Genomic DNA, 230,686 nt, shown 5'->3' with positions numbered 1-230,686 from the left:
GACTCGGTATTGGAGACGACTCTCTCGGAGAGGGAAGCCGCCATCGCCGATGCCTGGTCGGCCGGCACTTGCGCGGACGCCAGCGCCTGAGCGGTACCTTGCCCGATAACGGCCTTATTCACGGTGGCCGTCACTTGCGACGCGATCGACGTCATCATGGACTTGATCGTCGCCGGGTTCGATTCGTTGACGACATAGTCGATCGAAGCCGTCTTCGCCGAATCAGAGGCTGCCGCCGAGAAATCGGCCGGGATATGGATGATCATCTGCAGATCTCGCTCATCCAATCGCTTCTCCGCTTCTTTATAATCGGTCAGAACGGACGTCTTCACCGGAAGCGAGCTCTGGAGCTGCTCCACGATCTTCGTGCCGAACCCCGTGTCTTCATTGACGATAGCGACCTTCAATTGGTCCATCCGATCGGTCACGCCGTTATAGCCCGTCATCCATACCAAAGAGAAAATCACTTGGAACAAGAAGGCGGTCGCGATCCCGATGACGGTCGTCGGCCGCTTCATAAACAACTTGAACGTCTTCATTTCATCTCTCCATCCTATTTTCTATCTCTCTCGTTTAAACATTCGTTTAAATCGTTTGTTTAATATACATGGGAATCCTTTTCCTGTCAATCCCTTCTTTTTCCCAGAGGTCTCCGCCAGCCTTCATTCTATTGCATTACGGTTAACGGCGAATCATGACAACATTTTGGGCGCAAAAAAAAGAACCGCATCCGCGGCTCTTCCGTTATTCAAAAATCGATGAGACCCACGCTGATTAGCAGCGCGTCATCGACCTTGCGCATCATTTCCTCGTCCAGATGGGTGATCTTATCCGTCAGCCGCTGCTTGTCGATCGTGCGTATCTGCTCCAGCAGAACAACGGAATCGCGATCCAAACCGTGCAGCTTGGAATCGATCTCGACATGCGTAGGGAGCTTGGCTTTCTGAATCTGGGCCGTGATGGCTGCCACGATCACGGTCGGGCTGAAGCGGTTGCCGATATCGTTCTGAATGACCAGAACCGGCCGTACGCCCCCTTGCTCCGAGCCAACTACAGGCGATAGGTCCGCATAGAACACATCCCCGCGTTTGACGATCAAAGGCTACACCCCGCTTACGAGACGCCCGAGTGTGCTTTCGGCATCCTCTTCCGCTTGGAACGCTTCCGATGCCATATTCAGATTGATTTTCGCCATTTCCAAATACCCGCGTTGCATAGAATCGCGAATCATCCGCTTCTTCCGTTCAACGAGATATTGCTTCATCGCTTGTCGAACGATCTCGCTGCGGTTCGTGTTCTCCTTAGCGACGACGAAGTCGACCTCTCGCAGCAGATGATCAGGAAGGCTAATCATAATCCGCTTCGTGTTCTGAATATTGGCCACCGAACAAGCACCTCCAAAGATTTTCCAAACCGCAGCCTAATTGCAAGTATACCGTCCCGCGTGATAAATATACGAGTTCTGTCTAAACATTCGCTGCCGAGCATGCGCATTCCTGCTATTTTCGCTAAAAACAGCCGAACTTCAACCGATAATTAATGGATTCAAGAGCGAAGTCGGATTTCCATTCCTCATGTATACGCGGGGAACGCGCGAGGCAAGCATGCAAGTGACTTCATAGTTGATCGTCCCCAGCTTATCCGCGACTTCATTCGCCGTCAAGACCTTATCTCCCTGCCGCCCGATAAGGACGACTTCTTCCCCCGGCTCAACGGTCGATCCCGACGAACTCTCGACCGCGTCGAGGCTGATCATGCATTGGTCCATGCAGATCGCGCCAAGGACCGGAACGCGCTGTCCGCGCAGGAGCACTTCCGCTTTGCCCGTCAGCATTCGACTGAAACCGTCGGCATAACCGATCGGAATCGTGCCTACTCGCTCCGAACGGGTCGTCACGTAACGGCCGCCGTAGCTGATGCCTTCGCCGGGAGGAACCGTCTTGACGTGCACGATCTTCGTCTTCAAGGAGAGAACCGGCTGCAGCTCGATCTCTTCCTTGCGCACCTCGTCGCTCGGATACAAGCCGTACATGCCGATGCCCAGCCGGAGCATCTGGCCGATCTGTTCGGGAAGATCGATCCCGGCCGCGCTGTTGCCCGCATGAATGATGGAGATGGGAAGACCGCTCCGGCGCACGTATTCCGCTACGCCGCGGAAGCGCTCCGCCTGCATGAGCGAATGAGTCTTATCCGTCTCGTCCGCCTTGGCATAATGCGTGAACATCCCTTCGACGTCTAGCTGAGGAAGCGAGCAGGCCCGATCCAGGAAGCGTTCCGCCTCCGGTCCCGGAAGCACGCCAAGACGCCCCATGCCGGTGTCGATCTTCACATGGGCTTTGAGCTTGGGGCCGTGAGCCGATAATTTCTCGATGGCGTCCAGTTGATCCTGCCGGTACAAGGCCAAAGTAATTCCTTGCTCTCTCGCGATCCCGAACGCCTCCGACGGCGTATACCCCAAGACGAGAATAGGGGCTTCCACTCCTCCTTGGCGAAGCTGCAAGGCTTCGTCCAGGAAGGCTACCCCCAAATAATCGGCTCCGGCGGCAATCGCGCTCTTCGCCGATTCTACCGCGCCGTGTCCATAAGCGTTCGCTTTAACCGAAGCTAGAAGCTTCGTACCGTCTGCTAGTCGGCTTCGAAAGGCTCGAACATTATGCTCCAGAGCGTCAAGATCGATCTCCGCCACGGTCGGTCTGTAATAACTTTCCATAAATCCGCCACCCACTTTTGTTCGCGATTCAGCTCAGCGCCGCTCTCTATCCAAGATGCACTGAATCGACGTCAGCAGCAAGTACCGCAGCACTGCAAATTTCAGTCAGCGCTGGCTTAAGCCGCATAACTAACCCAGCCTATAAACCCAATAAGGTAATGTTAACGGGAGAGTGCTGGACTGTCAACGCAAGCGGGGAAGCCAACCTTTGCCAGTTGTCGCAAGGGAAGCCGGCACGATAACGGCCGGCTTCCTCGGGAGAACGATATTGTTGCTCGTCTTATTTGACCGCGACTTGAGCGGCGAGCGATTGCGCGATTCGGGCCATATCCTCGCGAGGCAGATTGTTCGTCGTCAGGCGATATTCGATGCCGTCGTAGGTCCAAGTCAGCGTCGACGTCTCGTCGCCGGACAGCAATCCCCAGGTGGCGCCCAGATCCAGCATGATGCCCGCATTGGACGAGACCGCCTGATCCTTCGGCTTCGATTCCACGATGGTGAAGTCATACTTGCCGGAATACCGAAGCATAACGCCTTGCGTCTCGGCAAGCTGCAGATCGCGGGTATCCTTCAGTTCGACGCCTTCAGGCAGCGAATCCGGATCCGGTTCGACGTAATTGAATTCGTCGTCCGAGCCTTGAACCGGGGTCGCTCCGCCGTTGTCCGTCGTGCCTCCGGACGTCGGATCCGTCTGTCCGGAGGTCGTTCCGTCCGGTTGGGTTCCGTTCGTCTGAGCCCCGTCCGTGCTGCCGTTGGCCGATCCGGAATTCGATCCTTCCGTAATGCCTTCGACATTGCCGGAGGACGAATCGGAATTCCCCTGATTCGAAGCTCCGTTGCCCGAAGCGCTGGAGGAACCGGCGCCCGGAGCGTTGCCCATGTTGCTCTGCATATCGAACGCCGACTTGTCGAACTTCGCGCCGAACTTGAAGCTGTCGAACTTCACTTCCACCATAAGGTTCGAATTCGAGTCGGTTACCTGAACCTGGCGGGGCGTGTAGTCGGACTTCGCGAGCCAGATCTTCTGCCGCGCGAAGGAGCCGTTCTGGTAGTTGCCCGCCATGACGTTGAACACGTAGGCGTCCTTCTCCGTCGTGAACTGCCTGGAGTTGTCCATGGCGATGCTTTGGAGAAGCGTCTGATACAGGTAGACCTGCCCTTGGTTCTCCGGCCAATCGCTTTGGAAGCGATAGCTTTTGTTCAGCCGAGGCGTGAGGACGAACACCCCGTCGTCGTTGCGAAGCACGATCTGCGTGATGTCGCGCTGCTCGTTCGTAAGAGCGATCCGATAATATTGAGGCTTCTGATACCACACCTCGACCTTGTACTCCAGCGGTTGCTGCCCCGTATGAAGGATCATTTTGCCGCTGCCTTGATAGCTGTCCAGCTTGCCTGCCACCTTGTTCAAATCCTTCACGACCGAATCCGCGTTCTTGTTCCCGCAAGCGGACAGAACCGCTGCGAACAACACGACCATGGACAAGATCCATGGGATCCGACGACGCATGAGATCAACCCCTCTGCACATTGGTTATTCCATGGTTCATGTCTATGAAGGGACTTGGCCGATTATTCGGACTAGATTGACGAGCCTTGGCTTGGACTTTTGATTCGTTCTAGCAAGCCTGATTTCGATTGGCCTTACCATTCACCATTGCCAATAATCAAGTCCCGAACGAACCGCCCGGTACTTGCCTATTCCAATTCCGCTCGCAGCTTCGACCGGCTGTATCTTCCTATGCTCGCAGAGCAGGCTTCCGCCCTCCGCCGCTCGTCCCCGCCCAAGTGAGTAGACTGGTTACCTTCTTCCGCCTTCCGCCGCTCGTTCCCGCCCAAGTGAGTAGTCTGATTACCTTCTTCCGCCTTCCGCCGCACGTTTCCGCCCATGTGAGTAGTCTGGTTACCTTCTTCCGCCTTCCGCCGCTCGTCCCCGCTCAAGTGAGTAGACTGGTTACCTTCTTCCGCCTTCCGCCGCTCGTTCCCGCCCAAGTGAGTAGTCTGATTACCTTCTTCCGCCTTCCGCCGCTCGTCCCCGCCCAAGTGAGTAGTCTCGTTACCTTCTTCCGCCTTCCGCCGCACGTCCCCGCTCAAGTGAGTAGTCCGGTTACCTTCCCCCTAGCGCAATCCCAGGTCTCTGCTATAATCTAATCACAACATCCCCTGGGAAAATATTGGGAGGCTTCTCTATGCCCGTCCGAATTCTGATCGCCGACGACAATTCCTTCATCCGGGAAGGGATGAAGATCATCCTATCCAGCTACAGCGACTTCGAGGTCGTGGCCACGGTGGAGAACGGCGCCGAGGCGGTGGAATACTGTCTCGCCCATGAGGTGGACATCGCCCTCCTCGACATCCGCATGCCGGTCATGAACGGCGTGGAAGCGACCCGCTCCATCGCGGAGAAGACGAAGACGAAGCCGTTCATCCTGACCACCTTCGACGACGATGAATATATTCTTGACGCGATTCAGGCAGGAGCGCGCGGCTACCTGCTCAAGAACAACGAGCCCGACCGCATCCGCGACGCGATCCGCAGCGTGGTCGCGGAGCATCGGGTGTTTCAAGACGTCGTGCTCGACAAGCTGAAGACGACGCTGACGCAGTCTCCGGGTGCGGCCCCCTCGACTGCGGAGAAACCGGCATCGTCTTCCATTCCGGCGGAAGAGACGGCGTCGCCGGCTTCCGTCAAAGCCGATTCCGATAGCAAGATCGACCGAAGCCTGTTCACCGAGCGGGAGTTGGAGGTCATGGCCCTGATCGCCAGAGGGCTGTCCAACAAAGAGATCTCGAAGAAGCTTTATATCTCGGAAGGAACGGTCGCCAATTACATCACGTCGGTCCTGAACAAGACGGCGCTGGAGCACCGAACCCAGATCGCGATCTACTATCTGACCGGATCCCTGAGATCCGAGGACGAATAGGAGGAGCGCGACGCATGGAATATTGGTTGATCGGCAACAAAGGAGCGCTGCTCTTCTACGTCATCGCCGCCACTTATTTTCTGTCCGGAGAGGGAGGTTCCCATGAGCTGCTGGCTTTCCTCCTCTACATATGCTTGAACGTGGCTATCCCTCTTTTCAAACATCGCACGGCGAAGCTGTCCCTTCTGGCGTTATCCTCCGCGTTGATCGTGGCGTGCGCCGACCGATTGTCGCCCGACTTCCTTCTGCTGCTTCCCGTTCACCTGTTCGATCTCATGGAGGTTCTGGACCGCAAGCCTCGCGGAGGAGTCATACTTCTCGTCCTTGTTCCGATTCCGTTCCTGCCGCACTCCTTTATGCCGATTTACATCCTCTCGACTTTCCTTAGCGTTCTGCTGTACGTCGGCTTGCGCTTTCAATTGGACAGGCTGCGCCGATTGGATCAATCCCATGAGAAAATCAGGCGGGAGCTCGATAAGCTGTCGCGGACGCTGGGCGAGAACGAGGCTTATCTACGTCAGTCCGAATACACCATCAAGCTGGAGGAACGTAACCGGCTTTCCCAACGGATCCATGACGAGATCGGGCACTCGATGGCCGGGGCCCTTATCCAGATGGAAGCTTCGCGCAGGCTGTTCGATACCGACCGGGACAAGGCGGCCGAGCTGCTCGGCAATGCGATCTCCATCTCCAAGGAAGGATTGGAGAGAATCCGCCGCGCCCTTAAGGACATCAAGCCGAAGTCCGAGGAGCTGGGCATTCACCGGCTTCGTTTGTACTTGGACGAGCTGTCCGCCAAGCACAACGATACGTTCTCGTTCGCCCTGACCCATGAAGGGGACTTGGACACGGTCACGCCTATTCAATGGAAGATCATTCAGGAGAATATGGTGGAAGGCATCACCAATGCCATGAAATATTCGCAAGCGACCGCCATCGCGGTCGAACTAAACGTTCTGAACCGGTTCGTGAAGTTCGTCGTCTCCGATAACGGAATCGGCACGGACAAAGTCATCAAGGGACTCGGGATCGTCGGCATGGAAGAGCGCGCCGCCTCGGTCGGGGGAACGGTCGTCGTCGACGGGACGAAGGGGTTCCGCGTGACGACCCTCTTGCCGGTTAACGGGAAGGCATGAGGTTCCTCCTGCTCGCCATATGAAATTCCTCATGCTCAAAGGGTGAACTTATGCACTAACATAAGATCACCCTTTTTTTTACAATGAAATCAATCGATCGGATAACCAAGAGGAGTGAATCCAAGTGAACGTACTGAGCATTCGCAACGTGACCAAGACTTTCGGAGACTTCGCAGCCGTGGACAATATGAATTTAAGCGTACGGGAGGGAGAAATCTTCGGCTTCCTCGGAGCGAACGGAGCCGGCAAGAGCACGACGATCCATATGGTCTCTTCCTTGCTTAAGGCGACCAGAGGAGACATCGAGGTGCTCGGCAAGAACATCGCCAAGCATCCGAAGTTCGCGAAGTCGAATATCGGCATCGTGCCGCAGGACATCGCGATATACGAACAATTGACCGCCTATGAGAATGTGGAATTTTTCGCCGGATTGTATGGACTTCGGGGTTCGCGGCTGAAGGAGAGAACGGAGGAAGCGCTGGAATTCGTCGGTCTCGGCGACAAGGCGAAGAGCCTGCCGAAGAGCTTCTCGGGCGGGATGAAGCGGAGGCTGAACATCGCCTGCGCGATCGCTCACCGTCCCAAGCTCATCATCATGGATGAACCGACCGTCGGCATCGATCCGCATTCCCGCAACTATATCCTTCAATCCGTGCTGAAGCTCAATCAGATGGGCTGCACGATAATCTACACGAGCCACTACATGGAAGAAGTCGAAGAGATCTGCACGCGGATCGCCATCGTCGATCACGGCAAGGTGATCGCGGAAGGAACGAAGGAGCAGCTCAAGTCGATCGTTACGGATACGAAGGAAATCTGGATCGGCGTCCGTTCGGAGAGAAATATCGATGTCGAGCTTCTCCAGAAGGTTCCCGGCGTGATCTCCGCGAGAATCGAGGAAGGCCTGATCAAGCTTCAGTCGAAGGCGGAGGTCACCAACCTGAACGAGATCATCCAATTGCTTATACAAGCAAACGCAGACATCCGCTCCGTGGAAGAACAGGCCCCGAACCTGGAATCGGTGTTCCTGACGCTTACCGGTCGGAACCTGAGGGACTAGGAGGAGGAGAAGGAGATGAACATTCTTCGCATTGCCAGGAAGGAAATCATCCAAAGCCTGAGGGAGACGCGCACGTTCATATTCATGCTGGCCTTCCCCATCGTCCTGATGCTCATCCTCGGAACGGCGTTGTCGAACACGTTTACGACCAGTTTGGTCTTCGAAGATCTCAAGCTTGCTTATAAGATCGAGAACGCGGATGCTCCGGTAAGCGGCTATTGGACCGAGTTCGCCCGTTCGCTCGAGCAGAACGGGGTTGCCTTAAGCCTGCTGTCGGCGAATGAGGACGGCAAGGAAAAGGTGAAAGACGGAGAATATGCCGCATACGCGGAGATCAAGCCCGACGGAGTCGAGTTCTTCGGAAGCACCAAGCAGACGGTCGAGAGCGACATTCTGCAGGGCTTGGTGGCTTCGTTCGCGAATCGCTATTCGCTCGCCGCTGCCGCCTCTAGAACGGAACCCGAATCCTTAGCCCCGCTGCTCGCGAAAGCCGGAAGCGGAGATTACGTCAATGAGACCTCCCTGCAAGCGGATCGAGCTCCGGGCTCGATGGACTACTATGCCATGGCCATGTCGACGATGATCGCGTTCTACGCCTGCATGTCGGCCAGCATGCTGATTCGCGGCGAGAGGCTTCGCAATACGGCTCTTCGCCTGTCGGCCGCTCCGATCTCCAAGGGAGAGCTGTTCGCCGGCAAGGTCGTCGGCAGCACGGTCGTCAACTTTATCTTCGTCGTAGCCGTCGTCGCCTTCAGCAAGTGGGTATTCGGAGCCGATTGGGGCGACCATTACGGCGCTATCCTGATCGTGCTCTTCACCGAAGTCCTTCTCGCGGTCAGCGTGGGAATCGGCGCCAGCTATCTCTTCAAGGGCGAAGGCGCCTCCGCCGCCGTCATGACGTTCACCCAGATCGCCTCCTTCGTCGGCGGCGCCTACTTCCCGATCGGCGACATCAAGGGGGCGATCGGAGCTTTAGCGAACCTCTCCCCGCTCCGTTGGGCGAACGAGGCGCTGACGAAGATTATCTATTCGAACGACGTTCAAGCTCTCTGGCCGGCCGTGCTGCTTAACGTGCTGTTCGCCATCGTGTTCCTGACCCTCTCTATCCTGTTCATGCGCCGAAAGGAGGCCCTCTAACATGTGGAAAGACTTGTTATGGCTCATTCGCAAAAACTTGAATCTGATCCTGCGCAACAAGAACAGCTGGATCCTTCACCTCGCGCTTCCTCTGGCGGGAGTCCTGCTCTCCATGCTGATTTACGGCAGCTCGAACAGCGGGACGCTTCATATCGGCATCGCCAATCAAGACTCCAACGCCCCCCTGGCCGCCGATACGGTTCGTTACATCGAGCAGCTTCAGAAGGTCAAAATAAGCTTGCTGGACGAGAGCAAGATGCGAGACGGGATTCAGGACGGCTCCATCGACAGCGGCATCATCCTGAGCGAAGGGTTCTCCGGTAAACTTCAAAGCGGTCAGTCGCCGACTGTCGATATCCTGTCCGTCAAAGGCGCGCAAGTGACGGCCTACGTTAGCGCTATGCTCAATAACTACCTGAGCAACGTTGCCGCAATCGCCCAAGTGACCAATGGAGACGCAAGCCGATTCGATCGGCTCTATGGCGACTTCGTCTCCCATCCTTATTCGGTAAGCGCAGGAACCGTCAAAGATGCCTCCGGCAAGAAGGACGTTACGTACCAATCGATCGGATTCCTCCTGCTGTTCATGCTGACCTCCTCGTATTCCTTGACGGAGCTTATGCAGAAGGAACGCCAGGATCGCACCTTCCTCCGGATGATGGCTTCTCCGGTGTCCTCCCGGACGTACGTGTTCTCCAACGTAGTCGTCAACGCCATCGTCTTGATCATTCAGATCGCCATCACGCTGGTGTTCATGAAATACTTGCTCGGCATCGATTCGGGCGTGCCTTTCGGGGAGCTGGCCTTCATCTTGTTCCTCTTCGCCTTGGCGGCGATCGGACTTAGCCTGCTGATCATCTCTTTCTCCAATAGCAACGGAAGCTCGGCGGCGCTGTCGAACCTCATCATCACGCCGACCTGCCTGCTCTCGGGCTGCTTCTTCCCGATGGACATCATGCCGGAAACGGTTCGTAAGATCTCGACCTTCCTGCCTCAGCACTGGCTGCTCGATTCCCTCAATAAGCTGCAGAGCGGAGATGGCGGTTCCCGCTTCGCGCTGAACCTGACGATCCTGATCGCTTTCGCTGCCGCCTTCGCCTTAATCGCAGCCTTCCGGCTTAGCCGCAAGGACAGCACCCAGCAGTTCGTCTAAACGACAGCGGCCCCGGGCCGCATCCATGGATTCATAAACGGATGCTTTCATTCGAGGCAGATATTCGTTCCTTCGGGAATGAGTATCTGTCTTCGTCTAGGCGGAGTTGTTTTGTTATATACTTGTTAAAAAGAAGAAACCAAGGGAGCCGTCTCCCGTACAATTATTGATGCAGAAGTCTATATAGAAGAGGGTATTACATGGGTATGATTCGAGAGTTTTTCTCCTCGCCGATTGTTCGCAAATTCGCGATCTGTCTCATCATTCTGTTGGCCATTTATTGTCTCCAAGACATGCTGAACCTGATTCTTCTCCTTTTCCTCGTGACCTATATCATGAACAGCTTGACCGGGTTCCTGACGAAGAAGATCAGCCGCTTGTTCCCCATCCATCCGAATGTCGTCGCCAGTCTGCTCTACATCGTGATCATAGCCGGCATCGTCATCGGCATTACGAATTACGTCCCGCGGATCATCAGTCAGGTAACCGAATTGATCAACAACATCGTCAAGTTCCTGGATACGAACAAAGACGACGAGATCGCACAGAAGCTGACCGAGGCCATCAACAAGTTCAAGTACGAGGACTACCTGGATCAAGCGATCCATTACATCTCCAAGCTCGGCGAATGGCTGGAGATCGTTCTGGTCGTTATTCTGCTTAGCTTCTTCTTCATTCTACAGAAGGCTCAGATCATGAAGTTTACCCGCAAGTTCAAGACGAGCAAGCTCGACTGGATGTACAAAGAGCTGGAATACTTCGGCAAGAAATTCATCGATTCCTTCGGCAAAGTCATCGAGGTTCAGCTCGTCATCGCGATCGTGAACACGATTCTGACGATGATCGGACTATGGATTCTCGGGTTCCCGTATTTGTTCATTCTTACCGTGATGGTCTTCCTGTTGAGCCTGATCCCGGTCGCCGGCGTCGTCATCTCGTTCATCCCCATCAGCGTCATCGCCTATCAGACCGGCGGATGGATGCTGGTCGTATGGACGGTGGTCATGATACTCGTCATTCACGCCGTCGAGACGTATGTGCTGAATCCGCGCATGATGGCGCATAAAACGAAGCTGCCGATGTTCTACACGTTCGTGATTCTGGTGTTCTCGCAGCATTACTTCGGAATCTGGGGCCTCATCCTCGGCATCCCGGTCTTCATGTTCCTGCTCGACATCGTCGAGGTCAGCACCGAGGACGATAAGCCGTCGGCCTAAACGCACGATAACAAGAAAGGGGCTGCTCCCGAATCCGCAACTTCCGCGAAGTTGCGCGATTCAGGGGCAGCCCCCTTTCCTATGCCGATCGACTTTCTACCCTTCCAGCTCCTCGCCCTTGCTCTGCGTCAGCTTGATCTTGGCGAGCAGATTCAAGGCAACGCCGACGATCACGCCGATCGCCAGATTATCCGTAGACACGACGATGATCACCGTCAGCACCATGATGACCGCGTCGAGCAGAGGGACCTTCCTAAGGCTGGCGACCGACTTCCAATCGAAGATCTCTACGCATACGTACATCATCACGCCGACCAGACCCGCGATCGGAATGGCGGCGACGACATCGGTCAGCGCGAAGATCAGCACGAACAGCGCGATTCCCGCCACGATCGTCGACAAGCGGCCTCTCCCGCCGTTCTTGACGTTGATCGTAGACTCGGCAACGAGCGCGCAGCCGGCCATGCCGCAGATGAAGCCGGTCGCCGTATTGGCGATGCCCTGGCCGCGAAGCTCGCGATCCTTGCTCGTCTTCTCGCCGGTCAGATCATCGATCATCGTCTGGGTCAGCAGCGTCTCCGCGGAGCCGACGACCGCGAGCGACAAGGAGATCGGCAGCAGAATACCAAGCGTCTCCCACGTCAGCGGCAGGTCCGGGAAGTGAGGCAGCGGAATCGAAGCCTTAATATCGGCCAGATCGCCGACCGATTGGAAGTGCCCGCCCGGCAGCAGAACATAGACGATCGTCATGGCGACGATCGCGACTAGCGGAGACGGAATGGCCTTGAACCAGCGCGGCAGCAGGTAGATGATGACGAGCGTTCCCGCGACCATCGCATACATCGGCCACGATTGGCCGTCGAAGTAACGAAGCTGCGACAGGAAAATCAGAATCGCCAACGAGTTGACGAAGCCCGTGATAACGGAATGAGGCACGAAGCGCATCAGCTTGCCCATTCGGAACACGCCCATCAGGAACTGAATGATCCCCGTCAGAATCGTCGCCGCGAATAAATATTCGACCCCGCGGTCCGCCACGAGCGCGGTCATCAGAACCGCCATGGAACCCGCCGTCGACGACACCATCCCGGGGCGGCCGCCGAAGATAGAGATCAAGATCAGGATGCAGATCGTCGAATACAAGCTCACCATCGGGTTGACTCCCGCGATAAAAGCAAAGGCCAGGGAATCGGGAATCAGCGCAAGCACAGTCGTTAAGCCAGCCAATACATTCAAACGGATGTTCGAGAAAGGGGTGCGTCTCATAGCCGATAACATGCTGTTTACTTCTCCTCCTTGCCTTGAATGCAGAAAGCACCCGTCTCCCGCCGCTCCTGTCCGGAACGTCCGAGATCGAGTGCCGAATGATTTCAGTCCATTGCGCAGGTAATCGGATTAATCGGTGACATCGAAGTTAAAATGGGAATCCTCTACCTTGGGTACCTTAGCCCCGTCGAAGACAAGCTCGGAATTCGAATCGATCCGCGTGCTCTTGCCGCCGACTTCGTTCTGCCCCGGAAGCGGCTCGTCGTCGGACACCATCGCCATCCAGATCGTAAGCCCTATCGCGATAACCGCCAAAGCGAAGGTGCCGCGCGAGGTACGGGAGACGAAGCTGGGCAGCACCCAGTCGACCCTTCCGATCCTTCTTCTCTTCTTCTTCGCGCGGTTCTGCAGCGTGCTGATGGACAGCGCCGGAAGCAGCACCATGCATGCCGCGCTGATCCAGCCGATCGGCTCCGCCGCTACGCAGGTTAGGTAGAACGCGAGGAAGGAGACCAACGCCATCAATTGAATCGGCACCGTAAGCGCCGGATCGGCTGCCTTTCTCCGGGCCGGCGCATCCAGCGGCTGGTCCAGATGGACGATGACCTCTTCCTTCGCTTCGACTCCCGCGAACAAGGTCCACAGCCGGAGTACCGAGGTTCGAATCACGAAGACGCAGATCGGCACGATCGGAATCAGCTGAACGACGAAGCGGCTGTGCCACTCCCTCCAACCGGTCGACGGCCACTCCATCAATCCCGTCGCGATGCGAAGCGCGACCAGCGCCACTCCCAGCAACACGAACAGAAACGCGCCGAAGGCTCGTCTTCTCATATGGGCATAATTCGTCGAGTATGGAATCCTGCCGACGCGGTATACCGCGATTCCCCAGACGAGCATGAGCCAGAAGGCAATCATCCCGTCCACCCCGAATATGTATTCTGTCATTGCATATCCCCCGATCTTTCCGTTACTTCTATTGTAGCGAAAGCTGCGGCAATCGGAAATAGTCCCTGTAGTATTATATCCTCTTGTCCCGTTCTAGCCAATCCGTCCGAGGTCGGTTATGCCCTATAAAAAGAAGGAATTATGGTATAGTAGAGAGGTTGAGCAACGAATTTTTTCGCAAAGTAGGTAGAATCATGCATTTAATGTCCATTGAGCATATAACGAAATCCCATGGGGAGAAGCTTCTGTTCGAGGATGTCACCTTCGGAGTCGAGGATGGCGACCGGATCGGAATCATCGGCGTGAACGGCACCGGCAAGTCGACCTTCCTGAAGGTGATAGCCGGCCTGGAGCCGGCCGATTCGGGAGCGGTCAGCGTCGGCAGCCGGGTTCGCGTCCGCATGCTGTCGCAGGATCCCGCGTTTATTCCGGGCGAAACCGCGTTGGAGCATGTTCTCGGCGGGAACACCCCGCAGCTCTCGGCCGTGCGCGAATACGCCGCGGCTCTCGAGGCGCTGAATCGGAAGCCCGAAGACGAGAAACTTCAACAGCGGCTGATTGCAGCCAATCAGCGAATGGACGAGCTGGACGCCTGGCAGTTGGAGAGCGAAGCCAAGACCGCGCTCGGCCGGCTGGGCATCGAAGATCCGGAAGCGATCGTGGATACGCTGTCCGGAGGCCAACGCAAGCGTGTCGCGATGGCGGCTGCTCTTCTCCAGCCTTCCGACGTGCTTATCCTCGACGAGCCGACGAACCATATCGACAACGATTCCGTCGCCTGGCTGGAAGGCATGCTGCAGAAGCGCCGCGGCGCGCTGCTCATGATCACCCACGACCGCTACTTCCTGGACCGCGTCAGCAACCGCGTGATCGAGCTCGACCAAGGCCGGGCGTTCTTCTATGAAGCGAACTACAGCCGATTCCTCGAGCTGAAGCTGGAACGCGAGCAGCGGGAAGCGGCATCCGAAGCCAAGCGGCAGAACCTGCTCCGCAACGAGCTTGCCTGGATTCGCCGCGGCGCTCAGGCGCGCTCGACGAAGCAGAAGGCGCGGATCGACCGCTTTGAAGCGCTGAAGGCGCAGGCGCCCAAGGGCGGAAACGGCAAGCTGGAGGTGTCCGTCGCCTCCACCCGGCTGGGCAAGAAGATCGTCGAACTCAGCGATGTGACCAAGCGAATGGGAGACCGGACCCTGATCCGCAACCTCAGCTACATCGCCGTACCCGAAGATCGCGTCGGCATCGTCGGCCGCAACGGCAGCGGCAAGTCCACGCTGCTCAAGATGATCGCGGGCCGCCTGCAGCCGGATTCCGGAGCGGTGGAGCTCGGCGAGACCGTCAAGCTCGGCTGGTTCTCGCAGGAGCACGAGGAGATGGACGGCAATCTGCGCGTCATCGAGTATATCCGCGAAGGAGCGGAGCAGATTCGCACGGCGGAAGGCGAGTCGATCTCCGCCGGCCAGATGCTCGAACGCTTTCTTTTCCCGCCGGCCATGCAGTGGACGCAGATCTCGAAGCTGTCCGGCGGCGAGAAGCGGCGCCTTCAGCTGCTCCGCGTCCTGACGGAAGCGCCGAACGTGCTGCTCCTGGACGAACCGACCAACGACCTGGACATCGCCACCTTGAACGTCCTCGAGGATTATCTCGACGACTTCCCCGGCGTCGTCTTCGTCGTCTCTCACGATCGCTACTTCCTGGATCGGACGGTCGACCGTCTGCTGGCCTTCGAAGGCAACGGCGTCGTCTCGAAGCATGAAGGCAATTATTCCGATTACGAAGAACGGCAGGCTCGTTCGGGTTCTTCCGGCGCTGCGCCGGGGGATGCGGGGGCGAAGATCAAGAACGATTCTGCTCCTGTTGCTTCAGCGAAGCCGGCCGAACGGGAACGCGCCTTGAAGATGTCCTACAAGGATCAGAAGGACTTTGAGCAGATCGACGGCTGGATCGCCGAAGCGGAAGAGAAGCTGAACGGGATCGCCGCCCAGATGGAAGCGTCCGGCAGCGACTCGGTACGCCTTCAGGAATTGATGGAGGAGCAGCGTCAGCTTGAGGAGAAGCTCGATAAGCTCCTGGAGCGCTGGACGGAGCTGAACGAACTGGCGGAGAAGATCGCCGCCCAGAAGGAGAACCGCTCCTGAGCTTGGGTTAAGAAGTTGCAGGTCGCAAAAAGGTCAATCATGTGATGAATGAACATGATTGGCCTTTTCCTATTTCTTGAAAAACAGCTTGACCATCCATAGAACGAACTGCAGCGGTAACAGCAAGGCTAGGGAAACTCCATAGCTGATCACGGCAGAAGCTAGCAAGAAGCCTCCGAAGTCATCGAGCAGGGTTGCCCTTCCGTCTTCATAAGATACAAATAAGAGGAGGAGCAGAAGCAGGACGATCCCCGCGGCTTCGGTCCATACGGCGAATAACGAACCGAACGATGCCTTCTTGCCCTGCATGTTCCAGCCCGCCCAGAACTTCAAGGTTCGGATCGGCATGGACCAGCCGTTCATTTTCCCAGGTTCGTTCATCCGCCGAAGCTCCGTTTCCGTGAACAATCCCGGCGGCGCGGCAATGCGGAAGGACTTGAATCTCATTTTGCAATAAGCCAACAGAATAAACTCGGGCAGAACCAACGCGATCGCATACTGCAGCAGGATGCAAATGACGAGCATGCCTAGAGGGCTCAGCGATTCGATATCCCCCTCCGCATTCGCGTACCTGCCGAAACATAGGGCAAGCACCGTAAAAGCGCAGATGAGCGGCACCGCGACGGCGCTCTTCTTATTCTGGAAGTCGTAGAGAAGCTTGCCGCCCTTCCGGAACTCGCCCCTCCGTACCCTCCAGAAGCCTCTGATTGCGCTGTAGATCAGCAAGGCGCCCCCCGTTGCCAGAGCGATTCCTCCCATGCGGGATACCCAATCCGGGGAACGCGAATCTTCGCAGATGAGAAAGAAAAACGAATAAGCGGAGATAGAGAAGACGAACGCAGTAACGACTAAGAGAACGGCTTGCAGCGTCTGATGCCGATATCTTATTCTTTTGTTAAGGAATCCGAGCGTCGGAATCAGCTGCACGGCGAAGATCCACCAGTTCATGGCGTTGATCTTGGGCCAGATCGGGTCGGTCACATACTCGCTCATCTTCATCCCGAACAGGGTAGCGCCGAACAGGCTCGCTTCGAAGAACAAGACTCCTAGGAAAAAGACGGGTAATCCGCTTGGATGCAATCGGTTTCGGGCGATAAGCTGCAGCTCGTAGTAATCCTCTTCTGTCGTCTTGCGAAACATGCGTTCCTCCTGCGACGGGATTTTGCATTTTCCAATTAAATCCGCCATGATTTGATTATAGTAGAAATCTTCCATTTATCTAGTTGGATTTGGGGATTCGAATGACTGACTTCCTAAGGAAGGGATGGTTCCGATGGCGAAACTTCCGGAGACGCTTGCGTCTACGATCAAACAGGTACACGGGGAAAAGGGAGAGCGGTGGCTGGCCGGCTTCGGCGAACTCCTTCGGTATTGCGAGCGGAGATGGGGGTTGACGCTGCTGCCTTCGGATTATCCGCTTAGCTTCAATTATGTCGCGCCCGCGCTTCTTCCGAACGGGCAGGCGGCCGTGCTGAAGCTTCGGGTTCCCGAAGATCCCGAGCTGCCTATGGAGACGGAAGCCCTTCGGAGGTTCACCGGCCTAGGAGGCGCGAGGCTGCTGGATGCCGAGCCGGCGCGAGGCATCCTTCTGCTCGAACGGCTGGAGCCCGGCCGCACTCTCAAGTCCGTTCGAGACGACGAGGAAGCCGCGCGGATTACCGCGCGCCTGCTGTTATCGCTTCGCCTCCCCGCACCTTCGCCCGGCGAGTTCGCCTTCCCGACGTCCGAGATGTGGTCCCTCGGACTCCAGAGGTTGCGGGCGCGGAACGGCGGGGAGACCGGGCCGCTCCCGGAACGGCTTGTCGCCGAAGCGGAGATCCGATTCGCGGAGCTGCACCGTACGCTGGAGGAGCCTCTGCTGCTGCACGGGGATCTACACCACGACAACATTCTGTCTTCCGGCGGCGAATGGAAGGCGATCGACCCCAAGGGCATCATCGGGGAAGCCGCCTACGGCACGGTGCCTTTTCTTCTGAACAACCTTCCCGAGGATCTAACGGCATCCATTGCCCTTATCCGCCGGAGAATCGAGATCTTCTCGGAAGAGATGGGGTTGAACCCGAGGCGGATCGCCGAGTGGACGTTCTGCCATCGCGTTCTATCCGCGGCATGGTTCCTGGAGGACGGAGCCGGGGATCTGGAGTCTGCCATCCGGCTCGCGGAGGGCTTGCATGCGATTCTATAAGAGACGGCAAACAGGAGTCTTCCCGCGGGAAGCTCCTGTCTTTTTTTGGATAGGCCTTTTCGGCAGCCTATTTTCGGAAAGTGCTCTACAAAAAGCTCCGTAATACCGATATATTATCTACCGCATCACGAATAGATCTATCATCGCCATTAAGGGGAGAAAATTCATGTACTTGTCCGTCAAAGTAAGGTTAGCGCTGCTGTTCCTGGTTCCTATCATTCTGTTCGTGGCAACCGCTTTTTATCTGCTGAGCCTTAACTCATCGAACATCAAGCGGCTTAACAATAGTCTGTATGAGGTCTCTTACAAGGCGAACAATCTTATCGTTAACGCAGACCGCGACTTCTATCAGGCGATCGACGATTACGATCTTATTCGCTTGGCCGAGCTTTCGGACGAGAACTACGAAGCGAAGCTCAATGATTTTAACGAGAACATCGGCCAAGTGAACGAACGGATCGGGCAAGCCAAGACGATCCTCGGCAAAGCCGGACTGCTCGACTTCGTCGAAAGCGGAAGCCAGAAGACCGCGGCGGATGCATTCACTCAATACGAGAACGGCTTCGAGGCTTGGTCCAAGCAAGCGTCTGCCAATATCCAGAATCGTTCTCCCGTGAAGGCGGAAGACGAGATCGCCCTTAGCGCGATCTTCTCCGATAGCCGCAAAGGGATCGACATCCTAAGCGATCTGCTGGATCAATATATCCAGGCCGAGACCATCGCCATTAACGACAAGAAGAAAACGGATACGTGGAGCATGTACATCGTGCTCTTCATCGAATGGATCGCGATCATTACCGTCGGCTTCTACACGCTTCGCCATCTGAATCAAACGATCAGCAATCTTCAGAGCAAGACGAAGATGGTGGCCGGAGGCAATCTTCACTTCGAGAGAATGCCCAAGTACGCCAAGGATGAATTCGGCGAGCTGAACCGCTCGATGGATACGATGATCGAGAGGATTCGCGAGCTGGTCACCAAGATCTCGAACAACACCCAGAGCGTTTCCGCGTCCGCCGTCGAGCTGTCGGTGAGCGCCAAGGAATCGGCCGCGACGACCAATCATGTCGCCGAGAACATTCAAGAAGTGACCTCGCAGGTCGAGGTGCAGGCGACTATCGCGGAGGAGACAAGCCGCGCTGTCGAAGAGATGTCCGCCGGCATCCAGCGAATCGCGGAGAACACGAATTCCATCTCCGATCTGTCGATGACGGCCGCCGGTCAAGTCGACGAAGGCAACGAGCACATGCTAAGCCTGAAGCAGCAGCTCGATGAGATTATGCAAGCCATCCAAGCATTGTCCGCCATCGTCGCCAACCTGAACGACAAGTCGGACAAGATCGGCGAGATTACGGAGAATATCACCGACTTCGCCAACCAAACCAACATTCTCTCCTTGAACGCTTCCATCGAAGCGGCAAGGGCCGGCGAGCACGGCAGAGGGTTCGCCGTCGTCGCTCAAGAGATCCGCAAGCTGGCCGCCGGCTCGCTCGAGTCCGCGGAGGTCATCAGCACCCTGATCAACGAGACCCGCGACGAGATCAGCCGCGCCTCGTCCTTCATGGCCGGAACGGTCACCCAGGCTCAGAAGGGCAGCGCTCTGATGGAAGACGTCGCCGAAGACTTCTCCAGCATCCACGAAGCCGTCCGGAGAGTCGTCGAGCAGGTGCACGAGACCTCCGCCATCACGGAGCAGATGTCCGCCAGCTCGGAAGAGGTTGCCGCCAGCATGGAGCAGTCGACCAACTCTTCCCGCGAGGTAGCGGGCAAGGCGCAGACCGTCGCCGCCGCAACCGAAGAGCAGCTTGCTCTCGGCGAGAGCATCTCTCACGCGGCCGACCAGCTGCAGACGGTCGTCAATAGCCTGAAGGCGTCCGTCAGCCAGTTCAAGCTGTAAAAACGAAATACGAAATCGCCAGTCCTCCGTCTGAAGCTTAGACGATGGACTGGCGATTTTCTTCGTTTAAGGACCGAATCGGTCATTCCCTCCAAAACAAAAAGAGATGAACCGAGGTCGCCCTCGGTCCATCTCTCTATGTTGTTTGGACTTCGGTTTGAAGCCCTTGGAGCTTCGATTAGAAGCCGCCCATGCCGCCCATATCGCCCATGCCGCCAGGCATGCCGGCAGCAGCCGCGCCCTTCGGCTCAGGCTTGTCGGCGATAACCGCTTCGGTCGTCAGGAACATAGCCGCTACGGAAGCAGCGTTCTGGAGCGCGGAGCGAGTTACCTTCACCGGATCGATGATGCCGGCTTCGAACATGTTGACCCATTCGCCGGAAGCCGCGTTGTAGCCTACGCCAACCGGTTCCTTCTTCAGGCGTTCGACGATAACGGAGCCTTCTTGGCCGGCGTTGGCAGCGATCGTGCGGATCGGCTCTTCCAGCGAGCGAAGGATGATGTTCACGCCCGTCTTCTCGTCGCCTTCCGCTTGTACGGCGGCAACGGCATGGTATACGTTCACGAGTGCGGTACCGCCGCCGGAGACGATGCCTTCTTCAACCGCAGCGCGGGTTGCGTTCAGGGCGTCTTCGATGCGGAGCTTGCGCTCTTTGAGTTCGGTTTCGGTCGCTGCGCCAACCTTGATGACAGCTACGCCGCCAGCAAGCTTAGCCAGACGTTCTTGAAGCTTCTCGCGATCGAAGTCGGAAGTCGTTTCTTCGATTTGAGCCTTGATTTGGTTCACGCGAGCTTGGATGTCGTTCGTGTCGCCGGCGCCGTCAACGATGATCGTGTTCTCCTTGTTGACGCGAACTTGGCGAGCCGTACCGAGCTGCCCAATCGAAGTAGACTTCAGTTCCAGTCCGAGCTCTTCGGTGATGACTTGGCCGCCGGTCAAAGCCGCGATGTCAGCCAGCATAGCCTTGCGGCGATCGCCGAAGCCAGGAGCCTTGACGGCTACGCAAGTGAACGTGCCGCGCAGACGGTTGACGATCAGCGTCGCTTGAGCTTCGCCTTCAACGTCTTCCGCGATGATCAGCAGCTGCTTGCCGGATTGTACGACCTTCTCCAGAACCGGAAGGATCTCTTGGATGTTGGAGATCTTCTTGTCGGTGATCAGGATGTACGGGTTGTCCAGAACGGCTTCCATCTTGTCCGTATCCGTGATCATGTATGGAGATACATAACCGCGGTCGAACTGCATGCCTTCAACGACTTCCAGTTCCGTGTTGAAGCCCTTGGACTCTTCGACGGTGATGACGCCGTCCTTGCCGACTTTGTCCATCGCGTCCGCGATCAGTTGGCCGACTTCGTCGTCCGCAGCCGAGATCGCAGCGACTTGCGCGATGTTGGAGCTGCCTTCGACTTGCTTGGAGATCTTCTTGAGCTCTTCGACAGCTGCCTTGACAGCCTTGTCGATACCCTTGCGAACGACCATCGGGTTAGCGCCCGCGGTCACGTTCTTCAGGCCTTCGCGGATCATCGCTTGAGCCAGAACGGTAGCCGTCGTCGTACCGTCGCCGGCAACGTCGTTCGTCTTCGTAGCGACTTCCTTAACGAGCTGTGCGCCCATGTTCTCGAATGCGTCTTCGAGTTCGATCTCCTTCGCGATCGTAACCCCGTCGTTCGTGATCAGCGGAGATCCGAACTTCTTCTCCAGAACGACGTTGCGGCCCTTCGGTCCAAGCGTCACTTTAACCGCGTTGGCAAGCGAGTCTACGCCGCGAAGCATCGCGCGGCGCGCGTCTTCGCTGAATTTGATTTCCTTAGCCATTACGAATAACCCTCCTCGATAATATCTTCCTGGCGTTACGTAATCAGATCGAACTTATGTCGTCCTTCGCAGGGATTAGCCTACGATGGCGTGAATGTCGCTTTCCTTCATAATCAAGTACTCTTTGCCTTCGTACTTGATTTCCGTTCCTGCATACTTGGAGAACAATACACGGTCTCCCACTTTGACTTCAAGCGCTACGCGAGCTCCGTCTTTGTTCAGCGAGCCGCTGCCCACCGCGACGATAGTTCCTTCTTGCGGCTTCTCCTTCGCCGTGTCCGGCAGGACGATACCGCTTGCGGTTTTTTCTTCCTTGGCACTCGCTTCAACAAGTACGCGATCACCCAAAGGTTTGATCATGAAAAAAGCCTCCTTTGTGAATAGGTTCATTGTTAATATGGTGGGATTCGCCACCTGTTAGCACTCGTTGATGTAAAGTGCTAATAACCATCTCTTATGATACTGATTTTGCGTTTGGTTTTCAAGCCCTTTTCCGTTAAAAAAAGCAGACCCGATCGTTATCCCGGGTCTGCGCAGTCGCGCTCGTTTTCCATTCTATCCCAAGCTTCGTCGAAACATTCACGTCCGGAAGTGTCCGGCCATCGCCTTGAGCCGGGAAGCCATCTCGCTCAGCTTGTCCGCCGTCTCCGCCATCGCGCCGCTCGACTTGGTCTGCTGCAGGGTCATGGATGCGACCTGCTCCGTGAACGAAGCGGTCTCCTCCGTCACCCGTCCGATATCCTGGATGGACAGCACAACCGACTCGCTTCCGGCCGACATCTGCTCGATGGATGCCGCCGCTTCGATAATGTTGCTGCTCAGCGTGCTGACTTCTCCGACGATTCCGTTGAACGATTCCTCCGCCTGCTTCATGCCGGATACCGCTCCGTACACCTGCTCCGAGTTGGCTTCGAACTTGATTGCCGCGTCCGCGATATCCTGCGACATGGACTGAAGCGTATCTCCGATCTGCACGGCGGATTGCTGCGTCTGGTCGGCCAGCTTGCGGATCTCGCCGGCAACCACCGCGAAGCCTCTTCCATGCTCCCCGGCCCGGGCGGCCTCGATCGCCGCGTTAAGGGCGAGCAAGTGCGTCTGATTGGACACCTCGGAGATATAACCGATGACCTCCAGCACTTGCTCGGACTTCTGGTTCAAGCTTCTAACCATCTCCTGCAGCAAACGGAAGGAGGCCTCTACCTCCCGGATATCCTTAGAAGCGGTCTGAAGCTGCGCCGCTCCTCCCTCCGCCCGGCTGCGCGTGGAGACGGCTGCGTCGGAGGCACCCGTCGTCGTGGCGGCGACCTGGCCCAATCCTTCCCTTGTCTCTTGCATGACTGCCGAGATCTGCTGCGACTTCGCCACTTGGGTAGCCGTTCCCGAGGCCACCTTCTCCACCGCTCGGGACACTTCCCCGCTCACGCGAGCGTTCTCGTCCGCCCCTTGCTTCAGTTGGATGGCGGCTGCCGCCAGCTCCGCCGTGCTTCCCCTCAGTTCCTTCATCATCTTCTGAAGGCTGTCCAGCATGACGTTGGCCGCGCTGGCCAGATCGCCCGCTTCGTCCTTGGTTTGTACGACGATTCGCCTGGTCAGGTCTCCTCCGTTCGGCGACGAGATGTTCTTCAGCGCTCCCGTCACGTTGCCGATCTGATCGATGACCGACTTGTTCAGATGCCGGACCGCCCACCCGACGACGGCGATGCTCGCAACCGCTATAACCGATACCAGAATGACAAGAGCCTTGTTCGACGACATGTTAACGCCCGTAATGACAAGTCCGGCGCTGACCAATTGAAGCAAGCTGACTCCCAGGAACAGCAGCTGCGCCTTTCTTCCCAATCCCATTCCCGATTTCTCCATCCCAACGTCCCCCTTCGACATTCGAACAACAGCAAGAAATTATGAGGTTTACTATGTAAACGCTGTCATGCATGTGTTCCTAGTGTACCATAAATCCATTCCTTGGAATATCGAAAAATAGGCATTTAGGTCGATTCCCGCTCGTTACCCGCCTCTCCCCCCGGCTCCGTTTTCCGGTTGCCGGAAACGCCTAGCGCTCCCTCCGACGCTCCTATACTCCGGCACTACAGACACTCCGGCACTCCGGCACTCCAACACTCCGACTCCAACACTCCGGCACACCGACGCTGGCACACCGATACTTTGACACTCTGACACTCCGACACTCCGACACTCCGACACTCCGACACTCCGGCACTACAGACACTCCGGCACTCCCGGTACTCCGACGCTCCAACACTCCGGCACACCGACGCTGGCACACCGATACTCTGACACTCTGACACTCCACACTCCGGCACTCTGATTTTCTGTAACGGAAATTTACGACCCTTATCGGCCTCGAAAACCGCCTTTCTCTCTCTAAAGGAAATTCGAGACCCTTACACGGAGAAAAGTCCCCATAAACCAAAAAACAAGCCGAATAAGCGTCTCTAAATTCCGTTAAAATTCAAAAGCGGCGATATCGCTCACCTAAGCGTCTCAAATTTCCGTTACAGAGCGGTGACGAAGATAACGCCAAAGCTTGGAACCCCTAAATTCCGAATCCCTCAAAAAAAACCGCAGGCGCCGCCCCTTATCGGGCCGCGCCTGCGGGCTTTGCCATTCCGGCTATTCGCTCATGTTCGAGCAGCGCCTCGATAATCTTCTTCGTCCTCCAGCTCCATCGCCCGCAGCTTCGCTTGACGCTGCTTGAAGGCCATGTTCGAGAGAAACACGCTGATTTCATACAGCGCGACAAGAGGAAGCGCCACGAGCAGATCGGAGATGACGTCCGGCGGGGTAATGACTACGCCGACCAAGATCATGAGGAACCATGCGACCCTGCGGATTTTCTTCAGGACGATCGGATTCAGGATGCCGATCCGGGTTAAGAAAAGAATCACGACGGGCAGTTCGAACAAGACGCCTAACGGAAAGACGATATTGAACATAAAGGAGAAATATTGATTGACCCCGTACATCGAATCGATGCCCATCTTGTGCGTCAACCCTTCGGTAAAGCCGTAAGCCATCGGAAACACGATGTAATAGGCGAATGCCAATCCCGCCAGGAACATGAACAAGGCTCCGGGGACATAACGAAGCGTAGCCCGCTGTTCCTTCTCTCCGAGCGCCGGCTTGACGAAGGACCACAGCTGAAAGATCGTGAACGGAATCGCCACTACGAAGGAGACGATGAAAGCTAGTTTCATATACAAGCCGATAGCATCCCACGGCGAGAAAGCATGCAATTCGATGCGACCTGCCGGCGTATTCTCGACCAGATAATCGAAGATCGGCTTCGCGCAGAACAAGCCGCCTACTACTCCGAGCACGAACACGATCAGCACGACGATCACTCTCTTGCGAAGCTCACCGATGTGAGCCATTATCGGCATCCAGCCGCCTTCCTTAGAAGCGCCGCGCGAGCCCGTGCCTTCTGTCGCCATATGTGCGAATCCTCCCTGACAAGCAATCAGGGCGGCTTCTGAGGCAAGCCGCCCTCTTCTTCGTACCGTTGATCTTATTCCGGAAGACGTCTCTCCGCTCTTGGCTGCTCGACGACGACTTCATGACCGCCGGCATCCGATGCGGCGACTTCCACGCGGCGAGGCGCCGCAGCGGGTTCGTCGTCCATAATGCCGTTCGCGCCCTTCTTGAATTCGCGAAGGGTCTTGCCGAACGCCTTGCCCAGCTCCGGCAGCTTGTTAGGTCCGAACAACAGCAATGCAACAATCACGAGCAGAATGAATCCTGTAGCGCCGATGCCACCCATCGTAACGCCTCCTGTTCCCTCACTTGGTGATAGCTAGCTTCTGTAACTATTATAGCCCTGTCTACTAACGATGCAAGCCGCCGTATCCCATCCCGACGATGTCCTCCCGAACGAGGATATCTCCGGCGAGTACCCGCGGCAGCAAGACGTCGAAGGACGTATAAGGATCATGCATGACGCAGCCTGGCAGCCCGAAGATCGGGATGCCTCTTAGATAGCCGAACAGCAGCATCGAGCCGGGAAGCATCGGCGTGCCGTAGCTGACGATGTCCGTCCCCGCGTCCGCGATCGCGCCCGGAGTGCGGTCGTCCGGATCGACGGACATGCCTCCAGTCACCAATATCATATCATACCCTTGCTCCAGAAAATAGTGAATGTGCAGGGCGATGGTCTCCCGGTCGTCCGGAGCGAAGCGTTGTTCGGCGACCTCGGAACCGTACTCGGCCAGCTTGCGCACGACCGCAGGTCCGAACTTGTCCTGGATGCGGCCGTGATACACTTCGCTGCCGGTCGTCAGCAGCCCCGCGCGCAGCTTGCGCATCGGACGAACCGACATCGGAAGCTTTCCTTCCTTCTCCTTGTACTCCGCGGCAATCCGCTCGACTTCCGCGACCTTCTCCTCCGGAACGATAAGCGGAATCGCCCGCGTGGCCGCGATCGATTCGCCCTCTCGCACGACGCGGTGATTCAATACGGTCGCCAGCGCGATATCGCCCAGCGCGTTGATCCGGTCGACGACCGGCTTCGCAATCGAAGCCAAGCCGGAGATCGCAGCTTTGAGCGCCACTTTGCCTTCGTGGGGTTCTCCGAACGATAAATTCTCCCCCGCAAGGGCGACCGCCATCCGAAGAGCCGCGTCGTCCTCGTGCAGATCCCCCTCCGCAAGCTCCATCACGTACAGATGCTCCTTGCCGATGTCCTTCAGCTTCGGGATGTCGTCTAGGGTAACCCGATGCCCTTTGCGGAAAAGCCGGCCTTTGAATTGGCCCGGCAGAATCTGCGTGAGATCGTGCGCAAGGGTCATGCCTACAGCGTCTTCCACCTTCACTTCGCGAAGCAAGGTGTTGCCGATTCTCTTGACTTCCCCGAAGCCGGCGCCTTCTCCCGTCATACGTCGAAGTCCCTCCCCAGCCCCTTGACTTGAAGCAGGGCGGAAGGAATCATATCCATGATCGCCATTAACGCTTCGGTAACGCCCTTCGGATCTCCCGGGAGGTTAATGATCAGCGTATTCGCCCGAATCGCGACGACGCCTCGGAACAGCATGGCCCGCCGGGTCCGCTGCATGGCGGCGGATCGCATCGCTTCCGCCATGCCGGGCACGACTCTCTCCGATACCATAAGCGTCGCTTCCGGCGTCACATCCCGAAGTCCCAGCCCGGTACCGCCCGTCGTCAGGATCAAATCCGCTTGGAAATAATCCGCCATCTCGATGAGTGCCGCTTGGATCTCGTCCTTCTCGTCCGGAACGATCCGATATTCGACGATCTCGCCTTCCAGCTCTTCCTCCACCAGCTCTCGAATGACTTGGGCGCTGGTATCCTCTCTCTCTCCGCGCGACCCTTTATCGCTAGCCGACAATAAGCCTACCTTCCAGAACATGCTTTTCCCCTCCCCCATCGTTTCTTGCTGCCTTACTCTTCGATCCGATTCGGAAGCGAGTAGTCTCCGTTCTTGCCTCCGGTCTTGGAGAGCAAGCGAGTCGGTCCGATCTCCATATCCTTCTGCAGCGCCTTGCACATGTCATATACCGTCAGCGCGGCCGCCGAAACCGCGGTGAGGGCTTCCATCTCGACGCCCGTCTTGCCGGTCGTCTTCACGGATGCGGTTATATAAAGCGTATCCTTGCCGTTATCGGAGAAGGAGATGTTGACGCCGGTAAGCGGAAGCGGATGGCACATCGGAATCCAGTCCGACGTTCGCTTGGCCGCTTGAATCCCCGCGACCTGCGCGACGGCCAGTACGTCTCCCTTGGCGACCGATCCCTCGAGGATTCGCGTTAGAGTCTCTTCGTTCATCTTCACCCGCGTCTCGGCCTCCGCCGTACGGGCCGTTACCGGCTTATCGGAGACGTCCACCATGACCGCGCGTCCCTGCTCGTTAAAGTGAGTCAGCTTATCCATCGTTACTCCTCCTGTCGTACCATCGGACTCCGTCCTCCGTCGCCAATCCGTCGAGCGGGAGGTCGTGTTCTTCCTTGGGCAGCCTCATCTTCGAGAGCTGCGCGCCGTAGGCGAATCCGATCCATAAGGTAGATTCGGCAGAACGAGCGTTCTTCCTTCTTGCTTCATATAATCGATCATAATACCCGCCGCCGTAACCGAGCCTGCCGCCGAATTCGTCGAAGGCCAGCCCCGGCACCAGAACCAGGTCGATCGGCGCCTCCGCCTCGTATTCGGCCGTCCGAGCGGGATCCGGCTCGGGGACCCCCCATGGACCTGTCCCCCAAGAGGAAGGATTGTCCAGGACGCGCAGCTCCATTCCTTGGCGATCGTCCTTCACCCGCGTAGCCACCACGACATGACCGTCCGCCCAGCAGCGTTCCGCCAGAGGGAACGGACTTGCCTCGGAACGGAAGGCCCCGTACAAACAGACCGTAAGCTTCGTTCCTCGCCGCGATTCAAGCGGTTCCAGAACCTCGCGGACGATTGAACCGCAGATCGCTTCAGACAGGCTGGCTCTCCATTCCGCCGGAACGGCGTCTCTCGCTTGCGCCGCCGATTGCCGGAGAGCTTTCTTGAGAGCTTCCGTCTTAGCGGAATCCATCATTCGTCCCTCCGTCCAGTTGCAAGATATAGGTAGTTTCAGTTTATCATTTTTTGCCCAAATTCGCCAAGAAATCGGTCGCCTCCCTGTCGTTTCCCCATCGTTCGCGGCTTGGACGTTACCGCCGTTTTGCGCTACACTGGAATGAAGCTCCTATCAAGCAATAAACGCCTACGGCGACTTCCGCACGCCTTAGCCGCTGTGCGAAGGTTATTCGGAAGCCTGTATATCCTAAATTCCGGATAACCAAGCGACATGAACTTATTCCTCGTTTCAGCAATAAAACGTCTTCGGCGTCCTTAGAATTCCGTATCGTTACGAAAATCAAGTTTCTCGGAGGGATTCCTCTTGCTGTTGCAAGCATCTGGCATAACGAAACATTATGGGGTTACCCCGGTACTCGAAGGGCTGTCCCTTCTCATTAACGAACGCGACCGGATCGGCCTTGTCGGCGTGAACGGCGCGGGCAAGTCCACGTTCCTTCGCATCATAGCGGGAGAGCTGACGGCCGATTCCGGCTCGATCTCGAAGCCTCGCGAACTCAAAATCGGCTACTTGGCGCAGAACAGCAGCTTCAACGGGCAATCGACGCTGCAGGAGGTCATGTTCGACGCCTTCGGACCGCTGCTCGAACAGGAGCGAGAGCTGCGGCGCCTGGAGGAGAGGATGGCCGACCCGGCCGAGCAGCAGGATTCCGCCCGTTACGAGGCGCTGCTCACCCAATACGCCGAAAAGAACGACCGCTTCCGCGACGCGGGCGGCTTCGAGATGGATAACCGGATTCGCAGCGTCCTTCACGGAATGGGCTTCGGCGACTTCCCTCCCGGGACGCAGGTGGCCAGCTTGAGCGGCGGCCAGCGGACGCGCCTTGCCCTGGCGAGGCTCCTCGTCGTCCAACCGGAGCTTCTGCTCCTCGACGAGCCCACCAACCACCTGGATATCGCGACGCTCACTTGGCTGGAGCAGTACCTGCGGACGTATTCCGGCGCCATGGTCATCGTCTCCCACGACCGTTACTTCCTGGACGCGACGGTCACTTCCATCGTGGAGATCGAACGCCACTCCGCGACCCGCTATACCGGCAACTACAGCCGCTTCATGGAGCAGAAGGAAGCCGACTTCGCCCAGAAGGCGAAGCTGTACGAGCAGCAGAAGAAAGAAATCGCGCGCATGGAGGACTTCATTCAGCGCAATCTCGTGCGGGCGACGACAACGAGAAGAGCCCAGAGCCGGCGGAACGCCCTGGAGCGGATCGAACGGCTCGAGAAGCCGGGCACGCTGAAGCAAGCGAGCTTCTCCTTCTCGACCGAGAGGCGCACCGGCAAGGATGTGCTCCAGGTGTCGGAGGCTTCCGCATCTCCGTCCGAGGAGCTCGCGCCGCTGTTCAAGGACGTCAGCTTCGACGCCAAGCGCGGGGAACGCATCGCCCTGCTCGGACCGAACGGAGTCGGCAAGACGACGCTGCTGAAGGCGCTGGTCGGAACCCTTCCGCTGAGGAAAGGAACGATCCGCTGGGGAACCGGCGTCATGCTCGGTTATTACGATCAAGAGCAGAAGCAATTAAACAAAGCGAATACCGTGCTCGAGGAAGTATGGAGCGAATACAAGATGCTGCCTGAAGCGGAGATCCGAACGGTTCTCGGCAACTTCCTGTTCAGCGGCGAAGACGTCAAGAAGACGGTCGGATCGTTAAGCGGGGGCGAGAAAGCCCGCGTGGCGCTCTCCAAGCTCATGCTGCGCAAAGCGAACGTCCTGGTGCTGGACGAACCGACCAACCACCTGGATCTTTGGAGCCGAGAGGTGCTGGAGGCCGCTCTGGAGGAATACGAAGGCACGCTCTTGTTCGTCTCCCATGACCGCTACTTCCTGAATCGGCTTGCCGATCGGATCGTCGAGCTCCATCCCGAGGGAGCGGAGCATTTCCTGGGCAATTACGACGACATGATCGCGAAGAAGCAGGAGTTGGAGCAGTGGAAAGCGGAATCCGCTCAAGCCTCCTCTTCCAAAGCCGGCGCTCCGGCTCCGGCTTCGGCTCCCGCGCCTGCCCAGCAGGATTACGAAGCGGAGAAGCAAGCCAAGCGGGACGAACGGGCCAAGCAGCGCAAGAAGGAGCAGGCGGAGGCCGATATTGCCCGCTTGGAAGAGGAGATGGCCGCTCTGGAACAGGAGATGGCCCTGGAGGAAGTCTTCTCGGATTACGTTCTGCTTCGCGAGAAACAGGCAGAGCTCGACAAACGGCGACAAGAGCTCGACGAAGCGTATGAACGGTGGGAATCTTTGCTGGATTGAGCCGCTGATGCCCCAACGCGGTTATGAACAGCCTTGTCCACAGTCTGTGAGTAGCGGGTTATCCCCAGAAAATGTGATTTTTCTCGGGAAAACCCGCTTCTCACAGGCTGTTTTTATTATCTGAATATTAAATTTCTGACTTTTCCACCGAATTGTCCACAATATCCACATAAAACGACAGCGCGATTTATCCCCTGCGATGTAATCCATGAAGCTTACTCCAGCAAGGCTTTTTTTTCGATGTCCACAATATGCACATGGGGTGTGGACAACTGTATCCACACCCCGATTTGATGAATTCGCCCTATTTCTGTCGAAGGGTGAGCGGTTTTGTAGACGAACCCGGCGGGTTTCGCCATGATCCAAGACTTCCGCCTCTGCCCGCTGGGCCAAGCGGCATAATCCGTTGTCGAAAGCATCCGAATCGCGCATTCTCGCGCTAGTCCAAAGTCCCTCTTAGAACCGCTGCCGCTTGCCCCTTTCCGCACGTTTCGATTTTCCAACCTCGAACGAATTAAAAAAGGGAGCCCGGCCCCTGAGCTTATGCTAACTCAGCCGCCGTTCCCCCTATAATCGTTATGCCGAAAATCAGAAGAATAAGTCCCGATCCGATATTGAGGCCTCTTAACCACCGCGCGGAGAGCCGCTTCTTGAACGCGCCGACCGCGGAGGCAAGCGCCAGCCACCAGAGAGCGGAGCCCGCGAAGACTCCCGCGACGAGAAGCAAAGCGTCGCTCGTTCCGGACGATGCCCTCGAGAACCCGGCGAACATTCCCGCGAAGGAGATAATCGTCATCGGATTCGTCAAGGTGAGCAGGAGAGTGGACAAGTACGCCATCCAGCGTCCGGAGGCAGGCGATTGGCCTTGCCCTTCCGCGCTCTCCGGCTTGGCGATGAGAGTCTTGTAGGCCAGATAGCACAGGAAGACGCCTCCCGCGACCCGAATCCAATCCTGCTGATGAAGCAGGAACGACGTTAGCGCCGTTAAGCCCAGCGCGGCGATCGTTCCGTAAATCGCGTCCGCGGTCGCCGCTCCCAGCCCGGAGAGCAAGCCGTATAGACGCCCTTGGGCAAGGGTTCGGCGAATGCACAGAAGGCCGATCGGCCCGACCGGAGCCGCTACGGACAAGCCAAGCGCCAAGCCTTGCCATAAGATAGACATTCCGCACTCCCTCCGCCGAAGCTTCTTTAGGCTTCTATCGTTTTTTTCGAATCGGCCTCGGCTCCGACCGACCAATCCTCCAGCGACAGCTGAGCCTCGGCTTTAAGGTCGAGCGAGTCGAACTCGCCGCGCCGCCACTTCAGGTCCGCCGCCGCCGCGATCATCGCCGCGTTATCGGTACAGAGCGAATTCGGCGGAATCAGGAGCGGCACGCCCGCTTCCGCGCACAGAGCCGTCAGCCGCGAGCGCAGCCCCTTGTTCGCCGCAACGCCGCCGCACAGCAGAAGCTGGCGAACCCCGTATTGCTGCGCCGCTCTCATCGCCTTGGCGGTCACCACGTCGATGACCGACTCTTGGAATCCCCTCGCCAGCGCATGCGCCCGGATCGGCTCGCCCTTCATGTTCGCGCGGTTGATCTCCGCGAGCACCGCGGACTTGAGGCCGCTGAAGCTGAAGTCGTACGAGTCCGGCTCCAGCCAGGCCCGCGGCAGCTCGATGGCCTCTTCGGCTTCGTGCGCCATCCGGTCCACGTGAGGGCCTCCCGGGTAGGGGAGGGACAACGCCCGCGCGACTTTGTCGTAAGCTTCGCCGACCGCGTCGTCCCGCGTGCGGCCGATAATGCGGAAGCTGCCTTCCGATTCGAGCAGGACGAGCTCGGTATGGCCGCCGGACACGACCAGCGCCAGAGAAGGATATTGAATCTCTCCGATCAGGCTGTTCGCGTAGATGTGCCCGGCGATGTGATGGGTGCCGATCAATGGAACGTCGAGAGCCATGGCCAGACTCTTGGCCGCGACGACCCCGACGAGCAGCGCGCCCACGAGGCCGGGGCCTTGCGTTACCGCTACGGCATCGATCTGCTCCGGAGAGACGCCGGCCGCAACGAACGCTTCCTCCAGAATGACGGTGATGCTCTCGACGTGCTTGCGGGACGCGATCTCCGGAACCACGCCGCCGAAGCGGCGATGGGTATCGATCTGGCTGGATACGATATTGGCCAGCACTTCGGTACCGTTGCGGACGATGGCCACGGAGGTCTCGTCGCAGCTGGTCTCGATGGCTGCCAGATAGTACGGATTGTTCATGCCTGCTCTCCTTCTAACGCTCTTGCCGACGAGCCCGCCGTTCCCCGTTCCGCCTTCTCACCAGGCGTTCTCCGGCTTCTTGGCTCAGGGTTATCTTGCTTGTTCCAGACCTCCGGGTCGAGATCCGCCCACATGATAAGAGCGTCTTCCATATTATCCGAATAATAACCGGGGCGAATGCCGGAGGGCTCGAAGCCGAATCGGCGATAGAGCCGCTGGGCGATCTCGTTGGTGACCCGCACCTCCAGCGTCATGCGCTTGGCGCCGAGCCAGTGGGCGGTCTTCATCATCTCTCCGAGCAGGAGCTTGCCGAGCCCCTGCCCTTGATAGCGTTCGCGGATCGCGATATTGGTCACGTGGGCCTCGTCCACGATCAGCCACATGCCGCCGTAACCGAGGATGGCTCCATCCTGCTCCATGACCATGTACTTCGCGAACAGGTTCTGCTTCAGCTCGTTGTTGAACGCTTCCGCCGTCCAGGGGGCGGTGAACGCTTCCTTCTCGATCTCGACGATCGTGTCGATATCCTCCAGCCGCATGCTGCGGAACACCAGTGCTTCCTTGCGGATAGCCGGCAGGCTCATGTCGCACTCTCCGATCTCGCGGCGTTCAGCTTCACTTCCGCCTCCGTCAGCTGGGTGTAGTTCGGCACGAAATCATGCACGACCGAAGCTTTGCCTTGCCGGTAACGAGCTTCCGCCAGCAAGCCGATGGCTCCCGCGTCCATGGAGTAAGCCGCTTCGGAATAGATCCCGGAAGCCGCGGCATGGCCGACGGGTTCTCCGAGCAGCTTGGCGGCAACTTCGCCGTTCTCGCTGACGAACCACACCTCGCCCGGCGGCTTCCCGGCTTGCGCCAGTTGCTCCAAGCTGCCGAACCATTCCTTAAAGAGGCGAATGCCGTCTTCTTCCGCCCGATGCCAGGAGCCGTCCTCGCGGATCGCGAACCGAGCTACGTAAACTTGTCCTCTGCGGGCATCCATGAGCGGAACGACCCAGACCTCTCTTCCGTCCCGTTCGTCCGCTTCCTCCCGCTTCCTCAACCAGAAACCGTACGCCATCGCTTCGAGGCTGGAGACGCCGACCAGCGGCTTCTTCCAGATCCAGGCGAGCGTCTTGGCCGCGGTCACGGCGATGCGGACTCCCGTGTAGGAGCCGGGGCCTTGCCCGACCGCAATGACGTCAACCTCGCCGGCAGGCGTACGGCTGCTCTGAAGAAGCTCCTTCATCTGAGACGTCACGTAGACGGAATGATTCCGTTCGGCATAGGACTGAGAGCTGCCGAGCACGGCCCCGTCCCGGGTGACCGCCGTCGCCAGCGTTGCCGTCGAGGTATCGAGAGCCAGCGTCGTGCAGCTTCCCGCTTGCCCCTTCGTCTCGATTCCGTTCATGATTCGATCTCCCCCTTCGCTCTCTCCTTCATGCCAAGCTTCCGACACCATTCTTCATATCTATCCCCCAGAGGAACGCAGACGAATAATCTCGATTCCGGTCCGGTATGGGCGATGCGCAGATGCAGCCTCTCCGGCGGCAGCAGAGGAACGATGAGAGAAGCCCACTCGACCAGGGAGACGCCCTCCCCTTCGAAGTATTCCTCGAGGCCCAGCTCGTCCGCCTCTTCCATGGAGAGACGGTAGACGTCCATATGATAGAGAGGCAATCGGCCTCCGTCGTATTCTTTAATGATAGTGAAGGTAGGGCTGTTCACGATGCCCGGTATGCCGAGGCCCGCCGCGAACGCTTGAGCGAACCTCGTCTTGCCCGCTCCCAGATCTCCGTCCAAGGCAAGCAGCGTTCCGGGCATGGCGAGCTTCGCTAAATGTTGGGCGAAGCGCACCGTATCCGCCTCGCATTCCGCCTTCCATTCGAAGACGCGCCCCTTCTCTTCCAGGTCTTCATAATCGACCGCCATCTCGTACTCCTCCGAATCCTGATGCCAGGCGACGGGATGACGATCCCGCCGAATCCCCCGCGGCGAATGCAGAAAATCCGCGTACGGACATCATGAAGTCCAAGCGCGGATGAGCGCATTCGCATTCGCAAAGTGAAGCATCGGCGAGGGTTCCGCCTGGCATGTTGTGTCCTTAATTATATCGGCACGAACCCGAACTTGCAAAAGAATAAGCAAGGAGGGTTCGCGCCGAATTCCGCCTCTTCAGCCCGCTTCCGGTTCCAAACGGTAAGGAATCCGGAACACGAACCTGGAGCCTCCCGTCCAGTCCGCATCCAGCCAGATCTCCCCTCCCTGCAGCTCCACCAGATTCTTGCAGATCGCCAGCCCGAGTCCGGTTCCTTCGTAATGCCGATTCATGTCCGAATCCATCTGGTTGAATGGCAGGAACAGGCGATGGATATCCTCCGGCTTGATGCCGATTCCGGTATCGGTGACCTGGAATTCCAGCAGAACGCTTCCGGTAACCAAGCAAGACTCCTCGACCGGGTAAGCCTCCAGCCGAACGAAGCCGGAATCAGTGAATTTCACCGCGTTGCCGATCAGGTTGATCAGGATCTGCTTTAAGCGAATCGGATCCCCGTAGAGCTTCTTAGGCAGCTTGTGATCGAGGCTCGTCTCCAGCCGCACGTCCTTCTGGCCGGCATTGATCGAGAACAGCTCCATGCTGTCCGTCAGGCAATCGGCGAGGTTGAACCATTCCGGCTTAAACCGCACATGCCCGGATTCGATCCGCGTGTAATCGAGGATCCCGTTGATGATTCGTAGCAGCGCATGGCTGCTCTTATCCTGGAGCAGCAGAAGCTCGCGTTGGATGGAGGTCGGATTCGCCTCAAGCAGGAGCTGATTGGCGCCGACGATCCCGTTCAGCGGCGTGCGGATCTCATGGCTCATCGTCGCGAGGAAGCTGCTCTTCGCCCGATTGGCGCTCTCGGCTTCCTCTTTGGCTCGGATCAGCTCCAGCTCCGCTCTTTTTTTCTCCGTGATGTCCTTGGCTACCATGTAGACGTACTCCTTGGCATCGACGAACAGCGGGAACATCGCGACCTCCAGAAGCAGAAGCTCGCCGCATCGCACCCGAAGATGTAGCTCCGCATTCTGCGGAACGGCCGTCCGGATGACCGTATGAAGACTAACCTCCGCCGCAAGGAACTCGTCCCGGTACGGAATCAGATCCTCCAGCACGAGACCGGGCAAGTCGCTCTCCATATACCCGGTCAAACGCGGGACCGCGGGGTTGATGCTGACTATCCTCTCGAGAGTGGGGTCGTAGCAGACGACCATGTCCGGGTAATGCTCGAACAAGGAGAAGTAGCGAAGCTCGTTAAAGTGCGCGGATCGAAGGGCATTTCTCTTGTCCAGGTACATGACGACCCAGACCGTGACAAGGATGAAGATGGCGGCTCCCCCGATCAAAGTCGCCAGGTACGACGTCTCCACGGCTTCGTTCTCCACCATGATGCTGGCAGACGGATCGACATACGTTCCCGACATCGCCACGTAATGCATGCCCGACATCGCCGCGCCGAGCAGAAGCGCTCCCGCGGTCTTGCGCATCAGCTCCCGCCTGCCGCCCCGGCCGATCGTTCTGTAGAACGCAACGTAGAGGGAACTGAGCGTGAAGACAACGGCGATCGCAATCGAGAAAACGGTATAGGAAGGATCGTAGTCCGTCGCATCCGACATTCCCATCGCGTACATGCCCATAAAGTGCATGAGGACGATGGCCGCCGAGATCAAGGAGCCTCCGATGAGAAATGAACCGTGTTTATTGCCGATTCTCTTGCCGGCGATAGGCAGAAGGCCGAAGTAGACCAGAACGATCGGAATGACCGCCGACAGGTACAGCGGAGCCAACCGGAAACGCAGCGGGCTGCTCTGAGAATCCAGCGCCAGAATGCCCAAGTAGTGCATGGACCAGATTCCGATACCGATCACGATGGAAGCAAGCGGCAGGAAGAGCCGGGAACGGAAGCTCGGGGAACGAAGCCGAACGATGAGATCGCAGCCTATGTAGGAGGAGATAACGGAGAACAGAACGGAGAGAGCGACAAGAAGCACGTTATACGATCCATGGTCATGATGCATGCTTATGGCTCCTTGGAATCCGGCCCTCGCTTTTCGCGGTCGAAGCCGGAGCTTGATAAAACAAAGACGAGCGGGACAAGCCCGCATCGTCATTTTGGTTACATATTAAGGGAGTCCGGACGGCCGCACAATCGGATTAAAGGAGCATTTTGTTAGAAAAGGATCGATTAGGACTTGAGCACATCATGATCGACGTAACGCGTCCCGTTCAGTTCGCTGATCAGGTTGATCGCCACTTTGGCGCCGTCGCCCGCCGTTATGATCGTATGCATGCTGACCCCGGCAATGGTGCCGGCCGCCCATACGTTGGCAAGACTCGTTCGGCCTTCCGAAGTCGCATCGACGATCGTCTTGATTCTCGGCTCGGTGCCCGGCTTCGTTCGGATCCCGCTCGCTTCCGCGAAGTCCGCGAACATGCCCGTTGCGACGATGACATGGCCCGCCTCGTAAGATCCGTTCTCCGTCTCGACGGTTAGAGAGCCTTCGCCCGCCACGACTTTGGTCGCTTTGGCTTGAACGTATTCCGCGCCGAACTTGATCGCCTGCCGCTTGCCGGTCTCGACGAGATCGGGACCCGAGATGCCAGGGGCTCCATAATGGTTGTCCAGCCAAGCGCGTCTCGTGACGCTCTGGTCGCTGTCGATAACAAGAGTCTTCTTCCCGGCTTTGGAGGTGAAGATCGCTGCGCTCGAGCCGGCAGGGCCCGCTCCGATAATGACTACATCATACATGCTGGTGCTCTCCCTTCGATTGGATGGTAACTGCTTAATTATACCATTTTCCAATCGCGGGCGCTAAAGCGCTTCCGTCACGGGCCCAGCCTCACGGCCGGGCTCCGGATCGTCAATGCTCCGTCAGCCGGTCGACCGAGACGGTCTGCGTGTTGGTTGGCTTCGCTCCGACCTGAACCGTCGCCATTCCGTTCGCCGTGTCGACGCTCTCGATCCAGACGGGTTCCCCCTCCAGCTTGACCGCAATCGTATCCTTGGAAGAGTAAATCTCATTCGCCCTCTGTATGTCCACCGTGCACCCCCCCTTCCAGCGTATCCGTCGTCGTTGCGCCGATATGGCCGTTATGAATCGTCACCTGGCCGCCGCCAAGACCTTCGTTGACCATCCTGTCGATATCCATGTCGAACTGTTCCTTGCCTTCGTATAAAGCATCCGTATCGCTCGGGTTCTCCGTCTGATTCGATCTGTCTTCGGCCATCGTCCCGCTGGCTCCTCTCTGCCGGTGAAATGTCATGCCAAGCACAATATGCCCGATGCGGGTTAACGCCATTCATTCGGGGGAAGTCTAACGGCAGCGACCGCGATGGAAAAGGAGGGTTCAACCATGCATACCGTCTGGAAGGGGGCCATCAGCTTCGGCCTGGTTCATGTGCCCGTCAAGATGTTTACTGCTACGGAAGACAAAGACGTGCATCTTCGGATGATTCACCGGGAGTGCGGCACCCCTATCTCGAATGTGAGAAGCTGCCTGCACTGCGACAAGAAGGTGGAGTGGGAGGAGATCGCCAAGGGCTACGAGTATGAAAAAGGGCGCTTCGTGCTGTTTGAGGAAGAGGAGCTGGAAGCCGCCAAGCCGGAGAATACGCGAACGATTCAGATTCTGGACTTCGTCTCCCTGGAGGAGATCGATCCTCTCTATTATCAGAAGACGTATTATCTCTCGCCGGACCAGGCCGGCGGCGGAGCTTACGGTCTGCTGCTCGAAGCGATGCGCCAAAGCGGCCGAATCGGCATCGCCAAAGTCGCGATTCGCAGCAAAAGCAGCTTGGCCGCCATACGCGCCGTCGACAATTGCATCTGCATGGAGACGATGTTCTACCCGGACGAGATTCGGCCGATCCAGAACGTGCCCAACCTGCCGTCGGGCGAGGTGCAGGTGAACGACCGCGAGCTCGCGATGGCGAAGATGCTGATCGATCAGCTGTCCACTCCGTTCGATCCGGAGAAGTACACGGACGATTATCGCGTGGCACTGCTGAATGCGATCGAGCGGAAGATCGCCGGCGAAGGAATCGATGTCGTGACCGCTCCGGCCGCCGAACGGACCAACGTCATCGACCTGATGGCGGCGCTGCAGGCGAGCTTGGAAGCGGTCAAGCCGGGCGCCGGAGCCGGCGGGGCGGCGGCTGGCGGCGTTGGAGCCGCAGGTGCCGCGGGCGGCGGCGGGGCGGCGGCGGCGGGGTCGGCTGCGGGCGCGGGTGCGGATGCGAGTGCGAGTGCGGGCACGGGAAGAACGGGCAGGGCCAGCCGCTCGGGCAGGGCGAGAGCCGCCGAAGCGCCGGCGGCCGAGGCGGAAGACGCGGGCAGAACCGGCGAAACCGCGCGCAAGAAGCCGACCGCGCGCGCCTCTTCCCGGAAGGCGGCCGCGGGAGCGGAGGGCAGCGGAGGATCGCCGGCGGCCAAGGGCACGGCGGCTGCCCCTAAGCGAAGGACGACTCGAACCACGGACGGCAAAACGGGACCGACTCAATAAAGCTTAAGAGAAGCTTAAAAGTGAGAGGATCTTCACCAAGCCAATATTTTTGCAATGCATTCCCCTTGGGTTACTGGTAGACTGAAGTCATTCCAAGCCGAAGCCAAGCCATGCGCCTGGCGCGGGGGAACCAGGTTCTGGGGTGAAGCCGCCTTATGCGCGGCGGGGAACACTTGGGACCCTAACCCGACAGCTAACCTCGCAGGCTAAACCAAGGGAGGATGCATCATTGTTGAAGAAAAAACGTCTTGGCAAGTATGTCCTGTCCGGCTCTCTGGTCCTTGCATTGTCTATTCCTGCCGTAGCATCCGCATCGGCGGCCTCCAATACGACGAATGCGACGACTTCCTATAACAGCAACTTTAATTGGTCCCAACTTGCTAATAAATCCGGTCTTTACGCCATCGACTTGAACTCGCTCCTGAAGCAGATCCAGAATGGCGGCTACAACTACTCGAACGGCGGCAATTGGTACACCGGCGGTTCGAACGGTTGGACGGGCAACACGGGTTCGGGCAACACGGGTTCGGGCAATACAGGTTCGGGCAATACAGGTTCGGGCAACACAGGTTCGGGTAACACCGGCAATACGAACTCCGGTTCTAACAGCGGCAACATCGGTTCCGGCTCGGCCGGCAATACCGGCAGCGGCTCCGGTTCGACGGGCAACGCGGGCTCCGGTTCCGGTTCTACCTCGGGCAGCACGGGCAGCGGCTCCGGCACCACCCAATCCGACTTTGCGACTCAAGTCATTACGCTGGTGAACAAGGAACGCGCCGCAGCCGGCCTTAGCGCCCTGAAGTCCGATTCCAAGCTGACCCAAGTCGCGCTTGCCAAAGCAAAAGACATGTACAACAACAACTACTTCGACCACAACTCCCCGACGTACGGCTCGCCGTTCGATATGATGAAGCAATTCGGCGTCAGCTACAGCTATGCCGGAGAGAACATCGCCAAGGGCCAGCAGAATCCCCAAGCGGTCATGACCGCATGGATGAACAGCTCCGGCCATAAGGCCAATATCCTCGGCGGCAACTACTCTTCCATCGGCGTCGCCTACTACAACGGCGTCTGGGTTCAGGAGTTCACGGGCTGAATAGCTCACGACTGATCAAATCCCTTCTCGGTTCCGTCGAACCGGGAAGGGATTTTTCGTTCTGAGGCTCGCCGACTCATTGGCTTCACGTCCCACACTTCTAACTTATCCTCCGTGCCTTCCGCCAATGTGAGTAATCTGGTTACTCTCTTTCGCTCCCCGCCGCGCATTCCCGACAATGAGAGTAATCTGGTTACTCTCTTCGGCGAGGTTTGGAGGAATCCAAAACAAAATCTGGATATCTGCCGCTCCGCATGAACTTCGAAGCGGGTCGCATACTATCGAGGAGAGGTGAGACAAAATGACAGGACGCAACAGCAAGCCGGACAATGACGGGCCGGCCGCTTCGCCGTCGCGGCTTGAGCAATTCGGGGACAAGCTGAGCTCCAATCCCGGCAGAACGCCGAAGAAGCCGAAAAAGAACGCGCCGGGCGAATGCCAGTAAAGACATTGTACAGAAACGGCAGCCACTCGAAGGGGTCTCTTCCCTTCCCGGGCTGCCGTTTCTGCATAAAGCGCGAATTATCCTACTAGCTTGGCCTGCAGCTTCTCCAGCTGCTCTTCCGTCAGGCCGATTCCGCGAAGATAAGCTTCGGCGCCGCCGTATTCCTTCTCCAGGTGATCCAGCATCATGATCATGTTGGTCGGCGCGCAGCCGAGCAGCTCTTGCGCCATCTCTTCCGGCACGATGTCCGGAATGCCTTTGCGCAGGTCTGCCTTGATCGGCTCGATATTCGGGCCGGTCTGCTCATAGTCGGCGACGATCGTCTCGCGGGAGACGCCGGCCAGTCCGAGCAGCAGCCCCGCTACGACGCCCGTACGGTCCTTGCCAGCCGCGCAGTGGAAGAGGACTCCGCCCTCCTTTTCCGCCACCAATTCCATCACTTGCTTCAATAGAGGTTGAACGTTGTCGAGCATGTCCATGTACATGTCGCCCAGGCAGCGAATGTCTCTGCGGGTCGTCGCGGCCGGGTTGACGAGACTGATGTTGTGGTAGGATACCGCGTCGGAATTCGCGAACACATTCTTGAACTCGGCCAGTTCATGCTCATGGCGCAGATCCACGACGGTGCGGATGCCGCGGTCCAGCAGCTCCCGCTGATCCTCCGCCGTCAGCCTGTGCAGGCCGTCCGCGCGGTAGACCCGGCCCCATTGCGTCGTTTTGCCGTTGCCGGCTTCATAACCGCCGAGGTCGCGTACGTTAAATGCGCCTTCCAGCGGGATTCGGCGTTCGATAGGTGGAGTAAAGGATGTCATTAGCGCAAGCCGCCTTTCACGAAGGAATCGATGATTTGTCGTTGCAGGAGCAGATAGAGGATAAGAACAGGCAAGCTGGCGATCGTCGTCGCGGCCATGAGCTCTCCCCACAGGTTGGACTCGCTGGAGATAAACATCTGCAGCCCCTTCTGGATCGTCGAATGCTCCATTTTCGTCGTGACGAGGAGCGGCCAGAAATAGTCGTTCCAAGACGTGATGAACAGCAGGATGCCGATCGAAGCGATGGATGCCTTCAGGTTGGGGTACACGGTGCGCCATAGGATGCTCCAATCGCCCGCGCCGTCCAGACGCGCCGCTTCGATGAGAGCCTTAGGAAAGCCTTTAAAAGCATTATACAGCTGCATGACCGCGAACGCCGACACGATGTTCGGAACGATAAGTCCGGTCAACGTGTCTCTCCACCCGAATTCGCTGATCGCGACGTAGTTCGGGATCATGATGACCTGGAACGGAACCAGCCAGGTAAGGCCGATGATGCCATAAATCAGGCTGCTCCCGCGGAAGTCCCAACGGGTGAACGCGTAAGCGGCGAGGACGCTGGTAAACAGCTGGCATACCGTCTGCAGCAAGGAGACCCCGATCGAGATGCTCCAATCGCCCGCGCCGTCCAGACGCGCCGCTTCGATGAGAGCCTTAGGAAAGCCTTTAAAAGCATTATACAGCTGCATGACCGCGAACGCCGACACGATGTTCGGAACGATAAGTCCGGTCAACGTGTCTCTCCACCCGAATTCGCTGATCGCGACGTAGTTCGGGATCATGATGACCTGGAACGGAACCAGCCAGGTAAGGCCGATGATGCCATAAATCAGGCTGCTCCCGCGGAAGTCCCAACGGGTGAACGCGTAAGCGGCGAGGACGCTGGTAAACAGCTGGCATACCGTCTGCAGCAAGGAGACCCCGATCGAGTTGCCGAGCATGCGCGCCATCGGGATGGCATCCCAAGCCATTCTGTAATTCTCGAAAGTCCAATGATGAGGCAGCAGGCTGGAGCTGAATATCTCGCCGTCCGACTTCAAGGAGGTGATGATCATCCAGTACAGCGGGAAGACGGCCAGGAAGCTTAGCGCAATCAGGAGGACATGCTTGCCGATAAGCGAAGCGCTGAGTTTGCCATTGGCGGAACGAATACGCATGGGTGGATCTCCTTCCTTAATCGTCGAAGAATGACAGCTTTCGGGTCAGCTTCATGAAGCCGAGGGCGATAAGTCCGAAGCCGAGGAAAATAAGCACAGCCGCAGCCGAGCTCCAACCTACGGAGAACGTTTGGAAGCCGTACTTCCAGAGCAAGTAGTAGATGTTCGTCGTGGAGTTCAATGGACCGCCTTGCGTGAGCACGTTCACGTAAGAGAAGCTCCATTCGGATGCGAACAGCGTGCTGAGCATCGCCATGAACAGAATCGTCGGCGACAAGAGCGGAAGCGTAATATAGCGAATGGTCTGCAGGCGGGTCGCGCGGTCGATCTTGGCGGCCTCGTAATATTCCTTGTTGATGCCGGTCATCGCCGCGGAGAAGATCAGCGTGCTGAATCCGATCAGCTTCCAGCCCGTGATGAAAGTGACGGACCAGATGGCCCAACGCTCATCCGTGAAGAACCGAATCGGCTCGCCGAGTCCGAACCAGGATTGCAGCGTTCGGTTCAGGATGCCGTTCGTCGGGTGCATGATCCAGCGCCAGACGGAGGAGACCGCGACGGGAGCCATGATCATGGGGAGGAAAATCAGGGCGCGGTAAGCGTTCTTCGAGCGTTTGCCAATGCTGTCGGTCATGATCGCGATCGCGATCGGGATGATCAGCGAGAACGGAATGACGCCGATCGTGTAATACAGCGTATTGAGCAAAGCCTTGCCCATCTCGGGAAGCGTGACGATGTTCCTGAAATTCTCCCAGCCCACGAACTTCTCCGGGGAGGTCGGAAGCAGGTTCCATTGGTAGAAGCTAAGGCGGAACGTCTGAATGAGCGGACGGTAAATCCAATAAGCGATGGACAGCATAACGGGCAGAAGATACAGGTAGGGCTTTAGTCCGCGAAGCCGGACGGGCCAGGATTTGCGCACCTTCACTCGCGGCGCTGCCTGCCGCTTGCCGATCGGAGCGCTAGTCGCTGCGGTATCGAGATTCATTGTGGGGAAAATCCTCCTTTCGAGCTTGAACAGGGCTTGAAGACAGAAGGCTTGCGAGCGCCCTCTGTCTTCAAGCGAGCCATTCGGTTACGGCATGAGATCTTGAGCGCGCTTCTGCGCATCCTGCATGATCGTCGCGACGTTATCGGTCGATTGGATCGACTTCTGCACCGCTTCGAGCAGAATCTGCTCGATCTGGCTCCAGTTCGAGCCCGGATACGACAGCCATGGGGACAGACGGTCCAGCTGCGCCAGGTTCGGCTTGATAAGCGGATTCTGTTCGACCCAATCCTTCAAGTATTGGGAGTCTTCCAGAGTGGACGGGCGGAGCGGCAGGTAACCGATCTTGGAGGTGATGATGGTGTAGCCGCGTTCGCCGGTGACGAACTTCAGGAACTTCCAAGCTGCCTCTTGCTTAGCTTTATCGTTCGAGAGGATGAACAGCGCGCTGCCGGAGTTGACCGGAGTCGTCGCCTTGTCGCCGAAGGCTGGCATGGCGGCGGCCTTCAGCTCCCAGCCGCCGGCTTGCGACGCGGTAAGGAACGAGCTTTGCAGAGCGCTCGTGAAGAGGAACATGCCGAGCTTGCCTTGGCTGAACGCTTCCATCGCTTCGCCGTCGTTCATCTTGCTGTTCGCGCCGCTGCGCACCATGTCTTGCCACATTTGAATCGCTTCGACCGCTTCCGGGGAACCGAATTCGATCGTCTTGCGGTCGTCGGAGAGCACCTTGCCTCCGTTGCTTCCGATAATGCCCTGCACGAGCCAATCGTTGCCGGCCGAGCCGCCGATCTGAACGCCGGACGCTCCCGTCGCCTTGTTGATGGCCAGCGCGTCCGCCTTGACTTGCTCCCAAGTCGCCGGAGGCGAGTTCGGATCGAGGCCCGCCTTCTCGAACAGGCTGGCGTTGTAGAACAGAACCGGCGTGCTGAACGTAAACGGCAGGCCGTAGGTTATGCCGTTCAGTTGGCCGAGCTTCAAGCCGTTCTGGTTGAAGCCTTCGAACGTCTCCGCCAATTCGTCGGCCGGAACGATATCTTCGAGCGGCTTGGCGCCGAAGTTGTTCGCGATATAATCCAGGCCGTCGAAGACGAGCTGAGCGACGTCCGGAGCGGTGCCGGCCGCGAGGTCCGCTTGAACCTTCGCGTTAATGTCGGTAGAAGCGACCGGGATGCCTTCGACCGTGATGTTCGAATTGGCCGCTTCGAACTCGTCGATCAGCTGCTGAGTGCCGTCCTTCTGTCCGGCCGTCGCCAGGTTGTAGCTGTAGAACGTGATGGTGACCGGTTTGTCCGAAGACGAGGCGGACGCGGAGCTGGAAGCTCCGGCCGAGCTTCCGGCGTCGCTTGCGCTAGCGTTCGACGCCGAGTTGTTGCTGCCGTTGCCGCCGCATGCCGTCAGTGCCACCAGGGACAACGAAAGCGCGGATGCCGCCAATCCTTTGAATTTTGCCATTTGGTTTACTCTCTCCCTTTTCTATACGTTACAGAATCGCTTGCCTGATTAAGCATGAGCCGGCTGCTTGGCCGGATCCCATTCGAATAACATCCGATGCTCGCCCGGCAGGTAACGAGGCTGGATCGAGAGCTTCCCGTTCTTGACCGCAGCTAAGTTGTATCCGGAGTTGTCCAGGAAGCGCATCGTCGAAGCGGAAGTCGAATCCATGCCGAAGGCGACGCCCGTCGCGGCCGCGCACGGAATGCCGTGCAGGCTTCCGATGTTGTGGAAGTGGATGTGGCCGGAAAGAACGCCGATCACGTCGCGACCCTTCAAGACTGCGGCCAGCTCGTCGATATTGAGCAGCAGGTGGCTGTCCATCAAAGCGCTGGGCGTTGCCGTGATCGGATGGTGCAGAACGACGATCGTGCCTTGCGGCGCCGGCTCGGACAGGACGTCCTCCAGCCACTTAAGCTGATCTTCGTCTACCTTGCCGTCATGGGAGCCCGGGATTTGGGTGCTCAGCATCACGATGCGCAGTCCTTCATGCGTGAAGGCATAGTAGTAGTTCTTCTCCGAAGGCTCCTCGCCGAGGAAGCCTTGGCGGAACGGTGAACGGAAATCGTGATTGCCGAGTCCCACGTGAACCGGCACGCCGAGCTTCGCCGATTCTTCGTCCAGAACCGTTCTCAGATGCTTGTAATCCTCCAAGTCTCCGTCCTGGGTCAGATCTCCGCTGATAAGGACGAAGGCCGGCTTCGTCTTCAGGCTGGCGAGATCGGCGAATGCCGCTCTCAGCTTAGCCGTCATGTCGAGGCCGAAGAGTGGGTTGTTCTTCTCCGGAGCGTTGAGGTGAATGTCCGTCAGATGAGCGAAGCAGACTGCCTTCATGCGGGGTTCCTCCTTCTATTAGCGGTGTTGTACAGGCGGGTAGTGCTCGATGTCGCCCACGCCGTCCAGGTGCAAGACCCGGAAGGAGGGCATGCCGTCTTCCACGGTTACCCATAGCACAAGGTTCTCGTCGCCTCGTCCGGTGCCGTGCGGAGCCGCGCCCGTGCGGCCTAGCTGAATGTAGCGGCGGTTGTCCTGCTTCGTGTATTCCATGCTGTGAAGGTGGCCGGAGAAAATCGTATATTCGCGTCCCTTCAGCATCTGCTCCAGCTTGGCGAAGGCGGGATCTTCCGTCTTCCAGCCCGGGCGGTGCATGGTCACGAACGTATGCTTCGCGTCCGCGTTGTCCGCCAGAACCTTCTCGAAGAACGCAAGCTGGCGGTCGCCGATCTTCATCGTGATCTTGCCCATCTCCTTCAGCTGCTCCGGAGTCAGGCCGGCCATGATCTCGCCGTAGAAATCTCGCAGATGGTCGGCGGCATGCTCCGGATCCTCGTGAACCTTCTCCGTAATCCGCTTGACCAAGACGCGGAATTCATCCGGAAGCGGATCGAACGGGTCTTCCGTGTTAACGAACAGATACAGCTCGTCTCCGAGGCGGAAGGCGTAATATTCATGGCCTTTGCGTTCGCCCCAAGCGTCGACGACCGCTTGCGTGCCGAAGTCGTGGTTGCCGATCGTCGGGTAGAACGGAAGACCGGTCTCTTGAATCTTGGCGTCGATCTCGTTCCATTCTTCGATGGCTTCCGCTTTGTCGTTCCAATAGCCTTCGATCAGGTCCCCTACGAAGAGAACGAAGTCCGGCTTCAAGTCCTTCAGGACCGCAAGCCCTTTCTCGAACACGCCCTTTATTTGCATTCCGCAGCGGTCGCCCATGACCGCGAACTTGTAATCTCTGCCCAGCCGCTCCGGTACCTGGCCGAACCACGGCCGCTTGTCCGATTGGAACCTCTCTTCATCAACGAATATCTCGAATGCTTTGCGATCGACTTGAACGCTCATCCCGCTATCCCCTCTCGTAAGAAAACTGCTTCACGAGATTCAGTATGCAGGTTGTATGTAAGTTGAATATTAGCGATCTTCCTGATTTGTGTTAAAACTTCGGGAGGAGAAGCAAACGCGTGGATCGAGAGGAAAACGAGCGGATCGTGAGGAAAACGGAAGCAGGAACTAGAAAAAGGCTGCCGCCTGCGCGCAGGCGATAGCCTTTGGAACTGTCCCGCCGCGGGGCGGCGCCGGATTACATCATGCCGTTCAGCTTCATCTGTTCGTAAGAGCTCGTGTAGATCTCCAGAACGACCGTCTTGGCTCTCGCCAGGTCGCCCCGCTCCAACGCCTCGAGGATGAGCCTATTGGATGCCAGCGATTGATGGGGCTTGTATTGCGGATACATTTTGCGATAGGAGACCATTTTGAACATATACCGGCCCTGCATCTGCTCCAGGATCTTCATCATATGCTCGTTGTGAACCGTCTGAACGATGGTCTTGCCGAAGGAGAAAGAGTTCTCGTAGTAAGCGGGAATGTCTGGGCCCTTCATCGCTTCTTCTTGCTGCCGCAATATCGTTCTTAAGGCTTCCAGGTCGAGGTCGAGGCCTCTCCGGCCGGCCGTGTCCAGCGAGTAGATCTGCAAGGAGATAAACGTCTCGAGCATCTCTCCGAATTCCCGGAAGGAGATGTCCTTGACCAGAACCCCTCTGCCTCTAAGCGATTCCACATAGCCTTCCGTGATCAGAAGGGAGATCGCGGCCCGAATCGGCGTGCGGCTCATCTGAAGCTGATCGGCCAGATCGTTCTCGGACAGCAGAGCTCCCGGCAAGTATTCGGCAGAGATGATTCTGCGTCGAAGTTCGTAATAAGCCCTGGTTTCCAAGGAGGAGGACATGCGGCGCCAGTTCCTTTGCTTTTTTGGTTTTTATGTTAGCAAACTGGAATCGGTTTGAAAAGAGTCAGAGATTCGGCAGCAGCAGAAGGATAAAGCCCGCGATCCCGTAAACGATAGCCGCCGCCCGCACGAATGCGAGGCCGCCCCGCTCATCGGCCGCCCTCCGGAACACGCGCCGGAACAGCTTCGGATGCAAGGCGACGAACCAGGACGATCCGGTCCAGAAGATGAGAAACAACGCCAGAATGGCCGCTGGAACCGACATAGGGCTGCCCATGATGGATCTTCCTCCCGACTAAGGTAATGGCACTTGGTCCGACTTTGCTATTCTATGCGGATAGCGGCTTTCCGGTGGCACTTCCTTGTCACGGAAATCGTCCTTCGATCGTTATACGGTCAAACAGGATCCAAGAGATCCTTCATGAGGAGGAACCCCTATATGAGACAGCTGACTTGCATCGTGATCGGAGCCGGACACGCCGGAATTCATGCGGTGAAGGAGATTCGCTCGCAAATCTCGAAAGGTAACCTTAAAGAGCCTGTACGCCTGCTTCTGATCGACCCAAACCCCTACCATCTGCGCAAGGTTCTGCTGTTCAAGCCGGCCGTCACCGAAGAAGATATTCGAGTTCCGCTGACCCGCTTGTTTCCTGAAGGAGTTGAGCTTGTTCAAGCAAGCGTAACGGAGATCGATGCCGACGAGCGAAAGGTACGGTTGCGGGATGCCGCCGGCGCGGAGCAGACGATGGAATACGACATTCTGGTCGTCGCCGCGGGCAGCAGGATCCGCAAGCCGGAACCGCACATGGGCGGACTTCCGCTCGCTTCGCTGGAGGATGCGCTGGAGATTCGGAAGCGCTGGAAAGAAAATCTGAAGAGGGCGGCGTCGGAGAACGACCCTCTCGAGCGATCGCGCCTGATGACGATCGCCGTCGCGGGAGCGGGCATCACCGGAATGGAGACCTCGGCCGAATTGGCGTTCTATGCCCGGCGGGATGCCGAGCAGTTGGGGCTAAACCCGAACGAGTTGAGAATCGTCTTGTTCGACGCTAACGAGAGGCTTCTGCCGGAAGCCCCGGAGAAGGTTGCCGCGCGTCTGGAACAGATTCTTGCCGACAACGGAGTCAAGGTGGAGCATGGCTGCCGGGTGCTGCGGGAGGAGGAAGGAAGCCTGACGTTGTCCAACGGCAAGCTTCTGCCTGTCGGCCTGTGCGTGTGGACGTTGGGTCTGATTCCGAATCCGGCGGTTAAGCAGTGGGGGCTGCCGGTAACGGAGGAGGGCTTCGTTCAAGTCGACGCCAGCTACCGGATTCCGGGAGCCCCGGGAGTTTACAGCATCGGAGATTGCGCGCGCGTGGTCGATCCTCTGACCGGGCGCGCGGACGGCATGACTTGCAAGGAAGCCGTGCCTCAAGCCGTCAGACTCGGCAAAGTCATCGCGGCCGATCTCGCCGGAGAGCAGGCGCCCCGTCATGCCGGCTTCTTGCAGCTCTTCTGCATCGGACTCGGACCCGACAAAGGATTGACCTGGGTCCATAAATGGGGGCTCGACATGGTCGTTGCCGGCAAGATGGGTTATCGGATCAAGATGCTCACTTGGAATGCGGCCAGCATGATGAAGTAAAGGCTTGGAGACAGGGAAGGAGCAGCGGAAGTGGAGCACTTGTTTACGCAACATCGCAGGCTTCTGATGTCGCTTGCTTATCAGTTGACGGGATCGTTCGCCGACGCGGAGGATGTCGTGCAGGACGTCTTCCTGAAAGCATACGACTCGAAGCCGCAAGGACTGGAGCAGGCGCCGCAAGCCTATCTGTGCAAGATGGTTACGAATCGCTGCCGGGATCTAGGCAAGTCCGCCCGGAAGCGGAGGGAGAGTTATTTCGGCGAATGGCTGCCGGAGCCGCTCCCGACTTCGCAGGACGAAGTGTTCGAGATCGTCTCCCGCGACGAGATGCTTTCCTACGGCACGATGGTGCTTCTAGAGAGGCTGTCCCCGGCGGAGAGGGCCGTATTCGTCCTGCGCGAGGCGCTCGGCTTCGAGTACGCCGATATTGCGGGCATCCTGGAGAAGAACGAGGCGAACTGCCGCAAGCTCTACAGCCGCGCCAAGCAGAAGATCGGGCAGGAGCTGCCCCTGCAGGAACCCTCGGAGCGGGCTCCTTCGCCGGAGGCTGAACAATCCGAATGGATTCGGGATTTTCTCGCACTGCTTCGCCAAGACAAAGTGGATGAGGTGCTGTCCCTGCTCGCCAAGGATGTCGTCCTGATCTCCGACGGCGGGGGCAAGGCGAGCGCGGCCGTGCGGCCGATTGTCGGCCCAGACTTCGTCTCCCGTTTCCTTCTTGGGCTTATGCGCCAAAGCCGGGCTTCGGAAGAAGGCTTCCAATTCAAGCCGATCGAAATCAACGGCGGTCCCGGCATGCTTGTTCTCTCGGAGGGACGAGTCGATAACGTCGCTATGATCCAAACCGCCGAAGGCGTCATTCGCCGCATCTTTATCGTTCGGAACCCGGATAAGCTGAGTCTATTCGCCAAGCTGAACTATAGCAGCTGATCCAATCGGCACTCCCCGGGGCTCATGGCATCCATGACCGCCTGTACGGTCGGATGGCGCATCGTCCCGCCCGGGGTCCGTTCCAAGTAATGCACCTTCACGACGAGACGCGGAATCGTCCATTCCGCGTCTTTGATTCGTTCCGGCCGATTCGCGAACGGCATGCGTTCCAAGGGCGCTTCAAGCAGTCGTCTAACGAACCGCGTCCATTCGGCATGCGCCAGCTTTCCCGGACCCGCATGCCCCACATAGACGAATCGGCCATCCTCCGCATAGAGTCCGAGAAGCAGCGCATTCGCTCGCCCGTCCTTGTACGTGACTCCTCCTATTGCCGCATAGAGATCCCGGGAGATTTTCCTCTTCACCCACCGCCCGTCCTTCCCGTCCAGCGCATACGCGCTATCGAGATCCTTGCAGACGATTCCCTCCATCTGCCTCGCCTTCATGGCCTCGAACAGCGCCTCTCCGTCGGGGAACGATTCCGTCAGCTGCACGAGCGGTCCTGTCTTGAGCACCGAGCGCAGCAGCTTCTGCCTCTCCTCCAGCGTGCGGTTTATCGTCCATTCCCCGTTATGGAACAGAATGTCGAATACCATGTACACGACCGGAATCCGCTTGACCGCCGCCTCTATGCTGCCCGTCCTGCGCAAGCCGTCCCGCTTCATGACCTCGTGGAAGGAAGGCTTGCTGTCGTCGAAGGCGATCATCTCCCCGTCGAGGATAAATGTGTCGGCGTCGCAGGCCAAGTCAAATGGGTGGAATTCCGGATATTGCGCGGTTCGGACGTTGCGCTTGCGATTGATCAGCCGGATGCCAGAGCTGTCCCGGTACATCAGCATGCGAACGCCGTCCCACTTGATCTGGTAGATCCATCTGTCTCCAGCCGGAATGCGATCGGACGAGATCGGCTCGAACGGAATGACCGGCTTCAGTTCCATGGGCAACAGCTCCTTGATTTAGGGGGAAATAGGGAATGCTAAGGCGAATCGATCGCAGAAAAGGAAGATGATCCCCTTATGCCGACTGCCGCCGGTACGACAATGATCAAGCTGGGCGATGTGGAGCTGAAGGTGTCCCATCCCGACAAGCTCATCTGGCCGGATGCCGGAGTAACGAAGCTGAATTACATCCAGAAGCTGGCCGAGCTTGCCCCTTATCTCCTGACTCACGCGACACAGCGGAGCTTGACCACGATCCGTTATCCCGAGGGCATTCACGGAGTGTCCTTCTACCAGAAAAATTGCCCCGTGCCCGCCCCCGATTATGTACGCACGGCCGATGTCGAGGGGATTCGCTACATCGTGCTCGATTCCCTTCCTACGCTGCTCTGGCTGGGAAGCCAGTACGCGTTGGAGTTCCATGTGGCGTGCGACCGCATCGACGATCCGCTTCCCGACCGCTGGATCCTCGACATCGATCCCACTCTCGAGGTGGAGCCGCGGCTGATGGAGGCGGTCGAGATCGTCATGGGGCTGCTGGACTCCCTTGGCCTCTCCGCCGTGCCGAAGACTTCCGGAGCGACAGGCGTCCAGGTCGTCATGCCGATCGTCAAAGGCCCGACGTTCGACGAGCTTCGCGGCTTCGGCAAGTTCGTGAGCGAGTACTTGACCGCCCAGAACCCGCAATTGTTCACCGTCGAACGGCTGAAGAAGAACCGGGGCTCGCTCATCTACCTGGATTACCTTCAGTTCTATTCAGGGCGAACGCTGATCGCTCCCTATTCCCCCCGAGCGCGGCCGGGCGCTCCCGTCTCTACCCCGCTTACCCGGGAAGAGGTGCGCCGCGGAGCGCAGCCGGCCGACTTCAACCTGCTCAACATCGGAGAGCGGCTTCGCCGGATGGGCGATCTGATCGCCGATCATCCGAAGCAGCCCCTGGCTCAAGTCATCCGGATGCTTCCCGGCTTGTCATAGCAGAGGAGCCAGCATTCGGGCGACCGCCTCGCCGATTCTCCGTTTGAACGGCCTGCGCCGGAACGTCTCCAGCTGCATCTCCACCCCGTCCGCCAGATCCTTCACGAAGTCCGTCTCCAATCTGGCGATGAGAGTAGGATGGAACAGAATCGCGTTCGTCTCGAAGTTGTTGAAGAAGCTCCTTAGGTCCATGTTCGCCGTTCCCAGGATCGCGAGCAGCTCGTCGACGATCACGACCTTGGCATGCACGAAGCCCGTCTCGTACTGCCACACCCGTACGCCGGCTCTCAGCATCTCCTCGATGTAGGATAACGTAGAGGCATGGACAAGCTTCGTATCGGGGACGAGGGGGATCATGATCCTCACGTCCAGCCCGCTCATCGCCGCGGTTCTCAGCGCGGTGCGAAGGCTCGGGCTCGGAATGAAATACGGAGTGGTGATCCAGATTCGTCTCTTGGCGGAGCAGATCGCCGCGAACAGCGTATCGTGGATCGCCTCCGTTCCGCGATCCGGTCCGCCCGACACGATCTGAACCGGCTCGTCCCCCGTGCAGTCGTGCTCGGGGAACAGCAGAGGCAGCTCCGCTTCGGCCGATATCGGTTCGCCTCCGGACGCCAGCTCCCAGTCCTTCAGGAAGATCTCCTGCAAGCTGAACACCGCATCCCCCTCGAGCATGAGATGGGTATCCCGCCAGAAGCCGAGACGAGGGTTGCCTCCGAGATACTCGTCCCCGATGTTGATGCCCCCAACGAAGCCTTTGATCCCGTCCACGACCAGGATCTTGCGATGGTTGCGGTAATTGATCCGCTTGTTCATGAAGGACGGCCGCAGCGGAAAAAAGCAAGCCACGCTCACTCCGGCCGCGCGGAGCGGCTCCAGGTACTTCTCCGTCAGCTTATAGCTGCCGATTCCGTCGTACATGAGACGAACCTTGACCCCCCTGCGCGCCGATGCGATCAGCGTCTCCCGGAATACCTTGCCGGTGATGTCGTCTCGGATGATATAGGACGAGATATGTACCGTGCGCTTCGCCTGCCGGATCGCCTCCAGCATCGCTTCATAGGTCGCGGCGGCGTTCGTCAGCACCTTGCAGCGGTTGCAGCCGGTAATCGGAGCCGCCCCGGAATGCTGCAGCAGCCGGAACAATCGGTCTTGCTCCGCGAACTGCGGGTTCGCCAGCTCGGACGGCTTCTTCACGATCCGGACCTGCTCCAGCTGCCTGGCGCTGATGCGATCCTCCAGCGACCCCGCTCGCCGGATGCGTCTCCGCCTGCGATAATCCCTGGCCAGGAAGTAATAGAGCGCGAAGCCGACGACGGGGACGACAAACAGGATAAACAGCCACGCCACCGCATGCGACGGCCGCCGGTGCTCCACCACCAGAATGGTAGCCGCCTGAAAAATAAAGATAAGCAGAATGCCGATAATCCATCCCATGCGCACACCCCTTCGATTGCGTCCTCTCCCGCCCCCAATAATCTAGCTTGGGCGTAGAAGGGGAGCCTCATACCCTCTCGCCGCCGCCGGGGACGGGATCGACGAATAAATTCATTATCCTCTAAGTACCCTCAACCTTCGCTCTAGACTCGGACGACAGGTCGGCGGGGGTTCGGGACGGCGCATCCGTCAGCGCCATTCTGCCGTCCTCGACATTACTGCGCAAATAAAAAAGCCATGCTCTCCAACGGGAGGCATGGCGTTCAAATTCTCTCCATTCAGTTCGCAGCCGGATAACCGGCCTCCGTCGTCTTTTTCCGTTCCCGGGTTAAGAACCTGCCCAAGGCGATCGACGGCTTCTCGATCCACCGATAGCTGATATAACTAATCCCGATCGACAGCGTAAAGGAGATTCCCATCAGCAGGGTTAGAGGAACGGCGCCGTAGAGGGTAAAGATCAGCAGCAGCATAATGGGAAAATGATAGAGATACAAACTGTAGGAGATATTCCCCAGGAATAAAGGCGCTCTTCTCGTCAGAAGCTTCTTGGCCGCGGCGGAGGATAAGGCAATGACGATAAATCCGATCACGCCGATGGCGGTTATCCATTCCCCCAGCATCATGTAGGATGCCCACTCGATCGCCGCATGCTTGGAGACGACCTCTTTGAGGACGATTACGGGGGCAATCGCGTAATTGTAGAAAATAAACGCTCCGGCCAAGACCCCTATTCGGATCCTCCTGGAGAGATTCGTATAGAAACGGATAATCGCCATTCTATGCTTCGCCAACAGCATCCCGATGATAAAGAAATTCAAATAATGCAGGCTGTCGAACAACGTGGTCGGCATCCCCTCGTAGGTCTGCCAATGGAAGTAGCTGTTCGCGATTCCGAGCGCCGACAGCGCCATGCCGATTGCGATCGAATAAAACCATCTCGCATCCTTCAGCAGCAAAACGACGAAGGGGAAAACGATCGATATTCGCATCTCGTGAACGAGCGACCAGATGACGACGTCGATCTCGCTGGAGTGGATGCTTCCGACGGCGATAATATGCTCCCAGATGACGCTTGGATGAATGCTAAGCCACGTATGATTAACGTCATCGCTAAGGGCGCCGATAGGAAGATGATGCCTGCATAACGAGTAGAATATCAAGGACAGGGCTATCGCCGCAAGATAAGGAATGTAAAGCCGGAAGAAGCGCCTAACCAAATAAGAGGAATAATGGATTCTTCCTTCTTGAAGAATCGGAAGCGAGAGAACGAATCCGCTGAGGATAAAAAAGGAGATCACCGCCGCTCGCCCATTCGTAAGCACGCTAAAAGGGGACAGCGTCGCCGTTAACGCTTGGCGGAGGAAGCCGGGCATTACCGCAATAAGGGCATTGGCGATTAAATGGGTAAGAACAACGATAACGGCGGCTATTCCGCGAAGGGAGTCTAGTTGAGCGAGACGTTCTTTCATGAATCTCCACTCCTCAACAAAGGATAGATACATTTTGTATCTATTTAGGATTTTAGTCAAGTCATGTCCGGCAAAAAAAGAGGGCTGTTTCGCGAATCGCCATCGGCGAACCCGCGAAAACAGCCCTCGACAAATCCATTCCTTAAGCCGCTACATCCCTTCGGCTGAATACCGTCCAGGAGATGGCATTAAACACGATAAAGTAGACGAGCAGCACCCCGAGAGAGAAGCCCAACGTCATGTCTTGATCGGGGAGCGGAACTCCCCCGTTCAGATAGGAGGTCAGATCGATGTTCGCGAAGAACACGTACTTCACCCAAGGCTTCTCCGTCAGGCTCAGCATTCCCGTAATCAGGGTGCCCGAGAACAGCATGAAGATCGACAAGCCGATGGCGAGACCGCCGCTCCGGAATGCCGAAGACAGCAGGAAGGCTACGGTCACGATCATGATCTGAGCGATGAACAAGTACAAGTAGAACAAGGAGATGTAGGCCCAAGCGGAATCTCCCGCAACGGGAGAAGCAGCCGGGATCAGATCGCTCGTATCCGAGCTGATTCCGAACAGCACCGCGTTCAACCCCCAGGTCACGACGAAGCATATCGCCATCAACAACAGGGTGAACAGAACGAGCGACAGGAACTTGGAGAGCAGGATCATCGACCGGCTCCAAGGGCGGATCAGCAGCAGCTTGATCGTTCCGGTCGAGAACTCCCCTGCTACGGAATCGGCCGCAATGACGACGGAGAAAATAGCGATGAGCTGGTAGAGAATGGTCGTCTCCAGATTCATCATCCACCAGTTGTTAGCGTCGTTGTCGCCTGAAGCGATGATATAAATGACGGAGATCAGCACCGGCACGAGAACGATGATTCCCAGCATGATCCACGTTCGAATTCGACGGTAGATTTTCATATTCTCGTTCTGGACCAGCTTCCAGAAATTAGCCAACCGTCTCACCTCCCGTAACCTCGAGGAATTGGTCTTCAAGCGACTTGGTCTTCGTGCGGATGCCGTAGACCCGGATTCCCGCTTCCACCAGACGGCGGTTCGTCTCGGCGATCAGTTCCCGGTTCGCGGTAATCTGCAGCAGGCCGTCCTCGAGCTTGCCGTTCCCTCTGCCTTCCAGCACGCCCAGCGCATTCTCCGGGTGATCCACGTCGAACAGGGCGATCTCCTCTTGGTCCGCATTCGCTTCCGTACCGCGGATCGAGCGGATATCGATGATCTGTCCCTTCTGCAGAATCGCGACCCGGTCGCACATCAGTTCCATCTCCGAGAGAAGGTGACTGGAGACGAATACCGCGGTGCCTTCGTCCTTCGCGAGCTGTCTTAAGTAATCTCTCAGCTCCCGAATCCCCGCCGGGTCGAGGCCGTTCGTGGGCTCGTCCAGAATGAGCAGCTTCGGGCGGTGCATGATGGCTTGGGCAACCCCGAGCCGTTGGCGCATGCCGAGCGAATATTTCTTGACCTTGTCATGGATTCTTCCTTCCAGGCCGACCAGCTTGACGACCTCGTCGATCCGCTCTCTCGTGATCGAAGGATTCATCCGGGCATAGTGCACAAGGTTCTGATAGCCCGTTAAGTATTTGTACATCTCCGGGTTCTCGACAATCGCGCCGACCTGCGCCGCCGATTGCGAGTAGTGAGTCTTGACGCTGTGTCCGCCGATGGTGATGTCCCCGGAAGACAACGCCATCAAGCCGACCATCATGCGTATCGTCGTTGTTTTGCCCGAGCCGTTCGGTCCCAGAAAACCGAAGACCTCGCCCGGATAGATCTCAAGAGACACGCGATCGATTATCTTGCGACCGCCGATGCTCTTCGTCACATCCTGCAGACATGCAGCAGGTACCTGAGACATGAATTCCCCTCCATGGCCAATATAAGAAACAACTTTCTCATTATAGCATTGCGAGCTTTGATCCTACTGGAAATTTACGAAAAATTTAACAAAGGGGACTTCGAGCCTACTGAAATAGGTAGAAGGAACGGAGACGAGCGCGGAAGCTCCCGATTGGGTTGACATCTCTATCGATTGCCTATACATTTATCTCATATAGTTACTCTTTGTATCATTTAACCGAGATTCATTACACTTCGTATCTTGAGAGCCGTAACAGGGGCTTAAGACTTGCAATTGCTGCAGGTCATCCATTCAATCTCGTCGTTTGAAAATGTTGAGGAAGAGGTTTGGAACATGGCGAATCCTACGGTTTATGTCGTGCATTGCGTCGATGCGGAAGGACCTCTTCGCGACTCGCCGGATGCGCAAGCGATCTCCTGGGATCGGATCGACTCCATGATCTCGGAGGCGACGAGCGCGGAATTCCGCGAACGCCATGCCGATCCGACCGGTCATGGCTGGATCTTCAGTTGGTTCGCGGCCGATTCTTCCTTATCCGAGACGGGCTACCCGAACGATGATCCTAATCCGCACGAGATCCTGGATCGCTATTCCCGGTTTCTGCAAGCGGATGCTTCGAAGGACGAGCTTCATTGGCACTTTCGGCCCTCCTTCGCTTCCGGAATTCCTTCCGAACGCAACGCTGCCTTTCTTCATTATCCGCAGATGATCGGCCGGTTGACGCGGCAAGTCGTCGAGCGGGGCTGGTTCCCCGCCTGCTTCCACCCCGGTCCTTACTCCGAGCGTTCGGACACGCACTGGTTCCTTGAGCAGTGGATCCCGTTCGACTTCGCGAACCGCTCCGTCTCCCGGTATCGGGGTCTCAAGCGTTCGATAGAGCAGGAGACCGGAGCTTCCATGGAGTGGCGGAGAGCGGTGTGGGACTGGTCCCACTACCGCCCTTCCTACGACGATATTCAGCGGGAAGGCTCCTGCAACCGCACCATTTTCAAATGCTTGCCGACCGAGAATCACGATCGCCAACTGAATCAGACGGAGACGGAGCTTGCGTTCCGCCGCGCGGATGAAGGATACCCGACCGTGCTCGCCTTCTACAGCCGCGACAGCATGGAACTGAGTCCCGTTGTCGAGTACGTGTACAGTCTGCTCAAGGAAGCCGAGCGCAAGTATCCCAACGTGCGTTGGGAGCATTCCGGAGCGCTTAATGCCGCCAGGCAGAGCCTCGGCCTGCGCGACATCCGCCCGCTTGAGCTCGAAGCCGAGTTCGAGAAGCACGATTCCGGCCTGCTGCTCCGGGTCCGCTCGAACAAAGACACCTTCGGCGCCCAGCCCTTCCTGGCTCTCAAGACGAAGGACGGACACTTTCGCCACGGAAGCTTCGAGCCGCTCTCCCATAAACGCGAATGGTTCTGTTTGTTCGATTCCACCACCATTCCGCCGGAGTCGCTCAGCCGGATCGGGGTTGCCGCCAGCGATTCGTCCGGCAACGTTCACGTTATGCTTTTCCAAGGAGATGGCACCCCCATCCCCCCGACGGAACGCGATCAAAGCTTGTACAGGGAGGAGCTGATCGGATGAAGCTGGCCCTTGGCACCATCCCCTTCGGCCTAGGGAACCGCGTTCTTGACCATGGCAGGGTGCCGTTTCAAGAAGTCGCCGCCATCATGGCTTATGCCCGGCAAGCGGGAATCGAGACGATCGATACCGCGCCCGGATACGGAGACAGCGAGTCGATTATCGGGCATATCAAGGAAGGATATGCGTTCCCGCGCATTATTACCAAGACGCCCGAGTTCCCCGAGGAATGGATCGGCCCGGAGCCGATCGGCCGCATGGAGGCGGCTTTTCAGCGATCCCTTAAAACGATGAGAAGGCGGCCGGTGTATGCCGTTGTCGTCCGCCAAGGAGAGGATCTGCTCAAGCCGGGCGGCGAGCGAATCTGGGAACGGATGACGGATTGGAAGGCAGAGGGACGCACGGACAAGATCGGCTTCTCCGTCTTTAACGGAGCGGACGAGCTCGACCGGCTGATGGAGCGGTACACGCCCGATCTCGTACAGCTTCCGATCAACGCCTTGGATCGCAAGCTTCTTACGAACGGCCATCTTCGACAGCTGCGCAACGCCGGCATCGAGATTCAGGCTCGGTCCGTTCTCTTGCACGGCCTGCTTCTCCTCGCCCCCTCAAGCCTACCTCCCGCGCACGATCGCCTGCGCGCGCCGCTTGCCGCACTGCACTGGACGTGGTCGCAGCAAGGCTTAACTCCGCTCGAAGGCTCTCTCTCCTTCATCCGAAGCATCCCGGAGATCGACGAGGTCATCGTCGGCTTCCACAGCCTGCAGCAGATTCGCGAGGTTCATCGCGCGTTCGTGGAGTTGGCGGCGGGAGAAGACGGCAGCGGCTATTGGGGCGGCAAGAGCGATTGGATCGGCGATGGAAGCGATCACGCGAGCGGTGATGAGAGCGACATCGCGAACAGAGATGAGAGCGACAGCACTAGGGGCGATGGGAGCGATAACGCGAGCGGTGATGAGTGCGACAGCACTAGGGGCGATGGGAGTGACGGGAGTCGCGGCAGTGACAGTAAAACATCCGGAACACCCAATGATACTCCGCCGGATGAGGTATGGCTCGATTCTCGCAGATGACGTTAGGCCGATCTTGGATTGGCGCAGTGTTGTCTGCTATTTTTTTGAGCAGAGGTATGTGAATGTATTCACATAACTAATCTTACGCTACACATGCAACGTAAGCCAACCGTGCCACCTTAAGCCGTATGCCACCTAAGCCACGCCACCCGTGCCACCTTAAGCCACCTAAGCAATCTAAGCTACCCCACTCGCACAATCTCAGAGGTAACACGTCCCGCGAATGGCATGGAAGCGGTGATTCGCTAGGACGTTGGAGGGCACGCTATTTCGCTGCAGCGGGGTAAAGACAGTAAATTATATATGAAATTTCATATATATTACAGATCAAAAACCGTTATCAAGCAATGTATATGATATTTCAGCTATAATCGGCCGCTTTTCCGGTGAGAGGACTAAATATATATGATAAATCATATATAATCTTTGAAAATCAAGTTTTTCTCAAAAATGTATATGAAATATCATATATAATCCCGCCCCCTTTATTGGAGGAAAGAAGATCGGGAACGCGTTCGAGAGTGTTAGAGGAAACTTCTGTGCGGGGCGCAACTCTTCGCGGCTTTGTTAGTGTCCTGCAGCAACATCTCGGCGGGCTGGCACCCTATGAGCGGCGGAGTTAGTGTCCTGCGGCAATACTTCGAGCATTAAAACGCCTCGCTCTCTTGGGGCGCCGCGGTTGGGAGAAACGAAGAATGAGTGTATGGGGCGTACGGTGGGATGTGGGGGAACGTGCTGATTAGCCCTTGCTAATGCCCTTTAGGATCCGATCGGGGCGAGAACCGGCCGTTTCTCGGGCAGCAGCGCCTTCTCTTGGCATTCGCGGCAGTACCCCAGGGGATATTCGGTGCGGTAGAAGCCTGTCTTGAATACGGCCGCGGACGGGTCGATTTCCTTCATCTGTTCGCAGCTTAAGCAATAGAATTCGTGTACCTTCATTCGGAACTCTCCTCTTCTATAACCACTTGGCAAGCTTCTTGCGAGTCTTGCTGTCTAGCACACGGTCTTCCGGCAGCACGTACCTCTGCTCGTTACGGTCGATGACCACGCGTTCGCCGCCCGGAAGGGCCGTAACCGATTCGTACAGGGGCCCCGTATGGAAAACAATCTCTCCGGCGTCTGACTCCGCCGTCCAGCGAAACTCTCCGAAGCGGCGCTGGAGCGACACGACTCTGGCGATCCTCGGCAGGAACGGGCTTAGCCTTAGCTCTTCGGCCAGCGCCGCTTGGCTTGCGGGCTCCAATCCGGCGAGGGATCGAAGCACTCCCCACTCGGAACCGGAACGATCCCCGATCCAGATGGCGCTGTCCGGCGACGAGAGCGGAAACAAACGGCGCACCCGAACATATCCGGCTCGCGAGCCCCATTCGGCCCGCAAGGAGCCGCCTTCTTCCCGGCGGAAACGAATGCTCTCCGCGGTGATCCAGCTGCACTCCACGGCGCTTCTTTCCAGGCTGCTTCTATCACCGCTTCTCTCCACGCCGATTACATCCACCCCGCCGCTCACCACGCCGCGACTTTCCACGCCGCTTCTCTCCGAACCGATTCTGTCCGCTTCGCTTCTGTTCGTGCCGATGTTCACCGCGCTCCTCCTTCCTCGCTCCATTCCCTAAACGGACGATTCCTCTCCGTCTTCGTTCAGCCCGCCGTTGCGGCCTGTCTCGGAAGCTCGCGCCTCGCTTCGAGCAGCTTGAGATAAATGCCGCCGCGACGGACCAGCTCCTCGTGCGTTCCGATCTCGGCGAGCCTTCCCTGCTCGAGCACGACGATCCGGTCCGAGTTCCGCAGGGTGGACAAGCGATGGGCGATCGCAATGGTCGTTCTTCCTGCGCTCAGGACGTCCAGCGCTTCCTGAATATCGCGCTCCGTCTCCTGGTCGACGGAAGAAGTCGCTTCGTCCAGCAGCAGGATCGCAGGGTTCAGCAGCAGCGTTCGGGCGATGGAGATTCTCTGCTTCTCTCCCCCGGACAATCTCACTCCGCGCTCCCCTACCCGGGTGTCGTACCCGAAGGGCAGGCGCTCGATGAAGGAATGGGCGCGGGCAAGGCGCGCCGCCTCCATGATCCGTTCCGGCGAAGCATCCGCGACGCCGTAAGCGATGTTCTCCGCGATCGTTCCGTCGAACAGGAACGTGTCTTGGAAGACAATGCCGATGCTCTTCCGCAGATCCGCCGGATCGATCCGCTTAAGATCGACTCCATCCAGCCGAACGGCTCCGGCGTCCGGATCGTAGAAACGGCCAAGCAATTGAAGGAGCGTCGACTTGCCGGCTCCCGTATGGCCGGTGATGCCGATCTTCTCCCCCGGCCGGATCCGCAGGCTGAAGTCTCTTAGCACCTCGCGCCCCTTCTCGTAACCGAAGGTTACTTCTTCGAAGGCGATCTCGCCCTTGGCCGCAGGCATTCTTACCGCCTCGCCTTCCACCTGCAGTTCATCGTCCGTGCCAAGCAGATCGAAAATTCGGTCGGCAGCAGCGATCGATGCGTTCGCTTGGCTCGCCAGATTCATGTTCCAACGCAGTTGGCCGAGGAACATCGACAGGTAGGTCGTGAAGGCGATCAGCGTCCCGAGGCTCGACGAGCCTCGAATCGCGTACTGGCCGCCGATAAGCCAAACGAGCGCGATTCCCGCGGAGATGGCCAGATTCATTCCCGGCTGGAGCCATTGAAGCATGCGTTGCTGATCGATGGCCCTCCGAACCGCTTCCTCGTTGAACTGGCTGAAACGCCGCTTCTCTTCGTCCTCGCGGCGGAAAGCCTTGATGACCCGAATGCCTTGCAGGGCTTCCCCTATGTACTTCTGCAGCCAATATTGCGTATTCCAGGTGCGGTTCATCCGCGAGCGCATCCTAGGCCACAGCCAGAGCACCAGCAAGGCGCAAATCGGAAGCAGCGCCGCGACTCCGAGCGTAAGCCGCCAATCGATCGCGAACAGGATGGCGAAGATCGCGCATGCCATAACCGTCTGGGCAGCGAGCTGCGGGATTCCTTCGCTCAGGAAGCCCTGCACCCACGAGGTGTCATATTGAATGCGCCCGATAAAAGGCGCGGTCGCTCGATTCTCATAATAGCGAACGGACAGCTTCATCAGCTTGTCGAACATATCCTTGCGAATACGGCTCATCATTCGGTTGCCGATTCGAATCGTAATGGAGGTGCGGAGAACCTGGAATCCAGCCTGGAGAAAATAAACCGACAGAAGAAGCGCGATCAAGCCGACGAATCTCGTAACCGAGCCTTGCAGAATGCCTTCGTCGACCATGAGCTTCATCAGATAAGGGGGCAGCGCTTCGAATCCGACTCCGACGAGCAGCACTGCGCAGGAGAATAGAATCGCCTTGCGATGGGGAACGGCGTAGCCCAGCAGGCCGGACAGCGCCTTAAGCCTTCTTCGCCAGGTCAGCTTGGTCTCGGTTCCCTCTTGCGTAGACTCGCCATTAGCCTTTTCCCGGAAGCCTTCGTTCGTCTGACTCGCCCATCGTTCAACCTTATCCCGGAATGCCTGCAAGCCGCTCGCCCCGGCAAGAGCGCTCATCGCCGCCCGAACGACGCCGCCGTCCGTCAGCTCCAGCTCGAGCCAAGCCCCGCCGCCCGTCTCGCGCACGACGGCTCCGGCTACCGATTGCCGTTCGATCGAACGGAGGCACCTTCCCTGGGCATCGCGAATCTCGAGTCCGGCGGCCCGAAGAACGACCGTCCTTCGTTCCATTCGCCCCTCCTCCGAGAGCGGGGAACTCCATGCTTCCGGATCGGCTTCTTCGTCCGTTCCTTTATGGATTCCCGGAGGCTGCTCCTCTTGCGGGAGATTCAGGGAAGCGGTTCGAGACGCCATCTTGTCCTCCTCCTTCGTCCGTGAAGGCCGACTCTCGCTTCGCACGCCACCGTGAGGCATGGGCCGATAGCTTCAGCAGCCGCGGGTACCGGACCGCCAGCCGTCCCCACCATCTCCGGTCGAAGCGCTTCTCGGCTATTTTCCTCCCGTTGCGCGTTACCTCGACCAAGATCCCGATCATCTGCGCCCGGCCGACCGGGCGGTCGCCGCTGAAGTTGCCGTCTCCGCGCAGCCAATATCGTTCTTCCTTATTCCAGGGCTCCGCAAGGTGCAGCTCCGCAAGGTGCAGGCGATGGGAGATCAGCACGCCTTCCTCGCTGACGAAGAGAGCGATCTGTCCGGGAGCCATTCGTCCGTCAAAGGGAACGAATCGGCATTCATCCCGGGGCAGAATATAGGGGTACATGCTCAGACCCGAGGCCGGAAGAATCACTTCCCCCTTCGCCTTCATGAGTCCGTGGAACGTGCTGAGAAGCTCATCCCGCACGCTGAATCAGCCCGATGCCCGACATCTGATCGATAAAACGGTCGAGATCCGCGCGAATCTGCTCGGTGTCCGCTCCCTCGTACTCCGCCGCCATTTTCTCAACCAGCTGTTCCTGAGTGAGACCGCTATCGAGCTGTTCCCAGATCCAGCCCGCCGTGCCGTTGAGCTTCGTGACCGCGAAGGTCTCCTGGTTAAGAATGATGACTTCTCCGTCCATCTTCAGCACTTCTACCGCTTGCAGTCTTTCCAGTCTCATGAGATTGCCTCCCAGAATCGATCGTTTTTCTGAAATTCCAATTCGTATACGGGAACCCGATCCACCAAGGTTTTGCTAAGGCGAATGAGCCCGATCGTGTCCGCGTTCTCGTGCCGCCAATGGACAATCTTGTCGAACAAGGCGAACATCGCGTCGCTCTTCGTCATTCGATGCTGCTCGATATTCAGAGACTGCTTGATAAGGTAGATTCCCTTCAGAGGAACGGGGCCCTCGCGGTAGGGCTCTTTAAAGTCGTTGCGGAAAGGCGAATCGTGAATCAGGATCCGGCCATCCTTGCGAATCTCGACCACCGTCGTCTCATCGGCAAGAATCGGTCTCGGCTGCGACATCGAAGCGATCGTCGACTTGCCGGCTCCGGAATATCCGGAGAAGAGGTAAGCCTGCCCGTCCTGAACGATGCACGAGGAATGGATCAGCATCCCCCAATCCAGCCTGGAGAGGATCCGGCTGTACCAATTCAGCAGCGCCGTCCGAAGCCCGAAGTAGTTATAGAAGCGGATGTGCGCCTCCCGCAAGTCCGCCGTCGATTCCACCAAGAAGTCTGCCCGGGACACCCTGAAGTCGCCCCGCTCGTTCTTCTCGTAGCCGACGGGTGTCACCTCGTCGTAGTTCTCGCCGTAGCCGTCTTCAAGCGTAAGCGAATAATCGGGCTCCGTACCCGGGGCTACGTCTACATATTGATCGCCGATCGTATGCTTCGTGAACGCAGCCGCATTGGCGCTAACGAACCTAAGCCGAACCAGCAAGCTGCCGAAGCGCTGCCATCTCTCAATCACCTGGAGTTCCTCCTATGTCGATCGTCATGGAAGAGAGAGCAAGCTCTCTCTCCCCTGCGTGCATGCAAGATTTGCTTTAGCCATGCCGCGGTGCCGATTACCAGCCGCCATGGCCGCCGCCACCGCCTCCGTGACCACCGCCGCCATGGCCGCCACCGCCGCCATGACCGCCTCCAGGCCATGGCCAACCGGGATGACCGGAAGGCTGCGAATGGCCTTCGAATACGACAGCCTGATGAACCAACACCTCTGGTTTCTCATAGGTTTTCAATTTGTATCACCTCACTTTTCTGTCCTTATTCTATGATACAACCTGTATCTAGTCAACACATTATGTAGCATTGCGATCGCACGTAACGACAGGAATCCCAACAATCCTCCGGCAAGATCGATCCCCACGTCGCTCGGCAAGGAGGTTCGGCCTTCTACGAAAGACTGATTCCACTCGTCCAGGGAGGCCGTTGCCGCCACGACCGCCAGAACGGGAAGCAGAAGCCGCCAGCCGCGTAGTCGCCAAATCTTGCCCAGAAGCAGGCTCCAGAATATCGCCAGCATGCCGTACATGAACAGATGAGCGCTTTTGCGGAAAATGAATTCCAGGAATTCGAACGGATCCTTCCGGGAAGAAACCGTACTGTCGTCATAAGTGAAGGAGATATCCGGAATGTCTTGAAGCAGCGGGCTCCCGGACAGCCGCTCATGCAGCAATGGCTGAATGCTCTGCTTCTTATACGGCTCCGAGGAAAATACGAAGATCAGGCCTGTCCAGAGCAGAACCAGAATGGCGCCGAACGCAAACGTTCTTCTCATTCTCTCTCCTCCTCAGGACGTCGCGGCCAGCTGCTGCTTCATCAGCTCGTGTATCCGGTCCCTTTCCTTCTGATCGACCACGTAATAGTAGATCCCGTTGATCATCGTCCCTTGCCCCTCGATGAAGGTGGTCTCGATGTCGTTCAGGTTTTTCCTGTACTTCAGCACCAGATCCTGCAGTTCCCCGAAGGTCAGGTTCGTACGGACGTGGTCCCCGATAGCGTTCAGAATGGACGGAAGCGCGCTCGTGTTGTTCCACTTCGTCGCCCGGTGGATGACATCCTGAATGACTTGCTTCTGGCGGTCGTTCCGTCCGAAGTCGCCTCTCGGATCGTCGTACCTCATGCGGGAAAATTTAAGCGCCTGTTCTCCGTTCAGATGCTGCTGCCCGGCCGGGAACTTCTCGCCCTCGTAATCGAATGCGAACGGATTGTTCACGTCGACGCCGTTCAGCGTATCCACGATGAGCTTGAAGCCTTCCATGTTCACTTCGACGTAATAGTCGATCGGCATGTCGACGAACTTCTCGACCGTCGCCAGCGACCCTTCGATTCCGTTATAGGCATAGGCGTGATTGATCTTATCCTGGGTTCCCCGAAGCACCAGCTCCGTCCGCGTATCGCGAGGGATGTTGTACATCAGGATCTTCTTGCTCTTCGGGTTGACGGTCATCACGATGATCGTATCCGAGCGCCCTCTGTCGTTCTCGCGTTCATCTACTCCGAGCAGCAGGACGGAGAACGGAGACAATTGTTCCGTCTGCACGGGAGCAGGCGACGCCGGTATCTCCTTGTCCGTGCTCACGTACCTCGGACGGTCCGAGGGAAGCGGCTCGTAAATCTCGCTTGCCGTTTCTTTGACCGACCAGTAGAGATAGCCGATCAAGCTCAAAGCTCCGACTATAAGCACCGTAACGACCGATAAACTAATCCAGAGCCAACGTCTTCTTCTACCAAGTTTCATCGAAGGTCTTCCCCTTGAATGATGATATCGGCGGCGCGCGCGGGAGCCGCCTTCCTCCTGCCCGCCTGCCGGAAACGTCCAATCCAACGCATGTACAGCCCAAAGCTCGAATCCGTAGCCGGCCGCCCCAAGTAGATTCGGATCAGCTCGGGAGGCGGGAAGACCATTCGCCAGAGGTATAGAATCCGGTATCTCGGAAGATCCAGCTTCCCCAGCGTGAACAACACTTGATGAAGGTAGTAGGCCAGTCCCTTGAAACGGAACAGCCGATAATCCTCTTCCTTCCTCCATGCCAGCTCCTGATTCCAAGGGAACCAGGTCTTCGTCTCGCCGAAAGGCTTCACCCGCATCAGGTGCGGCATGAGACGATAGACGACGGATAAGGCCATGACGACCATGCCGTAAAGATGATCCTCTCTCGCCCTGCGGAGCAGCTTCTCATAGCTGATCTGGGCGCCGTAGAGATGAATCGTCCGCACGATATCCAGGACGTGCTTCAGCGAAGCCATGTTGTGCTTGGCGCCGTGCAAGCATAACGTGTAGAACAAGTCCGGAATGGACAGCTCCCGGATCCGATCGCGGGAAGGAAGCGGCTGGGATTGCTCCCATAACGAGTCGCATTCCATTCGGCAATAATCCGTTTGCACGACATGCCAATGAAGCTCCACATGAATCGGCATCTTGGTGCTGGGGTTCCACTTGCCGAACAGGTGATGATAGGAGCTGTGCCTCTCGATATCCACGTCTATGTACCCTAGCGATAGAAGAACCTTGGAGGCAGCCTCCAATTGCTCCTTATGGATGAGCAGATCGACGTCCCCGGTCTGGCGAACGCCGCTGCTTCCATAGAGACGGCGGGAAAGCCATAGCCCCTTCAGGACGATGGCCGGAATCCCTTCGCTGTCCAGAGCGGCGACGATCCGCTCCGCTTCGTTCTTGATCAACAGGTTTAGATACGAATGACGCTCCCGCTGCCGTTCCAACCCTTCCTTGAAGAACGCCGGCACGCTCGTAAGCGACTGGTTCTCCTTCAGAATCTGATAGATCGGACCGGCCACCCCCTGACTTCCGATCTCCTCCAAGGAGGCCCGATAGTCCCGCTCGCATGCCAGAAGCGGAGATTGCTTGTTGTACGATCGCTCCAGCAGCTCGATGGTCAGCATTCGATAGGCCTCGATTCTTGCCTGAGCAGTTGATTATGGCGCAGGTATTCCTTAAGCGCGGTCTCCCAATCCCTCATCGGCGGGAAGCCGTTCACCCTAAGGGCCATATGATCGAGGACCGAATATGCCGGTCTCGGAGCGGGGCGTTTGAATTGCTCGCTGGTCACCGCCGATAGATCGACGGACAGCCCGGCAAGGTCGAAGATTCGTTCGGCGAACTCATACCACGAGCAGGCTCCGGAGTTGGAGACATGATAGGTTCCGTACTTCTCCGTCTCCAGCAGCCGGACGATCGTCCTGGCGAGATCGACGGTGTACGTCGGGCAGCCGATCTGATCGCCGACTACCCGTATCGGCTCCTTCTTCTCCGCCAGCTTCAGCATCGTCTTCACGAAGTTCGGCCCATGATCGCCGTACAGCCAAGAGGTCCGAACGATGAAGAGGCGCGAAACCAAGCCGCTGGCGAGCCACTCGCCACCCCGCTTCGATTCGCCGTAGACGTTGATCGGGCTTGTGTCCTGATACTCGTTCAAGGGCTTCTCGCTCGTCCCGGGGAACACGTAATCCGTGCTCACGTAGACCATCTTGGCTCCGGCCGCCTCCGCCGCGAGAGCCACGTTGCGCGCGCCGATCGCATTCACCCGGAACGCCAGATCCGGCTCTGCCTCCGCTTGATCGACCTTCGTATAAGCCGCCGAATGCACGACGGCTTCCGGTTGGTGGATTCGGAACATGGTCAAGACCGCTTCCAGGTCGGTGACGTCCAGAGCGGTCCGGTCCCATGCCAGCACTTGCTCCGCATGCGGCTCCAGCGCCTTGCACATATCGACGCCGAGCATGCCCCCCGCTCCCGTCACCGCAACCCGTCCGAATTTATGCGCCATGATTGTTCTCTCCGATCCTGGATTTGGTCCACCAATCCCGATTGTCCACGAACCAGTCCACCGTCTCCGCAAGCCCCTGCTCGAGGAAGATCGACGGCTCCCAACCCAGCTCCTCGCGAATCTTCGTCGCGTCGATGGCATAACGGCGATCATGGCCGAGGCGGTCCGCGACGAACGTGATTAGGCTGTCCGGCTTGCCCAAGCGGGTCAGAACGAAGCGGACGATATCGAGGTTCGTTCTCTCGTTATGCCCGCCGACATTATAGACCTCGCCCGGCTTCCCGCCGTGCAGCACCCTGTCGATGGCCGCCGCATGATCGCGGACGTGCAGCCAATCGCGCACGTTGAGTCCGTCGCCGTACACCGGAATCGGCTTGTCTTGAAGAGCGTTCGTGATAAGGAGAGGGATCAGCTTCTCGGGAAAATGGTATGGGCCGTAGTTGTTCGAGCAGCGGGTGATGTTGACGTTCATCCCGTAAGTCTCGTAGTAGGCGCGGACCAGCAGGTCGGCGCCAGCCTTGCTCGCGGAGTAGGGACTGTTCGGGGCCAACGGCGTCCGTTCCGTGAAGTAGCCGTTCTCTCCCAAGGTGCCGTACACCTCATCGGTCGAGATCTGAACGAACTTCCCCACTCCCGCCTGGCGTGCGGCCTCCAGCAGCGTCTGCGTGCCAAGCACGTTCGTGCGCACGAAGATCGACGCGTCCTCGATGCTGCGGTCCACATGGGACTCCGCCGCGAAGTTGACGACGGCGTCGAAGCCGCCTTCGCCGATCAGCTTGCGGACTTCTCCTCCGTCGGCAATGTCTCCTCGAACGAACTCGTAATTCGCTTTCGCGTCCAGCTCTTTCAGATTGTCGAGGTTGCCCGCGTACGTCAGCTTGTCGAGGTTGACGATGCGGTACTCCGGATACTTAGCCGACATATAGCGAATGAACTGACTTCCGATGAAACCGGCGCCGCCGGTCACTAGCAGCTTCATGTACAATTCTCCTTCGTCGCCCTTGGTAAATGGCTGTTCTCTCTATACAATGCAAGCCTACGCTTCAGGGTCTCACACATAAGCCCTGGGTTGGAGGGAACGTCGCGACACAAGCTTCAACAAATATTGGCCGTACTCGTTCTTGGCCATCGGCTTCGCAAGCTCCTGTACCTGCTCCGCGCTAATGTACCCGCACCGATAAGCGATCTCTTCGAGACAAGCGATCTTAAGGCTCTGCCGCTTCTCGATCGTCGCGATGAATTGCGAAGCCATCATCAACGATTCGTGGGTTCCGGAGTCGAGCCAAGTGAAGCCGCGGCCGAGGAGTTCGACCCGAAGCCGCCCCTCCTTCAGATAGGCTTTGTTCACGTCGGTAATCTCCAATTCTCCTCGAGCGGAAGGCTTCATGCTCCTGACGATATCGACTACCCGATTGTCATAGAAGTAGAGCCCTGTGACCGCGTATTCGGACGCAGGCTGATTCGGCTTCTCCTCGATGGAGAGAACGCGGCCGTCGGCATCGAAGTCCACGACTCCGAACCTCTCCGGGTCCTGCACCGCATATCCGAATACCGTCGCTCCGCGGTTGCGCTTCATGGCGGAGTGGAGCAGCTCGGTCAACCCATGACCGTGGAAAAGATTGTCGCCGAGGATGAGGGCAACGTCGTCTTGTCCGATGAACGTCTCGCCGATGCGAAACGCTTGCGCGATTCCATCCGGCGACGGCTGAACCTCGTAAGATAAAGAAAGTCCCCACTGGGAGCCGTCTCCAAGCAGTTGCTGGAATCTCGGAATATCCAACGGAGTCGAAATAATCAGAATCTCCCTTATGCCCGCCAGCATCAGAACGGACAACGGGTAGTAAATCATCGGCTTATCGTAGATCGGAAGCAGTTGCTTCGATACGGATATCGTCAGCGGATACAGCCTCGTCCCGCTTCCTCCTGCCAGCAAAATTCCTTTCAAGCAGGCTCGCCTCCTTCTCCTGTTCAGTCACTATTAATGGTAATTTGGAACTTTACCCCAAGGCTGTTCTCGAAACACGTCCTCTTGCGGATGTCCTCCTAGAAGGAATTGCGATCAAATTTGATTCGCATATAAATACAAAAACGGTCTGATTCGGTACGCCTAGATAGTGGCGCAGTCCTTCAGACCGTTTTACGTATGAAGTTAAGGTTCTTCTTAGTGCTAGTAGAGTCGTAAACACGGTTCGTCAAGTAGGGCGTTAAGAATGCGAAATACCCGGCCCATTGAACTGAATCCAGTCTAAATTGAAAAGACCTTTCGCTCCGTTCTTTAAGGTGAACACAAAGAAAAGTTCATGAGTGCCCCCTGGATCTTTTATCGGAACGGTTATCTCTTGGTAATCTTGCCAAGACTCCGTTTTAGAAACAGTTATCTTCGCCAATTCCGGGTTAGATAACGAATCTGAACGGACAGATATATTTCCCCCTAGCCCACCAGAGGCAACTCTAAATGTTATGGAGTTAATGTTTTTAAGGTTAATCGGTTTGAATGCAATCCAATCCCCATCGTCTATATTCCCTAGGTTCTTGCCACCAGATTTATCCTTGAGCTCCATAACGGTTACTCCGCTCATGCTCGTGTAGTATTCAGCTTGTTTCCTCTTCGGTTGAAGAATAACTTCCTTTGTTGTTCTGATAGGCAATACGTTTTTGGCGCCACTGTCTCTAAAGCTAAAAGTAGCAATGTAGAACAAGTCTTCAAGTTCAGAGTCGCCGAGTATCGTGTCGAATTCACCGGAACAGCCGGTATGCTGCCCAGTCTGATGGCTATGTTCGTTATGTCCTAATTTTGATTGTACAGTAATCAAACTACAACTGATTTTGCCATTGTCTGTGCTCCCGTCCTCAGCATCTAGAACTTTCACTTGGTAATGGACCTTTTCCCCCCATGAAAAGAATCCGCCTTCAGGTGGATTCGTTACAGTAACCACCGGAGCATTATTTCCAACCGTGATTGGAATAATTGCATTCGAAGTTTTGCCAGAACGATTCGTAACAGTAAGTGTAGCGTTATAATTACCAGCCTTAGTAAAAGTGAACTTCGGATTGGGTAATGTAGATGAAGAGCTACCATATTTCCATAGGTAAGTTAGTTCTTCTCCATTAGGGTCGAAGGACCCCTTGCTAGAAAATTGCACAACAAGCGGTGTTGCTCCATTTGTCTTATCTGCTTTAGCAACTGCCACCGGGTTATGAACGCCTGCATTGTATTGGACGCGTACCAACTTACCGTTACTTTCCTTGGTTCCTTCCCCATATTCAATCATATATAGGGCCCCGTCTTCTCCAAATTTCATTGAGATTGGGTGATCCCATTTGAACGTAGGTAAGAATGGCAAGATCGAAATGATCTTTCCGTTCTCATCGTACTTAACTGTTTTGATCCAATTCCGAGACCAGTCATATATTAAGAGGCTTTGATTGTAGTAGCTAGGGAATTTAATTTGGGACATGAGTTCCTTTTTCCAGGTATAAATAGGGCCAACCATTGCCGTTCTTCCGCCACCATCATCCAATTGGGGGAACTCGGTCGACTTCCCATACGGATACCAGATCCAAGCTTTCTGAGCAGGCGGTAAAGCTTGAACTCCTGTATTATTTGGCGAGCTATTGACTGGTTGTTCACACGAAAAAAGCTCACCACTAGTTTTAGTCCCAAAATCAAAATCACGATAGGGCTGATTATTAGCTATACAATATGGCCATCCATAATTCCCTGGCGACTTTGCCAAATTCCACTCGTCATAACCTTTGGGGCCTCTTAATGGATCGTCCACATTAGCGTCTGGACCAACATCTGAGAAGAAAATCCAATTGTTCTTCGAATCCACAGTTACTCGGAACGGATTACGAACCCCCATGATATATATTTCAGGTTTGCCCATTGACCCGTCCTTAGGGAATAAATTCCCATCAGGAACAGTATAGGAGCCGTCATCTAAAGGGCGTATTCTTAGAATTTTTCCGGCGAGATTGTTACTATTACCAGCGGTTCTTTGTGAATCTTTAAAAGCTCTTCCTGCCCTTTCATCTAACGGAGCGAACCCGTTGGACTCGAACGGATTAGTATTGTCACCGATCGGGATATATAAATTGCCTTGTGAATCAAACTCCATTGCACCTCCGCCGTGGCAACAATCATCACGTTGAATCGGTACCTTCAAAAGGATTTTTTCGGAAGTCATATCGACTCGATCAGATGTAAGATTGAACCTCGAGACCCGATAGATCGACTCTGTTCCTTCCGGCGAATATAGCAGATAGAGCCAAGGTTTAGACGGGTAATTCGGATCAAGCACAGCGCTCATTAAGCCATCGTCACCAGTTACCGATACTTTTAGATTCCCGGCCAATAAACTTGTTTCTGTTGTTGGGTTGTATATTTTAATACTCCCATTACGCTCAACATAAACAATCTTTCCATCAGGGGCTACACTAAGATCCACAGGTTCCTGCAAATTGCTATCTAGAATTACTTTCTCATAGTTGCGATCTACCGAAGCAGAACAGTCTCCGAATTTGACGCCAGCTGCATATTGAATTCCCCCTAAAATATGCTTTAAAAACTGAGGATCTTTATAGCTCTCTTTCACATGACCGCCCGCCGTGTACCAAGAACGCCCTCCATCATAGGCATTACACCAAGTGACGGGATGATCCACCCCCATACTACCGCCCGAATATGTTCCCTCATCAATTCTGGCTAATACATGAACGGAACCACGAGGGTTAACCCTAAAGTTATACCACTCGTCCGAACGGGTCCAGGTTTGAGGTAGGTCCGCAGTGGAAGGATGGGTATTATCGTCTATGAGAATATTAGCTGATTGAACGTCCGGATGATTCTTCAAATAGGCTCCTACTAATCCACCGTACCAAGCCCAATCGTATTCCGTATCACTAGCGGCATGGATCCCGACATAACCGTTACCTGCTTCAATGTATCTCTCGAATGCCGCTTCTTGTTGGGCGTTTAGTACATCACCTGTCGTAAGTAGAAATACCACTGCATGATATGGAGCTAGTCCGGAATCGGTAAACATAGAAGCATCTTCCGTCACGTCCGCCGCGAACCCATTTTGTCTGCCAAGTTGACGAATTGCCGCCACTGCTTCAGGAATGGAATCGTGATGGTATTCTTCGGTTTTTGTAAACAATAATATTTTATAAGCAGGAGACTGAGGGGCCGTTGAAGGCCCTTCAGCAGCCAGTGCGTTTATTCCGATTACGGAGAGCAGCATGATTAGGCATAAGGTAGAGCGAAGTAGTAGCTTTAGCATGATAATGCCTCCAACACTATAGATTTAACTTTTATTTGATAACCGTCTATTCCTGCAATTGCGATAAGAGCGACCGACAGAGTAATATTGAATCCCTGCTTGCATCATTCCTCAGAACAAAACATGTTTCGACCGTCAATCAGAATCGGACGTTTTAATACGCCTTGAATTCGGTGATTAGTTTCGACTGAAACCATAATCGCAATTACTTTGTGGTCGTTCATTGCTATCGCAACATCGCTTGTAGCCTTCTCTATGTAAGTCAGATTGGCTTCGCCGGTTGGCAAGGAGGGTGTTCCGACCACAAGTATAATTAAGTCTGATAACTGAGTAGCAACGGTGGTATCCGTAGTGAATTCAAGGCGCTCCTCCATGATATTCATGCGTACAAAGGACTTCTAGCCCCGGCTCATAAATAGGAATCTGTCCATTCCTAGCATATCGATCTTGTCTTCATCTTGATCGACGCAAATAACCTGGTGACCGAGTTCCGCATAACAGACGCTGGTTACTAAGACCTACAAATCCCGTTCCAACTACAGCTATTCTCATGCTTCCACCTCGTTTCTCTGGCTTGCGATCCAGAATCCGAGTATCTCCGTCCAGTCCATGGTCAAACGATAGATATCCTCCTCGATAAGACTGGTACCTAATTGAACTTCAATAATATCCATCGTTTCACTCGCCAGAATACTGTGCTTGCAGTTCGGAGGAATGTGAATCACATCTCCTTCTCTGACAAGTCGATGTTCCTCTTCCAGAACCAACTCTCCCGAACCCGCAATAATCGTCCATACCTCGCTTCTCTTGAAGTGGAAGTGATAACTGAGGTTCTTGCCTGCAAATATCCGTATTTTTTTGGTCAATGATTTTCTTCCATCTGGGAATTCGGTGTAATCGACTACACTGTATTCTCCCCACCGACGCTCTTCATGCATGGGACGCTGATTCAAACCATGAACCAACTCTTTCAATCGAGGCGTACTGGCCTTGTCCGCTACCAGAATTCCATCCGGGCTTGTTGCGACGACGATTCCTGATAAGCCCGTTATAGTAACAGGAATGTTCAGTTCATTAATTAGATGAGTATTATGTGAATCCTCGCTCACAATTCCTATGCCGATCTGCGAGGTGTTCATCTCTTCGGTCAACGTATTCCAGGTACCCAAGTCCTTCCACGTCCCCTCGTATGGCAAGGCAACGATATTGTTCGTCTTCTCTACGACCTCGTGATCGAAGCTTTTTTTCGTTAATCGACCATACTCTTTAACCAATTCCGGAAATGAGACGGGTAGATTTCGTTGCTCGAGCAAACGAATGGCAAATTGCAATTTAAAAGCAAAAACCCCGCAATTCCAAAGCGCCGATTGTTCTATCAGTTCGGACGCTTGATCTTGACGGGGTTTCTCACGGAAGTGGCTAACTCTTAGAACACTTTCGCGATCTATCCTATTTAATTGCTGATCTGGTACGATATATCCGTACTTCTCCGAAGGATAAGTTGGCCTCACTCCCATCAAGGCAATATTTGCTTCGAATCTATCCACAACCCGGCAGAGCTCTTCCACCCGTTCATAGAAATCATACTCAACGTAAGGATCTACAGGGAGAACAACTACCGTTTCATCCGGATCCACGTTGACTTCGGAGGCCAGATAAGAAGCTGCCAACACGATTGCAGGGAACGTATCCCTTCGTTCTGGTTCCGTTATGATTGGTACTTGTTCCCCTAATTGGTTCCGCAGAACTTCTGTTTGATTCATGCTTGTAGCGATATAAGTATCCTGCTGCAAATTCGCTTTACCAAGTTGGCGCCATACTCGCTGAACCATGGATTCAAACTCTCCATCTTGATTGCGAAGCACCTTTAAGAACTGTTTGGATCTAGAGTCGTTCGATAATGGCCAAAGTCTCTTCCCGGAACCGCCAGACAACAATATGAGCTTCATCTTGCGCTCTCCTCCAATATCTTTTTATCCGGCAACATTGATCCCTGATCTTCTTCCTCTTAACACTGTTAATTCTAAGATGTAATCAACCGCTGATCGATTAAACCGCCAATTCATTAACGCATATAAGGCCGTTCCTGTAAGGATCTGAAGTGCCAGAATAACGATCGGAGTCAGTTCTAACTTCATCATCGGAATCAGAGCTACAGTACCGCCCATTAGAGTACTGATAGTAACAGCAGGTAGACCTATCAGTAAGTACTCCAATAATGTGCTGTTGAACAAATGTCGCATTATCCACGCATATTTCAACAGAAAAAAGGTAAATTGCAAGCCTACGAATGCAATGGCAACTCCCAGTGTCTCCCCTAAATACGCTCCCCCTGCTATGCTGGGAACCATAACCAGCATAAGAACTAAAGTCCACTTGAAGCCAAGATCGACTCGTCCAATTGCGACGAGCAATGAGCTAACTGGGCTTATCATGGATCTAAAGTAACCCATCACAGCAAGGATTTGAACGTACACGATGGCGGACTCCCATTTATCGCCAAACACAAGAGGGATCAAATACGGTGCCGTCGCTATTAAACCAGCGTAGATCGGCGCGTTCACCATACTGAGTATTCGAAGCATTTGGTAATACGCTACTTTTAATTGTTCATTCCTGCTTTGAATCTTGGCTAATAAAGGCATCGCGACTTGAGATAGAACGGGATTGATCTTCAGAACAGGCATAATGACCAGATTGTAAGCGAACGAATACATGCCAAGAATCTCCGCACCGAAAAAACGGCCAATTAGAATGTAATCAAAGTTCGAGCTTAAAAAATGAATTAGTTTCTCACCAATTTGATAGGAACCGAAACGAATATACTCCACAAGTTCCTGCCTGCGGTAAGAATAGGATAGCTTCCATTTACGTACACCAACCATAAAGCAACAAATAGATTTCAGTCCCAAATTAATAATTTGACTCCAAACAAGCGCATATACACCATATCCCAAGCTTGCCAATATGAACGCAGTAATAAATGCCGAAGTAGAAGAAGCGATATCGAAGAGAGCTAATGTGCGGAAACGAACTTCTTTCTGCAGCAAGGCTTGATACAACTGACCTATCGGAGTGAGCAGAAAGACGACAGATACCAAGTAGAGGGGAGCAGTCACTCTTGACTCCTGAAATAACATTGCCATTAATGGACTACTCAATAACATTAAAATAAATACACCAGTACCCGATATGAGATTAACCAAATAAATGCCGGACAACTGGTCTCTGGAAATATCCTGCTTATGAAAGACAATATTCGTAACTCCCATATCGCCAAATGCGACAGCAACGCCAACGACGACCATAACCATTCCCATGATTCCATAATCCTCTGGCGTTAACATTCTGGAGAGGACAATGAGCTGAAGAAATTGAAAAACGGTCGTATAAATCATAGACAATGCTGTCCACTTGGTAGCTTTAGCGCCTTGCTGTCGCAACGACATCGTAATCCTCCATGGCAAAACGGCTTCTAGAGTTTAGTTGCCTATTAACGAATTTTTGGAACTTACTACGGAATCGCTCCGTTGAGAATTGCTCTGCATTGCTTCTGCAGTGAATAGGCAAGAACTCGTCCTGATGACTCTCAAACCATTTTACAGCCTCAATAATATCATCCTGCGTCTGATTCCAGAAGAACAGACCTGTAGGGTGCACCTCCGGATAGCTCCTGACCGTTTCCAGGCTCCCCCCCTTACCGAATGCTATGATTGGTGTTCCACAGGCTTGGGCTTCAACGGGAATAATTCCGAAATCCTCTTCAGCAGCGAATACGAAAGCTTTCGCCCGTTGCATATAACTCTTGAGCACATCGAAGGGCTGATGCCCTAGAAGTTCAATGTTAGACCCCGCAATGGCTGCGATTTTCTTGTACTCCGGTCCCTGACCTATAACGACAAGCTTCTTATCCTTCATACGGTTAAAAGCTTCCACAATTAGGGTAATTTTTTTATAGGGAACCATTCTGGATGCGGTCAAATAAAAGTCCTCTTTCTCGTAATGAACTTCGAATTTCTCTACCTGTACGGGCGGGTATATGACTTCGGATTCGCGTCGGTATACTTTCTGGATACGGTTCGAGATGTATCCCGAATTCGCAATGAAGTGATCCACTCCATTAGCTGTTCTGCTATCCCACATTCTAATTCGATGAAGCAACCATCGAGTCACCCATCCTTTTACTCCACGGTCGTTTCCCGTTTCTTTAAGATATTGATGCTGCAGATCCCATGCATATCTTATCGGGGTATGGACATAGGAGATATGCATTTGGTCTGGCCCGGTGATAACTCCCTTTGCAACGGCGTGAGAGCTCGAGATGATTAAGTCATACGAGGATAAATCAAACTGTTCAACAGCAAGTGGCATCAGAGGCAAATAGTTTCTGAATTTCTTGCGAGAGAAGGGCAGCTTCTGAATAAATGAAGTGGTTACGGTACGGGAACCAATAAATGCTCTTCCTTCAGGACCAATAAAATCTACGATTGTAAACAAGTCTGCCTGAGGATATAAGGCCAATATCTCCTCCAATACTCGTTCCGAACCCGCATATGTGTCCAGCCATTCATGCACGACAGCTACTTTCATGCCCCCATCACCTCATGGATTAAAGTAACCGTCTGATCAGCAGAAGCTTGCCAGCGGAATCTCTGTGCTTGAGCCGCCCCCATCTCCCGTAGTCGCTCCTGCAAATCAACATTTTCTATGAGATGGAGCATGCAAGCGGAAATCTCATTCTCGTCATTAGGATTAAAGTAAAGAACCGCATCACCGCATACTTCCGGTAATGATGCCGCGTTAGAGACAAGGGCTGGCGTTCCGACTGCCATTGCCTCTAACGGTGGGAATCCGAACCCCTCATATAAGGAAGGAAACACCAGACCTGTTGCGTTGGCATAGTATTGTTGAAGAACTTCGTCTTCAACATAGCCAGTGAAGACAACTCGGTCTCCAAGCTCAGTGATCTCGTTCCACACCTTAGGGTCTCCGGTGATGAAGCCATCCTTCTTCCCGACGACCACAAGCTTGTGGGGGATATGACCCATAATTTTTTTGAACGCCCTAATGAGCCTCGAAAGATTTTTATTTGGCTTCACGTTCCCCACGAATAAAAAATACGGAGCATCCAATTGACTGCTCCGCCTTTCGATTACGAACCAATTATTATTAATTCCGTTGTATACGGTTTGAATCGGCTGCCGTACCTCTCCAACCAAACGATGGAACTCATCTTTAGTAAATTGGGATACGCTTATGATTTGATCCGCCTTGCGCCTGACTGCTTGAAACATCAATTCAGCGTAGAGTTTCTTATGTATCGCTCCAGCATATTGCGGCATTGCTTTATGAAACACATCATGAATGGTAACCAAGAGCTTACCGAAATACAACACTGGAATATTAAAGTGCGGCGACCAGAATAGTCTCGTCTCCTTAGGAATTGTTCGTAGCATTTCCCATTGCTCTTGAAGTGAATAAATTGGGGCCTGTAATGGCTTGCATATCACTTCTCGACTATTGAACTTAATTACTTCTTGAATTCTCTTCGGGTTCCCCAATATGCAAACTGGAATGTCCGGCAGCTTCTCGACGACAAGTGGGACAATATTCGTAAGGTAAGTACCTATTCCTGAATGATCAATCATTCTCAGGTCAATGGTTAGCAGAAACAATCACCTCGTTTTGTTTCTTTAAAACATTCTTCCACAACTTAGCTGTCTCACTTATCGTATACTTTCTTTTCACACTGTTTACAGCATTCATTGACATGTTACTCAATAATTTTCTATCGTTAGCACATGACTCTATGCATTTCCCTAACATTCTCTCTATGTCGTTTGATGAGATAATGAATCCATCTTCTGCTGATTTTATAATGCTTTTTGGCCCAATGGAGTCTGTCGATATAGGAACAGTTCCACATGCCATTGCTTCTATCAGCACAATCCCAAACAACTCTTCCCAGGTCTTACTTTGTAATGATGGCAACACAAGAACATGACATTGATTGTAAATAACAGCGAGTTCATTCTGCTTAGAAGTATGTCCTAAATATCGTACTGTCGAGTAATCGCTTGATAAACTCTCTACTTGGTTTCTTAATGGGCCATCTCCTACAAACCACCATTCAATGTCCGATCTTCCTTTAAATTTCCCGATCAAGTTAAATAAGATATTAAGCCCCTTCTCCTCAACAAGCCTACCTACGTACAAAATTCTAAGGCTCTCATTTGACTTATGAGTGCTAGGCTTGAATATCTGTTCATTAATGCAGTGAGGGATAACTGTTATATGCCTGGTATACTGCTGCAGACCTTTTTTGACATGTTCAGTTACTGCAACGACTCTAATATCCTTTAGAAACTGCTCCCACTTTTTCTTCTGACTACGGAAAAATATTTTCTTAGGATACTTAGAGAAGTCCCAATATGGCCACGAAGAATAATAGATTACTTTATGCCTTCTCTTGATAATGCAAAGATAGTATATGAACCAGTCATAAGGGGCTGCGCCAATAATGATTTCTTTATCACGTGTAAATAAGAAATACAGTATTATTCTTAAATTTCGTAAAGCGCGAAAGAACAATCGAGGTCTTTGTTTTAGAAAACTTTTTATTAGTTGTTTAGTAACTGAAAACTCCGAGGAGATAATCTCATCGTAATGTACATCGTTCTTATTCAAAAAAAATAGAGCCTCGAAATGCCTTGGGGCTCCACTTTCATGTAAGATATAAAGTTTGCTCTTCATTGATTGCAACTCCTTGCTACTAAACTATGTTGCAATTGGATTATCACGCATGTGTATTTTAGACTGATTAGAAGTTAGAATATATTCTTGTTTATTTGTTTTAAAGTTAATATGGTAAATTGTCAAAATAAATCCAAACAACATCCAATAAAGCAAGTAAAAAACTTTCCCGAAGTACGATGAATTCACAATGTTAGCGAACGAATATTCATAGAGACTAAAAATCAAAAATCCATTTGCAAGATATCTATACTCTTTGATTGCTCTAACTTTAAAAGCATAATACATACTTAAAACTATAAAAGCCGAATAGATTATAAATAAAATAATACCTAACTCAGTTAGAGTAGCAAAAAATGCACTATCCGTAATAAATACATTTGACATAGAGTAAAGTGACCCGTGTCTCTGAGATCCAATACCTAATCCAAACCACATATGTTCCTTTAATAAAACTATTGCATCTGTTATGAAGTTCTTATGCATTTCAGTTGAATTTTGTACTGAAGCGTTGTTTTGTGAAAACAGTCCACTGTATATAAATGAATTTTTAATACTATTGTTAAGACTTGAATTAAATATTATAACTAATGCAATGATAATTGCTGAAATAAAACCAAAGAATAGAAATAGAATTTTTCCTTTCGTAGCATTTCGTGTGATACTGTCTTTAATGATTCGACTCATTGAAAGAAGCAAAACAATAAACGCTCCAACAATTGCTGTTCTAGAAAAAGTAGTGAAAATAGATATAAGCACAATTGCACTAAACATAATATCTTTAACTTTCAAAGACGAAATTGATTTATTTATGAATATAGATAAGAAAAGCAGCATTATATTTCCATAAATAATTGTATTCCCAAGCAATCCCGTACTTCTAATAATATCCGTTCCATAAAAACCAAATAAGTCGATATTATTCGGAGTTAATAACCAAACAGGTAACACGTCACGAAAGATGAATTGAAAAATGCCAAACACACTAAAAATGAAACCTAATAAATATACAATTCGGAGAAGCTTGTCTACTTGGAAGCTAGACTTAATAAACCGGAAAATAAATAAAGCAACGAAAACATAAAGTATTTTATCTCTAAGTGAAAGTATCTTGGTAAAAATCGATTCGTTTCCCCATAAAAACATAGCAAGATAAATTATCAATAAACATAAGTAGATTGTGTTGAAATTATTTACTATTACTTGTTTACTTTTAAAGGAATAAATTATGTATGAAAAAATCATCAAAAAAATCATTGCATCAATTAAGTACGTCGATGCATTGCTGCTACTTAAAGGAATATTGATAATACCACTAAAAAAAACAATGAAAATAAAAAACACTAACAAGTAGTAACTTACTTGCCCTTTGGAGTTTTCCCCCATAACTAATCACCTTTCATAATTTCAATAGATTCATGTTCTGTAAACTCCATAACGACTATGAATCGCATCATAAATAGCATGATAAATCATCTTTATTTTGTTGATTTTCCTTGTTTCAGGTCGAATCATCAATCTAATGTGTTTTTTAATTATTTTGATAACTATTCCTATGAAGGGTAAAATTTTTTGTGTAGTATGATAACTTCTTCGAACAAACAAAATACTATTACGAATATCATAGTAATCCAGCAGTGGTATTGGATCTCTAAGCTTACTCTTAGTTGAAGCGTTAACTTTATGCCATATAAGCGATTTCGGCTGGTACTCTAGCCCCCACCCTAGTCTAACAGCCCTTCTACAATACTCTGTATCTTCGTAGTACAGAAAGAAATCCTCATCCAATAAACCAATTTCGTTAATCATTTCTGAACGTGCCAATAAGCTGCATCCGGTAATATAATCAATTGGCACCTTTTCTTCGTCTAATGAAGATTGATAATCCACTTCACAGTATCTTCTATGATGCGGAATACCGAATCTATTGATTGTCCCCCCAGCAAACCAAATCTTATTCGTTCCATAGAAGTAAATTTTCGAACCTACTATTCCACAACGTTCATTATTCTCTAACATAAGAACTAAGTGTCCAAGAGACTCTTCATCTACGACGGTATCGTTATTTAGTAACCAAATATATTGGGCGCCATCAGAGATCGCTTTACGAATCCCGATATTATTACCCCCGGCGAAACCCAAATTATCTTTCAAGCTCATTAGTTCTAAATTTTGCTCGTCAAATAACCCCTTAGCTTTCCTAAACAAGGCTTCTGGAGTTTCCTTCGATCCATTATCAACAACATATATTTTCACGGCTAGATAAGTTAACTTCTTAAGTGATTTCAAGCATTCCATAGTGTCATTATGTCCATTGAAATTAACTAGTACCACACCAACTAAAGGCGACTTAATCATGCATTTCTCCCCTCTTTGCTCAATGAGCTCCACGTCGAAGAAGAACAATCCATACGGTCCTTAACAGAATCTTTAAATCGAATAATAGAGATTGATTATTAACATAATACAGTTCTAGGTCTACGCGTTCCGGGTATCCGACGTTGCTGCGGCCCGATACCTGCCAGTAGCCAGTGATACCTGGTTTGACCGACAATAGTTGGAACGAGCGGTAACCATATTCTTTGAGTTCCTGCCGAACGACCGGACGCGGTCCGACCAAGCTCATATCTCCAGTCAATACGTTGACCAATTGAGGGAGTTCGTCCAGGCTTGTTTTACGCAAGAATCGACCGAATCGGGTAATGCGTGGATCTTCGTCTGACTCTAGCTTATAGTTATTGGACACATACTTCTCGTAAAGATGGGGAGTCTTCTTGAGATGATTCTCGGCGTCGTGAATCATCGATCTGAACTTGATGATCTCGAACGTTCTCGAGTATTGCCCGATACGCCGCTGTCGGTAGAATACAGGACCTTTCGGATCGTTTATCTTGATTAAGAGGGCAATTAGGCACATGAAGGGGCTCAGCAAGATTAATCCGACAAAAGCTCCGACCAAATCAATGCAGCGTTTGATAGCTATTCTCCAGTATGCAGATAGAGAACTTGATTTAGTTTTGTACTGAGGCTCCCAGTCGATCTGCTCAATGCGGACTACGGTCTCCATTTGGACAGTATTAATTGATTCCATTCATTCTACCTCCACCTATCCATCTATTTATTTAATAGAAAATGACCTGCTCTACATGGAGTATGTAGAACAGGTCATCAATCTAGGATGCGCAATAGTCATAGGTTATGTACTAGTAAGCATTCTTCGACCCGAAGATCATCCCGACTGTTCGAAGCATAATCTTGATATCGAATATAATGCTTCGTTGGTCGATGTACCTCAAATCCAGCTCCACCATCTCTTCGAACGACAGCTGATTCCTGCCGCTCACTTGCCAGAGGCCGGTGCAGCCGGGGACGACGGCCAGGCGCTGATAGTCGTATTCGCTGTACAAAGCGACCTCCCACTCCAGAGGAGGACGGGGGCCGACGATGCTCATATCGCCGCGCAGGACGTTCCAGAGCTGCGGCAGCTCGTCGATGCTGGTACGGCGGATGAATCGCCCGATTCGGGTGACGCGCGGATCGTCCTTCATCTTGAACATGGCACCGCTAATCTCGTTCTTCTCCATCAGCTGCGCCAGACGGGCTTCCGCGTCGGTGACCATCGAACGGAACTTGAACATGCGAAATCTCTTGGCATCCTTGCCGACTCTTACTTGGGCAAAAAACACGGGACCGCGAGGGTCCTCCAGCTTGATGAGCAGCGCGACAACAAGCATAATCGGCGAGACCGCTAGAAGGCCTGCCGATGCAACGAGCACATCCAGTATTCGCTTGCCGGTCTCTCTCTTCTCCAATCCAATAGCCTTGACGGGCGCCGAATAAGCGGCGTCGGGTACCCATGAGGCTTGCATATCTATCTCGTTCATGTGAATCTCCCCTTAACAGAAAGATACAAGTATAACTGGATGGGGCATTCAACCCCTCCTCACGCCACACCCTCGACGATCCACGTCTAAGGCATCCATACCCACAGCATGGCCGAGTGCCTGCGGTGATAAAGGTACAGCAGGCTTTACCTTCGGACGGAGCCGAACGAACAAACAGAGGCGTTGGAAGGTATTCCAGAGAGCGGAGAGAGGGAGAAGAAGTGGAGAATGCTAGGATTTCTTCTGTCCGTAACCGTACCCGTAGCGGTAATAATCGTAGTAGCCTTCTCCTGTCTTGCGCTTCACGTTGTTCAGGACAACACCGAAGATGCGTGCCTTGGCATGCTCCAGGCTCTGCTTCAGCTTGCGGGCGAGAGCATGCTTCGTTCTCCCCGACTTGATGACCATCACGACTCCGTCGCAGAGGGAGGAGATGATGAGTCCGTCGGTCACCGCCAGGATCGGCGGGGTATCGAAGAGGATCATGTCGAACTCCTCGCTCAGCTCCTCCATGAGGTTCCTCATCCGTTGGGAAGCGAGAATCTCCGACGGGTTCGGAGGAAGAGCGCCGGCCGTCATAATGAACAGATTGGGAATATCGGAAGCCCGCAGCGCCGAGTTCCACGGATGCTCGTTCACGAGCACGTTCGTCAATCCGAGGCGGTTCGAGATTCCGAACATGTGGTGCAGGGATGGCTTGCGCAAATCCCCGTCGATCAGCAGCGTCTTCTTGCCCTCTTGGGCATAAGTGATGGCGAGATTCGAGATCGTGGTGGACTTGCCGTCGCCGGATTGGGCGGATGCGACCATGAGGAATTGAACGCGTTCATCGATGCCGGAGAACTGAATGTTCGTCCTTAAGGTTCGATAAGCTTCCGCCAGCGGAGAGGCGGGGTTGGCGAGGGCGACCAGCTTGGGCTTCGAATCATGAGTTGAACGTGGCATAGCTCTTCTCTCCTATGGGGTGGGATTCGTTCGAAAGCTGTTGATTAGGCGGCGTAGCCGATGCGGATGTCTTTGGGGTCAGGTCATCCTTGCGGATGGCGTGAATCAGGCTTAAGGTCGGAAGCTCCAGGTATTTCTCGACGTCGGATTCCGACTTGAACGTATCGTCCAGATAATCTAAGAGGAAAACGAGCCCGATGGCGAACATAGAGGAGAGCAGGAACGCCAGAATGACGGTCAACGGGGGATTCGGTGCGACCTGGGTGGGCTCGTCGTTGGGATTGGCGGCGGTTAGGATAGCGACATTGTCGACCTTCATGATCGTGGGGATCTGCTTGCGGAATTCCTCGGCGACCGAGTTGGCGATGCTGACGGCTCGCTCGTAGCTTCCGTCGCGCACGCTGACGGTCATGATCTGGGAATCGGTAGAGGAAGAAGCGGTTATGTAGTACATGAGCTCCTTGCCGGTCAAACCGAACTCCGGATGCGCCGCGGCTACGGCATTCAAGATGGCCTCGGATTGGATAATCTCCTTATAGGAGTTCATCAGCATGATGTTCGTGTTGACCGCGTTCCAATCCAGCATCGGCGTGCCGTCGCTGTAGCGGTCCTGGTGGTTCACGAGCAGCTTAGTGGATGCTTCATAGGTCGGAGCTACATAGAAGAGCGTATAGATACCGGACAGAACGGTTGCGGTCAGCACGATCGCGGCGATCATCCAGATTTTTTTGCGAATGATGCTTAAGCTCTCTTTAAGTTCCATCTTTTAGAACCTCCGATTGGTAGAAGGAATAAGTTAGAAAAACCAAGCTTTGCGCCAACGCTTCGTTTGCTCCGCCGCCTGGATCGGCTCGTCCCGCAGCAGGGCTTCCGCGTTGGCAAGCATGAGGTCTGCGAAGGAAGGGCTGACTTCCTGACGGGCGACTTGATAGGCTTCCTTCAGGTCAAAGCCTCGCCTATGGGGATCATGGGCGTCGGATGCCAAGAGATGAATCGTTCCTTCCCGGCACATTCGGAAAGCGGCTCTTCGAATGGCATTCCCGAAGCGTCCCAGCAGCGAATGAGAGGTCACCTGCCCCAGAGCCCCAAGCTCGGTCAGCTCCGCGAATCCGTCCGGATGGCGTATGAGCTCTGGATAGCGCTCGGGATGCGCGATGACGGGAATCAGCTTGAGCAGCTTCAGCTCGTGAATCAAATCGGTCAGACGGGCAAACTCGAAGCCGGCCGAGAGCTCGATCAGAATATAGCGGGTATCGGCGAGCGTGAGCAGTTGCCCCTTCTCCCAATCCTCCAGCAGGTGCCGGGTATGGTGAATCTCTTGGCCGGCCAGCACCTCGAGAGGGATGCCCTCTTGCTTCAGCCTGTCATTCAATTGAAGCACCGCCTCACGTACGCCGGCAGCGGCATTCATATATCGGCCGTTGCGATGATGCGGGGTGGCGATAATCTTGGTTATTCCTTGCCCGGCGGCTGCCCGCGCCATCTCGAGAGACTCTTCCATCCCGGACGAGCCGTCATCGATCCCCGGCAAGAGATGAGAGTGAATATCGATCATGAGTCACTGCTCCTCCAAGCTTAGTAGCGAAGTCGCTCATTCTGGGCTCTGTACAGAAGATGGATTCGGGACTGGCCGGGACACAGCTCGAGAAGAAGCCGATTCAGCTCGTGATTCAGCATTCTTTTCTCCGCCTGCGACATCGGACGGAACTGCATTCCGTAACGGTAGGCCGTATCGACGGGCTGTCTCCAGACGATATGGCCCGCAAGCCTCAAGGATCCATGTCCGGAGTTCCATTCGATCTCCAACCAGATTCTCGTTGAGACGGGAAACACGAGCGCGGTTCGGAAGCCGCAGCCGCCGGGACTGATGTTCAGCAGGAGAATCGGACCGGGGCTGGAACGGACCATATTGCCGTTGATTCGAACGATCCGAATCGTCGCTCGGGTATCGCTCAGCAATTGAATCCGCACATGAGAACGTCGATTGCTGGTGGAGACCTCTTGTTGAAGTTCCTCCGTTGGAATCCCCTCCGCGCAGTGTTCCGCTGGTATAAATGAGGGGCCAGACGGACATACTGGAATTAATATGATACATATCGTATCCTTTATGAGTCTAAGAGTACGATACAATTCGTAACGTGTCAAGTGTATTTTTCGAGGAAGCGCTTTATTATGCGACATTTTGTTTCATTGTAGAATTTTTGAAACAAAACGTATTATGATGGATTTATAGCTGAGGGGGGAGTCGTTAAGAGGATGAATATCGGTGATAGAATCGCAGAACTACGTGATGCCAAGCGACTTACGCAGGAACAATTATCTACCTCCCTTGGAATCTCTCGCGCCGCTTTGTCTCATTATGAGAAGAACCGGCGGCAGCCTGATTTCGACACGCTTATTAAGCTCGCGGACATCTTCGGAGTCTCCGTGGATTATATGCTCGGAAGAACCAGACGTCCCGAGATTACCCTCGACCCCATCGTTCGGGATTTCGTCGATCAACTGGAATTGTCCGAACAGGAGATCCTGGAGCAGTTCACCCTTACGGTGGATGGACGCAAGCTAAGCACGGAGGAGGCCAAACGATTCATCGCCTTCGTGCGGGCCGAGCGCGCGATGGGAGCAACGGCGGCCGAAGCCCCGAGACAAGCCTCCAATGCATCGGAGAAGCCATAGAAGCCATAAACCGAAGACCGCTATGTCAGCGGCATGGTATTCAACAAGAAAGGATTGAGCCGCTATTAAGAGCGGTTCAATCCTTTCTTGTCCTGCGGGGCGCTTAAATTGCTTTCTAATCGCTTTCTAATCGCCGTTCTCTTCGGCCGCGTTCGCCAGCTGCCAATTGTTGTAGTTCAGACCGAGCTGCTCCAGTATGGTTCGAATGTCAACGCTGACTTTCTCCGTCTCTTCTCTCTCCATTTGCTCTCTCTCCATCTCTATCAACGAATCGGCTCTCATCCTTCAACACTAACCTTTCCGACATAGTAAGTTCAGTTCCGAACGTTATGAGCCTTTATTACCCTCATTATACAAGCATTGATCGGTAGAGCCTGTCGCAATTCCTGCTCGATAGCTAACACGCAGGTTCTATTTTTGTCGAGGAGGGCCGAAAGTCTTATCTTCTTCTCGGTCGATAGACGATTGGAGCTTCTTGCTGACTTTAGTGCATATATAGGAAAAGAGAAGATTGAAAATTCAATCTTCTCTTCGTCCGTTCTGACTCCCCGCTAGTCATTAGCCAATTAGCGAGGCCCTCTGCCGGAGTAGCTTGGGAAGTGCTCGAACACCACGGCTTGGTGAACGATGATTTGCGGAGCATCGTATTTCTTCATTCCTATCACCTCGCTTTCTAATTTTTATTTTATGATACGTATTGTATCATGTCAAATAAAGAATTAATTAACAGGAGATTCGGCCGTTAACCCGCCAAATTCGTAGATATAATGAACCGAATCGCAAATATAATCCACCGTTTCTTCAGAAAGCGTCGAATATAAAGGTAGAACGAGCACTCTTGAAGCTATGGATCTTGCATACCTAAGTTGTCCAGCCTTTCCCAGATGCCTGTAGCTATCAAAGTCGCTGCATAGCGGATAAAAGTATTTTCTGGTAAACACATTTACTTGTTTCAGCCGGTCATGCAGCTCGTCCCTTGTCATCCCGAATTCGTCGGATTCGATCAATACGGGAAAGTAAACGTAATTGGGAATCACGCCGGGTTTATCATGCATCAAAGTCAAACCCTTGATAGAACTTAACCTTTGGCGATATTGGAGCGTCAGCTTCCTTCGTTTCTCCAATTCGACATCGATATACCTCAAGTTAATGACGCCCATCGCAGCTTGGAATTCGTTCATTTTCGCGTTCGTGCCGATCAAATCAACCGCTTCCGGGGAGTGAATCCCAAAGTTTCTCAACTTGTTCATCAGCGGTTTATAAGGTCGATGATTATATGCCAAGGCTCCGCCTTCAATGGAATGGAATACCTTTGTCGCATGAAGACTGAACATGGAGATGTCGCCAAAGTTGCCGATTCCGGTTCCATTTACACTTACGCCAAAAGCATGCGCCGCGTCATAGATTACTTTCAGCTTATGCTTCTGGGCGATCCGATCGATGGACACCACATCGCACGGAGTTCCGAATACATGAACCGGGATTATCGCGGACGTCTTGTCGGTAATCAAATCCTCGATCTTCGATGCGTCGATATTGAAGTCCTCCGGGCGGATATCGCAGAAGACGGGAGTCAGACCGCAATTGGAGATTGCGTGAACAGTCGAAGCAAACGTAAAGGGAGTCGTAATGACCTCGCCTTGCAACCCTAGCGTTTTGATCGCAATCTCCAAAGCCATATGACCATTTACGAATAACGATACATTTTCCACATGCAAGCGTTCCGTCAATTTAGCTTCGAACTCTTGATGAATCGGGCCGTTGTTGCTTAGCGTAACGGTCGACCATATTCTTTCTATTTCTCTCATGTATTCTTCCATCGGCGGAAGAAAAGGCCTGTACAACAATATCGGCGTATCAGGGATGTCCATATTCGCTCATCCTCCACTCGTTCGGTAGTGTCGCATATTTCTCCGCAGCCCGCTCCACACTCTTCTAGAATTATAGAAGGAAGCGAGGGACAAAAAGAACATCCCTTGTAGCAGTTGCCCGTTGACGAGATGGATCGAGCCTTTGCGGTAATAAAACGTTCCTTTGACGTTGCGGTTAAAACGCCTCATTCCCTCCGCAGTCATCTTCTGCTTAAACTCAGCAAGAAACTGATCGTAAGTAAGCTCTTCCTGGCCCTTTCGCCTGCGAATGATGTTCTCCTTGATCCGAAGAAAATTGATATCCTGAGTCGATGTAGTAGCCAGCATCAAGCTTCCTAAGTGCTTGCGATATTTGAATAAGGGTTCCGGTATATTGACGACCGCTCCGTGTTCAGCCATTCGCGAGCTCAGCTCCGGATCCTCCGCGCCGGTATACCCTTGCTTATATCCCCCCACATTCAGGAAAGTGCGCTTCTCATAAAAGACGGACGAATGGTTCACTAAGAAATAGTCGCCTCTGGCCATCCATTCCAAGTATTCTTCAAAGCTTGTCGGGCTGGCGCTCAGAGTTCCGACTACATCTCCTTTTTCATTAATAAGCTGCGCTGCCGTTCCTAGCATGACAAGGGGAATCTCATGATTCCAGCTGTCACGAAATCGAATTTGCCGACTCAGCTTATCTTCATGCCATAGGTCATCCGCATCGCATTCCGCGATCCAGTCCGCGCTTGACAACGAGACACCGTAGTTACGTGCAATTTCGACTCCTTGGCCTCCGGCATTGGGAAAGATCCTGAACCTCGGATCCGCATTCACGAAGGCTTGAACAATTCGAACGGTTTCATCTGTCGAGCCGTCATCGATGACAATCACTTCAATACCTTGGTAGGATTGCCGGGCAATCGATTCTAACGTTTGCAGAATGAACTTAGCTCCGTTTCGAACGGGAATAACCACGCTGACTCCGACAGATCCGTTCTTTGTCATATCCGTCTTCCCTCCCATTTGTCGCATGCGGGGGCCTTTAACACGGCTTAAACTCGCAACGTTTTTTTATACGATCCGCTGCATTTACTCCATACATTTACATACTATGATACATTATGTATCTGGTCAATGTATTTATCCTAGTTTTGTTAAACATTAGATAAAATAAATAGGTACTAAGTATCCAATCCGAATTTTTTCGACAGCATACGTTATGGTAAGAAGACCTGTACATGCTGGATTGAATTGATAGAAAGACATGCCCTTCGTCCCATAATCCACTTGGATACCAATCGTATCTTCAAAATATAAAGAATATTGTTTAGGAGATGATGCGAACATGGCCAGCGGCGACATGCAGAAAAGTGTCTACGACAAAGACAACAATGGTGTGGTCGATCAAGCCGCAAAGCTCCAAACGGCAAGAACGATCGCCTTGACTGGAGATGTTACCGGCAAGGCTGCCTTCGACGGCTCTGCCAACGTGTCGATCGCGACGACTCTCTCCGGGGGATCTGCCTCTTCCGCTATCGTCGCCTATAACCTTCCGAATATCCGCGTTGTCGGCAAGCGGAACGAAGCAAGCTTCACAGGTGCCGAGACCTATGCGGGCAAGGACAGCGTGACAGGCACCAAAGGAGGAGTAACGTTCCGCCAGAAGCATATCTTTACCGTGAACAGCTCGGACGTGCAGTGGGTCTTCCAAAATCCAAGCTCGTGGAATACGGCCTCTCTCGAATTGAAGGTGACGCTCGAAGTGCCGTCTGGGACGGGAGATGTCACATTCTACCCCTTGACGGTTAACGCCTCTCGAACCATTACGGTCGGCTCGGATCAAACCGTCCGCACCGACAAGTTCCGCGGCGCCTTCACGAAAGGGCAGACGGTATACCTGCGTATCTATGCCAAGACCAAATGGCCGCTCAACTGGCGGATGTCCATTAGCGCGGGGGACGGTTGGATCGATGGGGATCTGACCAACCAAACTGCCGGTGTCTTCAACAATTCCCAATACTATAACGGTACGACTATAGTTAACGGGGCGACGACCGAGAGCTCCACCTGGAGCATGCTGTCTCCACGCGAGGGCAACGGATATGGTGCGATCCTATGCATAGGCAGGCCTAATCCCGGCTCCGCCCCTTATCCGGTCGTCGCTTTGTTCGGCGATTCCATCTCTAAGGGTGTTGGAATGGGGAGCAGCACCTATGGCCTCTCCTACGGCTTCATGCAGATGGCTGTTAATGCCGCCGGAGGCTCATGGATCGATCTCGGAGGAAACGGAGAATCGCTGGAAGACGTCGTTATGAACAACGGATATGTCTCCACTTACGTTAGCGATCGCTTTAGCTTCCTGCCCTATTGCACGCATGCTATGATCGAGTATGGGGTAAACGACATTAATTCGCCTCATAACCAGGGCAGTACCGCTATCTCGTCTATTACAAATCTCTATCAAACGCTGATAAGCGGAATCAAGAATGCTGGCGTTAAGGTTTATTCCTGCGTTCCCGGCGTCAGCACATCGTCGACTGACAGCTTTAGCACGGTAGCCAACCAAACTCCTACCGCCGCCAATTTCAAATTGAGAGCGAACGGTGGCAATGAAGTATGGGGCGACCTTAATCGGTGGCTTCACGGATCGTCTGTCCAAACCGTGTCGGGATCAGTAATTCCCGCTCCAATCGGTCTCGATGCCGTATTTGACACAGGCATAATCGTTACGACAAGCAAGACAAACGGCGATCCCGTTTGGAAGGCCTCCTATACAAACGATGGAATCCACCCGAACAGTACGGCACATCCGTTGATGGCTGCCTTAATACCCGCTTCCGCATTTGCCATAAGTGCCGTTAGCGGCGGCGGAAGCGGATCAGGCGATATGTCGAGAAGTACTTACGATACCAATGGCGACGGTATCGTCGATCAGGCAGCCAAGCTGCAGAACGCTCGCAACATTATCCTTGCAGGAGATGTGTCGGGATCTGCCAGCTTCGACGGTTCCAAGGACGTAACGATTACCGTTTCCGCTCCAAGCACCGGCGACATGAAGAAGAGCGTTTACGACACCAACGGCGACGGCATCGTCGATCAAGCCTCCAAGCTGCAGAACGCTCGCAACATTATCCTTGCGGGAGACGTTTCGGGATCCGCCAATTTCGACGGCTCCAAGGACGTGACGATCACCACTTCCGCTCCAAGCTTCGGGGACATGAAGAAGAACGTTTATGACGCGAACGGCGACGGGGTCGTCGATCAGACCGCCAAGCTGCAGAACGCTCGTAACATTATCCTTGCAGGAGATGTGTCGGGATCCGCCAACTTCGACGGCTCCAGGGACGTGACGATCACCACTTCCGCTCCGAATTTCGGCGACATGAAGAAGAGTGTTTATGACGCGAATGGCGATGGCATCGTCGATCAGGCAGCCAAACTGCAGACTGCCCGCACGATCTCCCTGACGGGGGGCGTGTCGGGCTCAGCAACCTTCGACGGTTCCTCGAACGTGACAATCTCGACGACGGTCATCGGTACGGGAGCTGGCATTCGAGGCCAAGTCATTCTGAATGCGACGGCCGGAACGGATGCGACAGCCGCTTTTCAGAACGCGATCGCGACGCTGAACACCTTAGGAGGCGGAACCTTAGTTATTCCGGCCGGGGAATACTTCCTAAGGAAGCAACTGGTTCTGAATAAGATCATCATCAAAGGGATGGGGGCGGGAGTTAGTCTAATTACGGTAGATACTAGTCTTGGAGACGGTGTCGCAGCCATCCTTATGAACCCTCCCGGTTCAGGGTTTACAACCGGGATGGAGGACGTAACGCTTCGAGGGGGAACGGGAACCTGGACGCTTGGAGTAAAAACTCGTGCTTACAATGGCGTGGAGATGACGAAACGCTCCTTCCTAAATCGGGTTAATATCTCCGACTTCGGACATGGTCTCGTCATAAACGGCGCAAGCCATTCCTCGATGACGCATTGTTACTTCAGCGGCTCTTACTACAACGTTTATTTCAAGAACGACCAAGGCGACCATAATTTTATCGACTGTACACTCGATCATGCTTCCTTCGCCGCAATCGCTGTCGCCTCCGATCATTCCGGCCATCCGGAGACGTTCTTCCTCCGATGCCATCTCTCCGTCTGCCCGTTCGGCATCTATCAGGAGGCTCCGGTAAGCGGAGTGAACCCGATAGCTTTTCTTATCGAATGGGTGCTCGACAGCGTTCGTTTCGAGGGAATCGGCAACGCCGCCATCTATTCGGAATCATGGAACAGCAACCCCGGACTTGGCGCGGGCGGACTCATCGGCGTGACGATTCGCAATCCAGGCTTCGGCTGGTATGTCGATGTTTCCAACACTCTTTCGGCGTATCCGACGGCCGAATCCGTTATCGTGGGTCAATGTCGAGGGACGATCATTTATGAGCCCGGACTAAGCGGCTTCACCTACTATAACTCCGATACGCTGCCGGGGATTCGCATTCGAGACAATGCCGCCAAGTGGGTTGGCTCCTTCGACAACACAAGCTTCAACATTCTCGGAGGCTACTTCACAATCAATGGCCAGGCTCGAAGCGACAAGGCCTATAAAGGAACTTCGGGAGGCAACGTGTTCATCGACCAAGCCCCGATGAGACTTGTGAACGGGTATTATCAGATGTGGCAAATCACTCTTACTCTTAAGAATTACGTCAACAGTACCTCTACCGCTCAGAGCATTCCATTCCAGTTCCCTCTGACCGATATGGCTCAGGCAACGCTACTCCAGAACACGACCGGAATGCCGGCTTCCGCCATCCTCCAGACAAATTACGGTAATGCGATTCAGTTGAATCCGAACAGCAAGACGTCCTATTCCGGAACGATTATCTTTATCGGATATTAGAGCGCAGTGGGCTTTCTCGCCTGTCGAAATACGACTCCGGGGAAAGCCCTGTTTCGTTGATAGAAGGCTGTAGCCCCATTACGGATTGAACAAGCTGAATCAGCCGATTCCGGAATTCCTGCTCTCCGAATTTCTCGGCGTGACGCCGGATTGAAGCAGAATCCCAGTTCCGCGACTTTGCTTCTTCCATGGCCATGATGAGGTCGGGTACGCTCTGCCTATCGAAGAAGAGACCGTTGACGGCAGGATCTATCGTATCAAGAGCGCCTCCCCCGCGGAAGGCGATAACCGGACGACCGCAAGCGTTTACCTCAAGCGGCGTAATGCCGAAGTCTTCGAGTCCTGGGAAAAGAAAAGCGAGACAATGCTGCATGTATCGTTCGATCTCACCATCAGATAGCCTTCCCATAAAACGTACGGTCGGACCTGCAAGCGACTCCAGACGAACTCGATCCGGACCGTCTCCGATCACGATTAGCTTCTTCTTTGCCCTCGTGCAGGCTTCAACAGCCAGATCGATCCGCTTATAGGAAACGAGCCTAGAGACGACCAGATAATAATCTTCCGGCGGCATTTCCGATAGCTTGAACCTGGCTACGTTCACGGGCGGGAAGATCAGATCGGAAGGGAGGCCGTAATAGCTCTCGATGCGACGTTGAACAATGGATGAGATAGCCACGAGCCGATCGACCTTGCCGGAGTTGCGCTTATCCCAGAGCCGGAGCGGAAGCATGGCCCATCGCGCGATCGCCTTCTGCAGGGAACTCACTTCGTTCGACTCCATGTACGTAGAGAAGTCCCAAGCGAATCTCATCGGGGTGTAGCAATAGCAGATATGGCGGGTCGAACCGCGTGCGGTGACGCCCTTCGCGAAAGCGCTGCTTGAGCTGATGATCAGATCGTAGCCTTTGACCTTCATGGTGGATACGGCGAATGGGTACAGCCAGAAGAAGTGCTTGGAGTGCTTCAGAATGCCTGGAATTCGCTGCATCCAGGAAGTTCGGATGTCCGCCATCGCAAGCTCCGGCCATAGCCGCTCATGATCCAGAATGGTCGTATAAATAGGAGCCTCCGGGAACATCTGGTGAAGCAGGCCGACAACCCGCTCCGCACCGCCCATCTGATTCAAGTAATCGTGAACGATGGCAATTTTATAAGGACTGCTCATAGGTTTGTCCTTCCTTCGGTCGTTGTGTCCCTTGTTTGGAGTCGGCGAGAATCTTGCGGTAGACGCTCTCTATTTTCTGCACTGCGCTGCGAATCGTAAACTGCAAGGCGACCCGGTCCGACGCAGCTTCGCCGATCCGCTGACGGAAGCAGTCGTCCGACAGCAGCCGTTCGGTCTGATCGGCAAGCGCCGTAATGTCCCCTGTCGCATAAAGCAGCCCGCTGCGTTCCGGTTCAATAATCTCCGGAACGCCCCCTCCGTTCGTTGCGACGACGGGGACAGACTGGGACATCGCCTCGATGATGACTCGTCCGAACGGCTCATTTTCCGAGCAAAGCCAGAGCACGTCAGCCGCGCAGCAGTGCTCCATCACATCGTCCCGGAACCCGGTGAAGCGCACCCGTTCCATGAGGTTTGCCTTCCTGACAAGGTCATGAAGGGAAGCCAGATAGACACGATTCTCCTCTCTGAACTTCGCTTCCCCGATAATCCACAGATAGGCGTTCTGTCCTCTGCGAACCAGCTTCTCCAATGCAAGGATTGCATCGGCCTGGCGTTTCCATGGGGTAATCTGCCCGACGATAACGACAAGCTTCGCGGTGTCCGGAGTTTCCCACTTTGCCCTCAGAGCGCTGCGGATTCGCCTCCTTTCCTCCGGCGAGAACGATTTAGGCTCGACTCCGTTATGGATGAGCTCCAGCTTCTGTTGCAGAGAGGGTGTCTCGAAGCCCTCCATGACCGAGCGCGAGATGCATAAGATCGATCGGGCCGATAAACGTGCGAGCAGCCTCATTCCCCGTCCTATCCAGCCGCCGGGAGGAATGTCCTGAGAATGCCAGACGGTCGGCGTGCGATGCCACCAAGAGAACGTCGCCGCCATCATTCCCGCGCGAAGGGAATTAGCATGGATCACGTCTATGCCTTTATTGCGAATGGCCCTCGCGAATCGAAAGCCCGCCGCCGCCATGCCAAAGCTGTCCTTAACCAGGCGAATCGGATTGCGGGACAGCCGAGCCTCGCAGCTATCGAGAGTTACCGTAGGAATCTTCGCCTTGCGCGCCCGATCGATCAAGTCACCCTCTGGGGCGAAGATGATCGGATGGATACCCTGCAGATTGCTCGCAATCGAGAGCAAGTTGATCTCTCCGCCACTGACCGTGCTCGTATGATTATAGAAGGCTACTTTCATACCTGCAGTACTCCTTTCTATGTTCAATAGCCTCATTAAACACTTCAGTAATTCGCTCAGCAATCCTGCCCCATGTATAATGCTGCAGAACATGTTCGCGGCATGCGTCTCTCCCGATCATCGACTCGGAACCATTAAGGATAGAATATACCTTCCTCGCGATCGCTTCCGGACTCCCATCATCAAATAAAAGTCTCTCCGAGAAGCGCGTAAGGATCTCCTTTGTCCCCCCGTAAGGTGTCCCAAGCACGGGAGTTCCGCAAGCCAGCGCCTCTGCTGTAACGAGCCCGAACCCCTCCAGTGTAATCGTCGGTACGACGGCTAGATCAGCCGCCTGGTACCACGATACGAGGTCTTCCGTGCTCACCCTGCCGAGAAGCGTCACCCTGCTTCCGAGCTGCAAGGAATCAATGACTCCCTGAAGCTCTCCGCGCAAAGGTCCTTCCCCGATAATACATAGCCTAACCGGCGAAGAAGATTCCCGTATAAGGTCCGGCATCGCACGGATCAGATTGTCGATGCCCATGCGGCGAACAAGCCTTCTCGCGCAGACCAGAAGCTTCTCTTCGGGCCGGATTCGAAGCCGTCTCCGCAAGGCTTCGCGATCCAGCGCGGGCTTGAATCGCTCCGTATCAACCGCGCCCGGAATCACATGAATCCGTTGCTCGGAGATCCCGAACTCTTCGGAGAGCAAGCTTCGGAAATAGTCGCTTAATACGATGAAAGCGTCGGACCTTCGATAAATGGACTGCTCGATGCTCTTCTTCATACGGATTCGCAGAAGCTTGGATAAAGAACGGCCTTGTTCCTCCGCTAGCGATTCCAGCGACCATGGGCCGTGAAAGTGGGTCACGATAGGGATATGCCGGGGGAGTGATTTCCTGCCGACCATGGCAGCGTATAGCGCGAAGTGCGGATTGAATACATTCGGCTCGTTCTCCCTGCTCTGGCTTATGATCCCCCGGTAGAACGACCTCACGCGCTTCATCGTCGTCAGCGCGGGGAGCGCTTCTGCAATATCGCGAACATAATCAGGAGCTGAAAGCGGCTTGCCTTCCCCGCTAATAAGCCCTTCGACGGAATGTCCTTGTTCGACCATGGCTCTCAAGTAATCTGCGAAGTATTGATTGAGCCCTCCCGGATGATGCTCGTGCCACTCCATGCCTGTCGCCAGAATCCTCATATCATCCCTCACAATCTTAGAATGCCGCCATGAAGCTCGATATCCTTAATAATTCGGTGCCACTTGGATAGCTCTTGATACCATTTAAGCGTAATCGTCTGCGCGTTCCGAACAATCTTGCCCGTGAAGAGAGCGTCATAGATCTCGCGAACGCCCTCAGTAACCGTCCGGCTTGGAGACCAGTTCAAAACGGAAGAGATCTTGTCGCAATTCACACGGTAGGAGCGAAAATCGGCATCCCCGACCCATTGGATCTGTACTTCTCCCGGAAAAGCGGAGGCGACCTCCGTAGCCAACCTTCCCAGTTGATAGTTATTCGCCTCAGAACCGACATTGAAAATCTCTCCATTCACCGACTCTTGATCAGCCTTCAGCATAAGACACATGACATCCGAGGTATCCTGGACATGAATGAACGGTCTCCATTGTCGGCCGTCTCGATTCAGAGGCACGATGCCATTCTCCCAAGCTTCGATCGTCATGGAGTTTACCGCTAGATCGAACCGCATTCGCGGCGAGTATCCATATACTGTCGCCTGACGGAGGATAATGACCGTGTATCCCCAATCAGCCAACTCTAGAACGCCCCGTTCCGCCATTTCATTCGCTTTCGCATAAGTGGTTAGCGGGTTCGTCGGCGAGCGCTCGTCCACGATGACCTCTTGCTCTTGATAGCCGTATAGACTGCAGGAGGATGGAAGGATATAGCGCTTGGCTCCGGCGAGTTTTGCCAGCTTCGCTGTGTTGACTCTGGACAGATAGTTGATCTGATAAGTCTCCTCCACGAAACATTCTCCGCTCGGATCGTTGGAGATTGCGACCAGATCGATTACGGCATCGACGCCTTCGAAGAACTCAAGCGTCAACCTTCTCGTGTCCTCCCTCACAAGCGTAAGGTTCGGATGCTCAGCCAGCGTATCCGCTCCGAAGAAAAAGCGATCGATCGCCTTCACCCGGTAGCCCTGCCTGAGCAGCTTGGGGACCAATACGCTTCCGATATAACCGCCTGCTCCCGTTACTAAGACCGTCTCCATTCCTCATTCTCCGTTCCATTAAAAGGATGATTTCTCTCTCGGAAGTGACCAAGCCTTATCAGCGGGTTACCCCGCCTCGACCTGTTCCCCGCCTTGCTTCTCGAGAATGAGCTTGACGATATATTCCGCGAACGGTATCGAGCACGTAAAGGCCGGCGATACGGAATTGAGAATATGGATCGAGCGATCGTCTCCCTCTACGATAAAGTCCTGAACGAGAGACATTGTTTTCTTATTTAGCAATTGAGCGCGTATTCCCGGCCTTAAGAACGCCCCGAAGCCATCCTTGTCCAGATTGGGAGCTAGCTTAAGCGATAAATTGATGAAGTGATTTCGGATGTACTTCTTCATCTCTTCCATCGCCAGGGAGCGGAAGCCGAAGGCATTGGTTAGAAACAGCTTCGATTCATAGTAAAGAATGTTGGCCAACTCCGGCATGCTAAGGTTCTGGAGGCCATTGTAGTTCTCTCGCCACAGCGTGGGGATTGCCGTCGGTCCGATCTTGATCGAACCATCGACCGTCTTGGTAAAGTGAACGCCGAGAAACGGATTGTTAAGGTTAGGAACCGGATAAATATTTGTCCGGATATCCGTCTTGTTCTTCTCGTATTTGAGATAGATCCCTTTGAAGGGAATGATCGTATAATCGAACCCGAAGCCGAACTGCTTGGCGATCGAATCCGCGTATAAGCCAGCAGAATTCACGAGGAATCCGGCATGAATCGTCTCTTTCCCCGCAAAGACCGTCTGTTCGCGGCATCCTTCGAAGGGACATTCGAAAAGGATCTCAACCCCCTTCCGTTCGATCTCCTGCTTAAGAGCGAGGCATACCTCAACAGGATCTACAGTAGAGGTTAACGGAGAGAAGAGCGCCTTCTCCACGGTGCGTGCATTCGGTTCGATCATAAATAGATGCTTCTCGTCAATGGGGACGAGCTCAACCCCGTTGCGGTCTCCCCTTCTCTTAAGCTCTTCCAGACTCTCGAGTTCCTCTTCGCATGTCGTCACAACGACCTTCCCGCAGCGGTTGATCTTGAGACCGTTCTCCTCGCAATATGCCGTCATCGCGAGATTGCCCTCGCGGGCGAATCTGGCCTTCAAGCTGTCCGCCGTATAATAGAAACCCGCATGCAGAACGCCGCTGTTTCTTCCGCTGGCGTGCAAGGCGACCTCTCGCTCCTTCTCGATGATGCAGACGGAGCAATCCGGCAGCCTTCTTTTGATCTCTCTTGCTATCGTCAGTCCGATGATTCCCGCTCCGACAATCAGATAATCGTAATTCTTCGCCATTCTTGCCGCTTCACCCCTCCGCCGCCGGACTTGAAGCACTGAGCTTGATCGATTTCTTCTTGGCTGCCCAGTTCCTTATTCTCTTCATGACCGGAGCTTCGACAATGGAATAGAACATGCATCCGGCAACCAACGCTCCAATAGCGCAAGCCGTAACCATAGAGAAGTTCCCAATCCGGTTAAATAAGTCCAGCCGATTAAATACTTGATAGAAAAGATGTATCCCTAACAGGTGGATGAGATAAATCGAGTAGGAAGCGTCTCCTAGATAGGCAAACAACCCATTCTTAGAAACCTTGGCATTATCCGGCCAAGCGCAGACGGATATAACCAGGAAGAAAGAAGGGATTCCCCATGCAATGACCCTCGGGATCGATACATGCAGCCAATATTCATTCGTCCATGCACCTGACAGCAGAACGATTCCTATGCCGAGCGCCCAGTAAGCCATTCTCGGACTGAGCTTATTCCTGCGCAGCAGAACCGCTATACCGCAGCCGCCAAGGAATTCCAGATTGTGAGGGCTGAACACGTACTCGCTCCATAGCCAGACGCCATGATCGTGGATAAACATCGAGCCTGACGAGAGAATGCCCCAAACCGCGATCGTTCCGATGAGTAGCTTTAAGTTGCGATTCCAAATGAACAGTAACCCGAATAGAAAGTAGAAAAACAGTTCATGCCATAGTGTCCAGGCTACCCGAAGAATAGGCTGATGGCTCTGCGGAATGAGAAACCAGGATTGCAGGATTTCCGGAAGTTCTCGCTCGAAGCCGTCTCCGTAACTTGGAACGAGAAAATTAAAGGCGATAACGGGAACGAGCACGATCCAATAGACGGGGTAGATACGAGTCATTCTTCGAACGTAGTAGGAACGAAGACGCCTGCGCTCACCGAAGTCCGAGTAATGAATATAGCAGATAATAAAGCCGCTGATGACGAAGAATAGATCCACCCCCATGTAACCGAATCCGAAGATTCCTGAGGCGTACTCGTAATTTATCCGTTCGTTCAGCGTGATGGTCGCATGGAACAAGAGGACAAGCACGACCGCGAAGGCCCGCAAATATTGGATCCGGTGCAGCTTGGGCTTCATCACACCCCTCCTTTGGGAGTAATATCGTCTACTGGCTTGGAGCATTGCGGTTTGCTTCCGGGTTGAAGCCTATTCTTGAATAGCTTGGCTTTGATGCTCGGAAGATGTGCTTCGGTCATGCTTGCGACAAGCCACGCATACAAGATGAGACCGATCCCGATCAGCGTTCCGTAGATCAGATGCAACGCGTCCGGCTGCCAGGATTGATATCCTATCCCATTGGTAAGGAACAAGAGGACAGGCCAGTGCGTTAAATAGAGTGGATAGGAGATTCTAGCCAGCCATCTGGAGAAGCCCTTGTCTCTTCGGAGCGGGGTGACTCGTTCGTAAACGTTGTAGAAGCTTAATAGAAAGTAGAGCAGTATCGCGAAGGACACACCGACGCCGAAATAAAGCGGGAATGCCTCCAGTTCTCCCGACAGAAGGTGGGGATCCTTCCATTTGCTGAACAGCAGCATGGCGGTAACAAGCAGAATCGAGCCCGCTAACAGTATGGTCCGGATCGATTTGCTCCTTACTCTGACCAAAGGGACAACCGCCAGCAGGCTTCCCAGCAGCCATACCGCGAAATAAGCGAGAATAGACATCCCGATAAAGCAAATAATGCCCGCCGCAAGGACGAGACTGAACGCCTTCTTCCAACTGGAATTGGCGAAGAATACTTGAATTAAGCAAGGAAACAGCATGTAATACCAGAACTCGTAACTGAGACTCCATAGAGGAACATTTCGACCGAAGTTATCGACATGGATCTGTTGAAGGAAGAAGAGATTCCCCCAGAAGGTCTTCCAGTCAAGGCTCTCAGCGAAAAACCCTTCCATCCGGTAGAAGGACATGCTTAGGGAATCCCAGAAATACGTCAGCAGCAGAGCGGGCAGCAGCACGATCCAGAGGCGAATCAAGCGGCTGGATACGTAGAGGCGCCAAGACCACTGGTCCGTCTGCATCGACTTCAGAATGCTCGTCGTCATCAAGAAGCCGCTGAGAACGAAGAAGGCCATCACGAGTAGGTAGCCAAGACTAGTGAACAAATATAAAGCCTTGACCGCCAGGGGGCTGCTCGTCGCCGAAGCGGAATCGACGAACAGCTGGGGGCGCAGATGGAATACCATCACGTAAACGGCGGCAAGTCCCCTAATCAGATCAAAGTAACGGGAAGCCGGGCTGCCTAGACGAAGAGAATTCAGTGAGATCGGCATTCTCGTACGCTCCTTCCCGGTTAATAGCCTGACGGGTTATTGGCGAATCGGCGGTGCTTCTGTCCAAGTAGCCGATTGCCAACCACAGGATGGCGACGACTGCATAATGTCCGCCGGTCAACCATTGGCCTGCTTCCGATACGAGCATCCCCATGATAATCAAAGGCAGCATGTTGCCTCCGTTCGCCTTAGCTATGCCAAGGAACAGAGTTCGGAAGAAGACAAGAAGATAGATCGCTCCTCCGAAGAGTCCCGTCGCAATAAACTGATTGCTCCAATCGATCTCCGAGGAAAGCGCCTTACCGCCGAACTTGCCGGATGCGATCGTCGTAACTCCAAGACCGTACCCCAACGGGTTGCTGAAGCCTTCCTTGAACCCCTTGAACATGTAATCAATATGCCCCGGCAATGTAGAATCTTCCCCCATAGGATCGGCCAGCCCCGAGACAGAGTGAGTGATAAGTCCGTTGTCGTTGCCCAGCCTCTGCATGCCGAAAAAGAGGGCAATGAGAACACCAACGGCAACCAAGGTCAGGATTACCTTGGAGCTCGCTTTCTTGGAACAGACGACGGTCATCAGGAAGAGCGCTGTCGTGCAGGTCACAATTGCGGAACGGGAAGATTCGATGAATAGCGCCGTATACATGAGAACAACGCCGGCCGCGGCGAACAGCCTGACCCCGGACGACCCTCTCAGGAAGTAACCCCATCCAACGGTGATCGCAATGCTTAGGTAATGAGCATATTCAGCCGCGTTCGTGAAGAAGCCGATAGGACGGACCATCGTGTACACTTGCAGGGCTACATAGCCAGACAGCTGAATCCATTCTTCCTCGAACGAAAAGAAGCCGAACCAATACTGCTTGTATCCGTAAAGCGCGGCGAGGATTCCTATCAAGAAAACAAGACTGAATAACGTCCGGATCGCTTTCTCATTCAGATATTCCCGTCCGAGAATCATCATGAGAATCGGAACGATGTAATAGATGATGCCCGACAGACCGACGAACAGGCTGCCTTGCAGCGGATTAAACACCTGAAGAAGGTCGATGACGAGCATGATGCGAACCATCTTGAAAAGCTTTGTATCGCCCTCGATCTCTTCTCTTAGAATATATTTGCGGGTAAGCCAGTTTAAAGAAAGCAGAAGCACGACGATCGGACTGACGACCAAGAGCGCGTCCAGCGTATTCCAGCCTGCAACCGGGATCAAGACGCGCCGGATGTGCCCAACGAAGGGCAGGAAGACCATTAGGGACAAAATGGCGGCCCTCGGGCTCTTGATCTGAATCGCTGCAAACATGATGACGAGCGTGACAGTAATCAACAATCGTACGCTTCCGGGATTCAGGACTGCCCATCCCAACAACGCGCTAGCGGCAAGAAGCCCGCCGATGACCATTCCCCTTTGGAGGACGTGCTTATTAAAGCGTCTTGCGGCAATATTCATGGCGATTACTCCTTGCGCTGGTTAGGGATCAGGCGAATAGCCTGTTCTTTACATTCCGCAACAGGGGGCGAAGCACCCCTGGCTTAATGGCGATGACAAAAATAGCCTTCATGTACCGTTGGCTGCCCCAGTTCCGTTTGACCACTCGCTCAACCAAGTCTATCTTCTTGGCGTAGATATGAAGCTTAAGCGCCTGTTTGATAGGTCGCCGGTCCCCGTATCTGGTCATAAGCTCTTCGCAAAGCCGAATATGATCCCCGATTCCCCTGATCTCCTTCTCCAGGTTGTCGGGCGAGCTTAAAGAGTCGCTTCTTCTGCGATAGTAATAATAAGGCTCCGGCAAAAGGACAAGCCGATGGCCAACGCAGAGGCACTCGACCAACCACTTGAAATCTTCGGAGATTCTCGCATTCCGGTCGTACAGAAGCGCTTCGCCTGAGAACACGTCTCTTCTGACAATCGGCTTAAGGTAACCGAAGTCGTTCTTGATCATCGCCTCCGGAGTTACGATTGTCGCCTTCGTTATGGCTCCGAACACCTTCACTCGTGAAGTCAGGAACGTAGCGAACGGCTGCCGTTCTCCATCGTTCACGAGCTGCAAATCGTCGCATATAACCGCCGCGTCATAACGCTGGGCTGCCGCCAGAAGACGTTCAAGACGATTAGGAGCCCACCAGTCGTCGGAGTCTAGAATGGCAATCCAAGTCCCTTTGCTTTGCCGGATAGCGATGTTCCTCGCTTGGGCTACGCCTTGATTCTGGGCGTTCCGGAAGAGCCGGACTCTTGGGTCGTCAATCCCGCAGACGATCTTGACTGTGTCGTCCGTGGATCCATCGTCCACGACGATAATCTCGAAGCTCTGTATCGTCTGCTCCAGAACGCTAGCGATCGCTTGTCCGATGTATGGCTCGACGTTATAGGTCGGAATAATGACGCTGACCAAGGGAATCGAGTCTTGCGATTGCCTACCCTCCGATGGAAGGTTCTGAAGCATAGGCACTCCCCCTTTCTCTCTCGCTTCGTCTTTGCTCGGACAGAATGTCGTGAATAAATTCCGAGGTCATCTGGACTTGCCTGCCTCTATTGAATGCAGGCAGCTCCCGGGGCACTTCGTCTTGCCACCGAATAAGATCTTCCGGCTCCAAACGCCGCAGCAGCCCACGCATGGATTCGATGTAACGCCGCTCCCACGGCTTAAGCCCATCCAGCCTAATCATCCCGTCTCCAAGATCGTAGGCCATCGGGAGCTTACCCGTCACGATCGGCAACCCCATTGCCATGTATTCGCTGATTTTCGTCGTATACCGGAAGCTCCCCACTTGATCGACGCTCTGCGGCAAACTAGCCAGATCCATAGCCGATAAATAAGCCGATACTTCCTCTCTCGGTACCCGTCCGACAAGCATGATGTTGTCATGGCCCTCGGCCAGCTTCGCAAGTCTATCTTTGCCGCTTCCATCCCCGACGATAAGCGCCGTAATGTCCTTGCGCTCAAGCTCGCGGAGCGCCATCACTAATTCATAACCGTAACAGTACCCAGCCTTGCTGTTCCAATTCAAGGAGCCGACAATGCCTACGACAATCTGCTCCTTCGGAATTCCAAGGTGCTCCCTCATTCGCTGCCTTGCTTGCCGCCGCTCGTGTTCGTTCAATGGGTAAGGGGACCAGCCGGCGGCCGTCATGCCGAATCGTGTACCATAAGTCAACGCTCGTCCCGTTAAATAAGGGGACCAGCCGATAAACCCGATTGCTCTTCGATAAAGCAGCTTCTCGTAGAACTGGAACAGCACCCCCAGGAACCGATAATGGCTGGAGATAAACGGCCCGACGGCATCCCCGCTGCTCACGATGTAAGGCACTTGGGATAACAGGTTACCGAGCAGAAGGCCGAGCCCTCCGGCAATCCCCGTCCCTTCCATAACGACAGCACTCGGACGTTCCCTCCGCATCAACCGGGCGATTCGCCAGATGTTGCGCAGCTTTCTTCCCCGATCGAAGGGGTAGATTTGTGCGGCAACGCCGGAGAGCAGCTCTTTTAGCCGATTCTCGTCGTCTCCGCCGCTCCCTTGAGTGGCGAAGCCTACTATTTCAATCTTTGTTTCAGCCGCTAGGCTCGGGTAACGTTCCAAAGTTCTTCATCTCCATGACTGGATAAGATAGCGACTAGCTCTGCGATCTCGAGATCATCGAGTAAGAATGGTTGATCGTGCGCCATGCCTGCTCAAGCTTCTTCTCCTTGATTCCATGAAGCAGGACATGGAGCGAGGCCGCGGCTAAGAAGGAGATCGCCTTCATCCTTCTGCGCTCCGTGAACCGATATCTCTTGAAGGTCGCGTATAGCCTGGAGGCTTCGACATATGGTTCGTAGTAATCTCGGTTAACGATCGACGGATAATGATCGTTAACCGCTCCGGGGGCTAGGAGAATGGGGTATCCCCAACTCGCCGCTCTAGTCGCGATATCCACCTCTTCATACCCGTAGATCAACTTCTCGTCGAACTTCAGATCGCCGAACAATTGGATCGGAAACACCGTGCTATTGATGACAATGGTCCTTAGCGGTTCTCCTTGTCGATATGCCCGGCTCTGAAAGCCTAAGAACGATTGCTCGTTCGGATGGACGAGCTTACCTCTGTTATTCTCCAGTCCGGTGACGATTACCGGTTTCTCCGTTCGTCCCGCCTGTTGTCTCGCCTTGAGAATGTCCCATAAGAAAGTTTTTGAGAGCACGACGTCGTCATCCATAAAGAGAACGTGAGAACCGGTTACCTCGGAGAGGCAATGATTCCGGTTCGCAGCTAGTCCTTGCTTAGGCCCGCGTAAATAACGCACCTCCGAAAATTCACGGCGGATCAGCTTGCCTGTAAGGGAGTCCGTGCTGTCATCCGATACGATGACTTCATGAATCGGGTAGCTGGATTCCTTCAAAGAAAGAAGGGCTTGCTTCAACTCTTGTGGCCGATTCCTCGTACAGATGCAAACCGAAACTCTCATGGCAGGATTCCTCCCTTGGCGGACAGATCGCTTTTCCTCAATGGCTTAAGCTTCCGCAGTATGACCATCGTCGATCTGGCGAGCTCCCGCAGGTCGTCGAGATTCGGCACGAAATCGATCGGCTTCAGTCTCCTAATGCATCTTCCATACCAAATGAACCGAACGGCAAAGCTCATTACCGCGCCCATGAGGACGGAGAAGGCCGCTCCGCTGATGCTCCATGCGCTTAGCACGAGAACCATGCTTAGCAGGGTTGCTCCCACATTCGCGGCGTCGGCGACCGTATTATGCAAAGTTCGTCCCGTGCTGTTTAGCGCACCGCCCAGAATGCTCGACAATCCGCTAAAGAGAACGCTCGGAAGCAGAATGATTCCCGGCAGAACGGAGGCTAGATAAGCTTTGCCGAACAATAACGGAATGAGCACGGGCTCGGCTAAACCGAGCAGAATGCCTCCTAAGAAGGTACTTAGCGCCGTAAGCCGAATGAAGCGGCTCGTTCTCTCATGCAGCATCTTAGGGTTCTCCTTCACCAGATCCGGAAAGCTCGTCACTCCGATAGCCGCCGGCAGTGCCCAAAGGATTCCAAGCGCGCTGCTCGCTGTCTGGTAATAGGCGAGCGCTGCCGGCGTGAGAGCGAAGATCAAAAGTTGGGAGCTGCTGTTGCCGACGACGTTCACGACGCTGCTGCCGTGGCCCCTGAGTCCATACCAGAAGCCTTGCTTGAAGATCCTCCATCGGAAGCTTCCGCCCGACCTTAGGTTAGATCTCAGTTGATAAAGATAGGGCAGCAGGCCGAGGAAGGAGATGGCGCTGTTCGTCGCGAGACACATGGCGATGGAGAGAGAGTCCGCCGTGAAGTAGACAAGCCAACAGGCCGTCAGCACCGCAGGAACGCCAACCCTCAGAAGGTTAATCGTGGAGAAGCGCTGCTCCGCCGCGAGAATCCCCGAGAAGAGGCTGGAGAGCGGACCCGTGATGGAGGAAGCGAAGTACAGGTAAGCCATCAGCTTCTCGTCCGCGCTGAGATGACGCTTCAGCATCCAGTCGGCGAAGATCGCCACCACCCCCACGCAGACCGCACCGGTTCCGATTGCCCAGACCAGCAGCGTCGCGAACACGTCCTTGCGGTCCTTGTCCCGGCTTCGGCTCCATAGATAGACGGTCGTGATGTAGATGCCGACATCGCAGAAGCCCAGAATCAGTCCGTTCCACATCGTAATGCCAAGGTACATTCCGCGGTCGTCCGGCGATAAGCCTCTGGACAGAAGGATAGCGGAGAAGACGTTGATGAACATGAATCCGGACATGCTCATGAAGGTCTGCAGCGTATGGCGAAAGAGAGTGGACGCTCCTCCGCCCGGCCTAGTTCGAGACCCCATACACCGCACCTCTGCCAGCCGAAACGCTTTGCTTTTTATGCACCAGACGTTCGAAGATTTCCGCCATGTCGTCTCCGACCTTCTCTCGCGAGAACAATCGAACCGCTTCATGTCGGGCCACCTCGGACAGCTCGCTGCCGCGTCCGGATCGAATCTCTTCGTAAAGCTTGCGCACGGCTGCCTCCAGCGCGTCCATGTCGCCGGCGGCGAAAATGCGGCAGACCCGCTCTTTCACTTCCTCGGCGGCGCCGATCTTGTCGCTGGCAACGACAGGCAAACCGCTGGCTAACGCCTCTCCGACCACCAAGCCGAAAGGCTCGTAATGGCTGGGAATGACAAGCGAATCCACTTCATGGTACAGGCCTTGCAGCTGCTTGCCCGAGATCTCGCTGATATAAGTGGCGACCTCCGGATTCAATCCCTTCAGCAGCCCCCGGTAATCGGACCACAAGGAGTGATTGCCAACCAGGATGATTTTCGCTTGGCCCGCCAGGTCGGAGAGACGGCGAGACAGTTCTACCATCATCTCGGTACCCTTGCGCACCGAGATCCGGGAGACAAATAGAAAGGTAACCCGATTGTCCGTGCGGTTCTGCCGAAGCTCCGGCATCGGCCTGAACTTATCCACATCGATAGGGTTGGGGACAAAAAAATTGACCTTATCCGGGCTCAACTTGTAATCCTCGCACAGTTCCTTCGCGAAGTTGCGGCTTAAGCTGACGATATAATCGACTGACTTCACGTGACGCTTCTGCGTGCTGGCTCGAACGTTCAGCATGAGCCGGACCAGCATCCGGGTCGCCCAGCTCTCCGAACCCTTCGCCAAATGCTTCTCCCGCCGATGCCATCTGAGCTCGGCAGCATGATGAACGGTCGGGTAGAGAACAATAGGTGGAAGCTGCTTCTTGTATTTCTTGAGCGCATGCAGCTCGATATGCGAGAATTGGAACACAAGGTCGTATGGCTTGATCCGATGCTGCTCCGCCATGATCTTGGCGAGCTTCATCTCGCAGCGCAGGTTCGCGTATTGTCCCGTTACGAACGCCATATAGTTGTTGCGGCTGTACCAACGGTTCCAGCTCCACGAGGTCGCCTCGCAGAAATAATTCAGATTCTTCTCTTTAAGGAGAACTTCCGGTATGTTTCTCCTGTCGCCCGAGAAATAGCAATCTACTTCAATTCCTTTTCTCGATAACTCCAGCAGAATGGAACGTCCAACTCCCGTAGCCCCGCCTCCGTCATTCGGCATCGGCCCGATCCAAGCAATTCTCACGAGATTACCCCTCTCTTCTTGACCGGTTGTTCTTCTGCGTACGCTCTCCAAGTACGATACCCGTCCATAGTTCCGCTTAGAGCGGCCATCCACTTCCAATTCGCCAGCTTCGGCTCAATAAAGAGCAACCTCATCCATTGAAGCAGCCCCGGCGATGATATCGTTCCGATCGCCAGCATCCAAATCATGAATACGATCCGCCGAAACTTATCGAAGTTGGAAAGAAGAACAAACGTCTCGTTATGAACCCGGTTATGCATCGCGTTCTTGTTGAAGGTGTTGCGTTGATCCTCATCGAATCTCGACGCCGGATAATGATCGATTGCCACCGCCGGATCATAGAGCAGCTTCCAGCCGGCCCGCTTCACCGCCATGCTGAATTCCATGTCGTTATTGACTTGGGCGCCCGCCCCCCTCAACCTCGAATGGAACCATATATTCTCGATCGCACCTCTTCGGTAGCTCATATTGGCTCCCTTGAGAAAATCGACGGTTCGGGGTTCGCCTTCTCCCAGATGATGATTGCCCACGACTCTCCCGAACCATTGAACCTTGCCGACGGTGTACACTCGGCCGTCGTTACAATAACTCTCCCCCGGGATCCAGTCGCGGCCGCCGATTCCTCCGAGCAAGGGATCACGCGCGAAGTGATTCTCGATCCGCAGCAACCAATCATTCCTAGGAGCCGCATCGTCATCCGTGATAGAGACGATCTCGCCTCTTGCGAACCGGAGGCCGGCATTCAATGCCGCAACTTGGCCCGGTTCCATTACCGTTATGATTCGGAGCGGTTCGCAAAGGGCCGCTTCTTGCTCAAGGAACAGGCGAGTCTCATCGTCCGTATCGCGAACGACGATGAGAATTTCGTCCGGACCACGGATCTGATTCATCAGGGCAAGCAAGCATCTGCGAAGATCGCTCGTCCTCCGGTACGTCGGAATAATAACGGAGATTTCGGACATGGCATCACCTATCATTCAATAATCAGGGATAGCTATGGGACAAGCTCCCGATCGTACAGCTCGGAGAACAACCGATAAGTATGATCCCATGTCAGTGCTTGCACCTTGTTATGAGCCTTTATACCGAGTTCACTTCGGCCTTCAAGCAAGAGAAGCTCGCGAAGCGAATCTGCGATCTGGTCCGCATCCCGTTCGATGAAATAACCGTCCACCTTGTGGTCGATCAAATCCTCCACTCCGCCTACCATCGTCGCCATAATCGTCAACCCTGCTGCAGCAGCCTCATGCACGGCTAGCGAGAACGTCTCGTATAGAGTCGGACATATAAAGAGATCGCTCGAGCCAAGCCATTCCTCCGGATTCAACTGCTTGCCTACAAAGCGAACTCGATGCCGATAGGCAGCTGCGACCTGCTTCCTATTGCTTTCGCTGTCTCCGCTACCAACGATGAGCAGCTCGAGAGTCGGGAATTGCTCCGCCACTTGATTGAACGCCGCAATGACGTAATCGAGCCCTTTCCGTTGCCAATCCCCGCCCATGAAGAGCAGAAGGAGGGCCTTCTCCGGAAGTCCGAGACGCATTCTCGTCTCCCGCTTCCGAAGCTCGTCATATGGCCGAAATGTCTGGACATCGACGCCATTAGGAATGACTTCTACCATCGAGGAGTCATACGGGAAGAAGCTGATGATCTCCGATTTGACCCGGTTCGAGACCGCGATAAGACGTTTTGTCCGGCTGGGGCGGTAGATAAGCTTCTCCATAGCAAGCGCGATCCCCGTCGTAAGCTTCTGATTGAGACGATACGGCCAAGGCCTTCCTTGCGTTGCTTCTCTGCCTCCAAGCGCTTGCCGGTAACCCGCGATACAGAAGTGAACGGTCGAGAAGTCCGCACGATTGAAGACAATAGCCCCTGTCGTATGCAGCAAATCCCGTTTAATGAACAACAGGCGGAAAGAAGCGACGATCGCGAACAGGATGAGCATGATCGGGACAGGCCGAGAAATGACGGGCACCCGGACGAATCGGACGCCCTCGGGATCTCGAAGATTCATTGTGGTTGCCACCACGACCACGTTGTAATCCCTCTTAAGCCTCGTAATCACTTCCTCGAGATGCGATTCCATCCCGCCCTTGCCTCCGACGTCGTTCGCGACAAGAACGATCGTCTGTCTCCTCTTCAAGGTCATAACTCGACAAGAAGACGAGTAGCTTCCCCATACGCCGTGTCGATCGCTTCGAGAATTCGTACGTGCTGAATATAAACAGAGCTCTTTAAGCTAGGAAGCATAAGAGACAGGGTTCCCGTCTTCAGAGGGATCGTACTCGAATAAGGAAGATACTCAGCCGCAACCACGTTATTGTCTCCGTCCAACAACTCGAACTTGAGCCTGCTGAATTCCGAATCGACGATCACGTTGTCCAGGTGAGAGATTTCCGAGTTCACCTCGAGTACGGGATCCGGCGTCATTGCAACCTTCCACTTGGAGAAGCTTAACGAGTACGGATAGGCGAGCTTGGATGTCGTGTTCGGATCCGCTTCGGTCGTCTTCACCTGAAGTGCCGCGATCGGAATTTGCAATGGAGCAGCCGTCTGATTGTCGAAGAGGGTAAGCATCCATTCCTTGTCGCTCCCTTCCTGGGGCACGGTGAATGCGTAACTGACGACGTAGCCTAAATTCGGAGGGAGGAGCTTGTCCGAGGTCGATTTAGAAACTCCCTCATATTGACTGCCGTCCTCGCTCTTTAACTGAGTACCGAATGGCGGCAGAAGTACCGGGGTTAAGCTCTTATTCATCAATTTGAACTTGGCCACGATCGTGTCGAAGCCTCCATTGACGCTCTTGAAGCGATTTAATTCGACGAGCGATACCGATAAATCCGGGGTGATCATCTGGTTCAGTTGATTGAACGAGATCGGGTTGTCTAGCGTATAAGGGGTTGCCGCCATATTGGCGTTCAAGCTGTTTGGAAGCTTCACGTTTAAGAGCCCTACGTTGTAGGCAATAGCTGAATTCGTGGTTCCCTGCAGACTGGAGAAGGATTCCGTCGTAAGCAGATTCACGCTGTTCAGGCTCGAGAAACTATCCGTTATAATCGTGAAGTACAGTCTCTGCTTCTCTCCGGGTTCGATCGCTTTGTCCCCCGTACCTACCCATTGACCGGCGAATGATTTATTCGACGCCTTGCCTTCGATCAGTAGTTCCGGAAGGAAGGTCTTGCGAAACGCCGTGTTCTCTACTTGAAAAACAACCAATACCGCCGGCCCTTTCAGCGTATTCTGCTTCACCGCGCTGATTGGAGTAAATCTAAGGGTTGGCGATAGGGTCGACAACGTAAAGGATTGCCCCCATTCCTTCACCGAATTCGGATTGCTGAACGAGGAGTTGCTTCCCCTCCATTCCAAGCCCGCGATAGAAAGCGTAAGCCGCGCCGCCTCTACCTTCGGGTAGACGTTATTGTTAACTTCTACCCAGACAAGTTTCGCAAGCGAGAAGGCTTCTTCGCGAGAGACGATGATCATGTAGCTTAACACGACCTTCTCCTTCGGTTGGATGGACCCTGCATTCGTTGAACTAGGCTTAAGCGTGTACTCGATCCCATCCGAGGTCCTAACCCTGAGCTCATAACTCGGTACCCTAGTAACCTTAGTAGACTGGTTCGTCAATCGGACAACGACCCCGATTCGAGTTCCCGCGGCAACTCTTTCGTTCAACACGCTCTTGACCTCCACGGAGATTAGGCTGTTCAGCTTGTATGAGGGAAGCGCGGCCGCCGAATTCGCCGCACTCACCTTCGAGGCTGGTGGAGATACGGTCGTAACAAGCAAGGCGACTAAAGCGAATACGGCAAGTAGCTTTGTCCAGAATGCTCTCATGTCTTTTACCCCTTCGTATTTGTTCTAAAAAGGCTTGGCGGAAGGCAGCTGAACCTTCTCGTTGTCGTGCAGTTGGCTTACTCCGGAGATGACGATCGATTCCCCCACTTCGATGCCGGATAGCACCTCTTGAATCGGTTCATTCACTCTTCCCGGCTCGATCCGACGCTTCGAGACCGTATCGCCCGAAAGAACGTAAACATAGGATTGGTCTCCATCCTTTACGATGCTCTTCGTAGGAATCGCGAGAACGATCTGCTCCTCTTCCGTCGTCAACCTTACCTTCAGCTTGTTGCCCGGTTTAAGATTATTGTCCGGGTTGGGCGCCGTAAGCTCCAGAACGTAATTCCCCGTCTTCGCGTCCGGATTCGGGGAAAGGTAGGTAATCGGGGCTGGCTTTGGCTGGCTCCCGTCTTGCGGCAAATAGCCCAATTCCTTTTTCCCATTTACGAATCCAAGGTATGCAGGCGGGAGAGAGACCGACAGCTTAACCGCATCCAGCTTCTGAACGATGCCGATTGCGACGCCTGACTGGACGACGGCGCCAGGCTCCAAGCTCAGGTCGGTTAGTATTCCGGTGATTGGTGCCTTAACGTCCATCTCTTTAAGCGCCTGCATCGCCGATGTCACTTGAAGCTCAGCCGAGTCGATTCCGCTTTGCATCGCATTCGATTCGGACAGCTGCTGTTGCTTGAGCACCTCCAGCGAAGTCTTGGCGGAAGTCAACTGCTTGCTTGCCGCGTCCAGCTCCGCATCGGTCGCCGTTCCCGCGTCATAAGCATTGCGAACCTGATTGTAATTGTTCGTCGCAAGCTGAACCGATTGCTTGAATTGCGAGAGGGAGGCCGTATGGTTACGGTTGACCCTAGCCAACTCTGCCTTGGCCTTGCTTAGCTCGATGTTGGCATTGTCCAGCTGCATCTGAAGCTCTTGCGAATCAATATGAACGATAGTGTCTCCTTCATTCACGAGGTCTCCTCGGCTCTTGAATAGCTTGCTTACGATACCGCTCTTGGAAGCTTGCACTTCCATCTCCACCGAGGGGAGGACCTCCGACAGAATCTCAACCGGATCTCCGATGCTCTGCTTTGCGACTTTCGCCACATTCACCGTAGGAAGAGTCGTTGACGGCGAACTCTTATCGGTTTGCTTCTCTCCAGGCGTTCTCAGAGAGCAGCCAACCAGCAACGTCGCGCTCAGCGTAACGATCCCCGCAAGCTTAAGCCAGCTCGTGGTCTTGCGAATTCTCCATCTCATAAGGAATCTCCCTCTGTTTCATGGACGGTGCCAAACGACAAAGAAATCAAGATCGCCTTGCCTAAGGCTTTCTTGATTCTCTTCGCTCACATCCGTTCCGTTAGTCCTAGATCCGTGCGTCAACCGATTACACGAAGCTCCCTTTGTAGCTCGAGCAGCTTCTCCATCTCATACATAAGCGGCGCTCTCAGCTCTTCATTGCGCAACGCGAAATCCAAGGTCGTCAGAATAAAGCCTAGCTTCTCGCCGACATCGTATCGGATTCCATTGAATTGATAGCCATATACACTCTGAATCTCGTTCAGCTTCTCGATCGCGTCCGTCAATTGAATCTCGCCGCCAGCTCCGATCTCCTCTCGCTCCAAGAAGGAGAAAATTTCCGGAGTCAGGATATACCGACCGATGATCGCAAGATTGGAAGGCGATTTCCCTTCAGGAGGCTTCTCGACAAATTTACGCACATGATAGAGGCGCCCCTCCCTATTCACCGGATCGATGATCCCATATCTATGGGTCTCCTCTTCCGGTACCGGTTTTACTCCGATGATGGACGAACCTGTTGACTCATATTGATTAATCATTTGCTTCAGGCATGGAACCTCCGCTTGGACGATATCATCCCCGAGCAGAACGGCAAAGGGCTCGTCCCCGATGAACTTTCGAGCACACCATACGGCATGCCCAAGTCCTTTGGGTTCTTTCTGCCGGATGTAATGGATCTCAACCTTTGATGAGCGACGTACTTCCTCTAGCAGCTTGAGCTTCCCTTTCTCTACCAGATTATTCTCAAGCTCAAAGGCATGATCGAAGTGATCCTCGATCGCGCGCTTGCCTTTGCCTGTGACGATAAGAATGTCCTCAATGCCGGACTCGATGGCCTCTTCCACGATGTACTGAATAGTAGGCTTGTCGATGATGGGAAGCATCTCCTTGGGCATGACCTTCGTCGCCGGAAGAAACCTCGTTCCTAAGCCCGCTGCCGGGATAATCGCCTTTCTAACCTTTTTCATCCATCTCCCACTCCTTCTCTTTATGGATACACGGCCACATCCCTATTGTTTATCTTGTTTAAGGCGACGCCGAGCACGTGCGCGTTCACGCTCGCCATCTCCTCGACAAGCCTTCTAGCATCGTCGCTCTTCACCTTGTGATATTCGACGACGATAACCACGCCATCCGTCTTGGATGCTACGATCGATGCGTCCATCACCTTGAGCGCGGGCGGAGTATCGATCAACACGACATCGTACTCCTTCTTGAGGTCTTGCAGCAGTTGATCGAATCTCTTGGATGCTAATAGCTCCGAGGCATTGACCGGGATCGGCCCCGACGGTAGAACCGATAAACACGGAATGCCGGAATCTTGGATGACTTCGCTGAACTCGCGATCCATTGCGAGAATGTGAGTTAAACCTTGATTATTCGAGATGCCAAACGCCGTATGAATCGACGGCTTGCGCATATCGGCGTCGATCAGCAGCGTTCGCGTCCCGATCTGGGCGTAAGCTGCCGCCAGGTTAAGCGCCGTGGTCGATTTTCCCTCCCCCGGATTGGCCGAGAGAAGAGCGATGGTCTTCATCTCTTTGCGTCCGGCGTTGAATTCGATATTGATCCTTAAATTGCGGTAAGCTTCAGCCAAGGCGGAAGTCGGATTGGAATGCAGGGCGATGTACACTCTATTGTTGGATCGAGGCATACTTCGTTTCCCCCACCTGTTTATGAGATGTCTTCTTCGTCTTTGTAGCCTTGCGCTTGATTGTCGGAATCGTCGTTAATGTAGGCAGGTTCATGACGGTGCGGATATCCTTCTTGGTTTTGAGGCTGTCGTCCAGGAATTCAAGCAAGAATGTAATCCCCACCGCAAAAAGAAGCGAGACCGCGAAGCTGATCACAATCTTCTGGCTGATATCTTGATTGATAGGGGCCGGGTTCTCGTTCGGATCCGCCGTGTTCAACAACTCAACGTTGTTCACCTTCATAATTCGAGGAATTTCAGTCTTCACTACCTGCGCGACAGCGTTAACGATGTCTGCAGCCCTCTCATAGGTGTTGTCCGTAATCTGCAGTGTCATGACTTGGGTTCCGTTGTAGTTGAATATTTGGAGTTTAGATGCCAACTCTTCCTCGGAGAGATTTAATTCGGGATAACGTTCGATCACAACGTCCATAATGGCGGGGGTCGTGATAATCTCCTTGTATGTCTCTACCAGGCCGATATTGACGTTAATCGCACCGAAATCCATTGTCTCCGATCCTTGCTGATCCTGATCGGTCTTATTCACTATCAACTTGGTCGATGCCTGATAGACCGGCTGATAGTTCTCGTAGCTGAAATAAGCCGTCACCGCCATCGAGATCGTTACGCATAAAATGATGAGCCACAGCCGCTTTTTTAGCAGCTTCAAATACTGTTTAATTTCCATTAGAGACCTCCTGAGATCGCTCAATGTCAGAAACGCCCATCGGAATCGACGATTACCTCCGCCTTGTTCTCACGAATCTTGAACCTGTCCTCTCCACCAATTAAGCGTCTCGAGCAAGCTTTGTTCAAAGCTCCATCGAGGAGACCAGCCTACTGCTTTCCTCAGCTTGTCCGAGGAACCAACATAGACGGGAATGTCCACCGGCCTGAACTTGCCCGTATCGACCTCGATCTCGATCGGAACGCGGGAGAATTGGACCAAGGTATGTAAGATACCGACGATCTCTCTTGGAATCATTGAGCTCACGTTATAGATTCCCGGCTCGACTTCGTTCTCCGATAAGCTGGCGTATGCGCGAACAACATCCCGAACATCGGTGAAGTCTCTCTTGGCGGATAAATTGCCGACTCGAATGACCGGGTCCATCCGTCCTGTCTCTATCATCGCGATCTGGGAGGCGAAATCCGCGACGACAAAACCCGGTGACTGCCCTGGACCGAAATGGTTAAAAGGACGAACATGAATGACGTTCAATCCGTCCCTTCGGGCTGTCTGCATCAGCAGCTGACCCGCTGCGAACTTGCTGACGGCGTAAGGATTCTGAGGAATGCAAGGAGACAACTCCGTGATAGGCTCGCCATGATCGGGAGTCGCTCCATATTCTTCGCTGGAACCGATGGAGATCAACTTCGCAGCGGGGCAAATCTCTCTTATCGCTTCAAGTAGATGAAGAGAAGCTATCGCATTGAGCTGCATCGTATGCAAGGGGTCTCGCCAGGAGTCTGCGACGTTGCTCTGAGCCGCCAAGTGAATGACCGTTTCCGGCTGAGCAAGGAGTAAAGCATGGCGTATCGCCTCTGGGCTTCGAATATCCAACCTTACATGCCGGATGAAGCATGAATCTCCGGATTTGGAGCTTCTTAACCCTGCCGTGACCTCATGCCCCTGCTTCGCCAAGTATTCGGCAAGATGCCGCCCGACGAATCCTCCCGCTCCTGTCAATAGAACTCGCATCGCCTCGCAGCCTCAGATGTTGACGAGAGATCCGCGGCTCTCGTCTTTTATTCTTTTCAGATCAGAATCGACCATGAGCTCGATCAATTCTTGCAAGCTCGTTCTCGGCTCCCATCCGAGCTGTCTCATCGCTTTCTCCGGATTGCCTAGAAGCACGTCGACTTCAGCCGGTCGATATAGCTTTGGATCAATGACCAAATAGTCTTCGTAGTTTAAGCCAACGTAGTCAAAGGCAAGTCTGCACATCTCTCGAACGGTTGTCGTTCTTCCCGTAGCCACCACATAATCGTCAGGGTTCTTCTGCTGCAGCATAAGCCACATCGCTTCTACATAATCGCCTGCGAAGCCCCAATCTCTCTGAACATCAACGTTGCCAAGATAGAGCTTGCTCTGCAGGCCGTATTTAATTTTTGCTACTGCGTAGGTGACTTTGCGCGTTACGAATTCGATACCTCGGAGGGGGGACTCGTGATTGAATAGAATTCCGCTGCACGAGAATAAGTTGAAGCTCTCTCGGTAGTTGACAGTGATCCAATGACCGTAGAGCTTGGCAACGCCATACGGGCTTCGGGGATAGAATGGAGTGGATTCCGATTGCATAGGCTGCTGTACCAAGCCGTACATTTCGCTTGTCGAAGCTTGGTAGAATCGTATTGCATTATTAGTAAGGCGTATCGCTTCTAGCATATTCACGACACCTATCGCCGTTACATTCGCGGTTAGGATAGGCTGGTCCCAGGAAGTTCCGACAAAGCTCTGGGCCGCCAGATTATACACTTCATGCGGCTCTGCGATTCTCAGCGCGCGGATTAGAGAGGATAAATCCGTTAGATCGCCTTCAATCAGCTCGATTTGTTGTTCAATTCCTAAGTATTCTAATCTCCAATTCATTCTGGAACTGCGCCTTGCGATAAGGCCAAATACGCGATACCCCTTATCTAACAAAAACTTTGCCAAGTAGGAACCGTCCTGTCCCGTAACTCCCGTAATTAGTGCTGATCTCATCCCATTCAGCCCCCACGTTCTTAAATCTCATGATCTTATTTATCAATAGCGGGCATTAAACCCGTCCTCACGCCACACCCTTGACAATAATGTCTAAGGCACATAACCCACAGCATGGCCGAGCTGCCTACGATGATAAAGGTACAGTAGACATCACCTTCGTAAGGAACGACTTTTGGCTTCGGATGTCCGTAATATAGGCTGAAAAGAATAGTCATTCGCCAAAATTAGATACGAATTGTATCATTTTCATTTTCATAATAAGATACAGTATGTAACTTGTCAATGCCTATTTTTGAAACTTTCGTCCTATAATCGCCATAAATAGAGATCTGTCTGAATAAAGCGTTTACCTGGAAGGAATAGATTGTTAATGGACATATTGGGGAATCAATAAGGCTTGGAGATAGATTGCAGGACGTATTTCCACGAATCGAATATTAAATGTTTAAAATGCAGCTTATACCGGTAATAAGGGACTCCTTTCCTCCCAAGAATCGCACTGCGAATCGTATCGTATCTCCAGCCCGAGTCGATATATGTCATATCAAGCGGCTTCCACTCCTGAAGATGCGGAAATTGGCTATAAACAATCGTCAGAACCGTCCGGATTCTCCGCGAAGTCAAATCCCGTTTAGCTTGCCTGAATAGAGCCTCAAAGTCGATCTCCGCCCCGCTTCGGTACAGCATCTGAACAATGTCCAGTATGAACCTCATGTTATCCATGTGGTGTCTAGCTCCGTGCAAGCAGATAAAGTAGAATGCCTGCTGCGTGGACATTTGCCGGATATAATGGTATTCCTGAAATCGCTCCGATTCCTCCCAGAACGGAGCTGGGTCCAGCCTTGACCAGTATTGCTTATCAAAAGTCATGTGCAATTCGACCGTAAGATCCCCTTTATGCAGACGCGCGTGGTGATCCTTGATAACCTCGAACTCGAACCCCTCCTCCTCTAAGCAGCGGATAGCCCGCTTAAGCTCGGGTTCGGGAACATAAATATCAATATCGGACGTATATCTCGCTCCGTAGTGACCGAAATAACGGGAGGCGAACTGAATACCTTTGAGCGGCATACTATGAATACGATTGCGTTCGAAGGCACGAAAGATAGCTTCCTCTTGAACCTTCATATAGAGATTGAATTGTAACGTACTGGTGAACCCGCTCACGAGGTGCTGCCAGAACGCTATAGGGAGATGCTTATACGCTTCCCCCTCCTCCTTAAGGAGCATGTACACCTGAGCCGATATGCCGAATAAGTCGATCTCTGCCTGAATGCCAATGAAATCATCTTCGTTCATGTTTAATTCTGGTTGTGGTTTATAAAGTTCTTGAAGGAAGGAAATTAACATTGAATAACCTCGCTTATCATTTTGATCTGCTAAAGGAAGAATAGGTTTCTTTCCGTGAAGACGGAATGCGAAGGAACAGACGCTCGATTAGTCGTCTGGCCTTCGTTGTCTGCTTCTCTGTCAGTTGGGCTAGCATCCATGCATAAACGCTTATGACGATAAACAAGAAGGCTCCGTACGCTAGAGTTTGGGTGTCCGGCTGCCACTTCCTAGGCTCGCGGTCGTAAGTCAAAGCATGCAGGAACACGAGAACTGGAAAATGGGCAAGATACAAGGAATAGGAATAGCCGGCGAGGAGGGAAGAGGTTCTCCGGAGCCAAGGAGAAACGTGTGGCTTCCGGTAATAGGCTAGCTTAATGCCATATAAAAAGCCGGAGAAAGCGAGGGCGAGCAGGAGATCCTGTAAGTAATCATTAAGCGGAAGCGGGAAAAACCGGGCTCCTCCTAAGGCGGCAATGGCGAGTAATGGCCATAGTAGGGCAAAGACAACCCCTTTTCTTGTCAGAGATGACGGAAGCAAATGAAGCACGAATCCTAGCAGCCAGACGAGGTAATATAGCAATATATGTTCTCCTAACATGAATGCTAAGGCTATCACGACTAGCGTGTACAGAATCTTAAGGCTATTTGCTTTGGAACTGATGGAGAGAACCATGCAGGGGAACAGAATATAGTACCAGAATTCAAAGGATAAGCTCCATAAAGGACCGTTCGAGCCGAAGTGATTTACAAATACCCCTTGCAGAAAAAATAAATTACCTATGAATTCCTTTGATGTCAGCAAACTTGCGCTTGAGTAATTCAGGATAAACTGATCCTCAGGCAAACCATCATATATGCCCGTTGCCCCGAAAGCGGAATTCCCCGCATAGTCCCACAGAAGGCCGAGAAGCAGAGCGGGAACGAGCACGACGTATAAACGCGTTAAACGATGAAGCAGGTAGGTTCTCCAACTCCAGCTCCCCTTCTCAACTGCCTTCATTACATTGGCCGAGATCAACATGCCGCTTAAGACGAAGAAGACCATTACCGCCTGATGCCCTAAGCTCGATATCGCATAGACAATCTTTAAATACCAGGAAGGATTATCGATCTCCGAGTAGCTGACAAAATACAAGCCTTTAATATGAGACAACACGACGATAGCAGCAGCAGTCCAGCGGATGAGATCAAGCACGATAGAGAGCTTTCCCTCGATCACCCACCTTTTCGGAATCTGTTTTCTCATCTAGTAGCCTCCAAACATTATGATACATTTTGTATCATCTTTTTTTGTCATTGTAGCTCTGTTGTTTGCGATTGTCAATTCTTAAAAAAAACAGCAAATTCCAATATACCCCCCTCTTTCTTATCGATTCCTGACTCCCAGCATTGTTGACAACACAAAAAAACGGCGTTCGGGATAGTCTCCCGAACGCCGTTCGCGTATTTTACGATTTAGTTCCCGCCGGCTCTCGCCAGCTCGCGCATGTTCGCTTCGAAGGCGGCCAGCATGGCTTTCTCGCCACTCAGGCCTTGTTCCTGAACCTTGGCAATCTGCTCAAGCATGCGCTTGTAGTCCTTCGGAATAACCTTGATGAAGCGAGGCAGGAACTCCTCCCACTCATCCAGCACCTGTCTGCCGAGCTGGCTGCCCGTATGGCCGACGTGCTTCTCGATCATTCCGCGTACAAGTGCAATCTCTTGCTCATCCTCCAGCGTCTCCAGCCCGACCATCTCGAAGTTGCAGCGCTTGTGGAAGTCGCGTTCCCAATCGATGACGTACGCGACGCCGCCCGACATGCCCGCCGCGAAGTTGCGTCCGGTCTTGCCGAGGATGACGACGTGACCGCCCGTCATGTATTCGCAGCCATGGTCGCCGACGCCTTCGACGACGATGTTCGCGCCGCTGTTGCGCACCGCGAACCGTTCGCCCGCGACGCCGTTGACGTAAGCTTCTCCGCTCGTCGCTCCGTAGAACGCGGTGTTGCCCGCAACGATGTTCTCTTCGGCTTTGAACGTTGCCTTCTTCGAAGGATGAACGATGATCTTGCCCCCGGACAATCCCTTGCCGACGTAGTCGTTCGCGTCGCCTTCCAGCGTCAGCGTCATCCCGTTCGGGATGAAGGCGCCGAAGCTAAGGCCGGACGTTCCGACGAAGCTGAAGTTGATCGTATCCTGCGGCAAGCCTTCCTTGCCGTAACGCTTCGTGACCTCGTGGCCGACGATCGTGCCGACGACGCGGTTCGTGTTCTTGATCTTGAACGTTCCTTCGACGCGAGCCTTGTTCTCGAGGGCAGGAGCGGCTGCCGCGAGCAGCTCTTGAATGTCGAGGGACTCGTCGAGAAGGTGGTTCTGCGTCTTGCGGTTCGTGCGGAACGAGCCTTCCGGAAGCTCCGGCATATAGAGCAGATCGGTCAGATCGACGCCTTGCGCCTTGAAGTGGCCGATCGCCTTCTTCATGTCCAGGCGGTCCGTGCGTCCGACCATCTCTTCGATGGTACGGAAGCCAAGCTGAGCCATGATCTCGCGAAGCTCTTGCGCCAGGAAGCGCATGTAGTTGACGACGTATTCCGGGTCGCCCATGAACTTCTTGCGCAGCTCAGGGTTCTGCGTAGCGACGCCGACCGGGCAAGTATCCAGCTGGCAGACGCGCATCATGATACAGCCGAGCACGACAAGCGGAGCCGTCGAGAAGCCGTATTCTTCCGCGCCGAGGAAGGCGGCGATCGCGATATCGCGTCCGGTCATCATCTTGCCGTCGGTCTCGACGACAACGCGGTCGCGCAGGTTGTTCAGGATAAGCGTCTGGTGCGTCTCGGCGAGGCCGAGCTCCCACGGCAAGCCCGCATGGCGGATCGAGCCGATCGGAGATGCGCCGGTTCCGCCGTCGTAGCCGCTGACGAGGATAACGTCCGCGCGCGCCTTCGCGACGCCTGCCGCGATCGTGCCGACGCCCACCTCGGAGACGAGCTTAACGTTGATGCGCGCATGGCGGTTCGCGTTCTTCAGGTCGTGAATCAGCTCGGCCAGATCCTCGATCGAATAAATATCGTGGTGAGGAGGCGGCGAGATGAGGCCGACGCCCGGCGTCGTGCCGCGAACTTCGGCGACCCAAGGATACACCTTGCGGCCCATCAGCTGTCCGCCTTCGCCCGGCTTCGCGCCTTGCGCCATCTTGATCTGGATCTCTTCCGCGTTCGCCAGGTAGTGGCTCGTGACGCCGAATCGGCCGGAAGCGACTTGCTTGATCGCGCTGCGGCGGGAATCGCCGTTGGCGTCCGGAACGAAGCGCGCCGGGTCTTCTCCGCCCTCGCCGGAGTTCGACTTGCCGCCGATGCGGTTCATCGCGATTGCCAGCGATTCGTGGGCTTCCTTGCTGATCGAACCGAACGACATCGCGCCGCTCTTGAAGCGCTTGAAGATCGATTCGACCGGCTCGACCTCTTCGATCGGCACCGGAGGCTGATCGAGCTTGAAGTCGAACAGGGAACGCAGCGTGCGAATCTCTTCGTATTCGCCTTGAACGAGCGCCGAATACTTCTTGTAAAGATCGTAATCGTTCTTGCGGGTCGCCATCTGAAGCGTATGAATCGTCTTCGGATTGAACAGATGGTCTTCCCCGTCCTTGCGCCATTGGTAATCGCCGCCGGAATCCAGCTCGCGCTCGGCGCCTTCTTGGATGGAGAATGCGCGATAGTGAGCCTTAAGCGTCTCGTCCGCGATCACGTCGAGGCCGATGCCGCCGATTCTCGAAGGCGTCCAGGTGAAGTACTGGTCGATGACGTCCGTCTTCAGGCCGATCGCTTCGAAGATCTGCGCGCCGCGATACGATTGGATCGTCGAGATCCCCATCTTCGACAGTACCTTGACGACGCCCTTGTTGGCGGCCTTCAGGTAGTTCTTGACGGCCTTCTCGTGAGAGACGTTGTTCAGCAGGCCTTGGCGAATCAGATCGTCGAGCGTCTCGAACGCCAGGTACGGGTTCACCGCGCTGACTCCGTAGCCGAGCAGCAGGGCGAAGTGATGCACTTCGCGCGGTTCGCCGGATTCCAGCAGAAGGCTGACCTTCGTCCGGGTGCCTTGGCGGATCAGGTGGTGATGCAGCGCCGAGACGGCAAGCAGCGAAGGAATAGCCGCATTCTCTTCGTCGACGCCGCGGTCCGACAGGATCAGGATGTTATGTCCCTTCGAGATAACGCGGTCCGCCGCCTCGCAGAGGGTCTGAATCGCTTCGCGGAGCCCATTCTCGCCATCCTTGGCGACGAAGAAGATCGGCAGCGTGATCGACTTGAAGCCCGGACGATGCACGTGGCGCAGCTTCGCGAAGTCTTCGTTGGAGACGATCGGCGATGCCAGGCGGATGTGGCGGCAGCTCTCCGGCTCCGGATTCAGCAGGTTGCGCTCCGGACCGATCGACGTATAGGTCGAGGTGACGATCTCCTCGCGGATCGCGTCGATCGGCGGGTTCGTTACTTGCGCGAACAGCTGCTTGAAGTAGTTGAACAAGCGCTGCGGACGCTCGGAGAGCACCGCGAGCGGAGCGTCGTAGCCCATCGATGCAAGCGGCTCGGCGCCGCTCTTGCCCATCGGCTCGATGATCTTGCGAACGTCTTCGAACGAGTAGCCGAACGCTTGCTGGCGCTGCTGGATCGTATCGTGATCCAGAACCGGCAGCTCGGAAGCTTCCGGAAGCTCTTCCAGATCGATCAGATGATCGTTCAGCCATTCGCGGTACGGATGCTCGGAAACGATCGCTTTCTTCAGCTCTTCGTCGGAGACGATGCGGCCTTGCTTGGTATCGACGAGAAGCATGCGGCCCGGGCGCAGGCGATCCTTCAGCACGATGTCCTCCGGAGGAAGCTCGATGACGCCCGCCTCGGAAGCCATGATGATCAGATCGTCCTTCGTCACGTAGTAACGCGCCGGACGCAAGCCGTTGCGGTCCAGGATCGCGCCGATCTGAACGCCGTCGGTGAAGCCCATAGCGGCGGGACCGTCCCAAGGCTCCATCAACGTGCTGTGGTATTCGTAGAACGCCTTCTTGTCGTCGTCCATCTCGGTGTCGTTCTGCCAAGGCTCAGGAACCATCATCATGGCGACTTGAGCGAGCGGACGGCCGGCCAGATACAGGAATTCGAACGTGTTGTCGAACTTGCCGGTGTCGGAGAGGTCATGGTTGATGATCGGCTTTACCTTCTCCAGGTCCGCGCCGAACAGTTCGGTTTCGAACAGCGTCTGGCGGGCATGCATCCAGTTCTCGTTGCCGCGCAGCGTGTTGATCTCGCCGTTGTGAATCATATAGTGGAACGGATGCGCGCGCTCCCAGCTCGGGAACGTGTTGGTCGAGAAGCGCGAGTGAACGAGCGCCATCGCCGTTACGACGCGCGGATCGTGCAGCTCCAGGTAGAACTGGCCGACCTGCTCGGTCGTGAGCATCCCTTTGTAAATGATCTTCTTGCTCGACAAGCTGGTGAAGTAGAACGACTCTCCGCCTTCGATGCCGGAATAGCGGATCGCCTTCTCCGCTCTCTTGCGGATGACGTAGAGCTTGCGCTCGTATGCCAGGTCGTCTTGCAGCCCTTCCGAGCGAGAGATGAAAGCTTGGCGAACGAACGGCTTCACGCGCTTCGCGGAGATGCCGAGCATGTCGTCGCGAGTCGGCACGGTGCGCCAGCCGATCAGCGAAAGTCCTTCTTCCTCCACGATGGAGGCGAACATCTCTTCATGCTTCGCGCGCTGAGCTTCATTCTGCGTGAAGAAGACCAGGCCGACCGCATACTTCCCGGCTTCCGGAAGGGTGAACCCTAGCTTCGAGGTTTCTTCCGCGAGAAAGTCATGCGGAATCTGCAGCAGGATGCCGGCTCCGTCCCCGGAGTTCGGTTCGCTTCCCTGACCTCCGCGGTGCTCCATATTAATAAGAAGCGACAGCGCCTGTTCGACGATCTCATGGGACTTGTTCCCTTTGATATGGGCGACGAAGCCCATGCCGCAGGCGTCTTTCTCGTATTGCGGATCATAGAGTCCCTGCTTTGGAGGCAACCCGTTCACGAATTGGTTCATCTAAACGCAACCTTTCTGTAAGGAAGTGTGGAGGGAACTTCTAGAAGCGAGAGTGTAACTGGTCGTCGACATTTCAAGCCTGCATGTAACCAAAAACGAATGCATGAAACGGAGTGGCACTCCGGGGGCTTGTAGACGGAAGAAAGGATCTTGATTCAACCTCCAGCGCTTGTGGCGATAGGCGGCTCCTCAATAATCGCTTGTGGCGATGATAACCCGTGTCAATTATAATAAACATAACGGCTTAGCGGGCGCAGATACGCGGCGTATTCGTTGTCGTCCGCGTTCGATTTCGCCGTACAACCCGTTATTTCTTATAATTATTCATTTTGTAGTTATATTATTTTAACATCACCCTGTCAAGAATGGCAATTTAATATTTTTATGCAGCCGATAAGCGGTATTGTTCATGAACTTTCGACAAACGATTGGGAGGAATCATTCTTTGAAAAAGCTGAAAGCCCTATCCGTTACTGCGCTCGCGGGCGCAATCGCCATCTCTTCCTTCGCCGTTGGAGCTGCCGGGATCCCTGCCGCAAATGCGGCTGGAACCGTACAATCCACAACTACCCAGACTCAAACGTCCGTCTCTTCACCCTATCGAATCGTCGTTCTAGGCGACTCCGTCAGCGTCGGCTACGAGCCCGGCGTAAAGGACTGGTCAGACATCTATGGATACGGGGATCGCCTCTACGAGCAGGCGCTGCTTCATGGACCGGCCGAGCTCAGCAACTATGCGGTCGTCGGACTGACTTCCGAGGGACTGACGAATCTGCTGCAAGGCGCCAAGGATAAGAAGAAGCTAACGCACAGCCAAATCCAGGATTTCACCAAATTCCCGGACGATCGAATCATCGGCCTCGCGGACGAGATCGGGGCCAAGACCGTCGCTCTGAACAGCGCGCTCGCCGATTCGAATCTGGTAGCCATGACGATTGGCGGCAACGACTTCCTCGATTACATACGCAGCCTTCTTGACCTCGACCCCAAGGACGCCGCTGTTAAATTGAATGCAGAAATTGACGGCAAACTGAATAATTATACAGACCAGGTTAAAAAAGCGATCCAGCTCATCCATGAATTGGCACCTCAAGCGACGATCAAGCTGACCGATCAATACCTGCCGATGCCCGTTCAGTATGACGCCGCGCTCTATGACCAATTCATCAAGGTGACGGACAACTTGGCGGATCGATTGGACCAACTGGCGAAGGAGCTTGACGACGAGGGCATCGCCGTCGATGTCGTACCTATCCGCTCTTTGTTTGCCGGCAAGGAGATGTCGCTGACCCATATTTTCTACGATAAGGACGTTCATCCGAATCAACAGGGGTATGCGGCCATTGCCGAGCAATTCTCGGACGCCATCTGGCAATCGTACACCCGCATTCCTGCCAAGGATAAGCTGAAGAACGGACAACCGGTTGCGCCGGCCATCTATATCAATGGCCAAGCGCTGACAACGCCAAATCAGCCGATGCTTCGCAGCAGCACGACGTTCCTCGCTCTGACCGACGTGGCCGACGCAACCGGCGCGCAAGTCAAATGGGACAACAAGACGAAGACCGCTACATTCGTCAAGGGAGCCAATACCGTCTCCATCACGCTGGGCTCGAAGACGATGAAGGTCAACGGCGCCGCCAAAGCGTTGGCGGTTCCCGCCTATGCCCAGCAAGTCGGGAGCGTCAGCAAGACGTATGTTCCGCTGGCCGCCATCGCGACGGGGCTGCAATATCAAGTGGTCTATCGCTCTCATCTGAATACCGCTTTTATTAATTCGTAATATCGCCTGTTACCGGCGGAAATATCCGATCCTCCCAGAATGAACCAAGGGCTGCTTCGCAGGTCATCCGACCTTCGAAGCAGCCCTTGGTTTTTGCGGTATTGCCTTCTTTATTTGACCGTAACGTACACTTTTACTTTCTTGCCAGCATACGAGACGGTCAGCGTGGCTTTGCCTTTGCCGTTCGCCTTGATCAAGCCGTCCTTGGCGGTAGCGACCGCTGCTTTGGAGGTTGTCCAGAGAGCCTGCTTGCTGACGTTCTGTTCCGACTGGTCGGCATAAGTCGCCGTAGCCGTCAGCTGGAAGGTCGCTCCTTGGGCGATCGTGACGTTCACGTAGTCCGTCTCAAGGTATTTAAGCGTATCGACATCGATGGCTACCTTCGCCGTCTTGCCTGCATACTTGACGCTAATCGAAGTCTTGCCGTAGCCGACGGCCGTAACCTTGCCCTTCTTCACGGTTGCGATCTTCACGTTGCTCGACTTCCATTCCGTGGTGTCCAGATCCGTGATATCCTTCGTGCTTCCGTTGCTGAACACCGCGACGGCCTTCAGCTCCGAGCTATCTCCGGACTTCAGCGACAGGCTTGCTTCCGAGATCTCGATGCGGGTTACCTGATCGACGTCAACCGAGATCGTCACCGATTGTCCGCCATAGGTTGCCGTGATCGTCGCTTTGCCCTTCGCATAGGCGGTTACGAGGCCTTTCTTGACGTCGGCGACGGAAGGCTTGCTCGACTTCCAGGTTGCTTCGTTCGTGTAATCTTTCGAGGTGCTGCTATCGTCAATTGCCGCCGTCAGCCTGATCTGCTGCGCGTCGCCGACCGAGAGGCTGAGCACGCGGGTATCGACTTCGACGACGTCCATCAATCCGACTTTGACCGTATAGGTAACGGAGAGATCGGCGTATTCCGCCTTCACCGTCGCGGAGCCTTCCGCCACCCCGGTGATCACGCCGTTATCGACGGTCGCGATCTTCGTATTGGACGAGGTCCACTTCGCATCCTTGCGGACGTCCTTCGGCCCCGTCGAGAGAACAGCCGTCAAATCTACCGTTACTTCTTTGTCGACGTCTACCCGAATCGTCTTCGAGGCGGTCGTCAGCTTCGAAGGGATATCGACATACACCGTAACCTTCGCCGTCTTCCCGCCGTAGGATCCGCTAATAACTGCCTTGCCCATCTTGTAAGTGGAGATCACGCCGTTCGTTACCGTGGCTACATCTTCGTTGCTGGACGACCAGGTCGCCAGGTCCGTTACGTCGCCGACCGTTCCGTCCGCGAAGGTCGCCTTCAGGGTGAGCGGCCTATCGACGTCGCCGGCGCTCATCGCCAGCTCTTCGTCGCCGCTGATCTCCAGGTACTTCGCGGTAGCGACATCGACCGAGATCTTGACCGACTTGCCGTTGTAAGTTCCGGTTACCGTAGCCGTCCCCGTGGACAGCGCGGTGATAACGCCGCCGGAAACGGATACGACGGACGAATTGCTCGTCGTCCAATCCGCCGTGCCCGTCACGTCGGATTCCCCGCCGACCGCAAGAACGGCTTTAAGCGTTACCGGGAACGTATCGCCGACATTCTTCAAGAACACGTTCGTGCTGTTTGCCTTCAGGATAGAAGTCGCGTCGACATCGACCGTTACCTTGGCGGTCTTGGAACCGTAGGTTGCCGTCAAAGTAGCCGTTCCGGCCTTGTATCCGGTAATGACGCCGTTCTGAATGTCGGCAACGTCCTCATTGCTGGAGGTCCAAGTCGCAAGGTTCGTGATCGGCTTCTGGTCTCCGTTCGCGTAGGTCGCGGTCAGCGTAACCGTATCGGTACCCTTCAGCAGGACGGACACTTGCGTCTTGTCCAGCTCGATGCGCTTGGCGGTAGAGACGTAGACCGTCACCGATACGCTCTTGCCGTTATAAGTCGCCGTGATCGTAGCGTTGCCTGCCGCAACCGCCGTAATGACGCCTGCGTCAACCGTGGCAACCGCAGAATCGCTTGTCGTCCACGTCGCCGAACCGGTAATGATCTTCTCCGGCGCGTTATCCCCGTAAACGGCTTTCGCATCCGCGGCGAAGGTTTCCTTCGGCTCTAGGTAGACTTCGCTCTTGGAAGTCGACAGGCTGCTCGGAACGTCGACGTAGACCGTCACGTCGGCCGTCTTGCCGCCGTAGGAGACGGTGATGACGGCGGTGCCCGACTTCGTTGCCGTTACCTTGCCTTTGGTGGCGAATGCCGCGTTCTCGTTGCTCGAAGCGTACGACGCCGAAGCTTCGACGTTATCCATCGTTCCGTCCGCGTAAGTCGCTTTGACCGTCAGGTTGGAGGTGGCGCCAGCCGACAGGGAAAGCTTCGAAGGCGTTACGTCCAGGTACTTGGCGACATCGACGTCGACCGCAATCGCGATCGACTTGTCGTTGTAGGTTGCCGTTATCACGGCGGAGCCGGATTTATTGGCGGTTACCAAGCCTTCGTCAACGGAGACGATCGAGGAATCGCTCGAGCTCCAGGCCGCGCTGCCCGTGACATCCGAGCTGCCGCCCGCCGCCAGCGTTGCCGTCAGCTTCAACTGCTTCGTTCCCTTGACGCTCAGGTACAAGCTGTCGTCGTCAACCGTCAGGATGGAGGTCTTGTCGACGTCCACCGTAATGTTCGCGCTCTTCGTGCCGTAGGTTGCCGTCAGGACGGCCGTGCCGGCGCCGTAAGCTCGGATCGTACCATTCACCACCGCAGCGATGTCTTCGTCGCTGGACGACCATACTGCCTTGGAGGTAACGTCGGAAGTCGTTCCATCGGCGTAAGTCGCCGTCAGCGTAATCTCCGGAGCGGTTCCGTCGAGCAGCATGGACACTTTGCTCTGGCTGGCTTCCAGGCGGCTGATAACCTCGACCTTCGTGCCGACGGTCACCGTCTTGCCGCCGTAAACGGCGGTAATCGTCGCCGTTCCGGCGCCGATCGCCGTGACTTTGCCGTTCACGACGGTCGCGACGTTATCGTTCGTCGACGTCCAGTCGGCTTCCGCGGTCACGTCGGCCGTCGTATTGTCGCTGTAGGTCGCCGTCAGCTTGATCGTGGCGGTCGCGTCCTTGCGCAGATCGAGGCTCTGCGTATCCTTCGTCAGCGCCTTGACCTTCTTCGTGACCTTCACTTGAGCGGTCTGCGTCACTCCGTCGAAGGTGGCGGACACCGTAGCGGTGCCGACCGCCTTCGCCGTAATCGTGCCGTTATATATGGAGGCGACTGCCGTATCCGAGCTGCTCCAAGTGGAATAAACCGTCAGGTTTGCCGTCGAGTTGTCGCTGTAGAGTCCCGTCGCGGTTAGCGAGTAGGAATCCCCAACCGACAGGGTCATCTCGTTGTTGGAAAGGATAATCTTGGACAAAGTGGCGGTAGATGCGCCATAGGCCGACGCAGAGAACACTACGCTCAGCACCACGGCCAACATCAGCGATATCCATTGGTTCGATCTTCTCTTCAACTTCATTGAATCCTCCTGGTATCGTCCTGTATTTAGACCTCTACCTCTTCTTAACGGCAAAATAGCCCGGAAAATGAAGGAAAACCGCGAAATATGAACAGAATTAGGACCAATGTCACACAAATGTTCATTTAACGCCAGCAACCCCCATAAGGCCCAATGCCTCATGGGGGTTGCCGCTTGTTCCATATAGCCGATCAGGCATGCGCGGGGGCGTCGATGGAATCCGCCCGATACGACTCCGCTTTGCCGCTTCGCCACTTGAAGAGAAGCAGCACAAGAACGACGAAGACCGCCGCGTAAACGGCCAGCAGCAGGAGCTGCTCTCCGATCGCCGATGCATTCCCTCCGGCCAACGCGAGGCGCAGAGCCTTGATCGCGTGGGTCATCGGCATCCAGTCGCTGATCTTCTGCAGCCAGTGCGGCAGCAGAACGCCCGGATACGTACCTTCGCTGGACGCGAGCTGAAGCGTCAGCAGAACGACGGCGATAAACCGGCCGACCGTATCCGCCAGCGTGACGAAGAACTGCACGATCGCCATAAAGGTCAGTCCGATCACCGCGCTTATCGCGTAGAAGAGCGGCACGTTCGGCACGTCGAGCCCGACGCCGAGGATCAGGACCGTATCGACCAGCGCCGCTTGGAGCAGGACGACAGGCGCGAATAGCAGGAGCTTGGAGAGATACCATCTCCAGCCGCTTCTGACCCGCCCGGCCGCGTCCCGCAACGGGAGGATGACGGTGGACATGAGAACGCCCACGTACAAGCCGAGAGACAGGAAGTACGGCGCCATTCCCGTTCCGTAGTTCGGGATGCCGGCCAGCTTGTTCTCGGAGAGCGATACCGGACTTGCGAACATCTCCGCCTGGTTCTCGTTCCCGTCGATCGAGGACGCTTCCTTCGATGCGTCGCCGAGCTTGCCGGACAATTCCGCCGAACCGTTCTCCAGCTTGGAGATTCCGGCCTCGAGCTCTTTGGAGCCCTCCGCCAGAGAGAACGAGCCGTCGCTTACCGTGATCAGGCCGCTGCCCGCTTGATGAAGTCCGTTCCTAAGCGATTCCGTACCGGAGAGCACCTGCTTCAAGCCTCCGGACAGCTCCGAAGCTCCGGAAGCGGCCTCCGATAGCTTCTCGTTGAACTTAGCAAGCCCCGAATCCAGCGTTCCGATACCCGACTGCAGCTTGCCCGCGCCTTCCGCTAAGCTCTGTTGGCCGGCATTCAACTGGGCCGCGCCGGAAGCCACGCCGCTCACGCCTTGCTTGAGCTGATCGGCTCCCGCGGAGACCGCTTCCGCCGCCGCGATCAGCTTCTGCAGCCCTTCGTCGTTCGCCAGCTCGCTATGCGCCGCCGCGTATTGCTTCAGCCCCGCCGCCAGCTCGCTCGCGCCGCCGGCCAGCGTCTCGCTGCCCTGCTTCGCGCCGCTCGCTCCGTCGGCCAGCGCCTTGCCGCTCTCCGCCAGCTGCTTCGCTCCCGACGCGACGCTGTCGGCACCCGTCGCCGCTTGGGCGGCTCCCGCCGCCAGCTGGCCGCCGCCCGCTTGCAGCTGCGCCAGGCCTTGCGAGAGCGAGGCGCTTCCGTTGTCCGCTTTCTTCACTCCGCTTAGCAGTTGATCCGAGCCGTTCGCCAGCTTCGCGACTCCGGTCTTCAGATCGGTCGCTCCGCCGGTCAGCTTGGCGAGGTTGTCGCGAAGCCGCTGCGCGCCTTCCTCGGCGGACTTCGCGCCGTCGGCCAATTGGGCCGCGCCGTCCGCCGCATCTCCGAAGCCGCTCGCCGCGTCGCCGATGGAGGCGAACACCGTCTCGGCATAGGCTTTGGTGACCTCGCGGGACACTTGCTCCTTGAGGCTCTCCGCCGCCTTCGAGCCGATCGTCGAGGTCAGGTAATTGTAGCCGTCATCGACATAATAGCTGAGCTCGGCCGGCTGGGGCGACTCATTCTTAAGCGTCGTCGCCTTCTCCGAGAAATCCTCCGGAATCACGAAGACGAGCGAGTACTTATGATCCTTCAGCCCGTCCATCGCCTTCTCCCGGTCCGCCGTCTTCCAATCGAAATCGTCGTTGTCCCGAAGCTCTCGAACCAGATCCTCCCCGATCTGCAGCTTCTTGCCGTCCATGACGGCTCCCTTGTCTTCGTTGACGACGGCGACCGGCATGTCGCCAAGGCGTCCGTAAGGATCCCAGAACGATCCGATCAGCATGCCGCTGTAAAGCAGCGGGATTACGGCAAGGCCCGCGATGGACAACATAGCCATCTTGCTGCTCTTAAGCCGCTTGAATTCTCCTCTTACGACCCCGATCTCCTGGTCTTTTTTCCTTGCCATCTCCAACATCCTCTCCCCGTAAAACTAAATGACCAATTCAATCATTTGGTCAATCCGGAACAAAAAAGAAGGTTCAGCGAGTAGCCAACCCTTCATAGCAATAGAACCGGAAGCTCTTTAAGATCTCTTCTTTGCTCAGCGGTTCGTGCAGATGATGCCCCTGCGCGGTGAGCGCCAAGTACATCTTAAGCATCATGTAGGCGGTCAGCTCCGGATTGCAGGGCCTGATCTCTCCCTTGTCCGATGCTTCCTTCACATGGCGGGCAATATAGGCGATGATCGCCTTCTCCACTTTCTCGAGCCCTTCCTTCGCCATCGGAGTTCCGATATCTCGAACCTCCTGCGAGAGCTTCACCGCCAGCGCATGACGATCCCGGTAATCGGACACCTTATGAAGAACGTTCATCAGATTGTCCGCGAAGGGCAGATTCTCGTCCAGAATTCCGTCCGCGACGACCTTCAGCTCCTGAATGAGGCCGGTCATGATCTCCTCGAAGAGCTCTTCTTTATTCGCGTAAAAGGTGTAGATCGTCCCTTTGCCTACTTTGGCGAGCTTAGCGACCTGATCCATCGTCGTGCCCTTGTAGCCGAACGTCTCGAAAGAACGGGCGGCGGCTTCCACGATCAGCTTGCGGCGGTCCGTCTGCTTTCTCTCCGCGATCTCTTCCAACTCCCCTCTTCAGAAACTGACCAAAATAACAATCCGGTCATTTCGTTCTCGAACAATAAAATAACACAACGGAGTTTACTTCGCAAGCGGGAGAGCGGCAAAAGCCGTTTCTATTTTCAAGATTGTTTTCAGTAATTGTTCAGAAACCGAATCTATAATACTCCTTACATGCTTGGGAATACGAAAGGATCTGGAGGTTCCGGCCCAATGACCATCTCTAGAAGAAACGAACCGTTCCGTTACGATTTTATCCCCGCCGTCCCTTGCCTCATCCAACTCTGCGAGATCGACAGCAGCAAGCTGGAGAGCAAGCAGGGGCAAGCCGAGCTTCTCGATCTTAGCCCGAAGGGCTGCAAGCTGGATACCCCGCTGAACTTCAGAACCAACCAGCATTCCTGCAAGCTGATCCTCTCCTTCGAACTGACGCAGCCGATGACCGTTCGCGGCTCTATCCTATGGCAGGAGCAGAAAGCTCACTCCTTGCATTACGGCATTCAATTCGAAGAGGAAGAGGAGCTTCAGCAGATCATTACGGACGAGCTCAAGAAATACGCCAAGAAGCAGCGCGAGGAAATGTTCTTCCAGGAGCATTGATCGTTGCAAAAATACGGGGCCGTCCCGGAAGTCTTGATGACGGAGAGGCCGGCCTTTTTGGCGTTCCAACCGCGGGTTGACACCCACGTTGCCATACGTTTATATGGACTCTTTCGCTAACGTTGCGAAGTAACTCAGAACGACCTCGCGGAAATCCAATGCCGCCTGCGAAAGGTAACGATTCTTGTTCCGGGACAAAGCGATTTCGCGCGACAGGTCATGACTTTCCACCTTCAGATAGTTAATCTTCTCCCCGGGCATCCTTGCCGAGCTTGGAAGGAAGGCGATGCCAATCTCAGCTTCCACGAGGCTTTTCAGCCGCGTAGGCTCATCCCCCTCATACACGTAATAAAATTCGAATCCAGCCGAACGGCACAGGGAATCCAATCGATCCCGAGTGCCATAGCCTTTCTTCATGCCGACAAAGCTTTCCCCTCTCAGATCCGCCAGGGATACGCTGCTTCGTTCCGCTAAGCGATGTCCAGTCGGAACCGCTACGACAATGGGATCAATGAAGACAACCTGGCTTTCAATATCCTCTCCCGCGATAGGCGGCGAAGATAAGCAAAAGTCGACTTCGCCTCGGTTCATGCGCGCGGACATCTCCTCGGTGGTCAACATTTGCACATGGAACTGGATATTCGGACGCTTCTTGCGAAATTCCCGGAGAATTTGCGGCAGCATGCTGGCGGCGGATACCGCTAGCTCTAACGTGCCGCTCTCCGCGCCGGATAGATCGCTAAGCTCCTCCCTCCCTTGCTCCAATTCGAACAAAGCCCTCTCCGCCCTGCGAAGAAAGCGGCTTCCGAACTCATTCAGCCGAAGCTTCCTCCCGTATCTATCGAAGAGAGGAACTCCCAAATCTTCTTCCAGGCGTTGAATCGTTTTGCTGAGCGACGATTGCGTGACGTGCAAACTCCTTGCGGCTTCGGTGACATGCTCCAATCGGGCCACCGCCACAAAATAGCGCAACTGCAGAAGCTCCATTTTCCGCCCTCCTCCACGTCCTCATTCCTTTAAAGCCATAATAACATGACTTAAAATGCGTTGGAGCGAATGAACGTCTTTGATTATGATAAAAAGCAATTACGATGATGGAGGTTAGGGATGAAAACTCGCGACAGATGGCTGATGATCTCCGTTGGTTTAGGAATACTATTAAACCCGCTGAACTCCTCGATGATTGCCGTGGCTATCTCCAAATTACAAGAAGTCTATCGGGTTGATTTCACTTCCGTTTCCTGGGTTGTTTTTTCTTTTTACATCGCGAGCGCGATAGCACAGCCCGTTATGGGGAGGGTAAGCGATCTATTAGGCCGGAGGAAAATATTTCTGGCCGGTCTTGCCGTCTCTTTGGCAGCTGCTTTGCTGGCTCCCTTTTCTCCGAGTTTGGGATGGCTTATCGTATTCCGTATCGTGCAAGCGATCGGAACAAGCATGCTCATTGCGGTCGGGACGGCGATTATCCGCATCTATATAACGGAAAAGCAAGCGTCCGCGCTTGCAGGCTTATCCATCCTCTTATCCGGCGCGGCGGCTATAGGACCTTTTGCGGGAGGAGCCTTGATTGAGTGGTGGGATTGGCCCGCTATCTTTATCGTCAATATTCCGTTCGTGGCGGCAAGCTTCCTGCTTGCATGGAAGATGATCCCTATGGATGGTCCGTCTGCTTCGGTTGCGCGCCGCCTGTCCTTGAGAGGATGGCTGGGAGCTATGGACATTGCGGGGATTCTGCTCTTCGCGGCGGGGCTGGTCGCTCTGCTCGTCGGCGTGCTGTCGGCGAAAGCTTCCGGTCATCTCTCCGCATGGGATATGACGGTCGGGTTGTTTGGACTCGCGGCGATAGGAATCTTCGCCCGGCACGAGTTACGCTCGCCGTCGCCCTTTATTCCGTTGCGCACTTTCGGCGATCACCCCGAGCTGACCCGGGTCAACGTTCAATACTTGCTTGTGAATCTCCTTTATTACGCGCTCTTCTTCGGGGTCCCGTCCTATCTGCAAATGGTGCGCCATCTCAGCGAGTTCCATACGGGGATTCTTATGCTCGCTTTGGGGCTCAGTTCAATCGCCGCTTCGCCGATTGCCGGCAAATGGGTCGACCGATCGGGACCAAGACCCGCCTTGATCGTATCCGCCTTGCTGATGACAGCGGGTTCGGTATGGATCGTAACATGGACTCCGTCTTCGCCGATCGTCAGCATAGGCTTGGCGTTGGTTGCGTTCGGGTTTAGCAACGGGCTGAATACCGTCGGAATGCAAGCGGCATTGTTCGCAAGCTCTCCGAGAGAAATGGCGGGGGTAGCATCCGGTCTGTTTAATACGTCGAGATACTTCGGCACCATGATGTCTTCCTTATTGACCGGCATCATTATGGGAGGGGAGTTCGACTTTGCGGGATTTCGAATTCTCGGGATCGTTCTCGCCGCCATTGCATTGCTCTTGCTTGCGATGAACCTTCGGTATTCCAAGCAACCCGAAGCGATAAGCGAAAGCCGGTGAGTGCGATAAGAATAAGGCCGTCCTATAGGACGGCCTCTTACCTATATTTATATCCTATCCCCGCAGCTTCTCAAGAGCCTCCGCGAAGTCGTCCGGAAGAGGAGCCCTCGCCGACAGCGGCTCGTTCGTCCAAGGATGATGCCAGATCAGCTTCTCCCCGTGGAGCGCCTGCCTGGCGATCAGCCCCCTTTTGCCTCCGTACATGCCGTCGCCGGCGAGCGGGTGCCCGATGGCGGACAGGTGAACGCGAATCTGGTGCGTTCGGCCGGTCTCCAGGCGGAGGCGGACAAGCGTATGGTCGGCGAACCGCTCGACGACCTCGTAATGCGTCACCGCCGGATCCCCGGTCTCGCTGACTCTCCGCTTCGTCGAGTGGTGGCGGTCCTGTCCGATCGGCTTGTTGATCGTTCCTCTGTCCTTCTCCAGAACGCCTTCGGCCAGCGCAAGATAGATTCTCTCGATCTTCTTCTCCCGCATCGCCTTGTCGTACTGATAGTGGGCGAATTCGTTCTTCGCATAAAGAACGGGGCCTGTCGTTTCCTTATCGATGCGGTGGATGTGGCGGATACGGACCTGCTGGTTCGTCATCTCGTAATAAGAGGCGACCCCGTGCGCCAGCGTGCGCCGCTGCCCGTGCTCGCTCGGATGAACCTCGATGCCCGACGGCTTGTTAACCACGAGCGTGAAGTCGTCCTCGTACAGCACGTTCAGTTCCATCCAATCCGCGGGAAAATCGATGGCCTCCGAAGGGAATAGCTGCAAACGCAGAATCGAGCCCTGGAGGATGACTCCTTTGGATTGCGCCAGCTTGTTCGCCAACTTCGGCGCCAGCGGCGTCTGCTGCATGACCTTCTGGACAGGCGCGCCGACGAGCGTCTCCGGCAGGCGGACGTCGAGCCATTCTCCCTTGCGGCGCCCGAGCTTTAGCGGCTCCGCGTAAGAGCGCACCAGGTCGCGGTCGCTCATGCCTTGCGTGCTCGTGCCTCTGGCCGCCGGCTCGCCTCTTCGCTGGCCGCCGGCCGCATTCGCCCCGTGCGGCCGGGACGATGCGCGTTCCGTTCTTCCCGTCGCGAAGCCTCCCGAACGCGGCGAGCCCTTGGCGCTCGGACGTCCGAACGAGCCCGGTCTTCTGTCCTCGCCGCGGCGTCCTTCCCCGCGTCCGTCTCCGCGCCGTCTGTCATCGTTCCGTTGGCCGCCGCGCTGCGCGCCGCCGTTCCCCCGCGAGCCGCCTTGCGCGCCTCCGCCTCCGCTTCTGCTTCCGCGCGCTCCGCCGTGATCCTGCCGATTCCGTCCGGCTCCTCTCATGTCGATCCACTCCGTTCTCCATCTTCGCCCCACAATATAAGGGATCGGGCCGACGATGTCAAATCTCTGCGGCAATCCCTCGATATCGACAGCCGAACGGGGTTGTTGTCAGCTGCGTGAAATGTCGGATAAGCCCTTACATATTACGGTTTCTTTACAAATGGGGTTTTCGAGGAAAGCTTACATTTTCCCCTAAATTAACACCGTTTCCACTTTAAGAATAACATGGTAATTTGATGACAGAGGGAAATTCCTTCTATATAAAATGACAGGAGGATGGACGATGGACACGAACGAAGAAGTAGTCGTCGAAGAAGTTTTGGAAGCGGATGCACAATCCGAGTCCGAGTCGGAAGAAGCATCCATTGAGCAAGAAGAAGCCGCTCAAGCGGTAGAAGAGGCAGCTGACGAACCCGTTGCCGAAGCGCAAGCGGAAGAAGCGGAAGCTGAGGCCCAAGAGAGCTTGGAAGAGAGCTCCGAGGAAGCCGCTCTTGAAGACCAAGCGGAAGAACCAGCAGCCGAAGCGTCGGACGAGCAAGCCGAAGAGTCCGATTCGGAAGTCGAAGCTGCCCTGGACTAATTCTTCTTATCATACCGAAGGGAGCCTGCGGCGGCTCCCTTTTTCCATGTTCGAATCAACGCTTGAGGAGGCTCTTCAGCATCCACTTGCGCTCTTTTCTCTTCATATACTTCGGCAGCGAGCGATAGATCGTCCGGCACTCGCCGTAAGCGCTCTTCGCTTCCTCCTTGCGGTCCATCTTCTCATAGACGAGCCCCAGCCGATAATAGGCCTCGCACGAGGAGGAATGAATGGACTTGAACTCCTCGAGATATTCCAGCGCCTTCTGCGGCTCGCTCTGGGCGAATGCTTCCCCCAAGCGCAGATAGGGAATGCCGTACTTGACGCGAGGGCTGATCTCCAGCGCCCGCTTAAGCGCCCGTTCCCCTTCCGGCAGTCGTCCCAGCCCCAGCTCGCTGAGCCCAAGGTCGCTCCAATATTCCGCCGAGTGCTCCATCCGCGATTCGATTCCGGTCAGCACCTCTCTGGCTTCCTTGTATTTTCTCCCTTCGAGGTAAAGCCTCGCCAGTTCCGACTTCGCCGACACGTCATGCGGATTGAGCTGGATCTGCCTTCTCTGCTTGTTGATGGAGCTCCTTCTCTTAAAAGGCCGGAACAAGCTCGGAGTCAGGCCGATAAACCGTCTCTCCAGGAAATAGAGGATGATAACGAGAACGAGGAACGCCAGGAACGGGTTGCCTAACAGCCACCAGAGCAATCCGAATAGGAAAAATAGCTTCAACTCTCCTCCCCCTTCAACGAGCAGCAAAAGGATCTTTATCCCTTAACTCCCTTTTTTTCTCATGATAGCATATTTGCGCTCTCTTGAGTCGTATCGAATCAGGAGCCCGGCGGCCTGACCCGGCGCGTGGCGGACGCCTCCATCGGATCGTCCGGCCAATAATGCTTGGGGTACCGCCCCTTGAGGTCCTTGCGAACCTCGAAGTACGCATTCGACCAGAAGCTGGCAAGATCGCGGGTCACCTGAACCGGACGCTGGGCCGGCGACAGCAGATGGATCGTCAGCGGCACCCGGCCTCTCGCGATTCGCGGAGTATCGGGCAGCCCGAACATCTCCTGCAGGCGCACCGCGATGAATGGCGCCTCCGGGTTCGAATAGTCGACCGCGATGCGCGAGCCGCTCGGCACCGCGATGTGCGTCGGAGCTTCCCGGTCCAGAGCGGAACGCTGCTCCCAGCTGAGCGACGATTCCAACGCCTGGACGAGATTCAGGCGCTGCAGGTCGCCTCGGCTCTTCATGCCTCCCAGGTAAGGGGCGAGCCATTCCTCGAGGGTGTCCAGCAGCGCGGCGTCGGACCAATCCGGCCAAGCGGGATCGCTCCCCGCGAGGAAGATGCCGCGCTCCTGAAGCTGTCTCGCGGCGCGGCTCCAAGGGAGCATAGCGAGGCCTTCCTGGCGAAGCCCCTGAAGGAGCGCCTCCGTTACCTTCTCGGGGGACGGCTTCGCCAGGGGGCGCTCGGAGAGCACGATCGCTCCGAGCCGCCGGGTCTCCCGCGCCCGGACCGCCTGGGCTTCGGCGTCCCAGCGGACGATCTCCTCCAGGCGGATCAGAGAGGAGAAATGCCGCTCGAGATCCGCCTCCGCCAGGGACGCGGCGAGCTGCACGCGGCCCTCCTGCCCTTGGTCGTCGAGCTCCGCGGCGACCAGGTATTCCGCTTGGGCGAGGAGCTGCCCCTCGGGCAGCTCGGCTCCGCGCCCGATGCTGAGCGTGTAGCGGCCGGGCCCGCGGCGGCGGCCGATGCGGTCCGGGTAGGCGAAGCCGAGCAGGACGCCCAAGGCGTCCGCCACCGGCGCGGAGGTTATCGCTCCCAAGCCCGCGCCCGTAGCCGAGGCCGTGACCGCACCCGAGTTCGTCCCCGCGGCCGACCCCTTCTCCGCGCTTCCGCCCAATTGAGCGAGCGATCGCCGCAGCTCCGCGGCTTCGGACAGAAGCCGCTCGCGGACTCGCTCGTCGACGTGCGCTCCTCCCTCCCGCAGCGCCTTCACGCGAAGCGCCACGTCCACGCTGCGGTAGGCGTCCCCGCGCAGCAGATCGCGCTCGCCGAGCAGCGCGGCCAGCCGGCTTGCTTCCTCGGCCAGCCCGAGCGCGCTCGATTGAAGCAGCATATGCGCAAGACGCGGATGTACCCCGAAGCGAGCCATCCGCTCGCCGTGCGCGGACAGCTTGCCGCCATCCGTCAGCGCGCCGAGCTCCGTCAGCAATTCCCTCGCCTGGCCGTAGGCCGCGGGCGAAGGCGGATCGAGCCAAGCCAGCTCCTGCGGATCGTTGACTCCCCACACCGCCAAATCCAAAGCAAGCCCCGCCAGATCGGCCGCGAGAATCTCCGGCGTCCCGACCGGCGCCAGGCGCCGATGCTCCTCTTCCGTCCATAGCCGATAGCAGACGCCCGGCGCCAAGCGTCCGGCGCGTCCCCGCCTCTGGTCGGCCGAGGCGAGCGATACGGGCACCGTCTCCAGGCGGGCCATTCCCGTCCGCGGCGAGAACCGCGGAACGCGCATCAGCCCTCCGTCGACGACGATCCGAATCCCTTCCACGGTCAGGCTCGATTCCGCCACCGCCGTGCTCAGCACGACCTTGCGCCTTCCCGGCTCGCTCGGAGCGAGCGCGCGGTCCTGCGCCTCCTGCGGCAAGCTCCCGTGCAGCGGCGCCACGTCCACCGCGCGGCCCGCCAGCGCCGCGCGAAGCCTCGCCTCGGTGCGGCGGATCTCCCCCGCTCCGGGCAAGAACACGAGCACGTCGCCCTCGGCCTGCTCCGCGAGGGCTCTCGCGACGACCGCGGCGGCCTCCGCCTCGATCGTCCCTTCCCGCTTGCTCGACGCGTACCTCGTCTCGACGGGGAACATCCGGCCTTCGCTTCGCACGATCGGAGCTCCGTCCAGAAGGTCCGCGACCGGCTCCGCCTCCAGCGTCGCGGACATGACCGCGATCCGCAGGTCCTCGCGGAACAGAGCTCGGCACTGGAGCGCCAGGGCAAGCCCGAGATCCGCCTGCAGGCTTCGCTCGTGGTACTCGTCGAAGATGACGAGCCCCGCTTCCTCCAGCGACGGATCGCTCTGCAGCATTCTCGTCAGCACGCCCTCCGTCACGACCTCGATCCGCGTCTTCGGGCCGACTCTCGTATCCATCCGGACCCGATAGCCGACCGTCTCCCCTACCTTTTCCCCCAAGGTTGATGCCATATATCGAGCCGCGTTGCGGGCCGCGAGCTTCCTCGGCTCCAGCATCACGATCTTTCTCCCATTGAGCCAAGGCTCGTCCAGCAGCGCGATCGGCACCCTCGTCGTCTTGCCCGCTCCCGGCTCCGCCACCAGCACCGCGCTCTTGCGCGCTCCAAGCGCCTCCCGAAGCCGCGGTATCGCCTGCTCTATCGGCATCTGTGCCGCCATGGTCCGTCCCTCCGATCTTACTTCCTGCAACCTTCACCATATTATAGTTTGGAGGAACGATCAAGCTTCGGCGATGGCACCAGGGATGTTGCGGTTGCTGCGAGCCGTTATAGGATTGTCCGATCGGTTCGCTCCATTGAATCCGTCCGATCCGTTATTGGATTCGATTTTTCGAATATATTTTGCGAGGATAACCCAAATACAGAAAATGTATATGAAAAATCATATCTATTCGATCACTTCTCGTCCTACTGGTCAATTTGTGTATGATATTTCGAATACAATCGCCGAAATCGGCAGTTCCGCGAAAAATAAGTATGATTATTCATATATAATCGCCTGAGAGCATAACGCAACCAAAAAATAAGGGGCAAGTCAATCGTCATTTTGACGTTAACGACTGCCCCCTTCGTTCTGCCTAACAGATATGTTGCCATTATCGCCCCATCGGCCGGCCATCAACATCCAACGCCGTGCTCCAGTAGAACTGCTCGTAGTAGGCGGCGGGAGGATCCAGCTTGTCGATCCATACGGATGCCCGCTCGGCCCGCGAATTCCCCAAGAGAACCGAATTGCGATCCGTCCGGTTCGAGCGCACCCAAGCAAGCTTGCCTGGAGACGCGATCACGGGATCGTAATCGCCATAAGCGGAAGACCGTTCGGTCAGCTCGGTCTGGCGCCGCTTTTTCAGCTCGACTCCGACCAGGAACGGGAAAGGGCGCTTCGCCGGATCGGCCGTCCATTCGGACTCTTTGGCGCGGGAGACGACGATTCGATCATCCCCGTCCCAAGCGAAGTCGCGGTCCACATAGCCGGCCGGCGTATAGACGACGGGCTTGACAGCCGGGATCCTCACGACCGTCAACCGCTTGTTCGCCGTTCCCTCGCGCCCCTCTCCCTCGATAAACGCCAGCTTCGCCTCGCCTGGAGACCACTGAAACCAGTCTTCGTCATGAACCATGAATCCGAGGCGCAGGAAGCGTTCGCCGTCGGCGGACAGGACGCAGAGAGAGTTCGAATCCGCCGACCAAGAAGCGGTAGGCACCGCCAGGAACGCGACCCACCGCCCGTCCGCCGACCACTTGAACCGCCCCGTGCCGACCGCGAAGTTCTTGTCCATCGTGGAGGGGATCGTGTGCAACGGTTGGAATCGGCTCGGTTGGTCCAACCGAACCGTGCTGATCCGAATCGGCGCCCAATTATCCTTGATTCGGTGCGGCACCGAGGAGACGATAAACCCGCTTCCGTCCGGCAGCCAGCCGTAGTTGCCGATTTCCTCCACGGTTCCCGCCGGCCTTCCCCCCTCCGCTTCCTCCCAGCGAAGCGCCCGATCCTCCAGGTAAGCCAGCTTGCTGCCCGTCGGCGACCATTGAAAGTTGATTCCGCCCTGGTCGGACACCTTCCTCTCTCTCCCGTTTTTTGCCTCCCGCAGCCACAGCTCCTTCTCCTGCTCCCCCTTGCTATAGGCGATCCAGCGTCCGTCCGCCGACCACCTCGGATTACGCACGTCCGGTCCTTGCGCCAGCTTCGATTCCTTCTCCGCTGCCGCGACCCATAAATCTCCGTCCCGGACGAAAGCCGCTTGCAGCTCGCTCTTAGGCGCCGCTTTCTTCGGCTCCGCCCGAACGCCGCCTGCCGTCAAGCTTCCAAGCAGGAGAACGAGGACGCCGGCCAGCAGCGGGATTCTAACCATCATAGACTTCCTCACGGCACTCACCTCTTCCAGGGATCTATTCCCTGTTACGGTTGCCAGAAGTCGGAAGGAGCATGCAAGCCTAATGCCCAAGCCGGGTTGGGAAAAAGCCTCTTTGCCCTTACAATAGAAAGATAGCGGGAAAAGGAGGCTGTTCGCATGGGTCTGATCGTCAGCATGTTCGGGTTCACGGAAGATCAGGAGAGAAGGATTCAAGAGGCTGCGCCGGGTTGGGAGGTCTTATTCGGCAAGCCTCGGGACATTCCGAAGGAACGGTTCCTCGAGGCGGAGATCGTCTGCGGCTGGCATCCGGCCGTCGTTCAAGGCGGAGCGCTGGAGGACGGGGCGAAGCTCAAGTGGGTGCAGGCCGGATCGGCCGGAGTGGACAACCTCCCCTTGGATCGGTTCGCCGATAGAGGAATCGTGCTCACGACCGCCAGCGGGGTGCACCCGGTCCAGATGGCGGAGACGGCTTTCGCGATGATGCTGTCGTTCACTCGCAACCTTCATCATGCCGTGAGGAACCAAGCCGCCGGCAAGTGGGAACGGGCCGAGACTTACACCGAGCTTCGGGGGCGGACGATCGGGATCGTCGGCGCCGGGCAGATCGGAGCCGAGATCGCGCGAATCGCCCAAGCCTTCGGCATGAACACCGTCGGCATTCGCCGTACCGGGCAGGCGGCGCCGTTCTTCGATCATATGAAGACGATGGACAAGCTGGACGAGGTGCTCGCCGAGAGCGACGTCGTCGTCAATATCCTGCCGGGTACGGACGAGACGTACCTCCTATTCGATGCCCGCGCGTTCGAACGGATGAAGAGCCAAGCGATCTTCATCAACATCGGCAGAGGGACATCCGTCGATACCGATGCCCTGACCGCCGCGCTGCAGCAGGGCCGGATCGCCGGAGCCGGGCTCGACGTCTTCGATCCCGAACCGCTCCCGGAGGGGCACCCGCTCTGGTCGCTCGATAACGTCATCGTCACGCCGCATATCGGAGGCATGACGGACAAGTACAAGGAACGAATGGCGGACTTGTTCGTGGAGAATCTGCGGGCCTATCTCCACCAGGGCGCGCCTGCCAAGAATCGAGTGGATTACGAGCAGCGTTACTAGGAAAAAATCGAAAAACAGCCATGGATGAGCGTTCATCGTCCATGGCTGTTTTTCGATTTTTGATCTATCGTTCCCCTTTAAAGTAATGCCGATTGGCGAATCTTGTGAATGGGTGAATATTGACGTAATTGCGAGAATTAAAGAGAACCTTATTTGTGAAAACGTCTTGAAAGCATTCCGTGCCTATATTCCTTAATTTCTAACAAAATACGAACGCTTGTTTTTCGTCTTTTTCATTTCTTCCAGAAAATGATATGGTTTTTGTATTCGGCTGAATACCATCGGAGGGAAGTCTATGAAGATGAACAAGGATCTTATTTATAAAACGAATAGCTTCTATTGGGATACAAAAGGAAACGACTTTTTAGGAGCCATTGTGCTTCCTTTTTACGGAGCATTCGTCTCGGAAGAGAAATGCCGGCTTTTTGGCGACGTCTCAGGAAAAAAGATGTTGGAGATAGGCTGCGGAAACGGGAAGTCCTTGCAGTATCACGGAGACCGGGAAGCATCTGAACTATGGGGCATCGATTTATCGGAAAAACAAATCGAAAGGGCAGCACAACACTTAACGTCATGCGGTCTTTCAGCAAGATTGATTTGTTCTCCCATGGAAGAAGAATGCGGCATACCGAGGGAATATTTTGATTTTGTTTATTCGATTTATGCCATAGGCTGGACCACCGATCTTGAGGTTACTTTTGGCCGCGTCGCTTCATACCTAAAAAAAGACGGTATATTCATCTTCAGTTGGTCTCACCCCATACACAGATGCGTAACGGAAGAGAATGATAGGTTTGTTTTTAGAAAGAGTTATTTCGATGAAGCTTGGTATCCGATAGCTGCTGAAGGCGAGCTATTATTAGCGGACCGTAAGCTGTCAACCTATGTGAACGCGTTGGCGAAAGCGGGATTCGCAGTTGAGCGAATGATCGAGCAAACGGATGATGAGATCATGCAATCGAGAGACGATAACAGCGATTTGGCCAAAAGAGCAAAGATGTATCCTGTAACTTTTGTGATTAAAGCAAGAAAACTTTAGTTGGATACGTGAGCAGCGATATTAGCGAAAAGTACGGAGCAGCGGCAGCCAAGAAGGGACAACGATGTCCTCAACTGCCGCTGCTTGTCTATCTATCATACCGTATCCGGATAGTTACGGTAGATTTGAAACCCCATGCGTTTTATCTTCTCCGCCACGAACGAAGGCTCCAATACCTGAACGTCCGGCCCGTAGCTCAGCAGCATTCCGTACATCCAATGGTTATCCGGATAGCCGGCCTTGACCAGCAGGGATCCATCCGTTTGGACTTCGATCTTGTCCAACCCGAAAGCCTCCTCTACCCGTACCCTCATTCGCGAATGGAACCGAAGCAAGAGAGGAATCGCCGGTCCCGTCTCCCGATTCCCCCACCTTGCATCCAGCTCCTCCATACGAACCCCGCGGCTGGCGAAACGCTCCGATAACACGCGCAACTCGCTTATCCTGGAGAGCCGGAAGGTTCGAAAGTCGCTGCGAAGCCTGCAATACGAATATAAATACCAGGCGTAGCCTTTCCAAGCCAATCCGATCGGTTCCGCTTCCCTCAGCTCTCCGACTCCTTCCGTGTTCGTATAAAGGAAGGAGACAACGGACTGATTGCGGGCTGCCTGACGAAGCGAAGCCAGGATGGACTTGTCCTTTAATCCGCCGCTATGCCACAGATTCGTATCGAACATCAAGGTTTCGCCGAGCTCTTCCATGCGGTTCTGTTCCGATCTGGCCGCAAGCGCTTTAATCTTGGTAAGCAAGCTGTCCATTTCCTTATCGTCCAGCGAAGCTTGAACGCCTTTTAACGCAATTAGAATCGACTGCAGGTCTTCGAACGTCACGATCTGCCGGTCGATGCGGAATTGCTCCATGATCTCGTAGCCGCCGTCCGTTCCGGTATAGGAAACGATAGGGATGCCCGCCGCATTGATGGTCTCCAGATCGCGATAGATGGTCCGCAGAGAGACCTCGAATTGATCGGCAAGCGTCTGGGCGTTGACCCGTCTCCGGCTCAATAGCACCATCGTAATGCCTAGCAGGCGCTGTATTTTCAGATGGATCCCCCCGTTCGCCCCTACCACTAATTTACATTCCCACAAAGAAGAAGTCGAACTGTTTTTCTCCGAATTCTCCCTGACAGACTGTTGTCAGGAAGGGACGGCTACAATAAGAACGTAAACGATAATCGATATTAGGAGGAACCCTCTTATGAGAACATCGACTTCCGCAGCAGCAAGCCCGAATGCGATCTATCCCTATCGGATCGAGACTTCCCAAGCGAGTTTAGACGATCTCCAACACCGGCTGGCGCTCACTCGTTGGCCCGATGAGCTCCCCGGATCGGGATGGAGCTACGGCGTTCCACTGAACTTCGTAAAAGAGATGGCCGAGTATTGGAAAAACACATTCGACTGGCGCAAGCACGAGCAGCGCCTGAACGAGATTCCGCAGTATACAACGACGATTGACGGAGCCCATGTTCACTTTTTCCATGTCCAATCTCCGGAACCGAACGCGACGCCGCTTCTGCTCATCCATGGCTGGCCGGGGTCTCCCGTCGAATTCCTCGACCTGATCGGGCCTCTGACCGATCCTTCCTCTTACGGCGGAGATGCGGCCGATGCTTTCCATCTGGTCATCCCTTCGATTCCGGGCTTCGGCCTGTCCGGTCCGACGACGGAGGCGGGGTGGACTTCCGGCCGCGCAGCCCTTGCTTTCGCCGAACTGATGAACCGACTCGGCTATGAGCGCTATGGAGTGCAAGGCGGGGATATGGGAGCGATGATTGCTCCGGAGCTTGGGCGCATAGCGCCCGAGAAGGTTATCGGCGTGCATGTGAACGCTGCCACCATGGGGTTCATTTCGATGGGCCGGGTGGAAGAGGACGTATTCGACTCCCTCTCGGATGCGGAGAAGATTCGGCTCGGCAGGCTCGACCAATTCATGAAGGAGCGATTCGGATTCAACATGATCCAATCGACTCGTCCTCAGACATTGGCTTACGGTTTGCATGATTCTCCGGTCGGCCTGCTCGCCTGGACCTCCGAATTGTTCTACGGCTTCGGAGATGCGGTAGAAGCCGTCGACCGCGACCGGTTCCTGACCAATCTTATGCTGTATTGGCTAACGGGAACGGCCAACTCTTCGGCTCGAATGTATTATGAAGGAGCTCACGACCCATCCGCCTGGGCGCCTAAAGCCATGTCGTCAACGCCGGTTGGCGTAGCGGTGTTCCGGCGGTCGGATGTGGCGATTCGCGCGTTCGCCGAACAGAGCAACCGTATCGTGCATTGGAGCGAGTTCGACAGGGGAACTCATTTCGCTTCGATCGACGCGCCCGATTTAATGATCGGCGATATCCGTCATTTTTTCCGCGGGCTTCTTGCCTAATCGTCGGGCATAGAATGCAACCGACCGGAACCTTGAAATCCCGCGCGTTGAATCGTGCCATGCTGGCAAGGCAGATGCTGCTCTGCCGCGTCAAGCTCCCTGTCCTTGACGTTCTCGAGAAAGTCATCGGCCTGCAAGCGCAGTCCCCGAATGCGCCTTACTTCGCTCTTTGGTCGCGGATGGAAGACTTCAAACAGGAACAACTGTCGCAGCTCATCCTTGATCGCAAAGCAGTGCGCATGGCGCTGATGCGCTCCACCCTTCACTTGGTCTCCTCCTCAGACGCCTTGCAGCTTCGCCCATGGCTGCAGAGCGTTCTGGAGAGGAGCTTAAACGGCTCTTTCGGCAAGCAGCTTAACGGGGTGGATCGCATGCAACTGGTCGCTCTCGGACGGAAGTTACTCGCGGAAAAGCCGATGACGTCCAGCGAATTAGGCCTGCGTCTACAGGAGCACTGGCCCGACTGCCATCCGGAAGCCGTTGCGGCGGCCGTGCGGAACCTGGTGCCGCTCGTCCAAGTTCCGCCTCGGGGAATATGGGGGGAGAGCGGCCAGGCGACGCATACTTCGGCGGACATTTGGCTTGGCCGGCCTCTTGATCCCATGCCGAATGGGGAGAACCTGATCAGAAGATATTTGGCGGCTTTCGGTCCGGCTTCGGTCCGAGATATTCAAGCATGGTCGGGACTTACCGGGCTGCGTTCGATCATCGACAAGCTTCGTCCCGAGCTGGTTGCTTTCCGGGATGAAGCCGGTACGGAATTGTTCGATCTCCCCGATGCTCCGAGACCCGATGCGGATACCCCGGCAGAGCCGCGATTGCTTGGCGAATTCGACAATATCTTGTTGTCCTACGCGGACCGCAGCCGAGTCATGGATGCCAACTGCCGCAGTCGGGTATTTACCGTTAACGGGATTATTCGCCCTACGATTCTTATCGACGGATACGTGGCAGGAACGTGGAGCTTGAAGCGAGAACGGGGGAGAACCGTCCTGGACGTAGCAGCTTTCGTTAAACTATCCCCGGAGGAGAAGGAGGCTTTGCATCGTGAAGGCTCTCGGCTGCTTCGATTCGCCGCGGCGGAGACGCTAACTCAAGAAGTCGTTATCCATTCGCCGTAGGGGCCGTTCAACCGTCAGATCCGTTCCAGGCGCGTTCGTCGGAGCTTATCTCGAGCGCAGGTGCCGGGGCAGGCCGGCAACGATCCACGTCCGTACCTCCATGTTCGCCCACGGCTTCCACCTCGAGTAGAGCGCCCTTCCGTCGATTCGGGTCTCTTCGTTCCGTCTCCGCACCCGGTAGAGATTGTCCTGCTCGCATAGGGCGAGGGTCGAGTCGAATGCGCCTTGGGAGACTCCCCATTCGGCCTTCGGCACGCTGAAGCCGAAGGCCGTCGAATACGCGAACTTCTCGAAGTTTATTGCCAGAAAATCGCTTCCGTCCCCCGAAGCCGCGCCAGTCCTTCGACGAAGAAATAGTCTCCGTAGATGAGCGGCACATCGATGTTGCGGCCTTCCGGGAAGTGGTCGGTGCCATGCAGGATAAGCCCTTCCTGCTTCGGATTGTCCCAATCCCCGTAATTGCGGTAGAGAGATTCGAGAATCCGTTCGGCCGCCCGGCGGTAGCTGCCCGCTTCCCGCTCGCCGACCAGATCGGCGATCAGCAGCAGGCCGCATGCGGCGCAGGAGGCGGCGGAGGAATCGCGGTGCTTCGCGACGCCCTCGGGAAGGCGGAAGTCCCAATGCGGCACCGAATCTTCCGGCAGCTGCGAGAGGAAGTAATGGGCGACGCGCTTGGCCGCATCCCGGAAGCGCGGCTGACCGGTATGGTGATAGGAGAGCGCCAGCCCGTAGATCGCCCACGCGGTTCCGCGCGACCATGCGGACTCCGCCGCGAAGCCTTGCCCGCCGAGGCCTCGTATTCTCTCTCCCGTGGCGGAATCGAATTGAACGATATGATAGACGGAGCCGTCCGGCCGGACAAAATGCTCCAGAACCGTCTCCATGTGGGCGACGGCGATCTGGCGGTACCTGGGGTCTCCGCTCTCCCGGCTTGCCCAGTAGAGCAGCGGCATGTTCATGCAGCAGTCGATGATGGCGATGCCGGAATTATCCTCCCCTTCCGACCACGGGTTCCAGGCGCGAATGAAGCGGCCGGACAAGTTGAAGCGGCCCGCGAGATAATTCGCCGCTTGCAGCGCGCGTCGGCGGGAGTTCTCGCTTCCCGTTAACCGGTGGGAAGCGACGCTCGTCAGCGTCCACATGAACCCCAAGTCGTGGTCCAGCCGCTCGTATTGGTGCAGCACCTGGTCCAGCCGCTCCTCGCAGCCTTCCGCCAGCGTCCGGAACCGCTCTTCTCCCGTTCCTTCGTACAATTGCCACAGCATGCCGGGCCAGAAGCCGGCGGTCCACCAGTGCGGATCCTCCAGCGCGTACTCGCCGTTCACGCTGGCGTGCGGGAACCCGGTGCCGATCCTCTCGCCGATTCGGGCCGCCTTATCCGCGGCCGCCTGCCACGCTTCGTTCACCCAGCCGGCTTTCCTTACGTCCTGTTCGTCGGTCAATTCGTCCCCTCCGTTCTCTCGAATTCGAATCTGAGTTCGATCCGGAAGCTTAACCCGCAGCTCTTCTTGGCGAAGTCGAGCGCGTAGTAGGTCTCCTCATCGCCCGAATGGCCGCGGAAACTACGCTGCTCCGCGCTCGCCTCCAGCTCGCCCGGGTCGTAGCGGATCCGCAGCGAGATGCCCGCATCGCCATGCAGCAACACGCTTCCGCCGCTATCCAGACGCGGAACGAGTCGCGTGATGATCCGCTCCTCGACGCTGTCCGGCGCGCGCGAGAAGGCATACTCGTCCGTCAACACAAGCGACGGAAGCTCCGCTTTCCGCCAGACGAAGCTCCGGACGAGAGAGATCAGCGCCTCCTGCCGGTAGGCGGAGCTCAGCTCGATCGCGAAGCGGGCCTCCTCGTCGCCGCAGACGGATTCCAGCACCTTCGCAGCGCTCTCTCGCCCTTCCGCTTGGCCGGTTCCGTTCACGATCGGAACCGCGTGCCCTTGCGAGCCGTTGCAGTCGTAGGCGTAGCGACGAGAGCCGAAGTAATCGGCCGTGTATTCCCCGCTGCCGAGGTCGGAGACGAACGTCTCCCGCCCGGCGTGCAGGATGAACTGGCCGATGTCGTTGTGGTTGTGGGGCTCGTCGTTATGGCCCCCTTTCGCGGCGAAGCCGAACGTCCCGGCTCCCGTTCGCTGCCGGGACACGAGCCATTCCGCGTCGGGCAGGTAGTAGTCCGCCGCGGACCATTCCGATCCGCGCTTCGCCGGATCGGCCCAGAGGAAGCCGCGCAGGATAGGCGCCCAGCGGCTGCATGGGTCGTCCGCATACGCCGCGCGCAGCTCGGCGGGGGGCAGCTCCGCGTCCGGGTATCTCTCCGCAAGGTAATGCATAAGCCCCGGCGGCAGCTTCACGCGCGGAGCCGAATCGGAGAAGTTGACCGCCGCGTCGCCCGCCAGATAGCCCTTCTGCGGGAACAGCGCGATGCGGCGAACCTTCTCCGGGGCCATCAGGTCCGCTCGGCCTCCCGTGCGGCGGTACAGGAGATCGGCGAAGCTGCAATAATACCCGAAGCCATAGATCCAGTAGTTCATCCCCTCCAGGCAAACGCCGTCTTCCCCGAAGCCCCGGAGGTAGCATTCCATGCTTCCGACCGTCTTCTCGACGATCGTCGCCAGCCGAGGGTCGCCGCTTCGCATCGTCAGCAGCGCCGCGCCGGCGATCGAGCCTGCGCACACGGCCGACCAATTGTGCTCGGCCGTCTCCCAGGGGAAGCCCCGCCCTTGGAGATAGGGCCGGAAGACGCGCTCCTCGACCTCTTGGCCGATCCGCTCGCGGATGAGCGGAGGCAGCTTCTCGCCGAACAGCACGGCGAGCTCGCTGAGCGTGAAAGCCGTCTCCGCCGCGAACAGGTCGACGTGGAAGCGGGCGTTCGACTCCGGCGCATGGGCGGGCAGGCACCAGGTGTATTCGTCGCAGATCGCCCAAGCGGCATCGGCGAGCAGCTCGCCGTATTCCTCCCGCTCCGGCTCCAGAAGAGCGAGCAGGGCGAACGTATTCAGCCTCCTTCTCCGTTCGAAGTAGGCGATCTCGTATTCGCGCCGGCTTCCCTCCTTCCGGAAGAGTATGAACAGCGAATACGGCAGCTCGGGTGCCTTCTCATGCTTGAGTCGCTCGAACTCCTCGCGGACTTCGGCTATCGTCTCTTGATGGGCGGGCGATTCCGCGATTTTCCGCCAATAGGCTTCCCGTTCGCCCTCCGGAATTCCGTACAGCGCGAGACCGCTTACATTCGAATCCAGAAGCGCCTCTCGCAGCCGTTCTCCCGCGAGCGAGCGTTCCGCAAACAATCCAAGCGAGCCTGCCTCCGTCCCTTCTCGCATCCTCGCCTCTCCCATTGACGCGCCTCCCTTCGCCCCGATCCTCTTTTCTCCGGCTGCTCAGCGGCCGTTACTCGGCGGGGCTTAAGGCAGCTAGGAACCGCTCCCAGCCTTCCGCCAAGTTCTTCTTCGTCCACTCGATATGAACCGGATCTTCATATTGGCGATAGGCGCATTCGATCCGGAGAATAAGATCCAGATGGAGGTCGTATAGGCTTCTTCTTAGCTTCTCTTCTCTCGTAAGGGAGGCTTGGCCATAGCCTACATTGAAAGCCTGCGTGCCGTTAAAATGGCTGAAATAATGCTCGATGAGCGGATCCGCCCACATCGCCCTCTCGAAGTCGATGATCCCCGTGATCCGACCGTCCTTCACGAACACGTTGCCATCCCATAGATCCCAATGCGCGAGCCGCGGCTCCTTCACATCCTCCAAGGCAGGGAGCGCTTTGGCGATCTGCCTTCGCATCTCGTCGTAATCCGCCGGAAGCTCGACTCCTTCGTCTTCCCCGTCCAGCAGCACGCTCTCGATCATACGGCCGAACGCTTCCTTCCAGCTGTCCGACTGCGAAGCCTCGTCCGCGAATAGGCCGAAACGGCTTCCCTTCAGCTCGTTAATCCGCCGGTTGTACCGTCCCAGCTCCCGCTCCACCTTTTCCCGCTGCTCGGGCTCCATCTCGTTCTTCCGCTTGGAATAAGGCTCTCCTTCGATGAATTCCATGACGAAGTACTCCACGGGCACGAGCGATCGCGAGTCGTCATGGCCGTAGATGGCCGGCACCGGAACCGTTCCAAGGTCCCGCACGCTTCGCATCACTTCGACCTCCGCCCTCATGAGATTCCTCTCGTACCTCATCATCTTCACGTCCGGCAGCGGCGCCGCTTTCAGAACGACCTTCCTTCCGTCCGTCAGCTTGATCTCGTAAGCCGCGTTCGCCCATCCGTCCGTCAGTTCCCTCGACTCTGCCAGCGAGACGCCAAATAGCCGGTTGACGATCTTTTCCTGCTTGGCGAGCTCGATCTCTACCTTGTAAGTTCCTTTCACGGCTTTGCCCCTCCCCTTGTCCACGGCTTCTGAAACCGTTTTATTCCTTTTGTTTCATCTTACTTTATTCCTCGTTTCCATCAAGACCCAATCCTGCCCGCTTTTTCTGCTTTTTTAACCTGAAGAATAAGGAATTCGATTATTGTTTTTTGATCCAGGATGAGCTATCTTTAAGATGCATGGTATGAAAATTATTTTCTTGTTTTATATCGTTTATATGTAATAGATTTTCTCAAAAGGCTGTGGGAACGATGAGCATTCTGAACGCCATCAAGGAAAGAATGGACAGCTTGCACCCCAAGGAACGGGAGCTGGCGCAATTTCTGCTGGCTCAGCCGCAGGACGCGGTGCAGATGACGATTCTCGAGATCGCGCAGCACTCCGGAAGCAGCACGGCGACGGTATCCCGATTCTGCCGCGCCTTCCACTTCCAGAACTTCGCGGACTTCAAGATGAGGCTCGCCGCGGAAGTGGCGCAGCAGCCGGCGTCCACGCAATACCAGGATATCGTGGCGGGCAACCCGTTATCCGAGATCGTGTCGGCGATTACCGCGAACCATCTGCGGTCGATCACGGACACCACCCGCCTGCTGGACATCCAGCAGCTCGGCGCCGCCATCTCCGCGCTGCATTCCGCCAAGAGGATCGACCTGTACGGCTCCGGAACGTCCGGCATGATCGCCGACGATTTTTTCCACAAGCTGATTCGGATCGGCAAAGCGGCCAACGCGTTCTCGGACCCGCATCTGCAGATTACCTCTGCGGCTTCGCTCACGAGTCAAGACGTGGCCGTGGGGATCTCCTATTCCGGAGAGACGCTGGAGACGATCAACGCCCTTCGCTGCGCGGCCGAGCAAGGCGCCACCGCCATCTCGATCACGAAGTTCGGCAACAGCACGCTCGCCAATCAGGCGAACATTCGCTTGTTTACGTCTTCGGCCGAAGCCGGCATGCGCCGGGGAGACATGGCTTCGAGAATGGCCCAGCTCCACGTGGTCGACATCCTGTTCACGGGGTTGGTCAGCGAGCACTTCGACGAGTATGTGCCTCGGTTGGAGCGTTCGTTCCATATGGTTACCAGATATACAGGCAAAGAGGAGAGGGATTTCGAATGAACGTACTCATCTTCGACTCCAACGAGAAACTGAACGAAGCCGGAGCGAATATCATGACCAGCTTGATCCAGACGAACCCGCGAGCCGTTCTCGGCCTAGCCACCGGCGGCACTCCCGTGGGCGTGTACGAGCAGGTCGTGAAGGATTACGACCGAGGCCTGGTCAGCTTCAAAGGGGTTACGACGTTTAACCTGGACGAATATGTCGGACTGCCTGAGGATCATCCGGAAAGCTATCATTCCTATATGAACCATCATCTGTTCCGCCATGTCAACGTTCCGGCCGGCCAGATTCATATTCCGAACGGCAACGCGGCCGATCTCGAGGCCGAATGCCGCGGCTACGACGAGAAGATCGCGGACGCCGGGCAGATCGATCTGCAATTGCTCGGTCTCGGGCATAATGGGCATATCGGCTTTAACGAACCGGCTCACGCCCTCATCCGCGGAACCCACATCGTCGATCTCGCCGAAGAAACGCTGAAGGCGAACGCCCGCTTCTTCGACAGCGTCGACGACGTTCCGAAGCAGGCGCTGACCATGGGCGTCGGCACGATCCTCAAAGCGAAGATGATCGTGCTGATCGTCCGCGGCGCGGACAAGGCGGAGATCGTGCATCGCGCCCTCACCGGTCCGATCACGACGGACGTCCCGGCTTCGCTGCTGCAGACGCATCCGCATCTGGTCGTGCTTCTGGATCAAGAAGCCGGGAGATTGATGGCATGAGCGAGGACACCAGAATGAACGGCACCGTTCAGGAAGCCGGAATGAGCAGCGCCGAAGGGGAAGTCCGCATGAACAGCACCGTAGAAAATGCACCTATGAGCAACACCGCTGAGGAAGCCCGTGTAGGCAGCACCCTAATCGTGCACGCATCCATCGTAACGGCGAACCAAGTAATCGAGAACGGCTGGATCTGGATGAGGGAAGGACGCATCGAGCGGATCGGCCTTGCGGAAGACGCGCTGCCGGATACGGCGGACGCGCTTAATCGGATCGACGCCGAAGGGGGCTGGGTCATTCCCGGCTTCGTGGATGTCCATGTGCACGGCGGCGCCGGACACGACTTTATGGACGCGGACCAGGCCGGCCTGGACGCGATCGCCCGATTCCATGCCAGCCATGGAACGACCAGCCTCCTGGCGACCTCTCTTACCGCTTCGCGGGAGGAATTGACCGAGGTGCTTCGACGGGTCGGCGACTATCGCAGCCGCCCGATGCCGTACGCCCAGATCGTCGGCGTTCACTTCGAAGGCCCGTTCATCAGCGAGAAGTGGAAAGGAGCGCAGAATCCGGATTACATTCTGCCTCTTCAGAAGGAATGGCTGCTGGAATGGGTCCGGGAATTCCCGGGACTGATCAAGCTCCAGACGCTCTCGCCGGAATCCGAAGGCGCGCTGGACTACATCGAGCTGCTCGTCGAGAACGGCATCGTGCCGTCCTGCGGACACACGGATGCGACCTATGACGAAGTGATCGCCGCCGCCGACCGCGGACTCCGTCACGCGGTCCATACGTTCAACGCGATGAAGCCGCTGCATCATCGCGAGCCCGGCACGGTCGGCGCCGTCCTGACCGACGACCGCATCGCGGCCGAGGTCATCTCGGACGGGCATCATGTCCATGCCGGCGCCATCAAGCTGATTACCCGCGCCAAAGGCCCGGACAAGGTCATCCTCGTGACCGACGCCATGGCGGCGGCGGGCATGCCGGACGGCGACGACTACGACCTCGGCGGCTTGCCCGTCGTCATGAAGTGCGGAGTCGCCCGCTTGAAGGAATCGGGCAACCTGGCCGGCAGCACGCTGACGATGATCGGCGCCTTCCAGCACATGGTGCGCGCCGTCGGCGTCTCCGTCGAGGACGCCAGCAAGATGGCCAGCGGCAATCCCGCGCGCCAGATCGGCATCGACGCCTTCGCCGGAACGCTCGCAGCCGGCAAGCGAGCCGACGTCCTCCTGCTAGACTCGTCGCTGGAGCTGAAGCAAGTGTGGGTCGGCGGCGCGGCGCATTCGGCCGAGTAAGCAGGCGCACACGCTAACGGCAAACGAACCGGCAGCCGACCAATAGTCGATCCCATCCACCGACAGTCTACCGGGCTTATTCGATCCATCCACCAACTAAGCTCGATAGTGCACCTATTTCGAAGAATTCTCGCAAGAATTCTTGAGATAGGTGCAGATATGCACTTATTTCGGCGTATTATTCAACTTACGCTTGAAATAAGTGCATTTTTGATCTTAGCCGCATGGTTGGCCGGCGTCCTACGTTATTGAACAAAATTCAATAACTCAACTCCGCTAACCCCAACGTGCGGGCTGTTATTGAACAAAGTCCAATAACTCCGCTCCGCTACCCTCAACGCACGATCCGTTATTGAACAAAATTCAATAGCTCTTCTCCACTCCCCCCAACGAACGGACCGTTATTGAACAAAATCAAAATCCAATAACTCCGCCCCAGAGAGGCCGATTCGCAACCGTTATCGAGCATAGTTCAATAACTCCGCCATAGATATACCAATGCGGGCAGTCGGGCAGTTCCCCGTTCCCCTCGCGGCAGAAGCAAAAGCGGCGCAGGGATCTCTCCCCGCGCCGCCTTGGCATGCCTCGATATTCCTATTCCAGATACAGGCTCTTCAGCTTCTTCTGGTCGGCTTGGCTCAGGCCGATGCCCTTCTCCAAGAAGCCCTGGATGGAGCCGTACTTGTCATCCATCTCGTCGAACGCCGCGTTGATGTATTCCGGATGAACGTCCATCAGCGCTTGAACGACCTCGATCGCCTTCGGATCCGTTAAGTGAAGCTGAGCTACCAGCGCGTCGACCGACGCCTTGTTGTAAGCCGCGCGGTAAGTGTTGCTCAGCAGGAAGTCCTGAACGACCGTTTCCTTCGGAACGCCGAGGGACAGCAGGATCAGGGCGGAGCCGAGTCCGGTGCGGTCCTTGCCTGCGGTGCAATGCTGAACGAGAGCGTTCGTGGCGGGATCGAGCAGCAGATCGAACAGCTTCTCGTAGGCAGCCGGGCTGTCCACCATGCCCTTGTTGCCTTCGATCAGCATCTCTCCCGGCTCGCCGAGCGCGTCCGAGTTACCGGAAGCAAGCGCCGCGAAGAGGGTGCTGGTATCCGTGCCGCCGGAGCCTTCCGTCTCCGCGAAGACCGGATCGTATACATAGTTGACGCCGGCGATCGTCGGGTCCGGCTTCGCCGCGACTTCGCTCTTCGTGCGGTAGTCGACGATCGTCTTGAGGCCGCTCTTCTGCAGATAGGAGATGTCGGCAGCCGTCAGGCCGGCGAGCTCGTCCGCGCGGAACAGCTTGCCCCACTTCACGGTCTTGCCGTCCGTCGTCTTGTAGCCGCCGAGATCGCGGAAGTTCGTCGTTCCCTTCAGCGGAAGCAGGCGCTCGGCCGTCGTGATCGCCGCACCGTTGCCGCCCTTAACCTTGAAGTAGATGCGGCTGCCCGGGTTCGGATCGGCCGTTACGAAGCCGTTGAACATCGCGTAAGTGCTGGCCAGCAGCTTCCAGTCGCCGTCCGGCTTGCTACTCCAGTAAACCTTGGCCGCGCCCAGGTTCGCGTCGGTTCTCCACTTGATAACAAGATTGCCGTTCGCTTGACGGACGACGGAAGCTTCCGTGAAGCTGCCTTGCTTAATAGCAGCGTTCGCAACCGCCTTGACCGCGCTGGCTTGCGCGTTAGTCGTCGCCGCTCCCGCAAGAGGGGAAATCGCTAAGAATAGGGCTGTGCCGAGCATAACCGACCTTCTGATCATCATGTGCGTATGTGCCTCCCGAGATATAAGACATTTGTCATTTATATTCTCGGGGATTTGTGTTAAGCCGGAATAAAACGCTTGTAAGGAGAAAGTAAATTCTCCGTTCGTTTAATCTTTCCGCCCATCTTTCGACTTAGATCATCGACTTAGATCATCGACTTAGATCATCGACTTAGATCATCGGCTTAGATCGACGGCATGACGCTGCCGCCGTTGACCGGGATATAGGCGCCCGTCGTGAAGCTGGCCAGGTCGGACGCCAGGAACGCGACCATGTTCGCGATCTCCTGATCGGTTCCGCGCCGCTTCATCGGCACGTTCTTTATGTAGTCTTCGCTGTTCTGCAGGCCTGCCGTGCGTTCGCGCTCGCTGATGGTCCATCCCGGAGCGACCTGGTTCACGGTGATCTGGTGCTCGCCGACTTCCTTCGCCAGAACCCGATAGACGCCGTCCATGCCTCGTTTGCCCGCGACATAGGCCGATTGGGTCGGGAAATTCTGCATCGAGCATTCCGTGTTGATGCCGATGAAGCGACCGCCTTTTTGCTCGATCATCGACGGGATGAACGCCTTCGCCAGGAAAACGCTCTGAAGCACGCACGATTCGAATTGGCTGACATAATCCTCCGGCGGCTGCTCCAGCACCGAGGTCCATTGATATTGGACGACGGCATTGGCGACGACGATGTCCACCTTGCCCAGCGTCGCTTCGACCGCTTGCTTCATCGCTTCGACCGAATCCTGCTTAGCCACGTCGGCTTTGACCGCGACGGCGCGCCGTCCCAGCGCCTCGACGGCGCTCTTCACTTCGGCCGCCTTGGCTTCGTTGCTGTGGTAATGCAAGGCGACATCCGCGCCGCATTCCGCCAGCGTTCTTGCGATGACTCTTCCCAGCTCTCCCGACGCTCCCGTCACCAAGGCTGTTTTTCCGCTCAGATCGATCTTCATTGTTCGACACTCCTTCATGATCTTATTGTCGCTTGACGCGAATGCTGCCCGATTGGATCCGCAACTAAATTCTTCCTTCTTCGTCTATTCTGTGGGATAGTTCGATAACCGGAGGTATGTCTCGTGAAACGATTCGCAAAGCTCCCCAAGAAATGGCGCATCGCGATTCTTGTCGCTTGTTCGATTTTCTCCTTGGCTTTTATAAGCGTCGCGGCTTTCGCGGGCTATCTTTATTACAAAGGAAGCTCCGCCATCCATCGCATGGCCGATCCCGGTCTCCCTTCTCCGAGCGCGCTTCCCGGCGGCCAGCCGTCTAACGCTCCCGCTCAGGAGACGGAGGAGGCGATGGCAACGCCCTCCCGGAACGAGAAGACGATCACCTTCCTGCTCGCGGGGGTGGACAGCCGAGAAGGCAGCGGGGGCACGCTCAACACGGACGTCCTGATGCTGGCAACGCTCAACAAGGATACCCAGACCGCCAATCTGCTCTCCTTGCCTCGAGACCTAAAGCTGATGCCTAGGGACATCGAGACCCACAAAGCGAACTACTTTTATGCCTATTATTATATGAAAGACAAACCGACCGCAATGGCGAACGCCAAGCGATTCTATAGCGAGCTGTTCGATTTCCCGATCGACTACATGGCCATCATTAATTTTGACGGGCTGCGCAAGCTCGTGGATGCGGTCGGCGGCATCACGGTAAACGTCGATATGGACATGAGGTACCGGGACTCGATAGACGGCACGGATATCAATTTAAAAAAGGGGGTCCAGCACCTCGACGGCAAGAACGCGCTGGATTTCGTCCGTTACCGGAAGTCCAACGAAGGCACGCAGGAATCCTCGGACATCGCCCGCAACGCCCGCCAGCAGCAGGTGCTGACCCAGGTCCTCGACAAGCTGGCTTCGTTCAAGGGCATTGCCCAATGGGGCAAAACGATCGATATCCTTGGGGATAACGTGCGAACGGACGTGCCGGAAGACACCCTTCGATCCTGGATCGCCGACTTCAAAGACATGAATCCGAACCGAACCGACTTCCTCCCGCTCGCGACCACTTGGAGAAGCCCCTATATATACGCGGACGAGACGGATCTGAGGAATGCGATCAACAAGCTTCGCGGCGAAGCCGGGCTTCCCGAGAGCGTCACCCTGAACCTGGCCGACGTCGTCGGAGTCGAGCATCTGCACGATTAGAAATTCAACGGTTACAGCCGCAAGAGCAAATAAACGCAGATCGCGTTCACGACGAGCAGGGCAGGCATGCCGAAGACGAACGAAGGATGCTTCGTCTTGTGGCGGTAGGTCCGCATGCCGAGCCAGGCGCCCAGCGCTCCGCCAAGAATGGCATAGAGGAAGAGTCTCGCTTCAGGGACTCTTCTTTGCCTTTTCTGGGCCAGATGCTTGTCGTAGCCCATCATTCCGAACGCTATGACGTTGACGAGCAGCAGATAGATAACGAGAATCATAACTTGCGAATCCCCTTTCCTCCGTCTGATAGACGGCTAGCCTTCATTATGAGGCATAGGGCAGGAACGTGCAAAAATCCATAGGGCAAAGCAAAAGGAGAACCGCGAAGGTTCTCCTTTTGTTCATCTGCTTATCGAACGGCGTTATGGCGAGTTACTGTACTCCGAAAACATACTGCGCATCCCGGTCCGGAGACAGGTTGTTGTAATCTCGAATCGCGTTCGCTCCCTGATCCGTGAACCAGATCTTGCCCAGCTTGCCCGAGGCCAGGTTCGGCACCTTCAGCACGATCGTCTGCCCATCCAGCCAGCCATCCGTCGGCTTGACCTGCTGACCGTCCACTTCGATGCGGAAGAAGTTCGTTTGGTTCGAATAGCCGATGATCGGCTCGCTGAACACGATCGAGATCTGCGTCCCTCTCGCATCCACCCTCGAGATAGAAGGAATGGCGGGGTCCGAACCGTTCGAGGTGAAAATAAACTGGCTGCCGTTGTCGGAGCTCTTCATGGGCGTTCCTTGGTCGTCTACGATCCGGCCTTCGTTCGAATCGTACTCCAGCCGGTAGCGTTGATTGGACTTCAACGGATCAACCCGGTCTGCGTTCAGGTAAACCGTGATGGCCTTCCGGTCTCCCGACAGCGCGTACCTGGCGTTGTCGTTCGGCCGAATGTCGATCTCTCCGCCGCCGGATACGGCGAACAGCCGGAAGCCTCCCGCGTCGTCCAGACGGACCGGCTCGCTCAATTGGATCTCGAACGTATAGCGGTCCTTGGACACGATCTTGCTTACCCTCGGCGCTTCGTTCGATGCGGAAGTTCCCGCGAACACCACTTGATAAGGGTTGGAGCCGTCTTGCGTCCGGATATAGTTCCAGCCCGCCGCGTCCGTGATGCTTCCTTGGAATCGCAGGCGGTAGGTCTTGCCGGACTTCAGTTCGTCGTTCAGATAGAGGGTCGCCTCCGTCACGATCCGGTTGCCGTCGTTCACGCTGTCTCCCCAGATGCCGATCTCGGAGCCATCGTCCCGCAGGAGGATGAAGCCGGACGGGGAAACGTTGCGAACCGGCTCGCTGAACGTTACCTTGATCGCCGTGTTGTTCACGACGGTCACGCCGGTGACGGAAGGAGCGTCATTCTTCTTCTCCGTGCCCGGGAATACCTTCTCGTTCGCTCCGTCTTTGGTGACCAGTCCTTCCAGGTCCGTGATGCGGCCCAGATAGGTGTGGCCAGGAATGAAGAGCGAAGGATTGCCCGAGGATTTCGTGCGCAGCTGGATATACACCGCATTGTCCGCGCCCGGCTTGCGCGACACGTACTCGCTCCAATCGCGAGTATCGACGTCGCGGTTGTTGTCCTTCAGGATCGTCAGATCCAGAGAGTTCACGTTGGAGTCGTACAGCGCTCTGCTGAAGGTGGCGAGAACCGTGTTCTGGTTGACCACTTCCAGCTTCTGAAGCGAGATCGAGCCCTCGCTCTCCCGATCGCTGCCGACGAATTGGACCCGGGTATTCGCCTCGATGAGATTGCCGCTGAGATCCTTCACCTGGTTGACGACTACCGCATAGACGGTGCCCGGATTCTGGGCGTCGGTCACCAGAGTGACCGTCCGCTTCGAGTCGTCGTAAGCCGCGCTCTTCACCGAGCCCAAGCCGCCTTCGAGCTTGTAGTTGCCCGCACGGACGGCCGAAGCGTTATCCAGCCTCTCGCTGAAGGTCAGCACGACCTGGCGCGCAGATGCTTGCAGGCCGACGATCGTCGGAGGATCGCGGTCGACGAGGCCGCCGAAGTACAGGTTCGACACCTTATCCATCACGTTGCCCGCGAGGTCGGAGATTCCTTGCACGGTGAGGGTGTACAGCACCGCATCCGTTTGCTTGCTGGTCGTGAGGATGACCGTGTCTCCGTTATCGTTCAGAACGGCGTTCGTCACTCGGAGCCCGTTGTTGACGCTGTAATTGCTCGTTTTCTTCGCTTGGTCCGCGTTGATCTTCTCATTGAACTGCAGCTCGACAGTCGAATTGCCGAGGACGTTGACGTTCACGATATAAGGCTTGTCGTGATCGTTGATCGCCCTGAACGAGATATCCTTCTGCGTGTTCATCGTGTTGCCCGCCAGATCGGCGATGCCGCGAACCGTCAGCTTGTATTCCTGCCCGTTCTTCAGTTCGCTTGTGTACAGCGTAACGGTCTTGCCGTCGCTGGCAAGCGTCGCCCGGTTCACTCTCACGTTGTTGTTGATCGAATAATTCCTCGTGTCCCTCGCGTCGTCCGAGTCGACCTTCTCGCTGAAGACGACCTTGACGGTCGAATCGTTCTGGCCGGTAACGGAGACAACCGAAGGTCTCGAGTTGTCGTCATCGATCCCGTAGAAGTACAAGTCGGTACGGGAAGACATCGAATTGCCGGAGAGATCTTTGACTCCGCTGACCGAGAGGCGATAGCGATAACCGTCCTCCTGGTTGCTCGTCGTGATGAGAACCGAACGGCGATCGTCGGACAGCGTGAAGTCGTAAAGCGCGAGGCTGCCGGTCAGAATCTCGTAATGATCCGGGTCCTCCGCCGACGAACGGGTCACCTGCTCGGAGAAGGTCAGCTTCAGCGTGCGGTCCCCGATGTTCTCGAGGCTGTTCACCTTCGGACGAGTGGAGTCGCCCGGGTTGGTCGTGCCGCCGCCGCTATTGCCTGCCCAGAGGGCGGAATAGCGCCAACCGGTTCCGTCGACCGTCAGCGTGTAGATCACGTCGCCCTGCTGCGGTCCGGTCGTTACCGTCACGGTCTTGCCGTCCGAGGAGAGGCTTGCGGACACGATCGCGATAACGGTGCCTTGATCGTCCTTCAGGGAGAAGCTCGACAGATCGACCTTGCTTACGGCCTGCTTCAGACTGACTTGAATCACATTGTTAGACAGCGGTTGTACCGTGCTCACCTGCAGCTTCTCTGCATTCATCTGCTGGTAAGCGGCGTAAGCGGCTTCCACGAGCTGCCCCCTGGTGGCTGCTACCGTGTAATCGCTCTGAGCGGAGATGAACTGATGATCGATCGCCAGGCTTACCGCTCCGCGCGCCCAATACGACACCTTGCCGGTTACCCACGAACCGGACCCCGTATAACCGTAGGCTCTAACCAGCACGACCGCCAGCTGCTCCACCGTCACCTTGGCAGTCGGAGCGAACAAGCGAGTTCCCGTGCCCTGCATGAGTCCTGCCCGGCTGACCGCTTCGACTTCGCGGAAGGACCATCTGGACTTCAGCACATCGTCGAAGCTTGCCTTGGAAGGGTTGCTGTCGGGCAGGCCCCATAGCCGGAACATGACCGCGGCGAACTGCTCGCGGGTCATCGATTGGTTGAGTCCGGAGCTTCCGTCGCCAAGGCCGGTAAAGATGCCTTTGGACTTCAGCACTTCGAACTTCTGGTCCGTGGAGAGAGACTCCGCTCCCGCCGTCAGGGACGGGATCGCCAGCGCCAAGAGCAGGATGGCGATCAGCAGCTTGCGAACAACTTTCATTGCCTAACCTCCTTTAACCGCGGGCCTTGAGAGCCCGCCATTGTGAATTGCTGCTTATAAAACGCAGAACAGTTACAGAATGTTTCGTCGACAAATTCCATTTTGCGCCTGTTCAAACCTCTCATTTTTCGCGAAAATACTAGGACAGGCAACAAAAAAAGCCCCTGCGTGCAGAGGCCTTCCGTTTATTTCCAATTGGTTTCATAGAGACATTTCGTAACAAATTGTTGAGGTTTGATAGGAAAAAATATTTTTTATTTGGGCGAGAGGCGTTTTTATCCGGCATGGGACGCATAGGCGACCGCTGCGATAAGCAGCGCAAGCTCGATCGTCTCGTTGAGCGCGCCGTAGATGTCGCCGGTCAGGCCGCCGAGCTTGCGCGATACGGCGGCGGCAAGCGCCGCGCCGATCGCATAAGCGATGGCGGCCGCCGCAAGCAGCGCGAGCGCCGAGCCCGCCACGCCCCAGACGCCGAAGGCGGCGAGCGCGGCGCTCGTCAGCGCGGCCGAGAGAAGCGCGGCCGCAAGGGCTTGCTTCGCCTTGACGGTGCGGAACAAGCCGCCAAGGCCTGCGCCTTCCGCGCGGGCGTAAGGCCAGCCCGCGATGGCTGTCGCCATGAACGATCGGCTCCAGATCGGAATGGCCAGAAGGCCGAGCGCGGTCAGCTCGCTTGGCGCTTCCAGGAGGGAAGCCAGCAGGGCCGCGCGCAGCAGCAGGCTCAACGATCCGGCGGCGACGCCCATCGCGCCTACGCGGCTGTCTTTCATGATCTCGAGCATCCGCTCTCGGGTACGGTGGCTGAGCAGCCCGTCGGCCGTGTCCATCAAGCCGTCCAGGTGCAGCCCGCCGGACAGACCGACCCACGCGACAGTAAGCAGGACGGCCGCGGGCCAGGGAGGCAGCGCCCAGTCGAGCAGCCAGCCTAACCCTGCCAAGATGAATCCTATCGCGAAGCCGGCCGCCGGGTAGTACGCCGTGCTGCGCCGAAAATCCGCTTCTTCGTGGGACACCGGCGCCAGCCAGCGAGGGACGGGCAGCCTGGTCAGAAACTGCATTGCCGCTCCGAATGCTTTGAGATTGCGTATGATTACGGAACCTGCCATCGTTCGTTCATGTCATCCTCTCCGTCGTTCGGCGCCGGCGCCTATTCCGTCCATCGGTAAGCAAGCTTCTTTAGCTCGACCGGAATGCCTGCCGTCACCAAGAACACTTCGTCGCTGATCGCCGCAATGCGTTGATTGAGCACTCCAGCCAGATCGCGGTAAAGCCTGCCCAACGGATATTCCGGCACGATGCCGTCGCCGACCTCGTTCGTCACCAGAATGACTTTGCCGGGATAGGCCAGCAAAGCCCGCTCCAGCTCGCCGACTCGTGCCAGCGCCCGCTCCTCCGCCTTCTCGCCGTCTTCGCAGTCCCCCTCCAGCAAGACGTTCGTCAACCACAAGGTCAGGCAGTCGATCAACAGGATCGGAGCCGGATTCGCGGCCATGCTCTCCAGCCTGCCCGCCAATTCGACAGGCTCTTCCATCGTCTCCCATAAGAAGCCCGCATCCTCCCGTCGGCTCCGATGCTTCTCGATCCGCCGCCGCATCCCGTCGTCCAAAGCCTGTGCCGTCGCAAGATAGACCCCGTACGTTCCCTTCTTCGCGGCGTATTTCTCGGCGAAGGAGCTTTTGCCGCTCCTGGCTCCGCCCGTTACCAAAACAACCATCCGCACTTCGCCTCTCTGTCTTGGAGCTTAGCCGCGGGAAACGCCCGCGCTGTCGAATGTCGCCATCTCGTGCACGATTCGGCTCGCCGCCTCGATCAGCGGGAACGCAAGAACCGCCCCGCTGCCTTCCCCCAGCCTCATCCGGAGGTTCAGCATCGGCTCAAGTCCCAGTTCCTTCAGCGCATACCGATGCCCCCTCTCCTCCGAGAGATGGGAAGGAATCAGGTAGCCCTTCGCTTCCGGAGCGATGCGGCATGCGGCCAGCGCGGCGACCGTGGAGATAAAACCGTCGATCACGACCGGAATCCGTCTCGCCGCCGCGCCCAGAATGAGCCCCGCCAAGCCCGCAAGCTCAAGCCCGCCTACCTTGGCCAATACGTCAACGGCGTCGCCGGAATCCGGCGCATGGAGCGCGATCGCCTTGCGAATCGTCGCCTGCTTGCGCAGCAGCCCGGCATCGTCGATGCCCGTGCCCCGCCCGACGACTTCCTCCACGTCGACGTCGGCCAGCACGGACAGCACCGCCGCGCTCGGCGTCGTATTGCCGATTCCCATCTCTCCCGTCGCAAGAAGTCCGATTCCTTGCTCCGCCAGATCGTTCGCCAGCTGAATTCCGTGCCCGATCGCGAGCTCCGCTTCCTCCCGCGTCATCGCCGCTTCCTTCGCCATGTTGGCGGTTCCGTGCCGCACCTTGCGCGAGACCAGCCGTTCGTGCGCAAGCTCCCCTTTGACGCCGATGTCGACGCAGACGACTTCCGCGCCCGTCTGGCGGGCGAGGACATTGATCGCCGCCCCGCCGCCAAGGAAATTATGGACCATCTGTCCGGTCACTTCCTGCGGGAAGGCGCTCACTCCTTCTTCGCATACGCCATGATCGCCTGCCATGACGACAATCGCCTTGGCCGGCGGCTTCCACTCCGCGTCTCCCGTTATTCCCGCGATCTGAATCGCCAGCTCCTCCAGCTTGCCCAGGCTCCCCGGCGGCTTCGTCAACCGGTCCAAGCGCCGGGAGGCGGATTGCTTCGCTTCCTCGTCGAGCGGGCGTATTTGCAGCACCGTTTCTTGTATGTTCGCTATGCTCACTTTAAGTCGCTCCCCTTCATCCTTTTGCCATAGTCCGGTCCTACAATCCGCTGTCTCCCGCTACTCTCTCAGCGCATCCCTGAGCTTCGTCGACATGCTCTCCAACGCGGAGGAACGAAGCGTCTTCCTCGCCTTGCCCAGCTCGTCCGCGAGCTTCTGGTTGGCCGCGCGGAGCTTCGCCATCTCCTCTTCGCGGTCGGGGGCCGAGCTTGTCCCTGCCTGATCCGTCGCAGCTGCCGCCGACGCCAGGCCTGAATTCGGCCTTGATTCCAATTCCGGCTCCGGCTCGCCGAAGCTCTTGCCGTTCGCGTAATAATTTCTCCGCTCATAAGAACGAAAAGCGACCTCAAGCTCCGGAAGATCGCCTTGGACGCGGAGGTGCCGGTCAATCGCTTCCGCGAAGCGGTCCTGGGCCTCTAAGCCTCGATCGAACCACGACACTTCGACGAAAGGGTAAGACGGAACGATTCCGCCATCGAAGACAGCCGTCGTCATCAAGCATTCAAGCATTATGTAGTCGTTCGGACACTCGCAGATCGCGGCCAGCTCTGCCACGAGTTCGCGGCTGACGGCCCTCACCCGCTCCGGGCCGATTCCTCGTATCAACAAATGGGGCATGTTCGGTTACACCTTGCTTTCTCTTCTTTTCTTGCATCTCCATCATAACGCGATTGGAAGACATGTGCCAACGTAAAGAAACCAGTCTCCCGCGGCCTATTTTTATCGCTGCCCCTTTTCCATCTCCACTTTTCTTGCAAAATCCCCTAGCCTAGCCTATTTCACCGCTAAACTCCCTAGCGGTTCCCGCTGTCCATGCCTTATACTTGGTTTGAAGTTAATTTTAGGAGGAATATGAGATGAGCAGAAGCAAGACGCAGAAGCAGCGTCAGAAGCAAGAACGAGTGGGCGTCCTTAACCCGGAAATGCTCCGCAATCAATGGCAGCGCAAACCCCTTACCCAGGTTCAGCCGAACCGCAAAGCCGAACAGCGCCGATCGCAATGCCGCCGGAAGGGCAGGAGCGATGGCGCTGATTTTTTGTCGGGGCAACCGTTTTTTCCCCACGCGGTCCCCATCCGCTTCTACTTGCTGCCGTTCGCGTCATAGAACGCCAGGACTCCCTCCTCGCTCGGACGTCTCCGATCCATTATCTCCAGGCCCCCGTTCCATTTTACCGAACTTCTTCGTTTTATTATCCCTTCCTGTCATAAACCAGCCCATTTCATATTCCCCTTTCTTTTTTATGAACCAGTATCCCCTCCGCTCAGACGCTCCCCTGCCCCCCCCAATTCTGAACGAAAGGGATAGCGGTTCATTCCGGCCTCTCTGTTAATCGCCGCACTCCCCGCCTATTTGTATTTGGTATACCATAAACCAAAGAGGCATGTTATACTGTGCTTATACCGTTAGGGGAGGGAGACCGGATGCCTACGATCACTTATCTGACTTCCGGGAAGTCCATCGAGGTTGGAACCGAAGCGAACTTGCTGCGAACCTCCATTCGCCACGGAGGAGAAGTGCCGTTCAAGTGCGGGGGCGGCTTATGCGGCACCTGCCGTGTAAAGGTCGTCGAGGGTCGGGAGAACCTTAGCAAAGTGATGAGAAAAGAAGTCGACCGGATTGGCCGGGAACAAATCGAAGAGGGCTACCGATTGGCCTGCCAGACGTTCGTCAACGGAGATGTGACGCTCGTATGGGGGACCGACGCCGAATCCCTTCCCCAACCGGCCTCCTCCACCCGGCTCGCGAACGGACGCGAGTCCGCTCAGCCGCTCTCTCGTTGACCGCCGCAGTCCATCAAATAAATCCTTGGTTAATGCCAACTCTGCGCGAGTTGGTTTTTTTCATATTTACCTTAATTTGACACCGACCCGAATGTGGATTATCTTATACATAGATATACGATGTATCTTGAATCTAGGTATACAATAAAGCAAAACCTTAATCAAAATCCTAAGCTTTCGGAGGACCGAATGAAAATCGGCAAAGAACTCATGAAAGGAAGCACCGTGATCCTGATCCTGACGCTGCTGGACCGCAAGGAGATGTACGGCTACGAATTGACGAAGGAGCTGGAGCTGAAGTCCGGCGGGCTTTTTGTCCTGAAGGAAGGCACCTTATACCCCATTCTGCATGCATTGGAATCCGCCCATATGGTCGAAGCTTATTGGGATGAACAAGGCGTCCGGCCTCGTAAATATTATCGGATTACGGAGAAAGGACGTTCGGAATTGGCGGAAAAGAAGCAGGAGTGGAGTCTCTTCAGCAGTGCCGTCAACCGGATCGTCGGCGAGGGGGGAACCCCATGAGGATGACCAACCTCACCATCGGACAACATCCGGAAATACAACGCTTCTTGGATGAAGTGTGCGGACGGATTCGCGCTAAAGAAACCTATGCCGGTTATCTCGCTAAGGAGAAACAATCTTTTTCGGGTATAAACGAGAAGCTGCGCGCGTACGCGAAGGAGCTAGGATTATTCTACTTGCTCCCGGCTTTCTTTTATGCGACGGCTCCTTCCCTTGCGGCGCTTGCCGTTCATTTCGCCGGAGCGTCCGTACTCTTGCTGACCGGAAAGCGCGGTTGGAGACGACTAATCGTTTATTTTTCGACCTTTGCTTTCATGGTTCTGGCAATGGCGGCGTTCGGTTTTATCAGCATTCGCCATTCTATTTTCTACGATAGATTTCAACATTACATCCTCACTTTCGGAGGCGGGCACAACGAGTATGGCGGAGCGGCCTACTCCGTTGAAAGTATCCGTTCAGCAGGCTTCTGGGGGCATGGCTTCAACGCTCGATTGGATCGGCTGCCTTTCGCTTACGGAGAGAATATTTTTGCTTATCTCATTAGCTGTCTAGGTTGGGCATTCGGGATCGTTTTGGCGCTTCTAGTCGCCGCATTCGTCTATCGCTCCATCCGTATCGTCAGACAGACAAAGGATCCTTACGCCCGCTTGCTCGTCACCGGCTTAAGCTCCGTCATTGCCGTCAAGTTCGCTTGGAGCATGCTGATGTCGTTCGGCTTGCTTCCGTTCGTCGGCGTTGCCATGCCGCTTGCGAGCTACAACGGCATCGTTCATACGTTCTTCGAGATGGCCTCTATCGGCCTGCTGCTCAGCGTCTTCCGGCGCAAGGACAGCCTCCCGCTCCTGCGGGCCGAGAAGCTGAGAGAAGCCGTGCAATAAGCGATCAAATACCGTCGTAACGCTAAAAAGACTGCAAGGAATCCGGAGCGCGTTCCCGTCGGACCCTGCAGTCTTTTCCTTTTCCATGCTGCCGATTATTAGGCCTCCACCTTGACGATACGGCTGTCTTCTCCCGCGTCCAGCTCGTAGATCTCCTTCTCGATCTCCTCCGCCCACTCGAACTTCGGGAACACCTTGATCGGAATGCTGTTATCCGGGAACACCTCGGCGAGCCCTTGGATGACGATGCGGGTGTCCGAGCTCGTGATGCGGCAGATGGTGAAGGTCGTTCTTTTCTTGCCGTAAAAATAGTATTCGTAGTCGGCGATTCTCTCGAGATGAGGATTGTCCGTCACGGTGCGGTAGCGGTCCGTCGTGGACAGCAGAACGTATTCGCTCATGGCCTTCTCCTCCGTGCTAATCGAATAGGATCCTTATTCCTGCAGCAGCTCGATATCGCGGGTAATGACCAGCTGGCAAGCAAGGCGGTACCCTAGCTCCAACCGGTCTCCAAGCAGCTTGCGTTCCTTCCAGTTCGGCTCGGGCAGGCCGTCCGCTCCGGCGAGAACCCGTACCGTACACTTCGTGCACTTGCCCATGCCGCAGCCGTATTTCAGGTTCGCAAACCGGCGAGTCGCGGCGAGCACGACCAGATTGCTTCCTTCCGCAACCTCCTGCTCCCGCCATTGACCGTTCCCGTGAAGCGTCACCTTCGGCATCGCATCGCCCCCCTCCGTCCGAACGACAGGCACCGCGGAAGCTGTTGCCTTGGATTATCGTATTGCGCCGTTATCCTTTCGCGGCTGGCGGAGCTGATGCCGCCTCCAAGTACGCGATTTTGGAATTCTCCAGATGCTCTTGCGTAAGCTTCTCCGCTTTATCCGCTTCTCCGTCCCGGACGGCCGCGGCGATCGCCCGATGCTCCTCCGCCGCTTGCCGTCTTCTTCCCGGCAGATCGTAGCCGAGCAAGACGAACGATCGAATGTACTCGGACAAACCGTCCAGCATCTGAACCAGACGGGGACTTGCCGACGCCCGGCAGACGATCTCGTTCACTTCGAAGTGGAAACCGGTCTTCGGCTCCTCCAGATCCCCGGGCTGCTTCAACGCTTCGTCGATCGTCTTGATCAGCTCGGATAATTCGTTCCTCTGCGAAGCGTCCGCTCTCTGCGCGGCGAGCTTCATGACCAGCCCTTCCATGGACGAGAGAATCGTGAAGATCTCGACGATCTCCTCCGCGGAGAGCTTCGACACGACGACTCCTTTGCGCGGAAGCGTCTTGACGAAGCCATGCGACTCCAGGCGGAACAGCGCTTCGCGAATCGGCGTCCGGCTCACTTGAAGCTGATCCGCGAGATCGCGCTCGACGATCCGGTCTCCCGATTGGTACACGCCTTGGAGAATCGCCTGCTTCAAGTAATCGTAAACTTTATCCCTTATCGGGCTCAGCTCTTCGCTTCTCCAAGGAATCGTTGTCTCTGGCATCCGGTATACCTCCGATCAATGTTAAGCCTAGTGTAAACGATGGATTGGCATCGTTTCAATAAGTTGATCGGGGCATTCCGACAGGGTTCACTTCTTGATATCGGCCTTCACCAGCACGTCGTAGCCGGGGCCGAGATGGGCTTGCAGCGCCTGCAGGGCGGCGAGCCCCGCCTCGATGTCCTGCTCTCCGTTGCCGCCGCTTATTCCGATTCCTCCGATCACCTCGCCGTTCACGACGACCGGGAAGCCGCCGACGAAGATGGCGAACTTGCCCGGCATCATGGCGTGGATGCCGAATGCCTCCCCTGTCACCGTCGCCGGCCCTCCCGGCTGATTGAACAGGTGGGTGGAGCGCTTGTGCCCGCTCGCGGTGAACGCCTTCGCCATCGCCAGCTCCGGCCCCGTAATCCGAGCTCCGTCCATTCGCTCCAGCGCAATGACGAAGCCCCCGTCGTCGACGACGCAGATCGTCTCCGCAACGCCCAGCTCCAGCGAAGCCCGCTTCGCCGCTTCTAGCATGACTCTTGCTTCCTCCAGCTCCAGCCGCAGCACCGACCTCATCCGTTCGGCCCCCTTTAAATTCCGCTTCTGCTCACTTGCTAGAACGCCATGCCTCCATCTTTTATCCCCCGAAACCCGTGATAGACCGTCTTCGAGCGCGTGTAGAACGCCATCGCTTCCCGGCCCGCTTCCCGGTAGGTCGCCGTGCTGGACAGCTTCATGCCGCCGAACGGCGCGTTGTACGCGTTGCCGGTCGTCGGGCGGTTGATCTTGACGACCCCCGCTTCGGCATAGCGCGCGAAAGCTTCCATCCGTTCGGGATCGGAGGTGCAGATCGAAGCGGACAGCCCGTATTCCGAAGCGTTGGCCATCTCGAGCGCATCGCGGAAATCCTTGGCCCGGAGGATCGCCAGCACCGGGCCGAAAATCTCTTCCCGCGCAATCCGCATCCCCGGCCGCACCTGCGCGAAGACCGCCGGCTGCACGAAGTAGCCGGCATCGTACGGCTCGCCAGTCAGCCGGCCGCCGCCGAAGAGGAGCTCCGCTCCCTCGTCCTTGCCGATCGCGACGTAGGAGAGCACGCTCCTCAACTGGCTCTCGTTCGCGAGCGGGCCGATCTCGGTTCCCTCGGCGAGACCGTTGCCGACGCGAAGCCGCCTCACCTTGCCGAGCAGCTTCGCGGCGAAGGCATCGTGCACCGCATCGACGACGATGATGCGGCTCGTGCCCGTGCAGGCCTGGCCCGTCAATTCCAGGCCGCCCTTAACGGCGAGGTCCGCCGCCAGCTCGAGGTCGGCGTCCTCCAGCACGAGCAACGGGTTCTTGCCGCCAAGCTCGAGCTGAACCCGGGTCGACAGCCGCGCCGCGCGATGAATGTGCTCGCCGACGGCTGTCGAGCCGGTGAACGTGACCGCCTGGACCGCCGGGTGGCGAAGCAGAGGCTCGCCTACCCGGGACGCCGATCCGGTCACGAGATTGAGCGCGCCGGCCGGCAGCCCGGCGCGGTGGAGCGCTTCCGCCAGCCGCACGCCCATCAGCGGCGTCTCCGACGCCGGCTTGAAGACGACCGCGTTGCCGGCGGCGAGCGCAGGAGCGATCTTCCGCGCCGGAATCGACAGCGGGAAGTTCCAAGGCGTGATCACCGACACGACGCCCAGCGGCTCCTTCCGCGTGTACACCCGCGTCGTCGCATCGTCGGAGGGGAGCGTCTCGCCGGCGATGTTGAGCCCCTCCGAGGCGTAATACCGCAGCGTCTGCGCGGTACGCCTCACTTCCTGGCGGGCGCTTGCCAGCACCTTGCCCTCTTCCCGTGTCAGCTCCACGGAAAGTGCGTCCAGGCTCTCCTCCAGCAGGCCGGCCGCCCGATACAGAATCTCGGCCCGGCTTGTCGGAGGAGACTCCCGCCAGGAGAGGAACGCCCGCTGCGCCGCTTCGATCGCCGCGACCGCGTCCGCCTCCGTGGAGGCCGCGAACCTGCCGACCGCGTCGCTCGTATCCGCCGGGTTCCGGCTGTCGAACGTGCCTCCCTCGGCTGCTTCTACCCACTCGCCTCCGATCAGGTTCCGGTAGGCACGATCTCCTTCATCCATGCCCCTCGACATGCCCGCTCTCCCCCAATCTCTTCGTTCCGCTTCCTCCCCGCGCCGCCTTTATCGGCTCTCCACGAACTCGCGCGAGATGCCCGCCAGATACATCCGCCGCATCTTGGTCGCTTCCTCCACGATGCGGATGCATCGCTGCTGCTCTTCCGGCGTCCTCGCATACTCCAGCACGATCTGGTAGCCGCGTTCGCCGTGAATCTCGTCGGAGACGATATGCAGATCGAAGAACTCGACCTCTTCGTCGGTGAAGCCGTACAGGTTGCGAAGAGCCGGGGTCTGCCGCCGGTAGATGGCCGGTACCTGAGACTCCAGCCCGACGACCAGCGCGGCCGTCGCGTACAGGAAGTTCTCCCGGAAAGCCATCCGGTAGCACCACGATTGCAGGCCGATCGTCTCCGGGAGGAGATCGTCCATCGCCTCGATCCGCTCCCGCGTCGTGCCGCACGCTTCGCCGAACCGGATAAGCAGATCGGTATGCCGATCGCCTCCAAGCTCTTCTTCCCACATGTTCTGCAGCAAGAAGTCTTTCGCATCCTCATGAGGGCAATTGGCATAGATGTAAGCGAGGTAATCGGCGAACGGTCCTACATAAGCGTAGTGCTGTTCCACCCAACGGGCGAAGTGCTCCTTCGTCAGCTCGCCGTTCGCCCACATCGTCGTGAACGGCGCCTTCGCCACCGCGTTGCCTTCGATGGCCTGCTCCAATGCGTGACGGAACTCCTCTTTGTTCAATAACCTCGATTGCGTTGCCGTCGATGCCATGCCTTTGCCCTCCCTATTCATTTGGCATATGGTATTTGGTATACCAAAATTCTAAACACTTCCATTATTAGTCGGACCCTCTCCGCCTGTCAATCGCTATTTTTGGCGTTCGCTGTCGCTAGCCGTCTCTTCTCTCAACAGGTCTAGCACCGCATTCGTCAGGCGTTCCAGCGATGTCTCTACCAATTCGCGTCCAAGCTCGTAGCTTCCCCTCGTCGCATCCCCGATGCAGCCGTTCGCCGTCATCTCCTCGTAGTAGTAGAAGCCTTGAATCGGTTGGCCCGGGCGAAGTCCTCTCCAGCGTCCCTCCTGAATGTCGCCCTTCTCCAGCTTCTCCCGCCGGACAAGCTCGGGAGCGAGATAGAGCGCCTCGGACACTTCCCGCTCGCAGCTGTGCCCATAGAGCTTCGATGCGATCTCCCGGTCCATGACGTCCTTCGCGGACGCCGTCGTCTTGGCATAGAGAAAGTCGACTTCGAGCTCGCGCCCGAGCGTCTCCGCCGCCACGCCAAGCGTCGCTTGGTTGCCCCCATGCGAGTTCAGCACGAGGAACCGGCGAATGCCGTGCGGCTTGAGCGAGCGGATCATGTCGCGCAGAATCGCAATCAGCGTAGAGGGCTCCAACGACAGCGTCCCCGGAAAATGAAGATGATGAGACGATACCCCCATGTTTATGGTAGGAGTCATCAGAGCCAGCGGGTGCAGCCTCTCCGTCAGACGCCGGCCCATCCGCTCGGCCAGCACCGCGTCGCAGCTCTCGACCATATGAGGACCGTGCTGCTCATGGGCGCCAAGCGGAATGATCGCCAGCTTCGCCGTGAGCAGAGCCTCTTGAACCTCCGGCCAGGTCATCTCCGTCAGAACGCGGGCCGAGTTTTCCGTTGCCATACGGCATCCCCTCCTTTTTTCCTCTCATTTTATCGCGCCGTCGGCCTTCGGTATACCATTTTATGGATAAATATGTTCATAGAGAACGCAATTGTTCATAACCCGAGCGAACTCCGGATGCCGAATCGCGTTATTGTTCACTATTTTCTCAGCGTCCGATTGGCTATATTGGAACCAAGGGGAACGAGTTCCCGCAACAGGAGATGCCGCCCCGAGCATCCTGCCATCCATCCGTCACGGAAGGGAGGGAAATCGCAGAACATCAAAATGTAAGCGGTAACAAGTCGGATTGGTCAGCTTCCCCATACGAGAGGAGGAATTGGAATGGATCGCTTGTCTAAGCTGCTGATCTCCCTGATTCTCGTTTTCGCGACTTTCGTAGGTTTCGGGGGCTTCGCAACGGCCGCTTCGGTCACGATTACGAATAACGGCTTTCAATTTACCGACACTTCCGGCAACGTCATCCAGGCGCATGGCGGCGGCGTGATCAAAGTCGGAAGCTACTACTACTGGTTCGGAGAAAATCGCAATAACGACGGCACCTTCAAAGCGGTCTCCTGCTACCGGTCCACGGACCTGAAGAACTGGACCTACCGCGGCGACGTGCTCACGAGCAGCTCCGCGGCGGAATTGAACGTCTCCAATATCGAACGGCCCAAGGTCATCTACAACAGTTCGACGGGCCAATACGTCATGTGGATGCATTGGGAGAACGGAGTCGACTACGGGCAGGCGCGCACCGCCGTCGCCTATTCCAGCACCGTGGACGGCACCTATACGTACCAAGGCAGCTTCCGGCCGCTCGGCTACGATTCCCGGGATATGACGGTGTACAACGACGGAGGCACCGCTTACCTGATCTCGGCGACCAACGTCAACGCGGACCTGAACATCTACAAGCTGACCTCCGACTTCAAGGGAGTCGATTCGCTTGTCCAGACGCTGTGGACCGGCTCCTACAGGGAAGCCCCAGCCATGTTCAAACGCGGCAGCACCTACTTCCTGGTCACGTCCGGCGCTACGGGCTGGTCCCCGAACCAGCAGAAGTACGCGACCGCGACCAGCATCGGCGGAACGTGGAGCAGCCTGACGAACTTCGGCAACGGCAACGCCTATAATTCGCAGGCCGCCTATATTCTTCCGGTCGACGGCTCCTCCGCGACTTCCTATCTGTATATGGGAGATCGATGGGCGGGCGCCTGGGGCGGCAAGGTCAACGATTCGGAGTACGTTTGGCTCCCTCTGACGTTCCCGTCCAGCACGTCTCTCTCGATGAGCTGGGCCGATTCGCTGACGGTCGATACCGCTGCGGGGACGATCTCCGGAACGGCAAGCCCGCCGGTGAACACGTCCTCCTATTACAAAATCATAAACCGCAACAGCGGCCTGCTGCTCGGCGTGACGAGCGGGGCGACGACGGACGGCGCGCAGATCGAGCAGTGGACGGACGGCGGCTGGACCAGCCAGCATTGGCAGTTCGTCGACATGGGCGGCGGCTATTACAAGATCAAGAATCGCAACAGCGGCAAGATCATGGACATCAGCGGAGGTTCGACGGCGGACGGAGCGAACGACATTCAGTACGCGGACAACGGCGGCTTGAACCAGCAGTTCCGTCTTATCTCCGTAGGCTCCGGCTATTACAAGATCATGAACGTCAAGAGCCGCAAGGTTCTGGACATCACGGGAGCCTCGACCGTGAACGGCGCGGACGCCATCCAGAACGCCGACAGCGGCGCGACGAACCAGCAGTTCTCGTTCAGCACGACGAGCTGAAGCCAAAGCCCGGGCGACATTCCGTCGCCCGGGCTTTCGTGATGATCATGCTTGTTTTGCTTTTAAAGCTGGAATTGTTCGATTTAGATCATGCCGACGCGCATCCCCATCTGCGTAATCCAGCGCCGATAGGCGACCGACAATCGATCCGCCCGATGGTTCAGCTCTGCCTGCAGGTCGAGCGGCAGCAGCTCCGGCTTCTGCGTCTCGATAATCCACTTATCCTGCTCGAATACGGTGTCCTGGAACTGCATGAATTGCGAATCCGGCACGTCGAATGCGTAATTCCGCGACACCGGCATGTAGACGATACATTCCTTCTCCGATACCGGCAGCACGGTCAGCATGATCCACAGCGTTTGTCCGGTCGCCGCATCCCGCTTCGACAAGCGGGCCGCCAGCGGCCGGAACACTTCCTTCACGTACACGTAAGTAGTGCCTTCCTTATGCTCGGAGCCGGAATGGGCGACCGGCTGGAAGATGGGCACGTCCCCGGTGTAGACGCGGTTCTCTTCCTTGAACACCTGAAAGTCCGGCAGCTCGGAATAGTCCGGATGGCCAAGGAGCCCTCCGTGGACATACATGAGATGGGCGAAATCCGTGAAGTTCTCGATCACGCGAGTCCCGGCCGCCTCTACATGGTAGGGGCCGCACACGAGAGGACGGTAGTCCGGATTGTCGAACTCCTCGAAGTCCGGCAGCTCGGCCTTCGGTTCTCCGATGCATACCCAGACGATGCCGTACTTCTCTCGGCAATGATACTTTACCGCCTTCGCCCTTGGAGGGATCTGGTCATCCTTGCCTTGCGCCGGAATGCAGACGCAGCGGCCGGAATCGTCGTACTGCCAGCCATGATAGGGGCAGACGAGCTTCTCGTTGTCTATCCAGCCTTTGGACAGCATGGCTCCCCGATGGACGCACAGGTCGCGCAGCGCATGCACGCCGCGGCTGTTGCGGTAGATAGCGACCCGCTCGCCGAGTACGGTTGCCGACACCGGCTTGCTCGTTACGTCGGCGGACTTGCAGACGGGATGCCATTCATGCTCCAGCACGTTATCTCTAAGAATCGCCTGCTCATTCATTCCAATCGTGCCATTCATTCCGATCATCCTCTCTTCTCTATTCGTTGTTGACGACAATCGTTCCGTCCTTGAGCGCTTGGACGGCCGCTTCGATCTTCTCTTTCTTCTCTTGCGGAATCTTGCTGTCGAAGCTATGGTAAGGACTTAAGTACACCGCCCCGTCCTTCACTCCAAGCAGCTGCGCCTCCGGCTTCAGCTCCCCGTCCATGATCCGCTTCACCGTCACCGCAATGGCCTGCGGATAATCCTGAATCACGCTCGTCACGACGGTATCGGGCGCGCTCGGATTCTGATCCTGGTTCGAGCCGATGGCGAGCACTCCGCTCTGCTTGGCTGCTTCGATGCCGCCGGAGCCTGCGGCGTTCGCGTTCGTCATGACCACGTCCGCCCCTTGCTCGATGAAGGAGATGGCCGTCTCCTTCGCTTTCGTAATGTCGTCGTTCGTCCCCAGCATAGACGACAGCACTTTGATTCCCGGAACCGCCGCTTCCGCGCCTTGCTTAAATCCTTTGACCGAATTGGTAATCGGCGGAATGTCCGAGCCTCCGATGGAGGCAACCGTTCCCGAAGAGGACATGAGGGCCGCGACGGTTCCCATGAGATACCCCTGTTCTTTGTTGTTAATGCTGATCGAAGCGACATTCGGACTTTGGCTGACGGTGGAGCTGGTGACCAGGAACCACGTATCCGGGTACTCCTTCGCCACTTCGAGCATGACATCGCCGAACTCGAAGCCGTGGCCGATGATGACATTGAAGCCGTCGTCCGCGTAGCCGCGGATGAACTCGTTCATATCGGACGCCGCCACCTTCTCGGAGTATTGAACCGTCGCCTTAAGCTCGTCTTTGATTTTCAGCAAGCCGTTATAGGCATTCGCATTCCAGCCGTTGTCGTTCACCGGCCCCGGCGTAAGCAGGGCGACCTTGAAGCTCTTGCTTCCACCCGCCGAACCCGAGACCTCCGCATCGCCGGAAGCCGTGTTCGAGGAACCCCCGCCGCATGCCGTTACCGCCGCCATCAACACGACCACCATCAACAGCCAAGACAACCGTTTAACCTTTTTCTCCATCTCCCCATACCTCCATGATCCGAATTTGTATTAGGCGTGACGTTATTGCCCGCTCTACAGTCCTGCCATCCGCAGCCCGATGGTGTCCACATTCGCCTCCGCTCGATCGACGGTCTCCGCGATTCGGCCCTTATAGATAACCGCGATGCGGTCGGATAAGGCGAACACTTCCTCCAGCTCCGTGGAGACGAGAAGAATGCCGCAGCCCCGCTCCCTCTCCTCCAAGAGCCTGCGATGGACATACTCCGCGGCGCCGACATCCATGCCCCTCGTCGGTTGCATCGCGATCAGCACCTTCGGCCTCTGCATCAGCTCCCGGGCCAGGATGACCTTCTGTTGATTGCCCCCGGACAGCTTGCCTGCCGGATGATCGGCAGTCGGCGTCTTGATCTTGAACTCCCGAACGGCCGCTTCGGCCGCCTCGCGGATCCGGCTTCGCTTGAGCGTAAACAGCCGATTGAACCGCTTGCTGCGGAATTGCTTCAGGATGAGGTTCTCGCCGATGCTCATCGGAAGAACGAGCCCATCCTGCTGGCGGTCTTCCGGAATATAGCCGACGCCAAGCTCCGTCATGGTCTTAGGCTTCGGACGAGGCACCACGGAGCCGCGGATCCGGATCTCTCCTTCCATCGCGCTGTCGGCGCTCAGCCCCATGATGGCTTCGCACAGCTCGCGCTGCCCATTGCCGTCCACTCCCGCGATCCCGACGATCTCCCCTTCGCCGACGGCAAGGCATACGCGCTGCAGCAGAGCGGCGTTATTCCGCCGGAGCGAGAGCTCTCTAACCTCCAGTACGGGCTCGCTCTTCGCAGGAACCGGCCGCGGCGCGGGAGGAACAATATCCCTTCCGACCATTAGGCGCGCCAGCTCTGCGGCATCGGTGCTCTTCATCGGAGCGCTGGCGACAAGCTTCCCCGACCGCAGAACGGATACGCGGTCGCAGAGCGACTCCACCTCGTTCAGCTTGTGGCTGATGAACACGATCGTCTTCCCCTGCTCGCGCAGAGCCCGCAGCACGCGGAACAGCTCCTCGGTCTCCGGCGGGGTAAGCACGGCGGTCGGCTCATCCAGAATGATAAAATCAGCTCCTCGGTATAGCGTCTTCACGATCTCGACGCGCTGCTGCTGCCCGACGGACAGCTCGCCGACCTTGGCGGACGGATCCACGTCCAATCCGAAGCTCTCGGATAGCCGCCGGATATCGGCACAGGCTTTAGCGTGGCGGAACCATGGACCTCGTCCATTCTTTAGCCCGATCATCACGTTCTCCGCTACGGTCAGCGCCGGAATAAGCATGAAGTGCTGATGGACCATTCCGATGCCCGCTTCCATCGCATGCCGCGGCGAGCGGAAACGGACCGGCTTGCCTCGATACGAGATCTCCCCTTCATCCGGCTCCAGCAAGCCTGCCAGCATGTTCATGAGAGTGCTCTTGCCGGCTCCGTTCTCTCCCAGAATGGCGTGGATCTCGCCCGTACGGATCGTCAGGTTCAGATGATCGTTCGCCATGAAGGAGCCGAAGCGCTTCACCAGATTTCTCGTCTCCAGAATCGGCGCGTTAGCGCTAGTCGTATCCTCGCGAATCTTCGTATGCGTCATCGTCCGCCTCTCCTTTCATCGCTACCCATTCCGATTCGCCGCGCTCTTATAAGGGATACCGGTCGCCGCAGGCTGCTTCGTTCGCCCGGAGAACCAGGCTAGCGCAGCCATCGTCAGCACGTACGGGAGCATCAGCATGAATTGATAGGGAACGTGGACCCAATGGAATCTCAGCTGCATCGCTTCCGCGCCGCCGAATAACAGCGAGGCAAACATCGTTCCGGATGGCGTCCAGCGTCCGAAGATAACCGCCGAGAGGGCGATAAAGCCTCGTCCGGCCACCATGTTCTCCGTGAATTGGTTCAAGATTCCCAGGGACAGCGCGCTTCCCGCCGCCCCGGCGAGAACCCCGCCGAGGAGGCAGCATGCGTACCGGACGCGGTGCACCTTCACGCCGAGCGTATCCGTCGCAAGCGGGTTCTCTCCTACCGCCCGTACGGCAAGCCCCCAATTGGCCTTGTACAGCAGCATGCCGGCGGCCGGAACGAGCAGCAGCGCCATATAGGTCAGCGCGTTCTGCTCGAAGAGCGCAGGTCCTATGAGGGGGATATCCGCGAGCAGCGGAATCCGGATTATCGGAAACGAGTCTACTTTAACCGTCTCCGTGCCCATGCCAAGCAAGCTGCGGCCGAATACCGTCGTAAGTCCAAGGCCGAGCAAGTTCACGGCCGTTCCGATAATGACTTGATCCGCCCCTGTCGTAATGACGAGGAAGCCGAACAGAGCGCCTAGGCAGGCCCCTGCCAGACATGCCGTCGCAAGCCCTCCCCATGCATTGCCGCTGTAAGAGGCTCCGACTACGCCCGCCAACGCTCCGATGAGCATCATTCCCTCCATGCCGATGTTCAGAATGCCGCTTCTCGACATGAAGAGCACGCCAAGGCCCGCCAACAGCAGAGGCGCCGCCAGTCGAAGCGCGGATGCCAGATAGCTGGACCACGTCGCTACATCCATCGCCGCTCCTCCTTTCTATTCGTTCCAGTTTAGTTGGGTGGAGCCGGACGAGCTGTCCGAACGCTCCACTCTTCTGATCAGTGCCTCGCGAATTCTTTTCTTGAAGCCGCCCAGCCAGTACTTATTGACGAGCATTACGATAATCATGATGGCCTGGATGACGTAGACAAGGGAGGTCGACGCCCCGGTTACCCGCTGCATCGAATTGGCTCCGGCGCGCATTCCTCCGAAGAGCAGCGCGGAGACGATGTTGCCAAGCGGATGCGTGTTGCCCAGAAGCGCAACGGCAATGCCGTCATAGCCGAAGCCGGGCGAGAAATTCTGCATCAGGCGATGCTGAACGCCGGCAATCTCCACGTAGCCGCCAAGTCCGGCAAGCGCTCCGCTCACCATCATCGCCAGCAGCAGGTTGCGCTTAACCGGCATTCCCATGCCCTCGGCCGCTCTCCGGTTTAACCCTGCGGATCGAAGCTGGAATCCCCAGGTCGTCCGCTCAAGAAGCCAATATAGAACGATCGCCGTCCCAATCGCCACGAAGAAGCCGACATGCAATCTAGAGCCCCCTAACTGAGGTAGGATGGCGCTGGCCGGAAGCTTGGCCGTCTGCGGTAGGCTGCCAGCCGCATCCATCAGCGGGCCGGTCACCATGTAGCTGATCAAGAAAATCGCGATATAGTTGAGCATGATCGTATTGATGATCTCGCTTGCTCCGCGCCCGATCTTCAGCGCCCCGGCGATGCCGGCCCACAATGCGCCTCCCAAGAAGCTGCACAAGAGGGCAAGCGGCAGGTGTACCCAGAACGGCATCGGCGGCAGCAGCAGCGCAGCCATCGTTCCGGTCAAGGCTCCAACGTAAATCTGGCCTTCGGCGCCGATGTTGAACAGTCCGCAGCGGTAAGCGAAGCTGTAGCTCAGCCCGGCGAAGAGCAGCGGCGTCGCCTTCACCAGCGTCTCCTTCAAGCTGTTCGCGCCGCCGGCGGCGCCCTGCCACATAAGCTCGTAGGCTTCCCATGGCGTGACGCCCGCCGCCGCCATCACTAAAGCGCCTGCCAGCAGCGATATCGCGATCGCGGCGACGTAGAATCCGGCCTCGACCGACCACGCAACCATAAGGGCGACTTTTCCAGGTTTGCCTTGCATCCCATCTCCCCCTTATCTAATCCCTGATGGCATAGACCGGATATTGGCTCGCCAGTCTCCCCCGCAGCCGATCTACTCTTGCCTGCGCCCGCCTGATCACTTCGTCCTCGTCCACGAGCGTGCAGCGGCCGTTCTCCACGACGACCGTTCCGTGCACGAGCACGGTGTGAACGTCATTCCCGTTGGCGTTGTACACGAGCGCCGACGAGTAGCGATGCACGGGCGAGATATGCGCCTTCTCCATATCCACGATGACAAGATCCGCCAACTTGCCCGTTTCGATCGAGCCCAGCTCGGCTTCGCGGCCCATTGCTTTCGCGCCGCCCAGCGTTCCCATCTCCAGCACCTCCATCGGAGGAAGCAGCGACGAATCCAGCTGCTGCACCTTGTGCAGGCAGGCGGTGAACTTCAGAACCTCCAAGTTATCCTGGCAGTTATTGCTGCCGGGTCCGTCCGTCCCCAGCGCCACGTTAATGCCCCGGCTCCTCATCTCCGGCACTCTCGCCACGCCGGAGGCGAGATACATGTTCGACACCGGACAATGGATCAGCGAGGCTCGATGCTTCGCGAGCAGCTCCAGCTCCCCGTCATCCAGCCAGATGCCGTGGACCACCTGCGTGCTCGGCCCGAGCATGCCGACCGCCTCTACCAGTTCCAGATTCCGAAGGCCGAAGCGGTTCAGCGTATTGTCGATCTGGTCGCGCGTCTCCGCCACATGAATGTGCGTGATCAGCTTCCGATCGCGGCTGAACTTGGCGGCCTTCTCAAGGAAGCCTCGCGAGCATCCGTACAGGTTCAGAGGGCCCATCGCGATATCGATTCTACCGCCTGCCTCGCCGCTCCATCGGTCCAACAGATCATCCGTCCGATCGAAGATCTCATCCTCGGTCTCTCTTAGTTTAGGCTCGTAGCTGAGGTCGACTCCGCCTCGCGCCAGATGACCGCGGATTCCCGACTCCATCATCGCCCGAAGCACGCCTTCCGTATTGCCCGCGTTGGTATGGATGTAATGATGATCCATAACGTAGGTGGCGCCGGACTTTAGATTCTCGATGCAGCCGATCAGCGCAGCCAAGTAGAAATCTTCCTCTTCCATCGCGATCGAGCCCGGCCAGATCACCTCGCGCAGCCAATCCGACAACGGATAATCGTCGGACACGCCTCTAAGGAACGTCTGGAACAGATGGGTATGTCCGTTAATAAGTCCCGGGATGACCGCTTTGCCCTTCGCGTCGATCACTCGGCTTGCGCTCGCCAGCAGCGCTTCCTCCCGCCCCGCTGCCTGCCAAGGCCCAACCTCCGTAATCCGCTCATCATCGATGACGATATAACCGGGCCGCAGCACCTCTCGGTCTTGATTCATCGTGAGTACGGTGCCGTTAATTAGTAAAATTCGGCTCATGCGACCCCACTCCATCATGTAAGAATAGTTGACGTAAATTTGATTTTTTTCATCATAACGGATTGATTCCCAGAGCGTCATTGGCTATATTAAACTAAAATGTTTTTTGTTTTCGGTTATGACAACCAACGCTTGCGCCATTATCGAACGTATACCTAACATGAATGGTTAGGTATCGAATTCGCGGTTTAAGGAATTGTAGAAAAGCTGCGAATAGAGGGGAGGCCGTTCATGAAACTGGAGGATCTGCTAAACACGCCCACGCTTAAGAACGTGCGCATCGCGGCGGGGGAAGCCGGGCTGAGCCGGACCGTCGAATCGGTGAATATGATGGATTCGCCGGATGTGCTGAACTACTTGAGGCCGAACGAGTTGACGTTGACGACCGCCTATGCGATCAAGGATGAGCCCGGCATTCTGACCAAGCTGATCGCCGAGATGGCGGCGCGCGGAGGCTCCGGCTTGGGGATCAAGACAAAGCGGTACCTGGAGCGCATTCCCGAGGAGGCGAAGCAGGCAGCCGACCGGCTTCAGTTCCCCCTGCTCGAGCTTCCGGTCGATTTCTCCTTAAGCGAAGCCGTGCAGCAGCTGCTCGGCCGCATCCTGGAATTCCGAACGGACGAATTGCGCCATGCGCTGGACAGCCATCGGAAGTTCTCGAATATCATTCTCGAAGGCAACAGCCTGCAGCATATGATTCAAGCCTTGTCCGATCTGCTCGAGCTGCCGCTCCTGCTCGTTCAGCGCAACGGCGATCCGCTCGCCCAATCGGACCGGTTATCCCCTAAGATGTACGAGCGTTTGCTCGCTCTTGGCCATTCTCGGATTCCGAGGCCTCCCGATGCCGATAGAATGTCTTCCGGCGAAGTCGGCGATCCGGCTCTCGCCCCCTATTCCCGCCTTACTTCTTATCCGATTTACACCGATCAGCCACAAGCGTATCTGCTCATCCTTTCGGAAGACAATCCGATGAGCGCCTTCTCCCATTTGACGATCGAACAGGCCGTTAATGTCATTAGCTTCGAGCTCATGAAGCGCCAAGCGGTGAAGGAACGATCCCGGCGGTACAAGTACGATTTCTTGTCCGACGTCGTCGAAGGGCTCCTTGCGTCGGATACGGACATCGCGAATCGGGGACGAAGCTACGGACTGCTAGCCAATCAAACATATCGGTGCGCGACTATCAAGCAGGATTTAGCAGAGAAAGAAATGCCGACGACGCGGAGGCAGCAACCGGATAAGGAGCATCTGTATGAGCGAGTGAAGCAAGAGGCCAAAGCATGCGGAATGACGTTCATTCTGTTCGTGAAGCAAGACGGGCTCGTCATGCTGCTCCCTTGCGAGGAAGACGGCGGCCGCTCCGGCAAGCAAGAACCGTTGGAGCTTGCCCTCCAGCGCATGCTGGAGCAAATCTGGCAGAGCGGCGGCATCTCCCTCTCCATCGGAATCGGCAATCCGGCCGACCGCCTGACGAAGCTTGCCGAGTCTTACCAAGAATCGCAAGAGGCGCTGCTAGCGGGTTATCAGAGCCGGAAGCAGCGTTTCGTTCAGTACTATCACGTCAAAGAGCTGAGCGATCTTCTCCGCATGCTCCCTCCGGACGACATCTCCGAATTCATCCAAGACACGTTCGGAGAGCTGAATCGCGTCGAGGACTCGGAGCAAACCGAGCTAAAGCGAACGCTGCGAGTCTACTACGAGAACCACTGCCACATTGCCGACACGGCCAAGCAGCTTTACCTTCACCGCAATACCGTCATTTACAGGCTGGAGAAATGCGAGAAGCTGACGGGCCGGCCTCTCCGTTCCATTGCGGATAGTTTGCGCTTTCGGGTGGCCTTCCAGATGGAGGAGATTCGCAGACGATAAGAGCAGCGGCCCATGCGCGTTCCCGTTACGGAGGCTGCAGGGAACACCGGCGAGCTTGGCATCAGCCAAAAAAGCCTCCGTTAAACGAAGGCCTTCGGTGAACGATGATTTTGCCCGGAATTCCTCCCGTCTGCCGTTACGCCCCTCGGCGTCTAACGACCATCAAGCTGAAGAGGAAGCCCGCTAGAGCGATTCCGGTCATGAAGCGGTAGAGGACGACTCCGCCGAATTCGTCGAACAGCCAGCCCCCCGCCGTCGAACCGACGACTCCCGATACTCCGAAGAAGAGAAGAGTGAGCATCGTTTGCCCGGTCGACTTCCATTGCTCAGGGACGATCGAGTACAGGAACTGCATCGAACCCGCGTAGAAAAAGACGAAGGTGAAGCCTTGCAGCACTTGGATCAGAACGAGCAGCAGCGGACTCGGAGCCAGCGAGCTGAGGAGGAACCGAAGCGAGTACAGCCCCGCCGCGATCGCGAGAATCCGCCCTTCCTTGCCCGGCTTGATGAACCTTGAGCTAAGCGCGAACATGAGCGTCTCGACGAGCGTCATCGTGAACCAAGCCATGCCTGTCCATTGGACGTTGCCGCCCAGCTCTTCCATGTAGAGACCGATATACATGTCGTTCATCTTGTTCGGGATGGCCACGATCAGGATCAAAGCGAAGAAAGCCAGCGTGCGCCTCTGCAGGAGGAAAGCCTTGAGATGCTTGAAGGCGGTCGGCTTCGAGGAGGCCGGCACGTCCCTTACCCCGAAGCCGAGCAGGAAGGCGATCACCGCTACCGCTAGGAAAATCCATGCCAGGCTGTCCAGTCCCCACCACTTCAGAAGAGAGCCCGCCACGAGCGAGGTCACGGAGTATCCCATCGAGCCGAACGTACGGATGGAGCCGAAGCTGATTCCCTCCCTCTGCGAGGTCTGGTAGTTGAGCGTCTCCATCAACGCGTCCGTCGGCATGAAGACGATGTTCATCAGCACGACCAGAGCGGTGAAGAGCCATAGCTCGTCGCTTCGGAACAGCAGCGTTCCCGCCAGCGCGGAGAGAACGAAGAGCAGAAGCAGGACCCTTTTGATCGTGCGGAACTTATCGCTGATGATGCCCCACATCGGCTGCGAGACGATGCAGACGACGCTGCCGAGTCCGAGAATCAAGCCGATCTTCGTGCCGGAGATGCCGATCTTGCTGGCATACACGGGCAGAAACGAGAGGAACAGGGAGAATAGCGAGAAGTAGAAGAAGTTCAGCGCCCGAAGGCGATAAGCGATTGGCATGATTCCTTGCTCCTGATGTGCGATTTAAGACAATAAGCTTGATTATAGCCTGTCTCCTTCTCCCCGCCAATAGCCAAGCCGATAGGCGCTTAGATCCTAACTAACGAACATTACAAGGAATCAAACAAATCCAACTGTTCGGGCTCCGGCTCCTTGGATGCCTGCTCTTCCCGCTCCAGCGGATCCTTGCCATCCGGGGTCCTCTGCCCCAGCATGGCCATGAGAAGCTTCGCGTTGTCCGCGGCGTCTCCTCCGGAGTTGTTGTTGAAGACGATCCCCACCGTCTTGCTCTGCGTCTCCAGCTCCTCCAGCCGACGACGCCAGCCCTCCAGTTCTTCCTCGCTGTACCGGTATAAATAGCGGACCGCGCGCCAATCCGCCCCTCCCCAGTTGTTCCAACCGGTGCCGTTCCGCCCGTGGAACCGGACGATCGTGTATTCCGGATCGGTCGCCTCCGGGACCGCCGGGATCGAGCCTTCCCCCGCCTGCGGCTCGTCGCAGACGCTGTGGATCCAGCCCTCCTCGCGCATGAAAGCCAGCGTCTTCTCCAGGAATTCCGGCTGGAACCAGCTCTGATGCCGGAATTCCAGCGCGCAAGGGATTCCGTCCATTCTTCGCTTGGTTTCCCTCAGCAGGTTAACGGCATCGCGGGTGCAGTTGAACCAAGGCGGGTATTGGAACAGCGCCGCCCGAAGCTTGCCTCTCTCGATCAAGGGGGCCAGCGACTCCCGAAAAGCCGAGTACATCTCATCCGCTTCCTTATAGTAAGGCTGGCCGCGTTGATGCCCTGTCATCTCCTGATAGGCCTTCACGATAAATCCGAAGCCATCCGGCGTGTCATCCACCCATTTCGCCATCCGCTCGGGCGGTTGGATGGCGTAGAAGGAGCTGTCGACCTCCACCAGAGGAAAGTGACGGGCGTACATTCGAAGCTTGTCTTTGCTCTTGGGAGCCGATAGGTACAAGCTGTCGTGGTCGCCCCAGCCCGCGAGTCCGATCTCGATCGCCATTCTCGTTCCTCCTTTTTTCATCTACTATTCTAACCTTATCGGGAAGAAGAGTAACATAAGTTAGTAGGAAAAAAGGGATTTGTCTGAATACGTAGAATTGTGTAAAAAACAAATGGCGAGGTGCGAGATGAGCGTCCCGGAGTACGGTTACTATCGAAGCGTGTTCGAAGGGCTTCCGACGCCCTTTGCTTATCTGGACTTGGATCTGTTCGATGCCAATGCGAAGGCGATCGCGGAAGCCGCGGGCGACAAACGCGTCCGGATCGCCAGCAAGTCCGTCCGCTGCGTAGAGGCGCTGCAACGGATCCTGGACTCCGGCCCCGTCTTCCAAGGAATCATGTGCTACGCCGGCAGGGAAGCGATCTGGCTCGCCGGTCAGGGCTTCGACGACCTGCTGCTCGGCTATCCGATCTGGAACCGCGACGAGATCGAAGGAATCGCCCGTCTTGTCGGCGAAGGACGGTCCATCGTGCTCATGATCGACTCTCTCGAGCACCTGGAGCATATCGAACGTATCGCTCGAGTCGTCGGCGTCCGAGTGCCGGTTTGCCTCGATATCGATATGTCCACCTCCTACCCCGGCCTTCGCTTCGGCGTATGGCGTTCGCCGGTCGGCGGCTGGTCGCAGGCCGCTCCGCTCGTCGAACGCATCTCCTCTTCGAGCCTGCTTCGCCTCGAAGGAATCATGGGCTACGAAGCCCAGATCGCCGGGCTCGGAGACAACGTACCCGGTCAAGCCCTTCAGAACCGCGTCATCCGGCTTCTCAAGAAACGCTCCATCGGCGAGGTCGCAAGAAGGCGAGCCGAGGTGCTGGAAGGCATCCGCTCGGCCGGAATCCCGCTTCGCTTCGTCAATGCGGGCGGAACGGGGAGCTTCGCCAGTTCGCGGCTGGAGCCCGGAGTCACGGAGATCACCGCCGGCTCCGGCTTCTATTCCCCGCTGCTGTTCGACGCGTATCGTTCGTTCCGCTACGACCCGGCCGCCGGCTTCGCCGTTTCTATCGTTCGCAAGCCAGCTCCGGACATCTATACTTGTCTTGGGGGAGGCTACGTCGCTTCCGGCTCGCCCGGCAACGAGAAGCTTCCCAAGCCGTATCTCCCGGCAGGCATGCAGCTCATGGCAAGAGAAGGCGCCGGCGAGGTGCAGACTCCGCTCCGTTACCGAGGCGGCATCCCTCTCTCGATAGGCGATCCCGTCTTCTTCCGCCATGCGAAAGCCGGGGAGCTGTGCGAGAGATTCGATCGTCTATATGCCGTATCGAACGGAGCTGTCGTCGCCGAATACGAGACTTACCGCGGAATGGGAGAGTGTTTCCTATGAGTAAGCCAGCGCCGAGTTGGAGCAACTGGTCCGGGAGCGTCGTCGCCTCGCCTAAGCAGGTCGTATCCCCGTCCAGTATCGAAGAGATCGCGGAGCTCGTCCGCAAGTGCAAGAACGAAGGCCGAAAGCTCCGCGTGGTCGGCTCCGGGCACTCCTTCACCCCCGTCGCCGCGACGAACGATCTGCTCGTCTCCTTGGACAACCTTCAGGGAATCGTCTCCGTGGATTCGGAGGCGCGCACCGCTACCGTCTGGGCCGGAACCAAGCTCAAGCTGCTCGGCGAGCTGCTTCACGCCGAAGACTTAGCTCAAGAGAATCTAGGAGATATCGACGTTCAATCCATTGCCGGCGCCATCAGCACGGGCACCCATGGAACCGGCATTCACCTGGGCACCATCGCCACCCAATTACTAGGGATGACCATCGTCGACGGCAACGGCGACATTCGGCAGTTGGATGCCGAGTCGTCGCCGGACATCTTCGGCGCGCTCCAAGTCTCTCTCGGCGTTCTTGGCATCGTCGCCCAAGTCACGCTTCGGCTCCGTTCCTCCTATAAGTTGGAATATCGCAGCTCTCGCATTCCTTTGTCCGAATGCTTGGACCGATTGGACGAATTCCGGACCGGGCATCGCCATTTCGAATTCTACTGGTTTCCCTACGCGGAGACCTGCCAGATCAAATTCATGGATGAGACGGAGGATCGAATCACCTCGCGGCCGATTCGGGATTACCTGAGCGAGATGGTCCTCGAGAACGGCGTATTCGGCGCCATGTCCGGCCTATGCCGCCGATTCCCCCGTCTGACGAAGCCCGTAAGCCGTATAAGCGCGTCTAGCGTCCCCGTCTTCCGCAAGGTGGACTACAGCCACCGCATCTTCGCGACCAAGCGGCTCGTACGTTTCAACGAGATGGAATACAACCTCCCCGCCGACGCCATGGCGAGCGTCATCAGAGAGATGCGAGAAGTCATGGAACGCGAACGATTCGCCGTTCACTTCCCTATCGAATGCCGTTACGTTAGAGGAGACGATATCTGGCTAAGCCCGGCTTCCGGACGGGACTCCGCCTATATTGCGGTACATATGTATAAGGGAATGCCATACCGGTCCTACTTCGCGGCCATGGAAGAGATTTTCCTTCGCCACGGCGGACGGCCTCATTGGGGCAAGCTGCACACGCTCAAGGAATCCCAGCTGCGCGACCGCTACCCGCGCTGGCAACAGTTCCTAGACCTCAGAAGCGAATTCGATCCGGAGGGACTCTTCTTGAACGAGCATTTGCGAGACCTGTTTATCCCCGTCTCCGGGGCAAACGATTCACACCCTGACCCCAAGGAGTGAGTGCCGTGTCCTCCTCGACTTCATCGGCTGCGCATGCGGGAACCCGGTGGTCCGTTATTGTCGCCTACGCGTTTCTTGCCGGTGCGACACAACTGCTATGGGTGACTTACACCCCCATCACGACCGCTTCCGCGGAGGAATGGGGCGTCTCGGTCGACGCCGTCGGCTGGCTTGCTCAAGTGTACCCGCTGCTCTACGTTCTCCTTGCCATTCCATTCGGCTATTGGGCGGACAAGAGGTTCAACCATACGCTCGCCTGGGGCGCCTCCTTGACCGGGGTCGGGGCGATCGTCCGCCTCTTCCCCGGCTATGAATATGCGCTGGCCGGTCAGCTTCTGGTCTCCGTCGCTCAGCCGCTTGTCCTCAACGCCATCAATAAGCTAGCCGCCCAGCACGTTGAACCGGCCAAACGTCCGACAGCCATCGCCATCGGCACGGCCAGCCTGTTCGTGGGCATCCTTATCTCGTCCGTAACCGCTCCATTCCTCATGAATCGGGGAGGACTCGCGACCGTCCATATCGTTCAAGCCGTCCTCGCCGTCGTTCCCGCGTTCTTCTTCCTGGTTGCTATAAAAAAGCCGGCTTTATACGAGATCCAAACCGAAGAGGAGCCGTTCTTCTCCGCCGTTCGTTCCATCTGGTCTTACCGCTTCGTCCGGCTGTACAGCCTGCTATTGTTCGCCGGTTTCGGCCTGTTCGTTACCCTCACCACCTGGCTGGAGGTGCTCTCCGAAGCAATCGGCATCACCTCTGCTGAAGTCGGCCTCGGCATCGGCGCAATGACCCTCGCCGGCATCGTCGGCGCCGCGATCGTCCCCGGCTGGGCCGACAAAGGACCGCGAGCGCGCTACGTGCTGTCCGCATCGCTTCTTATCAGCGCCGCCGCCCTAACCGGCTTGGCGGCCGGCGCGCCCTTGTGGCTGTTCTTCTGCCTGTTCAGCTTAACAGGCTTTATGCTGCTGGCTAACTTGCCGGTCATCCTGTCATCCGCCGAGAGGGAGTCGCCGCCGAAGGAAGCCGGCTCCGTAGCTGGCGTCCTGCTCATGTTCGGCAACCTCGGCGGCATCGTCCTGACGCTTGCCGTACAAGCTCTGCTCGACCATCGTCTTCTCGCCATAGGCACCTTGATCGCGATCGTTCTATTGGCGTTGCCGATTGTCGCCTTCATTCCAGCTCGTCCAACAAAGAGAAAACTCTCGGCGTAATAGATTGAAAATTTTGTCTAATTTTGCTATTTTAGTATTGTGTTTGATACCGCCAGACCCGCTCTGTCGCTTTCCTACATAACCAATGGAGATATCGAACCCAACCTGCCGCCTAGGAGGACGTTCGAATGAATTTCCCTCTCTACCTCGGTCATACCTTCCTGCAAAGAACCTTGCATACCATGCAATTCACTCACCTGTTTGTCCGCGTCAAAGTAAACAAACAGCTCGTCGTCTATTCCGTTGAGGACGGCAAAGAAGCCCCTCGAGCCATCTTCACCCAGTTGGATCGCGGCCTTAACCAATACACCCTTAAGATTGTCGGTCCCAAAGGCACGCACCAGCTAACCCCCTTCATAGGAACGTTGGGCGAGCTCATTCCGATCCTCACGACCAAACTGCATTTCGTCCTCATTCGCTGGATCGAGAACTAATTCGCTAGCCTTGCTTCTCGTAGCGCTAGTAATTCCTCCTCTTGCCTTCGTGGTAGGGGAGGCTCTTTCTTATTCGGGGACGCTCTCGCCTATCCAAATCCATCTTATCCAAATTCATTTTCAACCCACTATCCCCTCTTCTCAGAAGAATAGGTACGGGTACGCAAAGCGAGTCCTCGACTGGAATTACTCTCAGTAACTCCAAGCGCGTCTGTGCCACTTCAGCCACTTCGACTTCGAGCCGAAAACCCGCCAAGCAACTGGCAAGGTACGTCGGGGGCTTGTCAGAATGGAATAGGTGCATACGGAGGTTGTGGCGCACCAAGAGAGCAAGGATTGGAAGATGGCTGCACCGCTTTTCCCCAGCATCGCATTGGCACGAAAACAAAACTCATTCAAATAGGCTTGCAAATGCTTCGCTCCTATTCCGCCGAACGTATCATTCAGCCAAAGCTTCAATTGGCGCCGATACGGGCTTAGCTTAGGATGCGCCTTGGCGTAGAATGGAAAAGAATCCACGCTCTCGCTTCTCACCTGGTTGGATCGAAAAGCCTGATAGCCCTCTTTGTTGATCGTCCGTTCGGGCATCCGCACATGGTCGGGATCGGGCTGCTGCATCTTGATCCCCTGAAGATCTCCCGCATCATTGAAGGAACCGCCGAGCATAAGAGGCTGGTGCGCGTTAAGAAAGTTGCTGGTGCCGTACCCGAACGACTCCATTCGAACCGCGTCCGCCAATAGCTCCGATTGTTCAGCAGATTGCATCGCCACTCGAATTTTGTGGGAGAGGAGCCAGGCCGTTTTGTAGGTTACCTCCAGAATCTCGGAAAGCCGCAACGAACTGATTCCGCCTGGCTGCGCCAGCAGAAACATGGCCTGAAACCACTTAGTGAGCGATGTCGAGCTGCCTTCAATAACCGTGCCGGCAATAATAGACGTTTGGTGACGGCAAGCCTTGCACTCAAAGAGCGGAAGTCGACGCGTGCGCGTTAAATAGTACCGGGAATGACGACAGATCGGACAGCGGTACCCATCCGGCCAACGAGCCTGAAATAACGCCTCGACACAAGCCTGCACGCTCCCGAACTTCTCGCGGAAAGCCTCAAACGTCACCGGTTCCGTCATCCGTCGCACCCCCTTCGTGCATGTTTCCATTATACCAAACGTATGTTCCCTTTTCAAATTATTTATCCATCTTAGTTCCATATTTTTTTATGCATATTGTTCTGATAGACAGGGATAGCGGGTCGTATGCAGATTTGTCGCTGGAGACACCATTGCGCAGGCAAGCTTGTTCTGAGGAAAAGGGATAATGGGTCGCAAGCAACTTCGGCGTATTGGGATTCGACTGCGCGAACAGTCCGTTCTGAGCAAAAGTCCGTTCTAAGCAAAAGGAACGATGAGATGATTCCGTATTGCGAAAACAAAACAAAAAAAAGCCGAGGGCTGCCCCCGGCTTGCGTGCGAATGGTTTATACGAGATAGAGCAGAATCGCGAAAAAGTGAGCGATGGATCCTGCCAACACGAACAGGTGCCATACGGCGTGATGGTAAGGGAACGCGCGCCAGACGTAGAAGATGGTGCCGAGGGTATAGAGTAAGCCGCCGGCGACGAGAAGGTGCAGGCCGGTCGGGCTCATGGCTTCCTGCAGCGGCCCCCAGACGAAGACGACCATCCAGCCCATCAGCACGTAGAACAAAGTGGATAGATACAGGAAGCGCTTGGTGAAGAACGCTTTGAAGACAATGCCGGCTATGGCGATCCCCCACACGATTCCGAACAGAGTCCAGCCAAGAGGACTTCTCAGAATGGTCAGCATGATCGGGGTGTACGTCCCGGCGATGAACAGATAGATGCAGGAATGGTCGAAGGTCTCGAAGAGATCCTTGATTTTGCCTTCTTTAAAAGAATGAACGAGAGTCGATGCGACATAAAGCATAAGCATCGTGACCCCGTAGATCGTAAAGCTTGTCACGTGCCACGCGTCCCCTCGGAGACTTGCGAATACGATAAGCAGCGTTAAGCCGGCAATGCTCAGCGCGGCTCCGAGTCCATGAGTCACCGCGTTGGCGACTTCTTCTCTCCTGGAGTATACGTACGTGTTGGCCATAAGGCGTCTCTCCCCTCTGTTCGGGCTCCATGATATCCATTATACGCCCGGAATCGCCCAGAGGTCACTTGTCCATTCAATGGCGATAAAGGGGATCTTCCTAAGATTCCCCTCGATCTGCCGATTCTACACTCTCGCCCGGCTCACTCGGAGGATGGACTCTAGAACTCGGCAACCTTCCAGCCTTGCGGACGGCCTCCCGAAGCAGGTATTCGATATGGCCGTTCACGCTGCGGAATTCGTCTGCCGCCCATCTCTCCAAAGCCTGATGCAGCTCGGCGTCCAGTCGCAGCGGAAATGCCTTCCTTGCTTTCGCCATAACGTCTCACCTTCAACCGTAAATCGTTCCCGTATTGATAACCGGCGTGGAGCCCTTGTCGGAAACAATGGTAACGAGAAGATTGTTGATCATGGCCGCGCGGCGTTCGGGATCCAGCTCCACTCCATTCTCCTCCAGCTGTCGAAGCGCGGATTCGACGATCGAAACGGCGCCTTCGACGATGCGCTGGCGCGCGGAGATGATCGCCATCGCTTGCTGGCGCTGCAGCATGGCGCTCGCGATCTCCGGTGCGTACGCCAAGTGGGTAAGACGGGTCTCCAGTACCTCGACGCCGGCAACGCTCAGTCGATTCTGCAGCTCCGCGGACATCTGCCCGCCTACTTCGTCCGTATTGCCGCGGAGCGAAGGGGCACTCTCGTCGTTGAACGTGTCGTAAGCATAATGAGCGGCGATATGCCGAATGGCGGTCTCGCTCTGGATCTCGACGAATTTCTCGTAGTTGTCGACATCGAACATGGCCTTGGCGGTATCGACCACCCGGTAGACGACCACGCAGCCGATCTCGATCGGATTGCCTTCGGCGTCGTTCACCTTGAGCGTCTGGGAGTTGAAGTTGCGAACCTTCAGGGACAGCTTCGACTTCGACGAGAACGGAATGACCATCCAAAGCCCGCTGTCGGTCACCGTCCCCTTATAGCGGCCGAAGAACGTAATGACTCTCGCTTGATTGGGTTGAACGATGGTTAAGGCGGTCGTCATCAGGATGAAAAGCAAGAACAGCACAATGCCTCCTGCGATGAGAAGCGGAGAAGGCTCTTCCTGGCCATCCAGCCCAATGAAGCAGGCAATTCCTCCGGCAAGCAGCAGAATAGTCAACAGCAATGCCGCGAACCCGTTGAGTTTCCATGCGTTTTTGGTCGTCATGCGAACACCCCATATCTTTTTGATATTAATATGATATCACTTATGGAATTTGTTTTCCACCTTAAACAACATAAAAGCCCCCATTGTCCGCCCGGAAGATCGGGTTGGAGACATTGGAGGCTTTCGACCGGAAAATCGGGGCGCGAACATTAAAGGCTTCCGCTCGGAAAATCGGGTTCGAGACATTGGAGGCTTCCGCTCGGAAGATCGGGTCGGAGACATTGGAGGCTTTTTTCGTGAGGAATTGTCACTAGCCATCATAATGGTATTTCTTCATCAGCAGCTTGCCGATCCAGGAAACCACGCCGTAAGCGACTACCGACATGACGGCTAGCAAGCAGATGCTGACCATAACCAGGTTCATCTGGAATACTTGGCCTCCATAGATGATGAGATAGCCAAGGCCGGCTTTGGAGGAAAGAAATTCGCCCATCACGACGCCTACCAGAGTCAGGCCAACGTTGACTTTAAGCGTAGCGATGAAGTTCGGAACGCTGGCGGGCAGCATGACCATCGTCAGCATCTGCAGCCGGGTCGCTCCGAACGACTCCATCAGCTTTAGCTTTGTTTTGGCCAGCTCCTTGAAGCCGTTCTCGATCATCATGACGGTCACGATAATCGAGATGGCGATCGCCATCCCGTAGATGGAGTAGCGGTCACCCAGCCAAATATAGAAGATCGGGCCCAGCGCGACCTTCGGCAAGGCGTTGAGGACGACGATGTAAGGCTCCAGCACTTTCGATGCATAGGTCGACCACCAGAAAACAACGGCAATCAACGTTCCCGCGACCATCGACAGGACGATGCCGATGAGCATCTCCATCCCGGTCGTCCACGTATGCTTCCACAGGTTGCTTTCGACGAACAACTCCCGGAACGAGGAGAAGATCTGGGAAGGCTTGCTGGTCAGCATCGAATCGACCCACTTCAGGCGGGCAGCCGTCTCCCACAGCGCTAGAAGTCCGACGAGCAGCAGCAAACGGGACAGCTGGATAAGGATCGATGTTCTTCTCTGACGCTTCAGATACTGGCGGTACGCCGGCGATCTTTGCTCCTCGGCCGCCGTCGCCGCCGGGGGATCGGCCCGACCGACGGCCGCGGAGAGGATCTCCTGCGATTCCTTGGGACCGGAGGCGGACGGGGATCCTCTGGGCTCATCAACCGGCAGCAGTGACATGGGAGTCCAACTCCTTCCATATGGCGTTGAAGTAACCCTGGAAGCGGTCGGCTCCTCTCTTCTGCCACGGAGTCAGCTCCCCCCCTTCATCGAAGACGATGTCATAGGAGGAAGAGATCGTGCTCGGCCGCTTGGACATGACAAGCACGCGGTCCGCCATCGTGATGGCTTCCGGAATGTCGTGGGTGACGAGAACCGCCGTCTTGCCCTGTTCCTTTATAATATGGTGAACGTCGTCCGCCAGTGTCAGGCGGGTCTGGAAGTCCAACGCCGAGAACGGCTCATCGAGAAGCAGAATGTCGGGCTCCGCCACGAGCGTGCGCACGAGCGCGACTCTCTGCCTCATCCCTCCCGACAGCTGGGAAGGATTGTGATGCGCGAACTCGCCCAAGCCATACCGCTCCAGAAGGTAGAGCGCCTTCTCCCTCGCTTGCTTGCGGTTGATGCGCCGCACCTCCGCGCCGACGAGCAGGTTGCTGAGCACATCCCTCCACTCGAAGAGATGGTCGTGCTGAAGCATGTAGCCGACCTTCGAGGAGGTGCCGCTCACCCTCTCGCCCATAAGCAGCACCTCGCCGCGGGTCGGCTTCAGCATCCCCGAGACGAGGGAGAGCAGCGTGCTCTTCCCGCAGCCGCTCGGCCCCACGATGCTGACGAACTCCCCTTGCTTCACTTCAAGCCGAATGTCCCGCAGAGCTTCCGTCTCTTGCTTCGGCGAGAAGTAGCTTAAGCCCACGTCTCTCATCTCGATCTGCGGAACGCCCATCGTATATTCCACCTTACGATTTGATTTTCTGAACGAAGCTCATATCGACTACTGCGGACATGTCCGCCAGCTTCTCTTCCGCCTTCAGCACCCCGTTCTCGATTAGCACGGATTGCAGCTTCTCGAACAGCTCCGGCGTCATCTCCGGCTTCGCGGGCCACGTCTCTTGATCCTTATATCGTTTGATCGCAGAAAGGATGATGTCGTCCGGCGTCCCGTCGAAGAACGGCTTCAGCGCCTCGACGATCTCGGCGTCGCTCGCCGTCTGCAGCCAAGCGGTTCCTTTGGCTACGGCGTTCACGAACTTCTGGATCACTTCCGGATTCTTGGCGATGTAATCCGAGGTAGCCACGTAGGACGTCTCCGGGAACTCTCCGAACTCTTCACCCATGGATGCGGCGTAATACGCTTTGCCTTCCTTAATCAGCGTCGAAGCGACCGGCTCGAACAGCTGGATATAGTCGCCCTGCCCGCTCGCGAAGGCGCCGGCCATGGCGGTCGAGGCGATGTTCGTCACGACGTTCGCTCCGTCGGCCTTCTCCTTCAGGAGAGTCGAATTCAGCACCATCTGCGGGGCGCTGCCCGGTCTCCAGCCGATCACCTTCTTGCCGGAGAGCCCGCTCCAGGAGAAGGAATCGAGCTTGTCGCGGGAGAGCAGGAAGGAGCCGTCCTTCATCGTCAATTGATAGAACAGCTTCAGCGTTTTCTCGCCTTTCTGGTTGTAAATGTAGATGGTCGTCTCCGGTCCGACGAGCGAGATGTCCGCCGTACCGGCGATCAATGCGGCGGCTCCCTTGTCGGAGCCCTGGGAGGTGGTCATGTCGATGTCCAGCCCTTCTTCCTTGAAGAAGCCCTTGGACATGGCGATATAATGCGGCGCGTAGAAGATAGACCGGATGACCTCGGAGAACTTCACCTTCGTCAATTCCTTCGGGGTCTCGGACGGGGATGACGAAGGCGTTGGCGAAGGCTCCGATACGCTGGCGGATGGGGACGGCGATGGCGACGACGGCGACGGGGAAGACGCCGTCTTGTCGTTGTTCCCTCCGCAACCCGCGACGATCAGCACTAGGACGATAGACAGCAAGAGTCCGATCCCCATTCTCTTTTTGTTCCCTCTCATGACATCTCTCCCTCTCCCATATTTAATTTATTCGGGCGACCCGGGATGGCTCGCCGATTAAATATCGCCCCGCCATCTCCCTGCCGTACTCCGCCATTCTCGCATGGCCGATCTCCCGCAGCGGCACCGCCGTCACCCGTTCCCGCAGCACAAAAACCTGTGCCGAAGGAAGGAGCATCTCCAACGCGTACGCAAGCGGCAGCCCGTTCTCGACGATCTCGACGGAATGCGGATTGCCCGCGATAAAGACGAGTCCACGTTCCCGCGCCAGCCGCACGAACTCGTGATCCTCCCTCACCCGGCTGATGCTCGCGATCAGCGTGTCGGTCTCCGGATACATATGTAGCGCCGTCTGCAAATTTGCCACGCTGAAGCCGGTATGAGGGAAAAAGTGCAGGATATGCTTCACCGGCTGATCCGGGCTGCCCGCGAGCAGCTTCGCCGGGTTCGCCAGCGTCGCCTCCTGCAGAGCCGACTCGCCGCGAATCGCCCGCTCCGCCGCAAGCAGATCGAGATCGACCTCGCGGCCCATCCATTCCCCTATGCGGTTCAGAATGTCGCCGGCCGTCTTGATCTCGTCGAACGCGATGCCTTGGTGAAGCACGTTGCCCGGCACTCCGCCGAAAGCGATATCCGTCTTCACCTTCCGATGGCCGTGCAGAAAGGTCATCCCGGGGTGAAGGCCGTGGAACGCTTCATGCAGCTCGATGAGGGACAGTCCGTATAGCGGCAAATACTGCAGGAAGGGCACGCCTCCCGAGCTGGCGGCATCCGCGACGGGATGATGGACGATCAGAAGATCCAGCTCCATTCCGGAGGCGAGCTCGATCATGGATTCGGTCAGCGTCATCCCGATGCCGATCCGCTTAACCGTCTGGTTCGCGTCCCCGAACACGAGCCCGGGGATCTCCAGCACGCTCTTGCCCGGAATGTTCGAGCTCTTCATCACGACGTACGGGTAAGCCCCGGCAGCGATCCCGTTCCAATCCGTGACCATTCTACCTCTTGTAATGACATTAAGAGCCTGCAAGACATCCCCAACGTTCGTCCCCGCCGCCTTCTCCTTCATTCCGGCTCCCGCCCCCTCTTTTCGAAGCCTCCCGGCAGCCCGCCCGCAGAGCGCAAAAAAACCGCGCATCATGACCATATGGGGATCGAGCTGAATCGATCCGAATACGTCACAATGAGCGGTTGCAAGGCCCTCCTCGCGGGAGCTCCCTAAGACCTGCTCTTATTCGTTGCAGCCGTCCGCAAGGGCGCCGGACATCCATTCTTCGATCCATAGGCGAGACTCTCGCCGGGATCGGGAACCGACGCCTTGGCGTTCGCGAACCCTCCGCCGTGCCTTCCCGTTGCACAAGCCTTATTTTCTCAAGATAAGAAGCTTCTTGTAAGGTAATTTAACATAGATATGGGCGCTTCGCAATAGTTATCTGACAATTCACGCAACTATGGACAAGAAGCTTACATAAGCTCCAGCTCGCTTCTCAGCAAGATTACCGTGCCCGACAGCTCCGTCTTCGGGTCGTAGTCCTTCAGCACCGCCGCCACATCCAGTCCAAGCGTGCGCTCCAGCTCCTCCTTGAGCATTCGCTTGTTCTCTTCCATGATGAGCATGTCGACGCTGGCGGTCAGCGAGCGGTTGATCGGGTCCAGGATCTTAAGCGCGGGGATCCGCTTGTGGGTCGCGAAGATCAGCACCTTGTCGCCGTACAGCTCGATCCGCTGCGACTTGATTCCGATGCCGAAGATTTCCTGATTGATGGAATTGTAGATTTTGATGATTTCCTGCTTCAGTACTCCAGCCGAGAATGTCTTGCGCACGCGTCAGCCTCCTTCCGACTATCTGCTAGCCGTATGCCGTTGCCCATCAGCCCATTGTATATTCGACGGGTATTGGCGCGTCTCCTGCGCGAAGCCTGTTTTGACGGATGGCCGCCGGTATGGTTAAGCTTAGAAGATCGGCTTATCCTTAAGCCAAAGTTGACGATGAACCTGCTGGACGAATTCAACAGTTGGAGGGGCAGAGATGAGTAAGCCTAGCGAAGAGAGAGCCCTGGTCCTTGTGTTGCACGAGATTTATGGAGTCAACGATCACATCCGTGCGTTCGACGAGGCATTGACGAAGGCAGGCTATGACACGATCAGTCCGAACCTGCTTGGCCGCGAATGCTTCTCTTATGAGCAGGAGGAGGAAGCTTATTCCTTCTTCATGAACGAGATCGGGTTCGATAGAGCCCTTCAAGCGATCAAGCCTATAATTGAGGAAAATAGGGACAGCTATCGGAGGATCTATATCGTCGGGTTCAGCATCGGGGCGACTCTAGCGTGGAGGTGCAGCGAATACGGGATCGACGGAGTCGTCGGCTATTACGGCTCCCGTATCCGCAGCTACATGGAAGTGGATCCGCAATGCCCAGCCTTGCTGATCTTCGCCTCCCGAGAGAGGAGCTTCGACGCGTCGGAGCTGGCAAGCAGGCTGAGGAAGAAAAGGAACACGGAAGCAGAGGTCTTTGGCGCCGGCCACGGCTTCATGAATCCGTTCCACCCCGCTTTCGACTCGGCCGGCTATCGGCGCGGTTTGGATCGCACCCTGGAGTTCTTGGTACAGAAAAGAGGCCTCCCCTAAGTCGTTGACTTGCGGGATGCCTCTTTCTTCGGGTTAGCGATAAGCAGTTACCGATTGTCCACTTTCTCCGGGTACAGATCATGGTTCAAGAGGCGGTGCTCCGCCATCTTCTCGTACTTCGTTCCCGGCTGGCCCCAGTTGCAATAAGGGTCGATGGAGATGCCGCCGCGCGGCGTGAACTTCCCCCAGACCTCGATGTAGCGAGGCTGCATGAGATCGATAAGGTCGTTCATGATAATGTTCATGCAATCCTCGTGGAAGTCTCCGTGGTTCCGGAAGCTGAACAGGTACAGCTTAAGCGACTTGCTCTCGACCATCCGGACGTCCGGGATGTAGGAGATGTAGATCGTCGCGAAGTCCGGCTGCCCGGTCATCGGGCACAGGCTCGTGAATTCCGGGCAGTTGAACTTCACGAAGTAGTCCCGGCCCGGATGCTTGTTCTCGAACGCCTCCAGGATGTCGGGAGCGTATTGGAACCGGTACTCCGTCCCCTGGTTGCCCAGCAGCGTAACGCCGCTTAGCTCCTCTTTGTTTCTCCCCGCCGTGCTCTCGTTCATGGAAAAGGTCATTCCTTTCTGTTCTTCATCATTGGCGTATCTGTCCTATATAGCGTCTGCTTAAACCCCTTTTTTGTTCCCCCATACCCAGGTGTGGAGCTGCGGCAGCACGTGAGCCCCCTTCAGGTCCGCGCGCGGCATCACCCTGTCGATCAGCCATTGGTATCTCTCCAGCAGGTAAGGCAGCATGCGGCTCGCGTCCCGTTCGTCCAGCTTGCCGTTGCCGGCCTGGACGTAGAAGGCAACGCCTGGATAACGCTCATGCACTTGAGCCGCATAATCAAGGTCGCGATCGTCGAATACGACGACCTTCAGGCTGAAGCGGCTGCCCGCCTCTTGAAGACGCTGGGCGATCCGATCGAGCGCTTCCCAGTCGGTCTCCATTCTGGAGCTGGGCGGCTTAGGCGACAGCGTCAGCTCGTCGATCCGGGCGAACCAAGGCTGCCAGAGGCTGCCTTGCGTCTCCAAGGCTACCTTGATCCCGCTTGCTTGCAGCTGCTCGATCAAGACTCCGAGCTGAGCGTGCAGCGCCGGATTGCCCCCCGACAGCGTGACGTGGTCGAAGGCGTCGCCTCCCAGCTCTCTCAGCTCCTGAACGATCCGGCCGGCGCTTAGCCAACGGATGTCTCCCTTGGCGCTGCCGTCCCACGTAAAGGCCGAATCGCACCAGGCGCAGCGATAATCGCAGCCTGCCGTGCGGACGAACATCGTCTTGCGGCCGATGACCATGCCTTCTCCCTGAACCGTTGGGCCGAAGATCTCCAGTACCGGAAGTTCCCGCTCCCGTTCACGCATGGGCACGTCCTCCCTTCGCCGGAGGACGGTAAACGCAATAGCTGGTCGGCGTCTCGCGCAGGAACACCTGCACGCACGCCGGCTTGTTCGGCATCCGGTCCAGATGCTCTTGGACCAGCTCGCATATCGTGCGGGCGACGACCTCTGTCGTCGGGAAGCGATCGGGCTCCGCATCGCTGAAGCTAGCGTTATCCTCGTTCAGGAGCGTATGGTCGAACCGGTCGTGAATGAGCTTCTTGATCGCGGAGAAGTTGACGAGGAAGCCGCACTCGTCAAGCTCGTCTCCCGCGACGGTCACGTTGGCATAATACGTATGCCCGTGCATCCGCCGGCAGGCGCCCGCTTCCTCCGACGGCACGTAATGAGCCGCCGCGAAATGAAAATCCTTGTTCAGTTCATAACAGTAGGGATGAGAAACCTGCGGATAAGAGGAATGCAGCATCAGGATCGCGCCTCCCTGCCGGAAGCGGCCAGATAATCGTCCAGCCCTCTCTTGCGGAGCTTGCATGCCGGACACTCGCCGCAGCCGTCCGCGACGATTCCGTTATAGCAAGTAAGCGTGCGCTGCCGCACGAACTCGAAGGCGCCAAGCCGGTCGGCCAGCTCCCAGGTTTGCGCCTTGTTCAGCCACATAAGGGGGGTATCGATGACGAACGGAAAATCCATCGCGAGGTTAAGAGTCACGTTAAGCGACTTGATGAAGACGTCGCGGCAATCGGGATAGCCGCTAAAGTCGGTCTCGCACACGCCGGCAACGATGTGCGTCGCGCCGATCTGCTTGGCGAGCACGGCGGCGAACGTGAGGAACAGCAGGTTGCGGCCGTCGACGAAGGTAGAAGGCGGCGAGCCTTCCTTCTCTTCGATGGCGATGTCGTCGCGGGTGAGCGCGTTCGGCGCTAGCTGGTTCAGAAGCGCCATGTCCAGGACATGATGCTTGACGCCGAGCTCTTCGGCGATCTGCCGCGCGCAGTCCAGCTCCAGCTTATGCCGCTGCCCGTAGTCGAAGGTAACGGCCTCCACTTCCGCGAAGCGTTCCTTCGCCCAGAACAGGCAGGTCGTGCTGTCTTGGCCGCCGCTGAAGACGACGACCGCTTTGTTTAATGTATTCATGTTCCTATCTCCCTCTCTTGCTCAATCAAATGGGGAAGAGAGAGATTCTTGAAGTCCAGCCCTAAAGAATCGGCGCGAAGCGGTAAAGCCCGCTTCGCGCCGAACACAAAAACGACGACGCCCGCGAAGGCTGCCGCTTCTGTATAGTTTTTTATAGAGGGAGTTCGCGAACCTCTCCCGGCGCTTTCTTGGCTTACGCCAGAAAGCATTGCCGGAGTTTCTTCTTCAGTTGTAACCGTACTATAGCATATTTCTCTAGTAACGGACACCCTCGATCACGTACGTGGTGTCCTTCAGCAGGCGATCGATGTCGACGGCGGCTGCCCTCAGGTTGACGGTCTCGCCAAGGCGCATCGACTCTTCGAGATCGGCGATCATCAGCTCGACCTGCCTGATATTGGCAAGCAGCCCGCGATTGTCGTTAAGGGAGCCGTCTTTCTCGATTCTCGCCTTGAGCAGGGCGGCTTCCCGGTCGATGCGATGCTTCATGTCCGCGAACGTCTCGACGTTCTTCGCGAAGTCGGACGTCTTGACCTGCATCTCGGCGATCAAGGTCTGCGTCTCCTGTACTTGCTCCCGCGCATGAACGGAATCGAAGTGGCGAGCCTCGCTCGCCTTCTTGATGGAGCCGTCGATCCGGGCAAGCCCCCTGCGGAGGTCATCCAGCGGGTAGCTCGTGCGCTTGGAGATCGCCTCGACCGCCTTCGCGACGGCTTCGGAATCCTTCTTCGCCTGTTCCAACAGGCGGCGCGCTTCGTCCGAGGCCTTCTCCAAGACGAGCATCTGCCGCTTGAAGCGCTCCAGCTGGCCGGACACCTCGTTCGCCTCGTATTGCAGCCTTTTCGCTTGATAGTACGGCGCAAGGAACGAGAAGAACTTGGCTCGGCTCCCCTTCAGCTTCTCCTGAAGCGAATCCGCCTTCTCCCGGGCGGAGAGAACGGAGCGCTCCAGATCGGACAGCGCATCCTTCGTCCGTCCTTGAACAAGGCCGTCCTCCGCCTCCTTGAACTCTCCCGATAGGATAAGAGAGTTCAAGCGCGCCAGAGACTCCTTGTTCCGTTCGGCCTCCCGCCTCAGCAAGCTTCTGGTCAGGCTATACTGCAAACTGAACAGCAAGAGAACAACCAGGACAAGCGCGAGAATCAAGTAGATTACCGTCGACATCAGGCATCAGCCTCCGCAGCACTTCTTGAACTTCTTGCCGCTTCCGCAAGGACACGGATCGTTGCGGCCCACCTTGCGCCCGGTAGCCAGATCGACCACGTTGCCCGCGGCCGTCTTCCCTACCGTCTCTTCGCCGTTCTTCTCCTGGGTCAGCTCGTTCGGCGAATGCCCCTTCAGCCCCCAGAAACGAGTGGTGTTATGGAGTTCGGTAATGTGCCCGATGAATCCTTGGACGAGCAGCATATCCTCCATCTCGAGCTGCTCCTGGAAGAACTCGAGCATCTGCGAAGGCCGCGCTCCTTCTTGAATATACATCGAGCATTCGAAAATGAGACCGTCCGCGTCCTCTTCGGATAACGAATAGTTGGTCTCCAGGAAGCGAACGAACGCTTTGTAGCTGGCATTCCTCTCGATGTAATCGAATTCCCCCGCCTGCATCAGCTCGTCCGTAGAAAATTCGCGGAACGTCAGATCCGGGCGCAACTGCTGCTCCTGTCGAACCTGCGATGGATCCACTGCCGCATCGTCGGCATAACCGTAATCGCCAGCCTGCAGGCTGGCTCCGTATTGCACGGCCTCTTCCAGCAGCTTCTTTAGCTCTCTAACGGACAGCTCTGCGCTCAGGTGAGGCGCAAGAAGCCGATGCATCTCTTCCAGGCTGAGCACGCCGTAATAATTCAACAGGCCCCTGACGAGGCGGATCGTTCTCGCATTTCTCTTCGCCGCTTCCCGGGCGGCGGACAGATCCAGCTTCTTGCAGGCGTCCGCGATCTCCGCCGGCATGATCCAGCGGTTCTTGCCCTTCACGCTGCGGCGGAACAGGTACCCCCGTTCAAATAGGTAGGTCGTGCCTCCGTAAGGGCTGTTTTCCGCCAGCCAGCCGTCAGCCGCCGCTTTCTTGACTAGCTGGAACGTCTCCTCGTCCAGCCAGAGAAGCAGCTCCGGCAGGTGCTCCGGAAGCAGCTCCGTTAATCTGGCGGCCAGATCGTCCTTCTTGAGGGAGCTGAGGCCCGCCAGCTTAAGCAAGCTGCGAATCGCCGTCAGATCGCCCTTCGAGAGCGGCGCCAGCGCCTCCGCCAGGCTCAGCGATCCTTCGATCGGAGGCCACAGTTCTACCTTCTCCGCAAGTTGATTCCTGTTTTGTGCACTGCTCATCATTTCATCCAATCTCCGTGTAACCGGTCATTTTCATCCCTACTATCATAACGAAAGTTACACGGTTCGACAACAGTATTGGATATTAATGGTATATGGTCCGAAAATTCACTTTATCGAAAATCGGGCGGGATGCGTCCGGCCAGACCGGTCAGAATCGCCGTCTCGATGATGGCATGGCGTACCTTCGGCACGACGTGCTCGTTGAAGATGCTCGGGATAATGTATTGATCGTTCAGCTCGTTCTCCGTGACCACGGAAGCGATGGCCCTGGCGGCCGCCAGCTTCATCGGCTCGCTGATCCGCTTCGCTCGGCAATCGAGCGCTCCGCGGAACAACCCCGGGAACACCAGCACGTTGTTGATCTGGTTCGGGTAATCGCTTCTTCCCGTCGCGAAGACGCCGACGTGGGGCAGAGCCAGCTCCGGCGCGATCTCCGGCTGCGGGTTCGCCATCGCGAATACGATCGAGCGCTCCGCCATCTTCTTGACGTCCTCTTCGCCGAGCACTCCGCCGCGGGACACGCCGATAAACACGTCCGCTCCCTCGATGACTTCCTTCAGCGTCCCCGGCTCCGCGCCTACCTGCGGCTGCTGGGCGAGCCAATTCCACATCGGGTGGTCGTAGCTGTTGCCGCGAACGATGGCCCCTTCGCGATCCACCGGAACGAGATGCTTGACGCCGGCGTCGAGAAGCATTTTGCAGATCGATACCCCGGCCGCGCCGACTCCGTTGACGATGACCTTCACCTGATCGATTCTTTTGCCGACCACTTTGAGCGCATTCAGAAGCCCCGCGATGACGACGACGGCCGTGCCGTGCTGATCGTCGTGGAAGATCGGAATCGACAGCTCCTCCGACAACCGGCGTTCGATCTCGAAGCACCGCGGCGAGCTGATATCCTCCAGGTTGATGCCTCCGAAGATCGGGCTGATCGCTTTGATCGTGCGAATGATCTCTTCCGTGTCCGTCGTGTCCAAGCAGATCGGAAAAGCATCCACTCCGGCAAGCTGCTTGAACAGCATCGCCTTGCCCTCCATGACCGGTGCGGCCGCATACGGCCCGATGTCGCCAAGGCCGAGAACCGCCGTGCCGTCCGAGATGACGGCAACCGTATTCCGCTTCACCGTCAGTGAGAACGCTTTCTTAGGATCCTCATGAATGGCCTGGCAGACGCGAGCCACGCCCGGCGTATAGACCCGCGACAGATCGTCCCGGTTCTTGATCGGAAGCGTCGGCTGGATCGAGATTTTGCCCCCGAGGTGCGCGAGGAAGGTCCGGTCGGACACGTTCACGACCTTGACGCCGGGCATGCTTCTCAGCGCTTCGACGAACGGCTTCTCTCCCTGATCTCCGGCTTCGACGGTAACATCGCGTATGGACGTCTCCTTGCCGGGGCGAATGACGTCGATAGAAGTAATATCTCCTCCCGCCTGGCTGATCGCCGTCGCGACTTCCCCGAAGCTGCAGCGTGAATGGTCCATCTCCAGTCTAAGAATAAGGCTCGTTTGTCCCATCTGATCTGTTCCTCCATTCGAAAAAATCGATAGGCGCTGGATACCGCGTCCTCAAGTCCCATTATAAGCAGATTATGTTGTTTATCAATGAACGTTCTGATGAAAAATATTTTTTATAGGTATAACAAATTTATATAACAAGACGCCGCCAGCTCATCCTGACGGCGTCCGCCGCTTCATTTTCTTCTATCTTCCTCTCTCGATCATGCCCATTGTCCGGACACTTGATTCAAGCGATACACGACGGAGGAATCCGTTATTCCCGCCGGGTTGGCGGCAGGCGAATCCGACTGCCCGGAGGACGGCTCTCCATCCGAATTCGGGTTGCCCACGACGATTTTATCGATAACGGGCGCCGGGCCCGCAAGCTGACGATATCCCCAGACCAACATGCCGATCAGAATCATCGCGGCTGCCAGAAAGATAAGCAATCGATATGGATGAACCGCATTCTTTCTCTTCATGAGAAACTCCTCCCGTCTCTTAATGGAAGGATAAGTAATGAACCTAAACCCGACATGAAGCCAACCTTAAACGCCGCTAAAATGGATCGGACCGGCGGATCGGAGGACAGGGGACCCTCTTACTCTTTTTTCTGGCTTTTGCTGTGAAAATAATCACATAACCCTATTGTCATCCTCTATATCATGGGGTAAGATGGTGTCAACAAACGTTTATGTGAATTCCATCACAAATTAATGTGAAAAATATCACATTATTTTGAAGATATGGGTGCCATACTGTCGCTTCTAGGAATAAGAAAGCCGGAGCCGCACTCTCGTTTGAGGGCGCGCTCCGGCTCTATTCCACTAAAGACAAGGACGGTCGTGAAGATGAGACAAATGAAATTTCGCTTTCCTATGCATACACGAAGACAGCTTCTGCTGGCCGGATATCTCGCTCTCGCGCTCTGGGCAGCACTGGAATGGACCAGCACTCATTATGTCCACACGATTCTCTCGCCCGTCGTCTTCGTCTCCTATATCAGCTCGTTCACCGCGTGCACCATCATGTCGGTCGTCCTTTACTTCCATCGCCCTGGCAAGTGGCTGTGCGAGGATAAGCTGGCCTCCCTGCTGCTGTTGGCGCCGTTAGTCTGGAGCCTTCTCTAACGTTCGGAACGGTTCTTACAGGCTAAGCCGGAAGATCTTCGCCACGTCGGCCTGCTCCAGCTTCTTGAAGTGGCCTAGCGGACCGAAGCCCACCGCCTTGCTCGCCATCTCCTCGATCCGATCCTCCCCGATTCCGACCTCGGTCAGAGTCGAAGGCGCCCCTAGCGACCGGAAGAAGTCCCTCGTCGCCTGAATGCCCGCAAGCGCCAGCTCTTCGTCGGACTTGCCCGCCGGGTCGATGTCCCAGACGCGCACCGCGAATTGAACGAATCTCTCGATACGCTCTTGGTATACGTACTTCATCCAGTTCGGGTAAATAATCGAAAGCCCCGCTCCGTGGGCAATGTCATAGATCGCGCTAAGCTCATGCTCGATGTCATGGCTCGCCCAATCCTGATCCAATCCCACGCTGATCGTTCCGCCGCTCAACGCGTAAGTGCCGCAGAGCATCAGGTTCGCCCTCGCCGTATAATCGTCCGGCTTCTCCTGCGCGAGCTTGGCATTCTCCACGATCGTCTTCATGACCGATTCACACAGTCTCTCCTGCAGAGGCGTATTCGTCGTATGGTTGAAGTACTGCTCGAAGACGTGGGTCATCATATCGACCGCTCCGTACGCGGTCTGATCCTTCGGCACCGAATAGGTCAGCGTCGGGTCAAGGATCGAGAAGCGCGGGAACGCATGCTTGGACAGGTAGCCCAACTTGCGGTTCTGTTCCCAGTTCGTGATCACAGACGCGCTGTTCATCTCGCTGCCCGTCGCGCTAAGCGTCAGCACCGTTCCGAGCGGAAGAGCCGCGGTTGCCGTCGCCTTATGCTCGTAGAAGTCCCACACGTCGCCTTCGTACGGTACGCCCAGCGCGATCGCCTTGGACGCGTCCAGAACGCTTCCTCCTCCGACGGCGAGCACGAACGGGATATCGTTCGCGCGGCAGATCTCGATTCCCTTATGGACGGTGGACAGTCTCGGGTTCGGCTCGATGCCCGGCAGCTCGAACACCTCGATTCCATGCTCCTTCAATTGCGACAGCACCTTGTCGTACAAGCCTGTCTTCTTGATGCTTCCTCCGCCGTAAACAAGCAGCGCCTTGCTTCCGTAGGCAGCCGCTTCCCGGCCGAGCTCGCTAACGGTTCCCTGTCCGAAAATGATTTTTGTCGGGTTCTGGAATGTGAATGAATTCATCGCGCTCTCTCCTTACCAGAGAATATCTGATTCTTGCGGGTATTCCGCATTGATTCCGATCTCTTCCACGGAGCATTGATGCTGACGGGCCGCGTCGAGCACCGATTGCTTGAACTTGCGGTATTCCGAGCCTTGCTCGGCGATTTGCTTCGCGACGACCGGAAGGTTCTGCAGCCTCTTCTCGGCGGAGCTCAGCGCAAGATGCCGGCAGTTCAGCTCGTCCACGTATTGAACGATGAAGCTGTCTTCCAGGAAAGTCTGCGTTCCAAGCGCCTGGAAGGCCCTTGCGGCGGAGAAGTCCTTCACCGTCAAGCGCAGGCAATCGACGACCTGGCCTTGGAACTTGCGAATCGCCGCCACCGCGAGGTCCCACTCGGACGTCTTCGCGCTCCGGTACGATTGGCGAATGCAATTGTTCAGCGCCACCCACACGAAGATCGTCTCCGGCCAATAGGCTTTGACCGTTACGCTCTCGGTGTCTCGATCTCGCTGCGCTTGCAATTGATCGTTCAGACGATCATGCAATCCGACCACCCGGCTTCTGGCGGAGGCTAGCCCCGCAGGAGCGTTCTCTCCGTCTCCCGCCGCGACGCTGAAAGCGTTCAGCAGGGCGTCAAGCTCCGGGACCGTTCCCGTAAGGCTCAGTCCGGCGTGGTTCGGAGTGCTTTTTAACTGGATCATGGTTCAAACTCCCTTTGGTTAATTCCATTTGGTCTTCGATTATTTTACCACTAATTGCGGAAATAAAGATTCTCTATTTTACGGCGATTAACGGACATCTCTCGGTTCGTCTCGCGACCTGCTATCCCATCGACTCAGGACCGGCCTCTCGCCGCCGTTCATGCCCGTATTTCCCCAAACCGTTTATGTACCGCTATCCCATCCGCTCAGTTTGGATTCGCGCCGAGGTTCGCGAACCGCTATCCCCTTGGCTCAGATTGGATACCCCCAACCGTACGCGTACCGCTATCCCCCCGGCTCAGATCGCCTTCCCCGAGCAGTTCGTGTACCGCTATCCCATCCGCTCAGAACCTCGCCGCCTCCTGCGGAATTGCCGTTTCTGATCGAAAGGGATAATGGTTCATCGGGATGAATCACAAATAGGCCTCAACGTCCTTCAACACACAAACCCTTCACAGCGCGAAAGCGACGCTCTCGAATCAGCGATGCCGACAGGCGAGCTGCACAAGATCGACTCCGGTCACTCCGGTTGCACAAATCCCAAGAGCGGCGGAAGATTCTTATACGCCCGTACGCTTCTTCTGGTTGTTCGGCTTCTTCTTGATCTGGCTGGTCATCTTCTTCGTCGCCGTCGAATAGTGATCCGTGCTGCCCTTGGCCCCGTACTGGGCCTGCTTCTTCTGCTCGAGCTTCCGCTTCATCGCTTCGGCCAAGCTGATCTTCTTCGGTTCCGCCGATAGCTCGCCGCCTGCTTGTTTCTCTTCCATTCCTGTCTAACTCCCCTATCTTCCGTTTATCGAAACCCCGTCCTGCGGCTCCTTATTTCTGCTGAAGCTGCTTCCAAACCGTCTTGTTGCTGTATTGTTTCTCTGCGCCGATATCCTTGCCGAACCATTCCGGCGGCTCGAACGAGTTCGCTTCTTCCTCGGAGTCGAATTCGACCTCCACGACCGTCAGCTCGAGCTGATCGTAAACGTCGATCTCCACCACTTTGTCCCGCCATTCCGCCGTAATCCGGTTCTTCGTCAGCGGGACAGCCCCGAACGCGCGGGCGACCTGCTCGTAGATGCTTCCCGAGATGGAATATTCGACCTCTTCGCGGGTCATTCCGTTGCCCAGCTTGAACGTATGGGTGTATTCCATCTGCCCGGTCCGCACATCGGTAATCCGGCGGATCCGCAGCTCCTGGGTCTCGTCCATCGCGAGGTATGTCTGCTCGATTCTTTGTTCTTTGATTGGGCGAATCATGTTGTTCTCCACCAGCCAGGCCGGTGTCTGCTTCAGCAGGAATTTTCTCTCGATCTCCAGCGCCATTCCGCGTCGTCTCCTATGCCAACTTAATTGATTGTATTGTACGTGATGCCGGGGTCCCGGTCAAAAAAAACAGGTTCGTGCTCAATAGCCGATATAGCGAGCGTAAAGCGACTTAGCGCGGACGTAATCGGAGGTTCCCTGAACGAGCACTCTTCCCTCCGGGAATATCACCAGCCGCTCCCCTTCCGGCAGCTCGGCCCGAAGCAGATAAGGGTTCAGTTTGACGCTAACCGCGGCCGGCTCCAGCCTTCGCTTCCATTCCTCCAGATCGAACGGACGCTTACCCGCGATCTGGACCGACTCTCTGCCGCATAGCGAGAGCATCTCCTCCAACTGCGGCTCCTCAAGAGCGGGATAGCGCCCCTCCCCGCAGCAGGGACAAGTCTCGGAGGGCGAACCCAGCTTCATCTCAAAAATCTGGTTATGCCAAATATCAAGGCTGACCAAGCTGTGCCTTCGGGCAGCCTCGTCGCCCACCAGGAACTTCAACGCCTCCACCGCTTGATAAGACGCGACGATATCGACGATCGGCGCGATGACGCCGATCGTGTCGCAGGTCTCTCCGCCGCCGGCGGATCCCGGCATCAGGCATCGCAAGCAAGGCGTCGCGCCCGGAACAAGAATCGCGCTCATTCCGCGCGAGCTGACGGCTCCTCCATAGGCGAACGGGATTCCCCGCTTGAAGCAGGCATCGTTCAGCAGATAACGCGTCTGGAAGTTGTCCGTGCCGTCCAGCACGAGATCGATTCCGTCGAGCAGCTCCTCGACATTAATCGCCGTCACGTCCGCCACGATCGGATCGATCCGTACGGAGGAATTGGCCCGGCTCAGCTTCTCTCTCGCAGCGATCGCCTTCGGAGTTCCTTGCTCGGCATCCGCTTCGTCATAGAGCATCTGCCGCTGAAGGTTGCTCCTTTCCACGAAATCGCGGTCTACCAAGCGAACAAGGCCGACCCCCGCCCGCACCATATGGTTCGCCAGCACCGTGCCAAGCGCGCCCATCCCGACGATGCAAACCGCGCTGTTCGCCAGCTTGCGCTGGCCGCTCTCTCCGATCGGGGAGAATAGTATCTGACGGGAATAGCGTTCATCCATCCCTTTTCCACCTCGCATTTCTTCTATTATACCGACCAGCAAGGGGGAAGTGGCAACCTATATTGCGGGATAGGCGGATAGAAAAAAGAGAACCATCCGGATTCATCCGAATGGTCCCGCGTCATGGGCCGACGCCGTTCTATCCTTAGCGGGAGAATGCCGCTCTGGTTAAGTAGCTGTGCGAGTTCCGAAGCCGCTCCTTCATCAAACGATCCTGCTCGTATTCGTGGGCCACAGCTTCTTCGATTCGCGTAGAACATCCGACGCACAGCTTGCCGTGGCGAATGGGCACGGCACACAGATCGCAGGAATCCGAGAGGTTCGGTGCGTCATAGATCTTAATTCGGCCGCCGCGAATCCAGGCGCGAATCTGCCGAAGCGGAACCGAGGTGAGCGCGGAGAGCTGCTCATTGTTCAGGTTCCGGTTACGCCTGATCTCGCGGTCGATCGAGCTGATCAGCTCGTTCTCGCTGTCCGTGCAGGCTTGGCATAGGGGGCGAGGGCTCGCTGACTGATATAACTTTCCGCATCCGGGGCATTGAGCGACCACTGGTCCATTCCGCATAGGGAACCCTCCAACCAAATAGTTCTTATGGAGTGATCATAACACGGAGTCCCATTATTTTCATCTATCATTTCTACTATTATTAGGACTATTGTCGCTATATTTTAATCAAAATAACGAGATTCATTCTCCTCCGCGACGCTCTGGATCTCTTCCGCGCCGATCGAGAGATAGCGATAGCCGTCCTTCGCGTTCCGGCGCAGCGCCGCTTCTTTGAAGTACCTTGGGCTCGCTTCGCCCGAGTCTTCGTCATAAACGAGCAGAATGCCGTCCGACTTGCGCAGCAGAAGCTCGTCCCGGGCTTTGAATTGCCATACTCCGTTATAGGGCTGCTTGCTCACCGGCGCATGGAAGTCCACTTGCTTGAGCAGCTCGAAATAATACTCTTTGCGGTCGTCCTTCCACTTCTCTTCCGGGTTCGCGAAAGCCGTCATGATCGACAGCCTAAGCTCGGGGAACTGCTTTTTCAGCTCGATGACGACCTCGCACGCCCACAGATCCACTCCGTATTGGCCGGGCGTCAGCACCCATTCCAGGCCTTCTTCCGCCAGCGGAATCAGCTTGGCCGCTATCGCCTGTTTGATATAGGGGATTCCTTTGTGCTTCTGGCTGAAAATGCCGAGTTCGTGAGCCCGGTAGCCAGTAACGAGCAGATTCTTCATGGGTACTCCTTCAAGGACAGCTTTGGTTCTAAGCATACCATAAATAGAAAGGCCAACCCATCCGCAGGGTTGGCCTCCATCTTAATGTTAAAGCGGTTAGCGTTGAATCGGCTCGATCCGGTACGGACCGCTTGCGCCGCCCTCCGCTTCCGGCACGATTCTCCAGCCGTAAGACAGCACATCCCGGAGCCGCTCAAGCTGGGCAGGGGTCAGTTCCGCCAGCACGGCTTCCTGCCCTTCGTCCAGCACAAGCTGAGGCTCATAGCCGAAAGCCACCCAGATCCAGCTGCGGATGCCGCGCACGGTGTTGTACTTGATCTGGTATCCCTCGCGAACGGCTGCCCGGAATAACCCGGGTTCTTGTTTGGCGAAAGCCGCCAGATCCTCATAGTTGAACTGGAAGACGCTCTCGTCCTTCGGCAGCTCGGCGCCACGCTCGATTCTCTCGATGATCTCCTCGTTCGACCAGCCTAGCCCTCGAAGCGACTCGACCTGCAAAGCGTCCCATTGGGACAGCTTAATCCGCTGATTGGCTTCTTTGTCCGTCATCTCTCCCATTCCTCCTCGCTTAAGCTAAGGCCACGTAATGGCCCGGACTGACTTCCTTTAGCACGGCTTGCTCCAGACTCTCCGGGTCGGGCTTGAAGAGGACTCTCTCCCGGGTCGCATGCGGATCCGGAATCGGAATCGCCGACAGCAGCGCCCGGGTGTACGGATGCAGCGGATTCCCGTAGAGCTCGTCGCTCTCCGCTACCTCCACCAGCCGGCCGCGGTACATGACGCCGATCCGGTCGGAGATATGCCTCACCATCGAGAGATCGTGCGCGATGAAGAGGTACGTGAGGCCGAATTCGGCTTGCAGGTCCTCCAGCATGTTGACGACCTGGGCTTGAACGGAGACGTCGAGCGCCGAGATCGGCTCGTCGCAGACGACGAAGTCTGGTCTTACGGACAGGGCTCGCGCGATCGAGATGCGCTGGCGCTGTCCGCCGCTGAACTCATGGGGATAACGGTAGAGATGCTCCCGCTTGAGCCCCACCTTATCCAGCAGCGACAGAACGGCTTCCTTCCGCTCCTCGCCATTCGGATAGAGGCCGTGGATCGTCATCGGCTCCCCGATCAGCTCCAGCACGTTCATGCCCGGATTCAGCGAGGAATACGGATCCTGGAAGATCGATTGGATCCTCCGGCGATAGGGCTTCAGCGCTTTCTCGCCCAGCTTGGAGAGGTCCTGTCCGTCGAAGCGGACGCTTCCTTCCGTGTAATCGTAGAGCCTCAGAATGCTTCGGCCGACGGTCGATTTGCCGCTCCCGGATTCCCCGACGAGCCCGAACGTCTCGCCGCGGCGAATCTGGAAGCTGACTCCGTCGACCGCCTTCAGGAAGTCGTTCGGACGCCCCCAGACATCCCGGCTCTTCACGAAGTGCTTCTTCAACCCTTGGACGTCCACCAGAATGTTACTGTCCGCCATTCGCCGCGCCTCCTTCCTCGTTCTCGTTCAGCCAGCACATCGAACGATGGCCTTCGCCGATCGCGAAGTGCGGCGGAAGCTGCGAGCACTTCGCCATCGCATGCGGGCACCGCTCCTGGAACGGACAGCCGGGAGGCGGGTCCAGCAGGTCGGGCGGCGTCCCTTCGATCGGAACGAGCCGCTCGCGCGAGCCGGCCTTGCGCTCCGGAAGGGAGCGCAGCAGCCCTTGGGTATAAGGATGCTTAGGACGGTAGAAAATGTCCTCAACCGTTCCTTCTTCCATGACCATGCCGCCGTACATGACGATCACGCGGCTGCAGACCTGCGCGACGACGCCGAGATCATGGGTGATCAAGGCGACCGAAGCGCTGGATTTCGTCTTCAGCTCCTGGAGCAGATCCAGAATCTGCGCCTGGATCGTCACGTCGAGCGCGGTCGTCGGCTCGTCGGCGATAAGCAGCTCCGGCTGGCAGGAGAGCGCCATCGCGATCATGACGCGCTGGCGCATGCCGCCGCTGAATTCGTGCGGGTATTGCGCGACCCGGCGTTCCGGCTCCGTGATGCCGACCTGGCGAAGCATCTCGATCGCTTCCTTCAGCGCCTCCGCCTTGCCGAGATGGCGGTGGCGGCGGATGATCTCGGTCATCTGATCCCCGATCTTCTTGACCGGGTTGAGGGACGTCATCGGATCCTGGAACACCATCGCGATCCGATTGCCGCGGACGCGGCGCCATTGCTTCTCGGATAACTCCCGGATCGATTCGCCGTCAAAGCGAATGTCGCCGCCGGCGATCTCGCCCGGAGGCGGGATCAGAGCCATGATCGCCTTCGCGGTCACGCTCTTGCCGCTGCCGGACTCGCCGACGATGCCGATCGTTTCTCCTTTGTCGATGTGGAAGGAGACCCCTCGCACCGCTTTATTTTCCCCGTCGCGGGTGTGGAAGCTGACTTGCAGATTATCTACCGTAAGCAGTCGGTCTGCCATGATTCGTAACCTCCTCTCGCTTATCTCTTGGTGAGCTTAGGCTCGAAGCCGACGCGCAGAATGTCTCCCAGAATGTTGAAGCTGAGCACCGTCAGCAGGATGAAGCCGCCTGGGAAGAGCGCCATGTAAGGAGCTTGGGCGATAAAGCCCTGAGCGCTGTTCAGCATGCTGCCCCAAGTCGCGTTCGGCGCTTGAACCCCGAAGCCGAGGAAGCTGAGCGACGATTCCATCATGATCGCGGACGCGACGTTGTTCGTAGCGGCGACGATGATGACGGGCACGAGGCTTGGAAGCACGTGGCGAACGATGATGCCCCAGTTGCTCTGTCCGGACGCCTTCGCGTAAAGCACGAATTCGCGCTCGCGGATCGACAGCGTCTCCGCCCGGATGATCCGGGACATGTTCATCCACATGAGCAGGCCGATGATCAACACGATGCTGCCGAGTCCCGGCTTCAGGAAGACGCTGAGCAGAAGCATGACCAGGAAGGTCGGAATGGACAAAATAACCTCAAGAAGGCGCATGAGCAGATTGTCGAGCCAACCCCCGAAGTAGCCGCTGACGACGCCGACGAGGACGCCGATCGTCGTGGCCAGAATCATGGCGGAGAAGCCGACCATCAGGGAGACCCGTCCGCCGTACAAGGCCCGGGTGAAGTAATCGCGCCCGTAATCGTCCGTGCCGAACCAGTGGCCGGCATTCGGACTTTGCAGGCGCTCAAGAGCGTTAAGCGCGTTAGGGTCGTAAGGGGACACGAACGCGAAGACGGAGCCCAAGATGAAGATTAGGAGAATCGCCAGCGAGACGATTCCCATAGGGTTCCGAACGAGCTCGCGGCCGACGTTGCGCCATTTGGTCCGATTCATGGGATCACCTCGCTCCTTTGATTCTCGGATCGGCGAATCCGTACAGGACGTCCGCGATTAGGTTGCCGATAATGAGGAAAAGCGCGGAGAACAGCGTAATCCCCATAATGACGGGATAATCCATGCCCTTGACCGCCGTCATGCCGAGCGAACCGATGCCCGGCCACGAGAAGACGGTCTCCGTCACGATCGCTCCCGTCACCAGATCCGCCATCGACATGCCCAGAAGCGTGATGACCGGCAGAAGCACGTGCTTCATCACATGGCGGAAGACGATCGTCTTCTTGGACGAGCCGAAGGCGTACTGAATCTGAACGTATTCTTCCTTCAGTTGCCCGATCGTGCTGGAGCGAATGTAACGGACGTAGGTCGACAGGAATCCGAACGCGAGCACGACGCAGGGCAGGATGCCATGCTTGATCACGTCGCTGGCGGAATCGACGCCGATCGACCGCATGCCCATGCTGGGCAGCCAATGAAGATGAATGGCGAAGAAATAGATCAGCAGGATCGCAAGCCAGAATAACGGAACGGAAATGCCGATATAGGAAAATAAATTGATCAGTTTGTCCGGCCAGCGGTCGCGGTTCGAGCCTGCGGCGAGGCCGAGAGGAATCGCCAGCAGCACGGCTAGAGCGATGGAGCAGCCCATTAGCCCCGCGGTTGCAGGAAGGCGCTCCAGAATCTGATCCATGACGGGCTGATGGTTCACGAGCGAATACCCCAGGTTGCCCTGGAACAGCTCCTTAAGCCAGAGCCAATATTGAACGTAGGCGGGCTTATCCAGGCCCAGGTTGTGCCGGATGCGCTCGATATCCTCCGCATGCATGTTCGGCGTTACGAACGACAGCACCGGATCACCCGGCGCCATCTTGATGAGGGCGAAGCAGGCGATCGATACGAAGAACAAGAGCGGGATCGTCTGCAGCAGGCGCTTGGCGATAAGCTGTCTCATATAGAAGGTCTCCTATGCCTTTAATGCAAAAAATAAGCTGGTCGCGGCCAGCTTATTTTTTGGCCTTGCTCGTATTTCCTTGCTCTTATCTCAGGTACAGCTTGGACGGATCCTCGAAGATCACGACCGGCTTCAGAACGGCTTCGTCCAGTCCGCCGAACTTCTTGTCGATGGCGACGATGGTCTTCGTATAAGCGGCCGGGTAGATGACCGCATCCTGCGCGATGATCTCTTGCAGCTGCTTGTAGATCTCGCCGCGCTTGGCTGCGTCGGCTTCGCCGGCGCCTTGGTCGAACAGCTTGTCGACCTCTTCGTTCTTGTACTTCGCGTAGTTCGAGTTCGCGGTCGATTGATACAGAATGCGGTAGGCATCCGGGTCATAGCCCATGATGTAGCCGGCATAGCTCAGCTCATAGTCCTTGGCGTTCAGGTCCACGAACTTCTGCCCGTATGCGGAAGCGTCCAGGCTCTGCAGTTCGACCGTAATGCCGACATCCTTCAGCTTCTGCTGAACGTACAGGGCAGCCGATTCTTGAGCCTTGTTGCCGCTCGATACGATGAAGCGGAGCTTCAGGTTGGAGACGCCGGCGGATGCCAGCAGTTCCTTCGCCTTGTTCACGTCATTGTCGTAAGACGTGACGTCGTTCGTGAAGAACAAGCCGTCCGGAGTCTCGAAGGACTTCGCCGGATCCGCGTAATCCGCCGAACCGTAAACGAATTGGATCAATTCCTCGCGATTAAGCGCGTAGGAGATCGCTTGGCGGACTTCCTTCTTCGCCAGGGCGCCGGTGTCGCTGTTCTCGTTGAAGAGCAGGTACGCCAGGCGGCCTTCGCTGTATGCCTCGATATCGAACTTGCCCGTGCTCTCGATCGTGGAGACGTCCTGCGGGTCGAGATACTTCACGTTGATCTCGCCGTTCTGCAGGGCGAGGTTGGCGGCGTTCGCGTCCTTCGCGATGCGGTACGTGATCGAATCCAGGTGAGCCTTGCCGCCGAAGTAGTTATCGAAGCGTTCCAGCGTCACGTACTCGCCGGTCTTGTATTCCTTGAACTTGAACGCGCCGGAACCGACCGGAGCGTTGTTCTTCGCGCTCTTCTCGATGTTCGCTTCGTTCTCGAAGACGTGCTTCGGAATCGGAGTCAGCTGAACGAGAGTCGCTTCGAATGCCGGGTTGACCTGCGGGAGCTTGAATTCGACGGTCGTGTCGTCCACCTTAACGGCTTGAACCGGCTTGCCTCCGATGATCAGGTTCTCGCGGAACATGCTGTTCTGCGATTCGTCGAGAATCTTATCGAAGGTGAACACCACGTCGTCCGCCGTCAGCGGCTGGCCGTCATGCCAGGTAAGGCCGCTCTTCAGCTTCAGCGTGTACGTCAGGTTATCGGCGGATGGCTCCAGGCTGTCCGCCAGGTAGAACGTCTTCTTGCCGTTGTTCACTTGGAACAGCGGCGCGTACAGCGCTTGGTCGATCGTCAGGCTGACGCGGTCTCCCGCATAGATCGGGTTCAAGATGACGGGGTCGGCCCCGACGGCTATAATAAGATTTCCTCCGTCTTTGGCCTCGCCGCTAGCCGCCGCGGACTCGGAAGCTCCGGCCGATGCGGAAGGCGATGCCGAATTGCCGGCGTTGTTATTGTTGCCTCCGCAAGCGCTGACGATCAACGCTAGAACGAGGAGAGTAAGTAAAGTAAACCAACTTTTGCGCATAACCGATTCCTCCAATGACTGTTCTTTTCCGTAATGTTGTAATAGTACATTGGAGTACTCGGAATTGCAATAGGTACTATTTTACTATGTTTTGCTTCCCTAACTTCGCTTAAACGTTGGACATTCATGAGATGCCTTGTTATAACTGTCATAAAGATTTAGAAGGAAGGTGGCAAAAAAAGGATGAGGCAAGACGAAATTTTCATGAAGGAAGCCATTCGGCTCTCTCGGCTTGCCGTTGAGCATGGGAACGAGCCTTTTGGCGCCGTGCTGGTTAAAGACGGCGAAATCGTATACAGCAACGAGAACCAGATCTACACGGCGACCGATCCGACATTCCATGCGGAAGCCGGCTTGCTGCGGAGATTCTGCGCGGAGACGCGTATCACCGATCTGCAGGATTATACGTTATATTCTAGCTGCGAGCCCTGTTTTATGTGTTCCGGCGCGATGGTTTGGACCAAGCTGGGGCGACTCGTTTATGCGGCCAGCGATATCGATCTATGCAAGCTTCTAGACGAGCAGGGAAGCCATGCTTCTCAGCTCGTGTTCGAGAACTCCCACCATAAACCTAAAGTGACTGCCGGCCTCTTGCGGGAAGAAAGCCTAAAGATCTTGTCGGACTATTTTCCTCGCAACCATAAAGGCTAACGGACCCCAAAGCCTAACGAAAAGAAACCTCTCCCGCTAAGGGAAAGGTTTCTTTGTTTATTCGCCTGCCTTCGCCACATCAATGAGTGACCGTCACCGTGATCGCGTCGCTGACGGTAATGCCGGCGGCATTGATCCATTCGGCGCGGTATTCGTACGTTCCCGGTGCCCGGCCTTCGATGGCCGTCCCGGCTTGCTGGCCGCCCGGAGTCGCATCGGTCAGCGCTTGGTCGTCTACTAGGACGCCGTTCTCATAAAGCTTGTACTCGCTTCCGTTGGTGCCCCACCACAGGTTCGCCCAGATCGTGTAGTTGCCGTCTCCGTCCCAATTGTTCTGGGACAGAACCGGCTTGCCCGGGTTGGCGTCCGTTACCGTCACCGTATGGGAATCGCATGCCGTCGAGCCGAACACGTTAATAAGCTCGCACGTATAGACGTACGTCCCGTTCGGCTTGCCCGAGATGTCGATGGAGACATGCTGTCCCGAAGGAGTCGCATCGGTCAACGGAACGTCCGCGATCAGCTTCCCGTTCTCGTATAGCTTGTACTCCGAACCGTTATTGCCCCACCATAGGTCCATCGTCACGGCATAGCTGCCGTCCCGAAGGCCGTTATCGAAGCCGTTGTTGTCCGTGAGAACCGGTTTGCCGGGAGCCGCGCCGGCGAGCGGCTGCACGACCGTAATCTTGACGGGATTCGTGACGAGCGTCACCGATCCCAGCGTCACGGAAGCCGTGACTTCCGCCGTCCCCTCTTGCACGGCCTTCAGGCTGCCTTGCCCGTCTACCGTGACCGAAGGATCGCTGCTGGAGTATGCGATGCTCGCGGAAGACAGGTCGACGGCGGTTCCGTCGCTAAGCTCCGCGCTAACCTGAACGCTTCCCGTATCGCCGACCTTCAGGAGCGTCGTGCCGGAAGACAGCGTCGCGCTGCCGAGCACCGGACGGTAGGTGAAATCGCTCAGTCCGAGCGGCTTCAACTGGTAGAGTCCCTTGAAGACGGCGGATACCCCTTGGATGTCCACGACTTGACCTTCCTTATAGGGGAAAGTCGAAAGCGAGAGACCCGTGCGGGTATCGACGCGGACATGGTTCGTTCCGTCCTCGTTAACCGCGTCGAATTCGAAGGAGCCGGCAGGGCTTGCCGTTACGATATTCGTGATCTTCGCATTGGAGATGCTGACCAGCTGTCCTTGATTGCCGGCGTCGACGAACGTTACCGGCTTGACGTCCGGCAGCGCAGCGGTGCCCGTCTTCTCGATCGAAGCGATATCGGAGAGCTCCAGCTCCGTGTTGTACAAGGCCAAGCTGCCTTTGATCTTCAACTTGTCTCCCTTATGGTAACCGAACGCGGTCTGGTAAATATAAAGTCCGCCCGTGCCGTCCTGCAGATAGAACGTTTGCCCTCCGAACGCTCCCGGTTCCGTCGTAACGACGCCTTCCACGATGACGGAAGCGCCTTCCGCCTTGGCTCTCGCTTCGGCGATGGTAATCGGATCGTTGATGCCCGGGCTGGAGGCGCTCGAGATCGTGACCGTGTTCGTCAGCAGATTCGTGCTGTTCTGGCGAAGCCTTAGGCTAGCCGACGTTCCGTTCGCCACCGTCGGATTGATCTGGACGTTGAGCTGCTTGGAAGCCGAACCCGCGCTGTCCGTCGTCACGCTGAACGAAGCGCTGTACCCGTAGCTCGACGGCCATGTGCCGTCGGCATTCTGGATCTTGCCGACCTGGGTTCCGCCCGTCAGATAGACGCCGATCTGGAAGCCCGACACCGTCGAGTTCGCCGGCAGGTTGGTGAAGTTGACGCGAATCTGCGTCGGAGCTGTCGTGGACAGCGACGCAGGGGTCGTGAAGCTGTATGCCGGAGTTCCCGTCACCGTCGCTCCGCCGTAGGAGCCCGGCTTGAACGTCGAACGGTCATACCATAGGTATCCGGCATTCGGAGCCGCCCAAGGCTCCGCCTGGGGTTCCGTCGAATACGCCGGCTGCTCGTAGGAATACAGCGCGGTCGGTTGATCCAACTGCAGCCCCGGCACTTGGTCGAAGGCGGTATAGCTTTCTTGCTCCGACAGCCAGTTCACCAGATTGACGAGCAGAACGCCGTCGTCCAGCTCCTTGAAGCCGTCGTACGTCGTTTTCTTCGCGCCCGTATCTTCGCGCAGGTACTTCGGGGTGATGTCCTCCACGGGGGACGAGTCGCCGATAAAGGCCGCCTTGCCCGCGCCCAGCTTGGAGACGGCCACGTACGGGCCTTCCGCTACGCCGCCGCCGTTGTATACGCCTTGGTCGACCGCGCTGGCCCACGACTCGTTCGTCTGCGGAACGTACACGATGCCCTTCGCCTTGGTCGGATCGACGATCGCCAAGGTCGAGCCCGCGTGCATCGCGACGCCGGATACTCCCTCGGTAATGCCGAAGGCTTGCGACGGCGCGACGATGTTGTTGGCGTTCAGATCGCCAAGCGCGTTATAGCGGAAGCGGATGCCGAAGTTGTCCGCCAGCCAATCGGAGCTGGCGACGTCTTGCATCGCGCCGGAAGCGGCTTCCCCGGCGTCCATGCCCTTGGCCGGGTTGTCCCAGGCGCCGCGGCGATAGCCGTTGATGCTCTCCGAGCCGTCCCAGCGGTTCTTGTTGCGGTCGGCGTTATAATGGTCGCCGATGAAGAAGATGCTGCCGCCTTGCTCGACATACTGCTTCATGGCGGCCTGCTCGCTCGTCTTGAACGGAATGTTAGGCTCCGCGACGACGAATACGTCGTAATCCGCCAAGTCATCGTAAGTAAAAGGAGTTGCCTTGCGAAGCTCCTTCACGTAGAAGCCGTCGCCGGCCAGCGCGTTGCCGAAGTCCGAGAAGCCGCCGTCGATGACCCAATCCGCCGCTCCCGACGTCTGGGCATGCGTGTTGTCGAACAGCACTTTTTTGCCCGCGTTCCCGTTCGTGACCTTAGCGTTGATAAACGGCGCCGGATCGGATGGCCCTTCGGCCGATGCGGACGGCAGTACCGAGCTGAGGCCGATCGGCCCCGGCAGCAGGATCGTCAATGCTAGTCCCAGCTTCGCCCAACCTAACTTCCGTTTTGACACGTTCTTCATTATTCTCCTCCTCAGCCTATGAAATAGAAAATTCCCCCTCAGTCTACCACTTCGAAAATACAAAAAGAGTAGAACTTTGTAATTTCTAGGTAAAACCTTAAATTATTCATTCCGATGGGAGGTTCCAACTGTTATTCGACGACAAAAAAGAGACTCTCGGGGATCGAGAGTCTCTTCTTTTCTCTTACTGTTGCCGTTGTTCGATCGGAATAGCGAGTTCCAAGCCGGGAATCGGACGTACATTAGCTGCCCCGACACGAATAGCTCGAATGCTGTATTTGGATGGATCGTCAAGATGAGCGATTTCGCCGCGGAAAGAATACGCTTCGTCTGCAAGCCTGATTCTCTCTTCCGGAAATAGCGAGACGGTGCTCATTCCCCACTCATTAACGACAACCCACGCGATTCCTTGATAAGGGTAATCTCCCTTCACGACGTAATCGATCGTTGTCTTAACCCGGCCAAGATCAATTCGACGGAATTCAATGCTGGCTGATTCCCCCAGTTCCACCGTGAAAGGTGTCTTCTTCGTAATCGGTATATCCACTGTTTGTTCTGTCTTTCCTCCCGAATAGCTCCCATCGCCGTTGCTGGTCAACTTGTTGGTACTTTCGACCACGGACAATCGAAGCTCTTTGGCATCGGGATTTACCATATCGTATTCGGCGGTATAACGAATCGGCCCTTCGTTTACCCTTACTCCGGACATTCCCTGCTGCGGCAGTTCGTTCCCTAGTTCGTCAAAAACCCGATAATTAAAGGACTTTACCTGCCTACTCTCGCCTTTCGGCAAGGTTTCTGCCCTGTTTCTCTCTCCCTGTTCCCGCAGGTCCATCGTTGGGTCGGCAATCTCAAAGGTCAGCTTAGCCGTCAAAGGGCTGACCGAGAGTCCCGTAACGGTAAGATCGATTCCTTCCCCGCTAGCCTTTAGAGGAGGATCGTACACCACCTCTCTCACGTTCTTCGTCCAATCTTGAACCGTCGTGCGGAACACCCAATTTCCATAAATTTTCTCCTGTTGGTCGCCGCGCGAGTCCACGACATTGTTCACCTGAAGCTCCAGCTCGAAGACGCCCGAGGGATGGCCAAGGAGATCGGAGAAGATGACTAACGTCTCGTTCTTTCTGTCATCTTCCATCTGAGTAACTGCTTTGGCGCTCACGCCGTTGATATGAAGCATGCCGGGGCTCGGCTTGATCTGGATTCCCGGTGCATGCCGGAACCCCGCCGCCAGCTTCGTTCCGTCATAGATGACCCGGTTCAGAGTCAGCTCGATCCCCTGATCGACGACCGTTTGCCCCTTGCTAATCGAACCGCTGCCCGCCGTAGTAAAAGCCCAATCTCCCCCCGCCAACTGTCGAAGCCAGTTCGATGTCGCCGTAGTCGACAGCGCCGCAGTCACGATTATCGCAACAAGCGCGACAACGCTCACTCCAAGTCGCCATTGCCTTCCCCTTGCATAACGCCTGCGATCCTCGGCAAGCTCGGGAAGCGAGGCATAGAGCCGGTCCATCTTCTCCCGGACGATCGGAGGAATCGTCTCCGGCTCGTGCGACAAGGCTTGCTTGAGGCGCATATCTTCATCGATCCACTCGTTCATGAGTATCCGACTCCCCTCTCTCTTCCCTCCCAGTTCAGCGAGGCCAACAGCTCCCGGGCGCGATGAAGACGCGACTTCACCGTTCCTTCCGGCAGGCTGAGCTGTTCCGCTATCTCCTTGACCGTCAGATCGCCGTAATAATACAGCCGGATTACGGTCCGAAGCGGAGCCTCCAGCCGATCGACCATCTCCCGAATCTCCATGACTACGTAGCCGGCTTCGTTGACCTGCGGATCCATCCCGTCCGTAAGCGGAACGTAGACCTTGCGGGACTGAAGCATTCTTTTGCACTCGTTTATATGTATCCGGACGAGCCAGGTTTTGAAGTACGCCGGCTCCTTCAGTCCCGAGAGAGAACGGTAAGCGCGAAGAACCGTCTCCTGCATCGCGTCGGCGCAGTCCTCGTCTCCATGGAAGAACGCCTTCGCCGTCTGGTACAAGACCGTCTCGAACGATCTCATCAATCGAACGAATGCCGACTGATCGCCTTTCTGCGCTTGCTTAACATCGTCAATCCACTCCAATGCCGCCCCTCCTTCTCTCCGCTTTTTTCTAATTATTAGACCCGGGTCTTGACCGAACGGTTCGCACGATTGGAAAAATATATCGAATCGATTGGCCGACGCGCAAAAAAGCAGCCCGTCGAGCGGGCTGCCGGAATTGGAGGAGGGGAGTGGGGCTAGCGGGAAACACGGGCAACGCGATAAATTCCATCGGATCCTCTTCGAACCTTCGTCCGGATCCTTCTGACCTTCGATACATTCGCATCCGTCCGCCCGTTCTTCGAGACGGTCAGCTCCAGTATCATGCCGGTGATCGAATCCTCACGGCCGCGAAGCTTCTTCGACACGAAGTTGCCGAGCGAGGAGCCGGTTACCCGGGTGAGAAGCCGGCCGTCCCGGTCGCGGCTGCGAACGACATGAACCGGATGGAGGACGTGGGGATGCGCCCCGACGACGACGTTCGCCCCTTGATAGAGAAGATCGTTCATCAGCTTCTTCTCTCGCTTGTTCGGGTAGGTCCGGAATTCCGTTCCAAAATGCAAATAAACGATGATGAAGTCGGTCTTGGCCCGAAGCTTTCGGATCATCGACGAGATTCTTGCCGCCGTGCCGATCTTGTTCACCATCCAGGGCTGCGGAACGGGGATCGAGTTCGTCCCCCTCGTGTACGAGAGGATGCCGATCTTCATCCCCTTCGCGTTCACGATCAGCGGCGCCCCCGCCCCTTGCGCGGTTCGGTACGTGCCGGTATGCTTCAAGCCGTGCCGGTTCAGAACGCCAAGCGTCCGTTTAAGGCCGCTTGCCCCTCCATCCATGCTGTGATTGTTCGCGGTAACCATAACGTTGAACCCGGCGGCCTTCAGCGCGGAGGCCAGCTCATCCGGGCAGTTGAACCGCGGGTATCCGGTCCTCGGGTGGACGGACTCCGTCGGATAACCGCTCGCTTTCACCCCGGGTCCTCGGTAGCCGGAGAACGTCGTCTCCAGGTTGCCGATGGTCACGTCCGGACTCTTCAGGTACGGCCGAACCTTCCGCAGAAGCGAGTGGAACTCGAAGCGTCCGCCTTTGCGGCGAGCCGACGCGATGACGGGCCGCTTCATGAGGAAGTCCCCTACGATGGCGATCTTAACGTTGGCCAAGACATTCGCTCCTCTCTTCGGTGTGACTAGCGTATTCATGTCCAGCTCCGGCGGTCACACCCTAGGTGAAAAAGCGTAGGAGCGCGACTCATCGCTAGAGGTGCATGCTGGGAAGTTAAGTTCAGAGCTGCGAACCGCCATTCGTGCGCCGTTATTGAACAAAGTTCAATAACTCGGAGCCGGGGACCGCCATTCGTGCGCCGTTATTGAACAAACTTACTCGGAGCCGGGGACCGCCATTTGTACCTCTGTCAAGAAAGTGGACACAACTTTACGCTCCCTGGAGTTGCTCGTAGTACTTTTTCTCGCAAGCATGTGGAGTTAAGTAGCTAATGGTCGAGTGGATGCGAATGCGGTTGTACTCTAACTCGATGTACTCGTAAATGGCATCATAGGCTTGTTTACGAGTTCTAAATTTGGTTTGGTAAATGAGCTCTTTCTTTATCACACTATGAAATGCCTCAATACAGGCATTGTCATAGCAATTCCCTTTTCGGCTCATGCTGCCTATCATGTTGTTTTTCGTTAACCGTTCCCGGTAC

The 230,686-nt window shown here is 56.2% G+C and carries 209 protein-coding genes, 2 pseudogenes and 2 riboswitches (1 of these 213 cut by a window edge); of the genes and pseudogenes, 45 read left to right on the top strand and 166 right to left on the bottom strand.

What is annotated here, in order from left to right; translation table 11 throughout:
* The 6 genes from ELR57_RS20845 to ELR57_RS27930 form a co-directional block, all read right to left on the bottom strand.
* A protein-coding gene (locus ELR57_RS20845; protein ID WP_126961024.1) for a YhgE/Pip domain-containing protein crosses the window boundary here: on the bottom strand, positions 1 to 539 show its start. It extends 640 nt beyond the left edge of the window; the window shows 539 of its 1,179 coding nt (coding positions 1-539); its start codon is at positions 537 to 539; the stop codon falls past the left edge of the window.
* A gap of 209 nt (positions 540 to 748) precedes the next feature.
* Positions 749 to 1,099, bottom strand: a complete 351-nt coding sequence (locus ELR57_RS20840) for a type II toxin-antitoxin system PemK/MazF family toxin (protein WP_126961023.1) — start codon at positions 1,097 to 1,099, stop codon at positions 749 to 751.
* 3 nt (positions 1,100 to 1,102) lie between these two features.
* Positions 1,103 to 1,384 carry a CopG family ribbon-helix-helix protein gene (locus ELR57_RS20835; protein ID WP_126961022.1) on the bottom strand — a complete coding sequence of 94 codons (282 nt, stop codon included), beginning with the start codon at positions 1,382 to 1,384 and terminating at the stop codon, positions 1,103 to 1,105.
* A 141-nt stretch (positions 1,385 to 1,525) separates the two neighbouring features.
* On the bottom strand, positions 1,526 to 2,710 hold the full coding sequence (alr, locus tag ELR57_RS20830) for an alanine racemase (RefSeq protein ID WP_126961021.1): 1,185 nt from the start codon (positions 2,708 to 2,710) through the stop codon (positions 1,526 to 1,528).
* 280 nt (positions 2,711 to 2,990) lie between these two features.
* Positions 2,991 to 4,217: a LolA family protein gene (locus ELR57_RS20825; protein WP_126961020.1), complete on the bottom strand. Its 1,227-nt coding sequence runs from the start codon at positions 4,215 to 4,217 to the stop codon at positions 2,991 to 2,993.
* A 188-nt stretch (positions 4,218 to 4,405) separates the two neighbouring features.
* Complete coding sequence (locus ELR57_RS27930; protein ID WP_158630114.1) at positions 4,406 to 4,801, bottom strand: hypothetical protein; 396 nt, start codon at positions 4,799 to 4,801, stop codon at positions 4,406 to 4,408.
* Between the two features lie 95 nt (positions 4,802 to 4,896).
* Here ELR57_RS27930 and ELR57_RS20815 point away from each other — a divergent pair, with 95 nt between their 5' ends.
* The 6 genes from ELR57_RS20815 to ELR57_RS20790 all read left to right on the top strand — a co-directional run bounded on the left by ELR57_RS20815 (position 4,897) and on the right by ELR57_RS20790 (position 11,334).
* Positions 4,897 to 5,631, top strand: coding sequence for a response regulator transcription factor (locus ELR57_RS20815; RefSeq protein ID WP_126961019.1), 735 nt, complete (start codon positions 4,897 to 4,899; stop codon positions 5,629 to 5,631).
* A 14-nt stretch (positions 5,632 to 5,645) separates the two neighbouring features.
* Positions 5,646 to 6,767, top strand: coding sequence for a sensor histidine kinase (locus ELR57_RS20810; RefSeq protein ID WP_126961018.1), 1,122 nt, complete (start codon positions 5,646 to 5,648; stop codon positions 6,765 to 6,767).
* 124 nt (positions 6,768 to 6,891) lie between these two features.
* Positions 6,892 to 7,827: an ABC transporter ATP-binding protein gene (locus tag ELR57_RS20805; protein ID WP_126961017.1), complete on the top strand. Its 936-nt coding sequence runs from the start codon at positions 6,892 to 6,894 to the stop codon at positions 7,825 to 7,827.
* Between the two features lie 15 nt (positions 7,828 to 7,842).
* Entirely contained in the window at positions 7,843 to 8,964 is a 1,122-nt protein-coding gene (locus ELR57_RS20800; RefSeq protein WP_126961016.1) for an ABC transporter permease, read from the top strand.
* A gap of 1 nt (position 8,965) precedes the next feature.
* A complete protein-coding gene (locus tag ELR57_RS20795) occupies positions 8,966 to 10,117 on the top strand; it encodes an ABC transporter permease (protein ID WP_126961015.1) in 1,152 nt (383 codons plus the stop codon).
* A 200-nt stretch (positions 10,118 to 10,317) separates the two neighbouring features.
* Complete coding sequence (locus ELR57_RS20790; RefSeq protein ID WP_126961014.1) at positions 10,318 to 11,334, top strand: AI-2E family transporter; 1,017 nt, start codon at positions 10,318 to 10,320, stop codon at positions 11,332 to 11,334.
* 96 nt (positions 11,335 to 11,430) lie between these two features.
* Here the strand turns inward: ELR57_RS20790 and ELR57_RS20785 are convergent, their stop codons facing one another.
* Together ELR57_RS20785 and ELR57_RS20780 are read right to left on the bottom strand one after the other, a co-directional pair.
* Positions 11,431 to 12,612 (bottom strand): SulP family inorganic anion transporter, encoded by a 1,182-nt coding sequence (locus ELR57_RS20785; RefSeq protein ID WP_126961013.1) that lies wholly within the window; start codon positions 12,610 to 12,612, stop codon positions 11,431 to 11,433.
* Positions 12,613 to 12,729: 117 nt separating this feature from the next.
* Positions 12,730 to 13,548, bottom strand: a complete 819-nt coding sequence (locus tag ELR57_RS20780) for a hypothetical protein (RefSeq protein WP_126961012.1) — start codon at positions 13,546 to 13,548, stop codon at positions 12,730 to 12,732.
* A 194-nt stretch (positions 13,549 to 13,742) separates the two neighbouring features.
* On the opposite strand from ELR57_RS20780, the gene ELR57_RS20775 reads away from it, so the two are divergent.
* Positions 13,743 to 15,683, top strand: coding sequence for an ABC-F family ATP-binding cassette domain-containing protein (locus tag ELR57_RS20775; protein WP_126961011.1), 1,941 nt, complete (start codon positions 13,743 to 13,745; stop codon positions 15,681 to 15,683).
* A gap of 69 nt (positions 15,684 to 15,752) precedes the next feature.
* On the opposite strand, the gene ELR57_RS20770 is transcribed toward ELR57_RS20775, so the two are convergent.
* Positions 15,753 to 16,823 (bottom strand): hypothetical protein, encoded by a 1,071-nt coding sequence (locus tag ELR57_RS20770; protein WP_126961010.1) that lies wholly within the window; start codon positions 16,821 to 16,823, stop codon positions 15,753 to 15,755.
* A 133-nt stretch (positions 16,824 to 16,956) separates the two neighbouring features.
* On the opposite strand from ELR57_RS20770, the gene ELR57_RS20765 reads away from it, so the two are divergent.
* Positions 16,957 to 17,868, top strand: coding sequence for an aminoglycoside phosphotransferase family protein (locus ELR57_RS20765; RefSeq protein WP_158630113.1), 912 nt, complete (start codon positions 16,957 to 16,959; stop codon positions 17,866 to 17,868).
* 166 nt (positions 17,869 to 18,034) lie between these two features.
* Positions 18,035 to 19,765, top strand: a complete 1,731-nt coding sequence (locus tag ELR57_RS20760) for a methyl-accepting chemotaxis protein (protein ID WP_126961008.1) — start codon at positions 18,035 to 18,037, stop codon at positions 19,763 to 19,765.
* 178 nt (positions 19,766 to 19,943) lie between these two features.
* Here ELR57_RS20760 and groL read toward each other — a convergent pair whose 3' ends face one another.
* The 9 genes from groL to ELR57_RS20715 all read right to left on the bottom strand — a co-directional run bounded on the left by groL (position 19,944) and on the right by ELR57_RS20715 (position 28,125).
* The gene (gene groL, locus ELR57_RS20755) at positions 19,944 to 21,581 is read right to left on the bottom strand and encodes a chaperonin GroEL (RefSeq protein WP_126961007.1); all 1,638 of its coding nucleotides are present in this window, start codon (positions 21,579 to 21,581) and stop codon (positions 19,944 to 19,946) included.
* 75 nt (positions 21,582 to 21,656) lie between these two features.
* Positions 21,657 to 21,941 carry a co-chaperone GroES gene (groES, locus tag ELR57_RS20750; protein WP_126961006.1) on the bottom strand — a complete coding sequence of 95 codons (285 nt, stop codon included), beginning with the start codon at positions 21,939 to 21,941 and terminating at the stop codon, positions 21,657 to 21,659.
* Positions 21,942 to 22,160: 219 nt separating this feature from the next.
* Positions 22,161 to 23,441 carry a methyl-accepting chemotaxis protein gene (locus ELR57_RS20745; RefSeq protein ID WP_158630112.1) on the bottom strand — a complete coding sequence of 427 codons (1,281 nt, stop codon included), beginning with the start codon at positions 23,439 to 23,441 and terminating at the stop codon, positions 22,161 to 22,163.
* Between the two features lie 779 nt (positions 23,442 to 24,220).
* Entirely contained in the window at positions 24,221 to 25,033 is an 813-nt protein-coding gene (tatC, locus tag ELR57_RS20740) for a twin-arginine translocase subunit TatC (protein WP_126961004.1), read from the bottom strand.
* Positions 25,034 to 25,107: 74 nt separating this feature from the next.
* A complete protein-coding gene (locus ELR57_RS20735) occupies positions 25,108 to 25,359 on the bottom strand; it encodes a twin-arginine translocase TatA/TatE family subunit (RefSeq protein WP_126961003.1) in 252 nt (83 codons plus the stop codon).
* Between the two features lie 64 nt (positions 25,360 to 25,423).
* Complete coding sequence (locus ELR57_RS20730) at positions 25,424 to 26,470, bottom strand: molybdopterin-binding protein (RefSeq protein ID WP_126961002.1); 1,047 nt, start codon at positions 26,468 to 26,470, stop codon at positions 25,424 to 25,426.
* Positions 26,467 to 26,961: a MogA/MoaB family molybdenum cofactor biosynthesis protein gene (locus ELR57_RS20725; protein WP_126961001.1), complete on the bottom strand. Its 495-nt coding sequence runs from the start codon at positions 26,959 to 26,961 to the stop codon at positions 26,467 to 26,469. The genes ELR57_RS20730 and ELR57_RS20725 overlap by 4 nt, the downstream gene beginning before the upstream one ends.
* Positions 26,962 to 26,993: 32 nt before the next feature.
* Positions 26,994 to 27,482: a cyclic pyranopterin monophosphate synthase MoaC gene (gene moaC, locus ELR57_RS20720; RefSeq protein ID WP_126961000.1), complete on the bottom strand. Its 489-nt coding sequence runs from the start codon at positions 27,480 to 27,482 to the stop codon at positions 26,994 to 26,996.
* The gene (locus ELR57_RS20715) at positions 27,475 to 28,125 is read right to left on the bottom strand and encodes a 5-formyltetrahydrofolate cyclo-ligase (RefSeq protein WP_158630111.1); all 651 of its coding nucleotides are present in this window, start codon (positions 28,123 to 28,125) and stop codon (positions 27,475 to 27,477) included. The genes moaC and ELR57_RS20715 overlap by 8 nt, the downstream gene beginning before the upstream one ends.
* Before the next feature lie 348 nt (positions 28,126 to 28,473).
* Between ELR57_RS20715 and ELR57_RS20710 the strand changes: the two genes are divergently transcribed.
* The gene (locus ELR57_RS20710; RefSeq protein WP_126960998.1) at positions 28,474 to 30,414 is read left to right on the top strand and encodes an ABC-F family ATP-binding cassette domain-containing protein; all 1,941 of its coding nucleotides are present in this window, start codon (positions 28,474 to 28,476) and stop codon (positions 30,412 to 30,414) included.
* A gap of 541 nt (positions 30,415 to 30,955) precedes the next feature.
* Here the strand turns inward: ELR57_RS20710 and ELR57_RS20705 are convergent.
* The 9 genes from ELR57_RS20705 to ELR57_RS20665 all read right to left on the bottom strand — a co-directional run bounded on the left by ELR57_RS20705 (position 30,956) and on the right by ELR57_RS20665 (position 37,909).
* The gene (locus ELR57_RS20705; RefSeq protein WP_126960997.1) at positions 30,956 to 31,576 is read right to left on the bottom strand and encodes a LysE family translocator; all 621 of its coding nucleotides are present in this window, start codon (positions 31,574 to 31,576) and stop codon (positions 30,956 to 30,958) included.
* Positions 31,577 to 31,602: 26 nt separating this feature from the next.
* The gene (gene tsaD, locus ELR57_RS20700; RefSeq protein WP_126960996.1) at positions 31,603 to 32,661 is read right to left on the bottom strand and encodes a tRNA (adenosine(37)-N6)-threonylcarbamoyltransferase complex transferase subunit TsaD; all 1,059 of its coding nucleotides are present in this window, start codon (positions 32,659 to 32,661) and stop codon (positions 31,603 to 31,605) included.
* Positions 32,658 to 33,245, bottom strand: a complete 588-nt coding sequence (gene rimI / locus ELR57_RS20695) for a ribosomal protein S18-alanine N-acetyltransferase (RefSeq protein ID WP_126960995.1) — start codon at positions 33,243 to 33,245, stop codon at positions 32,658 to 32,660. Before rimI ends, tsaD begins: the two co-directional genes overlap by 4 nt.
* Positions 33,242 to 34,051 (bottom strand): tRNA (adenosine(37)-N6)-threonylcarbamoyltransferase complex dimerization subunit type 1 TsaB, encoded by an 810-nt coding sequence (tsaB, locus tag ELR57_RS20690; RefSeq protein WP_158630110.1) that lies wholly within the window; start codon positions 34,049 to 34,051, stop codon positions 33,242 to 33,244. Before tsaB ends, rimI begins: the two co-directional genes overlap by 4 nt.
* Positions 34,048 to 34,572, bottom strand: a complete 525-nt coding sequence (gene tsaE, locus ELR57_RS20685; protein WP_126960993.1) for a tRNA (adenosine(37)-N6)-threonylcarbamoyltransferase complex ATPase subunit type 1 TsaE — start codon at positions 34,570 to 34,572, stop codon at positions 34,048 to 34,050. Before tsaE ends, tsaB begins: the two co-directional genes overlap by 4 nt.
* Before the next feature lie 243 nt (positions 34,573 to 34,815).
* Positions 34,816 to 36,699 carry an MHYT domain-containing protein gene (locus ELR57_RS20680; RefSeq protein WP_158630109.1) on the bottom strand — a complete coding sequence of 628 codons (1,884 nt, stop codon included), beginning with the start codon at positions 36,697 to 36,699 and terminating at the stop codon, positions 34,816 to 34,818.
* A 167-nt stretch (positions 36,700 to 36,866) separates the two neighbouring features.
* A complete protein-coding gene (locus ELR57_RS20675) occupies positions 36,867 to 37,430 on the bottom strand; it encodes an NAD(P)/FAD-dependent oxidoreductase (RefSeq protein ID WP_126960991.1) in 564 nt (187 codons plus the stop codon).
* A 112-nt stretch (positions 37,431 to 37,542) separates the two neighbouring features.
* On the bottom strand, positions 37,543 to 37,722 hold the full coding sequence (locus ELR57_RS20670; protein WP_126960990.1) for an H-type small acid-soluble spore protein: 180 nt from the start codon (positions 37,720 to 37,722) through the stop codon (positions 37,543 to 37,545).
* Positions 37,700 to 37,909: a hypothetical protein gene (locus ELR57_RS20665; RefSeq protein ID WP_126960989.1), complete on the bottom strand. Its 210-nt coding sequence runs from the start codon at positions 37,907 to 37,909 to the stop codon at positions 37,700 to 37,702. Before ELR57_RS20665 ends, ELR57_RS20670 begins: the two co-directional genes overlap by 23 nt.
* Positions 37,910 to 38,035: 126 nt before the next feature.
* Here ELR57_RS20665 and ku point away from each other — a divergent pair, with 126 nt between their 5' ends.
* From ku to ELR57_RS28125, 3 genes are all read left to right on the top strand, one after another.
* Positions 38,036 to 39,184 (top strand): non-homologous end joining protein Ku, encoded by a 1,149-nt coding sequence (ku, locus tag ELR57_RS20660; protein WP_238162631.1) that lies wholly within the window; start codon positions 38,036 to 38,038, stop codon positions 39,182 to 39,184.
* An 85-nt stretch (positions 39,185 to 39,269) separates the two neighbouring features.
* A riboswitch (cyclic di-AMP (ydaO/yuaA leader) is annotated at positions 39,270 to 39,407 on the top strand.
* A gap of 6 nt (positions 39,408 to 39,413) precedes the next feature.
* Entirely contained in the window at positions 39,414 to 40,280 is an 867-nt protein-coding gene (locus tag ELR57_RS20655; RefSeq protein WP_192896605.1) for a CAP domain-containing protein, read from the top strand.
* A 301-nt stretch (positions 40,281 to 40,581) separates the two neighbouring features.
* Positions 40,582 to 40,725, top strand: a complete 144-nt coding sequence (locus ELR57_RS28125; RefSeq protein WP_192896604.1) for a hypothetical protein — start codon at positions 40,582 to 40,584, stop codon at positions 40,723 to 40,725.
* Positions 40,726 to 40,802: 77 nt separating this feature from the next.
* Here the strand turns inward: ELR57_RS28125 and ELR57_RS20650 are convergent, their stop codons facing one another.
* From ELR57_RS20650 to ELR57_RS20615, 8 genes are all read right to left on the bottom strand, one after another.
* Positions 40,803 to 41,537, bottom strand: coding sequence for a tyrosine-protein phosphatase (locus ELR57_RS20650; RefSeq protein WP_126960988.1), 735 nt, complete (start codon positions 41,535 to 41,537; stop codon positions 40,803 to 40,805).
* A complete protein-coding gene (locus ELR57_RS20645) occupies positions 41,537 to 42,694 on the bottom strand; it encodes an ABC transporter permease subunit (RefSeq protein WP_126960987.1) in 1,158 nt (385 codons plus the stop codon). The genes ELR57_RS20650 and ELR57_RS20645 overlap by 1 nt, the downstream gene beginning before the upstream one ends.
* A gap of 16 nt (positions 42,695 to 42,710) precedes the next feature.
* Positions 42,711 to 43,682 (bottom strand): carbohydrate ABC transporter permease, encoded by a 972-nt coding sequence (locus ELR57_RS20640; RefSeq protein ID WP_126960986.1) that lies wholly within the window; start codon positions 43,680 to 43,682, stop codon positions 42,711 to 42,713.
* Between the two features lie 87 nt (positions 43,683 to 43,769).
* On the bottom strand, positions 43,770 to 45,134 hold the full coding sequence (locus tag ELR57_RS20635; protein WP_126960985.1) for an ABC transporter substrate-binding protein: 1,365 nt from the start codon (positions 45,132 to 45,134) through the stop codon (positions 43,770 to 43,772).
* A 48-nt stretch (positions 45,135 to 45,182) separates the two neighbouring features.
* On the bottom strand, positions 45,183 to 46,007 hold the full coding sequence (locus tag ELR57_RS20630) for a metallophosphoesterase family protein (protein ID WP_126960984.1): 825 nt from the start codon (positions 46,005 to 46,007) through the stop codon (positions 45,183 to 45,185).
* An 18-nt stretch (positions 46,008 to 46,025) separates the two neighbouring features.
* Entirely contained in the window at positions 46,026 to 47,009 is a 984-nt protein-coding gene (locus ELR57_RS20625) for a metallophosphoesterase family protein (RefSeq protein ID WP_126960983.1), read from the bottom strand.
* Positions 47,010 to 47,247: 238 nt separating this feature from the next.
* Complete coding sequence (locus ELR57_RS20620) at positions 47,248 to 47,892, bottom strand: GntR family transcriptional regulator (protein WP_126960982.1); 645 nt, start codon at positions 47,890 to 47,892, stop codon at positions 47,248 to 47,250.
* Between the two features lie 64 nt (positions 47,893 to 47,956).
* Positions 47,957 to 48,169: a hypothetical protein gene (locus tag ELR57_RS20615; protein WP_126960981.1), complete on the bottom strand. Its 213-nt coding sequence runs from the start codon at positions 48,167 to 48,169 to the stop codon at positions 47,957 to 47,959.
* Between the two features lie 162 nt (positions 48,170 to 48,331).
* Between ELR57_RS20615 and ELR57_RS20610 the strand changes: the two genes are divergently transcribed.
* Positions 48,332 to 49,516 (top strand): NAD(P)/FAD-dependent oxidoreductase, encoded by a 1,185-nt coding sequence (locus ELR57_RS20610; protein ID WP_126960980.1) that lies wholly within the window; start codon positions 48,332 to 48,334, stop codon positions 49,514 to 49,516.
* Positions 49,517 to 49,546: 30 nt separating this feature from the next.
* Positions 49,547 to 50,446: an RNA polymerase sigma factor SigJ gene (gene sigJ, locus ELR57_RS20605; protein WP_126960979.1), complete on the top strand. Its 900-nt coding sequence runs from the start codon at positions 49,547 to 49,549 to the stop codon at positions 50,444 to 50,446.
* Here sigJ and ELR57_RS20600 read toward each other — a convergent pair.
* Positions 50,434 to 51,384, bottom strand: a complete 951-nt coding sequence (locus ELR57_RS20600) for an ATP-dependent DNA ligase (RefSeq protein ID WP_126960978.1) — start codon at positions 51,382 to 51,384, stop codon at positions 50,434 to 50,436. The genes sigJ and ELR57_RS20600 overlap by 13 nt on opposite strands.
* Positions 51,385 to 51,462: 78 nt before the next feature.
* Between ELR57_RS20600 and ligD the strand changes: the two genes are divergently transcribed.
* On the top strand, positions 51,463 to 52,359 hold the full coding sequence (gene ligD / locus ELR57_RS20595; protein WP_126960977.1) for a non-homologous end-joining DNA ligase: 897 nt from the start codon (positions 51,463 to 51,465) through the stop codon (positions 52,357 to 52,359).
* On the opposite strand, the gene cls is transcribed toward ligD, so the two are convergent.
* From cls to ELR57_RS20575, 4 genes are all read right to left on the bottom strand, one after another.
* Positions 52,354 to 53,796 (bottom strand): cardiolipin synthase, encoded by a 1,443-nt coding sequence (gene cls / locus ELR57_RS20590; RefSeq protein ID WP_126960976.1) that lies wholly within the window; start codon positions 53,794 to 53,796, stop codon positions 52,354 to 52,356. The two genes, ligD and cls, sit on opposite strands and share 6 nt — an antisense overlap.
* Positions 53,797 to 54,074: 278 nt before the next feature.
* Positions 54,075 to 55,265: an acyltransferase family protein gene (locus tag ELR57_RS20585; RefSeq protein ID WP_158630108.1), complete on the bottom strand. Its 1,191-nt coding sequence runs from the start codon at positions 55,263 to 55,265 to the stop codon at positions 54,075 to 54,077.
* 142 nt (positions 55,266 to 55,407) lie between these two features.
* Positions 55,408 to 56,223: an ABC transporter permease gene (locus ELR57_RS20580; protein WP_238162630.1), complete on the bottom strand. Its 816-nt coding sequence runs from the start codon at positions 56,221 to 56,223 to the stop codon at positions 55,408 to 55,410.
* Positions 56,207 to 57,127 (bottom strand): ABC transporter ATP-binding protein, encoded by a 921-nt coding sequence (locus tag ELR57_RS20575; protein WP_126960973.1) that lies wholly within the window; start codon positions 57,125 to 57,127, stop codon positions 56,207 to 56,209. The genes ELR57_RS20580 and ELR57_RS20575 overlap by 17 nt, the downstream gene beginning before the upstream one ends.
* 336 nt (positions 57,128 to 57,463) lie before the next feature.
* Between ELR57_RS20575 and ELR57_RS27925 the strand changes: the two genes are divergently transcribed.
* Positions 57,464 to 58,708 carry a hypothetical protein gene (locus ELR57_RS27925; protein ID WP_158630107.1) on the top strand — a complete coding sequence of 415 codons (1,245 nt, stop codon included), beginning with the start codon at positions 57,464 to 57,466 and terminating at the stop codon, positions 58,706 to 58,708.
* A complete protein-coding gene (locus ELR57_RS20570) occupies positions 58,705 to 59,778 on the top strand; it encodes an aldo/keto reductase (RefSeq protein ID WP_158630106.1) in 1,074 nt (357 codons plus the stop codon). Before ELR57_RS27925 ends, ELR57_RS20570 begins: the two co-directional genes overlap by 4 nt.
* A 759-nt stretch (positions 59,779 to 60,537) precedes the next feature.
* Here the strand turns inward: ELR57_RS20570 and ELR57_RS20565 are convergent.
* The 28 genes and pseudogenes from ELR57_RS20565 to ELR57_RS20435 form a co-directional block, all read right to left on the bottom strand.
* Positions 60,538 to 60,717 (bottom strand): hypothetical protein, encoded by a 180-nt coding sequence (locus ELR57_RS20565; RefSeq protein WP_126960971.1) that lies wholly within the window; start codon positions 60,715 to 60,717, stop codon positions 60,538 to 60,540.
* Positions 60,718 to 60,733: 16 nt separating this feature from the next.
* Positions 60,734 to 61,360, bottom strand: a complete 627-nt coding sequence (locus ELR57_RS20560; protein ID WP_158630105.1) for a DUF1854 domain-containing protein — start codon at positions 61,358 to 61,360, stop codon at positions 60,734 to 60,736.
* A 56-nt stretch (positions 61,361 to 61,416) separates the two neighbouring features.
* The gene (locus ELR57_RS20555) at positions 61,417 to 63,609 is read right to left on the bottom strand and encodes an ABC transporter ATP-binding protein (protein ID WP_158630104.1); all 2,193 of its coding nucleotides are present in this window, start codon (positions 63,607 to 63,609) and stop codon (positions 61,417 to 61,419) included.
* A complete protein-coding gene (locus tag ELR57_RS27920) occupies positions 63,548 to 64,096 on the bottom strand; it encodes a hypothetical protein (RefSeq protein ID WP_158630103.1) in 549 nt (182 codons plus the stop codon). Before ELR57_RS27920 ends, ELR57_RS20555 begins: the two co-directional genes overlap by 62 nt.
* Entirely contained in the window at positions 64,086 to 64,352 is a 267-nt protein-coding gene (locus ELR57_RS20550) for a PqqD family protein (protein ID WP_126960968.1), read from the bottom strand. Before ELR57_RS20550 ends, ELR57_RS27920 begins: the two co-directional genes overlap by 11 nt.
* Positions 64,349 to 65,149, bottom strand: coding sequence for a hypothetical protein (locus ELR57_RS20545; protein ID WP_126960967.1), 801 nt, complete (start codon positions 65,147 to 65,149; stop codon positions 64,349 to 64,351). The genes ELR57_RS20550 and ELR57_RS20545 overlap by 4 nt, the downstream gene beginning before the upstream one ends.
* A 24-nt stretch (positions 65,150 to 65,173) precedes the next feature.
* A complete protein-coding gene (locus ELR57_RS28120; protein WP_192896603.1) occupies positions 65,174 to 65,410 on the bottom strand; it encodes a hypothetical protein in 237 nt (78 codons plus the stop codon).
* A 21-nt stretch (positions 65,411 to 65,431) separates the two neighbouring features.
* Positions 65,432 to 65,959: a VanZ family protein gene (locus ELR57_RS20540; protein WP_126960966.1), complete on the bottom strand. Its 528-nt coding sequence runs from the start codon at positions 65,957 to 65,959 to the stop codon at positions 65,432 to 65,434.
* 12 nt (positions 65,960 to 65,971) lie between these two features.
* A complete protein-coding gene (locus tag ELR57_RS20535) occupies positions 65,972 to 66,922 on the bottom strand; it encodes an LCP family glycopolymer transferase (protein ID WP_126960965.1) in 951 nt (316 codons plus the stop codon).
* Complete coding sequence (locus tag ELR57_RS20530; protein WP_126960964.1) at positions 66,919 to 68,085, bottom strand: nucleotidyltransferase domain-containing protein; 1,167 nt, start codon at positions 68,083 to 68,085, stop codon at positions 66,919 to 66,921. The genes ELR57_RS20535 and ELR57_RS20530 overlap by 4 nt, the downstream gene beginning before the upstream one ends.
* A complete protein-coding gene (gene rfbD, locus ELR57_RS20525; protein WP_126960963.1) occupies positions 68,079 to 68,969 on the bottom strand; it encodes a dTDP-4-dehydrorhamnose reductase in 891 nt (296 codons plus the stop codon). Before rfbD ends, ELR57_RS20530 begins: the two co-directional genes overlap by 7 nt.
* Complete coding sequence (gene rfbB, locus ELR57_RS20520; RefSeq protein ID WP_126960962.1) at positions 68,959 to 69,948, bottom strand: dTDP-glucose 4,6-dehydratase; 990 nt, start codon at positions 69,946 to 69,948, stop codon at positions 68,959 to 68,961. The genes rfbD and rfbB overlap by 11 nt, the downstream gene beginning before the upstream one ends.
* 72 nt (positions 69,949 to 70,020) lie before the next feature.
* Positions 70,021 to 70,914 carry a glucose-1-phosphate thymidylyltransferase RfbA gene (rfbA, locus tag ELR57_RS20515; RefSeq protein ID WP_126960961.1) on the bottom strand — a complete coding sequence of 298 codons (894 nt, stop codon included), beginning with the start codon at positions 70,912 to 70,914 and terminating at the stop codon, positions 70,021 to 70,023.
* Between the two features lie 259 nt (positions 70,915 to 71,173).
* Positions 71,174 to 74,254: a ThuA domain-containing protein gene (locus tag ELR57_RS20510; protein ID WP_126960960.1), complete on the bottom strand. Its 3,081-nt coding sequence runs from the start codon at positions 74,252 to 74,254 to the stop codon at positions 71,174 to 71,176.
* A gap of 104 nt (positions 74,255 to 74,358) precedes the next feature.
* Positions 74,359 to 74,757 (bottom strand): annotated as a pseudogene (locus ELR57_RS20505) (hypothetical protein); the annotation flags it as partial.
* Between the two features lie 45 nt (positions 74,758 to 74,802).
* Positions 74,803 to 76,203 carry a sugar phosphate nucleotidyltransferase gene (locus tag ELR57_RS20495; protein ID WP_126960958.1) on the bottom strand — a complete coding sequence of 467 codons (1,401 nt, stop codon included), beginning with the start codon at positions 76,201 to 76,203 and terminating at the stop codon, positions 74,803 to 74,805.
* Between the two features lie 24 nt (positions 76,204 to 76,227).
* Positions 76,228 to 77,703, bottom strand: a complete 1,476-nt coding sequence (locus ELR57_RS20490) for an MOP flippase family protein (RefSeq protein ID WP_126960957.1) — start codon at positions 77,701 to 77,703, stop codon at positions 76,228 to 76,230.
* Complete coding sequence (locus ELR57_RS20485; RefSeq protein ID WP_126960956.1) at positions 77,678 to 78,844, bottom strand: glycosyltransferase family 4 protein; 1,167 nt, start codon at positions 78,842 to 78,844, stop codon at positions 77,678 to 77,680. The genes ELR57_RS20490 and ELR57_RS20485 overlap by 26 nt, the downstream gene beginning before the upstream one ends.
* Complete coding sequence (locus tag ELR57_RS20480; protein WP_158630101.1) at positions 78,841 to 79,710, bottom strand: glycosyltransferase family 4 protein; 870 nt, start codon at positions 79,708 to 79,710, stop codon at positions 78,841 to 78,843. Before ELR57_RS20480 ends, ELR57_RS20485 begins: the two co-directional genes overlap by 4 nt.
* Before the next feature lie 199 nt (positions 79,711 to 79,909).
* Positions 79,910 to 81,007 carry a glycosyltransferase family 4 protein gene (locus tag ELR57_RS20475; RefSeq protein WP_126960954.1) on the bottom strand — a complete coding sequence of 366 codons (1,098 nt, stop codon included), beginning with the start codon at positions 81,005 to 81,007 and terminating at the stop codon, positions 79,910 to 79,912.
* 24 nt (positions 81,008 to 81,031) lie between these two features.
* On the bottom strand, positions 81,032 to 82,393 hold the full coding sequence (locus tag ELR57_RS20470) for an O-antigen ligase family protein (RefSeq protein ID WP_126960953.1): 1,362 nt from the start codon (positions 82,391 to 82,393) through the stop codon (positions 81,032 to 81,034).
* 30 nt (positions 82,394 to 82,423) lie between these two features.
* Entirely contained in the window at positions 82,424 to 83,365 is a 942-nt protein-coding gene (locus ELR57_RS20465; protein ID WP_126960952.1) for a glycosyltransferase family 2 protein, read from the bottom strand.
* A gap of 19 nt (positions 83,366 to 83,384) precedes the next feature.
* Positions 83,385 to 84,098 carry a sugar transferase gene (locus ELR57_RS20460; RefSeq protein WP_370452320.1) on the bottom strand — a complete coding sequence of 238 codons (714 nt, stop codon included), beginning with the start codon at positions 84,096 to 84,098 and terminating at the stop codon, positions 83,385 to 83,387.
* Between the two features lie 112 nt (positions 84,099 to 84,210).
* Complete coding sequence (locus ELR57_RS20455; RefSeq protein ID WP_126960951.1) at positions 84,211 to 84,891, bottom strand: sugar transferase; 681 nt, start codon at positions 84,889 to 84,891, stop codon at positions 84,211 to 84,213.
* Positions 84,892 to 85,122: 231 nt separating this feature from the next.
* On the bottom strand, positions 85,123 to 85,836 hold the full coding sequence (locus tag ELR57_RS20450) for a CpsD/CapB family tyrosine-protein kinase (RefSeq protein WP_126960950.1): 714 nt from the start codon (positions 85,834 to 85,836) through the stop codon (positions 85,123 to 85,125).
* Positions 85,817 to 86,599: a YveK family protein gene (locus tag ELR57_RS20445; protein ID WP_126960949.1), complete on the bottom strand. Its 783-nt coding sequence runs from the start codon at positions 86,597 to 86,599 to the stop codon at positions 85,817 to 85,819. Before ELR57_RS20445 ends, ELR57_RS20450 begins: the two co-directional genes overlap by 20 nt.
* 33 nt (positions 86,600 to 86,632) lie before the next feature.
* Complete coding sequence (locus tag ELR57_RS20440; protein WP_126960948.1) at positions 86,633 to 87,391, bottom strand: tyrosine-protein phosphatase; 759 nt, start codon at positions 87,389 to 87,391, stop codon at positions 86,633 to 86,635.
* A gap of 20 nt (positions 87,392 to 87,411) precedes the next feature.
* On the bottom strand, positions 87,412 to 88,017 hold the full coding sequence (locus tag ELR57_RS20435) for a PilZ domain-containing protein (RefSeq protein ID WP_126960947.1): 606 nt from the start codon (positions 88,015 to 88,017) through the stop codon (positions 87,412 to 87,414).
* A gap of 75 nt (positions 88,018 to 88,092) precedes the next feature.
* Here ELR57_RS20435 and ELR57_RS20430 point away from each other — a divergent pair, with 75 nt between their 5' ends.
* On the top strand, positions 88,093 to 88,512 hold the full coding sequence (locus tag ELR57_RS20430; RefSeq protein WP_126960946.1) for a helix-turn-helix domain-containing protein: 420 nt from the start codon (positions 88,093 to 88,095) through the stop codon (positions 88,510 to 88,512).
* A 719-nt stretch (positions 88,513 to 89,231) separates the two neighbouring features.
* Here ELR57_RS20430 and ELR57_RS20425 read toward each other — a convergent pair.
* Positions 89,232 to 90,383, bottom strand: coding sequence for a DegT/DnrJ/EryC1/StrS family aminotransferase (locus tag ELR57_RS20425; protein WP_126960945.1), 1,152 nt, complete (start codon positions 90,381 to 90,383; stop codon positions 89,232 to 89,234).
* Positions 90,384 to 90,389: 6 nt separating this feature from the next.
* Positions 90,390 to 91,370, bottom strand: coding sequence for a glycosyltransferase family 2 protein (locus ELR57_RS20420; protein WP_158630099.1), 981 nt, complete (start codon positions 91,368 to 91,370; stop codon positions 90,390 to 90,392).
* 340 nt (positions 91,371 to 91,710) lie between these two features.
* Between ELR57_RS20420 and ELR57_RS28160 the strand changes: the two genes are divergently transcribed.
* Positions 91,711 to 95,262 (top strand): SGNH/GDSL hydrolase family protein, encoded by a 3,552-nt coding sequence (locus ELR57_RS28160; protein WP_202866421.1) that lies wholly within the window; start codon positions 91,711 to 91,713, stop codon positions 95,260 to 95,262.
* Here the strand turns inward: ELR57_RS28160 and ELR57_RS20410 are convergent.
* From ELR57_RS20410 to gltB, 25 genes are all read right to left on the bottom strand, one after another.
* The gene (locus ELR57_RS20410; RefSeq protein ID WP_126960943.1) at positions 95,249 to 96,430 is read right to left on the bottom strand and encodes a glycosyltransferase; all 1,182 of its coding nucleotides are present in this window, start codon (positions 96,428 to 96,430) and stop codon (positions 95,249 to 95,251) included. The two genes, ELR57_RS28160 and ELR57_RS20410, sit on opposite strands and share 14 nt — an antisense overlap.
* On the bottom strand, positions 96,414 to 97,619 hold the full coding sequence (locus tag ELR57_RS20405; protein WP_158630098.1) for a glycosyltransferase family 4 protein: 1,206 nt from the start codon (positions 97,617 to 97,619) through the stop codon (positions 96,414 to 96,416). The genes ELR57_RS20410 and ELR57_RS20405 overlap by 17 nt, the downstream gene beginning before the upstream one ends.
* A complete protein-coding gene (locus ELR57_RS20400) occupies positions 97,600 to 98,802 on the bottom strand; it encodes a glycosyltransferase family 4 protein (protein ID WP_126960941.1) in 1,203 nt (400 codons plus the stop codon). The genes ELR57_RS20405 and ELR57_RS20400 overlap by 20 nt, the downstream gene beginning before the upstream one ends.
* Before the next feature lie 8 nt (positions 98,803 to 98,810).
* Positions 98,811 to 99,836, bottom strand: a complete 1,026-nt coding sequence (locus tag ELR57_RS20395) for an NAD-dependent epimerase/dehydratase family protein (protein WP_126960940.1) — start codon at positions 99,834 to 99,836, stop codon at positions 98,811 to 98,813.
* Between the two features lie 66 nt (positions 99,837 to 99,902).
* Positions 99,903 to 101,126: an L-2-hydroxyglutarate oxidase gene (lhgO, locus tag ELR57_RS20390; RefSeq protein WP_126960939.1), complete on the bottom strand. Its 1,224-nt coding sequence runs from the start codon at positions 101,124 to 101,126 to the stop codon at positions 99,903 to 99,905.
* 10 nt (positions 101,127 to 101,136) lie between these two features.
* A complete protein-coding gene (locus ELR57_RS20385) occupies positions 101,137 to 102,222 on the bottom strand; it encodes an acyltransferase family protein (RefSeq protein ID WP_158630097.1) in 1,086 nt (361 codons plus the stop codon).
* Positions 102,222 to 103,421 carry an acyltransferase family protein gene (locus tag ELR57_RS20380; RefSeq protein WP_126960937.1) on the bottom strand — a complete coding sequence of 400 codons (1,200 nt, stop codon included), beginning with the start codon at positions 103,419 to 103,421 and terminating at the stop codon, positions 102,222 to 102,224. Before ELR57_RS20380 ends, ELR57_RS20385 begins: the two co-directional genes overlap by 1 nt.
* A complete protein-coding gene (locus ELR57_RS20375; protein ID WP_126960936.1) occupies positions 103,366 to 104,871 on the bottom strand; it encodes an O-antigen ligase family protein in 1,506 nt (501 codons plus the stop codon). The genes ELR57_RS20380 and ELR57_RS20375 overlap by 56 nt, the downstream gene beginning before the upstream one ends.
* 28 nt (positions 104,872 to 104,899) lie before the next feature.
* Positions 104,900 to 105,865: a glycosyltransferase family 2 protein gene (locus tag ELR57_RS20370; RefSeq protein WP_126960935.1), complete on the bottom strand. Its 966-nt coding sequence runs from the start codon at positions 105,863 to 105,865 to the stop codon at positions 104,900 to 104,902.
* Positions 105,837 to 107,000: a glycosyltransferase gene (locus tag ELR57_RS20365; RefSeq protein WP_126960934.1), complete on the bottom strand. Its 1,164-nt coding sequence runs from the start codon at positions 106,998 to 107,000 to the stop codon at positions 105,837 to 105,839. Before ELR57_RS20365 ends, ELR57_RS20370 begins: the two co-directional genes overlap by 29 nt.
* Before the next feature lie 34 nt (positions 107,001 to 107,034).
* The gene (locus ELR57_RS20360; RefSeq protein WP_126960933.1) at positions 107,035 to 107,865 is read right to left on the bottom strand and encodes a glycosyltransferase family 2 protein; all 831 of its coding nucleotides are present in this window, start codon (positions 107,863 to 107,865) and stop codon (positions 107,035 to 107,037) included.
* Positions 107,862 to 109,244: a lipopolysaccharide biosynthesis protein gene (locus ELR57_RS20355; RefSeq protein WP_158630096.1), complete on the bottom strand. Its 1,383-nt coding sequence runs from the start codon at positions 109,242 to 109,244 to the stop codon at positions 107,862 to 107,864. The genes ELR57_RS20360 and ELR57_RS20355 overlap by 4 nt, the downstream gene beginning before the upstream one ends.
* The gene (locus ELR57_RS20350) at positions 109,228 to 110,517 is read right to left on the bottom strand and encodes a glycosyltransferase family 4 protein (protein WP_126960931.1); all 1,290 of its coding nucleotides are present in this window, start codon (positions 110,515 to 110,517) and stop codon (positions 109,228 to 109,230) included. Before ELR57_RS20350 ends, ELR57_RS20355 begins: the two co-directional genes overlap by 17 nt.
* Positions 110,514 to 111,479, bottom strand: a complete 966-nt coding sequence (locus ELR57_RS20345; RefSeq protein ID WP_126960930.1) for a glycosyltransferase family 2 protein — start codon at positions 111,477 to 111,479, stop codon at positions 110,514 to 110,516. Before ELR57_RS20345 ends, ELR57_RS20350 begins: the two co-directional genes overlap by 4 nt.
* A gap of 32 nt (positions 111,480 to 111,511) precedes the next feature.
* Entirely contained in the window at positions 111,512 to 112,660 is a 1,149-nt protein-coding gene (locus ELR57_RS20340; RefSeq protein ID WP_158630095.1) for a glycosyltransferase family 4 protein, read from the bottom strand.
* Positions 112,661 to 112,662: 2 nt separating this feature from the next.
* On the bottom strand, positions 112,663 to 114,354 hold the full coding sequence (locus ELR57_RS20335) for a hypothetical protein (protein ID WP_126960928.1): 1,692 nt from the start codon (positions 114,352 to 114,354) through the stop codon (positions 112,663 to 112,665).
* 24 nt (positions 114,355 to 114,378) lie between these two features.
* Positions 114,379 to 115,611, bottom strand: a complete 1,233-nt coding sequence (locus ELR57_RS20330) for an efflux RND transporter periplasmic adaptor subunit (protein ID WP_126960927.1) — start codon at positions 115,609 to 115,611, stop codon at positions 114,379 to 114,381.
* A 119-nt stretch (positions 115,612 to 115,730) separates the two neighbouring features.
* A complete protein-coding gene (galU, locus tag ELR57_RS20325; protein ID WP_126960926.1) occupies positions 115,731 to 116,621 on the bottom strand; it encodes a UTP--glucose-1-phosphate uridylyltransferase GalU in 891 nt (296 codons plus the stop codon).
* Positions 116,622 to 116,641: 20 nt separating this feature from the next.
* Positions 116,642 to 117,307, bottom strand: a complete 666-nt coding sequence (locus ELR57_RS20320; RefSeq protein ID WP_126960925.1) for a CpsD/CapB family tyrosine-protein kinase — start codon at positions 117,305 to 117,307, stop codon at positions 116,642 to 116,644.
* A complete protein-coding gene (locus tag ELR57_RS20315; protein WP_126960924.1) occupies positions 117,288 to 118,034 on the bottom strand; it encodes a YveK family protein in 747 nt (248 codons plus the stop codon). Before ELR57_RS20315 ends, ELR57_RS20320 begins: the two co-directional genes overlap by 20 nt.
* A gap of 69 nt (positions 118,035 to 118,103) precedes the next feature.
* Positions 118,104 to 119,048: a GDP-mannose 4,6-dehydratase gene (locus tag ELR57_RS20310; protein WP_126960923.1), complete on the bottom strand. Its 945-nt coding sequence runs from the start codon at positions 119,046 to 119,048 to the stop codon at positions 118,104 to 118,106.
* A 12-nt stretch (positions 119,049 to 119,060) separates the two neighbouring features.
* Positions 119,061 to 120,053, bottom strand: a complete 993-nt coding sequence (gmd, locus tag ELR57_RS20305) for a GDP-mannose 4,6-dehydratase (RefSeq protein ID WP_126960922.1) — start codon at positions 120,051 to 120,053, stop codon at positions 119,061 to 119,063.
* A gap of 390 nt (positions 120,054 to 120,443) precedes the next feature.
* Entirely contained in the window at positions 120,444 to 121,406 is a 963-nt protein-coding gene (locus tag ELR57_RS20300; protein ID WP_126960921.1) for a nucleotidyltransferase family protein, read from the bottom strand.
* A gap of 16 nt (positions 121,407 to 121,422) precedes the next feature.
* Positions 121,423 to 122,634 (bottom strand): acyltransferase family protein, encoded by a 1,212-nt coding sequence (locus ELR57_RS20295; protein ID WP_126960920.1) that lies wholly within the window; start codon positions 122,632 to 122,634, stop codon positions 121,423 to 121,425.
* Between the two features lie 209 nt (positions 122,635 to 122,843).
* Complete coding sequence (gene gltB, locus ELR57_RS20290; protein WP_126960919.1) at positions 122,844 to 127,448, bottom strand: glutamate synthase large subunit; 4,605 nt, start codon at positions 127,446 to 127,448, stop codon at positions 122,844 to 122,846.
* 445 nt (positions 127,449 to 127,893) lie between these two features.
* On the opposite strand from gltB, the gene ELR57_RS20285 reads away from it, so the two are divergent.
* Positions 127,894 to 129,231 carry a stalk domain-containing protein gene (locus tag ELR57_RS20285; RefSeq protein ID WP_158630094.1) on the top strand — a complete coding sequence of 446 codons (1,338 nt, stop codon included), beginning with the start codon at positions 127,894 to 127,896 and terminating at the stop codon, positions 129,229 to 129,231.
* A gap of 110 nt (positions 129,232 to 129,341) precedes the next feature.
* Here ELR57_RS20285 and ELR57_RS20280 read toward each other — a convergent pair whose 3' ends face one another.
* The 3 genes from ELR57_RS20280 to ELR57_RS20270 form a co-directional block, all read right to left on the bottom strand.
* Positions 129,342 to 132,698, bottom strand: a complete 3,357-nt coding sequence (locus ELR57_RS20280) for an Ig-like domain-containing protein (protein ID WP_158630093.1) — start codon at positions 132,696 to 132,698, stop codon at positions 129,342 to 129,344.
* A 197-nt stretch (positions 132,699 to 132,895) separates the two neighbouring features.
* Positions 132,896 to 135,019, bottom strand: a complete 2,124-nt coding sequence (locus ELR57_RS20275) for a YhgE/Pip domain-containing protein (RefSeq protein WP_158630092.1) — start codon at positions 135,017 to 135,019, stop codon at positions 132,896 to 132,898.
* A gap of 73 nt (positions 135,020 to 135,092) precedes the next feature.
* Positions 135,093 to 135,689, bottom strand: coding sequence for a TetR/AcrR family transcriptional regulator (locus tag ELR57_RS20270; RefSeq protein ID WP_238162629.1), 597 nt, complete (start codon positions 135,687 to 135,689; stop codon positions 135,093 to 135,095).
* A gap of 207 nt (positions 135,690 to 135,896) precedes the next feature.
* Between ELR57_RS20270 and ELR57_RS20265 the strand changes: the two genes are divergently transcribed.
* Positions 135,897 to 136,283 (top strand): PilZ domain-containing protein, encoded by a 387-nt coding sequence (locus ELR57_RS20265; protein WP_158630091.1) that lies wholly within the window; start codon positions 135,897 to 135,899, stop codon positions 136,281 to 136,283.
* 99 nt (positions 136,284 to 136,382) lie between these two features.
* Here ELR57_RS20265 and ELR57_RS20260 read toward each other — a convergent pair whose 3' ends face one another.
* Complete coding sequence (locus ELR57_RS20260; RefSeq protein ID WP_126960914.1) at positions 136,383 to 137,270, bottom strand: LysR family transcriptional regulator; 888 nt, start codon at positions 137,268 to 137,270, stop codon at positions 136,383 to 136,385.
* Positions 137,271 to 137,390: 120 nt separating this feature from the next.
* Between ELR57_RS20260 and ELR57_RS20255 the strand changes: the two genes are divergently transcribed.
* Positions 137,391 to 138,782: an MFS transporter gene (locus tag ELR57_RS20255; RefSeq protein ID WP_126960913.1), complete on the top strand. Its 1,392-nt coding sequence runs from the start codon at positions 137,391 to 137,393 to the stop codon at positions 138,780 to 138,782.
* 54 nt (positions 138,783 to 138,836) lie between these two features.
* On the opposite strand, the gene ELR57_RS20250 is transcribed toward ELR57_RS20255, so the two are convergent.
* Positions 138,837 to 140,087 carry an RluA family pseudouridine synthase gene (locus tag ELR57_RS20250; RefSeq protein ID WP_238162628.1) on the bottom strand — a complete coding sequence of 417 codons (1,251 nt, stop codon included), beginning with the start codon at positions 140,085 to 140,087 and terminating at the stop codon, positions 138,837 to 138,839.
* A gap of 283 nt (positions 140,088 to 140,370) precedes the next feature.
* Here ELR57_RS20250 and ELR57_RS20245 point away from each other — a divergent pair, with 283 nt between their 5' ends.
* Positions 140,371 to 140,667: a hypothetical protein gene (locus tag ELR57_RS20245; RefSeq protein ID WP_126960912.1), complete on the top strand. Its 297-nt coding sequence runs from the start codon at positions 140,371 to 140,373 to the stop codon at positions 140,665 to 140,667.
* A 55-nt stretch (positions 140,668 to 140,722) separates the two neighbouring features.
* On the opposite strand, the gene ELR57_RS20240 is transcribed toward ELR57_RS20245, so the two are convergent.
* From ELR57_RS20240 to ELR57_RS20230, 3 genes are all read right to left on the bottom strand, one after another.
* Positions 140,723 to 141,388 (bottom strand): tetratricopeptide repeat protein, encoded by a 666-nt coding sequence (locus ELR57_RS20240; RefSeq protein ID WP_126960911.1) that lies wholly within the window; start codon positions 141,386 to 141,388, stop codon positions 140,723 to 140,725.
* Between the two features lie 98 nt (positions 141,389 to 141,486).
* Positions 141,487 to 144,054, bottom strand: coding sequence for an ATP-dependent helicase HrpB (hrpB, locus tag ELR57_RS20235; RefSeq protein WP_126960910.1), 2,568 nt, complete (start codon positions 144,052 to 144,054; stop codon positions 141,487 to 141,489).
* A 436-nt stretch (positions 144,055 to 144,490) separates the two neighbouring features.
* Positions 144,491 to 145,762: a TolB-like translocation protein gene (locus ELR57_RS20230; protein ID WP_126960909.1), complete on the bottom strand. Its 1,272-nt coding sequence runs from the start codon at positions 145,760 to 145,762 to the stop codon at positions 144,491 to 144,493.
* 144 nt (positions 145,763 to 145,906) lie between these two features.
* On the opposite strand from ELR57_RS20230, the gene ELR57_RS20225 reads away from it, so the two are divergent.
* Entirely contained in the window at positions 145,907 to 146,863 is a 957-nt protein-coding gene (locus ELR57_RS20225; RefSeq protein WP_126960908.1) for a D-2-hydroxyacid dehydrogenase, read from the top strand.
* A gap of 301 nt (positions 146,864 to 147,164) precedes the next feature.
* On the top strand, positions 147,165 to 147,902 hold the full coding sequence (locus ELR57_RS20220; protein WP_126961043.1) for a class I SAM-dependent methyltransferase: 738 nt from the start codon (positions 147,165 to 147,167) through the stop codon (positions 147,900 to 147,902).
* Positions 147,903 to 147,997: 95 nt separating this feature from the next.
* Here the strand turns inward: ELR57_RS20220 and ELR57_RS20215 are convergent, their stop codons facing one another.
* On the bottom strand, positions 147,998 to 148,972 hold the full coding sequence (locus ELR57_RS20215) for a helix-turn-helix transcriptional regulator (RefSeq protein WP_126960907.1): 975 nt from the start codon (positions 148,970 to 148,972) through the stop codon (positions 147,998 to 148,000).
* 127 nt (positions 148,973 to 149,099) lie between these two features.
* Here ELR57_RS20215 and ELR57_RS20210 point away from each other — a divergent pair, with 127 nt between their 5' ends.
* A complete protein-coding gene (locus ELR57_RS20210; RefSeq protein WP_126960906.1) occupies positions 149,100 to 150,281 on the top strand; it encodes an epoxide hydrolase family protein in 1,182 nt (393 codons plus the stop codon).
* A 14-nt stretch (positions 150,282 to 150,295) separates the two neighbouring features.
* Positions 150,296 to 151,402 carry a winged helix DNA-binding domain-containing protein gene (locus ELR57_RS20205; RefSeq protein ID WP_126960905.1) on the top strand — a complete coding sequence of 369 codons (1,107 nt, stop codon included), beginning with the start codon at positions 150,296 to 150,298 and terminating at the stop codon, positions 151,400 to 151,402.
* Positions 151,403 to 151,456: 54 nt separating this feature from the next.
* On the opposite strand, the pseudogene ELR57_RS20200 reads toward ELR57_RS20205, so the two are convergent.
* The 4 genes and pseudogenes from ELR57_RS20200 to ELR57_RS20185 form a co-directional block, all read right to left on the bottom strand.
* Positions 151,457 to 151,696, bottom strand: a pseudogene (locus ELR57_RS20200) (DUF2264 C-terminal domain-containing protein); the annotation flags it as partial.
* A gap of 2 nt (positions 151,697 to 151,698) precedes the next feature.
* Positions 151,699 to 152,844 (bottom strand): glycoside hydrolase family 88 protein, encoded by a 1,146-nt coding sequence (locus ELR57_RS20195; protein ID WP_126960904.1) that lies wholly within the window; start codon positions 152,842 to 152,844, stop codon positions 151,699 to 151,701.
* Positions 152,841 to 154,730 carry a heparinase II/III family protein gene (locus ELR57_RS20190; RefSeq protein WP_238162626.1) on the bottom strand — a complete coding sequence of 630 codons (1,890 nt, stop codon included), beginning with the start codon at positions 154,728 to 154,730 and terminating at the stop codon, positions 152,841 to 152,843. Before ELR57_RS20190 ends, ELR57_RS20195 begins: the two co-directional genes overlap by 4 nt.
* Positions 154,731 to 154,782: 52 nt before the next feature.
* Positions 154,783 to 155,754, bottom strand: coding sequence for a phosphotransferase family protein (locus ELR57_RS20185; RefSeq protein WP_158630090.1), 972 nt, complete (start codon positions 155,752 to 155,754; stop codon positions 154,783 to 154,785).
* Between the two features lie 251 nt (positions 155,755 to 156,005).
* On the opposite strand from ELR57_RS20185, the gene ELR57_RS20180 reads away from it, so the two are divergent.
* The 3 genes from ELR57_RS20180 (at position 156,006) to nagA (ending at position 158,892) form a co-directional block, all read left to right on the top strand.
* Positions 156,006 to 156,869, top strand: coding sequence for a MurR/RpiR family transcriptional regulator (locus tag ELR57_RS20180; protein WP_126960902.1), 864 nt, complete (start codon positions 156,006 to 156,008; stop codon positions 156,867 to 156,869).
* Positions 156,866 to 157,594, top strand: coding sequence for a glucosamine-6-phosphate deaminase (gene nagB / locus ELR57_RS20175; protein WP_126960901.1), 729 nt, complete (start codon positions 156,866 to 156,868; stop codon positions 157,592 to 157,594). Before ELR57_RS20180 ends, nagB begins: the two co-directional genes overlap by 4 nt.
* A 95-nt stretch (positions 157,595 to 157,689) precedes the next feature.
* Entirely contained in the window at positions 157,690 to 158,892 is a 1,203-nt protein-coding gene (gene nagA / locus ELR57_RS20170; protein ID WP_126961041.1) for an N-acetylglucosamine-6-phosphate deacetylase, read from the top strand.
* Between the two features lie 594 nt (positions 158,893 to 159,486).
* Here nagA and ELR57_RS20165 read toward each other — a convergent pair.
* Entirely contained in the window at positions 159,487 to 160,641 is a 1,155-nt protein-coding gene (locus ELR57_RS20165; protein ID WP_238162625.1) for a tyrosine-protein phosphatase, read from the bottom strand.
* A gap of 185 nt (positions 160,642 to 160,826) precedes the next feature.
* Positions 160,827 to 161,588, bottom strand: coding sequence for an SDR family NAD(P)-dependent oxidoreductase (locus tag ELR57_RS20160; protein ID WP_126960900.1), 762 nt, complete (start codon positions 161,586 to 161,588; stop codon positions 160,827 to 160,829).
* 123 nt (positions 161,589 to 161,711) lie between these two features.
* Here ELR57_RS20160 and ELR57_RS20155 point away from each other — a divergent pair, with 123 nt between their 5' ends.
* Positions 161,712 to 162,788: an LCP family protein gene (locus ELR57_RS20155; RefSeq protein ID WP_238162624.1), complete on the top strand. Its 1,077-nt coding sequence runs from the start codon at positions 161,712 to 161,714 to the stop codon at positions 162,786 to 162,788.
* Positions 162,789 to 162,799: 11 nt separating this feature from the next.
* Here the strand turns inward: ELR57_RS20155 and ELR57_RS20150 are convergent, their stop codons facing one another.
* The 6 genes from ELR57_RS20150 to ELR57_RS20125 form a co-directional block, all read right to left on the bottom strand.
* The gene (locus ELR57_RS20150) at positions 162,800 to 163,060 is read right to left on the bottom strand and encodes a DUF1294 domain-containing protein (protein WP_126960899.1); all 261 of its coding nucleotides are present in this window, start codon (positions 163,058 to 163,060) and stop codon (positions 162,800 to 162,802) included.
* A 154-nt stretch (positions 163,061 to 163,214) separates the two neighbouring features.
* Positions 163,215 to 166,565: an Ig-like domain-containing protein gene (locus tag ELR57_RS20145; protein ID WP_126960898.1), complete on the bottom strand. Its 3,351-nt coding sequence runs from the start codon at positions 166,563 to 166,565 to the stop codon at positions 163,215 to 163,217.
* 275 nt (positions 166,566 to 166,840) lie between these two features.
* A complete protein-coding gene (gene cobS, locus ELR57_RS20140; protein WP_126960897.1) occupies positions 166,841 to 167,668 on the bottom strand; it encodes an adenosylcobinamide-GDP ribazoletransferase in 828 nt (275 codons plus the stop codon).
* A 41-nt stretch (positions 167,669 to 167,709) separates the two neighbouring features.
* Positions 167,710 to 168,276, bottom strand: a complete 567-nt coding sequence (gene cobU, locus ELR57_RS20135; protein ID WP_126960896.1) for a bifunctional adenosylcobinamide kinase/adenosylcobinamide-phosphate guanylyltransferase — start codon at positions 168,274 to 168,276, stop codon at positions 167,710 to 167,712.
* A 27-nt stretch (positions 168,277 to 168,303) separates the two neighbouring features.
* Positions 168,304 to 169,359 carry a nicotinate-nucleotide--dimethylbenzimidazole phosphoribosyltransferase gene (gene cobT / locus ELR57_RS20130; RefSeq protein WP_192896602.1) on the bottom strand — a complete coding sequence of 352 codons (1,056 nt, stop codon included), beginning with the start codon at positions 169,357 to 169,359 and terminating at the stop codon, positions 168,304 to 168,306.
* A 60-nt stretch (positions 169,360 to 169,419) separates the two neighbouring features.
* Entirely contained in the window at positions 169,420 to 169,977 is a 558-nt protein-coding gene (locus tag ELR57_RS20125) for a DUF1904 family protein (protein ID WP_126960895.1), read from the bottom strand.
* 239 nt (positions 169,978 to 170,216) lie between these two features.
* Between ELR57_RS20125 and ELR57_RS20120 the strand changes: the two genes are divergently transcribed.
* The 4 genes from ELR57_RS20120 (at position 170,217) to ELR57_RS20105 (ending at position 172,545) form a co-directional block, all read left to right on the top strand.
* Positions 170,217 to 170,465 (top strand): hypothetical protein, encoded by a 249-nt coding sequence (locus ELR57_RS20120; RefSeq protein ID WP_126960894.1) that lies wholly within the window; start codon positions 170,217 to 170,219, stop codon positions 170,463 to 170,465.
* Positions 170,466 to 170,782: 317 nt separating this feature from the next.
* Positions 170,783 to 171,142 carry a 2Fe-2S iron-sulfur cluster-binding protein gene (locus ELR57_RS20115; protein ID WP_126960893.1) on the top strand — a complete coding sequence of 120 codons (360 nt, stop codon included), beginning with the start codon at positions 170,783 to 170,785 and terminating at the stop codon, positions 171,140 to 171,142.
* A 189-nt stretch (positions 171,143 to 171,331) separates the two neighbouring features.
* Positions 171,332 to 171,667, top strand: coding sequence for a PadR family transcriptional regulator (locus tag ELR57_RS20110; protein WP_126960892.1), 336 nt, complete (start codon positions 171,332 to 171,334; stop codon positions 171,665 to 171,667).
* The gene (locus tag ELR57_RS20105; RefSeq protein ID WP_126960891.1) at positions 171,664 to 172,545 is read left to right on the top strand and encodes an FtsW/RodA/SpoVE family cell cycle protein; all 882 of its coding nucleotides are present in this window, start codon (positions 171,664 to 171,666) and stop codon (positions 172,543 to 172,545) included. Before ELR57_RS20110 ends, ELR57_RS20105 begins: the two co-directional genes overlap by 4 nt.
* 98 nt (positions 172,546 to 172,643) lie before the next feature.
* Here the strand turns inward: ELR57_RS20105 and ELR57_RS20100 are convergent, their stop codons facing one another.
* From ELR57_RS20100 to ELR57_RS20070, 7 genes are all read right to left on the bottom strand, one after another.
* On the bottom strand, positions 172,644 to 172,946 hold the full coding sequence (locus tag ELR57_RS20100) for a hypothetical protein (protein WP_126960890.1): 303 nt from the start codon (positions 172,944 to 172,946) through the stop codon (positions 172,644 to 172,646).
* A gap of 33 nt (positions 172,947 to 172,979) precedes the next feature.
* On the bottom strand, positions 172,980 to 173,264 hold the full coding sequence (locus ELR57_RS20095; protein ID WP_126960889.1) for a 2Fe-2S iron-sulfur cluster-binding protein: 285 nt from the start codon (positions 173,262 to 173,264) through the stop codon (positions 172,980 to 172,982).
* A 70-nt stretch (positions 173,265 to 173,334) separates the two neighbouring features.
* A complete protein-coding gene (locus ELR57_RS20090) occupies positions 173,335 to 174,030 on the bottom strand; it encodes a GntR family transcriptional regulator (protein ID WP_126960888.1) in 696 nt (231 codons plus the stop codon).
* 87 nt (positions 174,031 to 174,117) lie between these two features.
* Positions 174,118 to 174,591 (bottom strand): GlcG/HbpS family heme-binding protein, encoded by a 474-nt coding sequence (locus ELR57_RS20085; RefSeq protein ID WP_126960887.1) that lies wholly within the window; start codon positions 174,589 to 174,591, stop codon positions 174,118 to 174,120.
* A gap of 38 nt (positions 174,592 to 174,629) precedes the next feature.
* On the bottom strand, positions 174,630 to 176,132 hold the full coding sequence (locus ELR57_RS20080) for an aldehyde dehydrogenase family protein (RefSeq protein ID WP_238162623.1): 1,503 nt from the start codon (positions 176,130 to 176,132) through the stop codon (positions 174,630 to 174,632).
* Between the two features lie 48 nt (positions 176,133 to 176,180).
* Positions 176,181 to 176,894, bottom strand: coding sequence for an iron-containing redox enzyme family protein (locus ELR57_RS20075; protein WP_126960886.1), 714 nt, complete (start codon positions 176,892 to 176,894; stop codon positions 176,181 to 176,183).
* A gap of 96 nt (positions 176,895 to 176,990) precedes the next feature.
* Complete coding sequence (locus tag ELR57_RS20070; RefSeq protein ID WP_126960885.1) at positions 176,991 to 177,782, bottom strand: creatininase family protein; 792 nt, start codon at positions 177,780 to 177,782, stop codon at positions 176,991 to 176,993.
* A gap of 324 nt (positions 177,783 to 178,106) precedes the next feature.
* Between ELR57_RS20070 and ELR57_RS20065 the strand changes: the two genes are divergently transcribed.
* Positions 178,107 to 179,558, top strand: a complete 1,452-nt coding sequence (locus tag ELR57_RS20065; RefSeq protein WP_126960884.1) for an RICIN domain-containing protein — start codon at positions 178,107 to 178,109, stop codon at positions 179,556 to 179,558.
* An 83-nt stretch (positions 179,559 to 179,641) separates the two neighbouring features.
* Here the strand turns inward: ELR57_RS20065 and ELR57_RS20060 are convergent, their stop codons facing one another.
* From ELR57_RS20060 to ELR57_RS20035, 6 genes are read right to left on the bottom strand one after another with little or no spacing between them, the layout of a single operon-like run.
* A complete protein-coding gene (locus ELR57_RS20060) occupies positions 179,642 to 180,658 on the bottom strand; it encodes an aromatic ring-hydroxylating dioxygenase subunit alpha (protein ID WP_238162622.1) in 1,017 nt (338 codons plus the stop codon).
* A 19-nt stretch (positions 180,659 to 180,677) separates the two neighbouring features.
* Complete coding sequence (locus tag ELR57_RS20055) at positions 180,678 to 181,709, bottom strand: BMP family protein (protein ID WP_126960883.1); 1,032 nt, start codon at positions 181,707 to 181,709, stop codon at positions 180,678 to 180,680.
* Between the two features lie 54 nt (positions 181,710 to 181,763).
* The gene (locus tag ELR57_RS20050; protein ID WP_126960882.1) at positions 181,764 to 183,308 is read right to left on the bottom strand and encodes an ABC transporter ATP-binding protein; all 1,545 of its coding nucleotides are present in this window, start codon (positions 183,306 to 183,308) and stop codon (positions 181,764 to 181,766) included.
* A gap of 21 nt (positions 183,309 to 183,329) precedes the next feature.
* Positions 183,330 to 184,262 carry an ABC transporter permease gene (locus ELR57_RS20045; RefSeq protein WP_126960881.1) on the bottom strand — a complete coding sequence of 311 codons (933 nt, stop codon included), beginning with the start codon at positions 184,260 to 184,262 and terminating at the stop codon, positions 183,330 to 183,332.
* 15 nt (positions 184,263 to 184,277) lie between these two features.
* Positions 184,278 to 185,402 (bottom strand): ABC transporter permease, encoded by a 1,125-nt coding sequence (locus ELR57_RS20040; RefSeq protein WP_126960880.1) that lies wholly within the window; start codon positions 185,400 to 185,402, stop codon positions 184,278 to 184,280.
* A gap of 16 nt (positions 185,403 to 185,418) precedes the next feature.
* Positions 185,419 to 186,804, bottom strand: a complete 1,386-nt coding sequence (locus ELR57_RS20035) for an amidohydrolase family protein (protein WP_238162621.1) — start codon at positions 186,802 to 186,804, stop codon at positions 185,419 to 185,421.
* Between the two features lie 231 nt (positions 186,805 to 187,035).
* Here ELR57_RS20035 and ELR57_RS20030 point away from each other — a divergent pair, with 231 nt between their 5' ends.
* Positions 187,036 to 188,673, top strand: coding sequence for a PucR family transcriptional regulator (locus ELR57_RS20030; RefSeq protein ID WP_126960879.1), 1,638 nt, complete (start codon positions 187,036 to 187,038; stop codon positions 188,671 to 188,673).
* 136 nt (positions 188,674 to 188,809) lie between these two features.
* Here ELR57_RS20030 and ELR57_RS20025 read toward each other — a convergent pair whose 3' ends face one another.
* Both ELR57_RS20025 and ELR57_RS20020 read right to left on the bottom strand, forming a co-directional pair.
* Positions 188,810 to 189,946 (bottom strand): MFS transporter, encoded by a 1,137-nt coding sequence (locus ELR57_RS20025; protein ID WP_126960878.1) that lies wholly within the window; start codon positions 189,944 to 189,946, stop codon positions 188,810 to 188,812.
* Positions 189,947 to 190,056: 110 nt separating this feature from the next.
* Positions 190,057 to 190,956 (bottom strand): DUF72 domain-containing protein, encoded by a 900-nt coding sequence (locus tag ELR57_RS20020; RefSeq protein WP_126960877.1) that lies wholly within the window; start codon positions 190,954 to 190,956, stop codon positions 190,057 to 190,059.
* A gap of 127 nt (positions 190,957 to 191,083) precedes the next feature.
* Here ELR57_RS20020 and ELR57_RS20015 point away from each other — a divergent pair, with 127 nt between their 5' ends.
* From ELR57_RS20015 to ELR57_RS20000, 4 genes are all read left to right on the top strand, one after another.
* The gene (locus ELR57_RS20015) at positions 191,084 to 192,277 is read left to right on the top strand and encodes an amino acid deaminase/aldolase (RefSeq protein WP_126960876.1); all 1,194 of its coding nucleotides are present in this window, start codon (positions 191,084 to 191,086) and stop codon (positions 192,275 to 192,277) included.
* Entirely contained in the window at positions 192,274 to 193,617 is a 1,344-nt protein-coding gene (locus tag ELR57_RS20010; RefSeq protein ID WP_126960875.1) for a D-arabinono-1,4-lactone oxidase, read from the top strand. The genes ELR57_RS20015 and ELR57_RS20010 overlap by 4 nt, the downstream gene beginning before the upstream one ends.
* A 5-nt stretch (positions 193,618 to 193,622) precedes the next feature.
* Positions 193,623 to 194,822: an MFS transporter gene (locus ELR57_RS20005; RefSeq protein WP_158630089.1), complete on the top strand. Its 1,200-nt coding sequence runs from the start codon at positions 193,623 to 193,625 to the stop codon at positions 194,820 to 194,822.
* Between the two features lie 128 nt (positions 194,823 to 194,950).
* Entirely contained in the window at positions 194,951 to 195,256 is a 306-nt protein-coding gene (locus ELR57_RS20000; protein WP_126960873.1) for a hypothetical protein, read from the top strand.
* 192 nt (positions 195,257 to 195,448) lie between these two features.
* Here the strand turns inward: ELR57_RS20000 and ELR57_RS19995 are convergent, their stop codons facing one another.
* The 9 genes from ELR57_RS19995 to ELR57_RS19955 form a co-directional block, all read right to left on the bottom strand.
* A complete protein-coding gene (locus tag ELR57_RS19995; protein ID WP_158630088.1) occupies positions 195,449 to 196,381 on the bottom strand; it encodes a transposase in 933 nt (310 codons plus the stop codon).
* Between the two features lie 347 nt (positions 196,382 to 196,728).
* Complete coding sequence (gene trhA / locus ELR57_RS19990; RefSeq protein WP_126960871.1) at positions 196,729 to 197,367, bottom strand: PAQR family membrane homeostasis protein TrhA; 639 nt, start codon at positions 197,365 to 197,367, stop codon at positions 196,729 to 196,731.
* A gap of 100 nt (positions 197,368 to 197,467) precedes the next feature.
* Positions 197,468 to 197,686: a type II toxin-antitoxin system antitoxin gene (locus ELR57_RS19985; protein ID WP_126960870.1), complete on the bottom strand. Its 219-nt coding sequence runs from the start codon at positions 197,684 to 197,686 to the stop codon at positions 197,468 to 197,470.
* 12 nt (positions 197,687 to 197,698) lie between these two features.
* Positions 197,699 to 198,571: an SPFH domain-containing protein gene (locus tag ELR57_RS19980; protein WP_126960869.1), complete on the bottom strand. Its 873-nt coding sequence runs from the start codon at positions 198,569 to 198,571 to the stop codon at positions 197,699 to 197,701.
* A gap of 250 nt (positions 198,572 to 198,821) precedes the next feature.
* Positions 198,822 to 199,748 (bottom strand): ABC transporter permease, encoded by a 927-nt coding sequence (locus ELR57_RS19975; protein WP_126960868.1) that lies wholly within the window; start codon positions 199,746 to 199,748, stop codon positions 198,822 to 198,824.
* A complete protein-coding gene (locus ELR57_RS19970; RefSeq protein WP_126960867.1) occupies positions 199,729 to 200,514 on the bottom strand; it encodes an ABC transporter ATP-binding protein in 786 nt (261 codons plus the stop codon). The genes ELR57_RS19975 and ELR57_RS19970 overlap by 20 nt, the downstream gene beginning before the upstream one ends.
* Before the next feature lie 13 nt (positions 200,515 to 200,527).
* A complete protein-coding gene (locus ELR57_RS19965) occupies positions 200,528 to 201,637 on the bottom strand; it encodes an ABC transporter substrate-binding protein (protein ID WP_126960866.1) in 1,110 nt (369 codons plus the stop codon).
* A 22-nt stretch (positions 201,638 to 201,659) separates the two neighbouring features.
* A complete protein-coding gene (locus ELR57_RS19960; RefSeq protein ID WP_126960865.1) occupies positions 201,660 to 202,706 on the bottom strand; it encodes a Nif3-like dinuclear metal center hexameric protein in 1,047 nt (348 codons plus the stop codon).
* 395 nt (positions 202,707 to 203,101) lie between these two features.
* Positions 203,102 to 203,461 carry a Na-translocating system protein MpsC family protein gene (locus ELR57_RS19955; RefSeq protein WP_126960864.1) on the bottom strand — a complete coding sequence of 120 codons (360 nt, stop codon included), beginning with the start codon at positions 203,459 to 203,461 and terminating at the stop codon, positions 203,102 to 203,104.
* A gap of 205 nt (positions 203,462 to 203,666) precedes the next feature.
* Between ELR57_RS19955 and ELR57_RS19950 the strand changes: the two genes are divergently transcribed.
* Positions 203,667 to 204,266 (top strand): dienelactone hydrolase family protein, encoded by a 600-nt coding sequence (locus ELR57_RS19950; RefSeq protein ID WP_126960863.1) that lies wholly within the window; start codon positions 203,667 to 203,669, stop codon positions 204,264 to 204,266.
* Between the two features lie 47 nt (positions 204,267 to 204,313).
* On the opposite strand, the gene queF is transcribed toward ELR57_RS19950, so the two are convergent.
* The 8 genes from queF to ELR57_RS19910 all read right to left on the bottom strand — a co-directional run bounded on the left by queF (position 204,314) and on the right by ELR57_RS19910 (position 211,028).
* The gene (queF, locus tag ELR57_RS19945) at positions 204,314 to 204,823 is read right to left on the bottom strand and encodes a preQ(1) synthase (protein ID WP_126960862.1); all 510 of its coding nucleotides are present in this window, start codon (positions 204,821 to 204,823) and stop codon (positions 204,314 to 204,316) included.
* Positions 204,824 to 204,883: 60 nt separating this feature from the next.
* Complete coding sequence (gene queE / locus ELR57_RS19940; protein WP_126960861.1) at positions 204,884 to 205,618, bottom strand: 7-carboxy-7-deazaguanine synthase QueE; 735 nt, start codon at positions 205,616 to 205,618, stop codon at positions 204,884 to 204,886.
* Positions 205,611 to 206,060 carry a 6-pyruvoyl trahydropterin synthase family protein gene (locus tag ELR57_RS19935; RefSeq protein WP_126960860.1) on the bottom strand — a complete coding sequence of 150 codons (450 nt, stop codon included), beginning with the start codon at positions 206,058 to 206,060 and terminating at the stop codon, positions 205,611 to 205,613. Before ELR57_RS19935 ends, queE begins: the two co-directional genes overlap by 8 nt.
* Positions 206,060 to 206,728, bottom strand: coding sequence for a 7-cyano-7-deazaguanine synthase QueC (gene queC / locus ELR57_RS19930; RefSeq protein ID WP_126960859.1), 669 nt, complete (start codon positions 206,726 to 206,728; stop codon positions 206,060 to 206,062). Before queC ends, ELR57_RS19935 begins: the two co-directional genes overlap by 1 nt.
* Positions 206,729 to 206,865: 137 nt before the next feature.
* Positions 206,866 to 206,909: riboswitch (PreQ1 riboswitch) on the bottom strand.
* 74 nt (positions 206,910 to 206,983) lie between these two features.
* Positions 206,984 to 207,892 (bottom strand): hypothetical protein, encoded by a 909-nt coding sequence (locus tag ELR57_RS19925; protein ID WP_126960858.1) that lies wholly within the window; start codon positions 207,890 to 207,892, stop codon positions 206,984 to 206,986.
* 6 nt (positions 207,893 to 207,898) lie between these two features.
* Complete coding sequence (locus tag ELR57_RS19920) at positions 207,899 to 209,047, bottom strand: YecA family protein (RefSeq protein ID WP_158630087.1); 1,149 nt, start codon at positions 209,045 to 209,047, stop codon at positions 207,899 to 207,901.
* Positions 209,048 to 209,160: 113 nt separating this feature from the next.
* Positions 209,161 to 210,564, bottom strand: a complete 1,404-nt coding sequence (locus tag ELR57_RS19915; protein WP_126960856.1) for an NAD-dependent malic enzyme — start codon at positions 210,562 to 210,564, stop codon at positions 209,161 to 209,163.
* A gap of 203 nt (positions 210,565 to 210,767) precedes the next feature.
* The gene (locus tag ELR57_RS19910) at positions 210,768 to 211,028 is read right to left on the bottom strand and encodes a hypothetical protein (protein WP_126960855.1); all 261 of its coding nucleotides are present in this window, start codon (positions 211,026 to 211,028) and stop codon (positions 210,768 to 210,770) included.
* A 378-nt stretch (positions 211,029 to 211,406) separates the two neighbouring features.
* Between ELR57_RS19910 and ELR57_RS19905 the strand changes: the two genes are divergently transcribed.
* On the top strand, positions 211,407 to 211,676 hold the full coding sequence (locus ELR57_RS19905; protein WP_126960854.1) for a hypothetical protein: 270 nt from the start codon (positions 211,407 to 211,409) through the stop codon (positions 211,674 to 211,676).
* A 15-nt stretch (positions 211,677 to 211,691) separates the two neighbouring features.
* Here ELR57_RS19905 and ELR57_RS19900 read toward each other — a convergent pair whose 3' ends face one another.
* From ELR57_RS19900 to ELR57_RS19840, 13 genes are all read right to left on the bottom strand, one after another.
* On the bottom strand, positions 211,692 to 212,858 hold the full coding sequence (locus ELR57_RS19900) for an iron-containing alcohol dehydrogenase (protein WP_126960853.1): 1,167 nt from the start codon (positions 212,856 to 212,858) through the stop codon (positions 211,692 to 211,694).
* Between the two features lie 12 nt (positions 212,859 to 212,870).
* Positions 212,871 to 213,539 carry a DUF6904 family protein gene (locus ELR57_RS19895; RefSeq protein ID WP_126960852.1) on the bottom strand — a complete coding sequence of 223 codons (669 nt, stop codon included), beginning with the start codon at positions 213,537 to 213,539 and terminating at the stop codon, positions 212,871 to 212,873.
* Between the two features lie 560 nt (positions 213,540 to 214,099).
* The gene (locus ELR57_RS19890; RefSeq protein ID WP_126960851.1) at positions 214,100 to 214,306 is read right to left on the bottom strand and encodes a hypothetical protein; all 207 of its coding nucleotides are present in this window, start codon (positions 214,304 to 214,306) and stop codon (positions 214,100 to 214,102) included.
* Positions 214,307 to 214,358: 52 nt separating this feature from the next.
* On the bottom strand, positions 214,359 to 214,853 hold the full coding sequence (locus ELR57_RS19885; protein ID WP_126960850.1) for a CYTH domain-containing protein: 495 nt from the start codon (positions 214,851 to 214,853) through the stop codon (positions 214,359 to 214,361).
* An 81-nt stretch (positions 214,854 to 214,934) separates the two neighbouring features.
* The gene (locus ELR57_RS19880; protein WP_126960849.1) at positions 214,935 to 215,948 is read right to left on the bottom strand and encodes a ThiF family adenylyltransferase; all 1,014 of its coding nucleotides are present in this window, start codon (positions 215,946 to 215,948) and stop codon (positions 214,935 to 214,937) included.
* A 145-nt stretch (positions 215,949 to 216,093) separates the two neighbouring features.
* On the bottom strand, positions 216,094 to 216,513 hold the full coding sequence (locus ELR57_RS19875) for a hypothetical protein (RefSeq protein WP_126960848.1): 420 nt from the start codon (positions 216,511 to 216,513) through the stop codon (positions 216,094 to 216,096).
* A gap of 104 nt (positions 216,514 to 216,617) precedes the next feature.
* The gene (locus ELR57_RS19870) at positions 216,618 to 217,175 is read right to left on the bottom strand and encodes an SLOG family protein (protein WP_126960847.1); all 558 of its coding nucleotides are present in this window, start codon (positions 217,173 to 217,175) and stop codon (positions 216,618 to 216,620) included.
* A gap of 96 nt (positions 217,176 to 217,271) precedes the next feature.
* Positions 217,272 to 217,724: a hypothetical protein gene (locus ELR57_RS19865; protein ID WP_126960846.1), complete on the bottom strand. Its 453-nt coding sequence runs from the start codon at positions 217,722 to 217,724 to the stop codon at positions 217,272 to 217,274.
* Between the two features lie 19 nt (positions 217,725 to 217,743).
* Complete coding sequence (locus ELR57_RS19860; protein WP_126960845.1) at positions 217,744 to 218,646, bottom strand: ABC transporter ATP-binding protein; 903 nt, start codon at positions 218,644 to 218,646, stop codon at positions 217,744 to 217,746.
* Positions 218,633 to 219,631, bottom strand: coding sequence for an ABC transporter ATP-binding protein (locus ELR57_RS19855; protein ID WP_126960844.1), 999 nt, complete (start codon positions 219,629 to 219,631; stop codon positions 218,633 to 218,635). Before ELR57_RS19855 ends, ELR57_RS19860 begins: the two co-directional genes overlap by 14 nt.
* Before the next feature lie 20 nt (positions 219,632 to 219,651).
* On the bottom strand, positions 219,652 to 220,497 hold the full coding sequence (locus ELR57_RS19850; RefSeq protein ID WP_126960843.1) for an ABC transporter permease: 846 nt from the start codon (positions 220,495 to 220,497) through the stop codon (positions 219,652 to 219,654).
* A 4-nt stretch (positions 220,498 to 220,501) separates the two neighbouring features.
* A complete protein-coding gene (locus ELR57_RS19845; RefSeq protein ID WP_126960842.1) occupies positions 220,502 to 221,452 on the bottom strand; it encodes an ABC transporter permease in 951 nt (316 codons plus the stop codon).
* A gap of 85 nt (positions 221,453 to 221,537) precedes the next feature.
* Complete coding sequence (locus ELR57_RS19840) at positions 221,538 to 223,160, bottom strand: ABC transporter substrate-binding protein (RefSeq protein ID WP_126960841.1); 1,623 nt, start codon at positions 223,158 to 223,160, stop codon at positions 221,538 to 221,540.
* Between the two features lie 183 nt (positions 223,161 to 223,343).
* On the opposite strand from ELR57_RS19840, the gene ELR57_RS19835 reads away from it, so the two are divergent.
* Positions 223,344 to 223,811, top strand: a complete 468-nt coding sequence (locus ELR57_RS19835; RefSeq protein WP_126960840.1) for a nucleoside deaminase — start codon at positions 223,344 to 223,346, stop codon at positions 223,809 to 223,811.
* A 79-nt stretch (positions 223,812 to 223,890) separates the two neighbouring features.
* Here ELR57_RS19835 and ELR57_RS19830 read toward each other — a convergent pair whose 3' ends face one another.
* From ELR57_RS19830 to ELR57_RS19810, 5 genes are all read right to left on the bottom strand, one after another.
* A complete protein-coding gene (locus ELR57_RS19830) occupies positions 223,891 to 226,902 on the bottom strand; it encodes an endonuclease (RefSeq protein WP_126960839.1) in 3,012 nt (1,003 codons plus the stop codon).
* 184 nt (positions 226,903 to 227,086) lie between these two features.
* Positions 227,087 to 228,502 carry a DUF4179 domain-containing protein gene (locus ELR57_RS19825; RefSeq protein WP_126960838.1) on the bottom strand — a complete coding sequence of 472 codons (1,416 nt, stop codon included), beginning with the start codon at positions 228,500 to 228,502 and terminating at the stop codon, positions 227,087 to 227,089.
* The gene (locus tag ELR57_RS19820; protein ID WP_126960837.1) at positions 228,499 to 229,026 is read right to left on the bottom strand and encodes an RNA polymerase sigma factor; all 528 of its coding nucleotides are present in this window, start codon (positions 229,024 to 229,026) and stop codon (positions 228,499 to 228,501) included. The genes ELR57_RS19825 and ELR57_RS19820 overlap by 4 nt, the downstream gene beginning before the upstream one ends.
* 155 nt (positions 229,027 to 229,181) lie before the next feature.
* Positions 229,182 to 230,144, bottom strand: coding sequence for a CapA family protein (locus ELR57_RS19815; RefSeq protein ID WP_126960836.1), 963 nt, complete (start codon positions 230,142 to 230,144; stop codon positions 229,182 to 229,184).
* 271 nt (positions 230,145 to 230,415) lie between these two features.
* Positions 230,416 to 230,686, bottom strand: a 271-nt coding sequence (locus tag ELR57_RS19810; RefSeq protein ID WP_148125556.1) for an integrase core domain-containing protein, incomplete at its 5' end; no start/stop codon positions are given.

Source organism: Cohnella sp. AR92 (assembly GCF_003990975.1).
In the GTDB taxonomy this organism is placed as follows: Bacteria; Bacillota; Bacilli; order Paenibacillales; family Paenibacillaceae; genus Cohnella.
Note: the sequence above shows the minus strand (reverse complement) of the source record. Positions and strands in the feature narration are given on the sequence as shown.

Bases quoted from the DNA above. Each gene is read 5' to 3' on its own strand.
- ELR57_RS19865 (WP_126960846.1), bottom strand. From the start codon at position 217,724: ATGACGGACAAAGAAGCCAATCAGCGGATTAAGCTGTCCCAATGGGAC.
- ELR57_RS20030 (WP_126960879.1), top strand. From the start codon at position 187,036: ATGAAACTGGAGGATCTGCTAAACACGCCCACGCTTAAGAACGTGCGC.
- gltB (WP_126960919.1), bottom strand. From the start codon at position 127,448: ATGAACCAATTCGTGAACGGGTTGCCTCCAAAGCAGGGACTCTATGAT.
- ELR57_RS20630 (WP_126960984.1), bottom strand. From the start codon at position 46,007: ATGAAGGCAGTCTGCTTCGCTCATCTGACGGACATTCACCTCAACGCT.
- ELR57_RS20055 (WP_126960883.1), bottom strand. From the start codon at position 181,709: ATGGAGAAAAAGGTTAAACGGTTGTCTTGGCTGTTGATGGTGGTCGTG.
- ELR57_RS20035 (WP_238162621.1), bottom strand. From the start codon at position 186,804: ATGAGCCGAATTTTACTAATTAACGGCACCGTACTCACGATGAATCAA.
- moaC (WP_126961000.1), bottom strand. From the start codon at position 27,482: ATGGATAAGCTGACTCACTTTAACGAGCAGGGACGCGCGGTCATGGTG.
- ELR57_RS20665 (WP_126960989.1), bottom strand. From the start codon at position 37,909: ATGGCCGAAGACAGATCGAATCAGACGGAGAACCCGAGCGATACGGAT.
- ELR57_RS28160 (WP_202866421.1), top strand. From the start codon at position 91,711: ATGGCCAGCGGCGACATGCAGAAAAGTGTCTACGACAAAGACAACAAT.
- ELR57_RS20205 (WP_126960905.1), top strand. From the start codon at position 150,296: ATGCAACCGACCGGAACCTTGAAATCCCGCGCGTTGAATCGTGCCATG.
- ELR57_RS20110 (WP_126960892.1), top strand. From the start codon at position 171,332: ATGAAAATCGGCAAAGAACTCATGAAAGGAAGCACCGTGATCCTGATC.
- ELR57_RS20090 (WP_126960888.1), bottom strand. From the start codon at position 174,030: ATGCCAGAGACAACGATTCCTTGGAGAAGCGAAGAGCTGAGCCCGATA.
- ELR57_RS20310 (WP_126960923.1), bottom strand. From the start codon at position 119,048: ATGCGAGTTCTATTGACAGGAGCGGGAGGATTCGTCGGGCGGCATCTT.
- ELR57_RS20445 (WP_126960949.1), bottom strand. From the start codon at position 86,599: ATGGAACTTAAAGAGAGCTTAAGCATCATTCGCAAAAAAATCTGGATG.
- cobU (WP_126960896.1), bottom strand. From the start codon at position 168,276: ATGGTTGTTTTGGTAACGGGCGGAGCCAGGAGCGGCAAAAGCTCCTTC.
- ELR57_RS19975 (WP_126960868.1), bottom strand. From the start codon at position 199,748: ATGTCACTGCTGCCGGTTGATGAGCCCAGAGGATCCCCGTCCGCCTCC.
- ELR57_RS20190 (WP_238162626.1), bottom strand. From the start codon at position 154,730: ATGGGAGAGGCGAGGATGCGAGAAGGGACGGAGGCAGGCTCGCTTGGA.
- ELR57_RS20765 (WP_158630113.1), top strand. From the start codon at position 16,957: ATGGCGAAACTTCCGGAGACGCTTGCGTCTACGATCAAACAGGTACAC.
- ELR57_RS20095 (WP_126960889.1), bottom strand. From the start codon at position 173,264: ATGCCGAAGGTGACGCTTCACGGGAACGGTCAATGGCGGGAGCAGGAG.
- trhA (WP_126960871.1), bottom strand. From the start codon at position 197,367: ATGGCCAACACGTACGTATACTCCAGGAGAGAAGAAGTCGCCAACGCG.
- ELR57_RS20345 (WP_126960930.1), bottom strand. From the start codon at position 111,479: ATGTCCGAAATCTCCGTTATTATTCCGACGTACCGGAGGACGAGCGAT.
- ELR57_RS19980 (WP_126960869.1), bottom strand. From the start codon at position 198,571: ATGACGACCAAAAACGCATGGAAACTCAACGGGTTCGCGGCATTGCTG.
- ELR57_RS20405 (WP_158630098.1), bottom strand. From the start codon at position 97,619: ATGAAAGTAGCCTTCTATAATCATACGAGCACGGTCAGTGGCGGAGAG.
- ELR57_RS19895 (WP_126960852.1), bottom strand. From the start codon at position 213,539: ATGATCCAGTTAAAAAGCACTCCGAACCACGCCGGACTGAGCCTTACG.
- ELR57_RS19905 (WP_126960854.1), top strand. From the start codon at position 211,407: ATGAAATTTCGCTTTCCTATGCATACACGAAGACAGCTTCTGCTGGCC.
- tsaE (WP_126960993.1), bottom strand. From the start codon at position 34,572: ATGGCGGTCGATTATGAAGACCTGGAAGAGAAGGGGCGCGTCTTCGAA.
- ELR57_RS20300 (WP_126960921.1), bottom strand. From the start codon at position 121,406: ATGTTAATTTCCTTCCTTCAAGAACTTTATAAACCACAACCAGAATTA.
- ELR57_RS20360 (WP_126960933.1), bottom strand. From the start codon at position 107,865: ATGAGAGTTTCGGTTTGCATCTGTACGAGGAATCGGCCACAAGAGTTG.
- ELR57_RS20260 (WP_126960914.1), bottom strand. From the start codon at position 137,270: ATGGAGCTTCTGCAGTTGCGCTATTTTGTGGCGGTGGCCCGATTGGAG.
- ELR57_RS20490 (WP_126960957.1), bottom strand. From the start codon at position 77,703: ATGTCGTTGCGACAGCAAGGCGCTAAAGCTACCAAGTGGACAGCATTG.
- ELR57_RS20225 (WP_126960908.1), top strand. From the start codon at position 145,907: ATGGGTCTGATCGTCAGCATGTTCGGGTTCACGGAAGATCAGGAGAGA.
- ELR57_RS20645 (WP_126960987.1), bottom strand. From the start codon at position 42,694: ATGCGTATTCGTTCCGCCAATGGCAAACTCAGCGCTTCGCTTATCGGC.
- ELR57_RS20465 (WP_126960952.1), bottom strand. From the start codon at position 83,365: ATGATTAAGTCGCCTTTAGTTGGTGTGGTACTAGTTAATTTCAATGGA.
- ELR57_RS20060 (WP_238162622.1), bottom strand. From the start codon at position 180,658: ATGAATGGCACGATTGGAATGAATGAGCAGGCGATTCTTAGAGATAAC.
- rimI (WP_126960995.1), bottom strand. From the start codon at position 33,245: ATGAGCCTGCCGGCTATCCGCAAGGAAGCACTGGTGTTCCGCAGCATG.
- ELR57_RS20015 (WP_126960876.1), top strand. From the start codon at position 191,084: ATGAGCGTCCCGGAGTACGGTTACTATCGAAGCGTGTTCGAAGGGCTT.
- ELR57_RS19845 (WP_126960842.1), bottom strand. From the start codon at position 221,452: ATGAGACAGCTTATCGCCAAGCGCCTGCTGCAGACGATCCCGCTCTTG.
- ELR57_RS20395 (WP_126960940.1), bottom strand. From the start codon at position 99,836: ATGGAGACGGTCTTAGTAACGGGAGCAGGCGGTTATATCGGAAGCGTA.
- ELR57_RS20775 (WP_126961011.1), top strand. From the start codon at position 13,743: ATGCATTTAATGTCCATTGAGCATATAACGAAATCCCATGGGGAGAAG.
- ELR57_RS20540 (WP_126960966.1), bottom strand. From the start codon at position 65,959: ATGAGAAGAACGTTTGCGTTCGGCGCCATTCTGGTTCTGCTCTGGACA.
- ELR57_RS20555 (WP_158630104.1), bottom strand. From the start codon at position 63,609: ATGGCGTCTCGAACCGCTTCCCTGAATCTCCCGCAAGAGGAGCAGCCT.
- ELR57_RS20475 (WP_126960954.1), bottom strand. From the start codon at position 81,007: ATGAAGAGCAAACTTTATATCTTACATGAAAGTGGAGCCCCAAGGCAT.
- queC (WP_126960859.1), bottom strand. From the start codon at position 206,728: ATGAATACATTAAACAAAGCGGTCGTCGTCTTCAGCGGCGGCCAAGAC.
- ELR57_RS20115 (WP_126960893.1), top strand. From the start codon at position 170,783: ATGCCTACGATCACTTATCTGACTTCCGGGAAGTCCATCGAGGTTGGA.
- ELR57_RS20535 (WP_126960965.1), bottom strand. From the start codon at position 66,922: ATGAAACTTGGTAGAAGAAGACGTTGGCTCTGGATTAGTTTATCGGTC.
- ELR57_RS20150 (WP_126960899.1), bottom strand. From the start codon at position 163,060: ATGATTCTCGTTATCTATCTGCTGCTCGTCAACGTCATAGCGTTCGGA.
- ELR57_RS20380 (WP_126960937.1), bottom strand. From the start codon at position 103,421: ATGCCGATCTCACTGAATTCTCTTCGTCTAGGCAGCCCGGCTTCCCGT.
- ELR57_RS19830 (WP_126960839.1), bottom strand. From the start codon at position 226,902: ATGAAGAACGTGTCAAAACGGAAGTTAGGTTGGGCGAAGCTGGGACTA.
- ELR57_RS20610 (WP_126960980.1), top strand. From the start codon at position 48,332: ATGAGACAGCTGACTTGCATCGTGATCGGAGCCGGACACGCCGGAATT.
- alr (WP_126961021.1), bottom strand. From the start codon at position 2,710: ATGGAAAGTTATTACAGACCGACCGTGGCGGAGATCGATCTTGACGCT.
- ELR57_RS20460 (WP_370452320.1), bottom strand. From the start codon at position 84,098: ATGGAATCAATTAATACTGTCCAAATGGAGACCGTAGTCCGCATTGAG.
- ELR57_RS20510 (WP_126960960.1), bottom strand. From the start codon at position 74,254: ATGCTAAAGCTACTACTTCGCTCTACCTTATGCCTAATCATGCTGCTC.
- ELR57_RS28125 (WP_192896604.1), top strand. From the start codon at position 40,582: ATGACAGGACGCAACAGCAAGCCGGACAATGACGGGCCGGCCGCTTCG.
- ELR57_RS20615 (WP_126960981.1), bottom strand. From the start codon at position 48,169: ATGGGCAGCCCTATGTCGGTTCCAGCGGCCATTCTGGCGTTGTTTCTC.
- ELR57_RS20020 (WP_126960877.1), bottom strand. From the start codon at position 190,956: ATGGCGATCGAGATCGGACTCGCGGGCTGGGGCGACCACGACAGCTTG.
- ELR57_RS19920 (WP_158630087.1), bottom strand. From the start codon at position 209,047: ATGAGCAGTGCACAAAACAGGAATCAACTTGCGGAGAAGGTAGAACTG.
- ELR57_RS20250 (WP_238162628.1), bottom strand. From the start codon at position 140,087: ATGAGAGGAGCCGGACGGAATCGGCAGGATCACGGCGGAGCGCGCGGA.
- ELR57_RS20075 (WP_126960886.1), bottom strand. From the start codon at position 176,894: ATGGCATCGACGGCAACGCAATCGAGGTTATTGAACAAAGAGGAGTTC.
- ELR57_RS19890 (WP_126960851.1), bottom strand. From the start codon at position 214,306: ATGGAAGAGAAACAAGCAGGCGGCGAGCTATCGGCGGAACCGAAGAAG.
- ELR57_RS20255 (WP_126960913.1), top strand. From the start codon at position 137,391: ATGAAAACTCGCGACAGATGGCTGATGATCTCCGTTGGTTTAGGAATA.
- ELR57_RS19860 (WP_126960845.1), bottom strand. From the start codon at position 218,646: ATGGCGGACAGTAACATTCTGGTGGACGTCCAAGGGTTGAAGAAGCAC.
- ELR57_RS20745 (WP_158630112.1), bottom strand. From the start codon at position 23,441: ATGGAGAAATCGGGAATGGGATTGGGAAGAAAGGCGCAGCTGCTGTTC.
- ELR57_RS20495 (WP_126960958.1), bottom strand. From the start codon at position 76,203: ATGAAGCTCATATTGTTGTCTGGCGGTTCCGGGAAGAGACTTTGGCCA.
- ELR57_RS20435 (WP_126960947.1), bottom strand. From the start codon at position 88,017: ATGTCGCATAATAAAGCGCTTCCTCGAAAAATACACTTGACACGTTAC.
- ELR57_RS20810 (WP_126961018.1), top strand. From the start codon at position 5,646: ATGGAATATTGGTTGATCGGCAACAAAGGAGCGCTGCTCTTCTACGTC.
- tsaD (WP_126960996.1), bottom strand. From the start codon at position 32,661: ATGAACAATCCGTACTATCTGGCAGCCATCGAGACCAGCTGCGACGAG.
- ELR57_RS20790 (WP_126961014.1), top strand. From the start codon at position 10,318: ATGGGTATGATTCGAGAGTTTTTCTCCTCGCCGATTGTTCGCAAATTC.
- ELR57_RS19950 (WP_126960863.1), top strand. From the start codon at position 203,667: ATGAGTAAGCCTAGCGAAGAGAGAGCCCTGGTCCTTGTGTTGCACGAG.
- ELR57_RS20785 (WP_126961013.1), bottom strand. From the start codon at position 12,612: ATGTTATCGGCTATGAGACGCACCCCTTTCTCGAACATCCGTTTGAAT.
- ELR57_RS20420 (WP_158630099.1), bottom strand. From the start codon at position 91,370: ATGACAAAGAACGGATCTGTCGGAGTCAGCGTGGTTATTCCCGTTCGA.
- ELR57_RS19970 (WP_126960867.1), bottom strand. From the start codon at position 200,514: ATGGGCGTTCCGCAGATCGAGATGAGAGACGTGGGCTTAAGCTACTTC.
- ELR57_RS19835 (WP_126960840.1), top strand. From the start codon at position 223,344: ATGAGGCAAGACGAAATTTTCATGAAGGAAGCCATTCGGCTCTCTCGG.
- ELR57_RS20640 (WP_126960986.1), bottom strand. From the start codon at position 43,682: ATGAATCTCGATACCGCAGCGACTAGCGCTCCGATCGGCAAGCGGCAG.
- ELR57_RS20825 (WP_126961020.1), bottom strand. From the start codon at position 4,217: ATGCGTCGTCGGATCCCATGGATCTTGTCCATGGTCGTGTTGTTCGCA.
- ELR57_RS20400 (WP_126960941.1), bottom strand. From the start codon at position 98,802: ATGAGGATTCTGGCGACAGGCATGGAGTGGCACGAGCATCATCCGGGA.
- ELR57_RS20795 (WP_126961015.1), top strand. From the start codon at position 8,966: ATGTGGAAAGACTTGTTATGGCTCATTCGCAAAAACTTGAATCTGATC.
- ELR57_RS20335 (WP_126960928.1), bottom strand. From the start codon at position 114,354: ATGAGAGCATTCTGGACAAAGCTACTTGCCGTATTCGCTTTAGTCGCC.
- ELR57_RS20440 (WP_126960948.1), bottom strand. From the start codon at position 87,391: ATGATCGATATTCACTCTCATCTCTTGCCGGGGATCGATGACGGCTCG.
- ELR57_RS20620 (WP_126960982.1), bottom strand. From the start codon at position 47,892: ATGTCCTCCTCCTTGGAAACCAGGGCTTATTACGAACTTCGACGCAGA.
- ligD (WP_126960977.1), top strand. From the start codon at position 51,463: ATGCCGACTGCCGCCGGTACGACAATGATCAAGCTGGGCGATGTGGAG.
- ELR57_RS20780 (WP_126961012.1), bottom strand. From the start codon at position 13,548: ATGACAGAATACATATTCGGGGTGGACGGGATGATTGCCTTCTGGCTC.
- ELR57_RS20045 (WP_126960881.1), bottom strand. From the start codon at position 184,262: ATGGATGTAGCGACGTGGTCCAGCTATCTGGCATCCGCGCTTCGACTG.
- ELR57_RS20455 (WP_126960951.1), bottom strand. From the start codon at position 84,891: ATGAACGAGATAGATATGCAAGCCTCATGGGTACCCGACGCCGCTTAT.
- tatC (WP_126961004.1), bottom strand. From the start codon at position 25,033: ATGGCGACAGAAGGCACGGGCTCGCGCGGCGCTTCTAAGGAAGGCGGC.
- ELR57_RS20050 (WP_126960882.1), bottom strand. From the start codon at position 183,308: ATGACGCATACGAAGATTCGCGAGGATACGACTAGCGCTAACGCGCCG.
- queE (WP_126960861.1), bottom strand. From the start codon at position 205,618: ATGCGTGAACGGGAGCGGGAACTTCCGGTACTGGAGATCTTCGGCCCA.
- ELR57_RS20600 (WP_126960978.1), bottom strand. From the start codon at position 51,384: ATGGAACTGAAGCCGGTCATTCCGTTCGAGCCGATCTCGTCCGATCGC.
- ELR57_RS20570 (WP_158630106.1), top strand. From the start codon at position 58,705: ATGAAGCTGGCCCTTGGCACCATCCCCTTCGGCCTAGGGAACCGCGTT.
- ELR57_RS20330 (WP_126960927.1), bottom strand. From the start codon at position 115,611: ATGAGATGGAGAATTCGCAAGACCACGAGCTGGCTTAAGCTTGCGGGG.
- ELR57_RS20770 (WP_126961010.1), bottom strand. From the start codon at position 16,823: ATGTTTCGCAAGACGACAGAAGAGGATTACTACGAGCTGCAGCTTATC.
- ELR57_RS20730 (WP_126961002.1), bottom strand. From the start codon at position 26,470: ATGACGGGAGAAGGCGCCGGCTTCGGGGAAGTCAAGAGAATCGGCAAC.
- ELR57_RS20165 (WP_238162625.1), bottom strand. From the start codon at position 160,641: ATGATGATCAGAAGGTCGGTTATGCTCGGCACAGCCCTATTCTTAGCG.
- ELR57_RS20550 (WP_126960968.1), bottom strand. From the start codon at position 64,352: ATGAGACTGGAAAGACTGCAAGCGGTAGAAGTGCTGAAGATGGACGGA.
- ELR57_RS20565 (WP_126960971.1), bottom strand. From the start codon at position 60,717: ATGAAGGTACACGAATTCTATTGCTTAAGCTGCGAACAGATGAAGGAA.
- ELR57_RS27925 (WP_158630107.1), top strand. From the start codon at position 57,464: ATGGCGAATCCTACGGTTTATGTCGTGCATTGCGTCGATGCGGAAGGA.
- gmd (WP_126960922.1), bottom strand. From the start codon at position 120,053: ATGAGATCAGCACTAATTACGGGAGTTACGGGACAGGACGGTTCCTAC.
- ELR57_RS20675 (WP_126960991.1), bottom strand. From the start codon at position 37,430: ATGTATGATGTAGTCATTATCGGAGCGGGCCCTGCCGGCTCGAGCGCA.
- ELR57_RS20410 (WP_126960943.1), bottom strand. From the start codon at position 96,430: ATGAGCAGTCCTTATAAAATTGCCATCGTTCACGATTACTTGAATCAG.
- ELR57_RS20680 (WP_158630109.1), bottom strand. From the start codon at position 36,699: ATGCATCATGACCATGGATCGTATAACGTGCTTCTTGTCGCTCTCTCC.
- rfbB (WP_126960962.1), bottom strand. From the start codon at position 69,948: ATGAAGCTGCTAGTGACCGGCGGCGCCGGTTTCATCGGAAGTCAGTTC.
- ELR57_RS20125 (WP_126960895.1), bottom strand. From the start codon at position 169,977: ATGCCCCATTTGTTGATACGAGGAATCGGCCCGGAGCGGGTGAGGGCC.
- ELR57_RS19870 (WP_126960847.1), bottom strand. From the start codon at position 217,175: ATGAAGAATCTGCTCGTTACTGGCTACCGGGCTCACGAACTCGGCATT.
- groES (WP_126961006.1), bottom strand. From the start codon at position 21,941: ATGATCAAACCTTTGGGTGATCGCGTACTTGTTGAAGCGAGTGCCAAG.
- ELR57_RS20385 (WP_158630097.1), bottom strand. From the start codon at position 102,222: ATGAAGCCCAAGCTGCACCGGATCCAATATTTGCGGGCCTTCGCGGTC.
- ELR57_RS19985 (WP_126960870.1), bottom strand. From the start codon at position 197,686: ATGGCGAAAGCAAGGAAGGCATTTCCGCTGCGACTGGACGCCGAGCTG.
- ELR57_RS20355 (WP_158630096.1), bottom strand. From the start codon at position 109,244: ATGGGGTCTCGAACTAGGCCGGGCGGAGGAGCGTCCACTCTCTTTCGC.
- lhgO (WP_126960939.1), bottom strand. From the start codon at position 101,126: ATGGCGAAGAATTACGATTATCTGATTGTCGGAGCGGGAATCATCGGA.
- ELR57_RS19850 (WP_126960843.1), bottom strand. From the start codon at position 220,497: ATGAATCGGACCAAATGGCGCAACGTCGGCCGCGAGCTCGTTCGGAAC.
- ELR57_RS19960 (WP_126960865.1), bottom strand. From the start codon at position 202,706: ATGAAGGAGAAGGCGGCGGGGACGAACGTTGGGGATGTCTTGCAGGCT.
- groL (WP_126961007.1), bottom strand. From the start codon at position 21,581: ATGGCTAAGGAAATCAAATTCAGCGAAGACGCGCGCCGCGCGATGCTT.
- galU (WP_126960926.1), bottom strand. From the start codon at position 116,621: ATGAAAAAGGTTAGAAAGGCGATTATCCCGGCAGCGGGCTTAGGAACG.
- ELR57_RS20530 (WP_126960964.1), bottom strand. From the start codon at position 68,085: ATGCTGACCATCGAGCTGCTGGAGCGATCGTACAACAAGCAATCTCCG.
- ELR57_RS20575 (WP_126960973.1), bottom strand. From the start codon at position 57,127: ATGTCTCAGGTACCTGCTGCATGTCTGCAGGATGTGACGAAGAGCATC.
- ELR57_RS20040 (WP_126960880.1), bottom strand. From the start codon at position 185,402: ATGCAAGGCAAACCTGGAAAAGTCGCCCTTATGGTTGCGTGGTCGGTC.
- ELR57_RS20815 (WP_126961019.1), top strand. From the start codon at position 4,897: ATGCCCGTCCGAATTCTGATCGCCGACGACAATTCCTTCATCCGGGAA.
- ELR57_RS19995 (WP_158630088.1), bottom strand. From the start codon at position 196,381: ATGACGGAACCGGTGACGTTTGAGGCTTTCCGCGAGAAGTTCGGGAGC.
- ELR57_RS20100 (WP_126960890.1), bottom strand. From the start codon at position 172,946: ATGAGCGAATACGTTCTGCTGTCCACGACGGACCGCTACCGCACCGTG.
- ELR57_RS20735 (WP_126961003.1), bottom strand. From the start codon at position 25,359: ATGGGTGGCATCGGCGCTACAGGATTCATTCTGCTCGTGATTGTTGCA.
- ELR57_RS20800 (WP_126961016.1), top strand. From the start codon at position 7,843: ATGAACATTCTTCGCATTGCCAGGAAGGAAATCATCCAAAGCCTGAGG.
- ELR57_RS20635 (WP_126960985.1), bottom strand. From the start codon at position 45,134: ATGGCAAAATTCAAAGGATTGGCGGCATCCGCGCTTTCGTTGTCCCTG.
- ELR57_RS19935 (WP_126960860.1), bottom strand. From the start codon at position 206,060: ATGCTGCATTCCTCTTATCCGCAGGTTTCTCATCCCTACTGTTATGAA.
- ELR57_RS20485 (WP_126960956.1), bottom strand. From the start codon at position 78,844: ATGAAAGTAGCTGTCGTGCATGAATGGCTGGACACATATGCGGGTTCG.
- ELR57_RS19965 (WP_126960866.1), bottom strand. From the start codon at position 201,637: ATGAGAGGGAACAAAAAGAGAATGGGGATCGGACTCTTGCTGTCTATC.
- queF (WP_126960862.1), bottom strand. From the start codon at position 204,823: ATGAACGAGAGCACGGCGGGGAGAAACAAAGAGGAGCTAAGCGGCGTT.
- ELR57_RS20265 (WP_158630091.1), top strand. From the start codon at position 135,897: ATGACCATCTCTAGAAGAAACGAACCGTTCCGTTACGATTTTATCCCC.
- ELR57_RS20010 (WP_126960875.1), top strand. From the start codon at position 192,274: ATGAGTAAGCCAGCGCCGAGTTGGAGCAACTGGTCCGGGAGCGTCGTC.
- ELR57_RS19855 (WP_126960844.1), bottom strand. From the start codon at position 219,631: ATGGCAGACCGACTGCTTACGGTAGATAATCTGCAAGTCAGCTTCCAC.
- ELR57_RS20760 (WP_126961008.1), top strand. From the start codon at position 18,035: ATGTACTTGTCCGTCAAAGTAAGGTTAGCGCTGCTGTTCCTGGTTCCT.
- hrpB (WP_126960910.1), bottom strand. From the start codon at position 144,054: ATGGCGGCACAGATGCCGATAGAGCAGGCGATACCGCGGCTTCGGGAG.
- ELR57_RS20725 (WP_126961001.1), bottom strand. From the start codon at position 26,961: ATGTTCTGGAAGGTAGGCTTATTGTCGGCTAGCGATAAAGGGTCGCGC.
- ELR57_RS20180 (WP_126960902.1), top strand. From the start codon at position 156,006: ATGAGCATTCTGAACGCCATCAAGGAAAGAATGGACAGCTTGCACCCC.
- ELR57_RS20625 (WP_126960983.1), bottom strand. From the start codon at position 47,009: ATGAGCGTTCAAGTCGATCGCAAAGCATTCGAGATATTCGTTGATGAA.
- ELR57_RS19900 (WP_126960853.1), bottom strand. From the start codon at position 212,858: ATGAATTCATTCACATTCCAGAACCCGACAAAAATCATTTTCGGACAG.
- ELR57_RS20065 (WP_126960884.1), top strand. From the start codon at position 178,107: ATGGATCGCTTGTCTAAGCTGCTGATCTCCCTGATTCTCGTTTTCGCG.
- ELR57_RS20480 (WP_158630101.1), bottom strand. From the start codon at position 79,710: ATGCTACGAACAATTCCTAAGGAGACGAGACTATTCTGGTCGCCGCAC.
- ELR57_RS20315 (WP_126960924.1), bottom strand. From the start codon at position 118,034: ATGGAAATTAAACAGTATTTGAAGCTGCTAAAAAAGCGGCTGTGGCTC.
- ELR57_RS20425 (WP_126960945.1), bottom strand. From the start codon at position 90,383: ATGGACATCCCTGATACGCCGATATTGTTGTACAGGCCTTTTCTTCCG.
- ELR57_RS20025 (WP_126960878.1), bottom strand. From the start codon at position 189,946: ATGCCAATCGCTTATCGCCTTCGGGCGCTGAACTTCTTCTACTTCTCG.
- ELR57_RS20650 (WP_126960988.1), bottom strand. From the start codon at position 41,537: ATGACATCCTTTACTCCACCTATCGAACGCCGAATCCCGCTGGAAGGC.
- ku (WP_238162631.1), top strand. From the start codon at position 38,036: ATGCATACCGTCTGGAAGGGGGCCATCAGCTTCGGCCTGGTTCATGTG.
- ELR57_RS20715 (WP_158630111.1), bottom strand. From the start codon at position 28,125: ATGGATTCCGCTAAGACGGAAGCTCTCAAGAAAGCTCTCCGGCAATCG.
- ELR57_RS19885 (WP_126960850.1), bottom strand. From the start codon at position 214,853: ATGGCGCTGGAGATCGAGAGAAAATTCCTGCTGAAGCAGACACCGGCC.
- cls (WP_126960976.1), bottom strand. From the start codon at position 53,796: ATGGGATGGATTATCGGCATTCTGCTTATCTTTATTTTTCAGGCGGCT.
- ELR57_RS20070 (WP_126960885.1), bottom strand. From the start codon at position 177,782: ATGGCAACGGAAAACTCGGCCCGCGTTCTGACGGAGATGACCTGGCCG.
- ELR57_RS20085 (WP_126960887.1), bottom strand. From the start codon at position 174,591: ATGAGGTCGGTGCTGCGGCTGGAGCTGGAGGAAGCAAGAGTCATGCTA.
- ELR57_RS19910 (WP_126960855.1), bottom strand. From the start codon at position 211,028: ATGAAGAGAAAGAATGCGGTTCATCCATATCGATTGCTTATCTTTCTG.
- ELR57_RS19825 (WP_126960838.1), bottom strand. From the start codon at position 228,502: ATGAACGAGTGGATCGATGAAGATATGCGCCTCAAGCAAGCCTTGTCG.
- ELR57_RS19840 (WP_126960841.1), bottom strand. From the start codon at position 223,160: ATGCGCAAAAGTTGGTTTACTTTACTTACTCTCCTCGTTCTAGCGTTG.
- ELR57_RS20000 (WP_126960873.1), top strand. From the start codon at position 194,951: ATGAATTTCCCTCTCTACCTCGGTCATACCTTCCTGCAAAGAACCTTG.
- ELR57_RS20470 (WP_126960953.1), bottom strand. From the start codon at position 82,393: ATGGGGGAAAACTCCAAAGGGCAAGTAAGTTACTACTTGTTAGTGTTT.
- ELR57_RS20585 (WP_158630108.1), bottom strand. From the start codon at position 55,265: ATGAAAGAACGTCTCGCTCAACTAGACTCCCTTCGCGGAATAGCCGCC.
- ELR57_RS20160 (WP_126960900.1), bottom strand. From the start codon at position 161,588: ATGAAGATCGATCTGAGCGGAAAAACAGCCTTGGTGACGGGAGCGTCG.
- rfbD (WP_126960963.1), bottom strand. From the start codon at position 68,969: ATGGCGCATAAATTCGGACGGGTTGCGGTGACGGGAGCGGGGGGCATG.
- ELR57_RS20295 (WP_126960920.1), bottom strand. From the start codon at position 122,634: ATGAGAAAACAGATTCCGAAAAGGTGGGTGATCGAGGGAAAGCTCTCT.
- ELR57_RS28120 (WP_192896603.1), bottom strand. From the start codon at position 65,410: ATGAGAAACCAGAGGTGTTGGTTCATCAGGCTGTCGTATTCGAAGGCC.
- ELR57_RS20220 (WP_126961043.1), top strand. From the start codon at position 147,165: ATGAACAAGGATCTTATTTATAAAACGAATAGCTTCTATTGGGATACA.
- ELR57_RS20210 (WP_126960906.1), top strand. From the start codon at position 149,100: ATGAGAACATCGACTTCCGCAGCAGCAAGCCCGAATGCGATCTATCCC.
- ELR57_RS20145 (WP_126960898.1), bottom strand. From the start codon at position 166,565: ATGAAAGTTGTTCGCAAGCTGCTGATCGCCATCCTGCTCTTGGCGCTG.
- ELR57_RS20080 (WP_238162623.1), bottom strand. From the start codon at position 176,132: ATGTCGAGGGGCATGGATGAAGGAGATCGTGCCTACCGGAACCTGATC.
- ELR57_RS20105 (WP_126960891.1), top strand. From the start codon at position 171,664: ATGAGGATGACCAACCTCACCATCGGACAACATCCGGAAATACAACGC.
- ELR57_RS20375 (WP_126960936.1), bottom strand. From the start codon at position 104,871: ATGAATATTGCCGCAAGACGCTTTAATAAGCACGTCCTCCAAAGGGGA.
- nagB (WP_126960901.1), top strand. From the start codon at position 156,866: ATGAACGTACTCATCTTCGACTCCAACGAGAAACTGAACGAAGCCGGA.
- tsaB (WP_158630110.1), bottom strand. From the start codon at position 34,051: ATGAACGGAATCGAGACGAAGGGGCAAGCGGGAAGCTGCACGACGCTG.
- nagA (WP_126961041.1), top strand. From the start codon at position 157,690: ATGAGCAACACCGCTGAGGAAGCCCGTGTAGGCAGCACCCTAATCGTG.
- ELR57_RS20430 (WP_126960946.1), top strand. From the start codon at position 88,093: ATGAATATCGGTGATAGAATCGCAGAACTACGTGATGCCAAGCGACTT.
- ELR57_RS19925 (WP_126960858.1), bottom strand. From the start codon at position 207,892: ATGTCGACGGTAATCTACTTGATTCTCGCGCTTGTCCTGGTTGTTCTC.
- ELR57_RS20450 (WP_126960950.1), bottom strand. From the start codon at position 85,836: ATGCCACGTTCAACTCATGATTCGAAGCCCAAGCTGGTCGCCCTCGCC.
- ELR57_RS20370 (WP_126960935.1), bottom strand. From the start codon at position 105,865: ATGCTTCAGAACCTTCCATCGGAGGGTAGGCAATCGCAAGACTCGATT.
- ELR57_RS19875 (WP_126960848.1), bottom strand. From the start codon at position 216,513: ATGCGGAATGGACCAGTGGTCGCTCAATGCCCCGGATGCGGAAAGTTA.
- cobS (WP_126960897.1), bottom strand. From the start codon at position 167,668: ATGGCAGGTTCCGTAATCATACGCAATCTCAAAGCATTCGGAGCGGCA.
- ELR57_RS20275 (WP_158630092.1), bottom strand. From the start codon at position 135,019: ATGGCAAGGAAAAAAGACCAGGAGATCGGGGTCGTAAGAGGAGAATTC.
- ELR57_RS19880 (WP_126960849.1), bottom strand. From the start codon at position 215,948: ATGGATGAACGCTATTCCCGTCAGATACTATTCTCCCCGATCGGAGAG.
- ELR57_RS20245 (WP_126960912.1), top strand. From the start codon at position 140,371: ATGGACACGAACGAAGAAGTAGTCGTCGAAGAAGTTTTGGAAGCGGAT.
- ELR57_RS20705 (WP_126960997.1), bottom strand. From the start codon at position 31,576: ATGTCTATCTTATGGCAAGGCTTGGCGCTTGGCTTGTCCGTAGCGGCT.
- ELR57_RS20320 (WP_126960925.1), bottom strand. From the start codon at position 117,307: ATGCCTCGATCCAACAATAGAGTGTACATCGCCCTGCATTCCAATCCG.
- ELR57_RS19915 (WP_126960856.1), bottom strand. From the start codon at position 210,564: ATGGGACAAACGAGCCTTATTCTTAGACTGGAGATGGACCATTCACGC.
- ELR57_RS20120 (WP_126960894.1), top strand. From the start codon at position 170,217: ATGAGCAGAAGCAAGACGCAGAAGCAGCGTCAGAAGCAAGAACGAGTG.